This window comes from Stenotrophomonas maltophilia complex sp. Om-AH-Sm3, from assembly GCF_059337855.1.
The window spans coordinates 1-174042 of record NZ_JBYBLQ010000010.1; the positions used below are offsets into that span (position 1 = coordinate 1).

Genomic DNA, 174042 nt, shown 5'->3' on the forward strand with positions numbered 1-174042 from the left:
ATGAAACTCTGGGGTCAGATCCGTTTTCCTCCGGAGAACGGATCTGACCCCACGTGCTGTTCCGACAGATCACGGAAAACTGTCGAAGGCGGGGTGGGTCCGGTTGCGGGAGTGTCCGCGGCATGGATGCCGCGGCCAAGCCCCCATGGATGGGTTTACGGCGTCTCCCGCAACCGGACCCACCCCGCCATCCCACGGATAGATCGCTGTTGCTGTTGCTGTTGCTGTTGCTTGGGCCGTTGCTCTGGCTCGTAGCGGGTGCAGGGCGCAGCCCTGCAGACAACACCCCCTTCCCTGAGCATTCCACGCAGTGGTTTGAGCGCCGTGCGCACGCCAGTCACGGCACGCTAGGCCAACGGAACCGCCCATCATCCACCGAGAACCCTCATGACCCTGCGCCAACTGCCCCTACGCACCGCCCTGCTGCTGGCCCTGTCCGCCCTGCCACTGGCGGCGCTGGCCGAAGCCACCTCGCCCGCGCCCACCCAGCAGGTGCCCGGCGTCTACCACCAGCGCGTCGGTGCGCTGCAGGTCACCGCCCTGTTCGACGGCGTGGTCGCGCTGGGCCGGCAGGAAGTGGTCGACGTGCCGCCGACACTGGTCAGCCGCCTGTTGGAAGGCCGCTACGTACCGGAAGACAAGAAGGGCCTGCAGACCGCAATCAACGCCTTCCTGGTGCGCCAGGGCAACCACCTGACCCTGGTCGATACCGGCACCGCACAGTGCTTCGGCCCCGGCCTGGGCCAGGTGCTGGGCAACCTGCGCGCCTCCGGCGTGGACCCGGCCGAGGTGGACGAGGTGCTGCTGACCCACGCCCATCCGGACCACCTGTGCGGGGTGCTCGATGCGCAAGGCAAGCCGGCCTACCCGAATGCCACGGTGTGGCTGTCCAGGGCCGATACCGACTACTGGCTCAACCCGGCCAGCGAGGCTTCCGCGCCGAAGGGTGTGCGCTTCGCCTTCCCGCTGGCGCGCAACGCGGTGGCGCCGTACCAGGCCAGTGGCCACCTGCGCACGTTCAACCCCGGCGATGCCCTGCCCGGCGGCGCGGTGGCGATGGACACCCATGGCCATACCCCCGGCCACGTCTCCTACCGGTTCGACAGCCAGGGCCAGTCACTGCTGGTGTGGGGCGACGTGCTGCACTTCCATGCGGTGCAGTTCGCGCACCCGGAGGCCGCGTTCGAGGCCGATTCGGACCGCAAGGCGGCCATCGCCAGCCGTCGCGGGCTGCTGCAGCAGGCCACCGCCAACGGCTGGTGGGTGGCCGGTGCGCACCTGCCGTTCCCGGGACTGGGCCATGTGCGCAGCGAGGGCCAGGCCTATGCGTGGGTGCCGGCGGAGTATTCGCCGTTGTGAGGGTGTGCCGACCAAGGTCGGCACCCACCCGATCGGGTAGCGCCCGGCTGCCAGCCGGGCGACCGGCAATACCTTATTCCAGCCCCAGCCAGCCGCCGATCACGCCGCGGGCTTCGTCCACGCCGGTACGGTCTTCGCCCGAGAACACCTGCACGCTGACGCTGTCACCGTAGGCCGATTGCAGCTCCTTGCGCACCTTCTGCAAGGACTGCATCTGCTGGCTGCGGCTGAGCTTGTCGGCCTTGGTCAGCAGGGCGTGCGCCGGCAGGCCACGCTGCACGGCATAGGACAGCATCTGCCGGTCGTAGTCCTTCAGCGGATGACGGATGTCCATCACCACCACCAGCCCCTTCAGGGCCTCGCGGGTGCGGAAGTACTTGTCGATGAAGGCCTGCCAGTGCGCCTGCAGGTCCAGCGGCACCTTGGCGTAGCCGTAACCGGGCAGGTCGACCAGATGCGCCTCCGGGGTGACCTGGAAGAACACCAGCTGCTGGGTACGGCCGGGGGTCTTGGAGACACGCGCCAGGGCGTTCTGGCGGGTCAGCGCGTTGAGCGCACTGGACTTGCCGGCGTTGGAGCGGCCGGCGAAGGCCACTTCGGCCCCTTCGTCGGGCGGCAGCTGCCGCACGTTATGGGCCGAAAGGTGGTAACGGGCGCGTTCGATGAGCAATGACATGTGCCTAGGATCGCATGTTGCGGCGCCGCGCGCCCGTGCCGGCGGCCTTTGCGGGCATTTTGCTGCACTGCTGCGTTGACCGTGCGCGGAAACGGCGTTGATAATCCGGGCGATGCCGGCCGCCACCGCCCGGCCCGGTCCATACGGAGCTTCAGCATGCGCCACGCTCGCGTTCTTGCCGTATCCGCCCTTGCCACTGCTGTAGTCGTTGCCGCTGCTGCGTTCGCGCAGACCACGTTGACCCCGCTGCCCGACAATGGGCCGATCAATACCGCCTCGCTGGAGGTGGATTTCAGCAAGACCCGCTGGGGCGATGCGAAGGCCGGGCAGACCAAGGCGACGGCCTGCGCGGCCTGCCACGGTGCCGACGGCAATTCCACGGTGGAGATGTACCCGTCCATTGCCGGCCAGAGCGAACGCTACGTGGCCCAGCAGATGGCCCTGATCGCCAACGGCCAGCGCAGTTCCGGCGCGGCGGTGGCGATGGTGCCGTTCGTGCAGAACCTCACCCCGCAGGACATGCGTGATATCGGCGCCTACTTCGCCACGCAGAAGGCCAACGCCGGCATCGCCGATGACACGGCGGTCGCCGACGGCCCCTACAAGGGCATGAAGTTCTACGAGATCGGCCAGCAGCTGTACCGCGGCGGCGATGCCAAGCGTGGCCTGCCGGCCTGCATGGCCTGCCATGGCCCCAGCGGTGCCGGCAATCCCGGCCCGGCCTATCCGCATCTCGGTGGCCAGCACGCCAGCTATGTCGCGCGCCGCCTGCAGGAGTACCAGGCCGGCCAGACCAACGAGACCGACAAGGCGCACTTCCAGATCATGGCCACGGTCGCGCAGAAGCTCAGCGAGCAGGAGGTGCAGGCGCTGTCGAGCTACCTGCAGGGCCTGCACAACAAGGCCGACGATGTGGCCACCACGGCCACGCCAACACAACCGGCTGCCGCCCCCTGACCACCACTGGTCGGCCCGGGCCGCGACGCCGGCCCACGGCTGCGGTATGTTTCCTTCACGCCGGCGGCTGCGCCGGCGTTGCTTTTTTCAACGGAGATGCGTGTCGATGAGGTTGATTTCCCGCCTGCTGTTGTCCGTGCTGGTGCTGCTGCCGCTGGCAGCCTGCGCCGCCACCCCCGCCAATGCCCCGCTGGTCGAGGGCAAAGACTACGAGCGCATCGCCCAGCCGGGCCCGTTCCAGCCGCTGGCCGGCAAGATCGAGGTGGTCGAAGTCTTCGGCTACACCTGCCCGCACTGCGCCCATTTCGAACCGCAGCTGGAAGCCTGGGCGGCCAAGCTGCCGGCCGACGTGCGCTTCACCCCGGTCCCGGCGGCCTTCGGCGGTGCCTGGGATGCCTGGGCACTGGCCTACTACGCCGCCGACGAAGTCGGCGTGGCCAAGCGCAGCCATGCCGCCGTGTTCAAGGCCCTGCACGAGCAGGGTTCGCTGCCGATGCAGAACGTCTCCGCCGATGAGCTCGCCACCTTCTACAAGGCCTACGGCGTGACCCCGGACCGCTACATCCAGGCCCTGCGCGGCGATGCCGTGCAGAAGAAGGTCGAGGCCGCGCGCGCGTTCGCCCAGCGCACCAAGATTCCGGGCACCCCGGCCATCATCATCAATGGCCAGTACCTGGTGCGCGGCAACAGCTTCGACGACCAGCTGCGCATTGCCTCGGCGCTGATCGCGCAGGCGCGCGCCGCCCGCGGCCGCTGAACCAACACCCACCACCGACACGGCGTCGTCGCCGCCGCGTGTCATCATTTCCCCTTGGCCGGCGCCTGCCGCCGGCCCCACCTTTCCAGATGCTGGAGACGTTTCCATGAAGATCCGTTACGCCCTCGCCCTCGCAGCGCTGCTGCCGATCCTGGCCGCCTGCAAGGCCGACGACGGCAGCACCAACACCACCGTGGCCCCCGCCGAACCGGCAGCAACCCCGGCCACGACCACCGAACCGGCTGCCGCACCGGCGGCGGGCAGCGAAGGCGCCGCGCCGGCTGCCGCTGAAGGCGAGAAGACTCCGGCCGAAGCAACTCCGGCCGCCGCGCCGGCCCCGACCACCGCCGCACTGACCGGCCCGGCTCCGGTGGAAGGTGCCGACTACCAGGTGATCCCGAACGGCCAGCCGTTCCAGCCGGCCGCCGGCAAGATCGAAGTGACCGAGATCTTCGGCTACGTCTGCCCGGCCTGCGCCGCGTTCCAGCCGCTGGTCGGCCCGTGGAAGGCCGGCCTGCCCAGCGACGTGAACTTCGTCTACGTGCCGGCCATGTTCGGCGGCACCTGGGATGACTACGCCCGTGCCTTCTACGCCGCGCAGACCCTGGGCGTGCAGGAGAAGACCCACGAAGCGCTGTACGCCGCCATCCACTCGCAGAAGACCCTGAAGGGCGAGCGCGGCCGTGACTCGGTGGAAGACATCGCCAAGTTCTACGCCGCCTACGGCGTCGATCCGAAGCAGTTCGCGGCCACCATGGGCAGCTTCGCGGTGAACGCCAAGACCAACTCGGCCAAGCAGTTCGCCCAGCGCAGCCAGATCAGCGGCACCCCGTCGATCATCGTCAACGGCAAGTACCTGGTGAAGGGCAAGAGCTTCCCGGACATGCTGCGCATCGCCGACCACCTGATCGCCCGCGAACGCGGTGCGGCCCAGGCTCACTGATCCAAGAGAAGCATTTCCCGGCCGTGAATTCCCCCCGTACACGGACCCTGCGCTTGCTGACGGCCAACATCCAGGCCGGCTCAAGTACCCGCCGTTACAGCGACTATGTGACCCGCAGCTGGTCACATGCGCTGCCGGCGGGTCGCAAGCGCAGCAGCCTGGACGCGATCGCCACCCTGGCGCGCGAACATGACATCGTCGGCCTGCAGGAGGCCGACCCGGGCAGCCTGCGCTCGGGCTTCACCAACCAGACCCATTACCTGGCCCAGCGCGCCGGCTTCAACTACTGGAGCCACCAGCCGAACCGGCGCATGGGCGGGGTCGCGTCCAGCGCCAATGGCCTGCTGAGCAAGCTCGAACCGGTGGAAGTGCAGGACCACGCCCTGCCCGGCCGCATCGGCGGGCGCGGCGTGCTGCTGGCCAAGTTCGGCGACGGTACCGACGGCCTGGCGGTGGCGGTGGCGCATCTGTCATTGGGCGCGGGATCGCGGATGTCGCAGCTGGGCTTCATCGCCGAGCTGCTGTCCGACCACCCCAACGCGGTGCTGATGGGCGACTTCAACTGCCTGGCAGAACGCCCGGAAATGCAGGTGCTGTACCAGAAGACCCGGCTGCAGCCGCCCGGCTGCATCGTGCCGACCTTCCCCAGCTGGCGCCCCGACCGCGCCATCGACCACATCCTGGTCAGCAGTGGCCTGCAGACCCGCACCGTGGAAGCCGTGCCGGCCGCGTTCTCCGATCACCTCGCGCTGGCGATGCAGATCGACGTCCCGGCCGACGCCCTGCGCTGAACCGCCCCCCCTGGTAGGTGCGGACCGTTGGTCCGCACGCTTCGCGCCGGCCGCCTGGCGCCCCCTAAATCAGGGCGTAAACGACTTAATCCCCTCCGTCCCTTTTTTCAGGCGGTGACGGGTGCCTTCAATCGCCGCGCGGTCATCGTGCTGCCCACCGAAGCCAGCACCGTGCAGCCGATCGCCAGCCACTGCAGCCCGTGCAGGTGTTCGTGCAGCAGCAGCATCGCCCACAGCGCGGCCACCGCCGGCTCCATGCTGATCAGGATGCCGAAGGTCTCCTTTGGCAGGCGCTTGAGCGCCATCATCTCCAGCGACATCGGGATCGCGCTGGAGACCAGCGCCACCAGCAGGCCGGCTGCCAGGATCTTCGGATCGAGCAGCGCGGTGCCGGCATGCACCACGCCCACCGGCACCACCACCAGCGATGCCGCCAGCAGCCCCAGCGACACCGAATGCCCAGCGTGCAGGTGACCGGCACGCTTGCCGAACACGATGTACAGGCCCCAGCACGCCGCTGCGCCCATGGCATACAGCACGCCGGCCGGATCCAGCGCCGGTCCACCGCCGATCGGCAGCAGCAGCAACAGCCCCACCGCCGCGCAGCCCACCCAGAGGAAATCGATTGGGCGTCGTGATGACAGCATCGCCACCGTCAGCGGCCCGGTGAACTCGATGGCCACCGCGATGCCGAAGGGAATCGTGCGCAGGGCCATGTAGAACAGCAGGTTCATCAGGCCCAGGGTGAGCCCGTAGCGCAGGAGGGTGATGGCATCCACGCGGCGGGTCTTCCAGCGCCATGGCCGCCAGAACAGCAGCAGCAACAGCGCCGAGAAGCCCACGCGTAGCGCACTGGTGCCCTGGGCGCCGATCAGCGGGAACAGGTGTTTGGCGTAGGAGGTTCCGATGGCCAGCGAGGTGACCGAGCCGAGCACCGCCAGCGCCGGCAACATCGGCGCGAGTCGTGAGGTCTGCATGGGCAAAGTCTATTGCGCCGGCGCCGAGCACTTGGCTCAATTGACAGCCTGTTCGTGCAACTTCTGCTCGCCATGGCCACCGCCCCCGTGCTCGACAGCTTCGACCGCGCCATCCTCGACCTGCTGCAGCGGGACAACACCCTGCCGCAGCGCGAGATCGCCGAGGCCGTGCACCTGTCCACCCCGGCCGTGCAGCGACGCATCAAGCGGCTGCAGGACAGCGGCGTGATCGCGGCCAATGTGGCGGTGATCGATGCCGCAAAGATCGGCCGGCCGCTGACCATCATCGTCGAGGTGCGCGTGGTCAGCGAGCTGCGTGAACGCGTGGCGCCGTTCAAGCGCCGCGTGCAGGACGACCCGGCCGTGCAGCAGTGCTACTCGATCACCGGCGATGGCGATTTCCTGCTGCTGCTTTCGGCCGCGTCGATGGAGGAGTACGAAGCGATCACCGAGCGGCTGTTCGGTGGCGATGACAACATCGAGCGCTTCCGCACCTCGGTGGCACTGGGAACGTTGAAGCGCAGTTTCGAAGTGCCGCTGGACCCGGTTCTGTAGCGCTGAGCCATGCTCGACTGCGCTTTGACCGCAAAGCAACAGCCGCCGAGCCATGCTCGGCGCTACAGTCGGAGACCATGAACACATCGCCCTCCCCCGCCCGTCGCCTGCGCCGCTGGCTGCTGCGCGGCCTGTGGCTGGTCATCGCGATCGTTGCCGCGATGGCGCTGTGGAACAGCCCATGGGCTGCTGCACCGAAACTGCTGTGGACACTCTCGCGGATGCCTCCGGCCACCGAGCTTCCGGTGCCGGTGGAAGGCGTGCGGCCCCGCCAGATCGCCGATACGTTCGGCGCTCCGCGCGGCCGTGACCGCTCCCACGCCGGCATCGACATCTTCGCCAGGCGCGGTACCCCGGTGCGCAGTGCCACCGCCGGCGTCGTCGTGGATGTCAGCGACCGCAGCCTCGGTGGCCGCCAGGTGTGGGTGATCGGGCCCGGGCGCGAGCGCTACTACTACGCCCATCTGGACGACTGGGCCGAGGGCCTGGCGCGCGGCCAGGTGGTCCAGGCCGGCGACCTTCTCGGCCACGTGGGCGACAGCGGCAACGCCAAGGGTACGCCGCCGCACCTGCACTGGGGCATCTACGGCGCCGACGGCGCCCGCGATCCACTGCCGCTGCTGCGCTGAACGCCGTGTGCTGCGTCGAGTCCTGCGTGAGCGCCTTCCGCGTTCATGATTTGTAAATAGGAATAGTTCGTATTACTATTTCTTTCGTTTCCGGTGGTGCCAGGACGGCCTGCCCGCCCGTTTCCCACCCGTAGCGCCTCGCCTTCTGGATGCTGGCCGAGCGCGCGTGCTCGTCCAGGACCCCCATGAACCGTTCCGCCTTCCGTATCCCGCAGCCGCAACGGCTGTCCGTTGCCGTGCTCGCTGCACTCTGCGCCGTGGCCCCGGCCGCCTTCGCCGACACCGCCGCCGACCCGACCACGCTCGACAAAGTGGTGGTCAAGGGCGAACGCGCCGAAGGCTATTCGGTGCGCCGCACCTCGGCCGGTACCCGCTTCGACCTGGCGCCGCGCGAGATCCCGCAGTCGCTCAGCATCATCAGCCACCAGCGCATCGAAGATCAGAACCTGGACGACATCATCGACGTGCTGGCCAACACCACCGGCGTCAGCAGCACCCAGTCCGACAGCGAGCGCATCGAGTTCTATTCGCGTGGCTTCTACATCGACAGCTACCAGTTCGATGGCCTGCCGACGCAGATGGTGCAGAACTGGAGCTACGGCGATTCCGGCCTGGACCTGGCGCTGTATGACCGCGTGGAAGTGGTGCGTGGCGCCACCGGCCTGCTGACCGGTGCCGGCAACCCGTCGGCGTCGGTGAACCTGGTGCGCAAGCACGCCGACAGCGCCGAACTGACCGGCAGCGTCTCGGTGAACGTCGGCAGCTGGGGCCGCACCCGCAGCACCGTGGACGTGACCACCCCGCTGAACAAGAGCGGTTCGGTGCGCGCCCGCGTGATCGGCAGCTACCTGGACACCGACGCGCAGATGGACCGCTACAACCAGCACAAGACGCTGGGCTACGCCGTCATCGACGCCGACCTGACCCCGGACACCCAGCTGAGCGTGGGCTACGACTACCAGCAGAAGCGCGCCAACGGCGCCACCTGGGGTGGTTTCCCGATGCTGTTCTCCGATGGAACCAGCACCGGCTACGACGAATCGTTCAATCCGAACCCGAGCTGGACCTACTGGGACACCACCAGCAAGCGCGCGTTCGCCACGTTGGAACACGCCTTCAACGATGACTGGAAAGTCCGCATCGGCGCCACCCACGACGAAACCAAGGCCGACGACAAGCTGTTCTACCCGGCCTACAACGACTGGGTCACCGGCGCTTCGTTCTTCGACAAGAACACCGGTGCCGGCATTTCGCCGTCGGCCGGCTTCTACAACACCGAACGCAAGGTCAATGCGGTGGACGGCTACTTCAGTGGCGCGTTCGGGCTGTTTGGCCTGAAGCACGAAGTGATGGGCGGCCTCAGCTACAACAAGCGCGAGTACGCCAACTACGGCGACTACCAGATCGGCGGCGCCGGCCTCGCCTGGGACCCCTTCTCCAGCTACCTGAACTGGAACGGCAACATCAGCGAACCGAACTGGAATCCGCTGGCCCTGGCCAGCGAAGGCACCATCACCCAGAAGGCCGCCTATGCTGCAGCACGCCTGTCGCTGGCTGATCCGCTGAAGTTGATCGTGGGCGCGCGCTACACCGACTGGAAGAGCGAAGGCGAAGGCGCCGACCGTTCGCACAAAGTCACCACCCCGTATGCGGGCCTGGTGTTCGACATCAACGACACCTACTCCACCTATGCCTCGTACACCGAGATCTTCCAGCCGCAGATGCTGAAGGACCGCAACGGCAGCTACCTGGACCCGGTGGACGGCAAGAGCTACGAAGTGGGCGTGAAGGGTGCCTGGTTCGACAACCGACTGAATGCCTCGGTGGCGGTGTTCCGCATCGAGCAGGACAACGTCGGCCAGTCCACCGGCGAGCCGGTCATCGGCGGCACCGGCGGCGAAACGGCCTACGTGGCCGCGCGTGGCACCGTCAGCCGTGGCTTCGAGTTCGAACTGAACGGCGAACTGGCACCCGGCTGGAACGCGACCTTCGGTGCTTCGCGCTACGTGGCCAAGGACATCAACGGCGCCGACATCAACACCAACCTGCCGCAGACCGCGCTGAAACTGTTCACCAGCTACACCCCGCAGTCGCTGCAGGCACTGACCGTCGGCGGCGGCGCCAACTGGCAGAACCGCATCTACTACGCGGTGCCGGCTTACGGCCGCATCGAACAGAGCGGCTACGCCCTGGTCAGCGCCTTCGTGCGTTACCGCCTGTCGCCGGAATGGAGCGTGCAGGCCAACCTGAACAATCTGCTGGACAAGAAGTACTTCTCGCAGATCAACGGCTACGGTGCGTACGGCGATGGCCGCAATGGCTCGCTGACGTTCACCTGGGCGTTCTGATCAGACGCGGGGTACGACCGCCCCGCACCTGTAGAGCCGAGCCCATGCTCGGCTCAGAGAATCAGCCGAGCGCGGGCTCGGCGCTACATCCGCAAGGCAGCGCCGGAACTGACCGGCGCTGCCCCCCTCACATCAGAACCGCAGGTCCGCGCGCAGGTACCAGTAACGGCCACGCGGGATGTCGTAGGTCGAGGCGTCATACCCGTTCAACGAGCACGACAGGCAGATCGGCGGATCCTTGTCGAACACATTGTTCAGGCCCGCGGTCAGCTGCAGCCCCTTCATCCAGTCGATCTTGTAGCCCACCTGCATGTCGTGGAAGGTGGTGGCCGAGAGCGTGTTGGTGCCGTCGGCCTGGTTGCTGCACACCGGGAATGCCACGGCATCGCCGCAGTTCTCGGTCAGCTCGGAAATGTGCCGCACCGTCCAGTTCGCACTCCAGCGGTCCATCGTCCAGGCGATGCTGGCGTTGCTGGTCCACTCCGGAATGGAGCTGTCGGCCACTTCCACGCCCGGCTTCTGCGGCTGCTTCTGCCCGGCCGCGCCGGTGGCTTCGTAACGACCGACGAACGTGTTCTTCCACGCCAGCTTGAACTGGCCGAAGGAGGTCTGCGGCAACGTCCAGAACAGGTCCACGTCCCAGCCGTCGGTCTTGATCGAGCCCAGATTGGTCAGGCGGTTGTTGAAGCTGCTCACCGCACCCGTGCTGGCGCGGGTGATGCCATCGCAGTACAGCGGGTCGAGCGTGTCCACGCACAGGTCCAGCTGGGTCTGCGCGTTGATGGCCTGGATCGCACCATCGATGGCGTGGCGGTAGAAGGTCACCTCCACATCGAAGCGCTCCGACCACGACGCGTTGTTGCCGAACCACGGGCTCCACACGAAGCCGGTGCTGAAGCTGCGCGAGCGCTCCGGTTCCAGATCACGATTGCCGCCGGTGGTCACCGAGATCTGCGAGTTGGCCTGCTGGAAGCCGGCCGGCACGCCCAGCGCGGCACAATTGGCGGCACTGCCACGTGGCGGCGTACCGCCCAGGCCCACCGAGCACGGATCGAACAGCTGCAGGTCGGCACGTGCGGCCGAGCCGTACAGTTCGCCAATGGACGGTGCGCGGAAACCCTCGGCGTACGTGGTGCGCAGCACGAAGTCATCGGTCACCTGCCAGCGCAGGCCGTACTTGGGCGTGAACTCGCCACCGAAAGTGGAGTAGTCCGAATAGCGGCCGGCCAGGCTCAGGTCCAGCTTCTTGCCCAGCGGCGAGTCGGCGAAGATCGGAACGCTCAGCTCCAGGTAGGCCTCGTTGACGTCGTAGGAACCGGAGGTCGGCTGCGACGGTACGCCGTTGTAGTGGCCGATCACGGTCAGCGGATCCGGCTGGTACCAGCCCTTGTACTTGCGGTACTCGTAACCGCTGGCGAACGATACCGGACCCGCCGGCAGGGTAAACAGGTCGCTGGACAGGTTGGCGGTGAACAGGCTCAGCTCGTTCTGGCTGCGGTCGCGCACCACCGGCTGGATCCACTTCAGCATGTCCGGGGTGATCGAACCGACGCCACCGAAGATGTTCAACGGCACGCAGCCCGGGGTTGCCGCGCACACCGCCGGGTCACCCAGCGCCATGTTGACGTTGTAGATGTTGTAGCTGCCGTAGTTGGTCTGTTCGGCCTTGTTCTTGCTGTACATGCCGTTGACGTCCCAGTACCAGCTGCGGTCGGCGGCCTGGAAGTTGCCGACCAGGCCGGTGGCCACGTAGGTGGTGTTGACCTCCTGCTTGAACACGCGCGCACCGCCTTCCACCGGGCGGCGGCCGATCAGGCTCATGTTGTCGCCGGAGACGAGATCGAAGCCGAACGGGTTGTACGGATTCAGGCGCGAGACCACGATGTTGTCGGCCAACGGATTGCCGGTGGCGCCATCGGGGCCGAAGAACAGCGGCTCGGGGCCGGCCTGGTTGGTCGACTCGCGGCGGTTGCCCAGCGCCTTGATATACCACTGCACGTTGTCGGTGATGTCAAAGCGGAACTGGCCGAACAGACCCTTGCGCTCGGACGGCGTGAGCACCATGTTGTATTCGGCGAAGTTGAAGCGGTCGGCGCTGGTGAAGCAGTGGTAGTCATCGCTGCGGTTGCAGCCGGCGCTGCCGTCATAGCGCGGGTTGGGCACGCCGCTGTTGGGCACGATGTCCTGCTCAGCGCCGGTGTTGGGGTCGACGAAGGCGAAGCGGCCCTGCGGAATGCCACCGCTGCCGAAGGCCAGGCCGGTACCGGGAATCGGGAAGCGCGACTGCTCGCGGTCCTTGGCAAACACCGGGTCCTGCTTGGTCCAGCTGGCACCGAGGAACAGGCTGAAGCGATCACCGCTCTTGCCCCAGGCCAGGTCCACGCCCTTCTGGGTGCCGTCGCCCTTGCTGTACTCACCATAGTTCAGCGTCACCTGCCCGCCATCGAAGTCGCGGCGGGTGATGATGTTGACCACGCCGGCGATGGCATCGGAGCCGTACAGCGACGATGCACCGTCTTCCAGCACCTCGATGCGTTCGACGATGGCCAGCGGGATGGTGTTGAGGTCGGTGGCCGCACCGACGCCCGATGCGGACGACTCGTTGACCCAGCGGATGCCGTCAACCAGCACCAGCACGCGCTTGGCACCGAGGTGGCGCAGATCGACCTGCGCCGAGCCGGCACCCACGCCACTGCCATCGGGCGGGAAACCGAAGTTGCCGGACGAGTTGAACTTGGCGTTGAGCGCAGAGCCGGAACCGGTGAGCTGCTGCAGCACTTCGCCGATCGAGGTCAGGCCGGTGCGTTCGATGTCGCCACGGGTCAGGGTCTGGATCGGGACCTGGCCCTCGACTTCAGCGCGCTTGATGCGGGTACCGGTCACTTCCACCGCGTCCAGGTTGGTGGTGGATTGTGCAGCGGCACCCAACGGAGCCAGGGCCATCACGCACAGCGTGACGGCAACCGCCAACGGGCGGTGGTGCAGGTGATTCATTCGCTCTCTCTCCAAAGGAATGTCGGGACATGGACTGCCGCGCCCCCCTGCATGGCGGCAGCGTCTCCTTTGTAAACAAGCGGTAAAAATCACGGCGTGACGATCGACACTCTTTCACGCGGAATTGACGCAATTGACGGCCATTTGCGTCAAATGGGGGCCGTTTAGAACCGGACGGTACTGTTCAACGCCCTTCGCTGTGATGCCGGTGGCGACAGCGCGCGCCGAGATCCGCCAAAGCTCATCAAGGGGCCTTGTCGATGCCGGCGCTAGTGACCGGGCGCGTCGACGCGCAACCCATGCTGGCTGACAGCCAGCAGCACGCGCGCCATATCTTCATAGTCGGTGTCGTCGGCGGTCGCCAGATGCACCGGGGAGCGATGCTGCTGCGGCATCTGCTGCGCCTGCACCAGCGGTGCCAGATTGGAAGTGGCCATCAAGGAAGTGGCGCGCTGTATCCCGTATCGCATGCCACGTTCCCCGGCAGGAAGCGCGGCCCGCCGATGGCAGACCGCCCGTTGCCGGACTCAACGCACGAAGGCGATGCGCTCCATGCCGGTGGCCTCGGCGGCGGCCAGGATCCGCGCCATGCCTTCGTACTCGGCCGACGGATCGGTGGCGATGCGCAGCTCCGGCAGGCTGCCAGCATGTTCACCGGCCTGTGCCTGCAGGCGCGCCTGCAGATCGCCGATGGCCATCGGCTGGCCATCCCAGCTCAGCTGGTTCGAGGCATCCAGGCGCAGCTCGATCGGCGGGGGCGGTTCGGGGCGATCGACCACGCGATCGGTGTCCTGTGGCAACTGCACGGCAATCGGCCGGGCCACGATCGGCGCGGTCACGATGAAGATGATCAAGAGCACCAGCATCACATCCACCAGTGGCGTGACGTTGATGTCCGCCAGCGGGCCGCTTCTTCCTGCGCTACTGAACGCCATGTGCCGCTCCCTGCAGCCGGGCCGTTCGCCCAAGGCCGACGTTACGACGCCTGCGACCCCGTGCGGCAGGGGCCTGTGCGGAATCATTCAGCTGTCGTTGCCGACGCCCGGCGTGCACGCAATGCGAAACTGAATTCAGCCATTGCCCGCTATGCTGCCCGCCATGACCCGACGCTCTTCGACCGCCCTGTCCCTGCTGCCCTTGGCCACCACGCTGCTGATCGGTTGCGCCAATGCCCAGTCCCTCGATGCCCAGAACGCGCAGCTGAAAGCCGCGATCGCAGCCGCCGAACGCGGCCAATACGATCCTGGCCAGGCCGCTGCGCTCAGCCGCCATCCGGCCTATGGCTGGCTGGAGTACGCCAACCTGCGCCGCAACATCGACACCGTCGATACCGCGCAGGCCCAGGCCTTCCTCAAGCGCTACGACGGCCAGGCCGTGGCCAGCACCTTCCGCAGCGTGTGGCTGCCCTCGCTCGCACGCCGCCAGGACTGGCCGACCCTGCTGGCCAACTGGGCGCCCACCGAAAACACCGGCCTGCGCTGTGCGCAGCTGACCGCGCGCCAGGTGACGGGCAAGGTCGATCCGCAGTGGATCAGTGAAGCGCAGGATCTGTGGCGCAAGAACGGCAAGTCGCTGCCGGACGGCTGTGATGCCGTTTTTGCCGTGCTGCAGGCACAGGGTGGCCTGAGCGACGCCCTGCGCTGGGAACGCATCGATGCCGCCGCCGATGCCCAGCAACCGGCGGTGATGCGCAGCGCCGCACGCGGCCTGCCCGCCGCCGACCTGGCGCTGGCGAACAATTACGCAGCCTTTGTCGACAAGCCCAATGCCAGCGCGTTGAACTGGCCGCGCAACGAGCGCAGCCGGCGCATCGCCACCGATGGCCTGGCCAAGCTGGCCAAGGCCGACCCCGGCGCCACCGAGCAGCAGCTGCCGCAGTACGCCCAGGCGCTCGGCCTGAGTGCCGACCAGCAGGGCCAGGTGCTGTACCAGATCGCGCTGTGGACGGTGGCCTCCTACCTGCCCGATTCGGCACGCCGCCTCAACGCGGTACCCGAATCGGCCTACGACGAGCGCCTGCACGAATGGCGCGTGCGCGAAGCGATGTCGCGCCGCGACTGGCCGGCAGCGCTGGCCGCGATCCGCAAGATGGGCAGCAAGCAGCGCAGCGACCCGCGCTGGCGCTACTTCGAAGGCCGCATGCTGGAAAAAACCGGCCAGGCCCAGCAGGCGCAGCCGCTGTTCCGCGAAGCCGCACGCGCACCGACCTTCCACGGTTTCCTGGCCGCCGACAAGCTGCAGCAGGGCTACACCCTGTGCCCGTGGAAGCCGAACGACAGCGCACAGGCACAGGCGGTGATCGCGCGCGACCCGGCCATCCAGCGCGCGATGGCGCTGTACCAGATCGACCGCGCTGGCTGGGCCGTGGCCGAATGGAACAGCGCGCTGTCGCGCTTCGATGACACCCAGCGCCGCCTCGCCGTGCGCGTGGCGCAGGACAATGGCTGGTTCGACCGCGCCGTGTTCGCGCTCGGCAAGCAGCCGCAGGAACAGCGCCTGTACGACCTGCGCTTCCCGCTGCATCACGACGCCACCATCCGCCGCGAATCGGCACGCAACGCGATCGACCCGGCCTGGGTGGCCGCGGAGATCCGCGCCGAGAGTACCTTCATTCCGCGTGCGCGCTCGCCTGCCAATGCCATGGGCCTGATGCAGGTGCTGCCGGCCACCGGTGCCAGCGTGGCCAAGTCGATCGGGCTGACCGGCTACGGCGGCGCCGACAGCCTGTACGACCCGGACACCAACATTGCCATCGGCACCGCCTACCTGCGCCAGCTGATGAACAAGTACGACGGTCTGCCGTACGTGACCATCGCAGCCTACAACGCCGGCCCGACCCCGACCGCACGCTGGCAGGGCCAGCGCCCGGGCTTCGATCCGGACCTGTGGATCGAGACCATCAGCTACAAGGAAACCCGCGAGTACGTTGCCCGCGTTCTGGCCTTCAGCGTGATCTACGACTGGCGCCTCAATGGTGATGCCCTGCCACTGAGCGACCGCCTGATGGGCCGCCTGGTCGACAAGCGCAAGAACTTCAGCTGCGCCGCCAACGCCGAGCAGGGTGGCGATTGACCGCAACACGGTACTGCCGGCTGCTGGCCTCGATCGGAATATGCACCGCCTGGGTGCTGCTTCGGGCTGGCGCGGCCTGCCGTGATGCCTCTGTATTGGTAGTGCCGGCCGCTGGCCGGCAACCGCAGCCATTCCGAAGCTGCCGGCCAGCGGCCGGCACTACCGGAACATCTGCGCCGGCCGTGCGATCATTCCCCCATGAAGATCTATCTTGTCGGCGGCGCCGTGCGCGACCGCCTGCTGCAGCGCCCTGCCGGCGACCATGACTGGGTGGTGGTTGGCGCCACGCCCGCGCAGATGGAAGCGCAGGGCTACACTGCGGTTGGCCGTGACTTCCCGGTGTTCCTGCACCCGAACACGGGTGAGGAATACGCACTGGCGCGCACCGAGCGCAAATCCGGCCGCGGCTATCGCGGCTTCGTGGTGGATGCTGATCCGGCCGTAACGCTGGAAGAAGACCTGCAGCGCCGCGACTTCACCATCAACGCGATTGCCTGCGACGAAGACACCGGCACGCTGGTCGATCCCTACGGCGGTGTGCGCGATATCGAGCAACGCGTGCTGCGCCATGTCGGTCCTGCGTTCGTCGAAGATCCATTGCGCGTGCTGCGCGCGGCCCGTTTCATGGCGCGCTTCGCACCGCTGGGCTTTACCGTCGCCGAAGAGACCATGGCGCTGATGCGCGAGGTCGCCGCCAGTGGCGAGCTGGACGCGCTGGTGCCGGAGCGCGTCTGGCAGGAACTGCGCAAGGCGCTGGTCAGTGAGCGGCCCTCCGCCTTCCTGCGCACACTGCACGATGCGCATGCCCTGGGCCCGATCCTGCCCGAACTGGAAGCGCTGTACGGCGTGCCGCAGCGTGCTGAATTCCACCCGGAAGTCGATACCGGCATCCACCAGGAAATGGTCAGCGACATGGCCGCGAAGCTGGCCCCCGGCGATGACCTGGTCGGCTTCGCCGCGCTCACCCACGACCTCGGCAAGGGCCTGACCCCGCCGGAGGAATGGCCGCGCCACATCATGCACGAGCAGCGCGGCATCAAGCCGCTGAAGGCACTGTGTGCGCGGTTGAAGATTCCCGCCGAGCACCAGCAGCTGGCCGAAGCGGTCTGCCGCGAGCACTTGAACGTGCACCGCATCGACGAACTGCGCGATGCCACCGTGCTGGAACTGCTGGGCCGCTGTGATGCGCTGCGCCGGCCGGAACGCGTGGCCCGCATCGCGTTGTGCTGCGAGGCCGACAAGCGCGGCCGGCTCGGTTTCGAGGATGCCGACTACCCGCAGGGCGAAACGCTCAAGCGCCTGCACCGGGCAGCGCTGTCAGTGCAGGCCAGGGATCTGGATACCACCCATCTGAAGGGCCCGGCCATCGGCGAAGCGCTGGCCAAGGCGCGGGTGAAGGCGATTGCCGCTTCCCGCTGAAGCACCTGGTAGTGCCGGCCGCTCCGCTGGCCGGCACCCCTAAATCGCTGGCTTCAATGCGCCATGCCGCGGGTGATCGCCGCCGCCCGCTGCTTCAGCTGGGCCACGGCATCGGGAATCATCTCCATGCCCACGTCCAGGCCCGGGTTCAGCACCAGGCCGACGCCGTCGCCGATACCGGCCAGCAGCGCGTGCACCGCGATCGGCATGGCATGCGCGAACTGCGGCAGCTGCTCGTGCCACAGGCCGGCGCGCTCGGGGGCAGTGAACACCGCGAACATCGGCTCGCCGCTCTCGCTGGTCAGCACCAACGGCGAGATGCTCTCGTCCCAGGCGCCATCTTCGCCGATGGCCTTGTCCAGCAGCACGAACGCCGTCGAGGTCAGCAGGCCGTCGAGGAACTGCGCTGCGGTCAGCGTGCCGTCCTGGGCCTGCAGCAGGCGCACCTCGAGGTCGTTGAGGGGTTCGAACGGGGTGTCGTGGTCCATGGTCGGTTCCGGTACGCGGTTGCAGGCTGCAACTTTAGCAGGCCGGGAGTGAGGCACGGCAGCGTATCGGCAGGAGCACGCGGGGCTTCAGCGGCCGATGAGACTTTCTGCGGGAATGCCCAGGTTGCGGTGAAGCTTCCGGATCATTTCAAGAGTCAGACCGCGCTTGCGATTCAACACCTCATAGACACGGTTGAGCTGGCCGATGGAGGGCACCAGATCCTTCACGGTCAGACCGCCCTGCTCCATGCGGAAGCGGATTGCATCGATGGGATCTGGCGGCTTGATCGGGTAGTGCTTCGCTTCGTAGGCTTCAACCAGCGTTACGAGAATTTCAAATCGATCGCCATCTTCGCTGCCCGGCTCCGGCTCGTTGTCGACATAGGCCGAAATCATGCGCAGCGCGTTTTCGTAGTCGCTTTCCGTACGGATGGGATGGATGTTCATAGAAGCTCCACAGTGTCGGCGTCGATCCGGTCGTACTCGGCGTGGGTGCCAATGAACTTGATGTAGACCACTTGAAACCTGTAACCCACAGCGACGATGAGCCGGTAGCTGTTGCCTTTTATGTTGAACACCACACGACTGTTGGCCACGAAACTTGCGCTTGCGTAACGTTGGCGTACGTCATGCGGTGTGTCCCAGACGGCGTGCCTCACTTCGTCATACCAGGACCTCAGCGCTGCTTCCGAATCAGGGTGACGTTCCCAGAATCGTTTCAGCGTCGCCAAAGCAACCACTTTCATTCGGATATCCTAGTCCCAATTTGGGATATAAGCAACCGTGTCATCTTCATCAGCGGCCGATGTATCCGTGCCGCCACATCCATCCGGCCACCGCCAGCCCCGCCACCACCACCAGCATCAACGGCAGGCCGAAGCGGTGCCGCCACGGGATCGGCACCCCGCCCAGCTGCTGGTCCATGGTCTCGGTATCCAGCACCCAGCCGTGCTCGCAGCGGGTGCAGGCCAGCTCGTAGCGACGCTGGTAGGTGAAGCCGAACAGCAGGTCGATGCGCGCCATCCTGTAGCGCAGCTGCGGGGCGAACTCGGTTTCCGTCTGGCAGCGCAGGCAGTGGTGGGCTTCGGTGGGGCCGACGATCAGCACCCGTTCCTGTTGGCCGATCAGGATCATGACCGGGTGCCTTGGCAGGCGGGCTGGGCCAGCAGCCAGGCTTGGGCGGCGGCCACGGTGGCGGCGTCCCCCTCGACGCGCTGGTCGGGCTCGATCTTCAAGCCATCACCACGATCATTGCGGTCCCGCATCACGCTGGTGGTCAGCAGCAGGCGACTGCCATCGGCAAGCGTGTGCACGACATTGCCAGTGGAGACACCCGCAGTAGGCTGACCGAAACTCCGCGTCTGCGGACGACCACGCCACGCCAGCACCGAGGCCTCGCCCGAACTGCCGGTGCGCGGCCCGAACAGCACCGCCACCGGCGCGCCGGGCTGCCGCAGCACATAGCCGGACTGGCCGAAGTCCAGCACCGACTTGCCTGCACGCTGTACAGCGGTCGCGGTCAACGTCCAGCGCTCCGGCCCCTGTGCGGCTTCGAACGCTCCCACATCTTCGTTGTTCACCACCGAGGTGCGCAGCAACGGTGCCATGCCCAGCAGCATCGGCCACATGTTGCCACCGCTGTTGTCACGCAGGTCGACGATCCAGCCACAGCGCATGCCGTCGTCCTTGCTACGGATTACCTGCTGCCACCGCGCGGCGCGCTGGATGTCCTGGCGGAATTTCTCCTGCGGCGTCGCGCCGGGCATAGGGGCATAGCCCTCGATGACCACCCAGCCGATGCGCGCATCCACCGCATCGACGGCCTTGGCCCGGTCCACGGCGGCGGCACCGGCCTGCTGCGCGCGCGCAAGGGATTCACGCTGGCGCTGGGTCGTGGTCCATGCACCATGGTGGCCGGTGCTGAGCGCAATGGCTTCGCGCAGAACGGCCAGCCGTTGCGCGGGGTCGCCCTGCGCCGATTGCAGGCGGATGCGAATGGCGGGCCAGTCCACCCGATCGCGATACAGCGCCTGGCGTTCAAGCAGGCTGAGGATCTCGGCCAGGGCCTCCGGCGAGGGCACCTCGACCGTGCTTGGCGTATCGGCCATGGCGCCGGTCGCCAGCAACACGAACATCAGCGCGCCGATGCGACGCACTCCCTTGCGAACCTGCATGCGACGCTTCCTTGTCGTTGAGTCAGGACCGCAGCATAACCGGGGCATGATCGCTTGCGCCACGCGCGAACTGTCGTATCCGGCCCGATCGCTGGTTGCAGCAAGGCGGCTTGCGTGCAGTCACCACATTGCAACTTTGCCCATGTCATCGCGGCGCACAACGCGCCAAGGTGGCCCCCGTCGGCGCTTCCTGCGCTGACCGGGATTGGCGTCCTGAATGAAGCTTTTCACGAGCGGGCTTGCAACGTCGTTGCCGGCCCGAACAATGCACCGTCCGTCGTTCTGCGGCGGGCGGTGCGTGGGGATCCCCGGATCCGCCGGCGTCATTCCTCGTGAAGAGCTTCACCGGCACGCCAACCCGCACCGCCCGCCACCTTGCATCCCGCAGGTGGCCTTGCCTTGTGAGGTTGCTGCCATGAACACGCCCTACCCCACCTCTCCGCGCCTGCAGGCACTGCTCGGTGCTGCATTGCCCGACCTGCAGCTGTCCGCTACGGCAGCCGAAGCGCTGGAAGATGCGCTCACCGAAGCCGACGAACAGGCGCCGCAGTCGGCGTTCTTCGCCCGGTTGCGCGGCATCGCACACAGCCACGGAGCCGACGGCCAGGCGTGGCGCGAGCGGCAACTCAGCGAGGCGCGCGGCCGGGAACTGGCCGAGGCGACGCGCTGTCTTGCCGCATTGTCCGCCTGCGGCGGTGTGTTGCTGGCGGCGCAGTCGGCGCGCGAGATGGATGATGCGCAGGTGCAGTGTCCGCCACAGGTGGAGGAAGGGTTGCTACATGCGGTGGTGGTGTTGGCCGATCATGCGGGGGCGTTGGTCGCGCCCGAGCTGCTGCCGATACGAGCCAACGAATGCTGCTAGATGTTGCAACCCTGCTGGAAAAATCGACTCATTAGAAAGCCATCAGATAAAGCCATGGACGACAAGAGATATGAATTACTTCGGAAATTCGTGCAGGCGATATCAGATCGGGATAGCACCACACTGCAGGAAGACTTTGACCTGACCTCAGTGATGATTCTGGAAATCTACGAACTTCTGCCGGTTTACTTCCTAGAAGGTGCCGCCATTTCCATCCCTTCACCTGCGCGCGACGCAGCAGACGACTTGGTACCGTTGATGACCACATATGACCGTGGAGATGGTGACAGTGCAGTTGAGTGCTATCTCCTCGAGGACGGCGAGCCCAGCGAAGCCGTTCTTCATGTCCATTTCGAGAAAGGTAATCTCATCTACGGATTCATCAATTCATAGCAATTCCGGATCGCCCAAAGCGAACGACATTTCAGAACGTGTCGACCAAGGTCGACACCCACCAGAGTGGGTCATGCATCTGCACCGCGCGCTACCAGTCCGCGCGCAAGCCGATGTTGCCTTCGATGATGCGGCGCTTCTCGTTGCGGTCGCCACCCAGCTCGCGCGTATAGTCGGCCACGGCGTACGCACTGATGGTGCGGTTGAAGCGCCCGACCACACCCACGCCGGCTTCCAGCGCGCGTGAACGCTGCGAATTGATGATCACGTCGTCGTCGAAGCGGATGCGATCCTCGCCGGAACGACCATGCCAGTAATTCAGCTTGAAATACGGCTGCCAGCCGTTGTCGGCCAGCTGGTAATCACCGGCCAGGCGCAGGCCGATGCGGCCGGTCCAGGCGTTGTCGTTGTCGAAGCGCACGCTCGACACTTCATCGCGGCGGTCGTCCAGCGAGGTGCGCTGCCAGATCACCTGCAGCTGCGGTTCCAGCCACCATGCGGACTGACCGAAGTGCAGCAGCGGCTTGCCGGCCTCCACTGACACGCTGGTGCCGTCGCCGCTCAGGCCGAAGCCGAGCCCGCGCGAGGAACGTACGCGGCCGTCGTAGCGGCTCTGCATCGCCACGGCGTCGATATAGGCACCGCTGCTGTCGGTGAACGTCCAGTACAGGCCCGCGTGCTTGTCGTCCAAACGGTTCTGGCCTACCCGCACGTTTTCCCAGCCCAGTGCCAGGCCGGTGGTCTTGCCCTGCGCGCGGGTGCGGCCGACGAACACGCCGATCTGGTTGCGATGGCTATCAGACGCCGCAGCCCACACGTCGAGGCCGGCCTGCAGGCCCATCACGTCGCCATCGAAGCCGGGCTGCGCATCGCCCTTCCAGTGGATCTCGCTGCTCTGCCCCACCAGGCGGCCCCAGGCGGTGCGGAATGCGCCCTGGTTGTACAGCAGGCGCTGTTCGCCCTGCCGCTCGTGGAAGGTACCGAGGCTGGCCAGCGAGGTCTCGCGCAGCAGCGGCGGCACCACCGCGTAGGCGGCGGTCTCCACGCGGTACAGCGGTACCACCGCACCTTCGGCCGGGCGTGCACCCGGCGTCGGCGGTGCACCGGTACCGGGCAATGCACCGCCGGCCACGGGCACGTCCGGCACCGCCGGATCGCTGGGCGGTGCCACCGGCGCCGGTTCCGGCGGCGGCGGCGGTGGTGCGGTCTCGCCTGCGGTCAGGTCCGGATCGATGGCGCCTTCGGGCGGCGGTGGCGGCGCCGGGGCAATGGGGGGCGGTGGTGCCACCGGCGGCGTCAGCGGCGGTGGGGTGGCGCTGCCACCACCGTTGGGTGCCGGCGTCGGGCCGGTCACCAGCGTCGAACGCAGGTACCAGTTTTCGCTGGTGCCGGCACTGACACCACCCTTGAACAGGAAGTACTCGTAGGCGCCGGCCGCGACCGGTGCGAACAGCGAGAACGCGCCCGGCGCGGTGCGGCCACCATTCAAGGCCTGCACCACCAGGATGCCATCGGCCAGCGTGGCCGCGCCGCTGCCGCCGGCATTCAGCACGCCGATGCCGGTGGTTCCGGTGGCGGTACCGCCATCGATCACCAAGCGATCGCTGGGGGAGTTGTCCGCGCCCAGCACGGTGCGCAGGTACAGGCCACCACCGTCACCGCGATAGTTGCCGCGCACGGTGAACACGTCGCCGGCGCCGGTACCGGTCAGGTCGATGCGCCCGGCATTGACCATCTCCACCAGTGCAGCACTGTTGAATGGGCGGATGGCATGGCCGCCACTGCCCGCGTAGACGGTGCTGGTGTCGTCCACCGTGAGCGTACCGGTGCCGGTTGCGCTGTCGCCCAGCACCAGGTCGCCATCGAAGCTCAGCTCGGTGCTGTTGGCCAGGCTGATCGTCTCCCAGTTCTGGTAACGGCCCACGCCTGCGGTCTTGACGTTGCTCAGGTTGAGCTGGTCGATGCCACTGCCACCGTCGAACAGCGGCACCGCACCCAGGTTGCCCTGGTTGAGGTTGCTGAGGTTGGCCACGTCGTTGTCTGGGCCCATGTCGATCGCACCGTAGACAATGCCACCGCCGCTCCAGTTGAAGGTGTCATCGCCGGTACTGAGCAGTACCTGCCCGCGCACGGTACCGTCGGTGATGGTCACGCTGTCGTTGCCGCCGCTGACGCTGATGTTGCCGCCGATGTAGGCCGTGCCCGAAATGATGATGGTGTCGGTGTCGAAGCCGGTCACCACGTTGCCATCAACAGTACCGCCGGACTGGTCCCACAGGTTCTTGTCCAGCTTCATGTTGACGCGGCCGATGCGGCCTGCGGTCATCCAGGCCTGGTCGCCATCTTCGAACGCACCGACGATGCGGCCACCGCTCATGCGGAAGGTATCGATGTTGTCGCCCTGCTGCAGCGCGCCGATCGTGCCGCCACTCATGACGAAATCATCGCGGCCACTGCCCTGCGCCACCACGCCGGTGACGGTGCCGCCGGTGACGGTCATCTGGTCATCGCCGCTACCCTGGTCGATGCTGTCGATGGTGCCATTGCCCAGCAGCAGCACATCGTTGCCATCTCCTTGCAGGACGCCGCCGCTGATGCTGCCGGCCTGCATCTCGAGGCGGTCGTTGCCCGAATCGAACTGTACGCCAGTGCGCCCGCTGATCGTTCCGCGGTTGACCAACACGCTGTCGCCGGCGCCAACGAACTGCAGCGCGATGTTGTTGCCGGTGCTGATGCTGCCCGAATTCTCGACACGGCTGCCGCCACCGAGCTGGACCGCCACACCCCCCACCGAACTGATCGTGCCGAGGTTGGACAGCAGGTGCCCGCCGGCCCCGACCAGCGAAATCGCACTGCCACCACCGCTCTGCTGCAACTGGGTACCGCTGGCGACGTTGACGGTGATGCCCGCTTCGCCGCTGGCTGTGATAGGCACCGTCTGCGGATTCGGCGCGTTGGCGTCGCAGGTGACCGCCTGGCCGGCGACCGGAGCGACGGTGCTGCAGCCAGCCCAGGCGGCGCTGGCGGTCAACAGCACCATGGACGGGACAGCCAGTGCCTGAAGCACGGAAACGGTGAGGCGGCGCGGACGGAAAGCGCGCGGGACGGCACGGGTCATACAGTTCTCCTGGACAGGGAATCAGGAACTGCAAATGCACGCTGCTGCGTGTGCAGTCTGCCGTGATGTGAACCGTTTCGATAGGTGAACTTGCGTGCCGAAAATCACACTTCGGATGCGAAATCGCCGGGCCCTCACGCCCATGTGATGTAGCTGAAATCGTTCATTTTTCCGGCATCCGGAATCACGCGCAAAGCATCCACGCATGGCGTGGATCTACTGATCCTGCATCGCCAATCGATTCAATCGTGGCACCTGGTAGATCCACGCCATGCGTGGATGGCGTTGGCGGACGGGGTCAGATCTTCAGGTAGATCTTCCGACGGTCCAGCCACCAGGCCACGCCCCACCACAGCGCGACAAACGCCAGTGCCTGCAACATCGACGCCAGCTCCAGCGCACCCGACATCGCGTTGGCCAGCTGCTGCCAGATCCGGCTCCAGGCACCGCTGGCCATCAACGCCACCGACATCACCGAGGCCCCCAGATACGCGGTGATCGCATTGACGCCGAAGCGCCGGCCCAGCGCCGGCCATCCTTTCAGGTCGATCAGCACGTGGCCCAGCCACAGCGCCAGCGCGGCCAGGCCGCCGGTCCACAGCACGTAGCTGGGCGTCCACAGCTGCTTGTTCAACGGCAACACCCCGGCCAGCAACAGGCCCAGCACGGCCGTCGCCACGCCCAGCCCGGCCAGTGCCGTCGAACGCCCGCTGCGCAGCAGGCCACCGGCCAACAGGCCGAGCACGGTACTGGCCAGTGCACCCAGCGTGCTCAGCAATCCTTCCGGGTCATGGCCGAGGCGGGTATCGGCATGCCATTGATAGATCCACGGTGCGAACAGCGTGGTGTCCAGGCGGCTGGCCGGGTTGGTCCACGGCGCCAGGTCACCGACGCCCAGCAGCAGCACCGTGTACCCCACCAACAGTCCAACAAGCATGCCGGCCTGCATGCGCGGCCGTGCATACACCGCCAGCACACCCACCAGCGCCGCGCACACGGCGATCCGTTGCAGCACCCCCCAGATGCGGAAGTGGTGTGTATCCAGCGCCCACCAGATCAGCAGGTGCAGCAGCGCACCGGTCACCAGGATGCGCAGTGCGCGCTCCAGCACGCCGCGCGCCCGTGCAGGACGCGCAGCGGCATCCAGCGCGCGCGGTGCCACGCTGAAGGCCATCGACACGCCCACCAGGAACAGGAAGAACGGGAACACCAGATCGGTGGGCGTGCAGCCATGCCATTCCGAATGGCGCAGCGGCGCGAACACTGCACTCCAGTCGCCTGGATTGTTGACCAGCAGCATCGCCGCCACGGTGATGCCGCGAAGGGCATCGATCGAGCCCAGACGGCGTGGCGGCGTACTGTTCATCAGGCGGCCTCGTACTGTCCGGCAATCCAGGTGCTACGTACCTGCAGGGCGTCATCCAGCAGCACCAGGTCGGCCTGGTAGCCCTCGGCGATGTGGCCCAGGCGGTCGTCGACATTGAGGAACTGCGCCGGGTAGGTCGAAGCCATGCGCGCGGCTTCGGCCAGCGGCTGGCCGAGCAGCTGCACGGTGTTGCGCACCGCCGTGGCCATGTCCAGCGCCGAGCCCGCCAGCGAACCGGCGGCATTGCGCACCACGCCGTCGATGGCGGTGATGGTTTCGCCGTACAGCACGTAGCTGGGATCATCCGCACCGACCGGCGGCATCGCATCGGTCACCAGCAGCAGGCGACCGCGCGGCTTGGCCGCCAGCGCCACCCGCAGGCTGGCCGGATGCACATGCACGCCATCGACGATGATGCCGATCCAGCTGTCGCGGTCTTCCAGCGCAGCGCCCACCGCGCCGGGCTCACGGCCCTGCAGCGGCGACATCGCGTTGTACAGATGGGTGAAGCCACGCACGCCAGCATCCAGGCCGGCGCGGATCTCTTCGTAGGTGCCTGCGGTGTGGCCGGCGGCCACGATCACGCCACGTTCGACCAGCGCGCGGATGGTCTCCAGCGGCACGCGCTCCGGCGCCAGAGTCAGCAGGGTCACGCCGTTGTCCAGCGACGCGGCCAGCGCGATCTCTTCTTCGTCCGGCACGCGGAACTTGCTGGCATCGTGCGTGCCCTTGCGCGCCGGCGCGATGTAGGGCCCTTCGAGATGGATGCCGATCACGCCCGGCACGCCCTGCGCGATCGCCTCGCGCAGCGCACCGATGGCTTCGCGCATCACCGCCACGTCATCGCTGATCAGCGTGGGCAGCATCGCGGTGGTACCGAAGCGGCGGTGAGCCTGCGCGATGGTACGCAGCGAGGCAACATCGGGCGTGTTGTTGAACAACGCGCCGCCACCGCCATTGACCTGCACGTCGATGAAGCCGGGCAGCAGCCAGCCGCCGCCCAGGTCCACCTGCTCGGCAGCGTGGCCCAGCTGCGGTGCGGCGTCGGGCAACAGCGCGCTGATGCGACCCTCTTCGATCACCACAGCCAGATCGTCGCGGAACTCATCGCCTGCCAGGATGCGGGCATTGCGCAGCACGGTTGCCATCACACCGTCTCCGTGACCTTGTTCAGGTGCGGCGGCAGGTCCGGGTTGAAGCCACGACGCAGCGCCAGCGCATTGATCGCGCGATAGAAGCTCTGCACGGTCAGCAGCGGTGCGCACAGCGGGTGCGGTGCGGCCGCCACCGGCAGGTTGCCACCGGCGCCGGCCAGCCACACCTGCGCGCCGCGCGAGGTGAATTCATCGACCACCGCTCGGGTGCCAGCGCCGGTTTCATCGGGCTGCGCGAAGGCCAGCACCGGGAAGCCACGGTCGACCAGCGCCATCGGGCCGTGCTTGACCTCGGCCGAGCTGTAGGCTTCGGCGTGCAGGCTGCAGGTTTCCTTGAACTTCAGCGCCGCTTCCTGCGCCGCGCCCAAGCCCAGGCCACGGCCGAGCACGAACAGGTTGGTGGCCTCGACCAGGCCTTCGGTCACCGCGCTCCAGTCGCACTGCCAGGCTTCACGCATCGCGTCCGGCAGCAGGTCCAGCGCGTTGCGCAGGCTGCTGTCCTGCTTCCAGTAGGCGGCCAGCTGCAGCAGTGCAGCCAGCGAGGCCAGGTAGCTCTTGGTCGCCGCCACGCTCTTTTCGGCACCGGCATGCAGCGGAATGACCGTGTCGGCCAGCTGCGCCAGCGGCGAATCCTCGACGTTGACCAGCGCGATCACGCGTGCGCCAGCGGCCTTGGCCGCCTCGGCGTTGCGCAGCAGGTCCGGGCTCTTGCCCGACTGCGAAATGACGATGAACAGCGCACCGCGCAGCTGCAGCGGTGCGGCATAGACCGACCCCACCGACGGCGAGGCCGACGCAACCACCAGGCCCAGCTGGGTTTCCAGCAGGTACTTGCCGTAGGTGGCGGCATGGTCGGAGCTGCCGCGTGCACAGGTGACCACGAACGGCGGCGGCGCCGCGCGCAGGCTGGCGGCCAGGGTTTCCAGGGTGGCGTGGTTGCGCGAGAACTGGCGGGCAACCACGTCGGCCGCTTCGGCGGCCTCGGCGAACATCAGGGTGGACGTGGGGTCTGACAGCGACATGGCAGGCTCAGGCAGGATCGGAAGGAAGGGGGCGTGCGCCGGCCGGGCGCATCGGCGCGGTCGAACCGCGCACCACCAGTTGCGGCACGAAGCCCTGGTTGTGCAGCGGTGCCGGCGCATCGTCGTAGGCGTCGCTGCGCAGTTGTGCGATCAGCAGGCGCGCGGCGTGGCGGGCGATGTCCTCGGTGGCCTGCTTGGCGGTGGTCAGCGGCGGCCACGACTGGCGCGAGAACGGGCTGTCCTCGAAGCCGGCGATGGACAGGTCGTAGGGCACGTTCATGCCGGCCGACTTGGCGGCGGCCAGCACGCCGGCAGCGATTTCGTCGTTGGAACCGAAGATGGCGGTAGGTGGCTCGCGCAGCGCCAGCAGGCGGCGCGCCCCACGGAAACCATCGTCGAAGGTGTAATCGCCCTGCACCACCAGGTGCTTGTCCACGGTCATGCCGTAGTCCTTCAGCGCCGCTTCGTAGCCGGCATAGCGTTCGCCCGAGGAGCGGTGCGAGCTGCCGCCCCAGAGGAAGCCGATGCGCTGGTGGCCCAGCTGGATCAGGTGCTCGGTGATCTCGTAGGCCGCCTCGCGGTCGTCGACGAACACGCAGGCGCCGTCGGCCGGGTCTTCAGTGGCGGCGATGATGCGCACCAGCTTGATGCCACGCGCGGTCAGCGCCTGGATCAGGTCGCGTCGCTCGGACATCGGCGCGGTCAGCACCAGCCCCGCCAGCCGCGAGCGCTGCACCCAGTCGGCCAGTTCATCGGCCAGCAACGGCGAGCTCGAATCACAGGGATGGATCTGCAGGCCGAAACCGGTCTCGCGGCACGCGGCCAGCACGCCGTTCTGCACGCCGATGATGTGGTACGGGTTCGGGTTGTCGTAGACCAGCCCGATCACGAAGGTAGTGCCGCTGCGCAGGTTGCGCGCGGACGGATCGGGCTCGTAGTCGAGCTCGGCGATGGCACGCAGCACCCGCGCACGGGTGGCCTGCATCACCGAGGGCTCATTGTTGATCACCCGCGAGACCGTCTTCAGCGAGACCTTGGCCTTCTCCGCAACGTCCTTGATGGTCGCTCTGCGCATGGGTTTTCCCTGGGGTTGGCTGCCGTCCATCATCGCCGATCAGGCCTTGTCCTGCGGCAGGCCGGCACGATGGCCGATCACCGAGTAGAACAGGATGTACAGGTAGCACGGCACCATCAGCAGCACGAACACCAGCTGGAAGTCGATGTGCTGCTTGAGCACGGCGAACAGCTGCGGAATGATCGCGCCGCCGGCGATGCCCATCACCAGCAGCGCCGAGCCGGTCTCGGTGAAGCGGCCCAGGCCGCGGATCGCCAGCGGGAAGATGGCCGGCCACATCATGGCGTTGGCAAAGCCCAGCAGCGCCACGAAGGCCACCGAGACGTAGCCGTGCGTAGCCCAGGCGCCCAGGCAGAACACCACGCCCATCACTGCCGAAATGGTCAGGTAGCGCGACTGCGAGACCAGGCCAGGGATCGCCAGCAGGCCGACCACGTAGCCGGCCAACATCGCACCCAGCGTCAGCGAGGTGAACATCTTGGTCTGGTCCAGCGGCAAGCCGAAACCGTGGCCGTAGGTGCCGATCGCATCACCGGCCATGACTTCCACGCCTACGTACACGAACAGGCACAGCACGCCCAGCCACAGATGCGGGAACTGGAAGATGCTGCGGCGCTCGGCCGTTCCCGGTGCCCCTGACGGCGTTGCATTGGCTTCGGAGGACTTGATCTCCGGCAGAGGCGAGAACAGCACGGCCACCGCCAGCACCACCAGCAGCGCGGCCATCGCAAGGTACGGCGCATGGATCTTGGCGGCGAATTCGTTGAGCAGCGCAACCTTGGTGACCGCGTCGGCGGCCTGCACCTGCTTGTCCAGATCGCCGATGCCATGCAGCACCAGGGTGCCGATCAGCACCGGGGCGAGCATGCCGGCGATCTTGTTGCAGATGCCCATCAGTGCGATGCGGCGTGCCGCCGTCTCGATCGGGCCGAGGATGGAGATGTAGGGATTGATCGCGGTCTGCAGCAGCGCCAGGCCGCTGCCGATCACGAACAGGCCGCCGAGCGCGCCCGGGTACCAGCGCTGGGTGGCGAATTCACCGAACAGCGCGGCACCACCGGCCATCACCAGCAGGCTCAGGCTCAGGCCCTTCTTCATGCCGGTGCGGCGCAGGATCCAGGACGCCGGCAGGGCCAGGAAGAAATAGGACAGGTAGAACACCATCAGCACCAGGAAGGCGCCGACCTCGCTGAGTTCGAAGGCCAACTTGACGAAGGTGATCAGCGGGCCGTTGAGCCAGGTGAAGAAGCCGATCAGGAAGAACAACACGCCAACGATGGCGATGGAGGTGGCCACGTTCGGGCGCGCGCTTGCAGCGGGGACGGCGGACATCAGGAGGGCTCCTGCGGCGACGGCCGCAGAACGCGGCGTCGGAGAGTGGCTGGGAACAACGTTGTCACATTCTTTCGATGGACAACGGCGGTTTGTCAACTTCCATGCACGCCTGCCTGAACCTTGTGCTGCACTGCGCAAGTCCGCCGCGGTATGCCCCGCTGAATGCGCGGCAGGCCTAGAGCCCCGTGCGCCAATGGTTCCCATGTGAAACCCGCACTCACACCGTGTAAACGTTTACTGCGCGCCGCATTCGTTGCGACGCAGCAACGAAAGTGTCACGAACTCGTTGACATCGTTGTCAGCACGGTTACAGACTCCGCCCCAATCGCCGCCCCCGATCCCCGGGCCGGCCCACCTGCAGCAGGAGCCCGCGTGACCGCCAGCCACCCCGCCCCGTCGCATGTCCTTTCCCGCGTCGCGCCCTCGTTCCTGGCCGCCGACGTCGGTGGCACCCATGTGCGCGTGGCCCGGGTCCAGGCCAGCGGTGACGCCGCCCATCCGGTGCAGGTGCTGGAGTACCGCAAGTACCGCAATGCCGACCATGCCGGCCTCAGCGCGATCCTGTCCGACTTCCTGGGCGAAGGCCCGCGGCCCACGCATTGCGTGGTCGCCAGCGCCGGCTATGCCCGCGAAGACGGCACGGTGATCACCGCCAACCTGCCGTGGCCGCTGTCGGCGCGCCAGGTGGAGGCCGATGTCGGCCTGCAGCGGGTCTACATCGTCAACGATTTCGAAGCGGTGGCCTACGCCGCCGCGCAGGTGGACGCCAGCGGCGTGCTGCACCTGTGCGGGCCGGAGACCGCCGCGCGTGGCCCGACCCTGGTGGTCGGCCCCGGCACCGGTCTCGGTGCAGCGCTGTGGATCCCCACCGCGCACGGCCCGGTGGTCCTGCCCACCGAAGCCGGCCAGCCGACCCTGGCGGCCAGCACCGAACTGGAAATGGCCATCGTCCGCCACATGCAGCGCGACCGCGCGCACGTGTCGATCGAGCATGCGATCTCCGGCCCCGGCCTGATGAACCTGTACCGTGCGGTGTGCGCGCTGCAGGGGCAGGCGCCGACCCTGGCAAGCCCCGACGCAGTCACCGCTGCGGCCATGGCCGACAGTGATGCGGATGCCCGCCAGGCGCTGGACGTGTTCTGTGGCCTGCTCGGCAGCACCATCGGCGACATGGCGCTGTTCTACGGCGCCCACGGTGGCGTCTACCTGGCCGGCGGCATCCTGCCGCAGATCCGCGAATACCTGCACGCCAGCACCTTCGTCGAACGCTACCTGCAGAAGGGGCCGATGGGCGAAGCGCTGGCACGCATCCCGGTGAAGGTCGTCGAACACGGCCAGTTGGGCGTGGTCGGCGCTGCCAGCTGGTACCTGCAGCAATCGGCCGCCTGACACCGCAACAGGCTTCAACGCAATCGCAGCACGCAGTACGTGGCACGCCAACGCACGGGACTTCGCCGCCGCCCCGCGCATGTCATCGCAACCGTAACCGAACACCGCCGCCGGCACCCAATCGAGTGATGAGGAGAGACATCATGAACACCCGCAAGACCCTGCTTTCGGCCGCCATCGTCAGCTGCATCGCCTTCAGTGCGCACGCGCAGCAGGCGGCCCCGACCGCCACCGATCTGGACACCGTGACCGTTACCGGCATTCGTGGCTCGATGGAAAAGTCGCTGGACACCAAGCGCGAAGCCAATGCGCGCGTGGAAGTGGTCACCGCCGAAGACGTGGGCAAGCTGCCCGCGCACAACGTTGCCGATACCCTGCAGCGCCTGCCCGGCGTGAACATCAGCTCGTCCAGCGCCGACGAAGGTGGCTTCGATGAAGCCGACCGTGTCAGCCTGCGCGGCACCAGCCCGAGCCTGACCCAGACCCTGATCAACGGCCACACCGTCGGCTCGGCCGACTGGTTCGTGCTCAGCCAGGGCAACAACGTCGGCCGCAGCGTCAGCTACTCGCTGCTGCCGTCGGAACTGGTCAGCTCGGTGGAAGTGAACAAGTCCTCGCAGGCCAAGCTGCAGGACGGCGGTACCACCGGTACCGTCAACATCATCACCCGCAAGCCGCTGGAGTTCTCCAAGCCGTTCACCGCGGAAGGCTCGATCGGCATGGTGCGCTCGGACCAGGCCAAGTCGAACGACCCGCAGTACTCGGCACTGTTCAACTACAAGAACGACGAAGGCACCTTCGGCGTGATGGTGCAGGGCTTCAGCCAGAAGCGCGAGCTGCGCCGTGAAGCACAGGAAATCCCGGGCGGCTTCTTCAAGATCGGCGCCGGCGATCCGGTCGCCGAGACCAATCCGGACCTGATCGGCGTCAATGTGCCGGGCCTGCTGGGTTCGACCCTGTTTGAGCAGACCCGCGAGCGCAAGGGCGGCCTGGTCTCGTTGCAGTTCAAGCCGAGCGACAGCCTCACCCTGGGCCTGAATGGTTTCAGCTCCGAGCTGAAGGCCAACAACTACAACCGCAACTTCATGATGTTCGGCAACAGCTTCGCCAAGTCGCAGGCGCCGGATCCGGGCTATGTGGTCAAGGACGGCGTGCTGACCAACGCCAGCTACAGGGGCGTGCCGGGCACCGACTATGCGGTGTACGACATGATCTACCGCGAGTCGAAGGCCAAGTCGAGCTATGTCACCTTCGATGCCGACTGGCAGATCAGCGACAGCCTGACCGCCACGTTCCAGGCCGGCAGCACCAAGGGCACCGGTGAGACGCCGCGCCAGTACATCGCCGAGGTCACCCTTGCCAACGGCGGCGGCGCCAGCTGGGCCACCCACGGCAATGGCTCGCCGATCGACTGGAACGTCGGCGGCGACCTCTCGCCCAACGGCGTGACCAGCTTCGGCACCTGGGGCAACCAGCAGGTCACCGCCGAAGACAAGGAGAAGTGGGCCACGCTCGACTTCAACCAGTACTTCAACGATGGCGGCGTACTGAGCTCGATCGACTTCGGCCTGCGTTTCGCCGACCACAAGCGCGAAGCGCTGTCGCCGGAAGGTGCAACCCCGGGTGACATCTGGAGCGCGCTGAAGAACGGTGCCGCGGCCAACTATCCCAGCGGCTTTGCCGGCGACATCGGCGGCACCTTCCCGCGCAACCTCTGGTACTTCACCCCGGGCGCGCTGAAGGACGCGGTGACCAACAATTCCACCTGGCTGGCCGGCAATGATGGCCCGACCGGTCGCCACAACTATGGCGCCGAGTGGAAGGTGAAGGAAAAGAACTTCGCCGGCTACGTGCAGGCCAATTTCCGCGGCGACTGGTGGAGCGGCAACGTCGGCCTGCGCTACGTCAACATCAAGCAGGACATCGACACCTACAACGCCGTCAGCAAGGCCGCCGATGCCGATGTCAGCAGCCTGTTCGGCATGTGGGAGCGCCTGGCCTTCCAGAACAAGCGCAACCGTGTCCTGCCCAGCGCCAACATCAAGTTCGACCTGGACGACTCGCTGGTGCTGCGTGTCGCCGCCTCGCAGACCCAGACCCTGCCGGACTACTCGGCGCTGGGTGCCTCCTCGTACGGCTCGGACCTGAACCGCACCGGCGGTGGCGGCAATCCAAACCTCAAGCCGACCCTGTCGACCAACCTGGATGCCAACCTGGAGTGGTACTTCATGCCGCGTGGCCTGCTGTCGGTGGGCGCGTACCACATGAAGCTGAAGGACTACATCGCCTTCGACGTGGTCTCGCGCCAGCTGTACAGCGAACTGACCAACCAGCTTGAGACCTACCAGATCTCCACTCCGATCAATGCCGACGGCAAGGTCACCGGCGTGGAAGTGGCCTACGAGCAGCCGATCGGCGAGTACTTCGGCATCAATGCCAACTACACCTACGCCAACGGCACCACCTCGCACACCTGGTCGGATGGTTCGCACAACCTGCTGGGTACTTCGAAGAACACCTACAACGTGGGTGCCTACTTCGAGAACGAGCGCTTTGGCGCCCGGGTCAGCTACACCCGCCGTTCCTCGTTCCTGATCAGCCTGTCGGGCACCAACCCGTACTACCAGGATGACTTCGGCACGCTGTCGGCATCGCTGAGCTACAAGGCCACCGATTGGCTGAGCATCAGCCTGGATGGCCTGAACCTCAACAACCCGACCTACAAGTACTACCAGACCGCGGCCATCCCGACCTCGTTCTACAGCAACGGTCGCCAGTACTACCTCAACTTCCGCTTCAAGTACTGATCCAGCGGCGGCAACATCGCCGAGTCGTGCACGCACGCCGGGCCTGGGTCATTCCGGGCCCGGCGTTTTTCATGTATAGCGTTCATCGCACCGTTCCAAGGAGTCGTTCCGATGGTCAAGCCTTCCCGCGCCCGGATGCGCAGCGCAGTGCTGCTGGGCAGCCTGCTCGCCCTGTTACCGGCACTGCCCGCACTCGCCGCTGATCCCACGCCGGCCGCTGAAGCACCGGGTCCGCAGCTGCGTGCCGGCAGCCTGATGCTGATTCCCGCCCCGGCCACGGTGCAGCCCGGCCAGGGTAGCGGCATCACCGTACGCGCCGATACCGCGCTGCGCGCCGAAGGCGAGGCCGCACAGCGGGTCGCCACCCAGTTCGCCGATCTGCTGGCGCGCAGTGGTGGCCCGCGCCTGGCGCTGGCCAAGGGCAAGACGGCGGCCAAGACCGGTGGCATCCGCTTCCAGATCGTGCCCACCTTCCGCGACAGCGGTGAGAGCTACACGCTGGAAAGCACCGCGCAGGGCGTGGTGATCCAGGCCGGCAACGAAACCGGCCTGTTCTACGGCGCAACCACGCTTGCCCAGCTGGCCACGGGTGGCAGCAACGGCGTGCTGCCGGCGGTGCAGATCCAGGACGCGCCGCGCTTCAGCTGGCGCGGTTTCATGCTCGACTCGGCGCGGCACTTCCAGAGCCTGGATGAGATCAAGCGCGTGCTCGATGCGATGGCCGCGCACAAGCTCAATACCTTCCATTGGCACCTCACCGATGACCAGGGCTGGCGCATGGAGATCAAGCGCTACCCGAAGCTGACCGAGGTGGGCAGCTGCCGCCTGCCGGCCGGCGACGGCGGCATCGACCCGGCCAGTGGCCAGCAGCATCCGTACTGCGGCTTCTACACGCAGGAGCAGATCCGCGAAGTGATCGCCTATGCCGCCAGGCTGCATATCCAGGTGATTCCAGAAATCGACGTGCCCGGCCATGCCACCGCGGCGATCGCCGCGTACCCGGAACTGGGTTCGATCAACACCCCGCTGAAGCCGATCAGCGAATGGGGCGTGTTCCCGAACCTGTTCAACGTGGAAGACAGCACCGTCACCTTCCTCGAGAACGTGCTGGAAGAAGTGATCGCGCTGTTCCCGGCCAAGTACGTGCACGTGGGCGGCGACGAGGCGGTCAAGGACCAGTGGGAAGCCTCGAAGCAGGTGCAGCAGCGCATGCGTGCACTGGGCATCAAGAATGAAATGGCCATGCAGAGCCACATCATCAAGCGCCTGGAGACGTTCCTGGAGGAACACGACCGGCGCCTGATCGGCTGGGATGAGATCCTCGAAGGTGGGTTGCCGCCACAGGCCACGGTGATGTCGTGGCAGGGCACCGAAGGTGGCCTGGCCGCTGCCAGTGCCGGCCATGACGTGGTCATGTCGCCGGTCGGCTACCTCTATCTGGATTACCTGCAGACGGCCTCGCCGAATGAACCGCCGGGTCGCCCGGCCCAGGTCAACCTCGGCAAGTTGTACAACTTCGAGCCGGTGCCGGCCGAGCTGGCAGCTGACAAGCGTGGGCACATCCTCGGCCTGCAGGCCAACATGTTTACCGAGCACACGCGCACCTACGCGCGCCTGCAGCACAACCTGTTCCCGCGCCTGGCCGCCGTGGCCGAGACCGGCTGGAGTACGCCGGAACATCGCGACTTCCGCGATTTCCTCGCGCGCCTGCCCGCGCAGCTGCAGCGATACCGTGCCTGGGGCCTGGCCTACGCGCAGACCCCGTTCGAAGTGGGCGTGGACTACACCGATGATCGCGCGAAGAACTCCGTGACCCTATCGCTGGCCAATCCGCTGGGTTATGAAGTGCGCTACAGCACCGATGGCCAGCCGGTGACCGCGCAGTCGCCGCTGTACCAGCAGCCGCTGACCGGGACGCTGCCGACCACCGTGCAGGCCGCCGCGTTCTACCAGGGCCAGATGCTGGCCGCGAAGCCGACCGTCGCCGCGTTCACCGCGCAGTCGCTGCTCAGCCGTCGCAGCGATGCGCTGCTCAGCTGTGTGGGCAAGAAGGGGCTGGTGCTGCGCCTGGAAGACGATGGCCCGCGCGAGGGAGCGCGTGCGGTGTTCAACGTCGACATCTTCCAGCCGTGCTGGCGCTGGCCGCAGGCGCAGCTGGACGGCATCGGCAGTGTGGAGGTCCGCGCGGGCCGCATTCCGTACTACTTCCAGCTGGCCCACGACGAGCCCAAGCGTCGCTTCGAAAAAGCCAGGCGCGCGCATGGCGAGATGCAGGTGCGGCGCGGCGATTGCAGCGGCAAGGTGCTGGCAGAAGTACCGCTGCCGGCCTCACCCGATGCCGATGGCTTCGTGACCCTGCGTGCGGCGCTGCCGAAGGGCACGCAGGGAACGGGGGACCTGTGCATCAACTTCACCGGCGATACGCGCCCGGCGATGTGGGTGCTGGATGAGGTCACGCTGAAGAAGTAACCGCAAGCCTGTCCTGGCGCAATCCATCCACGCATGGCGTGGATCTACTGTAGAGCCGAGCCATGCTCGGCTGCCTTTCGGGAGGACGCCGAGCACGGGCTCGGCTCTACAGGAACCTCAGCCCCGCCAGCGCATCAGCAGATCGCGCAACGGGGTCAGTGCCGTGGCCATGCCGGCCAGCACGCCGATCGTGTTGGCAATGGCGTCCATCGGGTCGGCAGTGCGGTTGCTGGTCAGCGCGCCCTGCGCGAACTCGATGCCGACGCCCATCAGCACCAGCCCCACGCCCACCCACAGCAGCGGGCGCCCCGGCCGGAACAGCTGCACCGCGCTGCCGGCCAGGATAAAGTAGGCGAGGAAGTGCTCGCCCTTGTCGCTGTTTTCCGGCAGTGGAATCGGCGGCGGTGGGATCAGGCAGACCACGACCACCAGCAGTACCGCCAGCACCCACAGCACAGTCCACAGCCGCGGCCGCCGCAGCGGCTTGATCAGCGGCAACGCACTGCTCACAGGCGCCAGCTCAGGTCGCCCAGTTCGAACGCCGGCTCGAAATCGATACCACGCTGCAGGCCGATGGCCTGGAAGCGCTCACCCATCTCGGTCGGCAGGGTCAGCTTCTTCACCTGGTCACGCAGCTGGATGCGGCCGACCTCATCCGTGCGCTCTTCGGCCAGCAGCAGCACCTGGTCCAGGCCGTTGCCGAGCAGGAAACTGGCCTGGCTGCAGTACCCCGCCAGTTCGAAACCACCGTGCATGCCCGCCTCGGCCATCGCAGTGAAATCCACCGACGCGGTGATGTCCTGCAGGCCCGGCCAACGATGCACGTCGTTGTGCACGTGGTGGCGGTAGAACGCGCGGACCGTACCATCGTCGCGGTCGTGCTGGTAGAACTCGCTGCGGCTGTAACCGTAATCGACGAACAGCATCGCACCACGCTGCAGGCCGCCAGCCACTGCCTGCAGCCAGTACGGCAGCTGCGGCAGCACCTCGGAGCGGTAACCGTCGGCAAAGGGCTTTTCCAGGTAACGCTCGATGTGGCGCACCGCACCGTTGAGCAGGATGTCAGCCGGCTGCGCGCCACGGATGAAGTTGCCTTCGCCATCAAGCTCGACGGTTTCCTCGTAGACCTCGCCGTCCCGGATCAGGAAGCGCGGGGTCGGCAGCGCGTCGATCACCTCGTTGGCGAACACCACGCCCTCCCAGTCCTCCTCGAACGGGCGGTCGATCCAGTCCACGCGCGCGGCCAACTCGGCCGGCAGGTTCTGCTGCAGGCGCTGCTGCTGGCGCTCGCGCAGGTCAGCGCTGGGTTCGAGGATGGCGTAGCGCGACGGCAGCGCGTCCAGTTCGGCCAGGCGCAGCAGCACGGCCTCGGCGAAGGCGCCGGTACCGCCCCCCAGTTCCAGCATGCGGGCCTGCGCGCCCAGCTGCGCGAACACCGGCGCCAGCGCATTGGCCACGCTGCCGGCGAACAGGCTGCCGAGCTCGGGTGCGGTGGTGAAGTCGCCGCTGCCACCGAACTTGCTGGCGCCGGCGCTGTAGTAGCCCCAGCCGGGGGTGTACAGGCACAGCTCCATGAAGCGCGAGAACGGCATCGCCCCGCCCTGCGCAAGGATTTCGGCACGCAGGGCGGCCGCCAGCTGGTCGCTGTGGGCCAAGGCATCGGCTTCGGGCAGGGGGAAGGTGGGCTGCATGGCGTCTTCGAATGCGGTGACAATGGTGCACAGGATAGCCGAGCCTTGGAGGACCCTCGATGAGCGATACCCACCCCGTGGTCCTGATCACCGGCAGCGCGCGCCGGATCGGTGCGGCCATCGCCCGCCAGTTCCACGCCTGTGGCTGGTCGGTGGTACTGCATGCCAACACCTCCAGCGCCGAACTGCAGCAGGCCGCGTTCGATTTCGACAACGTGCGGCCGGGCAGCGTGCTTGCGCTGCAGGCCGACCTGCGTGACGCCGACGCCCTGCCCGACCTGGTGGAACAGGCCGTTACCCACTTCGGCCGCCTGGACGCGCTGGTCAACAACGCCTCCAACTTCTATGCCACCCCGCTCGGCCAGGTCACCGCCGAGGCAATGGACGAGCTGTACGCGGTCAACGCGCGCGCGCCGCTGCTGCTGTCACAGGCCGCCGCACCCTACCTGCGCCGCCAGCAGGGCTGCATCGTCAACCTGACCGACCTGCACGGCACCGACCCGATGCGCGACCACATCGCCTACACGATGGCCAAGGCCGCGCTGGAGATGGCCACCCGTTCGCTGGCGCTGGAGCTGGCGCCCAAGGTGCGGGTCAATGCGGTGGCGCCCGGCGCGATCCTGTGGCCGGAACAGGGCAAGGACGATTTCGCCCGCGAGGCGCTGCTGGCGCGCACGCCTTTGGCGCGGATCGGTACGGTCGAGGAGATTGCCGAAGCGGTGTACTGGCTGGTGGCCGAAGCCAGCTTCGTCACCGGCCACACATTGCGCGTGGATGGCGGGCGCACGGTAAGTTGAGGCGCTGCCGGGATCCACAACAGGGTCAGATCCCTTTTCCCGCCGGGAAAAGGGATCTGACCCCATCACTCAAGGTCAACCACCTCGAACGCCTCGCCAAACTGCGCGTGCGCGCGCCACAGCGTGGCCAGGTCCAGCCCGCTGACCGGATCGATGAAGTCGGGCGCGATATCGGCCAGCGGCTTCAGCACGAAGGCATGCTTCAGTTCGGGACGGGGAATGCGCAGGTGGCCGGGACCTTCCACCACCAGGTCGCCGTAGAACACCACGTCGATATCCAGGGTCCGGTCGGAGAAGCGCGGCCCGCTGCGGTCGCGGCCGTGCGCGTCTTCCAGCGCATGCAGCCAGTCGTCCAGTTCCTGCAGCGGCAAGTCAGTCTCGATCGCCACCGCGTTGTTGAGGAAGGCCGGGCCGTCGAAGCCGACCGCGGCGGTACGGTAGGCCGGCGAGACCTGCAGCGCGCCGAAGCGCTCGCGCAGGGCCGCCACCGCGGCGTGGAGGTAGCGGCGGGGCTGGACATTGCTGCCCAGGCTCAGGAGCACGGTCGTCATGCGGTTCAGGTGGCAGCGATGGGGGCGTGGACATGCCGTCGTCACGGCGGCCTGCCTACAATCCGGGACGCACATGATAGGGCACCGACATGACCTATTGCGTTGGAATCGAGGTGGACGAGGGCCTGGTCTTCGCGGCCGACACCCGGACCAATGCCTCGCTGGACGATGTACGCGTGCATCGCAAGCTGCACGTGTTCGAATATCCCGGCCAGGCAGCCTACGTGCTGATGGCGGCTGGCAACCTGGCCACCACCCAGTTGCTGGTGTCGCGCCTGGGGCGCGATGCCGCAGAGCGGCGCGTGCCCAACCTGCGCGACATGACCCACCTGTTCGAAGCCGCCGCGTATGTGGGGCAGCTGCTGGTGGACAGCCAGGTGCACAGCAGCCACAGCGAACACGGCCATGACGGGGTCAACACCCAGGCCACGCTGATCTTCGGCGGCCAGATTGCCGGTGAGCGGCCTGGGCTGTACATGATCTACCCGCTCGGCAACGCCATCGCCGCCTCACCGGAGACGCCCTACCTGCAGATCGGTGAATCCAAGTACGGCAAGCCGATCCTCGACCGCATCCTCAGCCCCGCCACGCGCCTGGAGGATGCCGCCCGCACGGCGATCGTCTCGTTGGACTCCACCATCCGTTCCAATCTGTCGGTAGGCCTGCCGATCGACCTGGCGCTGCTGCGCGACGGTGAACTGCGCATCGGCCAGCAACTGCGGCTGGGCGCGGATTCAGCGCTGTACGCCGATATCCACCAGAACTGGTCACGGCGCCTGGAACAGGCGGTGGACGCCCTGCCGCGGTTCCCCTGGGAAACGCTGGACCAGTAGTGCCGGCCGCTGGCCGGCAACCGCAATGATCCCACCGCACGGGGATGCCGGCCAGCGGCCGGCACTACCCTTTGTCAGCCCAGCGCCTCGGCCACTGCGCGGAACACCTGTTGCATCTGCAGCGGCTTGCGCAGTACATGGACGTCCACGCCGGCCGGGAAGGCATCGGCAGGCACCGCCACCGCCGCGTCCTCCAGCACCAGCGCCGGGCCGCGATAGCCCAGCGCAGCCATCTCGCCCAGCAGCTGGCTGGCCGGCAGCAGCTTTGAGCCGGCGTCTGCAATCACCAGCGCCGGCATCGCCTCCTGCTGCATCCAGCGCAGCGCCGCCGGGCCATCGGAGGCCAGCTGCAGCTGATACCCCTGGCTGGACAGCGCGTTGCCGAGCAGCGACAGGCGCGTAGCTTCGCCGTCGACCACCAGGATCGACTGGCCACTGCCCAGGGCCACCAGCTGCTCGATCGGCTCGCTGCCGTCGCTGGCTTCGTGCATCGGCAAGCGCAGCTCGAAGCAGGTGCCCTGCCCCGGCTGGCTGCTGACATGGATGCTGCCGCCGGCGCCTTCGACGATGCGCTTGCAGGAAATCAGACCCAGGCCGGTGCCATCGGCCTTGGTGGTGAAGAACGGATTGAACAGGTGCGACAGCGTGTCCGCATCCATGCCGATGCCTTCGTCGGACACGCAGATCTGCATCCAGTCCACGCCATCGCGCTGCCCGGCATGGCTGGCGGTCAGGCTCAGGCGGCCACCGTTGGGCATCGCCTGGATCGCGTTGAGCGCCAGGTTCAGCATTACCTGCTGCAGTTCGGTGTAGTTGGCGTCGACCACCAGGCCTTCGTCCAGCACCTGCAGTTCCAGGCGCACGGCATCGGGCACGTTGCTGCGCAACAGCAGCGCCACCGCGTCGAACAGGCCGTCGATCTCGATGCGCTCGCTCGGCTTGCGCGAACCACGCACGAACGACAGCATCGACTCGGCCATCTCATGGCCGCGGCGGCCACACTCGGCGATGACGTCGGCCAGGTGGTGCAGCTGCGGATCCTCGGTGCGGGCCTTCAGCAGGTCCGGCATGATCAGCAACGGCTGCAGGATGTTGCGCAGGTCGTGGCTGAGCCCGGCGGCAAGCAGGGACAGGCTTTCCAGGCGCTGCGCACGCATCAGTTCGGTTTCCACGCGTGCGCGCTCGACCGCACTGCGTGCATCGCGGATCGCACGCGCGACCGCCGAAGGCAGGCGCGCAGGCTGGTGCTTGATGATGTAGTCGTTGGCGCCCTTCTGCAGCGCCGCTACCGCATTCTCCTCACCCATCGTGCCGGAGACGAAGATGAAGGGCACCTCCGGTGAGGTCTCGCGCACGATGCGCAGCGCGTCGTCACCGGAGAACCCCGGCATGCTCAGGTCGGACAGCACGATGTCCGGCTGGAACACAGCCAGTGCCTGGCGCAGTTCCGCCTCGCTCTCCACACGCTCGAAGCGGGCCTCCAGGCCCGCGTCGAGCATCTGTTCGGACATCAGCTCGGCATCTTCCGGTGAGTCTTCCACCAGCAGGATGCGCAGCGCCCCCAGGGCGGGACCGGTCAGGGGCATGGGCTCACTCGAGTTCCGGTGCCTGGTTGATCAATGCCCAGAACTTGCCCAGGGTCTGCACCGCGCCGAAGAACTGGTCCACGTCCACCGGCTTGACCACGTAGGCGTTCACGCCCATGTCCCAGCTGCGGGCCAGGTCACTTTCCTCGCGCGAAGACGACAGGATCACCACCGGCAGGCGCTTGAGTTCTTCGTGCTCGCGGATCTGCCGCAGCACTTCCAGGCCATCCATGCGCGGCATCTTGATGTCCAGCAGCAGCACCGCCGGCAAGCCTTCCTCGCGGTTGGCGAAGGCGCCGCGGCGCAGCAGGTAGTCCATCACTTCCACGCCGTCCTCGACGTGCACGATGGGATTGGCCAGACGCGCTTCTTCCAGGGCGTCGATCGCCATTTCGGCATCCGCCGGGCTGTCTTCGGCGAGAAGAATGGTGCGCAGAGTCGTCATGCAGAGGGACCTTGTTTGTCCGCGTCGGTCGCGGGGGGCAGGTAGAAGTGGAAAGCAGCGCCGACGTCCGGTTCGGCCTCGGCCCAGATACGGCCACCATGGCGGGTCAGAACGCGGCGCACGCTGGCCAGGCCGATGCCGGTCCCCGGGTAGTCACTGGCCTTGTGCAGGCGCTGGAACACACCGAACAGCTTGCCGGCGTAGGCCATGTCAAAGCCTGCACCATTGTCGCTGACCGTGAACTGATGGCCGCCGTCGGGCTGCTGCTGGTAGTCAACGCGGATCTTCGCCGGTTCGCGGTTGCCCGAGTACTTCACTGCGTTGCCGAGCAGGTTGAGCCAGACTTGGCGGATCATGTTTTCGTCGCCCACCACGATCGGCAGCGGCGCGATGCTCCACTCCACCTGGTGCGCATGGCCGCTGTTCTCGGCCTCGGCCTGCAGGTTGGAATCGAGCATGGCGCGGGTGTCGGCCACCAGCGACTGCATGTCCACCGCCTGCTGCCGCATCGCCGCGCGGCCAAGTCGCGAGTAGACCAGCAGGTCGTCGATCAACGCTGCCATGCGCCGGGCCGAACTGGAAATCACGTCCAGATAGTGGCGGCTCTTGTCATCAGCCTGGTCGCCGAGGTGGCGCGACAGCTTGTCGGAGAATCCTGCCACGTGGCGCAGCGGTGCACGCAGGTCATGCGAGACCGAATAGCTGAAGGCCTCCAGCTCGCGGTTGACCTCGGACACCTGCGCAACCTTTCCTTCCAGCTGGCGGTTCAGCTCTTCGACGCGCAGCTGCACTGCGCGCTGCATGGTGACGTCGCTGATGGTCAGCAGCACCACCTCGTCATCGCTGTCGGGCAGCGGCATGCGCCGCGCGTTGAGCAGCATGTAGCGCACCATGCCGTCGGCGGTGCGCTGCTCGTGCTCGAAGTCCCACAGTTCGCGACCGCGCGACAGTACGTCGGCCAGGCGCTGCCGGACCACCGGGTCCTGCCATGCGTTGTCGCCAACGTTTTCCAGCAGCAGGCCGTCGGCGCGCTCGTCCTGCAGGCCGTACAGCTCAGCGAATGCTGGATTGTGCAGCTGCACGCGCAGGTCGCGGTCGAGCAGCACGATCGGTTCGCGCACGGTCTGCAGCACCGACGCCGCACGTGCAGCCGAGCGCAGCGATTGCCGCTCCGCATGCAGGCGACGGCCGATCTGCCGCTGCAGCAGCCACAGCACCAGGCCGAGCAGCGCCAGCTGGATCACCAGCGAACTCCACGACACCAGTTCGGTCTGCTTGCGCTGGCGTGCCGCCTGCTCGGCGCGCAGCGCCAGCAGCTTCTGCTCGCTGGCCTGCAGTTCTTCCACCAGCCCGCGGATGGGATAGCGCGTACTCAGGTCCTGCACCAGCTCGCGCTGGTCGCTGTTCGGTTCGGACCTGGCCAACTCGCGGGCAAGTGCCATGCGGCCTTCCAGCATCGATTCGATCCGACCGATGCGGATCAGCTGGTCGGGATTGTCGCGGGTCATCCGGCCCAGTTCGGCCAGGCGCCCAGGAATTTCATCGGCCCGGGCCATGCGTTCGCGCAGGCCGGGGGCATCCACGCCCTTGGACAGGGTCAACGCGGCCGATTCGACATCGCGCACATCGGCCTGCAGTTGCTGCAGTGCCACGCCCACGGCCTGGGTGTGGTTGACCCAGGCCATCGCTTGTTCGCTGTCCTGCTGCAGTTTACGCAGGGTCAACCACGGCACCACGATGATCGCGGCGGCGGCCAGCGCCAAGGCCGGCAACCGCCAGCGGTCCCAGATGTCGTCACTGAAAACCAGCGCCATAGTTCCTCGTCAGCTCTGCCGCGACGCGTTGGCCGGATCGAGCCCGGTTGCGGCGGAACCGGCAATATAGCGCAGGCGGTCACAACTCTGGAATTTCCAGCGCGGTCGGCTGAACGGGTTGGCAATCAGACCTGTAGGGCCAAGCCCATGCTCGGCTGCCTTGGAGTGCCAGCCGAGCATGGCTCGGGTCTACAGGTCAGCGGGCGCCCCACGCGGGGCGCCCAACCGGTTCAGCGCTTGGCGGCAGCGCTGACCTTCAATGCGGCGGCATCGACGCGGGTCACGCCCTTGATGCCCTTGGCGGTGGTGACCGCCTTGTCCTTCTCGGCCTGGGTGGCCACGGTGCCGCTCAGGCTGACCACGCCGTTCACCGTTTCCACCTTGATCTCGGTGCCCGGGACGTTGCTGCTGGTCAGCAGGTCCGCCTTCACCTTGGTGGTGATCCAGCTGTCGGTCACCGGTTCGTTGGAATCATGGCGATCCGCGTGGGTAGCCGGATGTGCGCTGGTGGTCGGCGGGCTCTTCGCGGCCGGGTCCTTGGCGAATGCGGCCGAGGAGGACAGTGCCAGGCCCAGCGTCAGGGCAGAAGCAATCAGCGTGCGAGTGGTATTGCTCATCGTGTCGTTCTCCTTCGGGATGTGCTGCCAGTCTGGACAAGCGCACGTGGAGCAGGCGTGGCGTCGCGGTCATGCCGCCGTGAATCGAAGCGTTTCCAACGGCAACGGTTCAGTTTTGGGCTGTCCGCATCTGTCGTTTACCCTGCCCTTCCCCCCTGCCGGAGCTCTGCCATGCGCCCCGACCTGCACCTGGCCCTGATCGGCTACGGCCTCGCCGGCCGCGTCTTCCATGCGCCGCTGATCCAGCACACGCCCGGCCTGGCCCTGCACAGCATCGTCAGCTCGCAGCGCGACACGTTGCTGCGCACGTTCAGCAACGTACACGTGCGTGCAACGCCACAGGACGTGTTCGACGATCCAGCGGTGGATGCGGTGGTGATCGCCACGCCGAACGAACAGCACGCGCCGCTGGCGATGGCCGCGCTGGCCGCCGGCAAGCACGTGCTGGTCGACAAACCCTTTGCGCTGGATGTGGCCGAAGCGGAAGCAGTACTGGCCGCAGCACGCGACGCCGGCCGCATCGCCACCGTGTTCCAGAACCGGCGCTTCGATGCCGACTTCCTCACGCTGCAGGCGCTGCTGTCCGAAGGCACGCTGGGCGAGGTGGCCGAATGCCATGCGCATTTCGACCGCTACCGGCCGCAGGTGCGCGACCGTTGGCGCGAACAGGACGGGCCAGGCAGTGGCCTGTGGTACGACCTCGGCCCGCACCTGCTGGACCAGATGCTGGTGCTGTTCGGCTGGCCCGACGCCATCGATGCGGATCTGGCCGTGCAGCGCCAAGGTGGCGCCGGCATCGACTACTTCCACGCCGTACTGCACTACCCGCGGCATCGCGCCATCGTGCATGCCGGTTCGCTGGTGGCTGCCCCTGCCCCGCACTTCAGCGTGCATGGCAGCAAGGCCAGCTGGATCAAGTACGGCCTGGATGTGCAGGAGGCCCAGCTGCGCCGCGGCGTAGCGCCGGGTGCGCCCGGATGGGGCATCGATCCCCGGCATGGCGAACTGGTGCACTGTGATGCAGAAGACAATGTTCTGCGCAGCACCGTCGACAACCTGCCCGGCGACTATCGTCGGTTGTATGCGCAGTTCGCCGCGGCGATGCACGGCGACGGCGAAGCGACGGTCAGCCCGATGCAGGCATTGCAGTTGATGCGGCTGCTGCAGGCGGGCATGGACAGCGCGCGTGAAGGGCGGCGGATCGCGTTGGACTGACCAGTAGATCCACGCCATGCGTGGATGACGTGGCAACGATCGGAGACGGCTTTTGTAGAGTCGAGCCATGCTCGACTGGCTGCATGGGGTCAGAACCCTTTCCTGCGGAAAGGGATCCGACCCTGATCTGCCCGGGGTCGGATCCCTTCGGCAACGCCGAAGGGCTCTGACCCCACCGCAGTGCTTACGACTTCTTGATGGCGTGGCCGCCGAATTCATTGCGCATCGCCGACAGCAGGCGGTCGGTGAACGAATTGGATTCCCGCGAACGCAGGCGTTCCAGCAGCGACAACGTGATCACCGGTGCCGGCACGTCCAGCGCGATGGCTTCGGCCACGGTCCAGCGGCCTTCCCCGGAATCCTCCACGTATGGCGCGATGCCATCCAGCGACGGATTGCGCTTGAGGGCTTCGGTGCTCAGGTCCAGCAGCCACGAACGCACCACGCTGCCGTGGCGCCAGACTTCGGCTACCTGGGCCAGGTCCAGCGCCATCTCCTGCTTGCGCTCCATCAGCGCGAAGCCTTCGGCATAGGCCTGCATCATCCCGTACTCGATGCCGTTGTGGACCATCTTGGTGAAATGGCCGGCGCCGGATGGACCAACACGCGCCCAGCCGCGATCCTCCGCCGGAGCCAGCGTGCGCAGCAGCGGTGCGATCTGCTCCACCACCGACGCTTCGCCACCGACCATCAGGCTGTAGCCTTCCTGCAGGCCCCACACGCCGCCGCTGGTGCCGCAGTCGACGTAGCCCAGATCGTCCTCCGCCAGCGCCTTGGCGCGACGGATCGAGTCCTGGTAGTTGGAGTTGCCGCCGTCGATGACGATGTCACCCTCGGCCAGGTGCGGGGTCAGCTGTCCCAGCGTCTGGTCGACGGTTTCACCCGCCGGCACCATCAGCCACACCACGCGCGGCACCGGCAGCGCGGCCACGGCGGCGGCCAGCGAATCAACCACCTCCAGGCCGGCCTCTGCAGCACGCTGGCGCGCACTTTCGCCCGGGTCGTAGCCGATCACGCGGTGGCCGCCGCGATGCAGGCGCTGGGCCATGTTGGCGCCCATGCGGCCGAGGCCGATCATTGCAATATCCATTGTTTCACCTTCAGTTGGGGTCTAGGGTCAGGCTGCCTGGCCTGCCGGTAGCCGCGCAGTGGCGCAGCTGCGCCTCGCGCCAACGCCGGTAGAGCGTGGTATGCAGATTGTGCACCGCCAGGTCGATCGAAAACGGCGTTCTCGGGTTGCGATCGAGCAGGCGGACGATGTGGTAGCCGACAGGACGTATACCGCGCGGATGCACGTAGATCACGAACTGCTGGTAGAACGGATCGTCCAGCAGCTGATCCATGCGCACCAGAGCCGCGTGGTAGCGCGGTGCCAGGCGCGCGCGCAGCTGTGGATCGCGCTCGAACAGCAGGCGCTCGAAATAGCGCTGGCCGATGCGCGGGATGTCCTGCGCCAGTTTCCAGAGCTCGTCATTGCGCTGGTCGTACCAGGCCAGGCCAGCGTGCAGTGCCAGCGCCTGCGCAGCGCCCTCGCCCACCTCGACCACCACGAAGTTCTCGGCCTGGTTGCTCAGGTCGTCCAGCGTGCCTTTGTCGTACACATGTTCGATGAAACCGGGCACGCCCACGAACGCCTGCCGCCCCATCGCCGAGGTGCGCACCGCCTTGCCATCGGCGAAGAAGTCACCCGCATGCGCGCCGAGCAGGATGCTGTCGGTGTCGTGCAGCGCGAGGAAGGTGCCGATCGACAGCTCCTCCGCTGCGAACCCAGTGTCGAACGCAGCATCGCCATACAGCTCGCGCTGGGTGGCCAGCTGTGCGACCTGGCGGCCGACACCGCATTCGGCACGCACGGCACCGCTGTAGAACGCCTGCAGCGCATGGCTGTTGCCCGCGCGGGGCACGAAGCCACGACCGAAACTGCGTGTACGCTGCCAACCCTGTGCCGGTGCGCCCTGCAATCCGAAGCCGATCCATCCCAGCTGCGGGCCGGAGAAGCGGAACGTGGGATTGCCCTGCAATGCCGAAGTCGCGCGCCGCGTGGCCGCCCCCAGCTCAAAGGCATAGGCGCAGATGGTGGCGGGATCATCCAGCAGCTGCTGCAGAAGTGCGTGCCGAGCAGCAGCGGGCAACGCCGCCGGCCACCGCACCTGCAGGTCGCCGGCCGCCTGTGAATCAGCCAGCGAGGCACGCGTACATACGGGACCACCGCGCACCTGCGGCGCAGTGAGGGACGCTTCTTCGAAGCGCCACCCCAACCGCTGCAGCAGGCCCTGCGTACAGTCCGGGGATGGCGATGCCACGACCCACGCGGGCGCCAGCAGCAAGGCTGCAATCAGCCACCTGCCGCGCACTCTCAGCCCTGGTCCGTAACCGCCGGTGCGGGTTCCGGCGCCGCGGCCGGCGATGGCGATGGCGTGCCCGCCGCGGCCGGCAGATACTGCTGCAGGCGCTGGAAGAAGCGACGATAGAACTCGGCATCCGTGACCGTGCTGCTGGCCACCTTCACCAGCGAGTCGTCGTTGCTGCCGAACGGCAGCGACACCGAGCCCAGCGCACCCACACCGACACTGGCCGAGGTCGGGCTCTTCTTCAGCGCGTAGCGGTCCTGCACTGCACTGACGAATACCAGCGTCTGGCTGCCGCGCGGGGCGCAGGAGATGCGCAGCACCAGCTGCTCATGGTCATCCTCGCGCGGCTGGAAGTTCTTGTTGCCCTCCACCTGTGCATCATCGGAACGGGCGATGGCATAGCCCTGGCTGAGCAGCGTGCGGCGCGCGGCCTCGCAGGCTTCACCGGGGCGTCCCTCAACGGTGCGCGAGAAGGTATCGCCGGAATCGAAAGACTCGCGCAGCACGGTGCTGTCGGCGGCGCGGCCACCACAGGCCGAAAGGATCAAGGCGCTGGCGCACGCCACGGCAGCGCTGGAAAGACGGGAGGCCCGCATGGGTACTCCTGCGAGAACGGAAGCACCAAGGGTAGTCCCGCCCCCGTGTGCGGCAGGTCGATATGGCCCCCCACGTTGCTCCCGGTTCATGCACGTAAAAGGGGACGGAGGGGATCAAGTCGTTTGCGGCACTTCACTGGCCCGGGCATGGCCCGGCGCGACCGGGAATGGGCTTCCCAAACAAGAAGGGACCGGCAATGCCGGCCCCTGCGAATGTGGCGCGCCGTCTCCGGCTCAGTCCGCCCAACGCCCCGCGCCGGTGGACTGCGGCAGCACCTGGGCCGACAGCGGACGGTCATTGGCCAGCAGGTTCACCGCGTCAGCCAGGATCGAAGCCGACTCGCGCAGCAGCGGGTCCGGACGCTTTTCGGCGGCCTTTTCGCGGGCGGCATCCTTCACGATGTCGCGCTCGTTGCCGGTCAGGCCATCATCACTGCTGTCATCGGCCAGCGGGTCCAGGGCCAGGCCCAGCTCCTTGCGCTGCAGCTGGCGTTCCTTGCGCTGGGCGTCCTGGCGCTCGCGTTCGGCGCGACGGGTGGCCTCGTTGAGCGAGATGTACTTCTTCGCCGCCTCGGTTCGGAACTGCTGCACGTCCTCGTTCCACCACTGGAATTCCTTGTCGGTGGCGATTCGCGCGTCGTGGCGGGCCTCCAGCTTCGGCAGCAGCGGCGCGAAGTTGCCGTACTGGGTGTGCGGCACGGCGGCGATGCGGGTCCACGGCAGGGCGTTATCGTAGGTGCTCTCGCCGAACTCGGTGGCATCGACGCTGGCCGGGAAGGCCAGGTCCGGCACCACGCCCTTGTGCTGGGTGCTGCTGCCGCTGATGCGGAAGAACTGGGCGATGGTCAGCTTGACCTGGCCGAAGCGCTGGGTCTCGCCACTCGGCCAACGGTCGAGGTCGACGATGTTCTGCACGGTGCCCTTGCCGAAGCTGGTTTCACCGATCACCAGGCCACGACCATAATCCTGGATCGCACCGGCGAAGATCTCCGAGGCCGAGGCCGAACCGCGGTTGATCAGCACCGCCAGCGGGCCATCCCACGCCACACCCTGGTTGCGGTCGCTGTTGACGGTGACGCGGCCACCGGACTCGCGCACCTGCACCACCGGGCCCTGCTCGATGAACAGGCCGGTCAGTTCGATGGCTTCATCCAGCGAACCGCCGCCGTTGTTGCGCAGGTCCAGCACCACGCCGTCCAGCTTGTCGTTCTTGAAACCAGCCAGCAGCTTGGCCACGTCGCGGGTGGCCGAGGCATAGTCGGCCGCGTTGCGGCGGCGGCCTTCGAAATCCTGGTAGAAGGTCGGCAGCTTGATCACGCCGATCTTCCGTGCCGGCTCGCCGTTGGCGGCCGGAATGGTCATGGTCTCGCCCTTGGCGGCCTGTTCGGCCAGGCGCACCTTCTGCCGGGTCAGTACCAGGGTGTGGTGCTTGCCGTCGGCACCTTCGGCAGCCGGAATGAACTCCAGCTTGACCTGGGTGTCCTTGGCGCCGCGGATCTTGGCCACGACATCGTCGATGCGCCAGCCAATCACGTCCTCGACCTGGCCGGACTTGCCCTGGCCAACGCCGACGATGCGGTCACCCGGCTTCAGCGTGCCGTCCACCGCAGCCGGGCCGCCGGCGATGATCTCGCGGATCACTACCACGTCGTCCTGGCGCTGCAGCTGCGCACCGATGCCTTCCAGCGACAGCGACATCGCCTGGTTGAAGTTCTCGGCCGTGCGCGGGGTGAAGTAATCGGTGTGCGGATCAACCGCGCTGGTGTACGAATTCATGAAGAACTGGAAGACGTCTTCGCCCTTGAGCTCATTGACCGACTTCTCCAGCGTCGCATAGCGCTTGTCCAGCGTCTTGCGGATATCGTCCGGCTTCTTGCCCGCCAGCTTCAGGCGCAGCCAGTCGTTCTTCACCGACTTGCGCCACAGCTCATCCAGCTCGGCGCTGCTGGCCGCCCACGGCACCTTCTTGCGGTCGTATTCGAAGCGCTCGTCGGTGGTGAAGTCCGGCTCCTGCTTGAGCAGCTTGCGCGCAAAGGCCACACGTTCGCCGACACGCTGCTTGTAGACCGCGAACACCTGGAACGCCGGCTCCAGTTCGCCGCCACGGATGGCCGAGGAGATGTTGGCTTCGAAGGGCGCGAAGCGCGCCACGTCGGCCTGGGTGAAGTACTGCTTGGCGCCGTCCAGCGTCTCCAGATAGCGCTTGAACACGTCCTTGGAGGTGGCCTCGTCCAGCGCACGCGGGCGGTAGGCGTAACGACTGTCGGACAACAGGCCATACACCAGCTTGGAGGTGGTCACCTGATCGGCGGTTGCCGCAGCGGGCAATGCAGGCGAGTCGGCCTTGGCCGCCAGCGCCAGCGGCGCGACCAGCGCCAGGGCCATCAGGAATGCGGGGGCTTTGAATTTCATTGACGTGCTCGAAGGCGCCTTGCCAAGGGGGAGACTGCAGGGTGTTCAGACACCCCGACAGTGCCGAAAGTTGCCGGGTTTGTCACCCGGCCGCGCTCGGTGGAAAACCAGCCTAGCGGGGCCGGTGTAGCAAATTGTGAATGCATGTAGAGCCGAGCCCATGCTCGGCTGGCCGGCAGCAAGCAGCCGAGCATGGGCTCGGCTCTACCGCAGGCAGAGGTGTGCGGACCAACGGTCCGCACCCACAGGAGAAGCAGCTCCCACCCACCGGGAGGGTGTCAGGAAACCCCTGCGCCCTTGGCCTGAACGTCGGCGTGGTACGACGAGCGCACCATCGGGCCGGACGCCACGTGGCTGAAGCCCAGCTCGTAACCGTAGTCTTCCAGTGCCTTGTAGTCGTCGGGGGTCCAGTACTTCAGCACCGGGTGATGGTGCGCGGTCGGCTGCAGGTACTGTCCGATGGTGATCATGTCCACATCGTGCGCGCGCAGGTCACGCATCGTGGCCTTGATCTGTTCGAAGTCTTCGCCCAGGCCCAGCATGATGCCGCTCTTGGTCGGCACGTCCGGGTGCTGCGCCTTGAAGTTCTTCAGCAAGTTCAGCGACCACTGGTAGTCCGCACCCGGGCGCACGTTGCGGTACAGGTCCGGCACGGTCTCGATGTTGTGGTTGAACACATCCGGCGGGTTCTGCGCCAGGATCTCCAGCGCACGTTCCATGCGGCCCTTGCCGCGGAAGTCCGGGGTCAGCACTTCGATGCGGGTACCCGGCGACTTCTCGCGGATGGCGGTGATGCAGTCAACGAAGTGCTGGGCACCGCCGTCGCGCAGGTCATCGCGGTCGACGCTGGTCACCACCACGTACTTCAGGCCCATGTCGGCCACGGTCTGGCCGAGGCTGGCCGGCTCGTTGGCATCCGGCGGCTTCGGGCGGCCATGGGCCACGTCGCAGAACGAGCAGCGCCGGGTGCAGACCTCACCGAGGATCATGAAGGTGGCGGTGCCATGACCGAAGCACTCGTGGATGTTCGGGCAGCTGGCTTCCTCGCAGACCGTCACCAGGCGGTTCTCGCGCAGCTTGGCCTTCAGATTCTGCACGGCATTGCCCGAAGGAATGCGCACGCGGATCCAGGACGGCTTGCGCAGTACCGGCGCGTCGGCGAACTGCACCGGCGAACGGTTGATCTTGTCACCGCCCAGCTGCTTGACCCCGGCCTGCAACGGCGCGGTGGACGGAGAATCGCCCTGCACGATCTGCAGGGGAATGGAACGGGCGGTGGTTTCAGTCATGGCAGTTCCGGGGAGCGGTCAGGCGGCCGCAGAAAGATCGGGCAGTTCGGGCGTGTGCTGCAGCAGCAGGCCAAACTGGCGGGCCAGGTGGTCCAGCAGCACCGGCTTGACGGCGTCCATCCCGGAGGGGCCGCCCAAGTCCAGCACCGAGGTCACCTGCAACCCCTGATAGCCACAGGGATTGATGCGGTGGAAGGGTTCCAGGTCCATGGCCACGTTGAAGGCCAGCCCATGGAAGGTGCAGCCGCGGCGCACACGGATGCCGAGTGCGGCGATCTTGGCACCACCGACGTAGACGCCCGGGGCGCCCTCGCGGCGTTCGGCGCCGATGTTCCACTCGGCCAGGGTATCGATGAGCGCCTGCTCGATGCGGCACACGTAGTCGCGCACGCCGATGCCCAGCCGTGGCAGGCGCAGCAACGGATAGACCACGATCTGGCCGGGGCCGTGATAGGTCACCTGGCCGCCGCGGTCCACGTGCAGCACGGGGATGTCGCCCGGCGCCAGCACATGCTCGTCCTTGCCGGCCTGGCCCAGGGTGAACACCGGATCGTGCTCGACCACCCACAGCTCGTCGGCATCGGCGTCGCTGCGCTGGTCGGTGAAGCGCTGCATGGCGCGCCACACCGGTTCATACGGCTGGCGGCCGAGGTCACGGACCAGCGCCGGACGCGGCGCACGGTCCTCCGGGGCGGCTTCGGCCGGGCAGGAGTCGGCTACAGCGTCCACTTCACTTCCGGGTGGTCACGCAGCGCCTGGTGCGCCAGGTCGTACTGTTCGCGGCTCTCGGCCTTGAACACGATGCGGACGGACACGTACTTGCCGTTGGAGGAGTGCTTCCAGCTGATGCGTTCGTTCACCACATCGATGCCGGCGGCCAGCAACAGGCGGGGAAGCTCATGCTCCAGGCCGCGGTTGGCCGGGCCCATGGCGCTGAGCTCGAACTGGCCGGGGAACTGGAAGCCGTGGTCGGGGTTGTCGGACTTGATTTCCATGGCCCCATTATCGGGCCGCAGGGCAACAAACCCAAGAGTATTCATCAACGCCAGGACCGCACCGGCGGTCTGCTGCGTTGCAGGCGGCCCAAAGGGACGGGCCTGAGGCCCAACGGCAGCTGACTGCAATCTCCTGACCATCACCAGCGCGAACATCGTAGGGGCGGCCCGCGACCGCCTTCACGCCAGGCCTGCGGCGCGTGCGCGGGTAACAAATTGTGCCCGCCGGACAATGTTGTTTTCGGAACAGACAAGTGATCCGGACGTGCTCGTTCCGACGCGCGGGCACGAGTACCGTAGCGTTGCAGAAAACGACTGAAAACCGCCCCCTTCCCCATGAGCATTCCATCCATGCGTAGTGTCGCAGCTCTCGGGCTCGCCGGCCTGCTGGCCTCTGCCCTCCCCCTTGCCGCCCAGGCGGCCGAACAATGTGGCCCGGACGCCATGCGCGACCACCCGCCGCAGGTCAATTTCCGCGTCGACAACGACCTGTTCGGCGGCCGCCACCAGGATCAGGGCTATACCAACGGTGCGCTGTTGACCCTGGTCTCCCCCAATCTGGTCGATTACACCGACGACCCCTGCCTGCCGCGCATGGCGCGCTGGGTGAACCGGTACCTGGAAGGGCTGCATCCGGGCAAGTTCGAACAGCAGAACATGATCTTCAGCATCGGCCAGGGGATCTTCACCCCGACCGATTTCACTCGCAGGGACCTGATCGAGGACGACCGCCCTTACGCCGGCGTGCTGATCGCGAACTTCGGTTTCAATGCGCGCAGCGGCGACCGCCTGCAGACCACCCAGCTGACACTGGGCGTGGTCGGCCCCTGGGCACAGGGCAAGCAGGTGCAGAATGCCGTGCACGACGTGCTGGGCGACGAAAAATTCAAGGGTTGGGACAACCAGCTGCACAACGAACCACTGTTCATGCTGACCCATGAGCGCATGCGCCGCTGGCCGGGCGATGCCAGCGTCAATGCCGACGGTTGGGGTTGGGACGCGATCAGCCACTACGGCGGGTCGATCGGCAACCTGGAAACCAAGGCCAATTTCGGCGGTGAAGTGCGCTTTGGCTGGAAGCTGCCGGACGACTTCGGCAGCACGCCGTTGCGCCCGGCCGGTGAGAACACGGCGCCGACCCGCAGCGGCCGCCCCGGTGGGTGGTCCTGGCACCTGTTCGCGACCTCGGACGCTGCCTGGGTGATCCGCGATATCACCCTGGATGGCAACACCTTCCGCAACAGTCACAGCGTGGACAAGCGCCATGTGGTGGCCTACGGCGGGTACGGCGTGGCGGTGATGTACGGCCGCTGGAAGTTCGCTGCCGCGCGCTACCACAGCACGCGCGAATTCAACGGCCAGCGCGAGGCGCCGGTGTTCGGCAGCTTCACCATCAGCCGGTCGCTGTAGGCGAGGGGCTGATGGTGAAGCGGGTAGGTGCCGACCGTTGGTCGGCACACCGGTTATTGCATCGCTCGCTGTAAGCGAGCGGCTGAGGGTAGTGCCGGCCGCTGGCCGGCTGTTGGCACATCCGGCTGGGTTCAATGCGGAGCCGGCCAGCGGCCGGCACTACCCGCATCCGCACGCAACCGGCATCCCGAAACAGAAAAGGCCGGCATTCGCCGGCCTTTTCGTTCACCACGCCGGGGCGTGGATCATTCCGATTCCCACCACATCCAGAAGCTGTCCCACAGGCGCTTGAAGAAGCCGGCCTGCTCAACGGCGGCCACGGCCACCAGCGGCGCTTCGGCGACGACCTTGCCATCCAGGGTGACCTTCACGGTGCCGATCTGCTGGCCGGCGGTGAACGGTGCTTCCAGGGTCTTGGGCACATCGATGCTCGGCTTCAGGTCGTTGTAGCGGCCGCGCGGCACGCTCACCAGCATCGGCTGGGCCACCCCCAGCTGCACCTTGTCGGTGGTGCCCTTCCAGACCTTGTGCTCGGCCACGGCCTTGCCCGGCTCGTACAGGCGGTGGGTCTCGAAGAAGCGGAAGCCCCAGTTCAGCAGCGCCAGGCTGTCATCGGCGCGCTGCTTTTCCGACGCACCGCCCAATACCACGGCGATCAGGCGCTGGTCGCCACGCTGCGCCGAACTCATCAGGCAGTAACCGGCTTCGGAGGTGTGACCGGTCTTGATACCGTCCACGCTGCCGTCGCGCCACAACAACAGGTTGCGGTTCGGCTGCTTGATGTTGCCGACCTGGAATTCCTTGATCTTGTTGTACGCGTAGGTTTCCGGGTAATCACGCACCATCGCGCGGCCCAGCAGCGCCAGGTCGTAGGCGGTGCTGTGGTGGCCTTCGGCGGTCAGGCCGTGGGCGTTGACGAAGTGGGAGTTCTTCATGCCGATCTTGGCGGCGTAGCTGTTCATCAGCGACGCAAAGGCTTCTTCGCTGCCGGCCACGTGCTCGGCCAGGGCGATCGCGGCGTCATTGCCGGACTGGATCGCCATGCCCTTTTCCATGTCTTCCAGGCGTGCGGTCTGGTTGACCGGGAAGCCGCTGTAGCTGCCGTCGGTCCCCGCGCCGCCTTCGCGCCAGGCGCGTTCGCTCATCATCACCTGGTCATCCGCACGGACCTTGCCGTTCTTGACCTCGGCGGCGATCACGTAGGACGTCATCACCTTGGTGATGCTGGCCGGGGCCAGCTGCTCGTGGATGTTCTCGCCGGCCAGCACCTGGCCGGTGGCGTAGTCCATCAGCACCCAGGCCTTGGATACGCTCGGCACCGGCGCCGGCGGGGTGGCAACAGTGGCCGGGGCGGCAGCGGCGGCGGGCGCCGGCGTGGCCGGGGTCGGCAGCGGGGTCTGGGCGGAAGCCAGGCCCACCACCAGGGTGGCGGCCAGGGCGGTGGCGGCGGAACGGAAATTCATTGGACAGCAGGCTCCAGGGGACGGCCAGGAATGGAGGGTGGAACGTAGTGGCCATTGTAAGGCCGGGGCAGCATGGGCCGGCAGCACCGGCCCGGGTGGGTCAATCCTTGACGATCTGCGGCGAACCCAGGCCCAGACCGGCAATGCGGCCGACAAGTTCCGCGGCACTGGCATGGTCGCTGGCGGGAACGCGCAGGCGGAACAGGGTGCGGCCACCGGCGGCGATGTCGCTGATGGTCGCGCCGACGATGCCGGCGGCGTTGAGCTGGCCCATTGCGCGGTTGGCATTGTCGCGGCTGGAGAAGCTGGCGACCTGCACCATCACCGCGCCCACTACCTGCTGCGACAGGCTGGGGGCGGTCGGTGTGGCCGGCGTTGTACGCGCCGGCGCCGGCGTGACCGCGCGCGGCGCGGCGCTGGCGACGGCAACCGGTGCCACAGGGGCGCTGCGCGCCGGCGGTGCGCTCGGCGGCAGGCTGCTGACCGCCACGTCCGGCACGGCGCTGGCCACGCCCTGGGTGGTGGCCGGCTGGCCACGCGCAGGCATGGCGTCGGCCGGCAGGCGCTTGACCAGGCGATCAATGTCGCTGTCGGCGGTGGCACGCGCAGCCGTGACCGGGCGCGTACTGGCCGCCGCGACAGCCGTTTCGGCGGCACGGCGCTCGCGGCGCGACGGCTTTTGGGCCAGCAGGTTGCTCTCGCCCGGTTGCAGCGCACGCACTTCCACGTTGCCGGTACCGCGCTGGGTGATGCCCAGCCGCACCGCGGCGGCATAACTGAGGTCGACCACGCGGCCATCATGGAACGGGCCACGGTCGTTGACGCGCACGATCACCGACTCGCCGTTGTCCAGGTTGGTGACGCGGGCGAAGCTGGGCAGCGGCAGCGTCTTGTGCGCGGCGGTGAACTGGTACATGTCGTAGACCTCGCGGTTGGAGGTCAGGCGGCCGTGGAACTTGGCGCCGTAGTACGAGGCCGTACCGCGCTCGACATAGTTGCGGGTGTCGTCGAGCACCTTGTACGACTTGCCCAGCACCACGTACGGCGACTTGTTGCCGATGGCCGAACGCTCTTCGGCGGTCACTTCCGGCTCGGGAATGCAGGCGACGTTGGGAATGTAGTCCGGGGTGCTGTCACGCACGCCCGGCTTGTACAGCCCCCCGGCGGTGTAGTTGCCGCGCGTGTTCGGGTCTTCCTTGGCCGCAGCATAGGGCGAGCCCTCCGGGCAATGCGCCGGGCGCGAGCCGCGACCCTGCACCACCGTGCCGCTGGGCTTGCCACCGTGGCCGGTCGTGGCCGGCTTCTTCGGCGCACTGCTGCAGGCAGCCAGCGCGAGGACGATCAAGCTCGGGACCAGCCATCTGATGTTCATGCCGGGGGCAGCTCCTGTCCGGCGATGGCCTGCGACAACTGGAACACGGCCATCGCGTACATCTTCGAGAGGTTGTAGCGGGTGATCGCGTAGTAATTCTGGAAGCCCAGCCAGTACTGCTTGCCGGTGCTGCCCTCAAGCGTGATCGGCGTTGCGGTGGCGCCCGGCTGCACCGCAGCGCTGGGCTGGTAGCCGCGCTGCGCCAGGTCGGCCAGCGACCAGGTCGGCATCCATTCGGTCGGGTTGAACTCCTCGCGACCCGGCGCCAGCGTGGCCGGTACGGCCACCTGGCCACCACGGACCCAGCCGCCCTTCTTCACGAAATAATTGGCGATGGACGAGAACACATCGTCGTAGCTGGTGAACAGGTCGCGACGGCCATCGCCATTACCGTCCACGGCGTAATCGAGATAGCTGGACGGCATGAACTGGCCCATGCCCATCGCACCGGCATAGCTGCCCTTGAGCGTGGTGATGTCCAGCTTTTCCTCACGGCCCAGCTCGAACAGCTTGGCCAGCTCATCGCGGAAGAACAGCTCGCGGCGCACTTCGCGTTCCAGCTTGGCCGGGTCGCCACTGCGCGGGTAGTAGAACGCCAGCGTGTACAGCGCATCGAGCACGCGGTGGTTGCCGGCATTTTTCCCGTAACTGGTCTCCACGCCGATGATCGCCACGATCACTTCGGCCGGCACGCCGGTGCGCTGCTGCACGCGATCCAGTTCGGCACGATGCTGGGCCAGGAACGCGCGGCCGCCATCAATGCGTGCCTTGCTGATGAACATCGGCCGGTATTCGTTCCACGGTTTGACCCGTTCGGCCGGGCGCGACATGGCGGCGATGATCGGCTGGCGCACCTGCGCCTGATCGAGCACGCTGCTGATCTGCTCCGGCTTCAGCCCATAGCGCTTGGCCGTATCGGCAACAAAGCGGGCCCGTGCGACCTCGAACGGCACCGGAGTGAGATCGACCGGCGGCGCTGTAGCAGCGGCCGCTTCGGGCGCGGCTTCGGCCGGGCCGTGGGCCTTGGTGGCGGGCTGGCGCGGCGTACTGCTGGCCTGGGGCGAAGACGGTGGGGACTTCGGCTGGGTCGCGCAGGCGACCAGGCCGAGGGTGAGCATGCAGGCCAGAGTGCGTCGAATCATCGTCGCAGGTTAGCAGGTCATGGATGAATTAAAACCCCTAACACCGTGAATCACAACGATTTGCCCGCGTTCAGCGGGAAATGTAAAGACGTCGTGATCGAGCTTCCCCATTCAGATAGAGGTGGCCGGTTGCGTCCCCATCCCCGCAGACGCAACCGGCGACCGGATCCGGTCGGTACCTGCGCGGCTGCCGCTCCCCAGTGGCAGTTCCCCGCGCTCCCTGTACCCGTTGGATCAGTACTGCTCCCGCCCGACGCCCCCTCGCGCTGCATCGATTGACGGCGCGCCGTGCCGAACGGGCCGCCATTGTGCAGGCCGATTACGACAAGTCCATTGATCAAGATCAACGCGGTGTAAAAATGTGAACCAGATAACGTTTTTCGCGGACTTTGGTCGGAGAGCGTGTTGCGTCGCATTGTTGTGAGAACGCTTCCACAACGGGCATTGCGCAGCGCCAGGAAGTCTCCGGCCAACGGCGCAGCCCCTCGTGGGTGGAGCTGGTCGCAGAAAGCCGGATTGCTGAGAGCTGGCCGGGTGGGTGGGCAGTGCGGGGACGCCGTGAACCCATCCATGGGGGCTTGGCCGCGGCATCCATGCCGCGGACACCCCGCACTGCCCACCCACCCGGCCGCTGACAGTTTTCGGGCGCGTTCACCCACGGAGAAGAAAAGAGAAGATCAAAAGCAAAAGCGGTTTGGCGGGTCGCTTCATTGCCTTGTGTGGAGCCGAGCCATGCTCGGCTCACGAGCAAGCGCAGCGCCGTGACCCGCTTTTGATTTTCTCTTGCTTCTCCGTGGGTGGCAGACCGCCAAAATCTGTCAGAGGGCGGTCGGGTTGGGTACGCGGGGGTGTCAGCCGCATGGATGCGGCTGCCAAGCCTCCAGGGACGGATTCACGGCGTTCCCCGCGTACCCAACCCGACCGGCCCACCCGCGGCTTCTGCTTTCCGCGACCACCCAGACACCACCCACGAGGGGCTGCGCCGTTGGCTGGAAACGCTATCCCCCGTGCACGGGCCGATGCCCGCGTACCGCCATCACCAGCCCGATGCCGGCCAACAGCGAAACCGCCGAGGTCCCGCCATAACTGATCAGCGGCATCGGAATGCCCACCACCGGCAGCAGGCCGGAAATCATTCCGCCGTTCACCAGCACGTAGACGAAGAACGCCAGCCCCAGGCTACCGGCCAGCAATCGCGCGTGCGTGTCGCGCGCGTGCACCGCAATCCACAGGCAACGCCCCACCACGAACAGGTACAGCGCGAACAGCGTCGCCACGCCGATCCAGCCAAACTCTTCGGCCAGCACCGAGAACGCAAAGTCGGTGGTGTACTCGGGCAGGAAATCGAGCGTGGCCTGTGTGCCCTGCCCCCAGCCACGTCCTTGCCAGCCCCCGGAACCGATCGCGATGCGCGATTGCAGGATGTTCCAGCCGGTACCAAGCGGGTCGGCCGCCGGGTCGAGGAAGGTCAGCACACGATCCTTCTGGTATTGCCGCAGCAAGCCGAACCACGCCAGGGGTGCAGCCACTGCCAGCCCTGCCGCCCCGGTCGCCAACCAGCCCCAGTGCAAGCCAGCCAGCAACAACGCGAACACGCCACTGGCAGTGACCAACGTGGCGGTGCCGAGGTTGGGCTGCATGAGGATCAACACCGCCGGCACGCCGATCAGCAGCGCGGCGGTCAATACCGTGCGCGGCGAGGGCGGCAGTGGTTGCCGATGCAGGTACCACGCCATCATCAGCGGCAGGCTGAGCTTGAGCAGCTCGGACGGCTGCAGGTAGAACACGCCGAGGTTCAGCCAGCGCTGCCCGTACTTGCCGGTGCCGATGACGTACACCGCCATCAGCGGCAGCATCGACAGCGCGTAGATCGCAGGGGTCCACGCACGCAATCGCAGCAGCGAAACACGCGACAGCAGCCACATCGCCAACAGCCCACCGGCAAAGCGTGCCGCCTGCCCGGCCACCGGGCCGGACACGCTGTGCAGCACCGCCAGGCCGGCGCCCATCAGGATCAACAACGCGCCCAGCAACGGCAGATCGATCGTGCGCAGCGCCTCACGGCAGCCGCCAGTCAGTCGTTTCCATTTCACGCGGGCACGGTAGCAACGGGTGCTTGCGTGAAGCTGTCAGGGTGCTCCTGCTCTCCGTAGCCGAGCTGCGGGGTCAGATCCCTTTTTCCTGTGGAAAAAGGGATCTGACCCCGACGCCGGACTCAACCGTAGCCGCCGTGCACTGGATTGTGGCTGCGCACCGCCATCACCAGCCCGAAGCCGGCCAGCAGCGAGACCGCCGAGGTACCACCGTAGCTGATCAGCGGCATCGGCACGCCTACCACCGGCAGCAGGCCGGAAATCATCCCGCCATTCACCAGCACGTAGACGAAGAACGCCAGGCCGGTGGCACCCGCCAGCAGGCGCGAATAGGAATCGCGTGACTGGCTGGCGATCCACAGGCAACGCCCGATCACCACCAGGTACAGCGCCAGCACGGTGGCCACGCCGATCCAGCCGAATTCCTCGCTCAGCACCGAGAACGCGAAGTCGGTGGTCTGCTCGGGAATGAAGTTCAGGTGCGACTGCGAGCCTTCGCCCCAGCCCTTGCCATCGAAGCCGCCGGAACCGATGGCGATCTTCGACTGGATGATGTTCCAGCCGGCGCCAAGCGCGTCCATCTCCGGGTCCAGGAACATCATGATGCGGTCCTTCTGGTACGGCCGCAGCAACCAGAACCAGGCCACCGGCGCGACCGCAGCCACACCGCCCACGCCCAGCCCAACCCACCACCACGGCAGGCCCGCCAGCAGCAGCACGAACACGCCGCTGGCGGCGATCAGCACGCCAGTACCGAAGTCCGGCTGCAGCATCACCAGGCCGGTGGGTACGCCGATGATGATCAAGGCCACGAGCACGGTATTGAAGCGCGGCGGCAGCGGCATCTTGTGCAGGTACCACGCCACCATCATCGGCAGGCTCACCTTCAGCAGCTCGGCCGGCTGCAGGTAGAAGAATTTCAGGTCCAGCCACTGCCGGCCATATTTACCGGTGCCCAGCACGAACACCGCCAGCAGCGGGATCATCGAGATCGCGTAGATCATCGGCGTGGCCGAGCGGATGCGCAGGATCGGCACCCGCGAGATGCCCCACAGTGCGGCCATGCCCACCGCGAAACGCGCGCCCTGCGCCATCACCAGGCTGTCGCCACCAGCGCTCTTCAGGGTCGCCAGGCCAATCACCATCAGCGCGCCCAGGGCCAGGCACAGCACCCAGTCCAGCGTGCTGAAAAAGCGGCGCAGCATGTCGCCGGCCCAGCGCAGGAATACTCTCATCGTGCGGGCTCCGCAGGGGCCGGGCGCGGCGTGGCTGGCAGCGTGGCGGCCGGCGCACCCGGCTGCGGCGCAGGCGCAGGCGCGGGTGCGGGTGCGGGTGCACCAATCAGCACCGGATGCTCTCCCACCTGTGCAGCGGCGAGGTCACCGGCCTGGCGCGCGCCCGCGTCTTCGTTGTCGAACGCGGTGGCGCCGATGGCGGTGGTGCCGCGCTCGCTGTCCAGCGGCTGCATGCCTTCGGGCATCTTGCCCAACAGGTAAGCGTCGAACACCTTGCGTGCGATCGGCGCCGCGGCCGAACCACCATAGCCACCACCTTCCACTGCCACCGCAATTGCGATGACCGGGCTGTCCGCCGGCGCAAAGCCGACGAACAGTGCGCGGTGACGCAGATGCATCGGCAGGCTCTTCGGATTCACGGCGGCGGTGCCCTTGCGGCTGATGACCTGTGCGGTACCGGTCTTGCCGGCCATCACGTACGGCGCACCGACGGCCACGCGCCAGCCGCTGCCGCCGGGCCGCATGGTTGCCATCATGCCCTCGCGCACGGCCTGCACGTTGTTGGGATTGGGGCTGACCGGCTTGCTCTCGCCGGGCGGCATCGCCGTCCAGTCGCTGTCGAAGCCTTCGCGCTGCTGGATCACCAGGTGCGGGGTGCGCAGCTGGCCGTCGGCCAGGCCGCTGACGCCGCGCGCCAGCTGCAGCGGGGTGACCTTCCAGTCACCCTGGCCGATGCTGATGTTGACCGTATCGCCGGGATACCAGGCTTCCTTGCGGCTCTTCCGCTTGTAGGCGGGCGACGGCAGGATGCCGCCGATCTCGCCGGTGAGGTCGATGCCGGTCGGCTGGCCGAAGCCGTAGTACTCCATGTAATGGTCGAAGCGCTCGATGCCCAGGTCCAGCGCCAGCTTGTAGTAATAGGTGTTGACCGACTCGGCGATGGACTTGCGCAGATCAGTCCAGCCGTGGCCGCCACGGTGGGCGTCACCCCAGCCGCGCGAGGTGCCCGGCAGGTAGAACATGCCGGTGGAGAGCACCTTGTCTTCCGGGCGGCGCACGCCGGAGTCCAGTCCCGCCAGGCCGATCAGCGGCTTCAGCGTGGAACCGGGAGCGACGCCACCGAGCACCAGGCGGTTGAACTGTGGCCGCGACGGGTTTTCGTTCAAGGCCTTGAAGTCGGCATGGGAAATGCCGTTGACGAACAGGTTGGGGTCGTAGGACGGCAGGCTGACCATCGCCAGCACTTCGCCAGTGCGCGGATCCATCGCCACCGCCGAACCCTCCTGGTCGCCGAACGCGGCCACCATCGCGCGCTGCAGGTCGGCGTCGATCGACAGCCGCAGGTCGGCACCGGACTGCGCGGCGACGCGGCCGATGGTGCGGATAGCGCGACCCTGCACGTTGGTCTCGACCTGCTCGTAGCCGACCTTGCCGCGCAGCTGCTGCTCGTAATAGCGTTCCAGGCCGGACTTGCCGATGTGGGTCAGCGCGGCATTGCCTTCGCCGAGGATCTCCAGATCCTTGTCATCAACGCGGCCGACGTAGCCGATGATGTGCGCGAACAGATCGCCATAGGGATAGCGCCGGGTCAGGTAGGGTTCCAGCTCGACCCCCGGGAAACGCCAGCGGTCGACGGCAAAGCGCGCCATCTCCTCGTCGCTCATGCGCAGCTTCAGCGTGACCGGCAGGAACTTGCGGCGCGCCTTGCGCGACCTGTTGAATGCTTCCAGCTCTTCCGGGCTGATGCTGATGATCTTCGCCAGCCCTTCCAGGGTGGCATCCATGTCCTTGACCTTGTCCGGAGTGACGTCCAGGCGGAAGGCCGGCACGTTTTCGGCCAGCAGGCGACCGTTGCGGTCGTAGATCATGCCGCGCCCTGGCACCACCGGCCGCGGCTTGATGCGGTTGGCTTCCGAGCGCGTGGCGTACACGTCGTGGTCCAGCACCTGCAGCTTGAAGTACCAGCCGCCCAGGCCCAGCAGGCAGACCAGCACGCCCAGGAAACCCAGCGCCGCACGGCGGCGGAACTGCTCGGCTTCGGCGTGCGGGTTCTTGACCTGGCGGCGCGGGATCATGGCTCAGCGCCCGCGCTTGCCGAAGCGCACCGCGTCCAGCAGCACGAACACCAGCGGCCACAGGCCCATGCCCAGCAGAGGCGCCCACCAGTACGACCAGGGCAGGGTCGGCTCATCCACCACGATGTGGACCAGCGCGCTGACGATGCGATCGTTGAACAGCAGGCCGCCGATGGCCAGCATCTGCTGGGACATCGGGAAGAAGCGGATGCGGGCACGGAAGCGCTGCAGGATGAAGGCCAGCATTACCAGCCGCAGTGCCTGTTCGCCCAGCACGCCGCCGTACAGCAGGTCGGCCACCACGCCGCTGGCAAAGGCGATGCCCAGGCCGACGCGCTCAGGAGCTTCGATCACCCAGTACGCCAGCACCAGCGCCAGCCAATACGGGCGCAGCGGTTGCAGCAGCGCCGGCAGCGGCAGCAGGCCCAGCAGCAGCGCCACCACCAGGCTGGCCGGCAGCACCCACGGGTTGTCGCGCAGGCGGCTCATCGCTGGGCCTCCGGCGTGGTCGGTTGCCGGCCAGCGGCCGGCACTACCGTGGATCCAGCTGGGGGAGAGCCCCCCTCTTGTTGAGGCGCGGGGTTAAGGGAGGATGCGGGGGCAACAGTCCTCGTCTGCGACGAGGGCTGTTGCCGGCCAGCAACCGGCGCTACCGGGGAGCTGACCGGAGCTGGCGTCGTTGCCGCTGGCGCGGCTCCCGCAGGCACGCTGGCGCCGGTGGCCGGGCCCCCCGGGGCGGTTTCTTCCAGCTGCAGGCGCAGCTCCGGCGGAATGCGGATCGCCGCGCCCGGGCGCAGCAGCAGCACGTCGCGGCCGCGGTCGAGCTGGGCCGCCGGCTTCAGTTCACCGACCAGGAAGGCGTGGGTGTCGTCCGGGCGCAGGCCGGTGATGGTGCCGACCGGGAAGCCGGCCGGGAAGCGCCCGCCGAGGCCGGAGGTGACGATCTCATCGCCCACTTCCACGCCGGCGCTGAGCGGGATGTCGCGCAGTTCCAGCGTGTCGCCGCGGCCATAGACGATCAGGCGCACGCCGTTGCGGGCCACGGTGACCGGCACCGCGTGGTCGGGATCGGTCAGCAGCAGCACGGTGGAGGTGCCACCGGTGACGCTGATCACCTGCCCCATCAAGCCGCCGGCGTCGATCACCGCCTGGCCGACGTGCACGCCCTCGCGGCTGCCTGCGTCGAGCACCAGGCGCTGCTTCACCGGGTCCAGGTCGATGTCCAGGATCGGCGCCAGCTGCACGTCCAGGCCACTGCGCTCGGCCACGTTCAGCAGTTCGCGCAGCTGGGCGTTGTCCAGCGCGGCGGTCTGCAGGCGAGTCAGGCGCGCGTTGGCCAGCAGCAGCTGGTTGCGCAGTTCACGGTTTTCGGCGACCAGCTGAGTATGGCTGGCGGCGGAGTCCTTGACCTGGTTGCCGAGCTTGCCGGGCAGGCCAGCCAGTGCCCATACCGGCTGTACCAGGCTGTTGGCCTGCTCGCGCAGGCGTGCCAGCCAGCCGGCCTGGTCATCAAGCACGATCAGGGTGATGGCCAACGCGAGATAGGCCAGCAACCGCAGGGGGCTGGCGGCATCACCGGATCGGGAGGCGACGGGAGGACCGGCGTAGGGCGGCACGGCAACGATTCAACTGGCAGAAGGCGGAAGGGAAACACGCGGGCGCCCCGCCGGTGCCGGCCCGCCATCACGGCGGGCCGCACCCCGGAAGGGCGCGGCGGGCAGGAACGGCCGGGACGGCTTATTCCGGCGCAAAGAACTCGTTGCCGTGCATGTCCACCAGCTCCAGCGCACGGCCGCCACCGCGCGCCACGCAGGTCAGCGGGTCGTCGGCCACCTGCACGTGCAGGCCGGTCTCCTCGGAGATCAGGCGGTCCAGGTCGCGCAGCAGGGCGCCACCACCGGTCAGCACGATGCCGCGCTCGGCGACGTCGGCGCACAGTTCCGGCGGGGTCTGCTCCAGCGCCAGCTTGACCGCGCTGACGATGCCCGACAGCGGCTCGTGCAGGGCCTCGAGCACCTCGTTGGAGCTGATCTTGATCATCTTCGGCACGCCCTCGGCGAGGTTGCGGCCGGAGATCTCCATCTCGATCACTTCCGCCTGCGGGTAGGCGCAGCCCAGCTCGACCTTGATGCGCTCGGCGGTGGCTTCACCGATCAGCATGCCGTGGTTGCGGCGCACATAGTTGGTGATGGACTCGTCGAAGCGGTCGCCGCCGATGCGGACCGAGGCCGAATAGACGATGCCGTTGAGCGAGATGACCGCCACTTCGGTGGTGCCACCGCCGATGTCGATGACCATCGAGCCACGGGCTTCGGTGACCGGCATGCCGGCGCCGATCGCGGCGGCCATCGGTTCTTCGATCAGGAACACGTCACGGGCACCGGCTTCCTCGGCCGATTCCTTGATCGCGCGGCGCTCGACCTGGGTCGAGCCGGCCGGCACGCAGACCAGGACGCGCGGGCTCGGGCGCAGCACGCGCGACTTGTGCACCTTCTTGATGAAGTGCTTGAGCATCGCCTCGGTATAGGTGAAGTCGGCGATGACGCCGTCCTTCATCGGGCGGATGGTGGTGATGTGGCCCGGGGTACGGCCCAGCATCTGCTTGGCTTCGGCGCCGACGGCTGCCACCGAGCGGGTGCCACCGATGGCACGGTCCTGGCGCACGGCCACGACCGACGGCTCGTTCAGCACGATCCCCTGCCCGCGCACGTAGATGAGGGTGTTGGCCGTGCCCAGGTCGATGGACAGGTCGTTGGAGAACATGCCACGGAGTTTCTTGAACATCTGAGGAAGGAGTCCTGAGGGGTGTCGTGCCCGCCGCGGGATGGCGAAAAAATGGGCAGAAATCGAGGCCGACAAGCCTAGCAACCCGCCTGCCGCCGAGCAAGGAAAAAACTAGCTGAACCCGCGTCTTCACAGGCTTTCGGCCTGATCGGGTCTCACCCGGTTCTGGCCCTGAGCGGCACCAGCGGGTAACCTTTGCGCCGTCGGGCGCCCAAGGGCGCCGTTTGCTTGCCCGCTGAACCGGGCCGGCCCACCCCAAAATTCACCGCATAGGCTTACATCGATGTCCGCTCTGATCTGTGGTTCTCTTGCCTTCGACACCATCATGGTGTTTCCGGACCAGTTCAAGAATCACATCCTGCCGGACAAGGTGCACATCCTGAACGTGTCCTTCCTGGTGCCGCGCATGCGCCGCGAGTTCGGCGGCTGCGCAGGCAACATCGCCTACAACCTGCACCTGCTGGGCGGCCAGCCGATCCCGATGGGCACCGTGGGTTCGGACTTCGGCCCGTACCGCGAATACTTCGAAGGCCTGGGCATCGACCTGTCGCGCGTGCGCGTGATCGATGAGCTGTTCACCCCGCAGGCGTTCATCACCACCGACCACGACAACAACCAGATCACCGCCTTCCACCCGGGCGCGATGATGCGTTCCTACGAGAACCACGTGCGTGGGGTGCCGGGCGTCACCCTGGGCCTGGTCGGCCCGGACGGCCGCGAAGGCATGATCCAGAACGCGCAGGAATTCCACGAAGACGGCATCCCGTTCATCTTCGACCCGGGCCAGGCCATGCCGCTGTTCAACGGCCCGGAACTGCGCGCCTTCATCGAGCAGGCCGACTACGTGGTGGTGAACGACTACGAGTCGAACCTGCTGCAGGAGCGCACCGGCTGGGACGAGAAGGAGATCGTCAGCCGGGTCAAGGCCTACATCACCACCCGTGGCCCGAAGGGCGCGGTCATCCACACTCCGGAAAAGAGCTACGACATCCCGCCGGCGCACGAGCGCCGCGTGGTCGACCCGACCGGCTGTGGCGACGCCTTCCGCGCAGGCCTGATCTACGGCATCCAGAAGGGCTACGACTGGCTGACCATCGGCCGCATGGGCAACCTGATGGGCGCACTGAAGGTCGAGCATCCGGGCACGCAGAACCAGCGTTTCACCTTCGATGAGTTCAACGAGCAGTTCAAGCAGCAGTTCGGTTACGCGCTGGGCGCGTAAGCCGAACTGCCCGCGCATCTGATCGGTGGGTGTCGACCTTGGTCGACACTGCCGGCCAGCGGCCGGCACTACCGGAACTTCCGACCGACACGTTGCCTGCTCTCTGTAGAGCCGAGCCCATGCTCGGCTTGCGCGCGCCGGTCATGCGGCCTGCCAGGCGGCCAGCAGCGCGCGGCAATCGGCGAAATGCCAGTCGGCGCGGCCCGGCCAAGGGTTCTCTGGCAGGTTGACCAGCACGGTATGCGTGCCGGCCGCACGGCCGCACTCCAGGTCGTGGGCGTGGTCACCCACCATCACCGCCTGCGCAGGCCCGATGCCCCATCGCCGCAGATGCTGCTGCAGGCCCTCCGGCGAGGGCTTGGGCACCGCTTCATCGCGACCAATGATGTCGGCATCGTCGAACAACGCCCCGACCCCGATCGCCTCCAGCGTCAGCTTCGCCAGCGCATGATCATTGCGGGTCAGGATGCCCAGCCGGCAGCCAGCCGCCGCCAGCGCGCGCAGCAGCTTCACCGCACCCGGCGCCGGCAGCGCGTCCTCGGCCAGCGCGCGCTCGTGATCCAGCAACCACTCACGCTTGGCCTGCGCCGGTGCATCCGGCAACGCCGCGATATGGTCGAGGATGTCTTCCTCGGCGGCGATCTCCAGTGCGCGGCGGATCGCGGCGAAATCATGCACGGCCACAGTCAGCGTGCCGTCCATGTCGAACACCCAGTGCCGGATCGCGGACAACGCGTGCATCGCGCTGCCCGTCGCGACCATCACTGCCACCACTGCGGCATGCGGCTGGCGTCGACGCCGCCGGTCTCGAACACCGCCGTACGGGTGCCGCCGGCCTTGACCGGGAACTCGATGCTGATCGACTTGCCCTTGCGCGCCAGTTTCCACAGCGCTTTCTGATCGGTGATGAACAGGGCGATGGCTTCATCGGTCTTCGGGCGCCACGCGGCCATCGACACCGGCTTGCCGTCGTCCACGGTCACTTTCACCGTGCACTGCGGGCAACGGAAATCGCCGGCCTGCAGCACCAGGTAGGCATGCCGCTTCCACTCCGGATGATCGCGGAACACCAGCTGCACCGGCTTGGCACCGCTGCCATCCACGTCCACCCGTTCCTTGCTGTAGATCTGCGCCGAAACCTGGTTGCCCTTGCTGCCCACCGGGATCTGGTTGTACTGCCACAGCGCCTGCATGCGGCGCAGGTCGCGCGCGGCGTCACCCTTGGCCTTGACCTCGTCGAAGCCCCCGGCGATGCGATCGGCGGCGGCGGTGTCCTTGTACTGGTCCAGCAGCGAGGCACCATGCAGGCGCGCGCGTTCCCAGTCCTGCGCGGCCACGGCCATGTCGTACTGCTTGGCCACGTCTTCGGCCTTGGCCTCCTTCTGCGCCCGCACGGCGGCTGCGGCGGCTTCCTGCGCCTTGCGTTCTTCCTCGGGGTTGCTGCAGGCGGCCAGCGCCAGGGTGCAGGCGGTGAGCAGGATCAGTCGTTTCATGGCGGAGGTCCTATGCGAGTGCATCCCGATTCTATCGGCAGCGAAAAGCGGATACACCAACGGCGGGTTTCCCCGCCGTTGGTGGTGAAGCAGTGACCGGTTGCCGGCCAGCAGCCGGCCCTACCGCTTACTTGGCTTCAGCCTTGGCCAGCATGTCCTGCACCGAGGCGGTGGTGATCGGGTGGTAGCCCGGCTTGGCCTTTTCGAAGGCCTGCTTGGCCAGCTCCAGCCCCTTCGGGGTCTTCACCAGTTCGGCGTAGATCGGCAGGATCAGCTTGCGACGGCCGACGCGCTCGATGAATGCCGCCGCGCCTTCATTGGCCTGCTCGTAGCCGCTGCGGATCGCCAGCGGGTACCAGCGCATGGCGATCTCGCCATTCGGGGTGCCGGTGAAGTGGAAGGCCTTGTCCAGCGTGGCCAGCTTGTCCAGCGGCTGGGTCGCGCCCAGGCCATCGATGAAGCGCACCCATTCCTGCGTGCTCCAGTCGGCGATGACCTGGCTGCTCGGCACGGTGCCGGCGCTGGCGAAGGCGATGCGCGCGGTATCGACGCTGCTGAAGTTGCGCGACTGCGCCTTGGCCGCGAACGCCGGGATACCCGGCTCGTCCAGCCATGCCTTCAGTTCGGCCTCGGTCACTGCCGACGGATTCTTCGGCAGCAGGTTCTTCTTCATGTAATCGACGAACTGGTCGGTGTTCGCGCTCTGGAAAGCATGGTCATCGAACCAGCCACGCAGGAACGGATCGAAGGTCTCGCGGCCGAAGCGCTGCTCCAGGAATTCCAGGAACCACGCACCCTTGACGTAGGCCACCTGGCTGAGGGCTTCGTCGGGATCACGCTCGTTCAGCGGCGGCAGCGCCAGCGCCTGGTCGGCCGGGCTCATGTCCTTCACTTCAGCCAGCAGGTCGGTCTGGTCGATCTGCTTCTCCATCTCGGCCATTTCCTTGCCGTACAGGGCTTCGGTGATGCGGCCCTGGACGTAGGTGGTGAAGCCTTCATTGAGCCAGATGTCCTTCCAGCTGGCGTTGGTCACCAGGTTGCCCGACCAGCTGTGCGCCAGTTCGTGGGCGACCAGCGAGACCAGCGACTTGTCGCCGACGATCACGGTCGGGGTGGCGAAGGTCAGGCGCGGGTTCTCCATGCCACCGAACGGGAACGACGGCGGCAGCACCAGCATGTCGTAGCGGCCCCAGCGGTATTCGCCGTACAGCTTCTCGGCGGCACCGATCATCTTCTCGGTGTCCTCGAATTCCTTGGCGGCCTTGTTGACCATGGTCGGCTCGGCCCAGACGCCGGAGCGGCCGGAGATCGGCTCGAACACCAGGTCGCCAGCGGCGATGGCCAGCAGATAGGACGGAATCGGCTGCGGCATCTTGAAGGTGTAGTCACCATCACGCGCGGCCTTCGGATCGTTGTCGGCGCTCATCAGCACCATCACGTCCGGGCGCGAGACCACGTGCGCGCTGTAGGTGAAGCGCACGCTCGGGGTGTCCTGCAGCGGCACCCAGGAACGGGCATGGATGGCCTGCGACTGGCTGAACATGAAGGGCAGCTTCTTGCCCTCGGTCATCGACGGCGCCAGCCACTGCAGGCCCGAGGCGGTCGGTGCGGTGTGGTAGGTCACTTCCACCTTGGCCGGCTGTTCCGCAGCCTCGATGGTCAGCTTGCTGCCGAACACCTTGTCGGCCGGGGCCAGTTCGAACTTCAGCGGGCTGCGCGCGCCGTCGGCGGCAACGGCCTCGACCTTGGACACGGTCAGCTCGCGGGTGTCGAGCACCAGCTGCCTGGCGTCCTTCTGTTTCCATTCCAGGGTGTAGGTGGCGGTACCGCCGATCTGCTTCTGGTCGAAGTCCAGCTTCAGATCCAGCGCGATGTCCTTGATGACGACCTTGTCCGGCTCGGCGTACGAGCTCTCGTCGTGGCTGCGGTTCTCGGCGTTCACGGGGGCGGCAGGGGCCTTTGCGGCAGTCGGGGCGGCGGCGGGCGCGGCCGCCTCCTGGGAGCAGCCGGCGGCCAGGGCCACGGCCAGCGGAAGGAGCATCAGCGGATTACGCATGAATCGGGACCGTTACGGGGATCAAACCCCAATGGTACCTCCCTCGGGCCCGGCAGGCGTTGCGCGGTGCGGGGTAATGGCAGGCACAGCGCCGGTAGTGGCGGCCGCTGGCCGGCAACCCCGTCGCCCGGTGGTTGCCCGCGCAGGTGCCGGCCAGCGGCCGGCACTACCGGAACACCGGGCTTACAGCTTGTAGCCGGAGTGGATCGAGACGATGCCGCCGGTCAGGTTCTTGTAGTGGCAGCGCTCGAAGCCGGCCTGCCCCATCATCGCCTTCAGTTCGTCCTGCGGCGGATGCTTGCGGATGCTCTCGGCCAGGTACTGGTAGCTGTCCGAATCGTTGGCGAACAACTTGCCCAGCCTGGGCAGGATCTTGAACGAGTGGAAGTCGTAGATCGGCTTGAACCAGTCGGCAGTGACTTCGGAGAACTCCAGCACGCGGGCCTGGCCGCCCACCTTCAGCACGCGGTACATCTCGCGCAGGCCGGCGTCCTTGTCGGTCACGTTGCGCAGGCCGAAGGCAATGGTGACCAGGTCGAAGCTGTTGTCCGGGAACGGCAGCGCTTCGGCGTTGCACTGCACGTAGTCCAGGCCAAGCACCAGGCCGCGGTTGGTCAGGCGGTCGCGGCCGACCGACAGCATGCCGGCGTTGATGTCGCCCAGCACCACCGAGCCCTCGGCGCCGACGCGTTCCTTCAGCAGGGCGGCGATGTCGCCGGTGCCGCCGGCCAGATCGAGCACGCGGTCGCCCGGCTTCACCTGCGCGGTCGCCACGTAGTAGCGCTTCCACGCCCGGTGCACGCCCAGGCTCATCAGGTCGTTCATCAGGTCGTAGTTGCGCGCGACCGAGGTGAACACCTGGCCGACCAGCTTCTGCTTGTCCTTGGCGGCGACGTCGCGGAACCCGAAATGGGTGGTACCGGCTTTGTAGGGGGATTCGCTCATGGCCCCGATTATCGCACCGCCGGGGGCCAGCGGCACCCCCTGCCCGTATGATGGCGGGCCACGACTGACCGGAGCCCCCGCATGATCACCACGCCCGACTACCAGGCCCTGCTGCAGACCGCCATCGCCGAAGCCCGCCAGGGCCTGGCCGAGGGCGGCGTGCCGATCGGCGCGGCGCTGTACCACAACGACGGCCGCCTGCTCGGCTGCGGCCACAACCGCCGCGTGCAGGAAGGCGACCCGTCGGTGCACGGCGAAACCGACGCCTTCCGCAAGGCCGGCCGCCAGCGCCGCTACCAGGACACCATCATGGTCACCACCCTGGCGCCGTGCTGGTACTGCTCGGGTCTGGTGCGCCAGTTCAACATCGGCACCGTGGTGGTGGGCGAATCGCGCACGTTCCAGGGCGGCATCGACTGGCTGCGCGAGAACGGCGTCAACGTGATCGACCTCGACAATCAGGAATGCGTGGACCTGCTGGGCGATTTCATCAGCCGTCATCCCGACATCTGGAACGAGGACATCGGCGAATGAGCCACACGCACTCGTCTCTGCAACACATTTAATGAACGCTTCAGCGCCGGTGCGCCCTTGTGCCAGAGGCCTTTGCGGGCAACGGCGTGACCCCGTGCACAGTCAGCCAGATCACGCGCACACGCTGCGGTAACACCCCACGCGGCTGACACGCCTACGGTGGGGTCAACCGGGGCACCCTTTCCCCGGCGGAGCCAGCCATGTGCGCGCACGCCGTACGCCCCACGACAGACCCGATCCTCGATCCGATCCGCGAACGCTTGCAGCAGCAATATGCACTGCACCGGCGCGGCGCGCTGTTCTGGACTGCCTATCAGCACATGCAACTGGAGCTGGTCCGCCGCCACCCGCTCGACCAGGAGCGCCTGTGCAATGCGATGGCCGACATGGCCGAGGACCTCGGTGCGGTCGAGCATGCGCAATTGATCGGCAATCGCCACGCCGGCTCCACATCCCGCTGACGCGGCATGCACCGCCACATACGCCACACTCCGATGAACCCCCACTCCCTTTCCACTCAACCGAACTGGATTGTCATGCACGCTGAAGTCCCCACCATTCCTCCGGTCATCAACGTAGACGCCGAGCTTGACCACTGGCGCCGCCAGCATGCCGAAGGCGCACTGCCGCACAACTCGTTCGGCTCGTACGTGCCGTGGATCAAGTTCGCCTGTGATTCGCTGATCACCCAGCCGCGCGCCAGCGAGGCCGAACGTGATGAGATGTTCCAGACCCAGTACGCCCTGCAGATCATGCCGCGGCTGAGCGAAGCCCAGGCCCGTGAGTTCGTCGACCGTTGCTGGCAGCACGTCTACCAGAGCAGCCCGGTGCGCAGCCTGCAGGCGCCACGACTGCAGCGCATGCGCGCCTGACCGGCGCTGCACGGCGCCTGCACGGGTCACTGCCGATCATCCTCGTCACCTGAGTGGGAACACGACGACGATGAAAGCGCGCAACCTGTTCAATACGATCGCCAAGAAGGCCGCGACAGCCACCGGCTCACCGTGGACCTTCCTGGCCGCGGTAGGGATCGTGGTGATCTGGGGCATCAGTGGTCCGGTGTTCGGTTTCAACGACACCTGGCAGCTGGTGATCAACACCGGCACCACCATCATCACCTTCCTGATGGTGTTCCTGATCCAGCACACGCAGAACGCGGACACCGCCGCGATGCAGATCAAGCTGGACGAGCTGATCCGGGCGACGGCCGAAGCCAACAACGAACTGCTCGATCTGGAAGAACTGGACGAAGCGCGCCTGGAAGAGATCCGTGCCGAGTACGAGCAGATGGCCCGCGAAGCAGGCGATGCGTTGGCGCGCGTTCGCGCCTGCCATGCGGCGCGGCGCGACGATGAAGCGGTGTAGCGGGCCCGGAATGACAATGCCGGCCAGCGGCCGGCACTACCAACGATCGTCCAGGTAGAGCCGGCCGCTGGCCGGCTTTCTTTCAGCCGCGCTCGTGCCAGCCGCCGCCCAGCACCTTGTACAGGGTGATGCGGTTGGCCTGCTGGGCCAACTGCGCCTGCAACTGGGTCTGCTGCGCGTTGTAGGCAGTACGTCGTGCGTCCAGCAGGGTCACGAAGCTGTCCAGGCCGGCATCGTAACGTGCCTGCGACAGGCGGTTGGCCTGTTCGGCCGCTTCCACCAGGCGCTGCTGTGAACTGACCTGTTCATCCAGGCTGACATTCAACGCCAGCGCATCGGCGGTTTCGCGGAAGCCCACCTGGATCGACTTCTCGTACTGCGCCAGTGCGATATCACGATCAGCGTTGGCGACGGCCAGGTTGGCGCGCAGCTTGCCGCCCTGGAAGATCGGCAGGGTGATCTTCGGCAGGAAACTCCATACGCGAGTGCCGCTGTCGAACAGGCTGGACAATTCGCTGGAGCCACTGCCAATGCTGCCGGTCAGCGAGATGCTCGGGAAGAACGCAGCACGTGCCGCGCCGATGTTGGCATTGGCGGCCAGCAGCTGGTGTTCGGCGGCCATGATGTCCGGGCGCTGCAGCAGCACATCGCTGGGCAGGCCGGCCGGCGGCGGCGCCAGTGCCAGCAACTGCGGTTCGATGCTGTCCGGCAGCAGTGCCGGGTCCAGCTGGCCACCGGCCAGCAGGGCCAGCGCGTTGCGGTCCTGGGCCAGCTGGCCGCGCAGGCGCGCGGCGTCGGTACGCGCGGTTTCCACCAGCGTGCGGGTCTGGGTCAATTCCAGTGCCGAACTGCCGCCACGCTCGTGGCGGGCCTCGGCCAGGCGCAACGAATCCTCGTAGGTCTTCAGCGTGGCATCGGCGATCTTCAGACGCTGGGCATCGGCACCGTAGGTCAGCCACGCCGTCGCTGTCTCGGCCACCAGGCTCAGCTGCGCGTTGCGACGATTGGCAGCTACGGCAAAGTACTGCTGCAGTGCCGCTTCGCTCAGGTTGCGCACGCGGCCGAACAGGTCCAGCTCGAACTCGGCCACGCCGACACCGGCGGTGAACTGCTCGGTGACGCCAGCGTCGGTGCCTTGGCGCTGCATCTGGCCGGTGACGGCCACGCCGGGCACGCGGTCGGCGCGCTGTACGCGGTACTGGCCGCGCGCGCGTTCAACGTTGAGCACGGCCACGCGCAGGTCGCGGTTGTTCTGCAGCGACTGCTCGATCACCTGCTGCAGGCGCGCATCGGTGAAGAAGTCGCGCCAGCCGACGGCGGCGACATCGGCCACCTGGCCCTGTACAGCCTCGGCCGGCCACTGCGCCGGAATTGCCGGAGCGACGGCGGTGTTCTTCGGCACCAGAGTGGAGCAGCCGACCAGCGCGAGCGCGGCGGCAACGGAAAGGAACAGGGATGCACTTTTCATGGGAATGACTTCCATCGGTACTGCCGGATGGCAGGAGGCAGTGCCGGCCGGCGGCCGGCACTACCGTTTCGATCACGTCGTGGATTTGCGCTTGAACACGCGCTGCACCACTACGAAGAACAGCGGTACGAAGAACACGCCGAGCACGGTGCCGACGATCATGCCGCCGAGCACGCCGGTGCCGATCGCCTGCTTGGCGCCGGAGCCGGCACCGGTGGAGATCGCCAGCGGTACCACGCCCATGCCGAAGGCCAGCGAGGTCATCACGATCGGGCGCAGGCGGTCGCGCACCGCATGCATGATCGCCTCGATCAGGCCCGCGCCCTTCTCCAGGTTTTCCTTGGCGAACTCGACGATCAGGATCGCGTTCTTGCTGGTCAGGCCTACCGTGGTCAGCATCGCCACCTGGAAATAGATGTCGCGCTCCAGGCCCTTGAAGGTATTGGCCAGCACTGCGCCGAGGATACCCAGCGGGGCCGCCAGCAGCACCGCCGTCGGCACGCTCCAGCTTTCGTACATCGCGGCCAGGCACAGGAACACGATCATCAGCGACAGCGTGTACAGCAACGGCGTCTGCGAGCCCGCCTGGCGTTCCTGGTAGGACATCGCCGTCCACTCGATGCCGAAGCCCGCGGGCAGCTGCTTGGCCAGTTGCTCGATCTCGGCCATGGCATCGCCGGAGGCAACACCCGGGGCCGGTTCGCCCTGGATTTCCATCGCCGACACACCGTTGTAGCGCTCCAGGCGCGGCGAACCGTAATCCCAGTGCTTGGTGGCGAACGCGCTGAACGGCACCATCTCGCCCTTGTCGTTCTTCACGGACCAGAGGTCGAAGTCCTCCGGGACCATGCGGAACGGCTGGTCGGCCTGCACGAACACGCGCTTGACGCGGCCACGATCGACGAAATCGTCGATGTACGAGCTGCCCCAGGCAGCGGCCAGCGTGCCGTTGATCTGGTCGATCGACAGCCCCAGCGAGGTCGCCTTGGCCGCGTCGATGTCGATGCGGAACTGCGGCGTGTCTTCCTGGCCGTTCGGGCGCACGTTGGCCAGCTTCTTGCTGCCGGCTGCCAGGCCGAGCAGCTGGTTGCGCGCGGCCACCAGTGCCTCGTGGCCCTGGCCACTGTTGTCCTTGAGGAAGAAGGTGTAGCCCGAGGCGGTACCCAGTTCCGGAATGGCCGGCGGCGGGAAGGCGAAGATGAAAGCATCCTTGATCTGTCCCAGGGCTGCCATCGCACGACCGGTGATCGGCATCACGCCATTGTTGGCGTCACGCTCGCTCCAGTCCTTCAGCTTGACGAACGCCATGCCGGCGTTCTGGCCCATGCCGGCGAAGCTGAAGCCCTGCACGGAGAACACCGAATCCACCGCATCCTTCTCGTTCTGCAGGAAGTGGTTCTCCAATGCCGCGATCGATTCCAGCGTGCGCTCCTGGGTGGCGCCGACCGGGGCCTGCACCAGCGCCATCAGCACGCCCTGGTCTTCGTTGGGCAGGAACGAGCTGGGCAGGCGCACGAACAGCACGCCCATCAGCACGAACAGTGCCGCCACGATGCCCATGAAGCGCCACGGACGATGGATGATGCCGCGCACACCACGCTGGTAACTTTCGCTGGTGCGGTCGAAGCCACGGTTGAAACCGTTGAAGAAGCGACCGGCCAGGCCGCGGTGGGCAACATGATGCTCGCCCTTCTTCAGCGGCTTGAGCATGGTCGCGCACAGTGCCGGGGTCAGCACGATCGCCACCAGTACCGACAACGCCATTGCAGAGACAATCGTGGCCGAGAACTGCCGGTAGATCACGCCGGTGGATCCGCTCATGAAGGCCATCGGCACGAACACCGCCGACAGCACCAGGCCGATACCCACCAGCGCACCGGTGATCTGGCCCATCGACTTGCGGGTCGCTTCAAGCGGCGACAGTCCTTCCTCGGACATGATGCGCTCGACGTTCTCCACCACCACGATGGCATCGTCCACCAGCAGGCCGATCGCCAGCACCATCGCGAACATGGTCAGCATGTTCACCGAGAAGCCCAGCATCGCCAGCACGCCGAAGGTACCCAGCAGCACCACCGGCACGGCGATGGTCGGGATCAGGGTGGCACGGAAGTTCTGCAGGAACAGGTACATCACCACGAACACCAGCACGATCGCTTCGAGCAGGGTCTGCACCACGCCCTTGATCGACACGCGCACGAACGGCGTGGTGTCGTACGGGATCTCGGCCTTCAGCCCGGCCGGGAAGAAGCTCTTCATGTCGTCCAGCGCAGCATCCACGCCGGCAGCGGTATCCAGCGCATTGGCGCCGGTGGCCAGGGTGACCGCCAGGCCGCTGGCCGGCTGGCCGTTGTAGCGGGTGACGAAGTCGTAGGACTCGGCACCCAGTTCGACGCGGGCGACATCCCCCAGGCGCAGCTCGGCACCGTCCTGCGCGCCGCGCACGATGATGTTGCGGAACTGTTCCGGGGTCTGCAGGCGCGACTGCGCGTTGATGGTCGCGTTGAGCTGCTGGCCCTTCACCGACGGCGCACCGCCGAGCTGGCCGATCGCCACCTGGGCATTCTGCGCCTTGATCGCCGCAGTCACTTCCGCGACGGACAGGCCATAGGTATGCAGCTTGTTCGGGTCCAGCCAGATGCGCATGGCGTACTTGCCACCGAATACCTGGATGTTGCCCACGCCCGGCACGCGGCTGAGGCGGTCGACGACATTGGAACCGACGTAGTCGGCGATGTCGTTGGCGTCCATGCTGCCGTTCTCGGACACGAACGCGATGACGTTCAGGAAGCCCGAGCTGGACTTGGCCACGTTGATGCCCTGCCGCTGCACTTCCTGCGGCAGCAGCGGCATGGCCAGCTGCAGCTTGTTCTGCACCTGCACCTGGGCGATGTCCGGGTTGGTGCCGCTCTCGAAGGTCAGGGTGATGGTGGCCTGGCCGTTGGACGAGCTGTTGGAGGAGAAGTAGATCAGGCCATCAAGGCCCTTCATGTTCTGCTCGATGATCTGCGTCACCGAGTCTTCGACCACCTTGGCCGATGCACCCGGGTAGGTGGCGCTGATTTCCACCGCCGGCGGTGCGACGTTGGGGTACATCGAGACCGGCAGCTTGAACAGGGCCAGGCCGCCGGCGAGCATGATGATGATGGCGATCACCCACGCGAAGATGGGTCGATCGATGAAAAAGCGTGCCATGGGGTTCTCCGCTTACTTCGCGTCGCCGGCCGGGGCGGCAGGCTGGGCGGCGGCCGCCGGCTTGGCCGGTACGTCGCCCTTTTCGGTGGCCTTGACCGGCATGCCGGGGCCGATCTTCTGCAGGCCTTCGACGATGACCTTGTCACCGGCCTTCAGGCCGTCCTCGACCAGCCACTTGTCGCCAACCGTGCGGCTGACCTTGACCGGGCGTACTTCGACCTTGTTGTCCTTGCCGACCACCATCGCCGTGGTATCGCCCTTCGGATCGCGGGCGATGCCCTGCATCGGCACCAGCACGGCATCACTGCGCACGCCGCCGCCGATCACCGCACGCACGTACATGCCCGGCATCAGCAGGCCGTCCGGGTTGTCCACCTTCACGCGCAGGCCGAAGCTGCCGGTGGTCGGATCGACGCTGACTTCGGAGAACTCCAGCGTGCCCTTGTGCTCGAAGGTGCTGCCGTCTTCCATCAGGATGCTGACCGGCAGGGTCTGGTTGTCCTGCAGGCGACCGGCGGCCAGTTCGCGGCGCAGCTGCAGCAGCTCGGCCGAAGACTGGGTCAGGTCGACATAGATCGGGTCCAGCTGCTGCACGGTAGCCAGTGCATTGGCCTGGCCGGCGCTGACCAGCGCACCCTGGGTGACGCTGGACTTGCCGATGCGGCCGCTGATCGGCGCGGTGATGCGGGCGTAGCCCAGGGTGACGTTGGCCGCATCCAGCGATGCCTTCGCGGCGCCGACATCCGCCTCGGCCTGCTTCTGCGCGGCCACGGCATTTTCCAGGTCCTGCTGGCTGACCGCATCGACCTTGGCCAGCTCGGTGATGCGCTTGGCGCTCAGCCGGGCGGCGTTGGCGGTGGCCTCGGCGCGGGCCAGCTGGGCGCGGGCACTGTTGGCCTGGGCGCGGTAGCTGGCGTCCTCGATCTGGTACAGCGGCTCGCCGGCCTTGACCATGCCACCTTCGGTGAACAGGCGCTTGGCAACGATGCCATTGACCTGCGGGCGCACTTCGGCGACCAGGTAGGCGTTGGTACGGCCCGGCAGTTCGCGGGTCAGGCCCACGGTCTCGGACTTCAGCGTGACCACAGTGACGTCACCCGGGCCCTGCTCGGGGGCCTGGGGTTGGCCGCCGCAGGCAGCCACGGTCGCGGCGATCGCCAGCGACAGTGCAAAGGGTCGGATTCGGCTCAGCAACATGACGGAAAGGCTCTTAGGGGAAGGAATCTCAAATCGCGCTGATACAGGCCGAAAGCGCCAGCAGGCAACGCTCACCAGCGGGGAGTGGTAACCGGACCGGCCTGCCACGCACACGACGGGAATGATGGGAGCGAAATATACATACATGCTTGTTTGTTTGTAAACCGGTACAATTCAGCCACGTTTCACCCGCACTCGTACCCATCCATGGCCCGCAAGACCAAAGAGGACACCCAGGCAACCCGGGAAGGCATCCTTGACGCCGCCGAAGCCTGCTTCCATGAACACGGCGTGGCCCGTACCACGCTGGAGATGATCGGTGCCCGCGCCGGCTATACCCGCGGTGCGGTCTACTGGCACTTCAAGAACAAGAGCGAGGTGCTGGCCGCGATCGTCGAGCGCGTGCATCTGCCTTTCATGCAGGAGCTGGAGCGCACCTCGACCGACCAGCGCGACACGCCGGTGCACGACCTGCGCGCAGTGATGATCCACTCGTTCATCGAACTGTCCGAGGACGAGCGCCTGCGCAAGACCATGGAGATCATGCTGCGCAGCGATGCCTCGGCCGACACCAAGGTGCTGACCGAACTGCAGCAGGCCGGTTTCCGCGATGCGCTGGACCGGATGGAGCGCGCCCTGCGCCGCGCCCGCGATCTGGGCCAGCTGCGCGAGGGTGCAGACCCGAAGATCGCCGCACGCATGCTGCACGCCACCGTGCTGGGCGTACTGCACGGTGCGATGGTCGAACCGGAACTGATGGACCTCAAGCGCGATGGCATGCTCGCACTGGACATGACCCTGGCCGCCTACGTAAAGGACGGCGTGTTCGTTCCCGGCACCGTGCCCGAGCCGCTGCCCGAGGCATGAGCGGGTTCACTGCCGCCACCGCAGCCCCACTGTGAGGACAGACCCATGATCCTGGACAACGTGGTGTGGGGCTTCATCGGCTGCGGCAGCGTCACCGAGAAGAAGAGCGGCCCCGCCCTGGCCAGCACACCCGGCTCACGGGTGGCGGCGGTCATGCGCCGCAATGCCGCATTGGCCGAAGACTATGCGCGGCGCCACGCGGTGCCACGCTGGTACACGGATGCCGACGCGCTGATCGGCGATCCGGACGTGAACGCGGTGTACGTTGCAACACCGCCCTCCACGCACATGCAGTACGCATTGCAGGCGATTGCGGCGGGCAAGCCGGTCTATATCGAGAAACCCATGGCCCTGGACCTCGCCGAATGCGAGCGCATCCTGGAAGCCAGTGCACGCCGTGGCGTGCCCGTGTTCGTCGCCTACTACCGCCGCGCCCTGCCCAGATTCGCGCAGGTGAAGCAGCTGCTGGACAGCGGCGCGATCGGTACACCGCGCAGCGTTCGCGCCACCCTGCATCGGCCGCATTCGGTGAACGCCGCATCGCCGGACTTCTGGCGGACCAATCCCGCAATCTCCGGCGGCGGGCTGTTCGTCGATCTGGGCTCGCACACCCTGGACCTGCTCGATCATCTACTGGGGCCGCTGAGCGATGTGCGCGGCCTGGCCAGTTCGTTGACCGGCGCTTATGCCGCCGAGGACAGCGTTTCGATGTGCTTCCGCACTGGAGCGGGCGCGCACGGCATCGCGCAATGGAGCTTCTGCGCGTTCCGCCGCCAGGATGAGGTCGAGATCACCGGCGACCGCGGCCAGCTGCGCTTTGCGACCTTCGAGGATGTTCCGGTGGTGCTGGAGACCGGAGCCGGTGTGCAGGCCTTCGACATTCCCAACCCGTCGTCGATCCAGCAACCGTTGATCGCCTCTCTCGTGGATGAACTGCGCGGCAACGGGCGCACGCCCTCGGACGGCATCAGCGCCGCCCGCACCAGTGCGGTGATCGATCAGGTACTGCAGGCCTACCGCACGCGGCAATCGCGCTGACCGCCAACGCAAAAGGCCGCCCTGCGGCGGCCTTTTCTGTTGCAGTGGATGGAGTCAGGGCCCTCACCGTGGCGAGGGATCCGGCCGGATCGGGCGTTACAGGATGTAGCGGCTCAGGTCCGGGTCCTGCACCAGCTCACCCAGGTGTGCATCGACGTAGGCGCTGTCGATGGCCAGGGTTTCGCCATCGCGGTCCGGTGCCTCGTAGCTGAGCGAATCCAGCAGGCGCTCCAGCACCGTATGCAGGCGGCGCGCGCCGATGTTTTCCTGGCGCTCGTTCACCTGGAAGGCGATCTCGGCCAGGCGGTCGATGGCATCGGCGGTGAAGCTGACCTTGACACCTTCGGTGGCCAGCAACGCTTCGTACTGCTTGGTCAGCGCAGCCTTCGGCTCGGTCAGGATACGCACGAAATCACCCTTGCTCAGCGCACCCAGTTCCACGCGGATGGGGAAACGGCCCTGCAGCTCCGGAATCAGGTCGCTGGGCTTGGCCAGGTGGAACGCGCCCGACGCGATGAACAGGATGTGGTCCGTCTTGATCGTGCCGTACTTGGTGGACACGTTGGAGCCTTCCACCAGCGGCAGCAGGTCGCGCTGCACGCCTTCGCGGGAAACGTCGCCACCGCCCACGTTGTCACCACGCTTGGCGACCTTGTCGATCTCATCGATGAAGACGATGCCGTGCTGCTCGCACGCCTCGATTGCGGCGGTACGGATGTCATCCTCGTTGACCAGCTTGCCCGCTTCTTCCTCGATCAGCAGCGGGCGCGCGGCCTTGATGGTCAGCGTGCGCTTGTGCGCCTTCGCGCCGCCGCCGAGGTTGGCGAACATCGACTTCAGCTGCTGGCCCATTTCCTCCATGCCCGGCGGGGTCATGATGTCCATGCTGACATTGGCCGCCAGGTCGAGCTCGATCTCACGCTCGTCCAGCTCACCGTTGCGCAGCATCTTGCGGAACTTGATGCGGGTCTCGTTGTCCTGCGCCGACGGTTCGTTGCGGGCGACTTCAGGATCGAAACCGATGCCGCCGCTACGACGCGGCAGCAGCGCATCGAGGATGCGGTCTTCGGCGCGTTCTTCGGCCTGGGTACGCACGCGCACCTTGGCCTGTTCGCGATAGAGCTTGACCGCGGTGTCGGCCAGGTCACGGATGATCTGCTCGACGTCCTTGCCGACGTAGCCCACTTCGGTGAAGCGGGTGGCTTCGACCTTTACGAACGGTGCGTTGGCCAGCGTGGCCAGGCGGCGCGCGATCTCGGTCTTGCCGACACCGGTCGGGCCGATCATCAGGATGTTCTTCGGCATCACTTCATTGCGCAGCTCCGCCGGCAGCTGCATGCGACGCCAGCGGTTGCGCAGGGCGATGGCCACCGCGCGCTTGGCGTCGTGCTGGCCCACGATGTGCCGGTCCAGTTCCTGCACGATCTCGCGCGGGGTCATGGTGGCGGAGGAAACTTCGATCTTCGACATGGATGTGCTCACGGATTCATTGTCGGTAGTGCCGGCCGCTGGCCGGCAACCAGGCACGCGTGCGGGGGACATGAGGTTGCCGGCCAGCAGCCGGCACGACCCTCACAGCTCCTCGACCACCACGTTGCGGTTGGTGTAGATGCAGATGTCGCCGGCAATGCCGATCGCTTCACTGGCGATGGTGCGTGCATCCAGCTCGGTGTGCGCCATCAGCGCCCGCGCAGCCGAAAGGGCGTACGAACCACCGGAGCCGATGGCGATGATGCCGTCCTCCGGCTCGATCACATCACCGGTGCCGCTGATGATCAGCGAGGTTTCCTTGTCAGCCACTGCCAGCAGGGCTTCGAGCTTGCCCAGGCGGCGCTCGGTGCGCCAATCCTTGGCCAGCTCGACCGCGGCGCGCTGCAGCTGGCCGTGCTTTTCCAACTTGGCCTCGAACAGCTCGAACAAGGTGAAGGCATCGGCAGCGGCACCGGCGAAGCCGGCCAGCACCTGGCCGTCGCGGCCAAGGCGGCGCACCTTGCGCGCGTTGCCCTTCATCACGGTGTGGCCCAGCGTGACCTGGCCGTCGCCGGCAATGGCCACGTGCTCGCCGCGACGGACGCAGACGATGGTGGTGGCGTGGAAAACGTTGGGGTTCTGACTGGGGTCCATGATGCCTCCGGGGTGACAGAACCAGAGGTGGGGACTGCGCTGCGCCCTTCAAGCCACCCGCGACCGGCTGACGCAGGGCCAACGTTCAGCTTTCTCCGCTGCCCTCGGTGCTGCGTCGACGCTTCGCGCGCGGATGCGCGGCGTCATAGACCTTGGCCAGGTGCTGGAAATCGAGGTGGGTATAGATCTGCGTGGTGGCGATGTCGGCATGGCCCAGCAGCTCCTGCACACCACGCAGGTCGCCGGACGATTCCAGGATGTGGCTGGCGAAACTGTGCCGCAGCATGTGCGGGTGCACCTGCTTGAACAGGCCCTGGCGCTGCGCCAGCTGGCGGATGCGGATCTGCACCGCACGCTGGCTGATTGGCCCGTTGCGACCGGGGAACACCGGCGATGCCGGACCACCGCCACTTTCCGCGCGCCACGCCTGCAGTGCTTCGCGTGCCGGCCGCCCGAACGGCACGCGGCGCTGGCGGTTGCCCTTGCCCAGCACGTTGACCAGCCCGCTGTCGAAATCCAGGTCACGCCAGGTCAGCGCACAGACTTCGCTCAGACGCAGGCCGGAGGAATAGAACAGTTCCAGCAGCGCGCGGTCACGGCGGCCGAGCTCACCTTCCGGCTCCAGCTCGACCAGCTGCACCGCCTCATCGGCGTCGAGGACCTGTGGCAACCGGCGTGGCGCGCGCGGTGCCTTCAGCGTCGCTGCCGGACTGACCTCGATGTGCGCGTGCTTGAGCAGCCAGGCATAGAAGCTGCGGCAGGCCGACAGGCGGCGTTGCAGGCTCTTGGCCGACAGGCCGCGGCGATGCTCGTCGGCGACGAACTGGCGCAACGCATCGGCATCGAGCGCCTCCACCGCTACGCCACGCGGTTCGGCCCAGACCGCTAGCGCGTCCAGGTCGCGGCGGTAGGCGTCAAGCGTATGCGCCGACATCCGCCGCTCCACCTGCAGATGCTGCAGGAAGGCCTGTACCGCGCTCATCGTCGTCCGGTCCTGCTTAGTCGTGGAAGCGCTTCAGGCCAGTGGCCAGGGCGTCGCCCATCATGCGCAGGAACAGCGTACCCATGCCCGGGTAGAAGCGGTTCGGGTCGTGGCTGCCGACTGCGATCAGGCCGACGCCCGGCAACGGCAGCAGCGCGGTGGTCTGCACTTCCTCGCTGCGCACGCCGTACAGGACGGCATTCTTTTCCGGCTGCAGGCGGCCGCAGATCGGCTCGCCGTCGTTCAGGCAATCGCGGAACGGGCCCAGTTGCGGATCATCGGCAGCAATCACCTGCAGCCAGTCGGCCTGTTCCAGCCCGGCCACCCGCGCATGCACCACCAGCCGCACCAGGTCGCCGGCGAAGTCTTCCTGCAGCGATGCGGCCATCGCGCGCAGGGTATCGGCCGCGTTGTCCTGCTTCATCAGTGCCAGGGTCAGCTGGTGCGTGCGCACCGCAAGGCGTTCATTGACCTGGGCGGTGGCGCCCAGATCGGCCAACCGTCGTGCCAGCTCGCGGTTCTTCTCGCGCAGCACTTCCAGCTGGTAGCTGGCCAGCGATGCGGTCGGGCCGTCATCGCGCGGCACCACCAGGGTCAGGGCCAGGTCCGGAAACTGCTTGAGGAAGCCCGGATGTCGCCGCAACCAGGCAGCGACTTCATGGGCCCCGAGCTTGTCGACGGTTTCGGTCATGCCATCCACTCCCCTTCGAAGACGAATGCGGTCGGGCCCGCCATCACCACCGGCTGGCCATCGCCCGGCCACTGGATGCGCAGGTCACCTCCGGGCAGGCTGATGCGCGCATCGCGCTGCAGGCGGCCGCGCTGCATCAGGGTCACGGCGGCGGCGCAGGCGCCGCTGCCGCAGGCCAGGGTCTCGCCGACACCGCGCTCGAACACGCGCAGGCGGGCCTGGGTCGGGCTCATCACCTGGGCGAAGCCCACGTTCACCGAGCGCGGGAACGACGCGTGCTGCTGCAGCAGCGAACCCACGCGTTCAACCGGAGCGGCATCGATCAAGCCCACTTCGATCACCGCATGCGGGTTGCCCATCGACACCGCAGCAAAGCGGACGCTCTCGCCCTGCAGCGGCAGCAGGTATTCCTCGCGCGGGTGGGCGAAGCCCATCAGCGGCACGTTGGCCGGCTCGAAGGCAGGCACGCCCATCGTCACCGCAAACTGCCCTTCGCCCAGCACCTTCACCTCATGGCTGGCCAGCGGGCTGTCGATGACGAATGCATCGCCCTGCGCGCTGCCCTCGCGCACCAGCCAGGCCGCGATGCAGCGCGCGCCATTGCCGCACTGCTCGGAATTGGAACCGTCGGCGTTCCAGATGCGGTACGAGGCCACCGAGCCTTCCGCACGTGGCGCCTCGATGGTCAGGATCTGATCGCAGCCGACGCCGGTGTGGCGGTCGGCCAGGCGCGCGGCCAGTTCAGGCGTGGGCGGCGCAGTACCGTCACGCAGGTCGATCACTACGAAGTCATTGCCCGCGCCATGCATCTTGCTGAAGCGCAAGGCCTTGGAACCGGCCTTACTCATTCCCGCTGCCCGCCTTCTTCGCTGGCGCGGGTGCCGGCTGAGTGGTCGTTGCAGCCGGGTCGACGGTCGTGGTGGGGGCAACGGCGCCCTGGGCCTCCGCCGGGGTCGCCTCGGTGGCGGGCTCGGCAGCGGGTTCGACGGTTTCCTCCACCGGCACCGGCTTCTGCGGCAGTACCAGCGGGCCCTTGTTGCCGCAGGCGGCGAGGAGCAGCAGCGAGGCCGCTGCCAGCGGAATCAGGATGGCGTTTCGATGGGGGATCTTCATGCCCCGAGTATAGCCATTGGCGGCTGAGCAGTTCGTGCAGGGAATCGGGTTGCCGGCCAGCGGCCGGCACTACCGCCGGCGCTCAATCTGCGGGCGGTGGCGGCAACGGCCGCGTCCACAGCCAGATTGCGACCACGGTCATGCTGCCGATCGAGAACCACTTCACCCAGGCGATCGGCACGCACCACAGCATGATGGCGGCGCACACCGCCATGGTGATCGTGGCCATCCACTTGCCATAGCGGCTGACCGCCCCGTGTGCCTGCCAGTTGGCGATGGCCGGGCCGAAGCGCGGGTGCTGCAGCAGCCAGGTGTGCAGGCGTTCGGACCCACGTGATGCAGCCCACGCCGAGATCAGGATGAATACGGTGGTCGGAAGGCCCGGCACGAAGATGCCGACGATGCCGGTGCCCAGGCTGACGTAGGCCAGCAGCCACCACGCCCAGCGGAAACGCACCACGCGCGGTGGCGTGGCGGTATCGCGGGATGCGGAGGGCTCGGGCAGGCTCATGGCCGCAAGGATAACGGTTCGGGGTGCCCGGCAACGCCCGGCACCCCTTCGCCGTTACGGCTGGGCGATGCCCAGCTGCTGCAGCACGAACGCGTACGACTCGGACAGCTCGCGGTAGCGCTGGAAGCGCCCCGACTTGCCGCCGTGGCCGGCTTCCATGTTGGTGCGGAACAGGATCGGGTAGGGGCCGGTGTTGTGATCACGCAGCTTGGCCACCCACTTCGCCGGCTCCCAGTACTGCACCTGCGAATCCCACAGGCCGGTCCCCACGAACAGCGCCGGGTACGCCTGCTGCTTCACGTTGTCGTAGGGCGAGTAGGACAGCATGTAGTCGTAGTACGGCTTCTGCTCCGGGTTGCCCCACTCATCGTATTCGTTGGTGGTCAGCGGAATGGTCGGGTCGAGCATGGTGGTGACCACGTCGACGAACGGGACCTGCGCCACCATCACCCGGTAATCCTGCGGGGCCTGGTTGGCCACCGCGCCCATCAGCAGGCCACCGGCGCTGCCGCCGGACGCAGCGACGCGATCCTTCGCCGCCCAGCCCTGTGCGACCAGGCCGCGGGTGACGTCGATGAAGTCGTTGAAGGTGTTCTGCTTGTGCAGCAGCTTGCCGTTCTCGTACCAGTCGCGGCCCATTTCCTGGCCACCGCGGATATGGGCAATGGCATACACCACGCCGCGGTCGAGCAGGCTCACCGCGGTCTGGTTGAAGTACGGGTCCATCGACATCCCGTAGCTGCCGTAGGCGTACTGGAACAGCGCGCCCTTGCCGTCCTTCTGGTAGCCCTTGCGGTAGACCAGTGACACCGGCACCTTCACCCCATCGCGTGCGGTGATCCAGACACGGTCGGTTTCGTACTTCGAGGCGTCATAGCCGATCACCGGCTGCACCTTCAGCTGGCGACGCTCACCGGTGGCGGTGTTCAGCTCGAACACGGTGGTCGGGGTTGTCATCGAGGTGTAGACGTAGCGCAGCCACGGCGTATCGGCCTCGGTGTTGTCGCCCAGGCCCATCGAGTACGCCGGCTCGTCGGCCTTCACGTAGTCGCTGCGGCCGTCCTTGTACAGGAGGCGGATGCGCTCCAGGCCCTCGGAACGTTCGGCGATGGCGGTGTAGCTGTCGAACAGCTCGAAGCCTTCGATGAACACCGCATCGTCATGCGCAATCCAGTCCTTCCACTGCGCACGCGAGGTGGCATCGGTCGGTGCGGTGACCAGCTTGAAATTCTTCGCACCGTCGTTGGTGCGGATCACCCAGCGGCCGTCGTAGTGGTCGGCGTCGTACTCGACGTCACGCTGGCGCGGGGCCAGCACGGTGAAGGTGGTCGGATCGCTGGCCGGTGCGTAGCGCTCTTCCGAGGACACGGTGCTGTGCACGCCGATGGTGATGAAGCGATCGTCGCGGGTGCGGCCGATGCCCATGTAGAAGCTGTCGTCCTTCTCTTCGTAGACGACGGTGTCGGCGCTGGCTGGAGTGCCCAGCACGTGCTTCTTCACGCGCACGGTGAGCAGCGTTTCCGGATCGTTCTCGACATACAGCACGGTACGGTTGTCGTCGGCCCAGACCAGGTCGCCGGAGCTGCCGGTGATCACATCGGGCAGCACCTTGCCGGTGGTCAGATCCTTGAAGCGGATCGTGTACTGGCGGCGGCCGACATCATCATCGGCCCAGGCCAGCAACTGGTTGTCCTGGCTGACCTCCATCGAGCCGACGCTGAAGTAGCCCTTGCCGGCAGCCATCGTATTGACGTCCAGCAGGATCTCCTCGGCGGCCTCCATGCTGCCCTTGCGGCGTGCGTGGATGGGGTAGTCCTGGCCGGTCTCGAAACGGCTGTAGTACCAGTAGCCACGCTCGCGCGCCGGCACGCTGGAATCGTCCTGCTTGATGCGGCCGACGATCTCCTTGTACAGGGTGTCTTCCAGTGGCTTCAGCGGTGCCAGCAGCTGGTCGGCGTAGGCATTCTCGGCCTGCAGGTAGGCCAGCATGTCCTTGTTCTCGCGCTTGTCGTCGCGCAGCCAGTAATAGTCATCGTTGCGGGTCGCGCCGAACGGCGCCTTGACCACGTGCGGATGCCTGGCGGCGTCCGGCGGAACGGGCGGAGTGGCGGCGGTAGCAGTCGTGGTCATCAGGCTGGCGAGCAACAGGCAGAGGGTGGACTTCATGAAGTAGGGTTCCTGGCGCATCAATGCAATGGTCTTCGGCGGGGTCAGATCCCTTTTCCCGAAAAGCGATCTGACCCCAATCCCCGCAATGCGGCAACCCTGCGGATCGTCATGGGTCGTGCCGGCCGGCGTACCATGGGCACATGAGTACCCTGCCCCACACGCCGGGCTACAGCCGGCGCAGCCATGAAATCGCCCCGTTCCATGTGATGTCCCTGCTGGCCCGCGCGCAGGCGCTGGAACAGGCCGGCCACGATGTGATCCACCTGGAAATCGGCGAACCGGACTTCACTACGGCCGAACCGGTCGTGCGGGCCGGCCAGGCCGCACTGGCCGCCGGCCATACCCGCTACACCGCCGCACGTGGCCTGCCGGCCCTGCGCCAGGCGATCAGCGGTTTCTATCGCAGCCACTACGGTCTGGACATCGATCCTGAGCGCATCCTGGTCACCCCGGGTGGGTCCGGTGCGCTGCTGCTGGCCAGCAGCCTGCTGGTCGATCCCGGCCGTCACTGGCTGCTGGCCGACCCCGGCTATCCGTGCAACCGCCACTTCCTGCGCCTGGTGGAAGGCGGTGCGCAACTGGTACCGGTCGGGCCGGAGACCACCTACCAGCTGACCCCGTCGCTGGTGGAACAGCACTGGAATGCCGACAGCGTCGGCGCGCTGGTCGCCTCGCCGGCCAACCCGACCGGCACCGTGCTTTCCGCCGCCGAGCTGGCGGCACTGTCGAAGACCCTGCACGCGCGCGGTGGTCACCTGGTGGTGGACGAGATCTACCACGGCCTGACCTATGGCCTGGATGCGCCCAGCGTGCTGCAGGTGGATGACAGCGCGTTCGTGCTGAACAGCTTCTCCAAGTATTTCGGCATGACCGGCTGGCGGCTGGGCTGGCTGGTGGCGCCGCCGTCAGCAGTACCGGATCTGGAGAAGCTGGCGCAGAACCTGTACATCAGCGCCTCGAGCATCGCCCAGCATGCCGCCCTCGCCTGTTTCAGCGAGGAATCGATGGCGATCTTCGAACAGCGCCGCGACGCGTTCCGCCAGCGTCGCGACTTCCTGCTGCCCGCACTGCGTGAGCTGGGCTTCCGTATCGAAGTCGAGCCACAGGGCGCGTTCTACCTGTACGCCGACGTCAGCGCGTTCACCGACGACGCGCAGGCATTCTGCGCGCATTTCCTGGAAACCGAGCACGTGGCGTTCACCCCGGGCCTGGATTTCGGCTTCCATCGTGCCAACCAGCACGTGCGCCTGGCCTATACCCAGGAGGTACCGCGATTGCAGGAGGCGGTGGCGCGGATTGCGCGCGGATTGAAGCGTTGGCAGGGACCACGTTGACGGTAGTGCCGGCCGTTGGCCCTACCGGATAAGGAAAAACGCCGCCCTGGGGCGGCGTTTTCCGTTCTGCTTACTTGCCGCCCAACCGCTCCCACAGGAAGCTGTAGGCCAGTGCCGACATGTGCGCGGCCTGCGCGTTGTTGGCGGCGCCGCCGTGACCCCCTTCGATGTTCTCGTAGTAGGTCACGTCCTTGCCGGCGTCGATCATCTTCGCCGCCATCTTGCGGGCATGGCCCGGGTGCACGCGGTCGTCGCGGGTCGAGGTGGTGAACAGCACCGGCGGGTAGTTCTTCTTCGCGTTGAACAGGTGGTACGGCGAGAAGGTCTTGATGAACTCCCAGTCACTGGTATCCGGGTTGCCGTACTCGGCCATCCACGAGGCACCCGCCAACAGGTGGCTGTAGCGCTTCATGTCCAGCAACGGCACCTGCACCACCACCGCACCGAACAGCTCCGGGTACTGGGTCAGCATGTTGCCGGTCAGCAGGCCACCGTTGCTGCCGCCCTGCACGCCCAGGTGCTTGGCGCTGGTGATCTTGCGCTTGACCAGGTCCCGCGCCACCGCGGCCATGTCTTCGTAGGCCTTGTGGCGGTTCTGCTTCAGCGCCGCCTGGTGCCAGCGCGGGCCGTACTCGCCGCCACCACGGATGTTGGCCACCACGTACACACCGCCCTTCTCCAGCCAGGCGCGGCCCATGCCACCGGAATAGCTAGGGGTCAGCGAGATCTCGAAGCCACCGTAGCCGTACAGCAGCGTCGGATTGGAGCCATCGAGCTTCATCGCCCTGTCGTGCACCACGAAGTACGGCACGCGGGTGCCGTCCTTGCTGGTGGCGAAGTGCTGCTCGATCACCTTGCCCTTGGCGTCGAAGAAGGCCGGCATGGTCTTCAGTGTTTCCGGGGCCTGGCCGATCTCGGCCAGCGCCAGCGTGGTCGGGGTCAGGTAGTCGGTGGCGGTCAGCCACACCGCGTCGCTGTCATTGCTGTCCACTGCAGCCACGCCCAGCGTGCCGAAGGCAGGTGCGCCGACGAAGCGGCTCGTCTGCCAGCCGTTGGCGCCCGGGGTCAGCACCGACAGGCGGTTCTTGACGTCGTCCAGCACGTTCAGCACCAGGTGGCTCCTGGTCCAGGTGGCGCTGGCCAGCGAGGTGGTCGCGGTCGGGGTGAACAGCACCTCGAAGTCGCGCTTGCCGGCCAGGAAGTCGTCCAGCTTCGTCGCCAGCAGCGAACCGGACGCATAGGTCTTGCCGCCCACGGTCCACGGATCGCGCAGTTCCAGGGTCAGCCACTGCTTGTGCAGGCCCTTCTCGGCCGAGTTCGGCGCGTCGATCTTGGTCAGCGTGCCGTCGTCGCCACGCAGGTAGAGCTCGTTGTTGTAGAACGCCAGCGTGCGGCTGACCAGGTTGCGCTCGAAGCCCGGGGTGTCATCGTGCATCGCCGCGATGTACATGTCTTCCGGCTTGCCTTCGTACACCGTCGTGGCCGAGGCCATCGGCGTGCCGCGCTTCCACAGCTTGGCCACGCGCGGATAGCCGGACGTGGTCATCGTGCCGGCACCGAAATCGGTGTAGACGAACACGGTGTCGCGATCGACCCAGTTGAGGCCCCCCTTCGACTCCGGGCGGAAGAAGCCGTCCTTGATCCAGGTCTTGTTGGCCAGGTCGAACTCGCGGGTGACGTCGGCGTCGGCGCCGCCGCGCGACAGCGCGATCAGGCAACGGCTGTAGTCCGGGCGCAGGCAATCGGCGCCGTGCCAGACCCAGTTCTCACCCTCGGCCTTGTTCAGTGCATCCAGGTCGAGCACGGTCTCCCACTGCGGCGACGCCTTGCGGTACTCGGCCAGGGTGGTGCGCCGCCACAGGCCGCGCTCGTGCTGCTGGTCCTTCCAGAAGTTGTAGTAGTAGTCGCCGATCTTCTGCACGCCCGGAATCTTGGCATCGGAGTCGAGCACCTCGCGGATGCGGGTCTCCATCTGCTTGAAGGCCGGGGTCTGCGCCAGGCGCGCCTCGGACTTGGCATTCTGTTCCTTGACCCAGGACAGCGGCTTGTCGCCGGTGACGTCCTCCAGCCAGGCGTAGCGGTCGGTATCCTCAGCGGCCACGGCGGTCCCCACCGAGGCAGCGGTCATCATGCCGGCCAACAGGCAGGCGGAAGCGAGTCGTGACATTGCAGCTCCAGGCAGTCATAAGCCGTGGAACGCTAGCACGGAATGCCGCGGCCTCCCCCGTGTCGAAGGTCAGGCCGTGGCCGCCGGGCTGCGCCGGCGACGCGCCTGTCCACCGGTACGCCGCACCTTCGGCAGCCGCGACAGGCGCGGCAGCGGGAAGCGCAACAGCGCCCACCAGGCCGCGAGCGGCATGCCGATCAGCCACATCGGCAGCCAGCCCAACCACGCGCTGCTGCCACGTGCCGCTGGCCAGACCAGTACCAGCGCCAGTCCGGCCAGCGCCAGTTGCCGCACGCCACGCAGCAGGCGCGGGTCGGCGCGTTCGATGATGCGTTCAGTTGCAGGGTGACGGACGGAACGTGTGTTCATGGGCCTTCTCCGGTAGACAATGCAACACAGCTTGGGCAAGCCCCTTCTCACAGATTGCGACACCATTGACGGATCGCGCACGCTCAGTCGACCATGCTCAGGCAAAGCCCTCCTGAGCCCGCTCCCGCATGACTTCGATCCGCCCGCTCTGCGCCGTGTTGCTGGCCCTGTCCCTGGCGGGCCCCGCCATGGCGGTCGGTGAGCCGCCATCGCCCCGTGCCAGCGCCCCGCGCGCCGATCCGGATGCCCCGATCGACCTCAAGCGCTTCATGGGCACCTGGTACGTGATCGGCCGCGTGCCGAACTTCATCGAACGCGGGCACGTCGCCAGCGTCAACGAGTACGAGTTGCGCGACGAGCACAAGGTCGGCATCACCTACCGCTACCGCGACGGCTTCGGCGAACCCCTGCAGGAGATCCGTGCACGCGCCAGCGTCGACCCGGACAGCGGCAACCACGGCTGGCGCACCTGGTTCTACCGCGTGGTGCCGACCCACTCCCGGGTGCTGGACGTCGCCCCGGATTATTCGTGGGCACTGATCGGCTACCCGGGCCGCGAGATGGCCTGGATCTTCTCGCGCACGCCGGACATGGACAAAGCGCTGTACAAGGAGCTGGCCGAGCGCCTGCGCGACGAGTACGGCGTGAACACCGACAAGCTCAAGCGCGTGCCGCAGCATCCGGAACAGGTCGGCAAGCTGGGCTACGAAGTACCGAACGCGCGTTGACCGCACGTGGAATTGCCGGCCAGCGGCCGGCACTACCGTTTCCAGGCAATGGGGTAGAGCCGGCCGCTGGCCGGCTACCAGCAGGCGTAGCGGTTACTTGCGGCTGTAATGCGCGACCAGGCGGTCGCCGAGCATCTGCAGCAGCTGCACCAGGACCAGCAGCACCACCACGGTGACCAGGGCCACGTCGGTGCGGTTGCGCTGGTAGCCTTCGCGCAGCGCCAGGTCGCCCAGGCCGCCGGAACCGATCGCGCCGCCCATGGCGGTGAAGCCGACCAGGGCAACGGTGGTGACCGTGGCGGCGGCAATCAGGCCCGGCCGCGCTTCGGGCAGCAACACCCGGGTGACCAGCTGCCAGGTCGTCGCGCCCATCGACTGCGCGGCCTCGACCACGCCGCGGTCCACTTCGCGCAGCGCGGTCTCGACCAGGCGCGCATAGAACGGCGCGGCACCGATCACCAGCGCCGGCAGCGTGCCAAGCACGCCGATCGACTGGCCCATCAGCCACAGCGAGACCGGAATCAGCACCACCATCAGGATGATGAAGGGCACCGAACGCAGCAGGTTCACCACGATCGCCAGTACGCCATAGGCAAACGGCCGGCGCTTCATCTGCGGCGCACCGAACACGTACAGCAGCACGCCCATCGGCAGGCCGATGGCCAGGGTCAGCGGCAGCGAGCCGGCCATCATCAGCAGCGTCTCGATGGTGGCCTTGCCGATATCCACCCACTTATCCGCATCCAGGTGGCGGAAGAAGCCTTCAGCAGTAGCGACGATCATCGACGAAGTTCCTCAACGTGCACGCCGGCGGCCACGAACGCGGCCTGCGCGGCGGACTGGTCGCCGCCCACCAGGGCGACCACCAGCTGGCCATACGGGGTGTCCTTGATCCGGTCGATGCGGCCGGACAGGATGTTGTAGTCGACCCCGGTCTGCCGCGCGACACTGCCGAGCAGGGGTTCGTAGGTGTCGCCACCGAGGAAGGTCAGGCGCACGATACGGCCGCCAACGGCATCGAAATCACGGTGCAGCGCCCCCTCGTCCACATGCTCCGACTCACTGACGAAACGGCGGGTGGTCGGATGCTGCGGGTGCAGGAACACCCGGGTGACCGGACCGGTTTCGACCATCTGGCCGGCATCGAGCACCGCAACGCGGTCGCAGACACGGCGGATCACGTCCATCTCGTGGGTGATCAGCACAATGGTCAGGCCGAGCTCGCGGTTGATCTTCGACAGCAGCGACAGCACAGACGCGGTGGTCTGCGGGTCAAGCGCACTGGTCGCCTCGTCGCACAGCAGGATCTGCGGACGGGTCGCCAGCGCACGCGCAATGCCCACGCGCTGCTTCTGTCCGCCGGACAGCTGTGCCGGGTACTTCTGCGCATGCGCTTCCAGGCCCACGGTCTGCAGCAGCTCGGCCACGCGCGCGTCGATTTCCGTCTTCGGCGTGCCGGCCAGTTCCAGCGGGAAGGCGACATTGCCCGCCACCGTGCGCGACGACAGCAGGTTGAAGTGCTGGAAGATCATGCCGATGCGCCGGCGCAGCGCGCGCAGGCCGTCCGCGTCCAGCGCGGTGACATCCTCACCACCGATCAGCAGCCGGCCACCGCTGGGTTCTTCCAGGCGGTTGATCATGCGGATCAGGGTCGACTTGCCGGCGCCGGAATGGCCGATGATGCCGAAAACCTCACCGGCCTCGATGGTCAGGTCCAACGGTTGCAGCGCGCTGATCTCGCGGCCGGCAACGGCATAGGATTTGTGCAGGCGCTGGAACTCGATCACGGGCGTGGCTCACCGGCTGGGTGACGGAAGGGGGCGTGCAGCCTACCAGCGCAGGCGGTCGCGCGCCCGCGCCATGGGCCAGAATATTATTCCTTTTGGTTCTAACGTACCTGCTCCGGCGCGGGTTCCGGGGTCGGATCCCCGCAGGGGCTCTGACCCCGCTTCCCGGCCAAACCGGTTCAGGGATGATCCAGCGGCTTCGGTGGTTCCTGCCGGTTGACCCGCTCGCGGTGCAGCAGGTAAAGCCCCGAAGCCACGATGATCGCCGCGCCCACCCAGGTATAGCCATCGGGCAGCTGGCCCCAGAAGGCCAGGTCCCAACCGATCACCCAGACCAGCCCGCTGTACTCCAACGGCGCGATCATCGAGGCCTCGCCCAGCTGGAAGGCCCTGGTCAGGGCGATCTGGCCCAGCGCCCCGGCCAGGCCCATGCCACCGATCAGCGGCGCATGTGCCAGCTGCAGCGGCACCCAGCCGGGAAGGGCCAGCAGGCCGGCACCGATGGCCATGATCACCAGGAACCAGACCACCATCGACTGCGAAGTATCTGTGCGGGTCAACAGGCTGACCGTGATCGCGGCTACGGCATAGGCAGTGGCCGCGGCCAGCACCATCAGCCCCGGCACCGAGATGAAGCCATCGACGCCCGGCCGCAGCACCACCAGCACACCGACCAGGCCAATCCCGATGGCGACCCAGCGCCGTGGCCCGACCCGCTCGCCCAGCAGCGGCACCGACAATGCGGCGATCAGCAGCGGGGCAACGAAATAGATGGTGTAGGCAGTGGACAGCGGCAGGTCGCGCAGGGCGAACACGAAGCAGCCGATCATCGCCATGCCCAGCGCACCACGCAGCAGGTGCAGCCCCCAGCGGCGCGGCACCAGCGAACGCGGCCCGGCGCTGGCCAGCACCCAGACCAGCACGAACGGCAACGAGGCCGCGCCGCGCAGGAAGGTTACTTCCAAGGTGGGGTAGCTGGCCGACAGCTGCTTCATGCCAGCATCCATCAGCGAGAAGCAGGCGACCGCAGCGACCATCCAGGCCACTGCGCGCGAGGGGGAGCGTTGCACGTTCATGGCCCATTATCGCCGACCGCACGGGATTGTAGAGTCGAGCCATGCTCGACTGCCTTGTGAAGAGCAGTCGAGCATGGCTCGACTCTACAAAGGGCGGGCATGGGGCCCTCGCGATAGAATGGCTGCCACTGAATCCTGCGGAGCATCGCCCATGCCTTCCTTCGACGTCGTGTCCGAAGTCGACACCCACGAACTGACCAACGCCATCGACCAGGCCAACCGCGAACTGGCCACCCGCTTCGATTTCAAGGGCGTGGATGCCAAGTTCGAACGCGATGGCGATGTGATCAACCAGTTCGCGCCGACCGAATTCCAGCTCAAGCAGATGAACGACATCCTGCGTGCACGCCTGGCCGCGCGCGGCATCGATGTGCTCAGCCTCGAATTCGGCGACATCGAGACCAACCTGGCCCAGGCCCGGCAGAAGATCACCGTCAAGCAGGGCATCGAGCAGAAGATCGCCAAGAAGATCGCCGCTGCGCTGAAGGAGGCCAAGCTGAAGGTTGAAAGCCAGATCAATGGCGACAAGCTGCGCGTGCAGGGCAAGAAGCGTGATGACCTGCAGGACGCCATCGCCGTGCTCAAGGCCGGCAAGTTCGAGCTGCCGCTGCAGTTCAACAATTTCCGCGATTGATCTGGCCGCCGGGCATGGCCCGGCGCCGGCACCTGCGGTACGACGGCGCGTTGCAAGCGACGCGCCTACAATGTCCGCCCCGCCAGCCGACGTGCCCGCCATGACCGACGCCCAACTGCCCACCGAGGACCCGATCGCCGCCACCCGCCTGTGGCTGGAACGCATCGTCATCGGCCTGAACCTGTGCCCGTTCGCCAAGGCGGTCTACGTGAAGGACCAGGTCCGCATCGTGCTCAGCGATGCGACCACGACGGAAGCCCTGGTTGAGCAGCTGGCCGAGGAACTGGTCCTGCTGCGCGATACGCCGGCCGAGCAGATCGATACCACGCTGATCGTGCATCCGCAGGTGCTGACCGATTTCCTCGACTACAACGACTTCCTCGACAACGCCGACGCGGCGATCGAGGCGCTGGACCTGCAGGGCATCCTGCAGGTGGCCAGCTTCCACCCCGACTACCAGTTCGACGGCGTGGCCGCAGACGACGCCAGCAACTACACCAATCGCGCGCCCTTCCCCACCCTGCACCTGCTGCGCGAAGACAGCGTGGCGCGCGCGGTGGACGTCTATCCGGATCCGGACGTGATCGTCGAGCGCAACATCCAGACCCTGGACCGCATCGGCGTGGACGGCTGGCATCGCCGCCTGCGTGGCGAAGACCTGTCGTGAGCACGGTACCGCCGATTGCCGCTTGGCCGGCCGCGCCGCTGTCGGGCAAGGTGGTGCTGGTCACCGGCGGTGCCAACGGCATCGGCCGTGGCATCGCGCAGGCCGTGCTCGGCGCCGGTGGCCGCGTGCTGATCGGCGACCTCGACATGGAGGCCGGCGAGGCGTGCCTGGCGGAATGGCAGCGTGGTGAGGATACCGTGTTCCAGCGCCTGGATATCACCGACGAAGCCAGCGTGCGCGCCTTCATCGCCGTGGCCCTGCAGCGTTTCGGCCGCATCGACGGGCTGGTCAACAACGCGGGGATTGCCAGCCCGCACGGCACGCTGCTGCAGGACATGGACTGGGACGAGTGGCAGCGCCGGCTGTCTTCGCTGCACGGCGCGTTCCTGTGCAGCAAGCATGCGTTGCCGGCGCTGACCGCCAGCGCCGCCGGTGCGATCATCAACATCGCCTCGACCCGCGCCTGGCAATCCGAAGCACACAGCGAAGCCTATGCCGCAGCCAAGGGCGGGCTGGTGGCCTTCACCCATGCGCTGGCGATCAGCAGCGGCCCGGCGGTGCGGGTGAACAGCATCAGTCCCGGATGGATCGGCACCTGCGAGTGGCAGGCACCCTCACGGCGACACGCACCGGAGTATTCGGCCACCGACCATGCGCAACACCCGGTCGGCCGCGTCGGCCAGCCGGAGGACATCGGTGCGTTGGCCGTATACCTGCTGTCATCACTGTCCGGTTTCAGCACCGGCCAGGATTTCATCGTCGACGGCGGCATGACCCGGAAGATGATCTACGCCGAATGACCCGCCACCGGTAGTGCCGGCCGCTGGCCGGCATTCCGGTAGATCCACGCCATGCGTGGATGGCAGTGAAGTGCCAACCAAGGTTGGCACCCACCACCATGGATTACGCCATGCCCGAGTGGCGCAGCAGCGCATCGATCTGCGGAGCACGGCCGCGGAAGGCCTTGAAGTTGTCCGCCGCCGGGCGGCTGCCACCGCGCGACAGGATCTCATCACGGAAGCGTGCACCGGTTTCAGCCAGTGCCTGCGGCGCTTCCTCGAAAGCGGCATAGGCGTCGGCGCTGAGTACCTCGGCCCACTTGTAGCTGTAGTAACCTGCGGCGTAACCGCCCGCAAAGATGTGGCTGAACTGGTGCGGGAAGCGGTTCCAGGCCGGCGGGTGGTTCACCGCCACTTCCGCGCGCACGCGGTCCAACAGTGCCAGCACGCTGTCCTGCGCTGGTTCGAACTGGCTGTGCAGCAGCATGTCGAACAGGCCGAACTCCAGCTGGCGGACGGTGGCCATGCCGCTGTGGAAGTTGCGCGCGGCCAGCATGCGCTCGTACAGCCCGCGCGGCAGCGGCTCGCCGCTGTCCACGTGCGCGGTCATCGCCTGCAGGTGATCCCATTCCCAGCAGAAGTTCTCCATGAACTGGCTGGGCAGCTCCACCGCATCCCATTCCACGCCGTTGATGCCGGCGACGCCCAGTTCGCCGATGCGGGTCAGCAGCTGGTGCAGGCCGTGGCCCATCTCATGGAACAGCGTGGTCACTTCGTTGTGGCTGAAGGTGGCCGGCTTGCCGTTGGCACCGCGGCCGAAGTTGCACACCAGGTAAACCAGCGGCGTCTGCACGCTGCCGTCGGTGCGCACGCGACGGTTGCGGCAATCATCCATCCACGCCCCGCCGCGCTTGCCCTCGCGGGCGTACAGGTCCAGGTAGAACTGGCCAACCAGCGCACCCTGCGCATCGACCAACCGGAAGAAGCGCACATCCTCGTGCCACACCGGCGCGCTGTCCTCCTGCACGCGCAGGCCGTACAGCTGCTCGATCACCGAGAACAGGCCGCCCAGTACCTTCGGCTCGGTGAAATACTGCTTCACCTCCTGCTCGGAATAGCTGTAACGCGCCTGCTTCAGGCGGTCGGCGGCGAAGGCCAGGTCCCAGGCCTGCAGGCTGTCGATGCCGAGCTGTTCGCGCGCGAACTGCTCCAGCTCGGCGCGGTCCCTGGCGGCGAACGGCTTGGCGCGCGCGGCCAGGTCACGCAGGAAACCGAGCACTTCGGCCGGGTCCTGCGCCATCTTGGTCGCCACCGAGTAATGGCCGTACGAATCGAAGCCGAGCAACGCAGCCAGTTCGGCGCGCAGGGCAAGGATGCGGTCGATGTTGCCGCTGTTGTCCAGTGCGTCATCGCCGAATTCGGACGCACGCTGGGCGCTGGCGCGGTACAGGATCTCGCGCAGGTCGCGGTCCTCGCCCCAGGTCTGCACCGGCAGGTAGCACGGCATCTGCAGGGTCAGTTTCCAGCCGGCCTTGCCGTCCTTCTGTGCTGCGGCATGCGCGGCGGCCTTCACGTCTTCCGGCAGGCCCTTCAGCCGCGCTTCGTCTTCGATGATCAGCGACCAGGCATCGGTAGCGTCGAGCACGTTCTGCGAGAACTTCGCCGACAGCGCCGACAGTTCTTCCTTGATCGCAGCAAAACGCTGCTGCGCCTCGGGCGCCAGCTCGGCGCCGCCCAGGCGGAAGTCGCGCAGGGTGTTGTCCAGCACCTTGCGCTGGGCTTCATCGAAATGCGCCGCCTCCGGGCTGGCGGCCAGCGCCTGGTACTGGCGGTAAAGCGCCAGGTTCTGCCCCAGCGCACTGGCGAAGCGGGTCACCCGCGGCAGGTTGCTGTTGTAGGCCTCGCGCAGCTCCGGGGTGTTGACCACGCCCTGCAGGTGGCCGACCAGGCCCCAGGCGCGCCACAGGCGCTCGGTGGCATCGTCCAGCGGGGTCACGAAGGTCTGCCAGGTGACCGGCTGCACCTGCTCGGCTGCGCTGACGGCGGCTTCGGCCTCGGCCAGCAGCACATCCAGCGCCGGCGCCACGTGCTCGGGGCGGATCGCCTCGAAGCGCGGCAGGCCGGAAAAATCGAGCAGGGGGTTGGCAACGGTCACGGCAGGTCTCCAGAGTACGGGCCCGGCAGGCGGGCAGCCCGGTAGATATGGCGCTGCCAGGCATCGCTGACAAGGGGGCACGGCATTCACATCGGCCTTACGCGCGCCCCCCGAAGCTCTGGGTGCGGGGGAGTCCGCAGCGGCACGTACCGAACGAGGCCCCACATGGAAGGTCTGGCTGCAGTTGCATCCGCCTCACCGGCGCGGTCGCTGGCACTGTCTGCCAGCGCGGCCGAACTGGCCTGGATCGCCTCGCTGTGCGATGCCGGCGACGACGCCCCGCGCCACCTGCAGCAGTTGCAGGCGGTGCTGCAGCAGGGCGGCACGTTCAATGAAAGCCAGGAGTGGTACCCGTTCGAAGTGGTCGAGCGCGGCGCCAGCCAGCTGCAGCTGGGCCATGAGCGCGAGTTCGTGATCTGCGTGTTGCTGTGGTTGCAGGCATTGGCCCAGGGCCGCGCCAGCATCCTGGATCCCACCCTGCACCTGGATGACCGTGCGATGGACATCGAGGCGTTGCCCGATGCACTGCGCGACGCGGTGCTCGACGCCTTCACCGCGGCGGGATATTGAGACGCCCCGGCGACCGGGTAGAGTCGACTGTCAGTCGACTTTCGCGCGCAGCGCGGGATTTTCGCGACCTGAACGTAGAGCAGTCGACTAACAGTCGACTCTACCAATCGACGCATGCCTCTGCGGTGCCCCCTGGCATCGCCGGCATGGCCCGGCGAGAGCGTCGTCCATGCTACAGCGCTTCCAGGCTGCACCACGGCAGCTCGGGCAACCCCTGCCCGGCCACCGCCGCGGCCAGCTGTGCATCGGCGCCGTCGACATCGATGCCCTGGCGCAGGTACCACGCCGGGTCGTAATAGCTCTGCGCGTAGCGTTCGCCGCTGTCGCACAGGATGCTGACGATGCTGCCCTGGTGGCCCGCCTCGCGCATCCATTGCGCGGCCTGCAGCACGCCGATGAAGTTGGTGCCGGTGGAGCCACCGACGCGGCGGCCGAGCTGGCGGCTGACATGGCGCATCGCGGCCAGGCTCAGCGCGTCGGGTACCTTGACCATCGCATCGACGCTGGTCGGGATGAAGCTCGGCTCCACCCGTGGCCGGCCGATGCCCTCCACGCGCGAACCACCACTGCAGGTCAGGTCGCGCCAGTCCTGTCCACCGGCCACAGCGGCCCGGTAGCCGTCGAAGAACACCGACACTTCCGGGTCCGCGCACAGGATGCGGGTATCGTGGCGGCGGTAGCTGACATAGCGGCCCAGGGTGGCGGCGGTACCGCCGGTGCCGGGGCTGCACACGATCCATTCCGGAACCGGGCTGGGCTCTTCGGCCATCTGCTTGAAGATGGACTCGGCGATGTTGTTGTTGGCACGCCAGTCGGTCGCGCGCTCAGCGTAGGTGAACTGGTCCATGAAGTGGCCACCGGTTTCACGGGCCAGCTTTTCCGAATCACAGTTGAGGTCGCAGGCACGTTCGACCAGGTGGCAGCGGCCCCCGTGGAACTCGATCGCGGCGATCTTCTCCGGCGAGGTGGTGGCCGGGATCACCGCAATGAACGGCAGGCCGAGCAGGCGCGCGAAATAGGCTTCGGACACCGCCGTCGAGCCGCTGGACGCTTCGATCACCGGCCGCCCTTCGCGCAGCCAGCCATTGGCCAGCGCATACAGGAACAGCGAGCGCGCCAGCCGGTGCTTGAGGCTGCCGGTGGGATGGCTCGACTCATCCTTCAGGTACACATCGATGCCCTCGAACCCGGGCAGCGCCAGCGGGATCAGGTGGGTATCGGCGGAGCGGTTGAAATCGGCTTCAATCTTGCGGATGGCGGCGGCCACCCATTCACGCTGCGACATGGCGGGCAATCGTTGTCAGGACGGAACGGTGCGATCCGGCCATTGTACGTCGCGGTACCGTCAGGTGCTGGCCGGTAGAATGCCCCCATCCGGCCGGCAACGGCCCTGTCTGAAGGACCTCCCCCATGACCATTCCCGCCCTGCGCGATGTCCCCGGCGTCGCCGCCCAGGCCCCGGCCGAAACCACCGGCTTCGTGTTCAACCACACCATGCTGCGGGTGAAGGACATCACCGCCTCGCTGGACTTCTACACCCGCGTGCTCGGCTACCAGCTGATCGACAAGCGCGACTTCCCGGAGGCCCAGTTCAGCCTGTACTTCCTGGCCTACGTCCCTGCCGGCGTGGTGGTACCGGAAGACGACAGCCAGCGCCGCGTGTGGATGGCCGGCCTACCGGGCGTGCTGGAACTGACCCATAACCACGGCACCGAAACCCAGGACGGTGCGGTCTATCACGACGGCAACAGCGACCCGCGCGGCTTCGGCCACATCTGCGTGTCGGTGCCGGACATCGAGGCGGCCTGCCAGCGCTTCGAGGACCTCGGGGTAACCTTCCAGAAGCGCCTGACCGACGGCCGCATGAAGAACCTGGCCTTCATCAAGGACCCGGACGGCTACTGGGTCGAGATCATCGCCAACGTCTGACCCCGAAAAGGGGACGGAGGGGATTAAGCCGTTTCTGGCACTATTGTGCTGGAAGCGACTTAATCCCCTCCGTCCCCTTTTTCTGTGAGGTTCGTATGGAAACGATGGAACTGCACCGTGGCCGCCTGATCGACCACATCCAGCTGGTGGTGCGTGACCTGCCCGCCAGCCGCCGCTTCTACCAGGCAGTGTTCGACACGATCGGCATCCCACTGGGCGGCGAAGGGCCAGACTTCTTCTGGGCCGACGAGCTGTTCATTTCCAGTGCCAGCAGCCGTGCCGCCGCCGGCCAGCTGACCGGCCGCCACCATCTCGCCTTCCAGGCCCGCGACAGCGCCACCGTTGATGCCTTCCACACTGCCGCGATCGCCGCCGGCGGTACCGACAATGGCGCGCCAGGCGAACGCCCCTACCACCCGGGCTACTACGGCGCCTTCGTGCTCGACCCCGATGGCAACAACATCGAAGTGGTCTATCACGGGCCGGCGAACTACAGCGCCGATTCGGTGAAGGTCACGTTCTGATATCACCGGTGCCGTGAACGAAGAAGCCGGGCAATGCCCGGCTTCTCTGCTTCCAGCGCTGCGGCCCTCAGTGGGCGGCCATGTAGATGTCCTGCAGCACCGCCTTTTCCAGTTCCAGCTCGCCCAGCAGGTTCTTCACGATATCGCCCAGGCTGAGGATGCCGACCAGGCGAGTGCCTTCAGTGACCATCAGGTGACGGCGCCGCGAGTACGTCATCAACGACATGGCCTGTTTCAGCGTGGCTTCCGGCGCAATGCCCTCCAGACCGGTGGACGGCAGGCTGGAAATCACCCGGCGGCCGGCCTGCGGGCCGTCGTCGGCCAGGGTGCGCACGATGTCCTTCTCGGAAATGATGCCGACCGGGGCATCGTCCTTCATCACCACCAGCGCAGCGATCCTGTTCGCGCTCATCTTGTGGGCGGCGGCACCGATCGTGTCTTCGGCATCGATGGTGATGACAGCTTCTTTCTTGGATTGCAGGAGTTCGCGGACGTTCATTCTTGTTTCCTGGTGCAGGTCACTGAAGTCAAAAAAGTGTGCTCTTCCGATACGCCCCCTCCCCGGGAACAGACCTTTCAGCGCACGTCTGGCGCACCCGGCTGCCGCTTGGAATGGCTCGGCAGACGACGTGCTGCAACGCGAACGAGGCGGGTTCAACGACTCAACCCGAACCTCGACCAGATCGATTCTACGACTGCGACCCTCGGTCACTACCGGCATCGATAGGACAGTTCGTCGTGGGAACCAACTGACGATCCAGAGAATGGCACCGCGGCTGAAACCGCCGCTGAATACAGGCGATGCCGCGCATTAAAGAATGATTGCCTGCTGCCGACGACGGACAGAACGCCCGGCGGCTGTCCCACTTCGCACTGCGTCCGGCACAAACGAAAGGGGCCTCGCAGGCCCCTTTCGCATGCAGCATCCCACAGCTCCGGGAATGCCTTACTCCACCGTCACGCTCTTGGCCAGGTTGCGCGGCTTGTCCACGTCGGTGCCGCGCGCCAGCGCGGTGTGGTAGGCCAGCAGCTGCACCGGGATGGTGTGCACGATCGGGCTGAGCACGCCCGCATGGCGCGGCGTGCGGATCACATGTACGCCTTCGGACTCATTGAAGTTGCTGTCCTGGTCGGCGAACACGAACAGCTCGCCACCACGCGCACGCACTTCCTGCATGTTCGACTTCACCTTCTCCAGCAGGCTGTCGTTGGGGGCGATCACCACCACCGGCATGTCCTCGTCCACCAGCGCCAGCGGACCATGCTTCAGCTCGCCCGCCGGGTAGGCCTCGGCGTGGATGTAGGAGATTTCCTTGAGCTTGAGCGCGCCCTCCAGCGCGATCGGGTAATGCAGGCCGCGGCCAAGGAACAATGCGCTGCTCTTGCGCGCGAAACGCTCGGCCCAGGCGGCGATCTGTGGCTCCATGTTCAGCGCGTGCTGCACGCTGCCCGGCAGGAAGCGCAGCTGTTCCAGATAGTCCGCTTCCTGCGCCGCGTCGATGCGGCCATGCAGCTTGCCCAGCACCATGGTCAACTGGAACAGTGCGGCCAGCTGGGTGGTGAAGGCCTTGGTCGAGGCCACGCCGATCTCGGCGCCGGCGCGGGTGTAGCAGACCAGTTCGCTGGCGCGCGGAATCGCACTTTCCGGCACGTTGCAGATCGACAGCGTGTGCTTGTGGCCCAGCGATTTGGCGTACTTCAGCGCTTCCATCGTATCCAGCGTTTCGCCGGACTGCGAGATGGTCACGATCAGATGCTTGGGGTTCGCGTAGGCCGCGCGATAGCGGTACTCGCTGGCGATTTCCACGCTGCACGGCAGGCCGGCGATGGCCTCGATCCAGTAGCGCGCGGTCAGGCCCGAGTAGTAGCTGGTGCCGCAGGCGATGATCTGCACGCCTTCGATGCCCGACAGCACCGCTTCGGCGTTCTTGCCGAACAGCCCGGCCGGGAAACCACCGGCATCGATCGCCGCCTCGATGGTGTCGCCCAGCGCGCGCGGCTGCTCGTGGATTTCCTTCTGCATGAAGTGGCGGTACGGGCCCAGCTCCAGCGATGCCAGCGACACGTCGGACAGATGCACGTCGCGCTCGACCGGCTGGTCGTGCTCATCGAAAATGCGCACGCCGTCGCGACGGATCTCGGCGGTGTCGCCCTCTTCCAGGAAGATCACCTTGCGCGTGGCCGAGATCACGGCCGAGACGTCGGAGGCGACGAAGTTCTCTCCCTCGCCCAGGCCGACCAGCAGCGGGCAGCCCATGCGCGCGCAGACGAAGCGCTCCGGCTCGGCGCGGCTGACCACGGCCAGCGCGTAGGCACCGGTCAGCTCCTTCACCGTGTGCTGCAGCGCCACCAGCAGGTCGTCGCCGCCCTTCAGATGATGGTGGATCAGGTGCGCGATGACCTCGGTGTCGGTCTGCGATTCAAACGTGTAGCCCAGCGCGCGCAGCTTCTCGCGCTGCTCTTCGTGGTTCTCGATGATGCCGTTGTGCACCAGGGCCACACCGTGGCTGATGTGCGGATGTGCATTGGCCTCGGTGACACCGCCGTGGGTGGCCCAGCGGGTGTGGCCGATGCCCAGCACCGCATTGAAGCCCTCGGCCTCGGCCGCCGTGGCCATTTCCGACACTCGACCGGTACGACGGACGCGACGGACTTCGGGGCGCTCGGCGTGGTCGATCACTGCGATGCCCGAGGAGTCGTAACCACGGTACTCGAGCCGCTTCAGGCCTTCGATCAGTACCGGCACCACATCGCGATCGGCGATTGCACCCACGATTCCACACATGTCACGCGATTCCTTGGAGACGATCGGCGCATTCTAGCCCGCCTGCCTGGCTTCCCCCTCCTGTCCGCTTAATGAAAGTGTCCGGAAAGGTGTCCGCGGACACCCGGACACTCCCCCGAAATCCCCAACCCCTTGACCTGAAAGGAAATAAGGTTGGCACGCTACGTGCTTGGTGTTGGCTACCACCGTCAGGCACGCACCCGATGATCCGCGACACTTCCGCACAGGACCAGATCGTTTCCTCCGCCCCGGCCGGCACCACCCGCGCCAGCTGGCATCGCTACCGCTGGCCGGCGCTGGGCGCCATTGCGCTGCTCGCCGGCATCGGCTGGGCGGTCCATGCCTGGTCCAATGCCAGCCGCTCCTTCGACAGCAGCCGCGTGCGCATCGCCGAGGTGAAGCGGGGCGACCTGGTCCGTGACATCGCCGCCGACGGCCGCGTGATCGCCGCCAACAGCCCGATCCTGTACGCGATCTCGGCCGGTACCGTGGACCTGAAGGTCGTCGCCGGTGACGTGGTCAAGAAGGGCCAGGAGCTGGCGATCATCGACAGCCCGGAACTGCGCAGCAAGCTGGCCCAGGAACAGGCAACGCTGGCCGGCCTGGAAGCCGAGGCCAGCCGCGCCGCGCTGGACGCGACCCTGGCCCGTGCCAAGTCACGCAAGGAAACCGACCAGGCCACCATCGAACGCCAGGCCGCCGACCGCGACCTGCAGCGCTACCAGCGCGGCTACGACGGCGGTGCGGTGCCGCAGATCGACCTGGCCAAGGCGAAGGACTCGCTGAAGAAGGCCGACATCACCCTGGCCAACGCCACCACCGACGCGCGCCTGCAGAGCCAGGGCGCCGACCTGGATGCCCGCAACAAGCGCCTGCTGGCCGACCGCCAGAAGGCCGTGGTGGCCGAAGTGCAACGCCAGGTCGATGCACTGACCCTGCGCGCCCCGTTCGATGGCCAGGTCGGCCAGGTCCAGGCGGTGCAGTCCACCAACCTGGCCGCCAACGCGCCGGTGCTGGGCGTGGTCGACCTGTCCAAGTTCGAGGTCGAGATCAAGGTGCCGGAGAGCTTCGCCCGCGACCTGGCGATCGGCATGCCGGCCCAGCTGACCGGCGGCAACGGCCAGCCGTTCCCGGGCGAGATCAGCGCGGTATCACCGGAAGTCGTCAACGGCGAGGTCAACGCCCGCGTGCGCTTCGCCAGCGCGCAGCCGGAAGGCCTGCGCCAGAGCCAGCGGATGTCGGTGCGCGTGCTGCTCGATACCCGCAAGAACGTGCTGAAGGTCGAGCGCGGCCCGTTCGTCGAACAGGGCAACGGCATGGCCTACGTGATGGATGGCCGCACCGCCGTGCGCCGCCCGGTGGAACTGGGCGTCAGCAGCCTGGGCGAAGTGGAAATCAAGTCGGGTGTGCAGCCGGGCGACCGCATCGTGGTCTCCGGCAGCGACCTGTTCAAGGACGCCGAACGCGTCTCCGTCAACTGATACCTGAATCCTGGAGAGAGGACACCCCATGTACATGCTCGAAATGCGTTCGGTCGCCAAGGTCTTCCGCACCGAACAGGTGGAAACCCACGCGTTGCGCTCCCTGGAACTGCAGGTCAAGGAAGGCGAGTTCGTCGCCGTCACCGGTCCGTCCGGTTCCGGCAAGACCACCTTCCTCAACATCGCCGGCCTGCTGGAAACCTTCACCAGCGGTACCTACATGCTCGACGGGCAGGATGTGAGCACGCTGGGCGATGACGCCCGCAGCCGCCTGCGCAACCAGAAGATCGGCTTCATCTTCCAGGGCTTCAACCTGATCCCCGACCTCAACCTGTTCGACAACGTCGACGTGCCGCTGCGCTATCGGAAGATGAGCGCCAACGAACGCCGCGAACGGATCGAGAAGGCGCTGACCCAGGTCGGCCTGGGCTCGCGCATGAAGCACTACCCGAATGAGCTGTCCGGCGGTCAGCAGCAGCGTGCGGCGATCGCGCGTGCACTGGCCGGCAGCCCGCGCCTGCTGCTGGCCGACGAACCGACCGGCAACCTGGATACGCAGATGGCGCGTGGCGTGATGGAACTGCTGGAGGAGATCAATGCCGCCGGCACCACCATCGTAATGGTCACCCACGACCCGGAACTGGCCGCGCGCGCGCAGCGCAACGTGCACATCGTTGATGGCCAGGTGACCGACCTGGTGCGCGAGCCAGTGCTGGTCACGCCGCCGCGCCACATCGTCGCCGTCAACGAGTGAGGGCCCTACCATGTTCGCCTACTACGCCCGACTGGCGGTGCGCAGCTTCCGCCGCAACAAGGTCCTGACCGCGCTGATGGTGGTTGCCATCGCGCTCGGCATCGGCGCCTCGATGACCACCTTGACCGTGTTCCATGTGCTGTCCGGTGACCCGATTCCCGGCAAGAGTGACCGGCTGTTCTATGTGCAGCTCGATGCCGCGACCGGCGCCTATGTCGCGGGCGAGGAGCCGGAAACACAGTTGACCCGCTTCGACGGTGAAGCCCTGCTGCGCGAAGCCAAGGGCGAGCGCCAGGCGCTGATGAGCGGCGGCGGCGGCACCATCGAACCGGACAACAGCACCCTCAAGCCCTTCAGCATCGACACCCGCTGGACCTCGGCCGATTTCTTCCCGATGTTCGAGGTGCCCATGCAGTACGGCCGCCCGTGGACGCGCGAGGACGACGAAGGCCGCGCACGCGTGGTGGTCATCTCCAAGGCGCTCAACGACAAGCTTTACCAGGGCGCCAACAGCGTAGGCCGCGACCTGCGCATGGAAGGCCAGAGCTACCGCATCGTCGGCGTGATGAAGGAGTGGAGCCCGGAGCCGCACTTCTACGACCTGACCACCGGCAGCTACGGCAAGAACGAGGACCTGCTGCTGCCGATTTCCACGTCCTTCGACCTGAAACTGGGCAGCAACGGCAACATGAACTGCTTCGGCGAAAATCCCGACGGCAACAGCTACTCGCTCAATGCGCCGTGCGCGTGGCTGCAGTACTGGGTGGAGATGGACCCGGCCAAGGCCGCCGACTACCGCCGCTACCTGGAGAACTATTCGAGCCAGCAGCGCCAGGCCGGCCGCTTCAAGCACCCGCCGAACGTGCGCCTGCGCACCGTGATGGAATGGCTGGACTTCAACGGCGCGGTGCCCAGCGATGTGCGCCTGCAGCTGTGGCTGGCACTGGGTTTCCTGGGGGTCTGCCTGGTCAACACGGTGGGCCTGCTGCTGGCCAAGTTCCTGCGCCGCAGTGGTGAGATCGGCGTGCGCCGCGCACTCGGTGCCAGCCGTGGCCAGATCTTCCTGCAGTGCCTGGTGGAAGCCGGCGCGGTCGGCGTGGTCGGGGGCGTGCTGGGCATCGGCCTGGCCCTGCTCGGCCTGTTCGCGGTGCGCCAGCAACCGGTGGAGTACGCAAAGCTGGCCCACCTGGACGGCAACATGCTGCTGCTTGCGCTGGGCTTGACCCTGTTCGCCAGCCTTGCCGCCGGTTTCCTGCCTGCCTGGCGCGCCATGCAGGTCACTCCGGCCATCCAGCTCAAGTCGCAGTAAGCACCCGAACGAGGACTCCCATGGACATCCGCCCCATCCTCAGCACGCTGCGCCGGCACAAGACTGCCGCTGCCCTGATCGTGCTGGAAGTCGCACTGACCTGCGCCATCGTCTGCAACGCGCTGTTCCTGGTCAGCCAGCGCGTGGAGAAGATCAGCATGCCCAGCGGCATCGCCGAGAACGAACTGGTGATGCTCCGCGTCAGCGGCATCGGCAAGCAGACCGATGCCATGGCCCGCACCCGTGAGGACCTGGCGTCATTGCGTGCGCTTCCCGGCGTCAGCAACGTCACCATCATCAACCAGGTGCCTTTCCGCAACGGCTCGTCCAGCAGCAGCATCTCGCGGGAGATCGACCAGGAACGGCCGACCACCAACGCCTCGATGTACACCCTGTCCGAGAACGGGCTGGCCACGATGGGCATCAACCTGATCGCCGGCCGCGATTTCCAGCCCGGCGAGTACCAGAACTTCGAAGACGCCAGCAAGGGGGGCGCCAAGGAAAACGCCATCCCGGTCATCCTCACCCAGGCCACCGCCGCCAAGATGGAACCCAACGGCAGCGCGCTGGGCAAGACCTACTACATGGGCAAGCAGCCGCTGCATGTGGTCGGCATCGTCGACACGCTGAGCACGCCCAACGGCTGGAATGACAACTGGACGAACTCCATGCTGCTGCCCATGCGGCGCACCTTCGACGAGGGTGGCACCTATGTGCTGCGCACTTCGCCGGAACGCCGCCAGGAGGTGCTTGATGCGGGGGCTGCTGTACTGGAGCGCAATGACCCCAACCGGCTGATGCGCGACAAGCTGACCTATGAAGACCAGCGCAAGGACTTCTTCAAGAACGACCGCGCGATGGTTGGCCTGCTGATCACCGTCAGCGTCTCGCTGCTGGTGGTGACCGCACTGGGCATCATCGGCTTGGCCAGCTTCTGGGTGCAGCAGCGCAGCAAGCAGATCGGCATCCGCCGCGCACTCGGTGCCACCCGCGGCCAGATCCTGCGCTACTTCCAGACCGAGAACTTCCTGCTGGCCTCGCTGGGCATCGTGCTGGGCATGCTGGCAGCCTACGCGATCAACCTGGCACTGATGAACCTGTACGAGCTGCCGCGCATGCCCCTGTACTACCTGCCGCTGGGCGCGCTTCTGCTGTGGGTGCTGGGCCAGATCGCGGTGTTCGGGCCGGCCCGGCGCGCGGCAGCGGTCCCGCCCGCAGTCGCCACGCGGGGCGCGTGAGGTGCGTGCCTGCCGAATGCTGTTGATGGCACTGCTGCCACTGCCGGCGCTGGCCGGCGGTGGCAGCTCGCAGACGCTGGAATGGCGCCAGGATGATGCCCGCCTGGCGCTCCGCTCGACCGAGGGCCAGGTACGGGTGGACGCCGCGCGTCCGGAAGCCCGCTTCGGCGTGCGCAGCGGCGACCGCATCCTGCGCTTGGACGATACGGCCGTGCGGCGGATCGAGCATCTTGCCGATGCACTGCGGCATTCCAGTGCCCCGACTGTGTACCTGTTGCTGCGCCGCGACAAACGCGAGCTCACCGTCCCGGTGGACGCCACCTCGTGGCGGCTGGCGCTGGCCGCTCCGCCACCGCCGGCACCACCGCCTCCACCAGCGCGGCGCTGAAACCAGCCCGCCCTCGTCGCCACGGCTTTGGCTATGCTTGATGGGTGGCGCCGGGCTCTCCCGGCGTATGGATACGAGCACGGCTCCATCGGCGCCGCCCATCCCTTTCTGCAGAACTGCTTGATGCCTTCGATCCTGATCATCGACGACAACGCCAGCGTGGGCACCGCGCTGGACGTGCTGTTCTCCCTGCATGACATCGACACCCTGCAGGCGCAGACCCCGGCCGAAGGGCTGGCCTTGCTCGAGTCGCAGCCGGTCGACCTGGTGATCCAGGACATGAATTTCAGCGAGGACACCACCTCCGGCGAAGAAGGCGAAGACCTGTTCGCACAGATCCGCGCACGCCACCCGGACCTGCCGGTGATCCTGCTCACCGCCTGGACCCACCTGAGCAGTGCGGTGGACCTGGTCAAGGCCGGTGCCGCCGACTACCTGGCCAAGCCCTGGGACGACCGCAAGCTGCTGACCACGGTCAACAACCTGCTCGAGCTGTCCGAGGCGCGGCGCGAGCTGGACCGCCGCCGCAGCCGTGAGCTGCGCCAGCGCAATGCGCTGGAAGAAAAGTACGAGCTGTGTGGTGCGGTCTTCGCCGATCCGGCCAGCGAGCGCGTCATTGCCCTGGCCTGCCAGGTCGCGCGCTCCGACCTGCCGGTGCTGATCACCGGTCCCAATGGTGCCGGCAAGGAGAAGATCGCGCAGATCATCCAGGCCAACTCGCTGGTGGCCAAGGGCCCGTTCATCACGGTCAACTGCGGCGCCCTGCCCTCGGAACTGATCGAGGCCGAACTGTTCGGTGCCGAAGCCGGCGCATATACCGGCGCCAACAAGGCACGCGAGGGCAAGTTCGAAGCCGCCGACGGCGGAACGCTGTTCCTGGATGAGATCGGCAACCTGTCGCTGGGCGGCCAGATGAAGCTCCTGCGTGTGCTGGAAACAGGGCGCTTCGAGCGCCTTGGCTCCAATCGCGAGCGCCAGGTCAAAGTCCGCGTGGTCAGCGCGACCAATGCCGACCTGCCGGCGATGATCCGCGACGGCACCTTCCGCGAAGACCTGTACTACCGCCTCAATACGGTGGAACTGGTACTGCCACCATTGGCCGAGCGCCCGGGCGACATCGTGCCCCTGGCCGAGCGCTTCCTGACCGCCGGCAAGCCACTTTCCAGCGCCGCCACCGCGGCCTTGCAACGGCACCCTTGGCCCGGCAACGTGCGCGAACTGCGCAACGTGATCCAGCGGGCCGAGCTGCTGGCGACCGGCAACCGCATCGAAGTGGCCGACCTGAACCTGCCGCGTGCCGCACCTGCACCGCGACCGGCAGCCAGTGCCGGCAATGATCCTGACCGTGCGCGCATCGAGGATGTGCTGGCGCGCAACCACGGCGTCATCGCCCAGGCCGCCGCCGAACTCGGCCTGAGCCGCCAGGCACTGTACCGGCGCATGGACCGGCACGGCATCCCACGCGAATGAAACGGCGCTCGTTCACCTTCCGCCTGTTCCTGCGCCTGCTGCCGGTGCTGGCGCTGGCCGCCGCGTTGCCGTGGCTGCTGGCCTACTGGATGGACCATGGCTGGGTGGTGACCACGGTGTCGGCGCTGATCCTGCTGTCGCTGATGTGGTGGACCCTGCGCCGTGCAACCGCGCCGGTACGTTCATTGATGCGCGCCTTGGCCGGCACCACCAGCAGCTACCGCGACGGTGAGTACAACTTCGGTGTGTACTGGCCAGGCAACGACGAACTGGGTGACCTGGTGCAGGCGCACCGCGAACTGGGCGACGTGCTGCGCGAGCAGCGGCAAGGCCTGGTGCAGCGCGAACTGCTGCTGGACACCATGGTACAGAACACCCCGGTGGCGATGCTGCTGATTGCTTCCGGCGGCGATGGCATCGCCCGCGTGGTGTTCTCCAACCTGGCCGCGCGCAAGCTGCTGCATGGCGGCTGGAAGCTGGAAGGCCAGCGCCTGGAAGAGGTGCTGGAACAGGTGCCGGTGGAGCTGCGCGATGCCATCGCCCGTGGCGGCGACAGCCTGTTCGCGGTGCATGCGGAAGGCGAAGACGGCGATGAGGACGACGAACAGGTCTATCACCTCTCACGCCGATCTTTCCAGCTCAACGGCCGCCCGCACGACCTGCTGCTGGTACGCCTGCTCACCGCCGAACTGCGCCGCCAGGAAGTGCAGACGTGGAAGAAGGTGATCCGGGTGATCAGCCACGAGCTCAACAACTCGCTGGCGCCGATCGCCTCGCTGGCCCATTCCGGCGGCGTGCTGGTACAACGCGAGCGCTTCGATCGGCTGCCGGAGATCTTCACCACCATCGAAGACCGCGCGCGCCACCTGGAAGGCTTCATCCGTGGCTATGCGCGCTTCGCCAAGCTGCCGCAACCGCAACTGCAGACCGTGCACTGGGCGCCCTTCCTGTCCAGCCTGCGCCAGCAGATTCCGTTCGGCATGGAACGTGAACCGGACGAGGAACTGAGCAGCCGGATCGACATCGCGCAGTTCGGGCAGGCGCTGTTGAACCTGCTGAAGAACGCGCATGAAGCCTGTGCCGAAGCCGATCCGCCCAATGATGACGTGCAGGTGCAGCTGACGCGGTTGCCGCAATGGCTGCGCCTGGATGTGCTGGACCGTGGCAAGGGCATGAACGAGCAGGTGCTGCAGAACGCGCTGATGCCGTTCTATTCGACCAAGCGCAACGGTACCGGGTTGGGACTGGCACTGACCCGCGAGATCGTGGAGGCACACGGTGGGCGGGTGTCGCTGCAGAACCGCGGTGATGGCGGGCTGTGCGTGTCGATCCTGTTGCCGGTGGGGTGAGTTGCCGACTTGGCTCGGTCTGTCAGTAGAGCCACGCCATGCGTGGATGTGCCGACCAGGGTCGGCACCTACCAGACCTGCCGCATCGCCACCCGCAGATGCATTGGAAATCCCAGCGCGGCCTCTTCGGCCATCACCGCGCGCAGGCCCTCGCTCCACTGCGCCTCGGGCACTACCTCGAACCCTTCGCTGGCGTAGAAGGCTGCATTCCACGGCACATCGCTCAAGGTGGTCAGCACCGCTGCAGCAAAGCCGGTGGCCCTGGCCTGCGCCAAGGCATGCCGCAGCAATGCACGGCCATGGCCACGACGCGCGTGCGCTGGATCCACATCCATCTGCAGGACATGGAACTCGCCTGCCAGATCGCCGGCCAGCAGGTAGCCGGCAACACCGCCGGCGGCGCCATCCACCACCCACAGCTGCCCACGCTCAAGGCCTTCCTGCAGCGTCGGCAGGTCCAGGCCGTGGCTGGCAAACACCGGATAGGCCTCGTGACCCCTCAGCAGTTCGCCGGCACGTTGTTCGATCGCCGGCAGCACACCCAGCTCATCGGTGCGCGGAACCCGTGGCTCAGGACTTCTTGACCGGGCGCTTCCAGCCATCGATGGTTTCCTGTCGTGCACGTGCCAGCGTCAGCTTGCCGTCCGGCGCGGTGCGGGTGATGACCGACCCGGCAGCGATGGTCGCGCCCTCGCCGATGGTGATCGGTGCCACCAGCGAGCTGTTGGAGCCGATGAAGGCGTTGTCGCCGATGGTGGTGGTCGACTTGTTCACGCCATCGTAGTTGCAGGTGATGGTGCCGGCACCGATGTTCACCCTGCTGCCGATCACCGCGTCACCCAGGTAGGTGAGATGGTTGGCCTTGCTGCCGACGCCGAGGGTGACCTTCTTGGTTTCGACGAAGTTGCCGACGTGTACGCCATCGGCCAGCACGGTACCCGGCCGCAAGCGTGCGAACGGGCCGATCTGCGCGGCACCTTCGGTCACCACGCCTTCCAGGTCGCAATGCGCGCGCACTCCGGTGCCGGGCCCCAGGTTGACGTCCTTCAGCCGGTTGAACGGGCCTACGGTAACGCCGTCACCGAGCACGACGTTGCCTTCAAGAACAACGTCGACATCGATCAGTACATCGCTGCCCACGGTGACGGTGCCACGAATATCCAGTCGTGCCGGGTCACGCACGCGCGCGCCCTGAGCGCACAGTGCACGCACCGCACGGCGCTGCCAGGCGCGCTCCAGCTGCGACAGCTGCCATGGATCATTCGCCCCCTCGGCCTCCTGTGCATCGGCGACCAGGGCCATCTCGGCCGGGGTGTACTCATGCGCGGCGAACGCGAACACATCGGTAAGGTAGTACTCGCCCTGCGCATTGCTGTTGGACAGCTGCGACAACCAGCGGCGCAGCGCGGTCGACTCTGCGGCGATGATGCCGGTGTTGATCGTGCGCACGCGCAGCTGGTCGTCGGTGGCGTCCTTCTGCTCGACGATGGAGCCCACCTTGCCCTCTGCATCGCGCAGCACCCGGCCGTAACCGCTCGGGTCATCGACATCGGCCACCAGCACTGCCAGCCGGCCCGGCTGCGCCAGCAGGTCGCGCAGGGTCTGCGCGCGGATCAGCGGCACATCGCCGTACAACACCAGCACCTGCGCAGCGTCGGGAACCTGCGGCATTGCCTGCGCCACTGCGTGGCCGGTACCGAGCTGCTGGACCTGTTCGGCCCACTGCAGGTCGGGCTGGCCGGCGAAGTACTGACGCACCGCCTCGCCACCATGGCCGTAAACCACGTGGATGGCCGCCGGCTGCAGCTCGCGGGCCGTATCGATCACGTGCGCCAGCATCGGCTGGCCGGCGATCGGCTGCAGCACCTTCGGCAGCACCGACTTCATGCGCTTGCCGGCGCCGGCGGCGAGGATGATGACGTGCAGGGCTTGGGTCATGGGAGCAGCAGTCCGTAGTTCGTTGCCGGTGATTCTAGAGCGTGGGCCGTTAACATGGGCATCCCTCCTCCTTCACCACGCCGATGAGCCTGCTCCGCCAGGGAAGCACCTACCTCGTGATCGGGCTCGTGCAGCTGCTGGTCGATTGGCTGGTGTTCGTGGTCGCCACCGCGCTGGGCATGCCGGTCGCGCCGGCCAACATCGCCGGTCGCCTGGCCGGCATGCTGCTGGGCTTCTGGCTCAACGGCCGCTACACCTTTGCCGAGGCCGGCACCCGCAAGCTGGGATGGAATCGCTTTGCACGTTTCTTCGGGCTGTGGCTGCTGCTGACGGCGACGAGCACGCTGCTGGTCAGCCTGGTCGACCAGGCGCTGGGCCTGCAATTCACGTGGCTGGCCAAGCCGCTGGTGGAAGGCGGGCTGGCATGCGTGTCGTTCCTGTTGATGCGCTACGTGGTGTATCGCTGAGACGAGGCGGGAATCGGGATGCCGGATTGGGGGCGGGAACCGGAACGGTAGAGTCGACTGTCAGTCGACTGCTCTTCCGTGAGGTCGCGAAAATCCCGCGCTGCGCGCGGTAGTCGACTGACAGTCGACTCTACCCCGTCGGCTCTACCCAATCGGCCCTGCCCCGCCCCAAACAAAAACGCCGGCACAGGGCCGGCGTTCTCGTGGATGCAGCGCGAACCTCAGTGCTTGAGATTCTTGCGCAGGCGTTCCAGTGCCTGCAGCTGGACGACGGCTTCGGCCAGCTTCTGCTGGGCTTCGGCCACTTCCATCGCTTCGCCACGGTTGGCCAGGATGCGCTCGGCTTCTTCCTTGGCCTTGCGGACCGAGGCTTCGTCGATGTCCTGCGCGCGGATCGCGGTGTCGGCCAGCACGGTCACCACCTGCGGCTGCACTTCCAGGATGCCGCCGGAAATGGCGAAATCCAGCTGCTCGCCGTTCGGCGTGGTCACTACCACCTTGCCCGGCTTCAGGCGGGTGATCAGCGGCGCGTGCTTGGGCGCGATGCCCAGTTCACCCAGCTCACCGGTGGCCACGACCAGGGTCGCTTCGCCACGGAAGATTTCCTGCTCGGCGCTGACGATGTCGCAACGGATCGTGCTCATGCAAATCTCTTCGCTGTTCGCGGCGGCGCAATGCCACCGTGGGGGTCCACCGGCGCGGGCGGTTGCCCGGCGCCGGCGTCAGGTCGGGCAGGATCGCTCCCGCCCGTCCCGGATCAGGCCTTCTCGGCCATCTTCTTGGCCTTCTCGACCGCTTCTTCGATGCCGCCGACCATGTAGAACGCCTGCTCCGGCAGGTGGTCGTACTCGCCATCGACGATGGCCTTGAAGCCACGGATGGTGTCCTTCAGCGGCACGTACTTGCCCGGCGAACCGGTGAACACTTCGGCCACGTGGAACGGCTGGCTGAAGAAGCGCTCGATCTTACGGGCGCGCGACACGGCCTGCTTGTCCTCTTCGGACAGTTCGTCCATGCCCAGGATCGCGATGATGTCCTTCAGTTCCTTGTACTTCTGCAGGGTCTGCTGGACGCGCTGGGCGGTGTCGTAGTGCTCGTGGCCGATCACCAGCGGATCCATCTGGCGGCTGGTGGAGTCCAGCGGATCGACGGCCGGGTAGATACCCAGCGAGGCGATCGAACGCGACAGGGTGACGGTCGAGTCCAGGTGGGCGAAGGTGGTCGCCGGCGACGGGTCGGTCAGGTCGTCCGCGGGAACGTAGACGGCCTGGATCGAGGTGATCGAGCCGTTCTTGGTCGAGGTGATGCGCTCCTGCAGGACGCCCATTTCCTCGGCCAGGGTCGGCTGGTAACCCACCGCGGACGGCATACGGCCCAGCAGTGCCGACACTTCGGTACCGGCCAGGGTGTAGCGGTAGATGTTGTCGACGAACAACAGGACGTCCTTGCCCTTGCCGTTTTCGTCCTTCTCGTCGCGGAAGTACTCGGCCATGGTCAGGCCGGTCAGCGCGACGCGCAGGCGGTTGCCCGGCGGCTCGTTCATCTGGCCGTACACCATCGCCACCTTGTCCAGGACGTTGGAGTCCTTCATTTCGTGGTAGAAGTCGTTGCCCTCACGGGTACGCTCACCCACGCCGGCGAACACGGACAGGCCGCTGTGCGCCTTGGCGATGTTGTTGATCAGCTCCATCATGTTGACGGTCTTGCCGACGCCGGCGCCGCCGAACAGGCCGACCTTGCCGCCCTTGGCGAACGGGCACATCAGGTCGATGACCTTGATGCCGGTTTCCAGCAGCTCGGTGGCCGGGGACTGGTCTTCATACGACGGCGCAGCGCGGTGGATTTCCCAGTTGTCGCTGGCAGCGACCGGGCCGGCTTCGTCGATCGGACGGCCCAGCACGTCCATGATGCGGCCCAGGGTGCCGGCGCCGACCGGCACCGAGATGCCGCGGCCGGTGTTGACGGCAACCAGGTTGCGCTTCAGGCCGTCGGTGGAACCGAGGGCGATGGTACGCACCACGCCGTCGCCCAGCTGCTGCTGGACTTCGAGGGTGATCTCGGTGTTTTCGACCTTCAGTGCGTCGTACACCTTCGGCACCGATTCACGCGGGAATTCGACGTCGACGACCGCGCCGATGATCTGAACGATCTTGCCCTGACTCATTGCTGCATCCTCTAATGTGTGCTTTGAACGAACGCGGTCAGACTGCTGCCGCGCCGCCGACGATTTCGGAGATTTCCTGGGTGATCGCTGCCTGGCGCGCCTTGTTGTAGACGAGCTGCAGGGTGCCGATCAGCTTGTTGGCGTTGTCGCTCGCCGCCTTCATCGCGACCATGCGTGCGGCATGCTCGGAGGCGACGTTTTCCAGCAGTGCCTGGTACACCAGCGACTCGATGTAACGCGTCATCACGTGCTCGAGCACGGTCGCGGCATCGGGTTCGTACAGGTAATCCCAGTCGTGGTGAGCGACCTGCTTCTCGGCTGGCGGCAGCGGCAGCAGCTGATCGAAGCTGGCCTTCTGCACCATGGTGTTCACGAAGCGGTTGTAGACCAGGTACACGCGGTCGATCTTGCCTTCGGTGAAGGCGTCGAGCATGACCTTGATCACACCGATCAGCGATTCCAGCTTCGGCACGTCGCCGATGTGGGTCACGCTGCCGACCATGTTGACCTTCACGCGGCGGAAGAAGGTCGAAGCCTTCTGGCCGATGGTCACCAGGTCCACTTCGGCACCCTTGTCCTGCCATGCCTTGGCTTCGCCCAGCATCTTGCGGAACAGGTTGTTGTTCAGGCCGCCGGCCAGGCCGCGATCGGAGGAGATCACGATGAAACCGACCCGCTTGACCTGCTCACGCTCGACCAGGAACGGATGCTGGTAGTCGGTGCTGGCCTGGGCCAGGTGACCGATCACCTGCTTCATCGCCTGCGCGTACGGACGCGAGGTCTTCATCCGATCCTGCGCCTTGCGGATCTTGGAGGCCGAGACCATTTCCAGGGCGCGCGTCACCTTGCGGGTGTTCTGCACGCTCTTGATCTTGGTTTTGATTTCGCGTCCGCTTGCCATCTCTTGTTTCCCGTGGCGCGGGGCTGATGCCCCGCGTTGTTCAACCGTTTGTCATCTGGTCCAGCGGAGCCTGGGGCTCCGCTCTACAGGACCGCGATTACCAGCTGCCGGTGGTCTTGAACTCGGCGATGCCCTTCTTGAAGGCACCTTCGATGTCGTTGTCCCAACCGCCGGTAGCGTTGACCTTGCTGATCAGCTCGCCCTGGGTATTGGCGAAGTGGGCGTGCAGGCCTTCTTCGAACGCCAGCAGCTTGTTGACCGGCACGTCATCGAGGTAGCCCTCGTTGACGGCGTAGATCGACAGCGCCTGGTTGGCGATCGACATGGGCGCGTACTGCTTCTGCTTCATCAGCTCGGTGACGCGCTGGCCACGCTCCAGCTGCTTGCGGGTCGCTTCGTCCAGGTCCGAGGCGAACTGCGCGAACGCAGCCAGCTCACGGTACTGGGCCAGCGAGATACGGATACCGCCCGACAGCTTCTTGATGATCTTGGTCTGGGCCGAGCCACCGACGCGCGACACCGAGATACCGGCGTTCACGGCCGGGCGGATGCCGGCGTTGAACAGGTCGGTTTCCAGGAAGATCTGGCCGTCGGTGATCGAGATCACGTTGGTCGGAACGAAGGCGGACACGTCGCCGGCCTGGGTTTCGATGATCGGCAGCGCGGTCAGCGAGCCGGTCTTGCCGGTGACCTTGCCTTCGGTGAACTTCTCGACGTATTCCTCGGACACGCGGGCAGCGCGTTCCAGCAGGCGCGAGTGCAGGTAGAACACGTCACCCGGGTAGGCTTCGCGGCCCGGCGGGCGCTTCAGCAGCAGGGAGATCTGGCGGTAGGCGACGGCCTGCTTGGACAGATCGTCGTACACGATCAGCGCGTCTTCGCCGCGGTCCATGAAGTACTCACCCATGGTGCAGCCCGAGTAGGCGCTGATGTACTGCATGGCAGCCGATTCGGAAGCGGTCGCGGCCACCACGATGGTGTGGGCCAGCGCGCCGTTCTCTTCCAGCTTGCGCACGATGTTGGCGATGGTCGACGCCTTCTGGCCGATCGCAACGTACACGCACTTGATGCCGGTGCCCTTCTGGTTGATCACCGCATCGATCGCCATGGCGGTCTTGCCGGTCTGGCGGTCACCGATGATCAGCTCGCGCTGGCCACGGCCGATCGGGATCATCGAGTCGACCGACTTGTAACCGGTCTGCACCGGCTGGTCGACCGACTTGCGCCAGATCACGCCCGGAGCAACGCGCTCCACCGGAGCGGTCAGGTCGGTGCCCAGCGGGCCCTTGCCGTCGATCGGCTCGCCCAGCGCGTTCACGACGCGGCCCAGCAGTTCCGGACCGACCGGCACTTCCAGGATGCGGCCGGTGGTCTTGGCGACGTCGCCTTCGCGCAGGTGCTCGTAGTCACCCAGGACCACGGCGCCGACCGAGTCGCGCTCCAGGTTCAGGGCCAGGGCGAAGGTGTTGTTCGGCAGTTCGATCATTTCGCCCTGCATCACGTCGGCCAGACCGAAGATGCGCACGATGCCGTCGGACACGCTGGTCACGGTGCCTTCGTTGCGCGATTCCGCGGCCAGCTTGACCTTCTCGATGCGGTTCTTGATCAGTTCGCTGATTTCGGAGGGGTTGAGCGTGGTTGCCATCGTCAAGTCCTAGTGCCGGCAGCGGGGCCGGACGTTAAATGAATTCAGTTAGCGAGCGCGGTCTGCAGACGGGCCAGCTTGCCCTTCAGCGAACCATCGATGACCACGTCGCCGGCGTCGATCACGGCGCCGCCGATCAGCGAAGCATCGACCGCAGTGGTCACGTCGACCTCGCGGTTGAAGCGCTTGCGCAGCGCGACCTTGATCGCGTCCAGCTCGCCGGCCGACAGCTCGGCAGCCGAGGTGACGGTGGCCTTGACCACGTGCTCGGCTTCGGCGCGCAGGGCGTCGAACATGCCGGAGATTTCCGGCAGCAGCGGCAGACGATGCGATTCGGCCAGGATGGCCAGGAAGCGCGAGTAGGTCTCGCCGTGGGACACCGGCGCCAGCAGGGCGACGGCGTCGTCACGACCCAGCTCCGGGTTGGCGAGCAGGGCCGCCACGCGCGGGTCGGCGGCGACGTGGGCGGAGAACGCCAGGGCGTCCGACCACGGCGCGAACGCGCCTTCGTCGCGCGCGGTCGCGAACGCGGCGCGGGCGTACGGGCGGGCAAGCGTGAGGGCCTGGCTCATCCTTAGATCTCCGAGGCCAGCTCGTCGAGCAGCGCCTTGTGGGCGTTGGCGTCGATTTCGCGCTTGAGCAGCTTTTCGGCACCGGTCACGGCCAGCGCGGACACCTGCTTGCGCAGATCTTCACGGGCACGGTTGGCGGCGGCGTCGATTTCAGCCTGGGCCAGTTCCTTCTGACGGGTGGCTTCGGTGATCGCTTCGTTGCGGGCAGCATCAACGATCTGGTTGGCACGCGCATGGGCCTGATCGATGATCTCGTTGGCCTTGGTGCGGGCTTCCTTCAGCGCTTCGTTGACCTTCTCCTGCGCCTGGGCCAGATCTTTCTGGCTGCGGTCGGCAGCAGCGAGGCCTTCAGCAATCTTCTGCTGGCGCTCTTCGATCGCGTTCATCAGCGGCGGCCAGATCTTGGTCGCGATGATCCAGATCAGACCAGCGAAGGCCAGCGCCTGCGCAAGAAGGGTGAAATTGATATTCATGGTTAGCTCGATCGCTGGTTTCGGGGTGGACGCGCCGCCGAAGCGGCACATCCGGCCTTCATCCGAAACCGGGTGCATCAGCACCCGGTCGTCTCAAACCGCTGTATCAGCCGGCCAGAGCCTTGGTGACGGCGCCAGCGAAGGCAGCCGACAGCGGGTTGGCGAAGGCCAGCAGCAGGCCAACGGCGACCGAGATGATGAACGCGGCGTCGATCAGGCCGGCGGTGATGAACATGCGGACCTGCAGGACCGGGATCAGTTCCGGCTGGCGGGCGGCCGACTCCAGGAACTTACCAGCCATGATGGCCAGACCCAGACCGGCGCCCAGCGCGGCCAGGCCGATCATGATGCCGACGGCAAGGGCGGTGGAGCTCTGAATCTGCGCGAAGTTGGTCAGGACGGCGAAGTACATGGTTATCTCCAGGAACTTAAGTTGCTAAGGGTGATGAAACGGATGAAGGTTGAAACGCGTTGAAGCTTGAAACTCAGTGAGCGTCTTCCGACAGGCTCAGGTACACGATCGACAGCATCATGAAGATGAAGGCCTGCAGCGGGATCACCAGCAGGTGGAACAGCATCCAGCCGAGGCCGAACACACCACCGGCAATGGCACCGAAGAAACCGGCACCACCCAGCACCCAGATCAGCAGGAACACGATTTCGCCGCCGAACATGTTGCCGAACAGTCGCATCGCCAGCGAGATCGGCTTGCTCAGCCACTCGACGATGTTGAGGATCAGGTTGAACGGCATCATCCACTTGCCGAACGGCGCCGTCAGGAATTCCTTGATGAAACCGCCCAGGCCCTTGGACTTGAGCGCGAAGAACAGCATCAGGAAGAACACGCTGATGGCCATGCCCAGGGTGGCATTGACGTCAGCGGTCGGCACCGGCTTCCAGTAGTGCACGCCCGCCCATTCCAGCGGCTTGGCGATGAAATCGGCCGGGATCATCTTCAGCAGATTCATCAGCAGAATCCAGAAGAAGATGGTGATGGCAATCGGCGTGACCAGCTTGCTCTTGCCGTGGTAGGTGTCCTTGGCCTGGCGGTCGACGAACTCCAGGCAGATCTCGACGAAGGCCTGCCACTTGCCCGGCACGCCGGCGGTGGCCTTGCGGGTCCCCAGCCAGAACGCGACAACGATCACCAGGCCCATCAGGACCGCAGTGAGGAAGGTATCGACGTGGATATGCCAGAACATACCCTCACCCTTGCCGACCGGCGCGGTCAGGTTGTGCAGGTGATGCTGGATGTAGCTGGTAGGGGTTAGAGCCTCGCCCGCCATGTGTCCGGAACCTTCAGTTAATTGAATTCTGTCAACGCCTGGCCATGGCCAGGACCTGGAACATCAAGCCGACGGCGATACCGGCCAACAGCGCCAATGCAGGCAGCTTGAAGACCAGGAACCCCACCAGCAGGACGCCGAAAACCACGACCCACTTGGCCACGATCGCAATGATCAGGCGAGCCATCGCCGATCCTGCGGCCACCGCACCACCCCCCAGCGCCATCCTTGCCGCCACCCAGCCACCGGCCGAAATGGCCACACCGGACGCCAGCGCGCCGAGGGCATATTTCGGACCGACCAGCAGGAAGGCCAGGGCCAGGACAGCGACCGCGGCCAGCGGGTAGACCGCGGCGCGCAGCATCAGTCGCCGACCCGCATCAACGGAGTTCAGCACAGGACGTCCCGCGTGGTTGCAAGTGGAAGGCTGAGGCGGCTACAGCAGGGGGGCCTCATCGAGCCGCCAAATTATAGCAATGGGACAATTTGCGAGACAACCGCTGCCTGTTCATCCCCGGAAGCCGCAAGTTGCGGTAACGGTTACATTTTTGCGTACCACCCGGGGGACAATGACGTCCGCATGATGCTGCACCGCAGTATTGAACTTTGGTCGCAGGCGAGGAACTTTCGCCGGATGCGCGGGTCCGATCTTTCGACCTGCCTGCAGCATCCTCGTCGGCTCCACCCCGCAGGTCCCACGATGGCCCCGAAGCCCGTCTCCGGGGCCATCTTTTTGCATCGTCGCGACAGCACTGAACCGTGCACATGCCGTGGACCATACGTTCACGGATGGTGGACGGGCCTGTCCCGCACAGTGGTCTTCATTCTGATGAACCACTGCAAGGACTCTTCGATGCGCCCCGTACCCACCCTGCTCGCTCTCTCCCTGCTCGCCGCCGGCGCCTCGTTCGCCACCGCCGCCCACGCCGCCGAAGGCGACGACCGCTTTGCCCTGCGCCTGGGTGCGATGAACATCGACTCGGACAACACGCTCCGCGGCAAGACCAATGTCGCCGGCCAGGACATCGGCTTCTCCGAGGACTTCAAGCTGGGTGGCAAGGAGTGGGAGCCGCGCATTGACGGCATGTTCCGCATCAGCAACCGCCAGCGCCTGCTGTTCAACTATTTCAAGTACGACAAGGATCGCCGCGAGACCCTCGGTCAGGACATCTCCTTCGGTGACGTCAACGTGCCGTCCGGCAGCTTCGTCAAGGGCGAACTGAAGTACCAGGTGGCCAGCCTGGTCTATGACTACTCGGTGGTGGACACCGATACGTTCGACCTCGGTCTGCAGCTGGGTGCCGAGTACGCCAAGGTCAGCACCAAGGCCTACGCCGACCTCGGCACCGTGTACGAAGGCCAGTTCCTCAACGAGAAGACCGACGGCGTGGCGCCGGTGGTCGGTGCGCGATTGAGCTTCACCCCGTCCGAGAAGTGGATGATCACCCTGCAGGGCCAGTACCTCAACACGCGCTGGGGCAGCTTCGATGACTACAAGGGCGATCTGAGCCGCGCCAACGCCATCGTCGATTACCGCTTCACCAAGAACTTCGGTGTGTTCGCCGGCTACGACTGGTTCAAGCTCGATGCGGACAAGAAGGGCAGCGACGGCACCATCGGCCTGAAGCAGGAATTCAAGGGCCCGGTGGCCGGCGTCAGCTTCGTGTTCTGATCCCTCGTCCCTTCCACGCTCTCTCTCTCCTGGCGCGGCCTCCGGAACATCGGGGCCGCGCTTTTTTGTGGCATCGTCGAGCAGAGAAGCAGGTTGGTCGAGCGCGGGGGGAGAGGGGTTTGCGTGCGAATGTCCCCCGGCGCCGGCCTGCGGCCGTCACCTCCTCCTTTACTTCGCACGCAAGCTCCTCTCCCCCCGCGTGTCAGGCATCCGGGCGGCTTTGGCACTGGCTCTTACTATCCGCAAGCCGAGCCGCTGCGCGGGTGGCAGGCGTTTGGACAAAGTAAAGGAGGAGGCGACCGCCACAGGCGGGCGACGGGGGACATTTGTCCAAATGCCTGCCACCCGCGCTGCGGCCCGAACGCTCGCAATGAGAGTGATCGAGGCTCAACAAAAAAACCCCGGCAAATGCCGGGGCTTTTCATTTGGAACGGCGCAGGCGCCTTACTTCTTCTTCGGCATGTACAGATCGGTGATCGTGCCGTCGTAGATTTCCGAGGCCATCGCCACCGATTCGCTCAGCGTCGGGTGCGCATGGATGGTGTGGCCGATGTCTTCGGCTTCGGCACCCATCTCGATCGCCAGGCCGATCTCGGCCAGCAGGTCACCGGCATGCACGCCGACGATCGCGCCGCCGATGATGCGGTGGGTCTCCTCATCGAAGATCAGCTTGGTGAAGCCCTCGGTGCGACCGATGCCGATCGCGCGGCCACTGGCGGCCCACGGGAACTTGGCCACGCCGACCTTCAGGCCCTTGGCCTTGGCTTCGGTCTCGGTGACGCCGACCCAGGCGATTTCCGGGTTGGTGTAGGCCACCGACGGAATCACCCGGGCCACCCACTCCTTCTTGTGGCCAGCGGCCACTTCGGCGGCCAGCTTGCCTTCGTGCGTGGCCTTGTGGGCCAGCATCGGGTTGCCGACGATGTCGCCGATGGCAAAGATGTGCGGCACGTTGGTGCGCATCTGGCGGTCGACCGGGATGAAGCCTCGCTCGGTGACCTGCACGCCGGCCTTCTCGGCATCGATCTTCTTGCCGTTCGGCGAACGCCCGACGGCCACCAGCACACGGTCGAACGTGCCTTGCGCCAGCGCCGGCGACTGGCCTTCCTCGGCCGCTTCGAAGGTCACGGTGATGCCCTTGGCATCGGCGGTGACGCCGGACGCCTTGGTCTTCAGGTGCACGTCGATGCCCTGCTTCTTCAGGCGGTCGGCCAGCGGCTTGACCAGGTCCTTGTCGGCGCCCGGCATCAGCTGGTCCATGAACTCGACCACGGTGACCTTGCTGCCCAGCGCGCTGTACACGGTGGCCATTTCCAGGCCGATGATGCCGCCGCCGACGACCAGCAGCGAGCCCGGCACTTCGGCCAGCTCCAGCGCGTCGGTGGAATCCATCACGCGCTTGTCGTCCCACGGGAAGTTCGGCAGCTTCACCGCCTGCGAACCAGCGGCGATGATGCACTTCTGGAAGCGCAGCAGCTGGGTGCTGCCGTCTGCGGCGGTGATCTCCAGTTCGTTGGCAGAGATGAACCTGCCGACGCCCTGCACGTTGCGGACCTTGCGCTGCTTGGCCATGCCGGCCAGGCCCTTGGTCAGCTGGTTGACAACCTTTTCCTTGTACTGGCGCAGCTTGTCCAGGGTGATGGTCGGCTTGCCGAACTCGACGCCGAAATCGCCGGCGTGGGCCACTTCGTCGATGACCGCGGCGGCGTGCAGCAGCGCCTTGGACGGAATGCAACCGACGTTGAGGCAGACGCCGCCGAGGCTGGCGTAGCGCTCGACCAGCACCGTATCCAGGCCGACGTCGGCGGCGCGGAAGGCGGCGGTGTAGCCGCCCGGGCCGGAGCCCAGCACGACCATTTCGCATTCGATGTCGGCCGGCTTGCCACTGGACAGCGCCGGCTTCGGTGCCACCGGCTCGGCCGGGGCGCGGTGCGAGGGGGTCACCGGCGGCTTGCTGGCCGGAGCGGCCGCAGCCGGAGCCGGCGCAGCGGCCTTGGCCGGGGCATCGGCGGCGCCTTCAGCGTCCAGCACCACGACCACGGCGCCTTCGGACAGGGTGTCGCCCAGCTTGACCTTGATTTCCTTGACCACGCCGGCCGCCGAGGACGGCACTTCCAGGGTGGCCTTGTCCGACTCCAGGGTCACCAGGCCCTGGTCCTTCTTCACCGTGTCGCCGACGGCGACCAACACTTCGATCACCGGCACATCGCTGTAATCGCCGATGTCGGGAACCTTGACTTCAATCGTGGCCATGGTGGTTTTCCTTGTGCCCGGCCGGCATGGCCGGCGGGCTGTCACTGCATCTGTTCACGCGGCCGCGCCAGGGGCAGCGGCCGCACGGTGGGGGCGAAGCGATGCCTTACAGCAGCACGCGGCGCATGTCGGCCAGCACCTGCGACAGGTACGTGGTGAAGCGTGCGGCCAGGGCGCCGTCGATGACGCGGTGGTCGTAGCTCAGCGACAGCGGCAGCATCAGCTTCGGCGCGAATTCCTTGCCATTCCAGACCGGCTGGATGGAGGACTTGGACACGCCCAGGATGGCCACTTCCGGCGCGTTGACGATCGGAGTGAACGCGGTGCCGCCAATGCCGCCCAGCGAGCTGATCGAGAAGCAGCCGCCGCTCATGTCGGCCGGGCCCAGCTTGCCGTCGCGCGCCTTCTTGGCCAGCTCGCCGGTTTCCTGCGCGATCTGCACCACGCCCTTCTTGTCCACGTCGCGGATGACCGGCACGACCAGGCCGTTCGGCGTATCGGCGGCAAAACCGATGTGGAAGTACTTCTTCAGGGTCAGGTTTTCACCGCTGGCATCGAGCGAGGCGTTGAACTCCGGGAACTTCTTCAGCGCCGCGGCGCTGGCCTTGATCAGGAAGGCGAGCATGGTCAGCTTGATGCCGGCCTTCTCGTTCTCCTTGTTCAGTGCCACGCGCAGGCCTTCCAGGTCGGTGATGTCGGCCTGTTCGAACTGGGTGACGTGCGGGATCATCGCCCAGTTGCGGGCCAGGTTCGCGCCGGAGATCTTCTTGATGCGCGACAGCGGCTGGACTTCGGTCTCGCCGAACTTGCTGAAGTCGACCTTCGGCCACGGCAGCAGGTTCAGACCACCACCGGCGGCGACGGCAGCACTACCGGCAGCCGGCGCGCCACCGCTCAGCGCGGCCTTGACGAACTTCTGCACGTCAGCCTTGGTGATGCGGCCGCCCTTCTCGGTGCCGTTGATCTGCAGCAGGTCCACGCCGAGCTCGCGGGCGAACACGCGCACCGCTGGGGTGGCGTACGGCACCTTGGCCGGCAGCACGCCATCGGCGTTGAACTGTACCGGCGGGCTGGACGGGGTGCCGGCCGAGGCGATCTCACGGGCCGCCAGCTTGTCCGGCTGCGCCGGCACAGCGACCGGCTCGACCTTGGTGGCGGTTTCGGCGGCGGCCGGGGCAGCAGCAGCGGCGGCCTTGCTCGGGGCCGGCGCCGCAGCACCCTCGGCCTCGATGATGGCGACCACGGCACCCTGCGACAGGGTGTCGCCCACCTTGACCTTCAGTTCCTTGACCACGCCAGCGACCGAGGACGGCACTTCCATGGTCGCCTTGTCGCTTTCCAGCGTCACCAGGCCCTGGTCCTTCTTGACCGTGTCGCCCACGGCGACCAGCACCTCGATGACCGGGATGTCGGTGTAATCGCCGATGTCCGGCACCAGCGCTTCCACTGCGCCACCGCTGGCGGCCGCAGCGGCCGGCGCAGCAGCGGCCGGGGCCGGCGCGCTCTGGGTGGCGGCAGCCGGGGCAGCGGACTTGGCCGGTGCCGGTGCGGCGGCGGCCGGCGCGGCGGCTTCGCCTTCGGCCACTTCGATCAGCGCCACGACCTTGCCTTCGGACAGGCTGTCGCCGACCTTGACCTTCAGTTCCTTGACCACGCCTGCCACCGAGGACGGCACTTCCATGGTCGCCTTGTCGCTTTCCAGCGTCACCAGGCCCTGGTCCTTCTTGACCGTGTCGCCGACGGCGACAAGCACCTCGATTACCGGGATATCGCTGTAGTCACCGATATCGGGGACAAGTGCTTCCTTGATTTCGGCCATGGGGATAACTCCGGCAATCTGGTGTAGGGAAACGTCTATTGTGCGGCCAGCGGGGTCCAGCGCCAACCGTTACAGGTGTTTTCAGTACGCACGCAGCCGGGACAGGCTGTTGCCCACGGGTCCCGGCCGCGACCAGTCGGTAGCGTATTGTCCGGACGATGTCCGCTTCATGTCGCCAGTGCGTCTGCAACCGGCTGCCAGGCCTGGCGCAGGCGCGGCAACGACCACGCCGCATTGGCCGGGCTGGTCGAGGGCAATGCAACCACCTGTGGCGGGGCCTCCAGCCGCGGCAGCACCCAGCGCTGGAACGCCTGCCATGATGCACCGCCATTGCAGCCGATCAGCGTCAGCTCAGGCAACGTGGCGATCAGTTCCGGCAGTGCATTGGCCACTTCCGTGCCACGCACGATGTCCGCATCCAGGCTGCCTCGACGCTCGCAGCGACCGATCACATCCCACAGACCGATGCCCGCGGCATTCAATGCCTGCAGCCGCGCGGCGTAGGCCAGATCCGCGTCGAAACCACAGATGTCGGCCATCAGCGGCCAGAAGCGGTTGCGCGGATGGGCGTAATAGCGCTGCTCCTGCAGGGACGCCACGCCCGGCATCGAGCCCAGCAGCAGCACCCGGCACTCCACGTTCACCTGCGCTTGCAGGCCAATGCACAACGTTGCTGTGCTCACATCTTCTCCAACTGCATGAATGTCCCCAAGCGCCAGAAACCCCATAAATACAGGCGTTCCGTACCCGTCGCTGAACAAGGAAAACTATTTTTTAACGTGCGTCGGATTCGATTCATGTTGGGGCGACTACGGTGTGCTCGCCCCGCAACCGGGGGCCCAAAACAAGAAACATTAGGAGATACCCCCATGCGCTCCATCCGTATCCTGAGTCTCGCCCTGCTGACCTCCGCCGCCTTCGCGCCGGCCGCTTTCGCCCAGGACAGCAGCAGCACCGACACCGCGTCGGGCAAGCATTTTGCCGTTGTTGGCGGCATCTCGCTGCTGGAACCGAAGAACGACCCGATCTCCGGCGTGAAGAAGACCGATGGTGGCCCGGCGCCGACCGTCAGCTTCAGCTACTACATCAACGACAACTGGGCCGTTGAACTGTGGGGCGCCGCCGACAAGTTCGACAACAAGTTCAAGGGCCCGAACAACGCCCGCCTGGGCTCGGTCGAGCAGCAGCCGGTCGCGCTGAGCGGCCAGTACCACTTCGGCCAGGCTGACAACGTGTTCCGTCCGTTCGTGGGCGTCGGCTACTACCAGTCGAGCTTCAGCAACGAGAAGCTGGGCAACGGCGCTGACACCGACATCCGCTTCAAGGATGCCAAGGGCGTGATCGGCACCGTCGGCGTCGACATGAACATCAACTCCACCTGGTTCGCCCGTGCTGACGCCCGCTACATGCGCGCCCGCCCGGACATCAAGGTTGGCGGCGAGAAGATCGGCGAAGCCAAGATGGATCCGTGGACCGTCGGCTTCGGCATCGGCGCCCGCTTCTGATCCAGGCTGCACCTGCTTCACTGATGTAACGCGACGGGCCCTTCGGGGCCCGTCGTCGTTTCCGTCACCGGCGTTCTGTAGAGTCGGGCCCATGCTCGACTGCCTTTTTTTGTAGAGTCGAGCCAAGCCCCCTATCCCGAGTCGAGCGGCGGGCTCCGCGCGCATTGCGATGCGTTACGTTCAATGGCGCCCACAGTCAATGGTGGCGCGGCTCGGCTACAGACACAGGACGCGGAGACACGATGGACGACGTCGACCTGCTGGTGATCGGTGGCGGCATCAACGGTGCCGGCATCGCCCGTGACGCCAGCGGCCGCGGCCTGCGCGTGCTGCTGTGCGAGCAGCACGACCTTGCCGCGCATACCTCCAGCGCCAGCAGCAAGCTGATCCACGGCGGCCTGCGCTACCTGGAACAGGGCGAGCTCGGGCTGGTGCGCAAGGCGCTGGGCGAACGCGAGGTGGTACGCCGGCAGGCGCCCCATCTGGTCCATCCATTGCGCTTTGTGCTGCCGTGGGAACCCCATCTGCGCCCACGCTGGATGCTACGCGCGGGACTGTGGCTGTATGACCACCTGGGCCGTCGCAGCCCGGCATTTCCCGCCTCGCGCGCCCTGGACCTTCAGCGCGATCCGCTCGGCCCCTGGCTTTCCCCGGATCTGCGGCAGGCCTTCAGCTACGCCGACGCGCAGGTCGATGACGCGCGACTGGTGCTGCTCAACGCCCTGGATGCCGCGCAGCGGGGCGCACAGGTGCGTGTGCGCAGCCGCTGCATCGACCTGCAGCCCTTGCAGGGCCGGTGGCAGGCGGTGCTGGAATCCGCTGATGGCCAGCAGCAGGTGACCGCGCGCGCCGTCGCCAATGCGGCAGGGCCGTGGGCCGGCGGCCTGCTGGAACGGATGGAGGCATGCAGTGGCGGCCCCGCGCTGCGGCTGGTACAAGGCAGCCACATCGTCCTGCGCCGGCCCTGGCCCGATGACAGCGCGTGCCTGCTGCAGCAACCCGATGGACGCGTGGTGTTCCTGTTGCCCTTCGCCCACGACCACCTGCTGGTTGGCACCACCGACACCGACTATCGCGGCGACCCGGCGCGCTGCAGCGTGCTGCCTTCAGAGGTGGCGTACCTGTGCGAAGCGGCCAACCGCTACCTGCATGAACCCATCGCGCCGGAAGATGTGGTCTGGCAGTTCGCCGGTGTCCGCCCGCTGCTGGCCGATCCCGATCCGCGCGCGGCAAGACTCAGCCGCGATTACCGCCTGCAGCTGCAGGTGGACCCGGCACCGGCGCTGCATGTGCTGGGCGGCAAGCTGACCACCTACCGGGTGCTGGCCGAGGAAGCGCTGGAGCTGCTGCGGCCCGCCCTGCCGCAGATGGGAGCGGCGTGGACAGCAGACGGGGACCCGCTGCCAGGCAGCGACTGGGGCGACGCCGCGCAGGCGGGCGCGCATCTGCAGGTATCGGCACCCTGGTTGCCCGCAGGTATCGCGCGACGCTGGGCCGGGGCCTATGGCAGTCGAAGCGCGGAACTGCTGCAGGGTGTACGGGGCCTGCACGATCTTGGCGAGGCGTTTGGCGGCGGCCTGCATGCCCGGGAAGTGGCCTTTCTACGCGAGCATGAGTGGGCGCGCACTGCCGAGGACGTGCTGTGGCGAAGGAGCAAGCTGGGGTTGCAGCTAAACGCTGCGCAGGTGACACGGCTGCAGGCGTGGATCGAACACTCCACTCTGTAGAGCCGAGCCATGCTCGGCTGCGTTGTGCAAATGCAGCCGAGCATGGCTCGGCTCTACAGAGAGAAAGGTAAGTTACCCTGACTGCTCTACCGGAGACGCTGCATGACGCCCCGCTACGTGCTGGCCATCGACCAGGGCACCACCAGTTCGCGCGCGATCCTGTTCGACCGTGCCGGCGACATCATCGGCAGCGCGCAGCGCGAGTTCGCGCAGATCTTCCCGCAACCCGGCTGGGTCGAGCATGACCCGCGCGAGATCCTCACCAGCGTCTATGCCACGCTGACCGAACTGCTCAGTCGCGGGCAGATCGACCCGCGCCATATCGCCGCACTGGGCATCACCAACCAGCGCGAAACCACCGTGGTCTGGGACCGTGCCACCGGCCAGCCGATCCACAACGCCATCGTCTGGCAATCGCGGCAGAGCCACGCCATCTGTGAACGACTGAAGTCCGAAGGCCATGAAGCGCTGATCCGCGAGCGGACCGGCCTGCTGATTGATGCCTATTTTTCTGCGACCAAGGTGCGCTGGATCCTCGACCACGTGGAAGGTGCGCAGCAGCGCGCCGAACGTGGCGAGCTGCTGTTTGGCACCATCGACAGCTGGCTGGTGTGGAACCTCAGCGGCGGCCAGGCGCATGTGACCGACTACAGCAACGCGGCGCGCACGCTGTTGTTCAACATCCACACGCTGGACTGGGATGACGATCTGCTGGCCCTGCTCGACATCCCGCGCGCGATGCTGCCGCAGGTGCGCGACTCCAGTGCGGTGTACGCACACACCCGGCCGCAGTTCTTCTTCGACCACCCGATCCCGATCGCCGGCATCGCCGGTGACCAGCAGGCGGCACTGTTCGGCCAGGCCTGTTTCCAGCCGGGCATGGTCAAGAACACCTATGGCACCGGTTGCTTCATGTTGATGCATACCGGCGCGCAGGCGGTACGGTCGCGCAACGGCCTGCTGACCACCATTGCCTGGGGCCTGGACGGGCGCGTGGAGTATGCGCTGGAAGGGTCGATCTTCATCGCCGGCTCGGTGGTGCAGTGGCTGCGCGACGGACTGCGCATGATCGAACGCGCCAGCGACAGCCAGGCACTGGCCGCGCAGGTGCCCGACAGCGGCGGCGCCTATCTGGTGCCGGCGTTTGTCGGCCTGGGTGCGCCCTATTGGCGCAGTGATGTGCGCGGTGCGATGTTTGGCTTGACCCGTGGCACGGGCAAGGCGCATTTCGTGCGCGCCGCGCTGGAAGCGATGGCCTACCAGACGCGCGACGTGCTCGATGCCATGCAGTCCGATGCGGGCATCGCACTGACCGAGCTGCGCGCTGATGGCGGTGCGATCGGCAACGACTTCCTGGCCGGCTTCCAGGCAGACATCCTCGGTGTGCCGCTGCTGCGGCCGCGGTTGACCGAAACCACCGCGCTCGGTGCGGCCTATCTGGCCGGCCTGGCCGTCGGGTTCTGGTCAAGCCGCGAACAGATCGCTGCACAGTGGGGCCTGGACCGGCGCTTCGAGCCACAGATGGAGGTGTCGCGGCGCAAGAAGCTGTATGCGGGATGGCAGCAGGCGGTTGCCGCCACCCTCGCCTTCCACGTCGATTGAAACTGCAATGCCCTGCCCTGCTGCGGCACGTGGAGTGACACGGAAGAGCCGAGCGATGCTCGGCTGCCGTTGGTGAAATGCCGGAAACAGCAGAGCCGAGCGTGGGCTCGGCTCTACAGGGCAGGCAGTGTCGACCAAGGTCGACACCCACCATTCAAATCAACAGATCAGCCGCAATCAGAACGCCGGCAGCACCGCGCCCTTGTACTTGCTCTCGATGAAGGCCTTCACCTGCGGGCTGGTCAGGGCCTTGGCCAGCTTCTGCACACGGGCGTCGTCCTTGTTGTCCGGGCGCGCGACCAGGAAGTTCACGTACGGCGAATCCTTGCTCTCGATCGCCAGCGCATCCTTGGTCGGGTTGAGGCCGGCGTCCAGCGCATAGTTGGTGTTGATCAGGGCCAGATCGACCTGGTCCAGCACGCGCGGCAGCATCGCCGAGTCCAGCTCGCGGAACCTCAGGTTCTTCGGGTTGGCGGTGATGTCACGCTGGGTCGACAGCGCGTTGGCCGGGTCCTTCAGCTCGATCACGCCGGCCTTGTGCAGCAGGATCAGCGCGCGGCTGTTGTTGCTCGGATCGTTCGGGATCACCACGTCGGCACCGTCGCGCAGCTCGGCCAGCGACTTGACCTTGCGCGAGTACGCACCGAACGGCTCGATGTGCACGCCGATCACCTTCACCAGGTCGGTCTTGCGGTCGCGGTTGTAGGCATCCAGGTACGGCTCGGTCTGGAAGTAGTTGGCGTCCACCTGCTTTTGCACCAGCTGGTCGTTGGGCTGCACGTAGTCGTTGAATACGCGCACGTCCAGGTCCACGCCTTCCTGCTTGAGGATCGGCTTGACCACCTCGAGGATCTCGGCATGCGGCACGGCCGTGGCGGCCACCACCAGCTTCTGCGAGGGCTCGCCGGACTTGCCGCAGGCGGTCAGGGCCAGCGCAGCGGCGAGCAGGGACAGCAACAGGGTCTTCTTCATGGGGGACGGGGTTCTCGGGGGGAGTGTCAGGATTTTTCGTAGTTGCTCAGGGCCAGCTCAAGCAGCGCCTTGGCCTGCTCGCGCAGCATGATCGGCTCGATGATCTCGGCATCCGAACCATAGTGCAGCACGTCCATCAGCAACTCTCGCGAGACGCTGTACGGCACCTTCAGTTCGTAGCGGCCATCGGCCAGGAAACGACCCTGCTGCTTGGAATGCCAGTGCTCGTCGGCCACCCAGCGCGCAGCCTTGGCGCTGAACAGGATGGTCGCCCAGCCCTTCGGCGCACCCGAAAAAATGCCATAGCTGGCGCCGAGCTGCTCGTCCAGCTCGCTGTCGGCGACATCGCGGGCGGCACTGTCGATTACCCGTGCCTTGTGGATGCGGTCCACCGCGAAACTGCGCAGCGCCTCGCGGTCATGGTCCCAGGCATCCAGGTACCAGTTGTCGCGATAATGGGTCAGGCGCTGCGGCGAGACGGTGCGCTTGGTCGGCTCGTCGGTGGAGCGGGCGCGGTACTCGAACGCCAGCTGACGGCGCTCCAGCACCGCCGAGGCCACGCTGCGGAAGCTGCCTTCATCGAACTTGCGGCCACGGTGCGGAATCACCCGCACGCGGTCGACCGGCCAGCTGGAGACACCGGCCTGGGCTGCCAACAGGCTCTCGATGCGCTGCTGCAGCGGGGCCAGCACCGACGACAGCACGCCGCCGCCGGTACGCGCCAGCAGGTGCTGCGAGGCCAGCAGGGCATGCAGCTCCTCCGAGCTGAGCCACAGGCCGGGCAGCTCGAAGCGATCGCTCTCGTCGGCCTGGTAGCGGAAGCCGGCCTCGCCGTCGCCCTCGATCGGTGCCATCAGCGCATCGCGCAGGAAGGCCAGGTCGCGGTAGACGGTGGCACGGGAACAACCGAGCTTGTCCTGCAGGGTCGCCACCGTCACCGGATAGCGCGCGGACTTGAGCAGACGATGCAGGGCGGTGATGCGTTCGTATCGGTCCATACCCCCGATTATGTCCGAGTCGCGGGTCTTGTGTGGGACGTTTAGGCTATCGTGGTCGCCCCCACCCCATGGAATGCCCGATGCGCCGGTTGCCTGCCCTGTCCCTGCTGGCCTGCCTGCTGCTGGCCGCCTGCGATCGCGCGCCGGCGCCGGCGGGCACCGAGGCCCCGGTACCCGCCGCCGATCCGGCACAGGCGGTGCTGGGTGCCAGCCAGCGTTTCGCCGCCCTGCGCAGCTTCCACGCCGAACTGGAAGTGCTGGGCGCGCCGCAGCGGGTACGCAGCGCCATGGACTTCGTTGCACCCGACCGTTTCCGGGTGGAGACCCCGGCCGGGCCGCAGACCATCATCGGCGACACCCTGTTCCTGCAGGCCGACGGTGCGATCCGCCAGGTGCCGGCCCCGCCCGGCCTGCTCGAGCAGTGGCGCAACCCGCTGCCGGCCGACGCCCTGCCCGCCGACCTGAAGGCCGAAGATCTCGGCAGCCAGGCGCTGGACGGGGTCGAGACCCGTCACTACCGGCTGCGCGGCAACCAGCCCGGCGAACGCCTGGAGTACTGGGTGGATGCCCAGGGCCTGCCACGCCAGATCGTGCGCAGCGGCAGCAGCAATGGCCGCAGCTTCCAGCTGCGCCTGCGCTATTCGCGCTTCAACGACCCCGCATTGCGTGTCGATCTGCCCTGAATAGGCGATCGCGGCAACGTTCGCTGAAGCACGCTTTGGATCGATTCGGACCGCCATCACGCTTCCAGTATCATCACCGGCTGTTAACCGTTCCGGAGAAGCCTCGATGTCCCTGCGCGTGTCCCTGCTGATCCCCCTGCTGCTGTGTGCGCCGCTCGCATACGCGCAGGATGCCTCCGAACTGGCGGCGATGTCCTCGCCGTGGAGCGGCAGCGGCGGCGAGCTCGGCTTTGCCTCGGCACGCGGCAACAGCAGCACCGAGAGCTTCAACGGCCGCCTGCGCCTGCGCTACACCGACGGCGACTGGGTGCACAGCATGGACCTGTTCGGCCTGCGCTCCAGCTCCAAGGTGACCGAGACCAACGACGACGGCACCACCACCCGCCGCAGCAACACCACTGCCAACCGCTACACCGGCAGTGCGGGCAGCGCGCTGCAGCTGGGCGAGCACCGCCAGCTGACGGCCACGGTGCGTACCGAGCGCGACGACTTCGCCACCTACGACCGCCAGAGCTCGTTCGGTCTGGGTTACGGCACCCGCCTGTGGAACACCGAGCGCTTCTATTTCGACGCGCAGATCGGCCCCGGCGTGCGCCGTACCCACAGCACCGAGGATGACCGCACCCGTACCGGCATGATCGGCCGCGGCCAGTTCGACCTGAAATACTCGCTGACCGACAACACCGACCTGGTGAACACGCTGCTGGTCGAGTCCGGTTCGTACAACACCTTCGGCCAGAACGACTTCGGTGTCTCGGTGAGCATGAACGAGCACCTGGCGCTGAAGGCCGGCTGGCAGGCGCGTTACAACAGCGACGTCGCTGTGGACAAGCGCAAGACCGATACGCTGACCACGATGAACGTGGTCTACAAGTTCAAATAAGAAACGGGCGCCAAGGCGCCCGTTCTTCATTTCGGTAGTGCCGGCACTACCTGCGATGGCTCAGACGTTCAGCAGTTCGCCAGCACCACCGTCCAGCAGCAGCTTCGCCACCCGCTGGCCCAGCGCTTCCGGATCACGGGCCGGGCCCACCGCTTCGGCACGCACGGCGCGGCCATCACTGGCGCTGCCGACCAGGCCCTGCAGGTGCAGGTCGTCGCCCTGCCACTGCGCGATCGCCGCCACCGGCACGTGGCAGCTGCCATGCAGCGCGCGGTTCATGGCCCGCTCGGCTTCCACGCAGGCGCGCGTGGCGGCGTCATCAAGCGTGGCGAACAGCGCCATCAGGCGCGTGTTGCCTCCGTCGCACTCTACCGCCACCGCGCCCTGCGCTGGCGCCGGCAGCCACTGCGGCGGTTGCAGGCGCGCGACGATGCGCTCGCCCAGGCCCAGGCGCTCGAGGCCGGCCACCGCCAGCACGATGGCGTCGTAGCCGCCGTTGTCGAGCTTGGCCAGGCGGGTGTTGACGTTGCCACGCAGGTCCAGCAGCTCCAGGTCCGGGCGCAGCGCGCGCAGCTGGGCCTGGCGGCGCAGCGACGAGGTGCCGACCCGCGCGCCGATCGGCAGCGCGTCCAGCGAGGCGTACAGGTTGGAGACGAAACCATCGGCCGGGTCGTGCCGGGTCAGCATCGCCGGCAGCGCGAAGGGCGCGTCCAGTTCCATCGGCACATCCTTCAGCGAGTGCACGGCGCAGTCGGCCTCACCCCGCAGCATGGCCAGCTCCAGTTCCTTCAGGAACAGGCCCTTGCCACCGATGGCGGCCAGCGAGCGGTCCAGCACCTCGTCACCGCGGGTGCTCATCGGCACCAGTTCCACGTGCAGGCCGGGGTGGGCCTGGCGCAGGCGGTCGGCGACGTGTTCGCTCTGCCAGAGGGCGAGCGGGCTCTTGCGGGTAGCGATGCGGACAGTTTCCATACGGTCATTATCGCGCCTTCTGCGCGGATACGGCCAACGGCGGAGCCCCTCGTGGCTGGTGCATCGGCTGGATCTATCGCGCTTGGCCGGGCGGGGTGGGTTCGCGGGGGACGCCGTGAATCCGTCCATGGAGGCTTGGCCGCGGCATCCATGCCGCGGACACCCCCGCGCCCCCACCCCGCCCGACCTCTGACAGTTTCCGTGTGCGCCAGCCACGGAAGATCAAAAGAAAAAAGAAAAAAGAAAAAGCAAAGGCAACAGCCGGCGGCTTCCGGGGTCAGATCCCTTTTCCGCAGGAAAAGGGATCTGACCCCTCTTCCCCACCCGATAACAACAATGCCTTTGCCGTCCGTCACCGGGAAATTCGCGAGGGTGAGGCGGGATGGGCGGCGGGACCGTTGGCGCCATGGGCCCGAGGCATGCCTCGGGCGGGTTGGGCAGGACGCCCAACCCCGGTCTTGCCGTGTGCGCAGGACAGCGCACACGAGCAAGGCGCCATCGAGCTTACATGGATGTACTTGCAGCGTGTCCCGCCGCCCCACCCCGGCCCAACCCAGCACGTAGAAACAACGAGCCATGACCCGCTGTTGCTGTTGCTGTTGCTGTTGATTTCACAGCAGTCGCGGCCGCAGGCCGCGCGGAACTCTCACAAGTGCCGCAGTTCCTGCTTCAGCGTCGCCACGCACCGGCGGCTGACTTCCAGCGGCTGCTTGCCATGCCGCAACACCGCCTGCACCTGCCCGCCCGAGCCCCGACGCAGCTCCACCAGCTCGTGGCGCGCCACCAGGCAGTTGCGATGGATGCGGATGAAACGGCTGGCGAACTCTTCTTCCAGCGACTTCAGCGATTCCTCGATCAGGTCCTCGCCGCGCGCGTGGTGCACCACCACGTACTTCTCCTCGGCCTGCAGGTAGTGGATATCGTCCAGCGGAATCAGGCGCAGGCTGCCGCGCAGGCGTGCGCACAGCACGCTGCGTGCCTGCTGCCCGCTGTGCTCCTGCGGCCGGCCATCGCGGCCGGCCAGGAACGTGCGCGCACGTGCGATCGCCGCCGCCAACCGTTCGGCACGCACTGGCTTCATCAGGTAGTCGATCGCTGCAGCCTCGAACGCCGACAGCGCATGCGCATCGTAGGCGGTGCAGAACACCACCGCAGGCCGAGGTTCGAAGCTGGCCAGGTGGCGGGCCGCTTCCAGGCCATCCAGCCCGGGCATCGCGATATCCAGCAGGACCAGGTCCGGCTGCAGCTCCGCGCACGCGTGCAGGGCCTGCTCACCGTTGCCGGCCTCGGCCACCACGTCCACGCCGTCCTGTGCCGCCAACAGGCTGCGCAGGCGCTCGCGCGCCAGCGGTTCGTCGTCGGCGATGACTACCCTCACGATCGTTCCCTCACTGGATCGGCACTGTCACCTGGCAGGCATAGTAGCCCTCGCTCCAGCCAGCCGTCATCCGCGCGGTGCTGCCGAAGCGCCAGGCCAGCCGATGGCCGATGCTGTGCTGGGCATGACCGGCGCCGCGTGCCAGCGCCAGCCCCGGCGCCTGCGGATCGGGTGCCGGGTTGCGTACGCGGATCTGCAGTTCATTGCCCTCGCGCGCCAGCTGCAGTTCGATGGTGCCGCCGTCGGGCAGGCGCGAGATGCCATGCAGCACGGCATTTTCCACCAGCGGCTGCAGTACCAGCCTTGGCAAGGGCAGGTCCCATGGCAGCGGCTCGTCGCGCTGCCAACGCACCTGCAGGCGTTCACCCAGGCGCAGCGATTCGATCGACAGGTAGCGCTCGGCCAGCTCGCATTCGTCGCGAAGGGTGGAATCGCCCTCGCCCGCCCCCAGCGCGGCACGGAACAGATCGGACAGGTCCAGCACCGCGCGCTCGGCGACTGCCGGGTCACGATGCAGCAGGCTGGCGATCAGGTTCATGCTGTTGAACAGGAAATGCGGGCGGATACGCGCCTGCAGCGCGTCGGCCTGCGCGCGCGCGTTGGCCTGCACCTGCGCGGCCCAGCGATCGCTTACGTAGAAGTAGCGCAGCGCCAGCGCGGCGATCAGCGCCGTGGTTGCCGCGCTGCCGAGGGTGAAACGCCAGAAGCTGATGCCGCTGGCGAAGCTGTCGCCCAGCACCGCGTACAGCGCGTGCACGATGCCGGCGCAGACCACCGCGATCAGGGTTGCCAGCACGGTCGCCGCAATGGCGCCCAGCACCGGCGGCAGCCGCGACAGGGTCTGCCGCAGCAGGCAAAGGCTGGCGGTCACCGCCAGCGCCAGCCACAGCGCGAATCCGCTGGCCGACAGCAGTTCGCCGAAGGTCCAGTGACGGCTGCCGTCCGGCGCCAGCGCCAGTACCACCACCACCAGCTCGGCCAGGCCGAGCATCGCCGCCAGCCGTGGCAGGCGGCACAGTTCCGGCATCCACGGCGATGTGCTGGCCGGCGACATGGCTCAGGCGGCGCCCAGGCGTTCCTGCAGCCAGTCACCCAGTGCCTGGATCTCCTCGGCACAGACCTGGTGGGCCATCGGGTAACTGTGCCACGCCACATCCAGGCCCAGCGTACGCAGCGCCTGCGCGCTGTGCGCTGCGACGGCCTGCGGGATCACCGGGTCGCCACTGCCATGGGCCATGAACACCGGCACCTGCACCGCGCCGTCAACACGCGTGGCGCTGTCGGCTTCGGGCAGATAGGTGGACAGCGCGATCAGGCCGGCCAGCGGCGCGGTACGCGAGAGCGCGGCCGTCAGGATGATCGCCCCACCCTGCGAGAAGCCTGCCAGGAAGATCTTCTCCGGCGCGATGCCGCGCTCGATCTCGCGCGCGATCAGTGCGTCCAGCTGCACCACCGATTCCTGCACGCCGGCCATGTCGGCGCGCGAACGGAAGTCCATGCCCACGATGTCGTACCAGCCGCGCATCGGCACGCCGTTGTTGATCGTGATCGGCCGCACGGGTGCGTGCGGGAACACGAAGCGCAGCGCCGGCCAGTGCGGCCGCACCAGTTCCGGCACGATCGGCGCGAAATCATGGCCGTCGGCGCCGAGGCCGTGCAACCAGATCACCGACCACTGCGGCGAGGCGCCGGTTTCCTGTTCCACCGTTTGCAGCATGATGCGGCTCCTTCAAGTTCGAGCCGCATTATGCCGCTGGCGCGGGGCAATCAGTACAGCGGCGGTTGCTCGGCCGCTTCCCGCCGCAGCTGCGCGGCGCGTACCAGCACCGGTGGCGGGATGTTCTCTTCGGGGATATCGAGCAGGCCGAGGCGATGCAGGAAAGCACCGGGGCCGCGCGAGGAGGTCAGCGCCACCACCGGAACGGCCAGAACCATGCCGATCACCACCGGCGCCATCCAGGCCGCCAGCGACGGCGATACCGCCCAGGCCAGCACGCCCATGAAGGCGCCGAACACACCCAGGCCACCGTAGCCACGGATCAACGCCATCCACGAGATGCCGCCGTCGTCACGCTGCTGCGCGTCCCAGCCGGAATCGCGCCCGGACAACACTTCGGCCACGCCGCGTGACTGCACGTACATCACCACCGGCGCCATCAGCGCGGCCAGCACGGTTTCCACCAGCATCGATACGAAGGCACGGATCGGACCGCCACAACCGCGGCGGTCGACCGGGTCCAGCAGCATTGCCAGGTAGCCGAGCACCTTGGGCAGCAGCAGCACCGCCATGGTGGCGGCGAACAGGCGCACCACCTGCTCTTCATCCTGTGCGCGCCAGTACACGCTGGGCGACAGGTGCAGCAGGGCGTTGAAATCGATGCCTTCCTGGAACAGCGGGATGGCGATGCCGATCAGCATCAGCATCGCCCACATCGGTGCGGTGAAATAGTGGCCGATGCCGATCAGCATGTGCGTGCGGCTGATCCAGTGCAGCCCGCGGCTGCCGACCACCTTGCCGTGCTGCAGGTTGCCCTGGCACCAGCGACGGTCGCGCACCAGCAGGTCGGTCAGCGTCGGCGGGCCTTCCTCGTAACTGCCACCGAGGTAGGGCACCATGTGCGCGGCCCAGCCGCCACGACGCATCAGCGCCGCTTCGACGAAATCGTGGCTGAGCACGTGGCCGCCGAACGGCTTGCGCCCCGGCAGCGCCGGCAGGCCGGCGTGGTCGGCGAAGGCGCGGGTGCGAATGATGGCGTTGTGGCCCCAGTAGTTGCTCTCGGCGCCGTGCCACCAGGCCACGCCGCGGGCGATCACCGGCCCGTACACGCGGCCACCGAACTGCTGCATGCGCGCGAACAGGGTGCGGCCGCCGATCACCGACGGCAGGGTCTGGATCAGTCCGACGTCGGCGTTGTGTTCCATGCCGGCCACCAGGCGCACGATGCTGTCGCCGGTCATCAGGCTGTCGGCGTCAAGGATCAGCATCTGCGGGTAGGCACCGCCGAAGCGGCGGACCCAGTCGGCGATGTTGCCGGCCTTGCGCCCGCTGTTGTCACCACGGCGACGATAGAACAGGCGCGTCTGCCCCTCCGGCACACGCTCGCGCAGCTCGGCGAACACCTGTTCCTCGGCAGCGGCGATGTCCTCGCGGCGGGTGTCGCTGAGCACGAAGAAGTCGAAGCGGTCGAGCTGGCCGGTGGCCGCCACCGACTCGTAGATCGCCTGCAGGCCCGCCAGCAGGCGGCGCGGGTCTTCGTTGTAGGTCGGCATCAACAGCGCGGTACGGCTGTGCACGGCCGGCAACGGTTTGTCCGGGTCGATGCCCAGGCGATAGCCCCGGTCGAACACAGCGGTCAGGAAGCCGGCCAGGGCGCTGGCAAAGGAGAGCGCGATCCAGGCAAACAGGCCGACGAACAGCACCAGCAGGCAGGCTTCGAGCACGCTGATGCCATTGGCCGACAGCACCCGCCACATCATCCGCGTAGCCACGGCGGTCATGCCGAGCGTGCCACCAAACAGGTACAGCCGGCGCAGGCCGATCAGGCGCGGCGAGGTGCGATGCCGCCGGACCTTCAGTGCGCCTTCGCGCAGGGTCTGTTCGGGCATCGGCAATGGCGATTCAGCGGGTAGCAGCGCCCAGCCGGCATCGAGCCGGGGCGTTCCTGCTTCCGCATGGATGGTCTGCACCCCCATCGTCGCTTACTCCGCGCCGTCGGCACGGCCGGCCATCCCGGCCGGGCTGCATGCACCAAGGTTCCCGGCGCGCTTTCCCGGCGCCCGCACTTGTCCTGGCTGTGTCGGCCTCACGCCGCACAGTCGATGTCTGTCACTACCGGAACCCACACGATCTCCAACGGGGCGGAATCGAAAATGCGGCCCAGTCTAGGGCCCAGAATGTAAGCCGGGTGCGAAGGTCTACACCGGGATTTGTCCCCATTCAGCAAATAGCAGGCGATCACGCCAGGGCGTGGCCAGATGTCACTGCATCGCCCCCGGTACTGGATCGTAACAAACGCGAACGGTTATCATTTAATCAACCAGGCAGGTCACCGTCTTCCGCGCGGCCGCGACCCACCCAGCTGCGCCGGTCCAGACCGCGCACCCGACGACCCACGGAAGGGGGGGCTGCCTGCTGTCTGCCTGCGCCTGCTGCTTCCACCGGGTCACCCCACCTCCCATGGAAGCCGTCATGTCCCTGTCGTCCCGTTCCCGTTCCGCGCGCCTGCCGCGCACCCGCCTGGCCACCGCCTGCCTGCTGGCCCTGCCCGGCCTGGCCGCCGCAGAGGCCGCCGCCGATGCCTCCACCAAGGACCTGGATACCGTGGTGGTCACGGCTTCAGGCAGCCAGCAGTGGATCAAGGATGCCCCGGCCAGCATCAGCGTGATCACTCGTGAGGACATCGAGCGCCAGCCGGTACCGGACCTGGCCGCCCTGCTCAGCCGCGTACCGGGCGTGACCGGCGGCCTCAGCGCCGTCGGCGAGCAGTCCAAGATCAAGCTGCGTGGCATGCCGTCCAACTACACGCTGGTGCTGGTGGACGGCAAGCGCATGGGCAGCTCGGCCTCGACCAACTATCGCCCCGACCTCGGCCGCCAGGACCTGAACTGGATCTCGCCGGACCAGATCGAGCGCATCGAAGTGGTGCGCGGGCCGATGTCGTCGCTGTATGGCTCCGATGCGATGGGCGGGGTGATCAACATCATCACCCGGCGCATCGGCGACGAATGGAACGGCAGCGCCACCCACAGCTACACCCGCCCGGCTGACGGCAAGCGCGGCGATACCCAGCAGATCGGCGCCACGTTCTCCGGGCCGCTGGGCGAACGCTTCGGCCTGCGCATCGGTGCCAACAGCATGCGCCGCGATTCGGACCGCTCCAACGGCGGTGTCTCCGGCAATGCCTACGCGGGCGAAAAGGACCGCAATGTCGATGCGCTGCTGCAGTGGAAGCTGAGCGACGCACAGGAACTGTCGCTGGAAGCCGGGCACGGCGTGCAGCAGGCCTTCATCGATGCGTCGCTGGAAAAGCAGGACGAAGGTGCCTGGGGTGCCAGTGAGCTCAAGCGCAGCTCGCTGGCGCTCAACCACGATGGCAAGTGGCGCTTCGGCAATTCGAAGATCAGTGCGTACTGGACCGAGTACAGGAACGACATCGGTGCTGCCGGCCGTTCCGAAGCCACCGATACGATCATCGAGGGCAGCCTGACCACGCCGTTCACCCTCGGCGTTGAACACCAGTTCGCCGTAGGCGGCCAATGGAAGCGGCAGGAGCTGACCAACACCGACACCATCGGCCGCGCGCCGATCGACTATGCCGGCAACGCGGTCAGCGGCTCCACTCTGGACGTGGACACCTGGGCGCTGTTTGCCGAGGACGAGCTGAAACTGCACCGCACCCTGGCCCTGACCGTGGGCGCGCGCCTGGACCATCACGAGCAGTTTGGCGGCCACGTCAGCCCGCGTGCGTACCTGGTCTGGCACCCTGCCGAACAGTGGACGATCCGCGGTGGCGTCTCCAAGGGCTTCCGTGCGCCCAGCCTGACCGAGAACTCGGCCAGTGCCGCTACCCAGTCCGGGGGCCGCGGCTGCACCTCGCTGATTCCGCTGGGCTACACCCGTGGCGGGTGCTACATGGCCGGCAACCCGGACCTGGATCCGGAGACCAGCACCAACCGCGAGATCGGCATCAGCTTCGACAATGACCTGATCGATGTCGGCGTGACCTATTTCCACACCGACTTCCGGAACAAGATCGAGTACGCACCGCTGGGCCGGTTCAACGGCATCTGGTGGACGCGCATGAACAACGTACAGCGCGCGCGCACCCGCGGCATGGAAGGCAACCTCAACGTCCGCTTCGGCGAGCAGTGGCGCTGGCGCACCTCGGCGACCTGGATGAAGGAAGCCAGGAACCTGACCACCGGCCGCAACCTGATCGATACGCCGGAGTTCTCCGGCTATTCGTCGCTGGACTGGGCGCCCAGCACGGTGTTTTCCGGCAGCCTGTCGGCGCAGTACACCGGCAGGCAGACCGGCACCGCCACGACGTTCCTCAAGGCCTATACCCTGTATGACCTGACCGCGGCATGGAACGTCAACCAAGTGCTGACCCTGCGCGGTGGCGTCAGCAACCTGGCCGACAAGAAGCTGTATGCGGAAGGCTCCACCGACTACTTCGTCGCCGGGCGCAGCTACTTCCTGAGCATGACCGCGCGGTTCTGACCGGCGGCACGCGCCGTGATCGCGCTGGCGACATGCCAGCGCGATCGACGGTGTTGCGGGTTACTCGCTTTCCAGCGCGGCCGGTGCCGCATCCCGCGTGGCGGCCGTGCGCGCACGGTCCATCGCCACCGCCAGTTGCTGGCGTGCGAGCAGTTGTTGTGCCTGCACCACTTCAGGTGTCGGCAGGAGCACCGGTCCCGGTGCGTTTTCCGGTGTAGCAGGTGTGGTCATGCAACCTCCATGGACATCCCGCCGCCGCACGGGTTCAGCCAGGGCGGCAGCGGAACTGCGCACCCTATCCTAAAAACAAGGCGGGTGGGTGACGGCGCGGCGCTTGGCCGCAGGCGCGGGAACAAGGCAGGCGTCACATTCTTGACGCTAGCGCTTGGATCCTGAATAGGACTTGTCCTATCATGAAAACGTTTTCTCACAGGGATGTATCCCAATGAATACCACTGACCTGTCCCAGTTCAGCCCGAAGTGGCAGTTCCGCTTCAACTTCTTCCGCCAGCACGGCGCCCCCAAGAACCCCGGCTTCAAGCAGGCCTGGAAGGCACTGTCCTTTGGTGACCGCCTGAAGATCAACCTGAACTTCTTCGCGTTGTTCTTCGGTGCCATCTACCTGCTGATTCTCGGCATGTGGCGCAAGGCACTGGTGGTGATCGGCATCAACATCGCGCTGGCCATCGTCACCATGTTCCTGCCGGATGTCGTCGGGCGCATGCTGTTCATCGCCATGAACCTGCTGGTCGCCTCCAGCACCAACTACAGCTACTACCTGGAAAAGGTGGAAGGACGCGCCAGCTGGAATCCGTTTGAAGGAATGTTCTGAGCCATCAGACCTGCGCAGGATGCGCGGCAAGGATGCATCCGACGCCCGGCAGCCGCCGGGCGTCTTCGTTTCCGGCATCAGGCCGCGCGGCGGGCCATGCCCTCCGGCTCGGCCTGCAGGCGGAAGCGCGACACCGCCACTGCCAGCTGCTCGGCCTGCTCCTCCATCGCACGGGCGGCGGCACTGGCTTCCTCCACCAGCGCGGCGTTCTGCTGGGTGGTTTCGTCCATCTGCACCACGGTCTGGTTGACCTGCTCGATGCCGGCCGACTGTTCGCGCGACGCGGCCGAGATCTCGGCCATGATTTCGTTGACCCGGCCGACCTGACCGACGATGTCCTGCATGGTGCGCCCCGCACCGTGCACCAGCTGCGCACCGGCACCGACCTGGGCCACCGAGGCGTCGATCAGCTCCTTGATCTCCTTGGCAGCACCCGCCGAGCGCTGCGCCAGCGCCCGCACTTCACTGGCCACCACTGCGAAGCCACGGCCCTGTTCACCGGCGCGCGCCGCTTCCACTGCGGCGTTCAACGCCAGGATGTTGGTCTGGAACGCAATGCCATCGATCACCGAGATGATCTCGGCGATGCGCTGCGAAGACGCCTCGATCTGCTCCATGGTGTGCACCACCTGGCTGACCACCCGGCCGCCTTCGCTGGCCACGCTGGCTGCGGAACCGGCCAGCGTGTTTGCCTGCAGCGCATGGTCGGCGTTCTGGCGCACGGTGGAGGTCAGTTCTTCCATCGACGCGGCGGTTTCTTCCAGGTTGGCGGCCTGCTGTTCGGTGCGGCGCGACAGGTCGCTGTTGCCGGCGGCGATCTCACCGGCGGCCAGGCGTATGCTGGCCGCCGACTGCTGGATCTGGCCGACGATCTGGGTCAGCTGCTGCACGGTGCTGTTGGCATCGTCGCGCATCACCGCAAACACGCCGTGGAAGTCGCCCTGCATGCGCGCACTGAGGTCACCGGCGGCGATCGCGCGCAGCAGCGTCGACAGTGCCGCCAGGTTGTGGTCGCTGACCTGCATCATTGTGTTCAGGGTCTCCACCATGCGGCGGAAATCATGCTCGAAGCGCAGTGCATCACCGCGCACGGCGAAGTCACCGGCGGCGGCGGCGGCGGCCAGTTGCTGAATCTGCTCGTTGATCGCGGCCAGGTTGCGCTTGGTGGTCGCCATTGCGGCAGTGAACACCGCCTTCTCGCCCGGCAGTACTTCCATGTCCACGCTGAGGTCGCCCACGGCATAGCGCTGCATCACTTCAACCAGGCGCTGGGTGACCGCATTGCTGGAGGCCACCAGCTGGTTGCTGTCGGCCACCATGCGGCCGTACTCGCCCGGGAAGGCCGCAGCATCCATGCGATAGCTGAGTTCACCGGCATCGTGGCGGCGCGCCATTTCGGCCTGCGCAGCCATCACCGACTGCAGCTGCCCACGCATGCCCTGCATTGCGTCCAGCAGGCGCCCCACTTCGTCGTTGCTGCGCGCCGGCAGCGTGCTGTCCAGCTTGCCGGCGGCGACATCGCCGGCCACGCGCACCGCTTCGGCCAACGGGCGGATCGCCAGGCGGCGCAGCAGCACGTAGACGCCCGCGCTGAGGGTCAGCGCGGCGATTACGCCGACCAGCAGGGTCAGCCACAGCAGCTGGCGTGCCTCAGACACGATCACCGCATGCGGCATCACCACGCCCAGCGCGAAGCGTTGCGGGGCGTCGCCCACGCGCAGCGGCACATACACGCGTACGTTGCCGGCCGCGTCGGGGCTGAAGGCCTCGAACGGACGGTCGGCGGCGATGTCGGCCAGCATGCTGCGGGTCAGGGCATCGTTGCGCGGCTTGCCGATCTCGGCGGCATTGGCCGAGGCCAGCACCACGCCCTTGGGCGACAGCAGTTCGACGCGGCCAGCCCCCATCGGCTTCAGCGTTGACAGGTGCTTCTGCAGCGCTGCCAGCGAGAAGTCGACGGTGAACACGCCCAGGAATCTGCCGTTCTCGATGATCGGCGTGCTCAGGGTGCTCATGAGCACCTTCTGGCCGGCGATGTCATAGGCGTAAGGTTCGCTGACCTTGGGCAGCTTGTCGCGGCTGGGCACCATGTACCAGTCACCGGAACCGCTGGCAGTCTCGGTGTAGTCGGTCATCACCGACTGCTGCGGTTTGCCGTCTTGCCAGGCCCAGTAGCTCATGTAGCGGCCGGTGGCATCGTGTGCTTCGGAATTGACGAACTCCGCATCCTTGCCGTCGAAGGCATCGGCCTCCCACATGGTGCTCTTGCCCAGCCATTGAGGATGAGCACGCAGCTGTTCGCCGAGCACCGCCGCCAGGCTGGCGCGGTCGGGTATGTCACCACGGGCACGCTGGGCCAGCACGGCCTCGACCATGGCGTCATTGCTGGCGAAAGCGGTGCCCAGATCAGCTGCCACCTGGCGCGCCTCGGCGTTGGCCTCGCTGGTCATGGTCTGGCGCGAGGCGCTGATCAGACTGGCGCTGGCCTGTCGGTAGATCAGGAAGGCGGTCAGGCCGAAGCACAGCAGCGCGATCACGGCGGTGCCCAGCATCAACTTGTGGGCGATGCTGCCCGGGCGTTGGGCAGCGGCAGAGCGGGAAGAAGACATGGGAGGGTCCGCAAGGCAGTTCAGGACGACCGGCACCACGAGGGCACCGCGCAGGCGCGCGATCCGTCGCGCAGGCCACCGGCCGCCGGGGCGCGCCCGGCGCTGGAAGCGCACTGGGTTAGCGGCCGCCCGCCAACGAGGTTGAGGCGGTCGGCCTGCACATTCCTGAATCCGCTCAGGGTCGGCTCAACGCTCCCCCTCTGCGATGCCCTCACTCGGCCACGCGGTCCTTGATCCACTGTGCCCGCGGCAGTACCTCGATGCTGCCGACGGCATACTGCTGAAGCACGTCGTCCGGCCCGAAGCACGGTTTCCAGCCCAGCGCGCCGCGCAGGCGGGCACTGTCGTAGACACGGTCGATGCTCAATGGCAGCGGCCAGCCACGGCGTTCGAATTCGGCCAGCAGCTGCGGCGCGCGACGGGCCAGCACGCTGCGCGGGTGGGTGGCCAGCTCCAGGCAGTCCTCGCGCCGGAACGGCGTCGGCGCACAGGCAAGGTAGCGCGCGAACGGGGCGCCTTCGTCGAGCAGCAGTGCAGCATGTGCGCTGGCCACATCGCGGGCGTCGATGCCGCGGTGCAGGCGGAACATCGCCATCCGTTCGGGCGGTTCCGGGAAACACCGGCCCATGCGCAGCACGCGAACGCTGAAGCCCGGCGTAGCGGCGGCTTCGGCCAGGGTCTCTGCCTGCAGCTTGGTACGGTGGTAGATCGTGCGCGGCAGCGGCTCGGTGTCTTCGTCGATCCAACGGCAGCCACCGGCCACCACGGCATGGCCATACAACGCAGTGGTGCTGGTCAGCACGAAGCGCCGTGCACCGGCTTCGCGTGCCGCCTGCAGCAGGTGCGCCGTGGCATCCACGTTGATCTGCTGGAACACCGCATCCGGCACCAGGCCGACATGTGGGGCATGCAGGGCCGCGGTATGGATGACCGCATCCACGCCCTGCATCGCGCGCGCGACGGCCTGCCGATCGCTGACATCGGCAATGATGCGCGTGGTGGCAAACGGGCTGCCGTCCAGCCCCACCACTTCGTGGGCGGCCGCCAACGCACCGAAGATCGCGCGCCCGATGCGGCCGGAACTGCCGGTCAACAGAATCTTCATTGAGTCCATTCACTCGAAGCGCCCGGGAACTACCGGGATGCTTCGATTCTAGGCATGCAATCGCGCATCCGCGATAGGACAGCCATGCAATCGTGCGTTCATCTTGACGACTTCGCAGGCGCCAGCAGTTGCCGCGCGATGAACAGCGGATCGTCGCCGCCGGCCACATCAGGCCTCACGCCAGTACGTTCCCAGTTGCCACCGGTGCGCAGATTGATGGGTTGCCGGTCGGGAATACTGATCTGATAGCCATCGGGCAGAAGCACAGGATCACCAAACATATGCGCGGCACCGCCACTGCGCGTGCCGACAATCCGCGCGCGGCCCAGTGCCTGCAGCGAATAGGCGACGAATTCGGCCGCCGAAGCGGTGCGGCGGTCGATCAGCACCACCAGCGGTTTCAGGTACGCAGGCAGGCTGGCAGGCGGCAGCGGTACCGGCGTGCGCCGGCCGCGCTGGTCCAGCTGCTGCACCGCGTCGATCTTCGCGTCCAGCAGCGTGCGTACCAGCAGGTCGGCACTTGCATCGTCGCCGCCCCCGTTCTGGCGCAGATCCAGCACCAGGCCATCGGTGTCAGCCAGCACGGTAAGGGCCGCAGCGAACTTCGGGCGCGCCAGATCCAGCGGATAGAAGGTACTCAGTCGCAGGTAGCCAATGTTGCCCTCCATCACCCGCACCTCGCGCACGCCGGCACCATTGCTGCGGGCATCGGCGCGCCAGGCCATCAACCAGTCGTCCTGGCCGGCCGCTGCGTCCACGCGTTCAACGTGGAAGTGGCCATCGAACATGTCCAGGTCCTGGTTCAGGCGTGCGCTGAACGCGACCGGATCCGAACAGCTGTCCGCATAGCGCTGCTGCATCGACCAGGTGCGCAGGGCATCGGCTATACGGGCGCCCTCCGCCTCGTCAAGGTACTGCGCCTGCACGGCGGTGGCCGCCGCGCGCAGCACTCCATCCTGCGCCGGGCAGGCCGCTGCCAGCAACGCACCGAGCATCCAGGACACTGCCATCAACCACCTCCGCGTTGAAGATATATAAGCACTTATATATCATCCCGGTCATGGATCTCCAACACGCCACGCTCGGCACGTTGCTGCGCGCCCTGCTCGACCAGCTGGACCCGGCGGTCGAGCAGGCCTACCGGGACCTGCAACTGGACTACCGGCCCCGCTACACACCGGTGCTGCGCACGCTGATGGCGCGGGGCCCCTGCCGGATCAAGGACCTGGCATCGGCCTGCGGGCTCAGCCATTCGGCGCTCAGCCAGACCGTGGCGGCGATGGTGCGCGATGGCTGGCTGCACGCGGCCAGCGGCGACGATGGACGTGAACGCATCCTGCAGTTGAGCCCGCGCGCGCAGCGGGCACTGCCTGCGCTGCAGGCGCAATGGCAGGCCACTGCCGTAGCGGCGCGCAGCCTCGATGCCGATCTGGGGCAGCCGCTGGAGCAGGTACTGCGCGAAGCACTTGCCGCGCTCGAACAGCGCCCCTTCACCCAGCGCCTGCAGGACGCGCGCCGGCGCTGACGCGCTCCTGCTCGGCGGCCATCTCGATTTCGCTGACGAAGGTCCAGCTGCCGTTGGTCACGCGCAGTCCGCCTGGGCCGGCGCAGCGCAGGCCAGCAAGACAAGCCATCCGAATCTGTGGATGGTCCTTCCCTGTGCGGGCAGCCAACCCCATGTTCGCCCGCCCTGGCCAAGCAGGGCGGTGCGCGCAGCAGGGTACTTGCGCCGTGAAAGGCAGCACGGTGCGGCGTGAAGGCAGCAACGCCGGTGCGGACACTCCCTTAGCCGGGCAGCGGCAAGGATGAGCTTCCCTTCCATGCAACGGGAGACTTCCCATGGCCGACCAGCACCACGGCACTTCCCATCGTGGCTTCGCCTCGATGGACCAGGACAAGCAGCGCGCGATCGCCGCAAAGGGGGGACGCGCCGCGCATGCGTCCGGCAATGCACATGAGTTCAGCCCGGCCGAGGCACGCGTGGCCGGCCGCAAGGGCGGCGAGGCGATCAGCCGCAACCGCCAGCATATGGCAGCGATCGGTCGCGAAGGCGGGCACGCTCGCCACGCCAATGCACGGCAGCAGCAGCGGCAGGGGGCCGAAGCGACGCCAACGAGGGACGGTCCACAACGCCAGCAGGGCTGACCGCGGCGCGTTCAGGCGCGCCTGCGCTGCCGGGGCAGCCCGGGTGCCGCGAGCAGGGCCAGCACGCCGGAGACGGTCATCGCCCAGCCGGAGCCGCTGGCCATCGCGCCGCGATACCAGGCCAGCGTCCACGTCCCGGGCAGGGATGACGTCGGCTGCGGGATCAGCGCGCGCCTGCGTGGCCACCGAGGACCTGATCGCTGCGCCCGCGCAGGACGCGGACACCTTCATTGCGGCGGTGGTGGCGATTGCCTGCGCATGGTTGGCGTGTCACCTCGCCCCGCGCGCGCCACCAGGCGCGGCTGAGGCACTATCCACCGCTCAGGCGTGGGCGAGGATGTTCAGCAAGCGACCGAACGGATCGCGGACGAAGAAGCGCCGCACGCCCCAGGGTTCGTCGGCCGGGCCATATTCCAGCGCAATGCCCGCCGCGCGCATGCGCTCCAGCACGTCCTGCAGATTGTCCACTTCGATCGACAGGTCCGGCACTGGCGTGCCGGAGCCTCCTTCACTGGCGAAGCTGACCTGCGCCAGCGCACTGCCCTGCCCGCCGTGGGTGACGATCCAGCCATGGTCCATCACTACCGGCATGCCGAGCAGCTCGCCATAGAACGCCGCGGCACGTGCGGGATCGGGCGTGGCGATGTTGGCGACGACACGCTTGACGGCCATGTTCCACTCCAGCAGGAAGAATGCGTCGAGACTGCCCGACCTCGCGCACGAACAGAAGAGCCCCGTCACGGACGGGGCCCGTCTTCAGCCGAGCATGGCTGGACTTACACCGCGCCGCAGCGCTCCATGACACATCGATCGTATTCGTACTGGCATTCCATGGCATCACCACCACCGGATACACACGCCTGGTAAGCCTTCCAGCAGGGCAGATCGCAGGGCTGGACCGGTCCGGCCACGGCCACCGAGCCGCTGCAGGCCAACGCGAACACAGCACCGGCGATCACTTTCCTGAAAGTACGCATCGACATCACTCCTTGATAAGCCTGGTGAGCCCAGGCCAGGCCACCATAGCGCTGCACACAGGACGCCGGGTGAAGGCGGCTGCGGCTCGACGCAGTGTTGCAGCGGACCCAGCACACGCAGCGGCGCGGCCAGCTCATCCCGGTTGCGCCACGGCAGGATCGGCGAATTGCCGCGCTCGTCCGGCGGGTTGTGCGGCAGCGCGTCGGACCCGCCACCGGCCCCGGCAAGACGGCTCCAGCACCTCGGAAAGAGAGTCACGGTGCGCTGCCCGGCGGAGCCGCCGCAGATGCCCGTCACAGAAAATTAACGCGTTCATAAAATTGTCTTCACATCACTGGGGGATGTCGCCTTGCCTTGCCGTTAACGGCCTTGATGTCCGTCAACCAAGGAAGTTGTCCGATGAATCACCCGCTGTATGGCCGTTCGTCCCGCTCCCTGTCGCACCGCCCGCTGGCGCTTGCCGTCGCCAGCTCGCTGCTGCTGGCCACCGCCCTGCCAGCCATGGCCAGCGAATCACTCGAGGCCTGGCAGCAGCAGCGCCAGCTGCAGGCCGCGTGGGCGCAGCCCGCTGCCATCACGGCACCCGCAGCGACAACCGCTGCACCTGCCGCCAGCAGTACCGCCGTTCTTGGCACCCCCGGCGATCCCGCCAGCTGGCGCAGCGATGAATTCAACGCCGATTGGGGCCTGGGCGCGATGGGCGCGGACTACGCCTATGCACGCGGCCTGACCGGCAAGGGCGTACGCCTGGCGCTGTTCGACTCGGGCTCCGCGCTGGCGCATCCGGAGTTTGCAGGACGCAATACCTCCAGCATCACCATCGGTGCCGACTGTGCGACGCCGGGTGTGGTCGCGGGGACCGGTGCCTGCGGGCAGACCCGCGGCGAACAGCCCGGCTACAACTACTACGGCCTCGGTGCCGGCGTTCCGGCCGCACTCGCGGCACGTCTGATCGCCGCCGGCCAGCCCTATGGCTTCAGCTATGCCGACCACGGAACGCATGTGCTTGGCACCATCGGCGCCAACCGCAATGGCAACGGCATGCATGGCGTGGCCTTTGGTGCGGATCTCACGGCTGCCCGCGTGTTTGGCGACACCTACTATGAGTGGCGCCTGGATCCGGACAACTACTATCGCCCGCGCGCGGTGTACCGCACCGATCCGGATGACGCCGCCACGCTGGACATGTATGCACAGATCCAGGCGCAGGGCGTGCGTGCCATCAACCAAAGCTGGGGCATTTCCACGCGCAACATGACCGCCGCCGCGCTGGACCAGCAGTACGCCAGCATCGGTGCCGACTACGGCGTGTACGGCAGCATCTACGCCAGCAATGGCGATACCCCGGGCTCCACCCTCATCCAGGTGTGGTCGGCTGGCAACGGCAGCGGCGCCGTCGCCGGAATCACGGCCGCCATGCCGCGCTGGAAGCCCGAACTGGAACCGTACTGGCTGGCGGTCGCCAACGTCCGCCGGCCCAACGCCGCTGCGGGCGAAACGGACTACGTGATCGATGGCAGTTCCAGCATCTGCGGCGTTGCCGCCAACTGGTGCATCTCGGCACCCGGTACAGACATCGTCAGCACCATCGTTTCCGGTGATATCCAGGGCCGCATCGAAAACACCTCCGCCTACGTGCGGCTGATCATCGACAGCGAGAACACCCAGTATGTCTATGGCACCAAGACGGGTACGTCGATGGCGGCGCCGCACATTACCGGCGCGCTCGGCCTGCTGATGGAGCGCTTCCCCTATCTGGACAACGCCCAGGTCCGCGACGTACTGCTGACCACCGCACGCGACCTGGGTGCAGCAGGCATCGATCCGATCTACGGCTGGGGCATGGTGGATCTGAAGAAGGCCATCGAAGGCTATGGCTCGCTGCGCGTGGACACCAACGTGGTGATGAATCAGAAGGCCGGCGGCCTGAAAGTCTGGGAAGGCGATGCCTGGGACAACTGGACCAACGACATCGGTGGCCCTGGCAAGCTGACCAAATCCGGTATCGGCTGGCTGCGCCTGAGCGGCAACAACAGCTTCAACGGCGCGGTACTGCAGGACGGTACGCTGGAATTGAACGGCGCCAACACGCTTGCCTCGGCGGTCGAAGTACAGGGCGGTCAGTTGCTGCTCAACGGCAGCCTGGTCTCCACCGCACTGACCACTACCGGTGGCGTGAGCACGGTCAGCGCCAGCGGCGTGCTGAACAACAGCAACCTGGTGATCAACGGCGGCGTGGTGTCCTTCAACGGCACGCAGGCCGGCGGCACCACCACGGTCGGTGCCAATGGCCTGCTGAAGGGCGTCGGCACGCTCGGCAATACCCGCGTGGACGGCATCATCGCGCCGGGCAACTCGATCGGCACGCTGACCATCAACGGCAACTACGTGCAGGGCGCCACCGGCGTCTATGCCGCCGAGCTGGCCCCGGGTGGCCGCAGTGACCAGTTGCACGTGACCGGCACCGCCACCCTTGGCGGCACGCTGGTCGCGCTGCCGGAACCGGGCGTGTACTACCTGGGCGAGCAGTTCAACTTCCTGCGTGCCGACGGAGGCGTCAACGGGCAGTTCGCCAAGACCGACTTCAGCGCGTTCTCCCCGTTCCTGCAGTTCAGCCTGGCCTACGGCGCCAACGGCACGCGCATCGATGTGGCCCGTGGTGCATCGCTGACCACCGCCGCGCACACGCCCAACCAGCGTGCCGTGGCGGCCGCCGCCGACCTGCTGCCGATCGCCCAGGGCCTGCCCAAACCGCTGACCCAGCTGTTCCCGCAGCAGGTCGGAGGCGTGCTGGATGGCCTCAGCGGCGAGCTGCATCCGGCCACGGCCCTCGCCCTGGTCGAGGGCAGCCGCTACGTGCGCGATGCCGCGTTGTCACGCCGTGCCGGCGCCGCCGCGCCCGGTAGCGACGTGGCTGATGCGACGGGTGCGTGGGTGCAGGCCATCGGTGGCAACGGCAAGCTGGACGGAGACGTCAACACTGCCCGCACCGAAGCCAACAGCAACGGCCTGCTGGTCGGCATCGACCGCGAGTTCTCCGGCTGGCAGGTCGGCGTGCTGGCCGGCACGGGCCGCACCGACGTGAAGCAGCAGGAGCGTCGCGCCAAGTCGAAGATCGACAACACGCACTTCGGTGCCTACGCCAGCCACAACTGGGGCGGTTTCGGCCTGCGTGGCGGTGTGGCGTGGAGCAAGCACGAGGTGAAGAGTACGCGTGATGTCGCCTTCGCAGGCTTCAGCGACAGCCTGAGCGCGCGCTACGACGCCCGTACCCGCCAGGCCTTCATCGAAGCCGGCTACCGCTTCGGTGGCCCGGAAGCCGGGCTGGAGCCCTACCTGCAGGTCGCACGCGTCGAAGTGGATCTCAAGCGCGTCAACGAACGCGGTGGAGCGGCGGCACTGCAGGGCAAGGTGGACGATACCGGAACCACGATTGCCACTGCCGGCCTGCGCTTCGACAAGGGACTGAAGGCTTCGTTCCAGCAGGAGAGCTGGCTGCACCTGCGCGGTGGCGTCGGCTATCGCCGCGCTTCCGGTGATCGCAGCCAGGTCGCCAACCTGACCTTCGCCAACGGAAGCACGGCATTTGCGGTCAACGGCGCACCGATTGCCGACAACGCGGTGGTGGCCGAACTGGGCCTGTCGGCCTGGCTGACCGCGCGCCAGCAGCTGGAGCTGGGCTACAGCGGCCAGTTCGGCAATGAAAGCCGCGACCACAGCGCCAACGTGCGCTGGTCGGTACGCTTCTAGTTCCAGTCACCTGTTCTCATGAAGGATTGGGGCGGCCTCATGGCCGCCCCTTTTTTTCCACCGGCCGAGGCTAGCGGCGGCCGCGCAACATCGCCGCGGCGACCAGGCTGGCCACTGGCAGCAACAGCCCATAGGCCACCAGCGGCCATACCGTATCGCCCGGCAGCAGCACCGTAGCCAGTGTCCCGAAGCAGGCCACGAGCAGGCTCTGCATCGCGTAGTAGAGCGCCACCGCCGTACCCGACGCATCGGCAAATTCACTCAACGCGCCGTTGGCAGCCACCGAAACCACCATCACCAGCCCCACCGCGATGCCCCACATGGGCAGCACGACGCTGGCGAATGACCGTGGCAACTTCGCAGCGAGCGCCATCACCAGCACACCCACCACCATCACGCACAGGCCACGCACGAAAGTGCCAGGCACTGCCCAGCGTGCAATGAACGTCTTTGCCACGCGCGACGTGAGGATCATCACCAGTGCCACCGTCGCGAACGCCAGGCTGAAGGTGATCTGGGAGTACTGCATGCGCTCGACCAGCACGCGCGGTGCGATCGAGAAGAACACGAAGAACGTGCCCATCGCGGCACTGAATCCCAGCGTGTAGACCCAGAAGGCACCACTGCGAAGAATTCTCTGCAGTGCCGGTCCAGCGTCTCTGCGCCCTGCGGGTCGGGTTTCCTGCCACTGGCGTTGCGCGCGCAGGACGGCGATCAGGCCAAGCACACCCAGCAGCACGAAGATCGCGCGCCAGCCTGCTGCCGCAGCCACCAGTGCGCCCAGCATCGGCCCCAGCGCCGGTACGAAGGCCAGCATCGAAGCGAACAGTCCATACAAGGACGCCCCCTGCGGTGCATCCGCGTACACGTCGCGGACGGTGGCAAACGTCGCTACCAGCGCTGCCGACGCGCCAATCGCCTGCACTGTGCGCCAGGCCAGGAAAATCCCGCTGTTGCTGGACAGCGCCAGCGCAAACGAGGCGACAGCGAACAGCAGCGCCCCCAGCAGCAGCACCGGGCGGCGCCCGATCCGGTCGGACAACGGGCCGAACAACAACTGGCCCAGGCCCAGCACCAGCAGGTAGATGCTCAGCGTCAACTGCACCCGCGCAGGCGATGCGTCCAACGCGCTGGGCATCAAGGGCACTACAGGTAGATAGATATCCATGGCCAGCGAGGCCAGGATATCGAACGGCGCCATCAGGACAAGCGCCGACGGCAGCGAATGGGCCCAACGCGGGGCCTGTCGATTGAACATGGGGAGTCTCCGCCAAGAGTGAGTCCGGCGGTGATCCATCCACTTCGCATGCATCGCAGGGATGTTCACCGCAACAACGTCTGCGTCGTTGTTGCGGCTCAGCGAACTGTCTGCGGACCGTTCCCGTTGTTCATGGTGCTGATCGTTGGCAGTGCGGGACCAGCAAGAGTGTAGCAGCGACCGATTCAGGGTGGCCGGGGCAGCGGTGCCGCCCCGGCCGCGGCGGCCCTGGGGAGTGGGCCGCCGCTGATCGTCAGGCCGCCTTCATCGCATGCTTGCGCGCGCGCATCACGTTGTGGCACTCCTGCACTTCCGGCAACAGCTGGGTGACTTCCTGACGTACCGCCGGCGGAAGCTCGTTGTCCTTCAGCACGTCCTTGAACGCGCCCAGCAGGCGGTCTTCCGATTCTTCCAGCTCGGCCACATAGCCATAGTTGGTGTCACCGAAGGCTGCACGCACCTTGCCGTAGAACTGCTGCATCGAACCCACCACGGTGCCATGCTCGGCCGGCTTGCCGCCGCTGGCAGCCACCGAACCGCTCAGCGCCGCGACGATGCGGCCCTTGACGCCGGCGATACGGGTGAACAAGGCCGACAGCTCGGCATCCTTCACCTTGGTTGCGGCCTCTTCGTAGAACGACTTGCCGTCACGAGCGATCTCGATCAGGTCGTTGAGGCGATGTTCGATGGTGGACTGGGTGCTCATGGCGTTGCTCCTGTATCTTCGTTTCAGGGGAGAAAAGCAGCCTCGACTGCGCTGCCTGCGGATCCACTCTGGACACGCCCGTGTGGTTCCCGGGTGAGCAACGATTGATACGCACATCACGTCACCCAACCCGCACTGACTTTTTCACGCGGCGGTGGCGCGTGGATCACATCGAGCGATCCTGGGCAGGGTCACCAAGGGACGAAGAGGATGATCAGCACGATCACCAGGACCGCAACGAGTGCTCCCATCAGCACGTTTCTCTGGCGCCAACTGGGTTTCGGTTTTCCGGGAGTATTCATGCCTGCTGCCTGTCTCTGCGGATGACCCCGGCAGACTGATGGATCGGCGACGGTGCGTGCGTGCAGGACACGTGCAGGCGACGTGCAGGGCACCGCCCCCATGTCGATTTTCGGCACACTCGCTCGTCAGACCATCAAAGCCATCCTTGACTGCGGACTGCTCCCATGCCTCCCATCCTCACCGCCTTCGCCACCTCCCCCGACCGCGGCCAGGGCCTGGCCCGTGACATGCGCGTGCGCTGGGCACTGGAGGAGCTGGCCGTAGCCTACGACGTACAACTGCTCACCTTCGCCGAGATGAAGCAGCCTGCACACCTGGCACGGAATCCGTTCGGGCAGATTCCCACCTGGCAGGAGGGCGACCGGACCCTGTTCGAATCCGGCGCCATCGTCCTGCACCTGGCCGAACAGCACCCCGGCCTGCTGCCGCGCGATCCGGACGCCCGCATGCGCGCGCTCATGTGGGTGTTCGCTGCGCTGAACACGGTGGAACCACCCATCGTTGAGCGTTCCATGGCCTGGGTGCTGGAGCGCGAGCAGCCGTGGTACGCGCAACGGCTGCCGATGCTGGATGAGCGGGTTCGGGCGCGACTGGCGCAACTGTCGACATGGCTGGCCAAGGCGCTGTGGCTGGACGGCGAGTTCAGCGTGGGCGACCTGATGATGGTCTCGGTGCTGCTGCGCCTGAAGAGCAGCGGGTTGCTCGACGAGTATCCGACGGTGGCCGCCTATGTGGCCCGCGCGACGCAGCGGCCCGCCTATCAGCGTGCGTTCGCCGCGCAGCTGGCGGTGTTCCAGCACGCCTAGCGCTGCGCCCCCGCGCGGAGTCTTCAGCGCAACCTGCGCCGGCAGGCGGCCTGCACCAGCATCAACTGCGCCACCAGGATCAGCATTGCGCAGCCCGACAACAGCCAAGGGTCGATGTACCACTGCTCATTGAAAGTGAAATCACCGGCGGAAATGCGTTTCCAGCCGTTGAAGTGCTGCATCGCTGCGACCACGAAGGCGAAGCCACCCGCCGTGTACGACAACCAGGGCACGATGAGGCTCCCCGGGCGCGCGAACAGCGTCAGCAGGCCGAGCACGCCGATGACCGTTCGCTGCACGCGGCAGTACGGGCAGACATAGGCCATCCCGCTCCATTCCACCGCCCAGGCCAGCAGGCTGACCAGGACGGCCGCGCCTGCGGCTGTGTGCAGGACTTTCGGCGTGATCGTCATGCCACTCTCGTGTGCCATCCCGTGCTCCTTGGTTGAAAGACCCGGGCAGGGTAGCAGTGCTGCAGCCTCATCCCTTCTTGATGACGGTCCGCTTGCCGATGGTGCTGGTCTTGCCAGCGGTCGGCCTGGCCAAGCCAGGAATCAGGAAATCGGTGACCTTGTGGCCCATTGACACCTTGGACACCAACCAGCGCGGCATGCGCCCGCGACCGGTCCAGGTCAGGCGCTTGTATTCCGGGTCGCGATACTTGGGTGCGACTTTGCCGGATTTACGGCGGGCGGGTTTGCGGGCGGGCGCAGGTGTTTCCGAGGCTTGGCCACCAAAGAGTTCTTCAAGGGTATAGCCGGCTTCGGCGGCGGCGGCCTTCAGCATCCGCCGCACCGCACTGGCCGGACGGCGGCTGGAAATCAGCTGTTTCCGCTGTTCAGCGGCAACCACCAGGGCACCCAGCTCGCGAAGGCTGAGCGATTCAATATCGATCGTCATGCGGGAAAGGTCTACTGCGGCGAGGCGGCTGTCAAGGCGCCTTGTCCGGCGCGTAGACACAGGCTTCACCGCCGGTGGGCTCCGATCGCTCGGGTCGGCCATCTCCGAGGACATCGACGTGAGCACTTCATCGCATTCGCTCGCCTACCTGCTTGCACGCATCCTGCTGATGGCCCTGTTCCTGGTCTCCGGGCTGGGCAAGCTCGGCGATCTCAGCGGTACCCAGGGCTACATGGAGGCGATGGGAGTACCCGGCATCCTGCTCTGGCCGACCATCGCCTTTGAGATCGGCAGCGGCCTGTGCATCCTTCTCGGCTTGCAGACCCGGCTGGTGGCGGTCGTGCTCGCGGGTTTCAGCCTGGTCACCGCTTTCATCTTCCACCACGACTTCGCCGATCAGACCCAGCAGATCATGTTCCTGAAGAACCTGGGCCTGGCCGGTGGCTTCCTGCTGCTGGCCTGCACCGGGGCGGGACGCTACAGCATTGATGGGCGGAGGCGGCGCACGCAGCTGTAACGCCAGTCCAGGGCATCGAGAGTACCCTCGCCGGATGCGGGAGGCACCGGACCAGGACGATCAACGGCTGACCGCGACTTCCGTCATTGCTGACGGCTGGCTGGCCAACCTCGTCAGGGAATCGTCTCAACGTGAAGCACACAGTGCAGGACACGCAGGATCCGCTGCAGCCACCGCGATCGGTCAGCTTCCGGGAGGCCGTTGCCTTCTGGCTGAAGCTCGGCTTCATCAGTTTTGGCGGTCCCGCCGGCCAGATTTCGATCATGCACCAGGAGCTGGTCGAGCGTCGGCGCTGGATTTCCGAACGGCGCTTCCTGCATGCACTGAACTACTGCATGTTGTTGCCTGGCCCGGAAGCCCAGCAACTCGCCACTTACATTGGCTGGCTGATGCACCGTACCTGGGGCGGGGTGGTTGCCGGGATGCTGTTCGTGCTGCCTTCGCTGCTCATCCTGATCGGGCTGTCATGGCTCTATGTGACGTTCGGTGAAATGCCCGTGGTGGCCGGGTTGTTCTACGGGATCAAGCCGGCCGTCACGGCCATCGTGGTGCATGCCGCCTATCGCATCGGCACGCGCGTGCTGAAGAATGCTTGGCTGCAGGTGATCGCCGCTGCCTCGTTTCTGGCCATTTTCGCCTTCGGCCTGCCCTTCCCGCTGATCGTACTGGGTGCTGCGCTGATCGGTTATTGCGGCGGACGATTCGCCCCACGGATGTTCGGCGTCGATGGCGACCAACGTGCCCCGCAGCAGACGTTCGGTCCTGCGCTGATCGACGACGACACCCCTGCGCCGGCGCATGCGCGCTTTCGCTGGCGGCGCCTGATCGTGCTGGCGGCCACAGGCGCGGCGCTATGGGCGTTGCCCATGGGCGTGTTGACCGCGCTGTTTGGTTGGGAAGGCATGTTGACCCAGATGGGCTGGTTCTTCACCAAGGCCGCACTGCTGACCTTTGGCGGCGCCTATGCGGTGCTGCCCTATGTCTACCAGGGCGCGGTGGGCCACTACGGCTGGGTAAAACCCACGCAGATGATTGACGGCCTGGCCTTGGGCGAGACCACGCCGGGGCCGCTGATCATGGTGGTGGCCTTTGTCGGCTTCGTCGGTGGGCATGCCGCGCATGCAGTGGGTACTGGTCAGGCATTCCTGGCTGGCGCGGTGGCTGCCAGCGTGGTCACCTGGTTCACCTTCCTGCCCTCTTTCCTGCTCATTCTCGCGGGTGGCCCGCTGGTGGAATCGACGCACAACGAACTGAAGTTCACCGCACCGTTGACGGCCATCACCGCCGCCGTGGTCGGCGTGATCCTCAACCTGGCCCTGTTTTTTGGCTACCACGTGTTCTGGCCGCAGGGGTTCGTCGGCCCGCTCGACTGGCCATCGGCACTGCTCACGCTGTTCGCCGCCGTGGCCCTGTTCTGTTTCAAACGGGGTGTCATCCAGGTATTGGCCTGCTGCGCGCTGCTGGGTTTGGCTGTGTACCTGATGCGGAACTGGTGAGTGAGCGTGCGCGTGGAGCACCATGGGCCGCACAGGAGCGTAGGCCACTGGCGCACAGCCCGGCGAACGTCTGGTGGAGGCGACGTGACTGTCCCTGAAATCCCGTTCGCCGATCTCCTGGGTTCCGGCACGGCCCGTACTGCGGCAGGGCGGTCGGGACACGTTGGCGAAGATCTGGATGGATACCTCTGAACCCGACATTTCCCTGCAGGACGAGATCAAAGCTCTCCGCCAGTAGTTGGCGGTCTTCGTTTCGATATTTCAGGCAAGGAGTGGCTCACTGTTGACGAGGCCGCGCACTATTGCGGCAGTCGTCCGGCCAGCTCCGGAAGAACGCTCCTGATCTCGGCCTTGTCCCTGGGAACTTCATGGGCAAGCAGCTCTATGAGAAGAGTGAACTGTATAGGGCTGTTCACAATGCCAGCGACTGGGCCATGCGTGGGCGTGTTGGCTCCAACACTCCATCTGCTGCACCGAGGTCTGCGCGGGTGGAAGAGGCTCGTGCCCGCTTGAGCCGCTGTGACCAACGAAGGGGAGCCGCTGATGGATCAGGCTAACAAGCTGATGACGCTCGCTCAGGCGGCGGAGCTTTGTGCATGCCACCGGGTCGCGCTGGCTCGACGAAAAAGACACTGCAGATAATTCTAAGTGCCTGATTCGATGGTGGGCCCACCAGGATTCGAACCTGGAACCAAGGGATTATGAGTCCCCTGCTCTAACCGTTGAGCTATAGGCCCTGCGCAGCGCCACAGTGTAGTGGAGGCCACGCTCGATCGGCTACCCGGCAGCAGCCAGAGCCTCAGCAACACGCCCCAACCGCTTCTCCGCCACGTCCGCAAACCACATCTGCCGACGCAGATGTGCCCGGAACAGCGCCACCATCCTCCTGGCCTCTTCCAGTCCCTGCTGGTTGTCGCCGCTGAAGCCGGCAGGCAATCCAGCCTCAGACAGCGTCAGCAGCGCATACGTCGTCCGACGTGCAAACCCCAACGGATCCTCACACTCATCCCGCATCATCTCATCCCAGTTCAGCAGCAGCGGGAAATCGATTTGCACGGGCTCAGGCATATCGTGCTCCACGTCATTCATGGCGTGACTCCAGATGCATGACGAATCAGTGCCGCAGGCCGCATGTGATGTACGTGACCTGCTGCGCGCTTGCATCAGCGCCGATGAAGATCGGCCTGCCTACGCGATGTGTTGAGCATCTGCACGGTCGGCGTGCGGCCGCCGCGGGACGTAATCAAATGGCAGGTGCGACATCGTCAGGATCCGATCGGCATGGCCGGGAGCTACCAAAGAAAAACCCCGCACCAGGCGGGGTTTCTCTCAACGCTTCAACAGCCGCTGGCTATCAATCGATATCCAGGAAGCTGCGCAGCTGCTCCGAGCGGCTCGGGTGACGCAGTTTGCGCAGGGCCTTTGCTTCGATCTGGCGGATGCGCTCGCGGGTCACGTCGAACTGCTTGCCGACCTCTTCCAGCGTGTGGTCGGTATTCATGTCGATGCCGAAGCGCATGCGCAGCACCTTGGCTTCCCTCGGGGTGAGGCCGGCCAGTACGTCGCGCACGGTTTCAGACAGGTTGATGTTGGTGGTGTTCTCGATCGGGGACTCCACGTTGGTGTCCTCGATGAAGTCGCCCAGATGGGAATCCTCGTCGTCGCCGATCGGGGTTTCCATCGAGATCGGCTCCTTGGCGATCTTCATCACCTTGCGGATCTTGTCTTCCGGCATGTCCATTTCCTTGGCCAGCTCCTCCGGCGTAGCCTCGCGGCCGTACTGCTGGAGCATCTGGCGGGAAATGCGGTTCAACTTGTTGATCGTCTCGATCATGTGCACCGGGATACGGATGGTGCGCGCCTGGTCGGCGATCGAGCGGGTGATCGCCTGGCGGATCCACCAGGTGGCGTAGGTCGAGAACTTGTAGCCGCGGCGGTACTCGAACTTGTCCACGGCCTTCATCAGGCCGATGTTGCCTTCCTGGATCAGGTCGAGGAACTGCAGGCCACGGTTGGTGTACTTCTTGGCAATCGAGATCACCAGGCGCAGGTTGGCCTCGACCATTTCCTTCTTGGCCTTGCGCGCCTTGGCTTCGCCGTAGGCCATGGCACGGCTGATTTCCTTCAGCTCTTCCAGGTCCAGCTGGGTCAGCTTCTCGATGTCGATCGTCGCCTGCTGTTCGGCGATGATCTGGTCCTTCACTTCGCGCAGGGCCGACGACCACTTCTGCTTGCGCTTCAGTGCGTCTTCCACCCACTCCAGGTTGGTCTGGTTGCCTTCCCAGGAACGGATGAAGTCCTTGCGCGGCATGCGCGCGGTGACAGTGGCCAGGTTCAGCACACGGCGCTCATGCGACTTGATGTCGGCCATGGTGTCGCGCAGCTGCTTGGTCAGCACGTCGGTCAGCGGCAGCGGCAGCTTCAGGGTGACGAACACCGCCGACATCTCTTCGCGCAGGCGCGGCAGGTTCTTCTTGTCGCCCTTGGTCGCGGCCTTCTTGAAAGCGTTGAAGGCATCGCTCAGTGCCTGCATGCGCGCGGCGACTTCCTCCGGATCCGGACCGGTCGGTGCGGCTTCTTCATCGCCACCGTCGACATCGTCGTCCTCGTCCTCGTCGCCTTCGGCGTCCGCATCGGCGCTGTCATCGGCAACGACCGCCGGCGGTGCCGGCTCTTCGTCGACCAGGTCGTTGAAGCCGACGATCACTTCGGCCAGGCGCTTCTTGCCTTCCTTGTGGGCTTCGTAGTCGTTCAGCAGCGACTCGACCGAGACCGGGAACTGGCCCAGGGCGGCCTGGACCTGCGAAAGGCCTTCCTCGATGCGCTTGGCGATGGCGATTTCGCCTTCGCGGGTCAGCAGCTCGACGGTGCCCATTTCGCGCATGTACATGCGCACCGGGTCGGTGGTACGGCCACCTTCGGTGTCGAGCGCGCTCAGCGCGGCGGCAGCTTCTTCAGCCGCAGTGTCATCGACTTCGCGGTTGCCGGTGTTGCCATCGTTGAGAAGCAGGGTTTCCACATCCGGCGCAACTTCATGGACATCGATGCCCATGCCGTTGATCATGCCGATGATGTCTTCGATCTGTTCCGGGTCGACCATGTCGTCCGGCAGATGGTCATTGACTTCGGCGTAGGTCAGGTAGCCCTGTTCCAGGCCCTTGCTGATCAGTTGCTTGATTTCGGATTGGGCAGGACGTTCGTTGGCCATGTAGTGCTCGCGCCACCGGCTAGGGAGAAATAGGGAACGTAGCATTATACCAGCCCGGGGCCCCGCCTGCCGGGCGGTGGTCCCGCAGGCTCAGGGCCTGAGAAGGAAGGTCACGGGACCGTCATTGACCAGGCTGACGACCATATGGGCACCAAATCGGCCCGTTTCCACCCCGGGCGCGTGATTTTCACGACAGATGTCGACAAATCGATTGAACCCGCGTTCAGCCTCGTCCGGCGGTGCGGCGGTCGTGAAGCTGGGGCGCATGCCCGAACGGGTATCGGCGGCCAGGGTGAACTGGCTGACCAGCAGCAGGCCGCCACCGGTGTCGCGCAGCGACCGGTTCATCTTCCCGGCCTCGTCGGCGAATACCCGGTAGCCCAGCAGGCGCTCGGCCATCCGTCGCAGCTGGGCCTCGGTATCGCCCGGTTCCATGCCGACCAGGGCCAGCAGGCCGGGACCGATCTGCCCCACCACTTCCTCGTCGACATGGACGGCGGCCTGGCTGACGCGCTGGATCAGGACGAGCATCGTGGGCTTCCAATGAACAGGGCCGGCCACGATAGCAGCGCCCTTGGCTAAACTGGCGCCGATGAATCCGCAACGCAAAGCCCGGCTGGTCTACCGCGCCACCACCCTGTTCGCCCGCCTGCCCTGGCCAGTGCTGCGGGGGTTCGCGCATGCCCTGGCGTGGACGTGGGTCCGTCTCAACGCTCGCGAGAGCCGCGTCACCCGGCGCAACCTGGAACTGGCCTACCCGGAACTGGACGGTCCGGCGCGCGACCGCCTGCACCGCGAGCTGCTGCGCTCCACCGCCCTGCAGGCCATCGAGACTCTGCGGCTGTGGAGCCGGAGGCCGGCCGACAACCTGCACCTGCACCTGAAGCAGCGCCACGGCGAAGCCCTGTACGACGCGGCGCTGGCCAGCGGCAAGGGCGTGATCGTGGCCGCACCCCACTTCGGCAACTGGGAGCTGCTGAACCAGTGGCTGGCCTCGCGCGGGCACATCGCCATCGTCTACAAGCCTCCGGAGGACGAGGCCAGCGACGCCTTCCTGCAGCTGGTGCGCGGCGGCCAGAACGTGCAGCAGGTGCGCGCCGAGGGCCCCGCCGTGCGCCAGCTGTTCAAGGTACTCAAGGACGGTGGTGCCACCGGCATCCTGCCCGACCAGCAACCCAAGGCCGGCGACGGCGTGTTCGTGCCGTTCTTCGGCGTGCAGGCACTGACCATGACCCTGGTCAACCGGCTGGCCGAGCGCACCGGCGCCACCGTGCTGTATGGCTGGTGCGAGCGCATCGGGCCGGACATGGAATTCGCCCTGCACATCGAGCCGACCGACCCGGCCGTGGCCGACCCGGACCCGGAGGTGGCGGCCACCGCGCTCAACGCCGGCATCGAGCGCATCGCCCGCCGCGACCCGACGCAGTACCAATGGACCTACAAGCGCTATACGCTGCGGCCACCGGGCAGCGGCGAGGAAGACCCTTACGCGACCGAAGAGCATCCGCACTGACGGTCGCACCACGCGGGCCCGTCCGGCCCCTGCGACCGGCGGCCGCACCACGTTGAATACGACGCCGTCGCCCCCATAGAGACTGCGATGTCCGCCTCCCCCGGTCCTGCCATGCCTGCTGCCTCTTCCCTGTTCGGCGATCCCGCCGCGATCCGCTGCGAACGCGCGGTGGCCGAACTGCGTGCCGGTCGCCCGGTACTGCTCCACGATGGCCAGGGCCAGCGCCTGGCGGTGATTGCACTGGACAGCGCCACTGCCAGCAGCTTTGCCACGTTCGCCGGTGCCGCGCGCGAGCGCCACTACCTGTTCCTGACCGCGACCCGCGCCCGCGTGCTCGGCGTGGAAGCACCGGAAGGCGCGCGCCTGCCGCTGGCTGGCATTGCCTTCGATACCCTGCCCTCGCTGGGTTACCTGCGCGAGCCCGGCCCCATGCCCGACGGCTGGGCGGCCGGCGACGCCTTCGATGCCGGCGCGGTGGAGCTGGCCCGCCTGGGCCTGCTGCTGCCGGCGATGGTCGCGGTGCGCCTGGACGTGGATGACCACACTTTCGACGGTGCCGCCGAGGTGGCCCTGTGCGACCTGGCCGAAGGCGCAGCACATGCGGCCCACGACTACGAACTGGTGGCGCGTTCGCCGGTACCGCTGCGCGACGTCGGCATGACCACCTTCGCGGTGTTCCGCGGCGGAGTGGCCCAGCGCGACCAGGTCGCGATCATCGTCGGCGAACCGGACCTGTCGTCGGTGGTACCGGTACGCGTGCACTCCTCGTGCCTGACCGGCGACCTGTTCGGCTCGCTCAAGTGCGACTGCGGCGACCAGCTGCGGCGCGGGCTGCGCAAGCTGAAGGAACTGGGCGGCGGCGTGCTGCTGTACCTGGACCAGGAAGGCCGCGGCACCGGTATCGCCGCCAAGATGCGCGCCTATGGCTACCAGCACGACGGCCTGGATACCATCGACGCCGATGCACAGCTGGGCTTCGGTGCCGACGAACGCCGCTACGGCAGTGCGGTGGCGATGCTGCATGGCCTGGGCATTTCGCGCGTGGCTCTGCTCAGCAACAACCCGACCAAGGCACAGCGCCTGCGCAATGCCGGCATCGAGGTGCTGGACTGCATTCCGGTCACCGGCGAGATCACCGCGGAAAACGAACACTACCTGCGCACCAAGGCCGATCGTGCTGGCCACCTGCTGGATGTCGATGCGCTGATCCAGGCTGCCCAGTAACGCAGCCGACCTGCTACCGTCTGCGCGGTGCGGCCACCGCCGCCGCTCGCCCTGCCACCTGACGGAGCCCGCGTGACCGACGTCGCCCCCATCGCCCCGCCCACCGATGCCTGGCAGTCGCTGCCGCAACGTGCCGCCCGCCTGGCCGCACTGGAAGGCGCCTTCGGCGGACTGTTCGTGCCGGGTCTGCCACTGGCCGCAGCTGCCTGGTTCTTCGATCTGCCCGGCGGCCTGTGGACTGCCGCCCTGGGGCTGCTGATCGGCATCCTCTTCGGCGCCTGGCTCGGCCGCCGGCGACTGACCCGCACCCGCTGGCGCCTGGATGACCAGGGCCTGGGCCTGCGCCGCGACCTGATGTGGCAGCTGGAAACCCGCATTCCCATATCGCGCGTACAACACCTGGACCTGCGCCGGGGCCCGTTGGAGCGCCGCGCCGGCCTGGCCACGCTGATCGTGCACACTGCCGGCACCCGCATGAGCGCGGTCACCGTCAACGGCCTGGATGAAGCCGACGCCGAGCGCCTGCGCGACACCCTCTCGCACCAGCTCGACCAGGACGCTGACGCCCTGTGAGCCTGCCGCCGCCCCTGCCCGCATCGCTGCCTGCCGGTGGCGGGGACCATCGCCTGCACCCGTGGTCGTGGCTGTTCGTACTGCTGATGCAGCTGCGCCACTACTTCCTGCCGCTGGTCGCGCTGCTGGTGTTCGGCCAGCGTGGCGAGCGCGACCCGATGTGGGCGCAGTTGATTCCACTGTCGGCGATCGCGGCACTGGTGCTGGTCTCGGTGCTGCAGTACCTCAGCTACCGCTACCGCATCGGCAGCGATGCCATCACCGTGCGCAGCGGGCTGCTGGCGCGTAACCGCCGCGAGATCCCGTTCGCCCGCATCCACAACGTGGAAGTGCGGCAGAACCCGCTGCACCGGCTGTTCGGTGTGGCCGAGCTGCGCCTGGAATCGGCCGGCGGTGTGCGGCCGGAAGCCGAGATGCGGGTACTGAGGCTGGACCAGGCGCTGGCGCTGGAACGGCTGGTGCGCCAGCGTGGGCAGGCACCGCAGCCCGCCGGCGCCGTTGCCACTCCCTCGATCACCGGGACCGACACCGAACAGGTGCTGCTGCGCCTGTCGAGCTGGGACGTGGTGCGCATGGGCCTGCTCTCCAACCGCGGATGGGCACTGGCGATCGCCGCCTTCGGCGTGCTGTTCCAGACCGTGCCGCGGCCGGTGATGGACGCGGCCATCCAGCGTGGTGGCAGGGAGGCCTTCGGCTACGCAAGCCACCTGCATCCCGGCGTGGCCGGCGCCTTCCTGCTGCTGGCCGCAGCCCTGCTGCTGGGCTGGCTGGCGCTGCGGGCGTTGTCGGTGGTGCTGACCCTGCTGCGCTATCACGGCTTCACTCTCAGCGAGCAGGATCGCCGGCTGACCGTCTCGGCTGGCCTGGTCAGCCGAACCCGCAGCAGTGTCGCGCGTCGCCGCATCCAGGCCTGGACGCTGCACGAAACCACCCTGCATCGCTGGTTCGGCCTGCGCCAGCTGCGCATCGACAGCGCCGCCGGCGGCCCTTCGCGGGACCAGGACCGCGCCCTGCGCGAGCTGGCACCGCTGGCCCCGGCAATGCGCTGCGAGCAGTTGGTGCAGCACCTGCTGCCACAACTGCAGTGGCCACCGGCGCAGTGGCAGTCCATTCCGCAGCGTGGCTGGTGGCGGCTGTGCCTGGGCGCGCTGCTGCTGGTTCCCCTGCTGGCCGCCGCCGCGTACTGGCGCTGGGGATCATGGGGCCTGATCGTGCTGGCCTGGCTGCCGCTGGCGCTGCTGGTGGCCCACCGGCAGATGGCGCGCATGGGCTGGTATCTGGATGACCACTACGTCGCCGTGCGCGGCGGCTGGTGGAAGCGCTGGTGGCGCTGGGCCGAGCTGGACAAGGTGCAGGGCCTGCGCCTGCTGCGCTCGCCACTGGACAAGCTGCTGGGCACCAGCAGCCTGCAGCTGGATACCGCCGGCGCGCATGGCGATGTGGCATTGATCCTGCACTACCTGCCGCAGGCGCAGGCGCAACAGGTGATGGATCAACTGGCGGCCGCGCTGGCGCGGCGCAAGCTGCGCTGGTAGGTAGTGCCGGCCGCTGGCCGGCAACCGCACACATCCCCGAGGTTTCCCGACCGCGGCCGGGACCCCCAAAGACCAGGGTCGCGCACCCCCCCA

Annotated in this window: 157 protein-coding genes and 1 tRNA gene; 60 read left to right on the plus strand and 98 right to left on the minus strand. The window is 66.8% G+C overall.

What is annotated here, in order from left to right; all coding sequences use genetic code 11:
• Positions 1-387: 387 nt before the first annotated feature.
• Positions 388-1359, plus strand: a complete 972-nt coding sequence (locus AC10QF_RS13200) for an MBL fold metallo-hydrolase (RefSeq protein WP_494542348.1) — start codon at positions 388-390, stop codon at positions 1357-1359.
• Positions 1360-1432: 73 nt separating this feature from the next.
• On the opposite strand, the gene yihA is transcribed toward AC10QF_RS13200, so the two are convergent.
• On the minus strand, positions 1433-2035 hold the full coding sequence (yihA, locus tag AC10QF_RS13205; protein WP_005411022.1) for a ribosome biogenesis GTP-binding protein YihA/YsxC: 603 nt from the start codon (positions 2033-2035) through the stop codon (positions 1433-1435).
• Between the two features lie 156 nt (positions 2036-2191).
• Between yihA and AC10QF_RS13210 the strand changes: the two genes are divergently transcribed.
• The 4 genes from AC10QF_RS13210 to AC10QF_RS13225 all read left to right on the plus strand — a co-directional run bounded on the left by AC10QF_RS13210 (position 2192) and on the right by AC10QF_RS13225 (position 5483).
• Positions 2192-2992, plus strand: coding sequence for a c-type cytochrome (locus tag AC10QF_RS13210; protein WP_095377930.1), 801 nt, complete (start codon positions 2192-2194; stop codon positions 2990-2992).
• A 106-nt stretch (positions 2993-3098) separates the two neighbouring features.
• Positions 3099-3749 (plus strand): thiol:disulfide interchange protein DsbA/DsbL, encoded by a 651-nt coding sequence (locus tag AC10QF_RS13215; protein WP_005419285.1) that lies wholly within the window; start codon positions 3099-3101, stop codon positions 3747-3749.
• A gap of 106 nt (positions 3750-3855) precedes the next feature.
• Positions 3856-4692 (plus strand): thiol:disulfide interchange protein DsbA/DsbL, encoded by an 837-nt coding sequence (locus AC10QF_RS13220; RefSeq protein WP_494542349.1) that lies wholly within the window; start codon positions 3856-3858, stop codon positions 4690-4692.
• Positions 4693-4745: 53 nt separating this feature from the next.
• Positions 4746-5483 carry an endonuclease/exonuclease/phosphatase family protein gene (locus AC10QF_RS13225; protein WP_494542392.1) on the plus strand — a complete coding sequence of 246 codons (738 nt, stop codon included), beginning with the start codon at positions 4746-4748 and terminating at the stop codon, positions 5481-5483.
• 107 nt (positions 5484-5590) lie between these two features.
• Here AC10QF_RS13225 and AC10QF_RS13230 read toward each other — a convergent pair whose 3' ends face one another.
• Positions 5591-6460, minus strand: a complete 870-nt coding sequence (locus AC10QF_RS13230; RefSeq protein WP_494542350.1) for an EamA family transporter — start codon at positions 6458-6460, stop codon at positions 5591-5593.
• 72 nt (positions 6461-6532) lie between these two features.
• On the opposite strand from AC10QF_RS13230, the gene AC10QF_RS13235 reads away from it, so the two are divergent.
• From AC10QF_RS13235 to fhuE, 3 genes are all read left to right on the plus strand, one after another.
• A complete protein-coding gene (locus AC10QF_RS13235; RefSeq protein ID WP_494542351.1) occupies positions 6533-7015 on the plus strand; it encodes an Lrp/AsnC family transcriptional regulator in 483 nt (160 codons plus the stop codon).
• 77 nt (positions 7016-7092) lie between these two features.
• Positions 7093-7644, plus strand: coding sequence for a M23 family metallopeptidase (locus AC10QF_RS13240; RefSeq protein WP_494542352.1), 552 nt, complete (start codon positions 7093-7095; stop codon positions 7642-7644).
• Between the two features lie 185 nt (positions 7645-7829).
• A complete protein-coding gene (gene fhuE, locus AC10QF_RS13245; protein WP_494542353.1) occupies positions 7830-9992 on the plus strand; it encodes a ferric-rhodotorulic acid/ferric-coprogen receptor FhuE in 2163 nt (720 codons plus the stop codon).
• 132 nt (positions 9993-10124) lie between these two features.
• Here fhuE and AC10QF_RS13250 read toward each other — a convergent pair whose 3' ends face one another.
• The 3 genes from AC10QF_RS13250 to AC10QF_RS13260 form a co-directional block, all read right to left on the minus strand.
• Entirely contained in the window at positions 10125-12935 is a 2811-nt protein-coding gene (locus AC10QF_RS13250) for a TonB-dependent receptor (protein WP_494542393.1), read from the minus strand.
• A 320-nt stretch (positions 12936-13255) separates the two neighbouring features.
• A complete protein-coding gene (locus tag AC10QF_RS13255) occupies positions 13256-13423 on the minus strand; it encodes a hypothetical protein (RefSeq protein WP_494542354.1) in 168 nt (55 codons plus the stop codon).
• A 90-nt stretch (positions 13424-13513) separates the two neighbouring features.
• A complete protein-coding gene (locus AC10QF_RS13260; RefSeq protein ID WP_494542355.1) occupies positions 13514-13921 on the minus strand; it encodes an ExbD/TolR family protein in 408 nt (135 codons plus the stop codon).
• A gap of 151 nt (positions 13922-14072) precedes the next feature.
• On the opposite strand from AC10QF_RS13260, the gene AC10QF_RS13265 reads away from it, so the two are divergent.
• On the plus strand, positions 14073-16058 hold the full coding sequence (locus tag AC10QF_RS13265) for a transglycosylase SLT domain-containing protein (RefSeq protein ID WP_494542394.1): 1986 nt from the start codon (positions 14073-14075) through the stop codon (positions 16056-16058).
• 198 nt (positions 16059-16256) lie between these two features.
• Entirely contained in the window at positions 16257-17477 is a 1221-nt protein-coding gene (locus AC10QF_RS13270) for a multifunctional CCA addition/repair protein (protein WP_494542356.1), read from the plus strand.
• Between the two features lie 53 nt (positions 17478-17530).
• Here AC10QF_RS13270 and AC10QF_RS13275 read toward each other — a convergent pair whose 3' ends face one another.
• From AC10QF_RS13275 to AC10QF_RS13295, 5 genes are all read right to left on the minus strand, one after another.
• A complete protein-coding gene (locus AC10QF_RS13275) occupies positions 17531-17965 on the minus strand; it encodes an SseB family protein (protein ID WP_005419309.1) in 435 nt (144 codons plus the stop codon).
• Between the two features lie 87 nt (positions 17966-18052).
• Positions 18053-18412: a helix-turn-helix domain-containing protein gene (locus AC10QF_RS13280; RefSeq protein WP_494542357.1), complete on the minus strand. Its 360-nt coding sequence runs from the start codon at positions 18410-18412 to the stop codon at positions 18053-18055.
• The gene (locus tag AC10QF_RS13285) at positions 18409-18711 is read right to left on the minus strand and encodes a type II toxin-antitoxin system HigB family toxin (RefSeq protein WP_065178056.1); all 303 of its coding nucleotides are present in this window, start codon (positions 18709-18711) and stop codon (positions 18409-18411) included. The genes AC10QF_RS13280 and AC10QF_RS13285 overlap by 4 nt, the downstream gene beginning before the upstream one ends.
• Positions 18712-18760: 49 nt before the next feature.
• Positions 18761-19099, minus strand: a complete 339-nt coding sequence (locus tag AC10QF_RS13290) for a hypothetical protein (protein WP_069139188.1) — start codon at positions 19097-19099, stop codon at positions 18761-18763.
• A complete protein-coding gene (locus AC10QF_RS13295; protein ID WP_069139187.1) occupies positions 19096-20139 on the minus strand; it encodes a S41 family peptidase in 1044 nt (347 codons plus the stop codon). The genes AC10QF_RS13290 and AC10QF_RS13295 overlap by 4 nt, the downstream gene beginning before the upstream one ends.
• 415 nt (positions 20140-20554) lie before the next feature.
• Between AC10QF_RS13295 and AC10QF_RS13300 the strand changes: the two genes are divergently transcribed.
• Both AC10QF_RS13300 and AC10QF_RS13305 read left to right on the plus strand, forming a co-directional pair.
• Entirely contained in the window at positions 20555-21001 is a 447-nt protein-coding gene (locus AC10QF_RS13300) for a hypothetical protein (protein ID WP_494542358.1), read from the plus strand.
• Between the two features lie 54 nt (positions 21002-21055).
• Positions 21056-21394, plus strand: a complete 339-nt coding sequence (locus AC10QF_RS13305) for a hypothetical protein (RefSeq protein ID WP_494542359.1) — start codon at positions 21056-21058, stop codon at positions 21392-21394.
• A gap of 91 nt (positions 21395-21485) precedes the next feature.
• Here AC10QF_RS13305 and AC10QF_RS13310 read toward each other — a convergent pair whose 3' ends face one another.
• The 6 genes from AC10QF_RS13310 to AC10QF_RS13335 all read right to left on the minus strand — a co-directional run bounded on the left by AC10QF_RS13310 (position 21486) and on the right by AC10QF_RS13335 (position 30461).
• Entirely contained in the window at positions 21486-24512 is a 3027-nt protein-coding gene (locus AC10QF_RS13310) for an autotransporter family protein (protein WP_494542360.1), read from the minus strand.
• 298 nt (positions 24513-24810) lie between these two features.
• The gene (locus AC10QF_RS13315) at positions 24811-25878 is read right to left on the minus strand and encodes an acyltransferase family protein (protein WP_494542361.1); all 1068 of its coding nucleotides are present in this window, start codon (positions 25876-25878) and stop codon (positions 24811-24813) included.
• Positions 25878-27026 carry an N-acetylglucosamine-6-phosphate deacetylase gene (nagA, locus tag AC10QF_RS13320; RefSeq protein ID WP_494542362.1) on the minus strand — a complete coding sequence of 383 codons (1149 nt, stop codon included), beginning with the start codon at positions 27024-27026 and terminating at the stop codon, positions 25878-25880. Before nagA ends, AC10QF_RS13315 begins: the two co-directional genes overlap by 1 nt.
• Entirely contained in the window at positions 27026-28054 is a 1029-nt protein-coding gene (locus AC10QF_RS13325) for an SIS domain-containing protein (RefSeq protein ID WP_329847761.1), read from the minus strand. The genes nagA and AC10QF_RS13325 overlap by 1 nt, the downstream gene beginning before the upstream one ends.
• Before the next feature lie 7 nt (positions 28055-28061).
• On the minus strand, positions 28062-29129 hold the full coding sequence (locus AC10QF_RS13330; RefSeq protein WP_005411045.1) for a LacI family DNA-binding transcriptional regulator: 1068 nt from the start codon (positions 29127-29129) through the stop codon (positions 28062-28064).
• Positions 29130-29168: 39 nt separating this feature from the next.
• Positions 29169-30461 (minus strand): sugar MFS transporter, encoded by a 1293-nt coding sequence (locus AC10QF_RS13335; protein ID WP_005419333.1) that lies wholly within the window; start codon positions 30459-30461, stop codon positions 29169-29171.
• A gap of 375 nt (positions 30462-30836) precedes the next feature.
• Between AC10QF_RS13335 and AC10QF_RS13340 the strand changes: the two genes are divergently transcribed.
• The 3 genes from AC10QF_RS13340 to AC10QF_RS13350 all read left to right on the plus strand — a co-directional run bounded on the left by AC10QF_RS13340 (position 30837) and on the right by AC10QF_RS13350 (position 37129).
• Positions 30837-31853 carry a glucokinase family protein gene (locus AC10QF_RS13340; protein WP_494542363.1) on the plus strand — a complete coding sequence of 339 codons (1017 nt, stop codon included), beginning with the start codon at positions 30837-30839 and terminating at the stop codon, positions 31851-31853.
• A 143-nt stretch (positions 31854-31996) separates the two neighbouring features.
• Positions 31997-34660, plus strand: coding sequence for a TonB-dependent receptor (locus tag AC10QF_RS13345; RefSeq protein ID WP_494542364.1), 2664 nt, complete (start codon positions 31997-31999; stop codon positions 34658-34660).
• 111 nt (positions 34661-34771) lie between these two features.
• Positions 34772-37129, plus strand: a complete 2358-nt coding sequence (locus tag AC10QF_RS13350; protein ID WP_494542365.1) for a family 20 glycosylhydrolase — start codon at positions 34772-34774, stop codon at positions 37127-37129.
• 117 nt (positions 37130-37246) lie between these two features.
• On the opposite strand, the gene AC10QF_RS13355 is transcribed toward AC10QF_RS13350, so the two are convergent.
• Both AC10QF_RS13355 and AC10QF_RS13360 read right to left on the minus strand, forming a co-directional pair.
• Positions 37247-37639, minus strand: a complete 393-nt coding sequence (locus tag AC10QF_RS13355; RefSeq protein WP_069139177.1) for a VanZ family protein — start codon at positions 37637-37639, stop codon at positions 37247-37249.
• Positions 37636-38820, minus strand: a complete 1185-nt coding sequence (locus tag AC10QF_RS13360; RefSeq protein ID WP_053498216.1) for a class I SAM-dependent methyltransferase — start codon at positions 38818-38820, stop codon at positions 37636-37638. Before AC10QF_RS13360 ends, AC10QF_RS13355 begins: the two co-directional genes overlap by 4 nt.
• A gap of 59 nt (positions 38821-38879) precedes the next feature.
• On the opposite strand from AC10QF_RS13360, the gene AC10QF_RS13365 reads away from it, so the two are divergent.
• Positions 38880-39617: a pteridine reductase gene (locus tag AC10QF_RS13365; protein ID WP_005419347.1), complete on the plus strand. Its 738-nt coding sequence runs from the start codon at positions 38880-38882 to the stop codon at positions 39615-39617.
• Between the two features lie 65 nt (positions 39618-39682).
• On the opposite strand, the gene folK is transcribed toward AC10QF_RS13365, so the two are convergent.
• Complete coding sequence (gene folK / locus AC10QF_RS13370; protein WP_005419350.1) at positions 39683-40168, minus strand: 2-amino-4-hydroxy-6-hydroxymethyldihydropteridine diphosphokinase; 486 nt, start codon at positions 40166-40168, stop codon at positions 39683-39685.
• A gap of 89 nt (positions 40169-40257) precedes the next feature.
• Between folK and AC10QF_RS13375 the strand changes: the two genes are divergently transcribed.
• Positions 40258-41001 carry a proteasome-type protease gene (locus AC10QF_RS13375; RefSeq protein ID WP_494542366.1) on the plus strand — a complete coding sequence of 248 codons (744 nt, stop codon included), beginning with the start codon at positions 40258-40260 and terminating at the stop codon, positions 40999-41001.
• Between the two features lie 74 nt (positions 41002-41075).
• Here the strand turns inward: AC10QF_RS13375 and AC10QF_RS13380 are convergent, their stop codons facing one another.
• The 4 genes from AC10QF_RS13380 to AC10QF_RS13395 all read right to left on the minus strand — a co-directional run bounded on the left by AC10QF_RS13380 (position 41076) and on the right by AC10QF_RS13395 (position 45463).
• A complete protein-coding gene (locus AC10QF_RS13380) occupies positions 41076-42587 on the minus strand; it encodes an ATP-binding response regulator (protein ID WP_005419354.1) in 1512 nt (503 codons plus the stop codon).
• 4 nt (positions 42588-42591) lie between these two features.
• Positions 42592-43032 carry a response regulator gene (locus AC10QF_RS13385; protein ID WP_005411057.1) on the minus strand — a complete coding sequence of 147 codons (441 nt, stop codon included), beginning with the start codon at positions 43030-43032 and terminating at the stop codon, positions 42592-42594.
• Positions 43029-44846, minus strand: a complete 1818-nt coding sequence (locus AC10QF_RS13390; RefSeq protein ID WP_005419357.1) for a sensor histidine kinase — start codon at positions 44844-44846, stop codon at positions 43029-43031. The genes AC10QF_RS13385 and AC10QF_RS13390 overlap by 4 nt, the downstream gene beginning before the upstream one ends.
• 230 nt (positions 44847-45076) lie before the next feature.
• Complete coding sequence (locus tag AC10QF_RS13395; RefSeq protein WP_053498227.1) at positions 45077-45463, minus strand: BON domain-containing protein; 387 nt, start codon at positions 45461-45463, stop codon at positions 45077-45079.
• A 171-nt stretch (positions 45464-45634) separates the two neighbouring features.
• Here AC10QF_RS13395 and AC10QF_RS13400 point away from each other — a divergent pair, with 171 nt between their 5' ends.
• Complete coding sequence (locus AC10QF_RS13400) at positions 45635-46678, plus strand: oxidoreductase (protein ID WP_494542367.1); 1044 nt, start codon at positions 45635-45637, stop codon at positions 46676-46678.
• 184 nt (positions 46679-46862) lie between these two features.
• Here the strand turns inward: AC10QF_RS13400 and gnd are convergent, their stop codons facing one another.
• The 7 genes from gnd to AC10QF_RS13435 form a co-directional block, all read right to left on the minus strand.
• Complete coding sequence (gnd, locus tag AC10QF_RS13405; RefSeq protein ID WP_329846077.1) at positions 46863-47768, minus strand: phosphogluconate dehydrogenase (NAD(+)-dependent, decarboxylating); 906 nt, start codon at positions 47766-47768, stop codon at positions 46863-46865.
• A gap of 10 nt (positions 47769-47778) precedes the next feature.
• On the minus strand, positions 47779-49017 hold the full coding sequence (locus AC10QF_RS13410) for a hypothetical protein (protein ID WP_494542395.1): 1239 nt from the start codon (positions 49015-49017) through the stop codon (positions 47779-47781).
• A gap of 17 nt (positions 49018-49034) precedes the next feature.
• Entirely contained in the window at positions 49035-49625 is a 591-nt protein-coding gene (locus AC10QF_RS13415; RefSeq protein WP_005419366.1) for a DUF2242 domain-containing protein, read from the minus strand.
• Positions 49626-49859: 234 nt separating this feature from the next.
• Positions 49860-52037, minus strand: a complete 2178-nt coding sequence (locus AC10QF_RS13420) for a carboxy terminal-processing peptidase (RefSeq protein ID WP_005419368.1) — start codon at positions 52035-52037, stop codon at positions 49860-49862.
• A gap of 278 nt (positions 52038-52315) precedes the next feature.
• A complete protein-coding gene (gene lipA, locus AC10QF_RS13425; RefSeq protein ID WP_005419370.1) occupies positions 52316-53326 on the minus strand; it encodes a lipoyl synthase in 1011 nt (336 codons plus the stop codon).
• An 18-nt stretch (positions 53327-53344) separates the two neighbouring features.
• A complete protein-coding gene (lipB, locus tag AC10QF_RS13430) occupies positions 53345-54055 on the minus strand; it encodes a lipoyl(octanoyl) transferase LipB (RefSeq protein WP_494542368.1) in 711 nt (236 codons plus the stop codon).
• The gene (locus AC10QF_RS13435) at positions 54043-54321 is read right to left on the minus strand and encodes a YbeD family protein (protein WP_005411067.1); all 279 of its coding nucleotides are present in this window, start codon (positions 54319-54321) and stop codon (positions 54043-54045) included. Before AC10QF_RS13435 ends, lipB begins: the two co-directional genes overlap by 13 nt.
• Before the next feature lie 351 nt (positions 54322-54672).
• Between AC10QF_RS13435 and AC10QF_RS13440 the strand changes: the two genes are divergently transcribed.
• Complete coding sequence (locus AC10QF_RS13440; protein WP_329846078.1) at positions 54673-55731, plus strand: lipid A deacylase LpxR family protein; 1059 nt, start codon at positions 54673-54675, stop codon at positions 55729-55731.
• Between the two features lie 245 nt (positions 55732-55976).
• On the opposite strand, the gene AC10QF_RS13445 is transcribed toward AC10QF_RS13440, so the two are convergent.
• The 9 genes from AC10QF_RS13445 to AC10QF_RS13485 form a co-directional block, all read right to left on the minus strand.
• Positions 55977-57194: a D-alanyl-D-alanine carboxypeptidase family protein gene (locus AC10QF_RS13445; protein WP_053498244.1), complete on the minus strand. Its 1218-nt coding sequence runs from the start codon at positions 57192-57194 to the stop codon at positions 55977-55979.
• Between the two features lie 100 nt (positions 57195-57294).
• On the minus strand, positions 57295-58566 hold the full coding sequence (locus tag AC10QF_RS13450) for a septal ring lytic transglycosylase RlpA family protein (protein ID WP_065196486.1): 1272 nt from the start codon (positions 58564-58566) through the stop codon (positions 57295-57297).
• Positions 58563-59708 (minus strand): lytic murein transglycosylase B, encoded by a 1146-nt coding sequence (gene mltB / locus AC10QF_RS13455; protein ID WP_005419390.1) that lies wholly within the window; start codon positions 59706-59708, stop codon positions 58563-58565. Before mltB ends, AC10QF_RS13450 begins: the two co-directional genes overlap by 4 nt.
• A gap of 998 nt (positions 59709-60706) precedes the next feature.
• Positions 60707-61801 (minus strand): rod shape-determining protein RodA, encoded by a 1095-nt coding sequence (gene rodA / locus AC10QF_RS13460; RefSeq protein WP_005419391.1) that lies wholly within the window; start codon positions 61799-61801, stop codon positions 60707-60709.
• 122 nt (positions 61802-61923) lie between these two features.
• Entirely contained in the window at positions 61924-63036 is a 1113-nt protein-coding gene (gene rodA, locus AC10QF_RS13465) for a rod shape-determining protein RodA (RefSeq protein WP_005419392.1), read from the minus strand.
• Positions 63033-65111, minus strand: a complete 2079-nt coding sequence (mrdA, locus tag AC10QF_RS13470; RefSeq protein ID WP_494542369.1) for a penicillin-binding protein 2 — start codon at positions 65109-65111, stop codon at positions 63033-63035. The genes rodA (AC10QF_RS13465) and mrdA overlap by 4 nt, the downstream gene beginning before the upstream one ends.
• Before the next feature lie 3 nt (positions 65112-65114).
• Positions 65115-65600 carry a rod shape-determining protein MreD gene (gene mreD, locus AC10QF_RS13475; RefSeq protein WP_005419400.1) on the minus strand — a complete coding sequence of 162 codons (486 nt, stop codon included), beginning with the start codon at positions 65598-65600 and terminating at the stop codon, positions 65115-65117.
• Positions 65597-66727, minus strand: a complete 1131-nt coding sequence (mreC, locus tag AC10QF_RS13480) for a rod shape-determining protein MreC (RefSeq protein ID WP_494542370.1) — start codon at positions 66725-66727, stop codon at positions 65597-65599. Before mreC ends, mreD begins: the two co-directional genes overlap by 4 nt.
• Before the next feature lie 121 nt (positions 66728-66848).
• Positions 66849-67895, minus strand: coding sequence for a rod shape-determining protein (locus tag AC10QF_RS13485; protein ID WP_005419402.1), 1047 nt, complete (start codon positions 67893-67895; stop codon positions 66849-66851).
• 283 nt (positions 67896-68178) lie between these two features.
• Between AC10QF_RS13485 and AC10QF_RS13490 the strand changes: the two genes are divergently transcribed.
• On the plus strand, positions 68179-69117 hold the full coding sequence (locus AC10QF_RS13490) for a carbohydrate kinase family protein (protein WP_005419403.1): 939 nt from the start codon (positions 68179-68181) through the stop codon (positions 69115-69117).
• 141 nt (positions 69118-69258) lie between these two features.
• On the opposite strand, the gene AC10QF_RS13495 is transcribed toward AC10QF_RS13490, so the two are convergent.
• The 4 genes from AC10QF_RS13495 to ubiE all read right to left on the minus strand — a co-directional run bounded on the left by AC10QF_RS13495 (position 69259) and on the right by ubiE (position 73611).
• Positions 69259-69879 carry an HAD family hydrolase gene (locus AC10QF_RS13495; protein ID WP_494542371.1) on the minus strand — a complete coding sequence of 207 codons (621 nt, stop codon included), beginning with the start codon at positions 69877-69879 and terminating at the stop codon, positions 69259-69261.
• Positions 69879-70610: a hypothetical protein gene (locus AC10QF_RS13500; RefSeq protein ID WP_494542372.1), complete on the minus strand. Its 732-nt coding sequence runs from the start codon at positions 70608-70610 to the stop codon at positions 69879-69881. The genes AC10QF_RS13495 and AC10QF_RS13500 overlap by 1 nt, the downstream gene beginning before the upstream one ends.
• A 127-nt stretch (positions 70611-70737) precedes the next feature.
• The gene (locus AC10QF_RS13505) at positions 70738-72666 is read right to left on the minus strand and encodes a M1 family metallopeptidase (protein ID WP_111098682.1); all 1929 of its coding nucleotides are present in this window, start codon (positions 72664-72666) and stop codon (positions 70738-70740) included.
• Positions 72667-72849: 183 nt separating this feature from the next.
• Positions 72850-73611, minus strand: coding sequence for a bifunctional demethylmenaquinone methyltransferase/2-methoxy-6-polyprenyl-1,4-benzoquinol methylase UbiE (gene ubiE, locus AC10QF_RS13510; protein WP_005419407.1), 762 nt, complete (start codon positions 73609-73611; stop codon positions 72850-72852).
• Between the two features lie 81 nt (positions 73612-73692).
• On the opposite strand from ubiE, the gene AC10QF_RS13515 reads away from it, so the two are divergent.
• From AC10QF_RS13515 to AC10QF_RS13530, 4 genes are all read left to right on the plus strand, one after another.
• The gene (locus tag AC10QF_RS13515; RefSeq protein ID WP_005419409.1) at positions 73693-74145 is read left to right on the plus strand and encodes a nucleoside deaminase; all 453 of its coding nucleotides are present in this window, start codon (positions 73693-73695) and stop codon (positions 74143-74145) included.
• Between the two features lie 200 nt (positions 74146-74345).
• Positions 74346-74606, plus strand: coding sequence for a hypothetical protein (locus tag AC10QF_RS13520; RefSeq protein ID WP_095378282.1), 261 nt, complete (start codon positions 74346-74348; stop codon positions 74604-74606).
• 75 nt (positions 74607-74681) lie between these two features.
• Positions 74682-75017 (plus strand): hypothetical protein, encoded by a 336-nt coding sequence (locus AC10QF_RS13525; RefSeq protein ID WP_005411085.1) that lies wholly within the window; start codon positions 74682-74684, stop codon positions 75015-75017.
• 70 nt (positions 75018-75087) lie between these two features.
• Positions 75088-75510, plus strand: coding sequence for a low affinity iron permease family protein (locus tag AC10QF_RS13530; RefSeq protein ID WP_069139167.1), 423 nt, complete (start codon positions 75088-75090; stop codon positions 75508-75510).
• A gap of 82 nt (positions 75511-75592) precedes the next feature.
• Here AC10QF_RS13530 and smeF read toward each other — a convergent pair whose 3' ends face one another.
• From smeF to smeD, 3 genes are read right to left on the minus strand one after another with little or no spacing between them, the layout of a single operon-like run.
• A complete protein-coding gene (gene smeF / locus AC10QF_RS13535) occupies positions 75593-76993 on the minus strand; it encodes a multidrug efflux RND transporter outer membrane subunit SmeF (RefSeq protein ID WP_494542373.1) in 1401 nt (466 codons plus the stop codon).
• A gap of 57 nt (positions 76994-77050) precedes the next feature.
• Positions 77051-80173 (minus strand): multidrug efflux RND transporter permease subunit SmeE, encoded by a 3123-nt coding sequence (smeE, locus tag AC10QF_RS13540; protein ID WP_065178027.1) that lies wholly within the window; start codon positions 80171-80173, stop codon positions 77051-77053.
• 12 nt (positions 80174-80185) lie between these two features.
• Entirely contained in the window at positions 80186-81370 is a 1185-nt protein-coding gene (gene smeD, locus AC10QF_RS13545; RefSeq protein ID WP_069139164.1) for a multidrug efflux RND transporter periplasmic adaptor subunit SmeD, read from the minus strand.
• A 207-nt stretch (positions 81371-81577) separates the two neighbouring features.
• Between smeD and smeT the strand changes: the two genes are divergently transcribed.
• Both smeT and AC10QF_RS13555 read left to right on the plus strand, forming a co-directional pair.
• Positions 81578-82237 carry an efflux transporter SmeDEF transcriptional repressor SmeT gene (gene smeT, locus AC10QF_RS13550; RefSeq protein ID WP_061479699.1) on the plus strand — a complete coding sequence of 220 codons (660 nt, stop codon included), beginning with the start codon at positions 81578-81580 and terminating at the stop codon, positions 82235-82237.
• A 45-nt stretch (positions 82238-82282) separates the two neighbouring features.
• The gene (locus AC10QF_RS13555) at positions 82283-83275 is read left to right on the plus strand and encodes a Gfo/Idh/MocA family protein (RefSeq protein ID WP_494542374.1); all 993 of its coding nucleotides are present in this window, start codon (positions 82283-82285) and stop codon (positions 83273-83275) included.
• A 96-nt stretch (positions 83276-83371) separates the two neighbouring features.
• Here AC10QF_RS13555 and hslU read toward each other — a convergent pair whose 3' ends face one another.
• From hslU to AC10QF_RS13595, 8 genes are all read right to left on the minus strand, one after another.
• On the minus strand, positions 83372-84745 hold the full coding sequence (gene hslU / locus AC10QF_RS13560; protein ID WP_180869320.1) for an ATP-dependent protease ATPase subunit HslU: 1374 nt from the start codon (positions 84743-84745) through the stop codon (positions 83372-83374).
• A gap of 102 nt (positions 84746-84847) precedes the next feature.
• Entirely contained in the window at positions 84848-85399 is a 552-nt protein-coding gene (gene hslV / locus AC10QF_RS13565) for an ATP-dependent protease subunit HslV (protein ID WP_005411093.1), read from the minus strand.
• 85 nt (positions 85400-85484) lie between these two features.
• On the minus strand, positions 85485-86381 hold the full coding sequence (gene xerC, locus AC10QF_RS13570; RefSeq protein WP_005419436.1) for a tyrosine recombinase XerC: 897 nt from the start codon (positions 86379-86381) through the stop codon (positions 85485-85487).
• A 16-nt stretch (positions 86382-86397) separates the two neighbouring features.
• Positions 86398-87072, minus strand: a complete 675-nt coding sequence (locus tag AC10QF_RS13575) for a DUF484 family protein (RefSeq protein ID WP_494542375.1) — start codon at positions 87070-87072, stop codon at positions 86398-86400.
• Positions 87069-87920, minus strand: a complete 852-nt coding sequence (gene dapF / locus AC10QF_RS13580) for a diaminopimelate epimerase (protein ID WP_111176526.1) — start codon at positions 87918-87920, stop codon at positions 87069-87071. The genes AC10QF_RS13575 and dapF overlap by 4 nt, the downstream gene beginning before the upstream one ends.
• On the minus strand, positions 87913-88185 hold the full coding sequence (gene lptM / locus AC10QF_RS13585; protein ID WP_065178023.1) for an LPS translocon maturation chaperone LptM: 273 nt from the start codon (positions 88183-88185) through the stop codon (positions 87913-87915). The genes dapF and lptM overlap by 8 nt, the downstream gene beginning before the upstream one ends.
• Before the next feature lie 82 nt (positions 88186-88267).
• A complete protein-coding gene (locus AC10QF_RS13590; protein WP_005419450.1) occupies positions 88268-88696 on the minus strand; it encodes a YbaN family protein in 429 nt (142 codons plus the stop codon).
• 54 nt (positions 88697-88750) lie between these two features.
• A complete protein-coding gene (locus tag AC10QF_RS13595; RefSeq protein WP_053497587.1) occupies positions 88751-90862 on the minus strand; it encodes a S9 family peptidase in 2112 nt (703 codons plus the stop codon).
• A gap of 143 nt (positions 90863-91005) precedes the next feature.
• On the opposite strand from AC10QF_RS13595, the gene AC10QF_RS13600 reads away from it, so the two are divergent.
• Positions 91006-92199, plus strand: a complete 1194-nt coding sequence (locus AC10QF_RS13600; protein ID WP_005419455.1) for a pyridoxal phosphate-dependent aminotransferase — start codon at positions 91006-91008, stop codon at positions 92197-92199.
• A 70-nt stretch (positions 92200-92269) separates the two neighbouring features.
• Here AC10QF_RS13600 and AC10QF_RS13605 read toward each other — a convergent pair whose 3' ends face one another.
• Together AC10QF_RS13605 and AC10QF_RS13610 are read right to left on the minus strand one after the other, a co-directional pair.
• Positions 92270-94366, minus strand: coding sequence for a prolyl oligopeptidase family serine peptidase (locus tag AC10QF_RS13605; protein ID WP_005419457.1), 2097 nt, complete (start codon positions 94364-94366; stop codon positions 92270-92272).
• 69 nt (positions 94367-94435) lie between these two features.
• Entirely contained in the window at positions 94436-94735 is a 300-nt protein-coding gene (locus AC10QF_RS13610) for a hypothetical protein (protein WP_111176522.1), read from the minus strand.
• Between the two features lie 128 nt (positions 94736-94863).
• Between AC10QF_RS13610 and AC10QF_RS13615 the strand changes: the two genes are divergently transcribed.
• Positions 94864-95463, plus strand: coding sequence for a lipocalin family protein (locus AC10QF_RS13615; RefSeq protein WP_049438993.1), 600 nt, complete (start codon positions 94864-94866; stop codon positions 95461-95463).
• 93 nt (positions 95464-95556) lie between these two features.
• Here the strand turns inward: AC10QF_RS13615 and AC10QF_RS13620 are convergent, their stop codons facing one another.
• The 3 genes from AC10QF_RS13620 to AC10QF_RS13630 all read right to left on the minus strand — a co-directional run bounded on the left by AC10QF_RS13620 (position 95557) and on the right by AC10QF_RS13630 (position 98326).
• On the minus strand, positions 95557-96246 hold the full coding sequence (locus AC10QF_RS13620; RefSeq protein WP_005419463.1) for a methionine ABC transporter permease: 690 nt from the start codon (positions 96244-96246) through the stop codon (positions 95557-95559).
• Positions 96243-97250 carry a methionine ABC transporter ATP-binding protein gene (locus AC10QF_RS13625; protein ID WP_033834529.1) on the minus strand — a complete coding sequence of 336 codons (1008 nt, stop codon included), beginning with the start codon at positions 97248-97250 and terminating at the stop codon, positions 96243-96245. The genes AC10QF_RS13620 and AC10QF_RS13625 overlap by 4 nt, the downstream gene beginning before the upstream one ends.
• A 179-nt stretch (positions 97251-97429) precedes the next feature.
• On the minus strand, positions 97430-98326 hold the full coding sequence (locus AC10QF_RS13630) for a DMT family transporter (protein ID WP_019660712.1): 897 nt from the start codon (positions 98324-98326) through the stop codon (positions 97430-97432).
• Positions 98327-98477: 151 nt separating this feature from the next.
• On the opposite strand from AC10QF_RS13630, the gene AC10QF_RS13635 reads away from it, so the two are divergent.
• The 3 genes from AC10QF_RS13635 to AC10QF_RS13645 all read left to right on the plus strand — a co-directional run bounded on the left by AC10QF_RS13635 (position 98478) and on the right by AC10QF_RS13645 (position 100427).
• Positions 98478-98960, plus strand: a complete 483-nt coding sequence (locus AC10QF_RS13635; RefSeq protein WP_005419468.1) for a YajQ family cyclic di-GMP-binding protein — start codon at positions 98478-98480, stop codon at positions 98958-98960.
• A gap of 100 nt (positions 98961-99060) precedes the next feature.
• Positions 99061-99627: a DUF1415 domain-containing protein gene (locus AC10QF_RS13640; protein ID WP_061479870.1), complete on the plus strand. Its 567-nt coding sequence runs from the start codon at positions 99061-99063 to the stop codon at positions 99625-99627.
• A complete protein-coding gene (locus tag AC10QF_RS13645; RefSeq protein ID WP_494542376.1) occupies positions 99624-100427 on the plus strand; it encodes an SDR family oxidoreductase in 804 nt (267 codons plus the stop codon). The genes AC10QF_RS13640 and AC10QF_RS13645 overlap by 4 nt, the downstream gene beginning before the upstream one ends.
• Before the next feature lie 103 nt (positions 100428-100530).
• On the opposite strand, the gene AC10QF_RS13650 is transcribed toward AC10QF_RS13645, so the two are convergent.
• Positions 100531-102561, minus strand: a complete 2031-nt coding sequence (locus tag AC10QF_RS13650) for a M3 family metallopeptidase (protein WP_494542377.1) — start codon at positions 102559-102561, stop codon at positions 100531-100533.
• 165 nt (positions 102562-102726) lie between these two features.
• Here AC10QF_RS13650 and AC10QF_RS13655 point away from each other — a divergent pair, with 165 nt between their 5' ends.
• Complete coding sequence (locus tag AC10QF_RS13655) at positions 102727-103131, plus strand: hypothetical protein (protein ID WP_069139157.1); 405 nt, start codon at positions 102727-102729, stop codon at positions 103129-103131.
• A 172-nt stretch (positions 103132-103303) separates the two neighbouring features.
• Here the strand turns inward: AC10QF_RS13655 and AC10QF_RS13660 are convergent, their stop codons facing one another.
• Positions 103304-104416, minus strand: coding sequence for a PLP-dependent cysteine synthase family protein (locus AC10QF_RS13660; RefSeq protein WP_095378271.1), 1113 nt, complete (start codon positions 104414-104416; stop codon positions 103304-103306).
• A gap of 125 nt (positions 104417-104541) precedes the next feature.
• Between AC10QF_RS13660 and gloA the strand changes: the two genes are divergently transcribed.
• Together gloA and AC10QF_RS13670 are read left to right on the plus strand one after the other, a co-directional pair.
• Complete coding sequence (gene gloA, locus AC10QF_RS13665) at positions 104542-105060, plus strand: lactoylglutathione lyase (protein ID WP_134955650.1); 519 nt, start codon at positions 104542-104544, stop codon at positions 105058-105060.
• 95 nt (positions 105061-105155) lie between these two features.
• On the plus strand, positions 105156-105584 hold the full coding sequence (locus tag AC10QF_RS13670) for a VOC family protein (protein ID WP_095378270.1): 429 nt from the start codon (positions 105156-105158) through the stop codon (positions 105582-105584).
• Positions 105585-105651: 67 nt separating this feature from the next.
• Here the strand turns inward: AC10QF_RS13670 and AC10QF_RS13675 are convergent, their stop codons facing one another.
• Entirely contained in the window at positions 105652-106083 is a 432-nt protein-coding gene (locus tag AC10QF_RS13675) for a CBS domain-containing protein (protein WP_005411115.1), read from the minus strand.
• Between the two features lie 447 nt (positions 106084-106530).
• Positions 106531-108369, minus strand: coding sequence for a glutamine--fructose-6-phosphate transaminase (isomerizing) (glmS, locus tag AC10QF_RS13680; protein ID WP_069139708.1), 1839 nt, complete (start codon positions 108367-108369; stop codon positions 106531-106533).
• 203 nt (positions 108370-108572) lie between these two features.
• Here glmS and AC10QF_RS13685 point away from each other — a divergent pair, with 203 nt between their 5' ends.
• The 7 genes from AC10QF_RS13685 to AC10QF_RS13715 all read left to right on the plus strand — a co-directional run bounded on the left by AC10QF_RS13685 (position 108573) and on the right by AC10QF_RS13715 (position 116358).
• Positions 108573-109850 carry an efflux RND transporter periplasmic adaptor subunit gene (locus AC10QF_RS13685; RefSeq protein ID WP_005419485.1) on the plus strand — a complete coding sequence of 426 codons (1278 nt, stop codon included), beginning with the start codon at positions 108573-108575 and terminating at the stop codon, positions 109848-109850.
• 28 nt (positions 109851-109878) lie between these two features.
• Entirely contained in the window at positions 109879-110604 is a 726-nt protein-coding gene (locus AC10QF_RS13690; RefSeq protein WP_010481339.1) for an ABC transporter ATP-binding protein, read from the plus strand.
• A gap of 10 nt (positions 110605-110614) precedes the next feature.
• The gene (locus AC10QF_RS13695; RefSeq protein ID WP_005419489.1) at positions 110615-111913 is read left to right on the plus strand and encodes an ABC transporter permease; all 1299 of its coding nucleotides are present in this window, start codon (positions 110615-110617) and stop codon (positions 111911-111913) included.
• A gap of 20 nt (positions 111914-111933) precedes the next feature.
• Entirely contained in the window at positions 111934-113151 is a 1218-nt protein-coding gene (locus AC10QF_RS13700) for an ABC transporter permease (RefSeq protein ID WP_494542378.1), read from the plus strand.
• A gap of 16 nt (positions 113152-113167) precedes the next feature.
• On the plus strand, positions 113168-113539 hold the full coding sequence (locus AC10QF_RS13705; RefSeq protein WP_065178013.1) for a PDZ domain-containing protein: 372 nt from the start codon (positions 113168-113170) through the stop codon (positions 113537-113539).
• A 123-nt stretch (positions 113540-113662) separates the two neighbouring features.
• Positions 113663-115009, plus strand: coding sequence for a sigma-54-dependent transcriptional regulator (locus AC10QF_RS13710; protein ID WP_065178012.1), 1347 nt, complete (start codon positions 113663-113665; stop codon positions 115007-115009).
• Positions 115006-116358, plus strand: a complete 1353-nt coding sequence (locus AC10QF_RS13715) for a sensor histidine kinase (protein ID WP_053497583.1) — start codon at positions 115006-115008, stop codon at positions 116356-116358. Before AC10QF_RS13710 ends, AC10QF_RS13715 begins: the two co-directional genes overlap by 4 nt.
• Positions 116359-116426: 68 nt before the next feature.
• Here AC10QF_RS13715 and AC10QF_RS13720 read toward each other — a convergent pair whose 3' ends face one another.
• Positions 116427-116960, minus strand: a complete 534-nt coding sequence (locus AC10QF_RS13720; RefSeq protein WP_053497585.1) for a GNAT family N-acetyltransferase — start codon at positions 116958-116960, stop codon at positions 116427-116429.
• A complete protein-coding gene (gene glmU / locus AC10QF_RS13725) occupies positions 116929-118296 on the minus strand; it encodes a bifunctional UDP-N-acetylglucosamine diphosphorylase/glucosamine-1-phosphate N-acetyltransferase GlmU (RefSeq protein ID WP_494542379.1) in 1368 nt (455 codons plus the stop codon). The genes AC10QF_RS13720 and glmU overlap by 32 nt, the downstream gene beginning before the upstream one ends.
• Positions 118297-118379: 83 nt before the next feature.
• Here glmU and AC10QF_RS13730 point away from each other — a divergent pair, with 83 nt between their 5' ends.
• Positions 118380-118763: a GtrA family protein gene (locus AC10QF_RS13730; RefSeq protein WP_494542380.1), complete on the plus strand. Its 384-nt coding sequence runs from the start codon at positions 118380-118382 to the stop codon at positions 118761-118763.
• A 221-nt stretch (positions 118764-118984) separates the two neighbouring features.
• On the opposite strand, the gene AC10QF_RS13735 is transcribed toward AC10QF_RS13730, so the two are convergent.
• The 9 genes from AC10QF_RS13735 to AC10QF_RS13775 form a co-directional block, all read right to left on the minus strand.
• A complete protein-coding gene (locus AC10QF_RS13735) occupies positions 118985-119407 on the minus strand; it encodes a F0F1 ATP synthase subunit epsilon (RefSeq protein ID WP_005419509.1) in 423 nt (140 codons plus the stop codon).
• Between the two features lie 113 nt (positions 119408-119520).
• Positions 119521-120927: a F0F1 ATP synthase subunit beta gene (gene atpD, locus AC10QF_RS13740; RefSeq protein WP_005419510.1), complete on the minus strand. Its 1407-nt coding sequence runs from the start codon at positions 120925-120927 to the stop codon at positions 119521-119523.
• A gap of 37 nt (positions 120928-120964) precedes the next feature.
• Positions 120965-121828 carry a F0F1 ATP synthase subunit gamma gene (atpG, locus tag AC10QF_RS13745; RefSeq protein WP_005411129.1) on the minus strand — a complete coding sequence of 288 codons (864 nt, stop codon included), beginning with the start codon at positions 121826-121828 and terminating at the stop codon, positions 120965-120967.
• 97 nt (positions 121829-121925) lie between these two features.
• The gene (atpA, locus tag AC10QF_RS13750) at positions 121926-123473 is read right to left on the minus strand and encodes a F0F1 ATP synthase subunit alpha (protein WP_005419511.1); all 1548 of its coding nucleotides are present in this window, start codon (positions 123471-123473) and stop codon (positions 121926-121928) included.
• A gap of 44 nt (positions 123474-123517) precedes the next feature.
• Positions 123518-124045, minus strand: a complete 528-nt coding sequence (locus AC10QF_RS13755) for a F0F1 ATP synthase subunit delta (RefSeq protein ID WP_005411131.1) — start codon at positions 124043-124045, stop codon at positions 123518-123520.
• Between the two features lie 2 nt (positions 124046-124047).
• Complete coding sequence (locus AC10QF_RS13760; protein ID WP_005419512.1) at positions 124048-124518, minus strand: F0F1 ATP synthase subunit B; 471 nt, start codon at positions 124516-124518, stop codon at positions 124048-124050.
• Positions 124519-124624: 106 nt separating this feature from the next.
• The gene (gene atpE, locus AC10QF_RS13765; RefSeq protein WP_005411133.1) at positions 124625-124930 is read right to left on the minus strand and encodes a F0F1 ATP synthase subunit C; all 306 of its coding nucleotides are present in this window, start codon (positions 124928-124930) and stop codon (positions 124625-124627) included.
• 73 nt (positions 124931-125003) lie between these two features.
• Positions 125004-125804 carry a F0F1 ATP synthase subunit A gene (atpB, locus tag AC10QF_RS13770; RefSeq protein WP_005411134.1) on the minus strand — a complete coding sequence of 267 codons (801 nt, stop codon included), beginning with the start codon at positions 125802-125804 and terminating at the stop codon, positions 125004-125006.
• 31 nt (positions 125805-125835) lie between these two features.
• Positions 125836-126201 carry a hypothetical protein gene (locus AC10QF_RS13775; protein WP_014648497.1) on the minus strand — a complete coding sequence of 122 codons (366 nt, stop codon included), beginning with the start codon at positions 126199-126201 and terminating at the stop codon, positions 125836-125838.
• Between the two features lie 456 nt (positions 126202-126657).
• Here AC10QF_RS13775 and AC10QF_RS13780 point away from each other — a divergent pair, with 456 nt between their 5' ends.
• Positions 126658-127476, plus strand: coding sequence for a hypothetical protein (locus AC10QF_RS13780; RefSeq protein WP_010481314.1), 819 nt, complete (start codon positions 126658-126660; stop codon positions 127474-127476).
• 444 nt (positions 127477-127920) lie between these two features.
• On the opposite strand, the gene lpdA is transcribed toward AC10QF_RS13780, so the two are convergent.
• From lpdA to AC10QF_RS13795, 3 genes are all read right to left on the minus strand, one after another.
• Positions 127921-129729 (minus strand): dihydrolipoyl dehydrogenase, encoded by a 1809-nt coding sequence (lpdA, locus tag AC10QF_RS13785; RefSeq protein ID WP_099495706.1) that lies wholly within the window; start codon positions 129727-129729, stop codon positions 127921-127923.
• A gap of 106 nt (positions 129730-129835) precedes the next feature.
• On the minus strand, positions 129836-131548 hold the full coding sequence (gene aceF, locus AC10QF_RS13790; RefSeq protein ID WP_111096761.1) for a dihydrolipoyllysine-residue acetyltransferase: 1713 nt from the start codon (positions 131546-131548) through the stop codon (positions 129836-129838).
• A 167-nt stretch (positions 131549-131715) separates the two neighbouring features.
• Complete coding sequence (locus tag AC10QF_RS13795; protein ID WP_188239438.1) at positions 131716-132231, minus strand: DNA-deoxyinosine glycosylase; 516 nt, start codon at positions 132229-132231, stop codon at positions 131716-131718.
• Positions 132232-132417: 186 nt separating this feature from the next.
• On the opposite strand from AC10QF_RS13795, the gene AC10QF_RS13800 reads away from it, so the two are divergent.
• From AC10QF_RS13800 to glpK, 3 genes are all read left to right on the plus strand, one after another.
• Complete coding sequence (locus AC10QF_RS13800; RefSeq protein WP_005419535.1) at positions 132418-133053, plus strand: OmpW/AlkL family protein; 636 nt, start codon at positions 132418-132420, stop codon at positions 133051-133053.
• A gap of 242 nt (positions 133054-133295) precedes the next feature.
• The gene (gene glpD / locus AC10QF_RS13805) at positions 133296-134780 is read left to right on the plus strand and encodes a glycerol-3-phosphate dehydrogenase (RefSeq protein WP_494542381.1); all 1485 of its coding nucleotides are present in this window, start codon (positions 133296-133298) and stop codon (positions 134778-134780) included.
• 102 nt (positions 134781-134882) lie between these two features.
• Positions 134883-136382 carry a glycerol kinase GlpK gene (gene glpK / locus AC10QF_RS13810; RefSeq protein ID WP_494542382.1) on the plus strand — a complete coding sequence of 500 codons (1500 nt, stop codon included), beginning with the start codon at positions 134883-134885 and terminating at the stop codon, positions 136380-136382.
• A gap of 177 nt (positions 136383-136559) precedes the next feature.
• On the opposite strand, the gene AC10QF_RS13815 is transcribed toward glpK, so the two are convergent.
• Positions 136560-137354, minus strand: coding sequence for a MetQ/NlpA family ABC transporter substrate-binding protein (locus tag AC10QF_RS13815; protein ID WP_494542383.1), 795 nt, complete (start codon positions 137352-137354; stop codon positions 136560-136562).
• A gap of 26 nt (positions 137355-137380) precedes the next feature.
• A complete protein-coding gene (locus tag AC10QF_RS13820) occupies positions 137381-138352 on the minus strand; it encodes a helix-turn-helix transcriptional regulator (protein WP_005419539.1) in 972 nt (323 codons plus the stop codon).
• An 80-nt stretch (positions 138353-138432) separates the two neighbouring features.
• Here AC10QF_RS13820 and AC10QF_RS13825 point away from each other — a divergent pair, with 80 nt between their 5' ends.
• Entirely contained in the window at positions 138433-139035 is a 603-nt protein-coding gene (locus AC10QF_RS13825; protein ID WP_069139700.1) for a LolA-like protein, read from the plus strand.
• A 106-nt stretch (positions 139036-139141) separates the two neighbouring features.
• Entirely contained in the window at positions 139142-139918 is a 777-nt protein-coding gene (locus AC10QF_RS13830; protein WP_005419541.1) for a DUF481 domain-containing protein, read from the plus strand.
• A gap of 60 nt (positions 139919-139978) precedes the next feature.
• On the opposite strand, the gene hemC is transcribed toward AC10QF_RS13830, so the two are convergent.
• From hemC to mdoH, 5 genes are all read right to left on the minus strand, one after another.
• Positions 139979-140890 (minus strand): hydroxymethylbilane synthase, encoded by a 912-nt coding sequence (gene hemC / locus AC10QF_RS13835; protein ID WP_065178003.1) that lies wholly within the window; start codon positions 140888-140890, stop codon positions 139979-139981.
• 646 nt (positions 140891-141536) lie between these two features.
• Positions 141537-142268, minus strand: coding sequence for a LytR/AlgR family response regulator transcription factor (locus AC10QF_RS13840; RefSeq protein ID WP_053497027.1), 732 nt, complete (start codon positions 142266-142268; stop codon positions 141537-141539).
• A gap of 10 nt (positions 142269-142278) precedes the next feature.
• Positions 142279-143322 (minus strand): sensor histidine kinase, encoded by a 1044-nt coding sequence (locus tag AC10QF_RS13845; protein ID WP_494542384.1) that lies wholly within the window; start codon positions 143320-143322, stop codon positions 142279-142281.
• A 3-nt stretch (positions 143323-143325) separates the two neighbouring features.
• Positions 143326-143985: an alpha/beta hydrolase gene (locus AC10QF_RS13850; protein ID WP_005419549.1), complete on the minus strand. Its 660-nt coding sequence runs from the start codon at positions 143983-143985 to the stop codon at positions 143326-143328.
• 50 nt (positions 143986-144035) lie between these two features.
• Positions 144036-145961 carry a glucans biosynthesis glucosyltransferase MdoH gene (gene mdoH / locus AC10QF_RS13855; protein ID WP_005419550.1) on the minus strand — a complete coding sequence of 642 codons (1926 nt, stop codon included), beginning with the start codon at positions 145959-145961 and terminating at the stop codon, positions 144036-144038.
• A 496-nt stretch (positions 145962-146457) separates the two neighbouring features.
• On the opposite strand from mdoH, the gene AC10QF_RS13860 reads away from it, so the two are divergent.
• Positions 146458-148491 (plus strand): TonB-dependent receptor domain-containing protein, encoded by a 2034-nt coding sequence (locus tag AC10QF_RS13860; RefSeq protein WP_494542385.1) that lies wholly within the window; start codon positions 146458-146460, stop codon positions 148489-148491.
• 60 nt (positions 148492-148551) lie between these two features.
• On the opposite strand, the gene AC10QF_RS13865 is transcribed toward AC10QF_RS13860, so the two are convergent.
• The gene (locus tag AC10QF_RS13865; RefSeq protein WP_005419553.1) at positions 148552-148722 is read right to left on the minus strand and encodes a hypothetical protein; all 171 of its coding nucleotides are present in this window, start codon (positions 148720-148722) and stop codon (positions 148552-148554) included.
• 214 nt (positions 148723-148936) lie between these two features.
• Between AC10QF_RS13865 and AC10QF_RS13870 the strand changes: the two genes are divergently transcribed.
• Positions 148937-149323: a DUF2628 domain-containing protein gene (locus AC10QF_RS13870; protein WP_005419554.1), complete on the plus strand. Its 387-nt coding sequence runs from the start codon at positions 148937-148939 to the stop codon at positions 149321-149323.
• A gap of 77 nt (positions 149324-149400) precedes the next feature.
• Here the strand turns inward: AC10QF_RS13870 and AC10QF_RS13875 are convergent, their stop codons facing one another.
• From AC10QF_RS13875 to AC10QF_RS13885, 3 genes are all read right to left on the minus strand, one after another.
• The gene (locus AC10QF_RS13875; protein ID WP_494542386.1) at positions 149401-151932 is read right to left on the minus strand and encodes a methyl-accepting chemotaxis protein; all 2532 of its coding nucleotides are present in this window, start codon (positions 151930-151932) and stop codon (positions 149401-149403) included.
• Positions 151933-152143: 211 nt separating this feature from the next.
• Entirely contained in the window at positions 152144-153037 is an 894-nt protein-coding gene (locus tag AC10QF_RS13880; RefSeq protein ID WP_494542387.1) for an NAD-dependent epimerase/dehydratase family protein, read from the minus strand.
• 98 nt (positions 153038-153135) lie between these two features.
• Positions 153136-154047, minus strand: coding sequence for a S41 family peptidase (locus AC10QF_RS13885; RefSeq protein WP_049411961.1), 912 nt, complete (start codon positions 154045-154047; stop codon positions 153136-153138).
• 50 nt (positions 154048-154097) lie between these two features.
• Here AC10QF_RS13885 and AC10QF_RS13890 point away from each other — a divergent pair, with 50 nt between their 5' ends.
• Positions 154098-154562 (plus strand): MarR family winged helix-turn-helix transcriptional regulator, encoded by a 465-nt coding sequence (locus AC10QF_RS13890; RefSeq protein WP_049411958.1) that lies wholly within the window; start codon positions 154098-154100, stop codon positions 154560-154562.
• Between the two features lie 314 nt (positions 154563-154876).
• Positions 154877-155182, plus strand: coding sequence for a KGG domain-containing protein (locus AC10QF_RS13895; RefSeq protein ID WP_049411956.1), 306 nt, complete (start codon positions 154877-154879; stop codon positions 155180-155182).
• Positions 155183-155503: 321 nt separating this feature from the next.
• Here the strand turns inward: AC10QF_RS13895 and AC10QF_RS13900 are convergent, their stop codons facing one another.
• On the minus strand, positions 155504-155854 hold the full coding sequence (locus AC10QF_RS13900) for a VOC family protein (protein ID WP_049411953.1): 351 nt from the start codon (positions 155852-155854) through the stop codon (positions 155504-155506).
• 104 nt (positions 155855-155958) lie between these two features.
• Positions 155959-156159: a hypothetical protein gene (locus tag AC10QF_RS13905; protein WP_049411972.1), complete on the minus strand. Its 201-nt coding sequence runs from the start codon at positions 156157-156159 to the stop codon at positions 155959-155961.
• Positions 156160-156559: 400 nt separating this feature from the next.
• Here AC10QF_RS13905 and AC10QF_RS13910 point away from each other — a divergent pair, with 400 nt between their 5' ends.
• Positions 156560-159910, plus strand: a complete 3351-nt coding sequence (locus tag AC10QF_RS13910; RefSeq protein WP_494542388.1) for an autotransporter domain-containing protein — start codon at positions 156560-156562, stop codon at positions 159908-159910.
• Positions 159911-159980: 70 nt separating this feature from the next.
• Here AC10QF_RS13910 and cml read toward each other — a convergent pair whose 3' ends face one another.
• Together cml and AC10QF_RS13920 are read right to left on the minus strand one after the other, a co-directional pair.
• Positions 159981-161168: a CmlA/FloR family chloramphenicol efflux MFS transporter gene (gene cml, locus AC10QF_RS13915; RefSeq protein ID WP_494542389.1), complete on the minus strand. Its 1188-nt coding sequence runs from the start codon at positions 161166-161168 to the stop codon at positions 159981-159983.
• 253 nt (positions 161169-161421) lie between these two features.
• The gene (locus AC10QF_RS13920; RefSeq protein WP_005419568.1) at positions 161422-161874 is read right to left on the minus strand and encodes a PA2169 family four-helix-bundle protein; all 453 of its coding nucleotides are present in this window, start codon (positions 161872-161874) and stop codon (positions 161422-161424) included.
• Positions 161875-162341: 467 nt separating this feature from the next.
• Here AC10QF_RS13920 and AC10QF_RS13925 point away from each other — a divergent pair, with 467 nt between their 5' ends.
• Entirely contained in the window at positions 162342-162983 is a 642-nt protein-coding gene (locus AC10QF_RS13925; RefSeq protein ID WP_049438521.1) for a glutathione S-transferase family protein, read from the plus strand.
• A gap of 23 nt (positions 162984-163006) precedes the next feature.
• On the opposite strand, the gene AC10QF_RS13930 is transcribed toward AC10QF_RS13925, so the two are convergent.
• Both AC10QF_RS13930 and AC10QF_RS13935 read right to left on the minus strand, forming a co-directional pair.
• A complete protein-coding gene (locus AC10QF_RS13930; RefSeq protein WP_049411944.1) occupies positions 163007-163414 on the minus strand; it encodes a hypothetical protein in 408 nt (135 codons plus the stop codon).
• A 49-nt stretch (positions 163415-163463) separates the two neighbouring features.
• A complete protein-coding gene (locus AC10QF_RS13935) occupies positions 163464-163883 on the minus strand; it encodes an H-NS histone family protein (RefSeq protein WP_111096740.1) in 420 nt (139 codons plus the stop codon).
• Between the two features lie 118 nt (positions 163884-164001).
• Between AC10QF_RS13935 and AC10QF_RS13940 the strand changes: the two genes are divergently transcribed.
• Together AC10QF_RS13940 and chrA are read left to right on the plus strand one after the other, a co-directional pair.
• The gene (locus AC10QF_RS13940; protein ID WP_049411940.1) at positions 164002-164400 is read left to right on the plus strand and encodes a DoxX family protein; all 399 of its coding nucleotides are present in this window, start codon (positions 164002-164004) and stop codon (positions 164398-164400) included.
• Between the two features lie 131 nt (positions 164401-164531).
• Positions 164532-165896, plus strand: coding sequence for a chromate efflux transporter (chrA, locus tag AC10QF_RS13945; protein ID WP_164283262.1), 1365 nt, complete (start codon positions 164532-164534; stop codon positions 165894-165896).
• 661 nt (positions 165897-166557) lie between these two features.
• Here chrA and AC10QF_RS13950 read toward each other — a convergent pair.
• The 4 genes from AC10QF_RS13950 to dtd all read right to left on the minus strand — a co-directional run bounded on the left by AC10QF_RS13950 (position 166558) and on the right by dtd (position 169635).
• Positions 166558-166633: transfer RNA gene (locus tag AC10QF_RS13950), tRNA-Ile, on the minus strand.
• A 40-nt stretch (positions 166634-166673) separates the two neighbouring features.
• Positions 166674-166985: a hypothetical protein gene (locus AC10QF_RS13955; protein ID WP_494542390.1), complete on the minus strand. Its 312-nt coding sequence runs from the start codon at positions 166983-166985 to the stop codon at positions 166674-166676.
• A 265-nt stretch (positions 166986-167250) separates the two neighbouring features.
• Positions 167251-169104 carry an RNA polymerase sigma factor RpoD gene (gene rpoD / locus AC10QF_RS13960; RefSeq protein WP_005419586.1) on the minus strand — a complete coding sequence of 618 codons (1854 nt, stop codon included), beginning with the start codon at positions 169102-169104 and terminating at the stop codon, positions 167251-167253.
• 90 nt (positions 169105-169194) lie between these two features.
• A complete protein-coding gene (gene dtd, locus AC10QF_RS13965) occupies positions 169195-169635 on the minus strand; it encodes a D-aminoacyl-tRNA deacylase (RefSeq protein WP_049411932.1) in 441 nt (146 codons plus the stop codon).
• A 61-nt stretch (positions 169636-169696) separates the two neighbouring features.
• Here dtd and AC10QF_RS13970 point away from each other — a divergent pair, with 61 nt between their 5' ends.
• From AC10QF_RS13970 to AC10QF_RS13985, 4 genes are all read left to right on the plus strand, one after another.
• Positions 169697-170617: a lauroyl acyltransferase gene (locus AC10QF_RS13970; protein ID WP_049438517.1), complete on the plus strand. Its 921-nt coding sequence runs from the start codon at positions 169697-169699 to the stop codon at positions 170615-170617.
• 87 nt (positions 170618-170704) lie between these two features.
• Positions 170705-171841 (plus strand): GTP cyclohydrolase II RibA, encoded by a 1137-nt coding sequence (gene ribA / locus AC10QF_RS13975; protein WP_053496995.1) that lies wholly within the window; start codon positions 170705-170707, stop codon positions 171839-171841.
• A gap of 72 nt (positions 171842-171913) precedes the next feature.
• Positions 171914-172414 (plus strand): PH domain-containing protein, encoded by a 501-nt coding sequence (locus AC10QF_RS13980; RefSeq protein WP_053496994.1) that lies wholly within the window; start codon positions 171914-171916, stop codon positions 172412-172414.
• Positions 172411-173949 (plus strand): PH domain-containing protein, encoded by a 1539-nt coding sequence (locus AC10QF_RS13985; protein WP_494542391.1) that lies wholly within the window; start codon positions 172411-172413, stop codon positions 173947-173949. Before AC10QF_RS13980 ends, AC10QF_RS13985 begins: the two co-directional genes overlap by 4 nt.
• The last annotated feature ends 93 nt before the right edge of the window (positions 173950-174042 follow it).

What these genes read in the sequence shown, in the direction of transcription:
- AC10QF_RS13240 (WP_494542352.1), top strand. Translation starts at nt 7,093, where the DNA reads ATGAACACATCGCCCTCCCCCGCCCGTCGCCTGCGCCGCTGGCTGCTG.
- AC10QF_RS13760 (WP_005419512.1), bottom strand. Translation starts at nt 124,518, where the DNA reads ATGAATATCAATTTCACCCTTCTTGCGCAGGCGCTGGCCTTCGCTGGT.
- AC10QF_RS13275 (WP_005419309.1), bottom strand. Translation starts at nt 17,965, where the DNA reads ATGGACCACGACACCCCGTTCGAACCCCTCAACGACCTCGAGGTGCGC.
- AC10QF_RS13395 (WP_053498227.1), bottom strand. Translation starts at nt 45,463, where the DNA reads ATGAGCAATACCACTCGCACGCTGATTGCTTCTGCCCTGACGCTGGGC.
- hslU (WP_180869320.1), bottom strand. Translation starts at nt 84,745, where the DNA reads ATGTCGAAGATCGAAGTTTCCTCCGCCACCATGACCCCGCGCGAGATC.
- AC10QF_RS13825 (WP_069139700.1), top strand. Translation starts at nt 138,433, where the DNA reads ATGCGCCGGTTGCCTGCCCTGTCCCTGCTGGCCTGCCTGCTGCTGGCC.
- AC10QF_RS13830 (WP_005419541.1), top strand. Translation starts at nt 139,142, where the DNA reads ATGTCCCTGCGCGTGTCCCTGCTGATCCCCCTGCTGCTGTGTGCGCCG.
- AC10QF_RS13325 (WP_329847761.1), bottom strand. Translation starts at nt 28,054, where the DNA reads ATGTCGCTGTCAGACCCCACGTCCACCCTGATGTTCGCCGAGGCCGCC.
- atpE (WP_005411133.1), bottom strand. Translation starts at nt 124,930, where the DNA reads ATGTACTTCGCCGTCCTGACCAACTTCGCGCAGATTCAGAGCTCCACC.
- atpD (WP_005419510.1), bottom strand. Translation starts at nt 120,927, where the DNA reads ATGAGTCAGGGCAAGATCGTTCAGATCATCGGCGCGGTCGTCGACGTC.
- hslV (WP_005411093.1), bottom strand. Translation starts at nt 85,399, where the DNA reads ATGGACCCCAGTCAGAACCCCAACGTTTTCCACGCCACCACCATCGTC.
- mreD (WP_005419400.1), bottom strand. Translation starts at nt 65,600, where the DNA reads ATGAGCCGCCTGCGCGACAACCCGTGGGTGCTGCCGGCCAGCCTGGTG.
- AC10QF_RS13685 (WP_005419485.1), top strand. Translation starts at nt 108,573, where the DNA reads ATGATCCGCGACACTTCCGCACAGGACCAGATCGTTTCCTCCGCCCCG.
- dapF (WP_111176526.1), bottom strand. Translation starts at nt 87,920, where the DNA reads ATGAGTAAGGCCGGTTCCAAGGCCTTGCGCTTCAGCAAGATGCATGGC.
- smeD (WP_069139164.1), bottom strand. Translation starts at nt 81,370, where the DNA reads ATGTTGCTGAGCCGAATCCGACCCTTTGCACTGTCGCTGGCGATCGCC.
- AC10QF_RS13630 (WP_019660712.1), bottom strand. Translation starts at nt 98,326, where the DNA reads ATGAACGTGCAACGCTCCCCCTCGCGCGCAGTGGCCTGGATGGTCGCT.
- AC10QF_RS13330 (WP_005411045.1), bottom strand. Translation starts at nt 29,129, where the DNA reads ATGCGCAGAGCGACCATCAAGGACGTTGCGGAGAAGGCCAAGGTCTCG.
- ribA (WP_053496995.1), top strand. Translation starts at nt 170,705, where the DNA reads ATGTCCGCCTCCCCCGGTCCTGCCATGCCTGCTGCCTCTTCCCTGTTC.
- AC10QF_RS13670 (WP_095378270.1), top strand. Translation starts at nt 105,156, where the DNA reads ATGGAAACGATGGAACTGCACCGTGGCCGCCTGATCGACCACATCCAG.
- AC10QF_RS13800 (WP_005419535.1), top strand. Translation starts at nt 132,418, where the DNA reads ATGCGCTCCATCCGTATCCTGAGTCTCGCCCTGCTGACCTCCGCCGCC.
- AC10QF_RS13495 (WP_494542371.1), bottom strand. Translation starts at nt 69,879, where the DNA reads ATGGTCGCGACGGGCAGCGCGATGCACGCGTTGTCCGCGATCCGGCAC.
- AC10QF_RS13520 (WP_095378282.1), top strand. Translation starts at nt 74,346, where the DNA reads ATGTGCGCGCACGCCGTACGCCCCACGACAGACCCGATCCTCGATCCG.
- xerC (WP_005419436.1), bottom strand. Translation starts at nt 86,381, where the DNA reads ATGAGCGCGGTACAGGCCTTCCTGCAGCATCTGCAGGTGGAGCGGCGG.
- AC10QF_RS13440 (WP_329846078.1), top strand. Translation starts at nt 54,673, where the DNA reads ATGCGTAGTGTCGCAGCTCTCGGGCTCGCCGGCCTGCTGGCCTCTGCC.
- gloA (WP_134955650.1), top strand. Translation starts at nt 104,542, where the DNA reads ATGACCATTCCCGCCCTGCGCGATGTCCCCGGCGTCGCCGCCCAGGCC.
- AC10QF_RS13600 (WP_005419455.1), top strand. Translation starts at nt 91,006, where the DNA reads ATGAGTACCCTGCCCCACACGCCGGGCTACAGCCGGCGCAGCCATGAA.
- AC10QF_RS13590 (WP_005419450.1), bottom strand. Translation starts at nt 88,696, where the DNA reads ATGAGCCTGCCCGAGCCCTCCGCATCCCGCGATACCGCCACGCCACCG.
- AC10QF_RS13555 (WP_494542374.1), top strand. Translation starts at nt 82,283, where the DNA reads ATGATCCTGGACAACGTGGTGTGGGGCTTCATCGGCTGCGGCAGCGTC.
- AC10QF_RS13735 (WP_005419509.1), bottom strand. Translation starts at nt 119,407, where the DNA reads ATGAGCACGATCCGTTGCGACATCGTCAGCGCCGAGCAGGAAATCTTC.
- AC10QF_RS13695 (WP_005419489.1), top strand. Translation starts at nt 110,615, where the DNA reads ATGTTCGCCTACTACGCCCGACTGGCGGTGCGCAGCTTCCGCCGCAAC.
- AC10QF_RS13880 (WP_494542387.1), bottom strand. Translation starts at nt 153,037, where the DNA reads ATGAAGATTCTGTTGACCGGCAGTTCCGGCCGCATCGGGCGCGCGATC.
- AC10QF_RS13235 (WP_494542351.1), top strand. Translation starts at nt 6,533, where the DNA reads ATGGCCACCGCCCCCGTGCTCGACAGCTTCGACCGCGCCATCCTCGAC.
- rpoD (WP_005419586.1), bottom strand. Translation starts at nt 169,104, where the DNA reads ATGGCCAACGAACGTCCTGCCCAATCCGAAATCAAGCAACTGATCAGC.
- AC10QF_RS13640 (WP_061479870.1), top strand. Translation starts at nt 99,061, where the DNA reads ATGACCGACGCCCAACTGCCCACCGAGGACCCGATCGCCGCCACCCGC.
- AC10QF_RS13305 (WP_494542359.1), top strand. Translation starts at nt 21,056, where the DNA reads ATGGACGACAAGAGATATGAATTACTTCGGAAATTCGTGCAGGCGATA.
- AC10QF_RS13365 (WP_005419347.1), top strand. Translation starts at nt 38,880, where the DNA reads ATGAGCGATACCCACCCCGTGGTCCTGATCACCGGCAGCGCGCGCCGG.
- AC10QF_RS13595 (WP_053497587.1), bottom strand. Translation starts at nt 90,862, where the DNA reads ATGAAGTCCACCCTCTGCCTGTTGCTCGCCAGCCTGATGACCACGACT.
- AC10QF_RS13215 (WP_005419285.1), top strand. Translation starts at nt 3,099, where the DNA reads ATGAGGTTGATTTCCCGCCTGCTGTTGTCCGTGCTGGTGCTGCTGCCG.
- AC10QF_RS13820 (WP_005419539.1), bottom strand. Translation starts at nt 138,352, where the DNA reads ATGGACCGATACGAACGCATCACCGCCCTGCATCGTCTGCTCAAGTCC.
- AC10QF_RS13660 (WP_095378271.1), bottom strand. Translation starts at nt 104,416, where the DNA reads ATGTCGCAGCGTGAATGGGTGGCCGCCGCCATCCGCAAGATTGAAGCC.
- AC10QF_RS13885 (WP_049411961.1), bottom strand. Translation starts at nt 154,047, where the DNA reads ATGGCAGTGTCCTGGATGCTCGGTGCGTTGCTGGCAGCGGCCTGCCCG.
- lpdA (WP_099495706.1), bottom strand. Translation starts at nt 129,729, where the DNA reads ATGGCCACGATTGAAGTCAAGGTTCCCGACATCGGCGATTACAGCGAT.
- AC10QF_RS13875 (WP_494542386.1), bottom strand. Translation starts at nt 151,932, where the DNA reads ATGTCTTCTTCCCGCTCTGCCGCTGCCCAACGCCCGGGCAGCATCGCC.
- AC10QF_RS13210 (WP_095377930.1), top strand. Translation starts at nt 2,192, where the DNA reads ATGCGCCACGCTCGCGTTCTTGCCGTATCCGCCCTTGCCACTGCTGTA.
- AC10QF_RS13720 (WP_053497585.1), bottom strand. Translation starts at nt 116,960, where the DNA reads ATGGCTGGAAGCGCCCGGTCAAGAAGTCCTGAGCCACGGGTTCCGCGC.
- AC10QF_RS13575 (WP_494542375.1), bottom strand. Translation starts at nt 87,072, where the DNA reads ATGACCGAAACCGTCGACAAGCTCGGGGCCCATGAAGTCGCTGCCTGG.
- glpK (WP_494542382.1), top strand. Translation starts at nt 134,883, where the DNA reads ATGACGCCCCGCTACGTGCTGGCCATCGACCAGGGCACCACCAGTTCG.
- AC10QF_RS13200 (WP_494542348.1), top strand. Translation starts at nt 388, where the DNA reads ATGACCCTGCGCCAACTGCCCCTACGCACCGCCCTGCTGCTGGCCCTG.
- AC10QF_RS13815 (WP_494542383.1), bottom strand. Translation starts at nt 137,354, where the DNA reads ATGAAGAAGACCCTGTTGCTGTCCCTGCTCGCCGCTGCGCTGGCCCTG.
- AC10QF_RS13300 (WP_494542358.1), top strand. Translation starts at nt 20,555, where the DNA reads ATGAACACGCCCTACCCCACCTCTCCGCGCCTGCAGGCACTGCTCGGT.
- atpG (WP_005411129.1), bottom strand. Translation starts at nt 121,828, where the DNA reads ATGGCAAGCGGACGCGAAATCAAAACCAAGATCAAGAGCGTGCAGAAC.
- AC10QF_RS13615 (WP_049438993.1), top strand. Translation starts at nt 94,864, where the DNA reads ATGACTTCGATCCGCCCGCTCTGCGCCGTGTTGCTGGCCCTGTCCCTG.
- AC10QF_RS13335 (WP_005419333.1), bottom strand. Translation starts at nt 30,461, where the DNA reads ATGTCCGCCGTCCCCGCTGCAAGCGCGCGCCCGAACGTGGCCACCTCC.
- lipA (WP_005419370.1), bottom strand. Translation starts at nt 53,326, where the DNA reads ATGACTGAAACCACCGCCCGTTCCATTCCCCTGCAGATCGTGCAGGGC.
- AC10QF_RS13445 (WP_053498244.1), bottom strand. Translation starts at nt 57,194, where the DNA reads ATGAATTTCCGTTCCGCCGCCACCGCCCTGGCCGCCACCCTGGTGGTG.
- AC10QF_RS13380 (WP_005419354.1), bottom strand. Translation starts at nt 42,587, where the DNA reads ATGCCCCTGACCGGTCCCGCCCTGGGGGCGCTGCGCATCCTGCTGGTG.
- AC10QF_RS13255 (WP_494542354.1), bottom strand. Translation starts at nt 13,423, where the DNA reads ATGGCCACTTCCAATCTGGCACCGCTGGTGCAGGCGCAGCAGATGCCG.
- atpB (WP_005411134.1), bottom strand. Translation starts at nt 125,804, where the DNA reads ATGGCGGGCGAGGCTCTAACCCCTACCAGCTACATCCAGCATCACCTG.
- AC10QF_RS13310 (WP_494542360.1), bottom strand. Translation starts at nt 24,512, where the DNA reads ATGACCCGTGCCGTCCCGCGCGCTTTCCGTCCGCGCCGCCTCACCGTT.
- AC10QF_RS13890 (WP_049411958.1), top strand. Translation starts at nt 154,098, where the DNA reads ATGGATCTCCAACACGCCACGCTCGGCACGTTGCTGCGCGCCCTGCTC.
- mltB (WP_005419390.1), bottom strand. Translation starts at nt 59,708, where the DNA reads ATGATTCGACGCACTCTGGCCTGCATGCTCACCCTCGGCCTGGTCGCC.
- AC10QF_RS13955 (WP_494542390.1), bottom strand. Translation starts at nt 166,985, where the DNA reads ATGAATGACGTGGAGCACGATATGCCTGAGCCCGTGCAAATCGATTTC.
- dtd (WP_049411932.1), bottom strand. Translation starts at nt 169,635, where the DNA reads ATGCTCGTCCTGATCCAGCGCGTCAGCCAGGCCGCCGTCCATGTCGAC.
- AC10QF_RS13710 (WP_065178012.1), top strand. Translation starts at nt 113,663, where the DNA reads ATGCCTTCGATCCTGATCATCGACGACAACGCCAGCGTGGGCACCGCG.
- AC10QF_RS13280 (WP_494542357.1), bottom strand. Translation starts at nt 18,412, where the DNA reads ATGAACATCCATCCCATCCGTACGGAAAGCGACTACGAAAACGCGCTG.
- AC10QF_RS13860 (WP_494542385.1), top strand. Translation starts at nt 146,458, where the DNA reads ATGTCCCTGTCGTCCCGTTCCCGTTCCGCGCGCCTGCCGCGCACCCGC.
- AC10QF_RS13935 (WP_111096740.1), bottom strand. Translation starts at nt 163,883, where the DNA reads ATGACGATCGATATTGAATCGCTCAGCCTTCGCGAGCTGGGTGCCCTG.
- AC10QF_RS13265 (WP_494542394.1), top strand. Translation starts at nt 14,073, where the DNA reads ATGCTGCCCGCCATGACCCGACGCTCTTCGACCGCCCTGTCCCTGCTG.
- AC10QF_RS13895 (WP_049411956.1), top strand. Translation starts at nt 154,877, where the DNA reads ATGGCCGACCAGCACCACGGCACTTCCCATCGTGGCTTCGCCTCGATG.
- AC10QF_RS13780 (WP_010481314.1), top strand. Translation starts at nt 126,658, where the DNA reads ATGCGCCCCGTACCCACCCTGCTCGCTCTCTCCCTGCTCGCCGCCGGC.
- AC10QF_RS13385 (WP_005411057.1), bottom strand. Translation starts at nt 43,032, where the DNA reads ATGACGACTCTGCGCACCATTCTTCTCGCCGAAGACAGCCCGGCGGAT.
- AC10QF_RS13260 (WP_494542355.1), bottom strand. Translation starts at nt 13,921, where the DNA reads ATGGCGTTCAGTAGCGCAGGAAGAAGCGGCCCGCTGGCGGACATCAAC.
- glmU (WP_494542379.1), bottom strand. Translation starts at nt 118,296, where the DNA reads ATGACCCAAGCCCTGCACGTCATCATCCTCGCCGCCGGCGCCGGCAAG.
- AC10QF_RS13350 (WP_494542365.1), top strand. Translation starts at nt 34,772, where the DNA reads ATGGTCAAGCCTTCCCGCGCCCGGATGCGCAGCGCAGTGCTGCTGGGC.
- ubiE (WP_005419407.1), bottom strand. Translation starts at nt 73,611, where the DNA reads ATGAGCGAATCCCCCTACAAAGCCGGTACCACCCATTTCGGGTTCCGC.
- AC10QF_RS13315 (WP_494542361.1), bottom strand. Translation starts at nt 25,878, where the DNA reads ATGAACAGTACGCCGCCACGCCGTCTGGGCTCGATCGATGCCCTTCGC.
- folK (WP_005419350.1), bottom strand. Translation starts at nt 40,168, where the DNA reads ATGACGACCGTGCTCCTGAGCCTGGGCAGCAATGTCCAGCCCCGCCGC.
- cml (WP_494542389.1), bottom strand. Translation starts at nt 161,168, where the DNA reads ATGTTCAATCGACAGGCCCCGCGTTGGGCCCATTCGCTGCCGTCGGCG.
- AC10QF_RS13700 (WP_494542378.1), top strand. Translation starts at nt 111,934, where the DNA reads ATGGACATCCGCCCCATCCTCAGCACGCTGCGCCGGCACAAGACTGCC.
- AC10QF_RS13375 (WP_494542366.1), top strand. Translation starts at nt 40,258, where the DNA reads ATGACCTATTGCGTTGGAATCGAGGTGGACGAGGGCCTGGTCTTCGCG.
- AC10QF_RS13390 (WP_005419357.1), bottom strand. Translation starts at nt 44,846, where the DNA reads ATGGCGCTGGTTTTCAGTGACGACATCTGGGACCGCTGGCGGTTGCCG.
- AC10QF_RS13970 (WP_049438517.1), top strand. Translation starts at nt 169,697, where the DNA reads ATGAATCCGCAACGCAAAGCCCGGCTGGTCTACCGCGCCACCACCCTG.
- AC10QF_RS13435 (WP_005411067.1), bottom strand. Translation starts at nt 54,321, where the DNA reads ATGGAAATCAAGTCCGACAACCCCGACCACGGCTTCCAGTTCCCCGGC.
- AC10QF_RS13845 (WP_494542384.1), bottom strand. Translation starts at nt 143,322, where the DNA reads ATGTCGCCGGCCAGCACATCGCCGTGGATGCCGGAACTGTGCCGCCTG.
- lptM (WP_065178023.1), bottom strand. Translation starts at nt 88,185, where the DNA reads ATGAAGATCCCCCATCGAAACGCCATCCTGATTCCGCTGGCAGCGGCC.
- AC10QF_RS13930 (WP_049411944.1), bottom strand. Translation starts at nt 163,414, where the DNA reads ATGGCACACGAGAGTGGCATGACGATCACGCCGAAAGTCCTGCACACA.
- AC10QF_RS13505 (WP_111098682.1), bottom strand. Translation starts at nt 72,666, where the DNA reads ATGCGTAATCCGCTGATGCTCCTTCCGCTGGCCGTGGCCCTGGCCGCC.
- smeE (WP_065178027.1), bottom strand. Translation starts at nt 80,173, where the DNA reads ATGGCACGCTTTTTCATCGATCGACCCATCTTCGCGTGGGTGATCGCC.
- AC10QF_RS13450 (WP_065196486.1), bottom strand. Translation starts at nt 58,566, where the DNA reads ATGAACATCAGATGGCTGGTCCCGAGCTTGATCGTCCTCGCGCTGGCT.
- AC10QF_RS13910 (WP_494542388.1), top strand. Translation starts at nt 156,560, where the DNA reads ATGAATCACCCGCTGTATGGCCGTTCGTCCCGCTCCCTGTCGCACCGC.
- glmS (WP_069139708.1), bottom strand. Translation starts at nt 108,369, where the DNA reads ATGTGTGGAATCGTGGGTGCAATCGCCGATCGCGATGTGGTGCCGGTA.
- AC10QF_RS13285 (WP_065178056.1), bottom strand. Translation starts at nt 18,711, where the DNA reads ATGAAAGTGGTTGCTTTGGCGACGCTGAAACGATTCTGGGAACGTCAC.
- AC10QF_RS13705 (WP_065178013.1), top strand. Translation starts at nt 113,168, where the DNA reads ATGCTGTTGATGGCACTGCTGCCACTGCCGGCGCTGGCCGGCGGTGGC.
- AC10QF_RS13850 (WP_005419549.1), bottom strand. Translation starts at nt 143,985, where the DNA reads ATGCTGCAAACGGTGGAACAGGAAACCGGCGCCTCGCCGCAGTGGTCG.
- AC10QF_RS13220 (WP_494542349.1), top strand. Translation starts at nt 3,856, where the DNA reads ATGAAGATCCGTTACGCCCTCGCCCTCGCAGCGCTGCTGCCGATCCTG.
- AC10QF_RS13610 (WP_111176522.1), bottom strand. Translation starts at nt 94,735, where the DNA reads ATGAACACACGTTCCGTCCGTCACCCTGCAACTGAACGCATCATCGAA.
- AC10QF_RS13250 (WP_494542393.1), bottom strand. Translation starts at nt 12,935, where the DNA reads ATGGCCCTGGCTCCGTTGGGTGCCGCTGCACAATCCACCACCAACCTG.
- AC10QF_RS13905 (WP_049411972.1), bottom strand. Translation starts at nt 156,159, where the DNA reads ATGCGTACTTTCAGGAAAGTGATCGCCGGTGCTGTGTTCGCGTTGGCC.
- rodA (WP_005419392.1), bottom strand. Translation starts at nt 63,036, where the DNA reads ATGAGAGTATTCCTGCGCTGGGCCGGCGACATGCTGCGCCGCTTTTTC.
- AC10QF_RS13925 (WP_049438521.1), top strand. Translation starts at nt 162,342, where the DNA reads ATGCCTCCCATCCTCACCGCCTTCGCCACCTCCCCCGACCGCGGCCAG.
- AC10QF_RS13515 (WP_005419409.1), top strand. Translation starts at nt 73,693, where the DNA reads ATGATCACCACGCCCGACTACCAGGCCCTGCTGCAGACCGCCATCGCC.
- AC10QF_RS13655 (WP_069139157.1), top strand. Translation starts at nt 102,727, where the DNA reads ATGGAAGGTCTGGCTGCAGTTGCATCCGCCTCACCGGCGCGGTCGCTG.
- mrdA (WP_494542369.1), bottom strand. Translation starts at nt 65,111, where the DNA reads ATGATCCCGCGCCGCCAGGTCAAGAACCCGCACGCCGAAGCCGAGCAG.
- AC10QF_RS13270 (WP_494542356.1), top strand. Translation starts at nt 16,257, where the DNA reads ATGAAGATCTATCTTGTCGGCGGCGCCGTGCGCGACCGCCTGCTGCAG.
- AC10QF_RS13865 (WP_005419553.1), bottom strand. Translation starts at nt 148,722, where the DNA reads ATGACCACACCTGCTACACCGGAAAACGCACCGGGACCGGTGCTCCTG.
- AC10QF_RS13715 (WP_053497583.1), top strand. Translation starts at nt 115,006, where the DNA reads ATGAAACGGCGCTCGTTCACCTTCCGCCTGTTCCTGCGCCTGCTGCCG.
- AC10QF_RS13920 (WP_005419568.1), bottom strand. Translation starts at nt 161,874, where the DNA reads ATGAGCACCCAGTCCACCATCGAACATCGCCTCAACGACCTGATCGAG.
- gnd (WP_329846077.1), bottom strand. Translation starts at nt 47,768, where the DNA reads ATGGATATTGCAATGATCGGCCTCGGCCGCATGGGCGCCAACATGGCC.
- aceF (WP_111096761.1), bottom strand. Translation starts at nt 131,548, where the DNA reads ATGGCCGAAATCAAGGAAGCACTTGTCCCCGATATCGGTGACTACAGC.
- fhuE (WP_494542353.1), top strand. Translation starts at nt 7,830, where the DNA reads ATGAACCGTTCCGCCTTCCGTATCCCGCAGCCGCAACGGCTGTCCGTT.
- smeF (WP_494542373.1), bottom strand. Translation starts at nt 76,993, where the DNA reads ATGGAAGTCATTCCCATGAAAAGTGCATCCCTGTTCCTTTCCGTTGCC.
- AC10QF_RS13295 (WP_069139187.1), bottom strand. Translation starts at nt 20,139, where the DNA reads ATGCAGGTTCGCAAGGGAGTGCGTCGCATCGGCGCGCTGATGTTCGTG.
- AC10QF_RS13400 (WP_494542367.1), top strand. Translation starts at nt 45,635, where the DNA reads ATGCGCCCCGACCTGCACCTGGCCCTGATCGGCTACGGCCTCGCCGGC.
- yihA (WP_005411022.1), bottom strand. Translation starts at nt 2,035, where the DNA reads ATGTCATTGCTCATCGAACGCGCCCGTTACCACCTTTCGGCCCATAAC.
- AC10QF_RS13525 (WP_005411085.1), top strand. Translation starts at nt 74,682, where the DNA reads ATGCACGCTGAAGTCCCCACCATTCCTCCGGTCATCAACGTAGACGCC.
- AC10QF_RS13870 (WP_005419554.1), top strand. Translation starts at nt 148,937, where the DNA reads ATGAATACCACTGACCTGTCCCAGTTCAGCCCGAAGTGGCAGTTCCGC.
- AC10QF_RS13290 (WP_069139188.1), bottom strand. Translation starts at nt 19,099, where the DNA reads ATGATCCTGATCGGCCAACAGGAACGGGTGCTGATCGTCGGCCCCACC.
- glpD (WP_494542381.1), top strand. Translation starts at nt 133,296, where the DNA reads ATGGACGACGTCGACCTGCTGGTGATCGGTGGCGGCATCAACGGTGCC.
- AC10QF_RS13530 (WP_069139167.1), top strand. Translation starts at nt 75,088, where the DNA reads ATGAAAGCGCGCAACCTGTTCAATACGATCGCCAAGAAGGCCGCGACA.
- nagA (WP_494542362.1), bottom strand. Translation starts at nt 27,026, where the DNA reads ATGGCAACCGTGCTGCGCAATGCCCGCATCCTGGCAGGCGATGAGTTC.
- AC10QF_RS13605 (WP_005419457.1), bottom strand. Translation starts at nt 94,366, where the DNA reads ATGTCACGACTCGCTTCCGCCTGCCTGTTGGCCGGCATGATGACCGCT.
- smeT (WP_061479699.1), top strand. Translation starts at nt 81,578, where the DNA reads ATGGCCCGCAAGACCAAAGAGGACACCCAGGCAACCCGGGAAGGCATC.
- mdoH (WP_005419550.1), bottom strand. Translation starts at nt 145,961, where the DNA reads ATGGGGGTGCAGACCATCCATGCGGAAGCAGGAACGCCCCGGCTCGAT.
- AC10QF_RS13415 (WP_005419366.1), bottom strand. Translation starts at nt 49,625, where the DNA reads ATGCGGGCCTCCCGTCTTTCCAGCGCTGCCGTGGCGTGCGCCAGCGCC.
- AC10QF_RS13490 (WP_005419403.1), top strand. Translation starts at nt 68,179, where the DNA reads ATGTCCGCTCTGATCTGTGGTTCTCTTGCCTTCGACACCATCATGGTG.
- atpA (WP_005419511.1), bottom strand. Translation starts at nt 123,473, where the DNA reads ATGGCAACCACGCTCAACCCCTCCGAAATCAGCGAACTGATCAAGAAC.
- AC10QF_RS13420 (WP_005419368.1), bottom strand. Translation starts at nt 52,037, where the DNA reads ATGAAATTCAAAGCCCCCGCATTCCTGATGGCCCTGGCGCTGGTCGCG.
- AC10QF_RS13730 (WP_494542380.1), top strand. Translation starts at nt 118,380, where the DNA reads ATGAGCCTGCTCCGCCAGGGAAGCACCTACCTCGTGATCGGGCTCGTG.
- AC10QF_RS13620 (WP_005419463.1), bottom strand. Translation starts at nt 96,246, where the DNA reads ATGATCGTCGCTACTGCTGAAGGCTTCTTCCGCCACCTGGATGCGGAT.
- AC10QF_RS13500 (WP_494542372.1), bottom strand. Translation starts at nt 70,610, where the DNA reads ATGAAACGACTGATCCTGCTCACCGCCTGCACCCTGGCGCTGGCCGCC.
- AC10QF_RS13230 (WP_494542350.1), bottom strand. Translation starts at nt 6,460, where the DNA reads ATGCAGACCTCACGACTCGCGCCGATGTTGCCGGCGCTGGCGGTGCTC.
- AC10QF_RS13675 (WP_005411115.1), bottom strand. Translation starts at nt 106,083, where the DNA reads ATGAACGTCCGCGAACTCCTGCAATCCAAGAAAGAAGCTGTCATCACC.
- AC10QF_RS13345 (WP_494542364.1), top strand. Translation starts at nt 31,997, where the DNA reads ATGAACACCCGCAAGACCCTGCTTTCGGCCGCCATCGTCAGCTGCATC.
- AC10QF_RS13360 (WP_053498216.1), bottom strand. Translation starts at nt 38,820, where the DNA reads ATGCAGCCCACCTTCCCCCTGCCCGAAGCCGATGCCTTGGCCCACAGC.
- AC10QF_RS13755 (WP_005411131.1), bottom strand. Translation starts at nt 124,045, where the DNA reads ATGAGCCAGGCCCTCACGCTTGCCCGCCCGTACGCCCGCGCCGCGTTC.
- hemC (WP_065178003.1), bottom strand. Translation starts at nt 140,890, where the DNA reads ATGGAAACTGTCCGCATCGCTACCCGCAAGAGCCCGCTCGCCCTCTGG.
- AC10QF_RS13900 (WP_049411953.1), bottom strand. Translation starts at nt 155,854, where the DNA reads ATGGCCGTCAAGCGTGTCGTCGCCAACATCGCCACGCCCGATCCCGCA.
- AC10QF_RS13635 (WP_005419468.1), top strand. Translation starts at nt 98,478, where the DNA reads ATGCCTTCCTTCGACGTCGTGTCCGAAGTCGACACCCACGAACTGACC.
- AC10QF_RS13690 (WP_010481339.1), top strand. Translation starts at nt 109,879, where the DNA reads ATGTACATGCTCGAAATGCGTTCGGTCGCCAAGGTCTTCCGCACCGAA.
- AC10QF_RS13485 (WP_005419402.1), bottom strand. Translation starts at nt 67,895, where the DNA reads ATGTTCAAGAAACTCCGTGGCATGTTCTCCAACGACCTGTCCATCGAC.